The sequence below is a fragment of the Nonomuraea typhae genome (assembly GCF_009760925.1).
In the GTDB taxonomy this organism is placed as follows: Bacteria; Actinomycetota; Actinomycetes; order Streptosporangiales; family Streptosporangiaceae; genus Nonomuraea; species Nonomuraea typhae.
Window position 1 is genome coordinate 104,218 of the sequence record NZ_VRLV01000010.1, and the last position, 226,710, is coordinate 330,927.

Annotated in this window: 202 protein-coding genes, 4 tRNA genes and 1 riboswitch (1 of these 207 only partly in view); of the genes, 95 read left to right on the forward strand and 111 right to left on the reverse strand. The window is 71.6% G+C overall.

Annotated features, from left to right (window positions below; genetic code table 11):
- Both FVE25_RS33555 and FVE25_RS33560 read right to left on the reverse strand, forming a co-directional pair.
- A complete protein-coding gene (locus tag FVE25_RS33555) occupies positions 1-951 on the reverse strand; it encodes a hypothetical protein (RefSeq protein ID WP_157251163.1) in 951 nt (316 codons plus the stop codon).
- A gap of 43 nt (positions 952-994) precedes the next feature.
- Positions 995-1,765, reverse strand: a complete 771-nt coding sequence (locus tag FVE25_RS33560) for a hypothetical protein (RefSeq protein ID WP_157251164.1) — start codon at positions 1,763-1,765, stop codon at positions 995-997.
- Between the two features lie 210 nt (positions 1,766-1,975).
- On the opposite strand from FVE25_RS33560, the gene FVE25_RS33565 reads away from it, so the two are divergent.
- From FVE25_RS33565 to FVE25_RS33590, 6 genes are read left to right on the forward strand one after another with little or no spacing between them, the layout of a single operon-like run.
- On the forward strand, positions 1,976-2,329 hold the full coding sequence (locus FVE25_RS33565; RefSeq protein ID WP_157251165.1) for a GntR family transcriptional regulator: 354 nt from the start codon (positions 1,976-1,978) through the stop codon (positions 2,327-2,329).
- A complete protein-coding gene (locus FVE25_RS33570) occupies positions 2,326-3,192 on the forward strand; it encodes an ATP-binding cassette domain-containing protein (protein WP_157251166.1) in 867 nt (288 codons plus the stop codon). Before FVE25_RS33565 ends, FVE25_RS33570 begins: the two co-directional genes overlap by 4 nt.
- The gene (locus FVE25_RS33575) at positions 3,189-3,890 is read left to right on the forward strand and encodes a hypothetical protein (protein WP_157251167.1); all 702 of its coding nucleotides are present in this window, start codon (positions 3,189-3,191) and stop codon (positions 3,888-3,890) included. The genes FVE25_RS33570 and FVE25_RS33575 overlap by 4 nt, the downstream gene beginning before the upstream one ends.
- A 6-nt stretch (positions 3,891-3,896) precedes the next feature.
- Positions 3,897-4,589 carry an ABC transporter ATP-binding protein gene (locus tag FVE25_RS33580; RefSeq protein WP_157251168.1) on the forward strand — a complete coding sequence of 231 codons (693 nt, stop codon included), beginning with the start codon at positions 3,897-3,899 and terminating at the stop codon, positions 4,587-4,589.
- A gap of 1 nt (position 4,590) precedes the next feature.
- Positions 4,591-5,568: an ABC transporter permease subunit gene (locus FVE25_RS33585; protein WP_157251169.1), complete on the forward strand. Its 978-nt coding sequence runs from the start codon at positions 4,591-4,593 to the stop codon at positions 5,566-5,568.
- A 5-nt stretch (positions 5,569-5,573) separates the two neighbouring features.
- Positions 5,574-6,614 (forward strand): ABC transporter permease, encoded by a 1,041-nt coding sequence (locus FVE25_RS33590; protein WP_246267864.1) that lies wholly within the window; start codon positions 5,574-5,576, stop codon positions 6,612-6,614.
- Here the strand turns inward: FVE25_RS33590 and FVE25_RS33595 are convergent.
- A complete protein-coding gene (locus FVE25_RS33595) occupies positions 6,604-7,230 on the reverse strand; it encodes a hypothetical protein (RefSeq protein WP_219825756.1) in 627 nt (208 codons plus the stop codon). The two genes, FVE25_RS33590 and FVE25_RS33595, sit on opposite strands and share 11 nt — an antisense overlap.
- A 20-nt stretch (positions 7,231-7,250) precedes the next feature.
- On the opposite strand from FVE25_RS33595, the gene FVE25_RS54005 reads away from it, so the two are divergent.
- Positions 7,251-7,415, forward strand: coding sequence for a hypothetical protein (locus FVE25_RS54005; protein ID WP_181019786.1), 165 nt, complete (start codon positions 7,251-7,253; stop codon positions 7,413-7,415).
- Here the strand turns inward: FVE25_RS54005 and FVE25_RS33600 are convergent.
- Positions 7,391-8,950, reverse strand: coding sequence for an ABC transporter substrate-binding protein (locus FVE25_RS33600; protein ID WP_157251172.1), 1,560 nt, complete (start codon positions 8,948-8,950; stop codon positions 7,391-7,393). The genes FVE25_RS54005 and FVE25_RS33600 overlap by 25 nt on opposite strands.
- A gap of 186 nt (positions 8,951-9,136) precedes the next feature.
- On the opposite strand from FVE25_RS33600, the gene FVE25_RS33605 reads away from it, so the two are divergent.
- Positions 9,137-11,002: a sensor histidine kinase gene (locus tag FVE25_RS33605; protein ID WP_157251173.1), complete on the forward strand. Its 1,866-nt coding sequence runs from the start codon at positions 9,137-9,139 to the stop codon at positions 11,000-11,002.
- Positions 10,995-11,351, forward strand: a complete 357-nt coding sequence (locus FVE25_RS33610) for a DUF742 domain-containing protein (protein WP_157251174.1) — start codon at positions 10,995-10,997, stop codon at positions 11,349-11,351. Before FVE25_RS33605 ends, FVE25_RS33610 begins: the two co-directional genes overlap by 8 nt.
- On the opposite strand, the gene FVE25_RS33615 is transcribed toward FVE25_RS33610, so the two are convergent.
- The 8 genes from FVE25_RS33615 to FVE25_RS33650 all read right to left on the reverse strand — a co-directional run bounded on the left by FVE25_RS33615 (position 11,329) and on the right by FVE25_RS33650 (position 19,601).
- Positions 11,329-11,766 carry an OsmC family protein gene (locus FVE25_RS33615; protein WP_157251175.1) on the reverse strand — a complete coding sequence of 146 codons (438 nt, stop codon included), beginning with the start codon at positions 11,764-11,766 and terminating at the stop codon, positions 11,329-11,331. The genes FVE25_RS33610 and FVE25_RS33615 overlap by 23 nt on opposite strands.
- A 25-nt stretch (positions 11,767-11,791) precedes the next feature.
- The gene (locus tag FVE25_RS33620) at positions 11,792-12,691 is read right to left on the reverse strand and encodes an ABC transporter ATP-binding protein (protein ID WP_157251176.1); all 900 of its coding nucleotides are present in this window, start codon (positions 12,689-12,691) and stop codon (positions 11,792-11,794) included.
- Positions 12,688-13,416, reverse strand: a complete 729-nt coding sequence (locus FVE25_RS33625) for an ATP-binding cassette domain-containing protein (protein ID WP_157251177.1) — start codon at positions 13,414-13,416, stop codon at positions 12,688-12,690. Before FVE25_RS33625 ends, FVE25_RS33620 begins: the two co-directional genes overlap by 4 nt.
- On the reverse strand, positions 13,413-14,258 hold the full coding sequence (locus FVE25_RS33630) for an ABC transporter permease (protein ID WP_157251178.1): 846 nt from the start codon (positions 14,256-14,258) through the stop codon (positions 13,413-13,415). Before FVE25_RS33630 ends, FVE25_RS33625 begins: the two co-directional genes overlap by 4 nt.
- Positions 14,255-15,271 carry an ABC transporter permease gene (locus FVE25_RS33635; RefSeq protein ID WP_157251179.1) on the reverse strand — a complete coding sequence of 339 codons (1,017 nt, stop codon included), beginning with the start codon at positions 15,269-15,271 and terminating at the stop codon, positions 14,255-14,257. Before FVE25_RS33635 ends, FVE25_RS33630 begins: the two co-directional genes overlap by 4 nt.
- A gap of 5 nt (positions 15,272-15,276) precedes the next feature.
- Entirely contained in the window at positions 15,277-16,881 is a 1,605-nt protein-coding gene (locus FVE25_RS33640; protein WP_157251180.1) for an ABC transporter substrate-binding protein, read from the reverse strand.
- Between the two features lie 78 nt (positions 16,882-16,959).
- Positions 16,960-18,543 carry a hydantoinase/oxoprolinase N-terminal domain-containing protein gene (locus FVE25_RS33645; protein ID WP_157251181.1) on the reverse strand — a complete coding sequence of 528 codons (1,584 nt, stop codon included), beginning with the start codon at positions 18,541-18,543 and terminating at the stop codon, positions 16,960-16,962.
- A complete protein-coding gene (locus FVE25_RS33650; RefSeq protein WP_246267788.1) occupies positions 18,540-19,601 on the reverse strand; it encodes an S-methyl thiohydantoin desulfurase family protein in 1,062 nt (353 codons plus the stop codon). The genes FVE25_RS33645 and FVE25_RS33650 overlap by 4 nt, the downstream gene beginning before the upstream one ends.
- 275 nt (positions 19,602-19,876) lie before the next feature.
- Here FVE25_RS33650 and FVE25_RS33655 point away from each other — a divergent pair.
- From FVE25_RS33655 to FVE25_RS33685, 7 genes are all read left to right on the forward strand, one after another.
- Positions 19,877-19,949, forward strand: a tRNA-Met gene (locus tag FVE25_RS33655).
- A gap of 107 nt (positions 19,950-20,056) precedes the next feature.
- A tRNA-Arg gene (locus FVE25_RS33660) sits at positions 20,057-20,129 on the forward strand.
- Between the two features lie 18 nt (positions 20,130-20,147).
- Complete coding sequence (locus FVE25_RS33665) at positions 20,148-20,582, forward strand: RpiB/LacA/LacB family sugar-phosphate isomerase (RefSeq protein WP_246267866.1); 435 nt, start codon at positions 20,148-20,150, stop codon at positions 20,580-20,582.
- Positions 20,579-21,073 carry a hypothetical protein gene (locus tag FVE25_RS33670; RefSeq protein WP_157251183.1) on the forward strand — a complete coding sequence of 165 codons (495 nt, stop codon included), beginning with the start codon at positions 20,579-20,581 and terminating at the stop codon, positions 21,071-21,073. The genes FVE25_RS33665 and FVE25_RS33670 overlap by 4 nt, the downstream gene beginning before the upstream one ends.
- Positions 21,074-21,105: 32 nt before the next feature.
- Positions 21,106-22,269, forward strand: a complete 1,164-nt coding sequence (locus tag FVE25_RS33675; protein ID WP_157251184.1) for an amidohydrolase — start codon at positions 21,106-21,108, stop codon at positions 22,267-22,269.
- A 28-nt stretch (positions 22,270-22,297) separates the two neighbouring features.
- A complete protein-coding gene (locus tag FVE25_RS33680) occupies positions 22,298-24,814 on the forward strand; it encodes a Tex family protein (protein ID WP_157251185.1) in 2,517 nt (838 codons plus the stop codon).
- A 715-nt stretch (positions 24,815-25,529) separates the two neighbouring features.
- The gene (locus FVE25_RS33685; RefSeq protein WP_157251186.1) at positions 25,530-26,465 is read left to right on the forward strand and encodes a hypothetical protein; all 936 of its coding nucleotides are present in this window, start codon (positions 25,530-25,532) and stop codon (positions 26,463-26,465) included.
- A 292-nt stretch (positions 26,466-26,757) separates the two neighbouring features.
- On the opposite strand, the gene FVE25_RS33690 is transcribed toward FVE25_RS33685, so the two are convergent.
- The 7 genes from FVE25_RS33690 to FVE25_RS33720 form a co-directional block, all read right to left on the reverse strand.
- Positions 26,758-27,255: a hypothetical protein gene (locus tag FVE25_RS33690; RefSeq protein WP_157251187.1), complete on the reverse strand. Its 498-nt coding sequence runs from the start codon at positions 27,253-27,255 to the stop codon at positions 26,758-26,760.
- A gap of 128 nt (positions 27,256-27,383) precedes the next feature.
- Complete coding sequence (locus FVE25_RS33695) at positions 27,384-28,277, reverse strand: sigma-70 family RNA polymerase sigma factor (protein WP_157251188.1); 894 nt, start codon at positions 28,275-28,277, stop codon at positions 27,384-27,386.
- Between the two features lie 10 nt (positions 28,278-28,287).
- On the reverse strand, positions 28,288-28,674 hold the full coding sequence (locus FVE25_RS33700) for an STAS domain-containing protein (RefSeq protein WP_157251189.1): 387 nt from the start codon (positions 28,672-28,674) through the stop codon (positions 28,288-28,290).
- A 42-nt stretch (positions 28,675-28,716) separates the two neighbouring features.
- A complete protein-coding gene (locus FVE25_RS33705) occupies positions 28,717-29,694 on the reverse strand; it encodes a phosphotriesterase family protein (protein WP_157251190.1) in 978 nt (325 codons plus the stop codon).
- A 60-nt stretch (positions 29,695-29,754) separates the two neighbouring features.
- Positions 29,755-31,158 (reverse strand): methionine--tRNA ligase, encoded by a 1,404-nt coding sequence (locus FVE25_RS33710; protein ID WP_157251191.1) that lies wholly within the window; start codon positions 31,156-31,158, stop codon positions 29,755-29,757.
- 114 nt (positions 31,159-31,272) lie between these two features.
- Entirely contained in the window at positions 31,273-32,517 is a 1,245-nt protein-coding gene (locus FVE25_RS33715) for an APC family permease (protein WP_219825743.1), read from the reverse strand.
- Between the two features lie 82 nt (positions 32,518-32,599).
- The gene (locus FVE25_RS33720) at positions 32,600-33,058 is read right to left on the reverse strand and encodes a universal stress protein (RefSeq protein WP_157251192.1); all 459 of its coding nucleotides are present in this window, start codon (positions 33,056-33,058) and stop codon (positions 32,600-32,602) included.
- Between the two features lie 76 nt (positions 33,059-33,134).
- On the opposite strand from FVE25_RS33720, the gene FVE25_RS33725 reads away from it, so the two are divergent.
- Positions 33,135-33,500: a hypothetical protein gene (locus tag FVE25_RS33725; protein ID WP_157251193.1), complete on the forward strand. Its 366-nt coding sequence runs from the start codon at positions 33,135-33,137 to the stop codon at positions 33,498-33,500.
- Here FVE25_RS33725 and FVE25_RS33730 read toward each other — a convergent pair.
- From FVE25_RS33730 to FVE25_RS33740, 3 genes are all read right to left on the reverse strand, one after another.
- Entirely contained in the window at positions 33,461-34,111 is a 651-nt protein-coding gene (locus tag FVE25_RS33730; protein ID WP_157251194.1) for a DUF998 domain-containing protein, read from the reverse strand. The genes FVE25_RS33725 and FVE25_RS33730 overlap by 40 nt on opposite strands.
- 148 nt (positions 34,112-34,259) lie before the next feature.
- Positions 34,260-35,432 carry a low temperature requirement protein A gene (locus FVE25_RS33735; RefSeq protein ID WP_219825744.1) on the reverse strand — a complete coding sequence of 391 codons (1,173 nt, stop codon included), beginning with the start codon at positions 35,430-35,432 and terminating at the stop codon, positions 34,260-34,262.
- A gap of 29 nt (positions 35,433-35,461) precedes the next feature.
- On the reverse strand, positions 35,462-36,382 hold the full coding sequence (locus FVE25_RS33740; RefSeq protein WP_157251195.1) for an anti-sigma factor RsbA family regulatory protein: 921 nt from the start codon (positions 36,380-36,382) through the stop codon (positions 35,462-35,464).
- A 180-nt stretch (positions 36,383-36,562) separates the two neighbouring features.
- Here FVE25_RS33740 and FVE25_RS33745 point away from each other — a divergent pair, with 180 nt between their 5' ends.
- Positions 36,563-37,111 carry a DUF1707 SHOCT-like domain-containing protein gene (locus FVE25_RS33745; RefSeq protein WP_246267790.1) on the forward strand — a complete coding sequence of 183 codons (549 nt, stop codon included), beginning with the start codon at positions 36,563-36,565 and terminating at the stop codon, positions 37,109-37,111.
- Here the strand turns inward: FVE25_RS33745 and FVE25_RS33750 are convergent.
- Positions 37,081-38,184 carry an aromatic ring-hydroxylating oxygenase subunit alpha gene (locus tag FVE25_RS33750; protein WP_157251196.1) on the reverse strand — a complete coding sequence of 368 codons (1,104 nt, stop codon included), beginning with the start codon at positions 38,182-38,184 and terminating at the stop codon, positions 37,081-37,083. The genes FVE25_RS33745 and FVE25_RS33750 overlap by 31 nt on opposite strands.
- A gap of 62 nt (positions 38,185-38,246) precedes the next feature.
- A complete protein-coding gene (locus FVE25_RS33755; protein WP_157251197.1) occupies positions 38,247-39,323 on the reverse strand; it encodes an FAD-dependent oxidoreductase in 1,077 nt (358 codons plus the stop codon).
- A gap of 50 nt (positions 39,324-39,373) precedes the next feature.
- Here FVE25_RS33755 and FVE25_RS33760 point away from each other — a divergent pair, with 50 nt between their 5' ends.
- Positions 39,374-39,946: a TetR-like C-terminal domain-containing protein gene (locus FVE25_RS33760; RefSeq protein ID WP_157251198.1), complete on the forward strand. Its 573-nt coding sequence runs from the start codon at positions 39,374-39,376 to the stop codon at positions 39,944-39,946.
- A gap of 377 nt (positions 39,947-40,323) precedes the next feature.
- Here the strand turns inward: FVE25_RS33760 and FVE25_RS33770 are convergent, their stop codons facing one another.
- The gene (locus tag FVE25_RS33770; protein ID WP_157251199.1) at positions 40,324-40,869 is read right to left on the reverse strand and encodes a hypothetical protein; all 546 of its coding nucleotides are present in this window, start codon (positions 40,867-40,869) and stop codon (positions 40,324-40,326) included.
- Between the two features lie 54 nt (positions 40,870-40,923).
- Complete coding sequence (locus FVE25_RS33775) at positions 40,924-42,276, reverse strand: APC family permease (RefSeq protein WP_157251200.1); 1,353 nt, start codon at positions 42,274-42,276, stop codon at positions 40,924-40,926.
- Positions 42,277-42,385: 109 nt separating this feature from the next.
- Between FVE25_RS33775 and FVE25_RS33780 the strand changes: the two genes are divergently transcribed.
- From FVE25_RS33780 to FVE25_RS33790, 3 genes are all read left to right on the forward strand, one after another.
- Positions 42,386-42,754: a hypothetical protein gene (locus tag FVE25_RS33780; RefSeq protein WP_157251201.1), complete on the forward strand. Its 369-nt coding sequence runs from the start codon at positions 42,386-42,388 to the stop codon at positions 42,752-42,754.
- A 133-nt stretch (positions 42,755-42,887) separates the two neighbouring features.
- The gene (locus tag FVE25_RS33785; protein WP_246267792.1) at positions 42,888-44,330 is read left to right on the forward strand and encodes a DUF2079 domain-containing protein; all 1,443 of its coding nucleotides are present in this window, start codon (positions 42,888-42,890) and stop codon (positions 44,328-44,330) included.
- A 33-nt stretch (positions 44,331-44,363) separates the two neighbouring features.
- Positions 44,364-45,167 (forward strand): NAD-dependent epimerase/dehydratase family protein, encoded by an 804-nt coding sequence (locus FVE25_RS33790; RefSeq protein WP_181019787.1) that lies wholly within the window; start codon positions 44,364-44,366, stop codon positions 45,165-45,167.
- A gap of 112 nt (positions 45,168-45,279) precedes the next feature.
- Here FVE25_RS33790 and FVE25_RS33795 read toward each other — a convergent pair whose 3' ends face one another.
- Positions 45,280-46,362, reverse strand: coding sequence for a glycosyltransferase family 4 protein (locus tag FVE25_RS33795; protein WP_246267794.1), 1,083 nt, complete (start codon positions 46,360-46,362; stop codon positions 45,280-45,282).
- Between the two features lie 63 nt (positions 46,363-46,425).
- On the opposite strand from FVE25_RS33795, the gene FVE25_RS33800 reads away from it, so the two are divergent.
- The 3 genes from FVE25_RS33800 (at position 46,426) to FVE25_RS33810 (ending at position 51,731) form a co-directional block, all read left to right on the forward strand.
- Positions 46,426-47,220 (forward strand): PIG-L family deacetylase, encoded by a 795-nt coding sequence (locus tag FVE25_RS33800; RefSeq protein WP_157251417.1) that lies wholly within the window; start codon positions 46,426-46,428, stop codon positions 47,218-47,220.
- Positions 47,220-48,272, forward strand: coding sequence for a lysylphosphatidylglycerol synthase transmembrane domain-containing protein (locus tag FVE25_RS33805; protein WP_157251203.1), 1,053 nt, complete (start codon positions 47,220-47,222; stop codon positions 48,270-48,272). Before FVE25_RS33800 ends, FVE25_RS33805 begins: the two co-directional genes overlap by 1 nt.
- A 63-nt stretch (positions 48,273-48,335) precedes the next feature.
- Positions 48,336-51,731 (forward strand): ATP-binding protein, encoded by a 3,396-nt coding sequence (locus FVE25_RS33810; protein ID WP_157251204.1) that lies wholly within the window; start codon positions 48,336-48,338, stop codon positions 51,729-51,731.
- Here the strand turns inward: FVE25_RS33810 and FVE25_RS33815 are convergent.
- The gene (locus tag FVE25_RS33815) at positions 51,700-52,206 is read right to left on the reverse strand and encodes a hypothetical protein (RefSeq protein ID WP_157251205.1); all 507 of its coding nucleotides are present in this window, start codon (positions 52,204-52,206) and stop codon (positions 51,700-51,702) included. The two genes, FVE25_RS33810 and FVE25_RS33815, sit on opposite strands and share 32 nt — an antisense overlap.
- Before the next feature lie 166 nt (positions 52,207-52,372).
- Between FVE25_RS33815 and FVE25_RS33820 the strand changes: the two genes are divergently transcribed.
- Positions 52,373-52,888 (forward strand): DedA family protein, encoded by a 516-nt coding sequence (locus FVE25_RS33820; protein ID WP_157251206.1) that lies wholly within the window; start codon positions 52,373-52,375, stop codon positions 52,886-52,888.
- 12 nt (positions 52,889-52,900) lie between these two features.
- On the opposite strand, the gene FVE25_RS33825 is transcribed toward FVE25_RS33820, so the two are convergent.
- Entirely contained in the window at positions 52,901-53,095 is a 195-nt protein-coding gene (locus tag FVE25_RS33825; RefSeq protein WP_157251207.1) for a YegP family protein, read from the reverse strand.
- 118 nt (positions 53,096-53,213) lie between these two features.
- Between FVE25_RS33825 and FVE25_RS33830 the strand changes: the two genes are divergently transcribed.
- Positions 53,214-54,050 carry a D-alanyl-D-alanine carboxypeptidase family protein gene (locus FVE25_RS33830; RefSeq protein WP_246267798.1) on the forward strand — a complete coding sequence of 279 codons (837 nt, stop codon included), beginning with the start codon at positions 53,214-53,216 and terminating at the stop codon, positions 54,048-54,050.
- Here the strand turns inward: FVE25_RS33830 and FVE25_RS33835 are convergent.
- Together FVE25_RS33835 and FVE25_RS33840 are read right to left on the reverse strand one after the other, a co-directional pair.
- Complete coding sequence (locus FVE25_RS33835; protein ID WP_157251209.1) at positions 53,995-55,575, reverse strand: hypothetical protein; 1,581 nt, start codon at positions 55,573-55,575, stop codon at positions 53,995-53,997. The two genes, FVE25_RS33830 and FVE25_RS33835, sit on opposite strands and share 56 nt — an antisense overlap.
- Before the next feature lie 65 nt (positions 55,576-55,640).
- Positions 55,641-56,249 carry a hypothetical protein gene (locus tag FVE25_RS33840; RefSeq protein WP_157251210.1) on the reverse strand — a complete coding sequence of 203 codons (609 nt, stop codon included), beginning with the start codon at positions 56,247-56,249 and terminating at the stop codon, positions 55,641-55,643.
- A 333-nt stretch (positions 56,250-56,582) separates the two neighbouring features.
- Between FVE25_RS33840 and FVE25_RS33845 the strand changes: the two genes are divergently transcribed.
- The gene (locus FVE25_RS33845) at positions 56,583-56,870 is read left to right on the forward strand and encodes a DUF397 domain-containing protein (RefSeq protein ID WP_157251211.1); all 288 of its coding nucleotides are present in this window, start codon (positions 56,583-56,585) and stop codon (positions 56,868-56,870) included.
- Here FVE25_RS33845 and FVE25_RS33850 read toward each other — a convergent pair.
- From FVE25_RS33850 to FVE25_RS33860, 3 genes are all read right to left on the reverse strand, one after another.
- On the reverse strand, positions 56,783-57,625 hold the full coding sequence (locus FVE25_RS33850) for a helix-turn-helix domain-containing protein (protein WP_157251212.1): 843 nt from the start codon (positions 57,623-57,625) through the stop codon (positions 56,783-56,785). The genes FVE25_RS33845 and FVE25_RS33850 overlap by 88 nt on opposite strands.
- A 122-nt stretch (positions 57,626-57,747) precedes the next feature.
- On the reverse strand, positions 57,748-58,566 hold the full coding sequence (locus tag FVE25_RS33855) for a TrmH family RNA methyltransferase (protein WP_157251213.1): 819 nt from the start codon (positions 58,564-58,566) through the stop codon (positions 57,748-57,750).
- Positions 58,566-59,327, reverse strand: coding sequence for a DUF4184 family protein (locus FVE25_RS33860; RefSeq protein WP_157251214.1), 762 nt, complete (start codon positions 59,325-59,327; stop codon positions 58,566-58,568). The genes FVE25_RS33855 and FVE25_RS33860 overlap by 1 nt, the downstream gene beginning before the upstream one ends.
- Before the next feature lie 121 nt (positions 59,328-59,448).
- Here FVE25_RS33860 and FVE25_RS33865 point away from each other — a divergent pair, with 121 nt between their 5' ends.
- The 8 genes from FVE25_RS33865 (at position 59,449) to FVE25_RS33900 (ending at position 69,245) form a co-directional block, all read left to right on the forward strand.
- Positions 59,449-60,084 (forward strand): cation efflux transmembrane domain-containing protein, encoded by a 636-nt coding sequence (locus FVE25_RS33865; RefSeq protein WP_246267799.1) that lies wholly within the window; start codon positions 59,449-59,451, stop codon positions 60,082-60,084.
- Between the two features lie 136 nt (positions 60,085-60,220).
- The gene (locus FVE25_RS33870) at positions 60,221-61,999 is read left to right on the forward strand and encodes a substrate-binding and VWA domain-containing protein (protein ID WP_157251215.1); all 1,779 of its coding nucleotides are present in this window, start codon (positions 60,221-60,223) and stop codon (positions 61,997-61,999) included.
- A gap of 107 nt (positions 62,000-62,106) precedes the next feature.
- A complete protein-coding gene (locus tag FVE25_RS33875; protein WP_181019788.1) occupies positions 62,107-63,699 on the forward strand; it encodes an RNA polymerase sigma factor in 1,593 nt (530 codons plus the stop codon).
- A 373-nt stretch (positions 63,700-64,072) separates the two neighbouring features.
- Positions 64,073-65,191: a GNAT family N-acetyltransferase gene (locus FVE25_RS33880; protein WP_157251217.1), complete on the forward strand. Its 1,119-nt coding sequence runs from the start codon at positions 64,073-64,075 to the stop codon at positions 65,189-65,191.
- A 147-nt stretch (positions 65,192-65,338) separates the two neighbouring features.
- Positions 65,339-66,172 carry a glycosyltransferase family 2 protein gene (locus FVE25_RS33885; RefSeq protein ID WP_157251218.1) on the forward strand — a complete coding sequence of 278 codons (834 nt, stop codon included), beginning with the start codon at positions 65,339-65,341 and terminating at the stop codon, positions 66,170-66,172.
- 13 nt (positions 66,173-66,185) lie between these two features.
- The gene (locus tag FVE25_RS33890) at positions 66,186-67,115 is read left to right on the forward strand and encodes a glycosyltransferase family 2 protein (protein ID WP_157251219.1); all 930 of its coding nucleotides are present in this window, start codon (positions 66,186-66,188) and stop codon (positions 67,113-67,115) included.
- A complete protein-coding gene (locus tag FVE25_RS33895) occupies positions 67,112-67,906 on the forward strand; it encodes a polysaccharide deacetylase family protein (protein ID WP_157251220.1) in 795 nt (264 codons plus the stop codon). The genes FVE25_RS33890 and FVE25_RS33895 overlap by 4 nt, the downstream gene beginning before the upstream one ends.
- Complete coding sequence (locus tag FVE25_RS33900; RefSeq protein WP_157251221.1) at positions 67,899-69,245, forward strand: lipopolysaccharide biosynthesis protein; 1,347 nt, start codon at positions 67,899-67,901, stop codon at positions 69,243-69,245. The genes FVE25_RS33895 and FVE25_RS33900 overlap by 8 nt, the downstream gene beginning before the upstream one ends.
- On the opposite strand, the gene FVE25_RS33905 is transcribed toward FVE25_RS33900, so the two are convergent.
- Entirely contained in the window at positions 69,183-70,124 is a 942-nt protein-coding gene (locus FVE25_RS33905; protein ID WP_181019789.1) for a glycosyltransferase family 2 protein, read from the reverse strand. The two genes, FVE25_RS33900 and FVE25_RS33905, sit on opposite strands and share 63 nt — an antisense overlap.
- Before the next feature lie 66 nt (positions 70,125-70,190).
- Between FVE25_RS33905 and FVE25_RS33910 the strand changes: the two genes are divergently transcribed.
- Positions 70,191-71,366, forward strand: coding sequence for a DegT/DnrJ/EryC1/StrS family aminotransferase (locus FVE25_RS33910; protein WP_181019790.1), 1,176 nt, complete (start codon positions 70,191-70,193; stop codon positions 71,364-71,366).
- A gap of 53 nt (positions 71,367-71,419) precedes the next feature.
- Complete coding sequence (locus tag FVE25_RS33915; RefSeq protein WP_157251224.1) at positions 71,420-72,472, forward strand: glycoside hydrolase family 26 protein; 1,053 nt, start codon at positions 71,420-71,422, stop codon at positions 72,470-72,472.
- On the opposite strand, the gene FVE25_RS33920 is transcribed toward FVE25_RS33915, so the two are convergent.
- Complete coding sequence (locus FVE25_RS33920; RefSeq protein WP_157251225.1) at positions 72,469-73,455, reverse strand: XRE family transcriptional regulator; 987 nt, start codon at positions 73,453-73,455, stop codon at positions 72,469-72,471. The two genes, FVE25_RS33915 and FVE25_RS33920, sit on opposite strands and share 4 nt — an antisense overlap.
- Before the next feature lie 455 nt (positions 73,456-73,910).
- On the opposite strand from FVE25_RS33920, the gene FVE25_RS33925 reads away from it, so the two are divergent.
- On the forward strand, positions 73,911-76,784 hold the full coding sequence (locus FVE25_RS33925) for a glycosyltransferase family 2 protein (RefSeq protein ID WP_157251226.1): 2,874 nt from the start codon (positions 73,911-73,913) through the stop codon (positions 76,782-76,784).
- Positions 76,781-77,188: a hypothetical protein gene (locus tag FVE25_RS33930; RefSeq protein ID WP_157251227.1), complete on the forward strand. Its 408-nt coding sequence runs from the start codon at positions 76,781-76,783 to the stop codon at positions 77,186-77,188. Before FVE25_RS33925 ends, FVE25_RS33930 begins: the two co-directional genes overlap by 4 nt.
- On the opposite strand, the gene FVE25_RS33935 is transcribed toward FVE25_RS33930, so the two are convergent.
- From FVE25_RS33935 to pdxR, 4 genes are read right to left on the reverse strand one after another with little or no spacing between them, the layout of a single operon-like run.
- On the reverse strand, positions 77,182-77,751 hold the full coding sequence (locus tag FVE25_RS33935; protein WP_157251228.1) for a cysteine hydrolase family protein: 570 nt from the start codon (positions 77,749-77,751) through the stop codon (positions 77,182-77,184). The two genes, FVE25_RS33930 and FVE25_RS33935, sit on opposite strands and share 7 nt — an antisense overlap.
- Positions 77,752-77,769: 18 nt before the next feature.
- Complete coding sequence (locus FVE25_RS33940) at positions 77,770-78,519, reverse strand: SDR family oxidoreductase (protein WP_157251229.1); 750 nt, start codon at positions 78,517-78,519, stop codon at positions 77,770-77,772.
- A complete protein-coding gene (locus FVE25_RS33945) occupies positions 78,516-79,547 on the reverse strand; it encodes a phosphotransferase family protein (RefSeq protein WP_157251230.1) in 1,032 nt (343 codons plus the stop codon). Before FVE25_RS33945 ends, FVE25_RS33940 begins: the two co-directional genes overlap by 4 nt.
- 9 nt (positions 79,548-79,556) lie before the next feature.
- On the reverse strand, positions 79,557-80,972 hold the full coding sequence (pdxR, locus tag FVE25_RS33950; protein WP_157251231.1) for a MocR-like pyridoxine biosynthesis transcription factor PdxR: 1,416 nt from the start codon (positions 80,970-80,972) through the stop codon (positions 79,557-79,559).
- A gap of 46 nt (positions 80,973-81,018) precedes the next feature.
- On the opposite strand from pdxR, the gene FVE25_RS33955 reads away from it, so the two are divergent.
- From FVE25_RS33955 to FVE25_RS33990, 8 genes are all read left to right on the forward strand, one after another.
- Positions 81,019-81,657 (forward strand): pyridoxamine 5'-phosphate oxidase family protein, encoded by a 639-nt coding sequence (locus FVE25_RS33955; RefSeq protein WP_157251232.1) that lies wholly within the window; start codon positions 81,019-81,021, stop codon positions 81,655-81,657.
- Between the two features lie 146 nt (positions 81,658-81,803).
- Positions 81,804-84,188, forward strand: coding sequence for a serine/threonine-protein kinase (locus FVE25_RS33960; protein WP_157251233.1), 2,385 nt, complete (start codon positions 81,804-81,806; stop codon positions 84,186-84,188).
- Between the two features lie 88 nt (positions 84,189-84,276).
- Entirely contained in the window at positions 84,277-85,950 is a 1,674-nt protein-coding gene (locus FVE25_RS33965) for a serine/threonine-protein kinase (RefSeq protein ID WP_157251234.1), read from the forward strand.
- A gap of 21 nt (positions 85,951-85,971) precedes the next feature.
- Positions 85,972-87,324 (forward strand): protein kinase family protein, encoded by a 1,353-nt coding sequence (locus FVE25_RS33970; protein ID WP_157251235.1) that lies wholly within the window; start codon positions 85,972-85,974, stop codon positions 87,322-87,324.
- A gap of 37 nt (positions 87,325-87,361) precedes the next feature.
- Positions 87,362-88,660: a DUF2510 domain-containing protein gene (locus FVE25_RS54010; RefSeq protein WP_181019791.1), complete on the forward strand. Its 1,299-nt coding sequence runs from the start codon at positions 87,362-87,364 to the stop codon at positions 88,658-88,660.
- A 22-nt stretch (positions 88,661-88,682) separates the two neighbouring features.
- Positions 88,683-89,276, forward strand: a complete 594-nt coding sequence (gene orn, locus FVE25_RS33980) for an oligoribonuclease (protein ID WP_157251236.1) — start codon at positions 88,683-88,685, stop codon at positions 89,274-89,276.
- Positions 89,277-89,343: 67 nt separating this feature from the next.
- Positions 89,344-89,416 (forward strand) — tRNA-His (locus FVE25_RS33985).
- Between the two features lie 306 nt (positions 89,417-89,722).
- Positions 89,723-89,950: a helix-turn-helix domain-containing protein gene (locus FVE25_RS33990; protein ID WP_157251237.1), complete on the forward strand. Its 228-nt coding sequence runs from the start codon at positions 89,723-89,725 to the stop codon at positions 89,948-89,950.
- A gap of 84 nt (positions 89,951-90,034) precedes the next feature.
- On the opposite strand, the gene lat is transcribed toward FVE25_RS33990, so the two are convergent.
- From lat to FVE25_RS34010, 4 genes are all read right to left on the reverse strand, one after another.
- Positions 90,035-91,306 (reverse strand): L-lysine 6-transaminase, encoded by a 1,272-nt coding sequence (gene lat, locus FVE25_RS33995; RefSeq protein ID WP_157251238.1) that lies wholly within the window; start codon positions 91,304-91,306, stop codon positions 90,035-90,037.
- 85 nt (positions 91,307-91,391) lie between these two features.
- Positions 91,392-91,919, reverse strand: a complete 528-nt coding sequence (locus FVE25_RS34000; RefSeq protein WP_157251239.1) for an HdeD family acid-resistance protein — start codon at positions 91,917-91,919, stop codon at positions 91,392-91,394.
- Between the two features lie 57 nt (positions 91,920-91,976).
- Positions 91,977-92,624: a PAQR family membrane homeostasis protein TrhA gene (gene trhA / locus FVE25_RS34005; protein ID WP_157251240.1), complete on the reverse strand. Its 648-nt coding sequence runs from the start codon at positions 92,622-92,624 to the stop codon at positions 91,977-91,979.
- A 41-nt stretch (positions 92,625-92,665) separates the two neighbouring features.
- Positions 92,666-94,150, reverse strand: coding sequence for a penicillin-binding transpeptidase domain-containing protein (locus tag FVE25_RS34010; RefSeq protein ID WP_181019792.1), 1,485 nt, complete (start codon positions 94,148-94,150; stop codon positions 92,666-92,668).
- A gap of 101 nt (positions 94,151-94,251) precedes the next feature.
- On the opposite strand from FVE25_RS34010, the gene FVE25_RS34015 reads away from it, so the two are divergent.
- Complete coding sequence (locus tag FVE25_RS34015) at positions 94,252-95,073, forward strand: spermidine synthase (protein WP_181019793.1); 822 nt, start codon at positions 94,252-94,254, stop codon at positions 95,071-95,073.
- Here FVE25_RS34015 and FVE25_RS34020 read toward each other — a convergent pair whose 3' ends face one another.
- Positions 95,074-95,742, reverse strand: a complete 669-nt coding sequence (locus tag FVE25_RS34020; protein WP_157251242.1) for a response regulator transcription factor — start codon at positions 95,740-95,742, stop codon at positions 95,074-95,076.
- Positions 95,735-97,444 carry a sensor histidine kinase gene (locus tag FVE25_RS34025; RefSeq protein WP_157251243.1) on the reverse strand — a complete coding sequence of 570 codons (1,710 nt, stop codon included), beginning with the start codon at positions 97,442-97,444 and terminating at the stop codon, positions 95,735-95,737. Before FVE25_RS34025 ends, FVE25_RS34020 begins: the two co-directional genes overlap by 8 nt.
- Before the next feature lie 121 nt (positions 97,445-97,565).
- Here FVE25_RS34025 and FVE25_RS34030 point away from each other — a divergent pair, with 121 nt between their 5' ends.
- Positions 97,566-98,933 (forward strand): serine hydrolase, encoded by a 1,368-nt coding sequence (locus FVE25_RS34030; protein ID WP_157251244.1) that lies wholly within the window; start codon positions 97,566-97,568, stop codon positions 98,931-98,933.
- Here the strand turns inward: FVE25_RS34030 and FVE25_RS34035 are convergent.
- Genes FVE25_RS34035 through FVE25_RS34075 form a run of 9 tightly spaced genes read right to left on the reverse strand, consistent with a single transcriptional unit; the run spans position 98,917 to position 110,253 of the window.
- Positions 98,917-100,458: an amylo-alpha-1,6-glucosidase gene (locus tag FVE25_RS34035; protein ID WP_157251245.1), complete on the reverse strand. Its 1,542-nt coding sequence runs from the start codon at positions 100,456-100,458 to the stop codon at positions 98,917-98,919. The two genes, FVE25_RS34030 and FVE25_RS34035, sit on opposite strands and share 17 nt — an antisense overlap.
- Positions 100,459-100,461: 3 nt before the next feature.
- Complete coding sequence (locus FVE25_RS34040) at positions 100,462-101,283, reverse strand: carbohydrate ABC transporter permease (RefSeq protein WP_157251246.1); 822 nt, start codon at positions 101,281-101,283, stop codon at positions 100,462-100,464.
- A gap of 9 nt (positions 101,284-101,292) precedes the next feature.
- A complete protein-coding gene (locus FVE25_RS34045) occupies positions 101,293-102,225 on the reverse strand; it encodes a carbohydrate ABC transporter permease (protein ID WP_246267817.1) in 933 nt (310 codons plus the stop codon).
- Positions 102,225-103,523, reverse strand: a complete 1,299-nt coding sequence (locus FVE25_RS34050) for an ABC transporter substrate-binding protein (RefSeq protein ID WP_157251247.1) — start codon at positions 103,521-103,523, stop codon at positions 102,225-102,227. The genes FVE25_RS34045 and FVE25_RS34050 overlap by 1 nt, the downstream gene beginning before the upstream one ends.
- Before the next feature lie 19 nt (positions 103,524-103,542).
- Complete coding sequence (locus FVE25_RS34055; protein ID WP_157251248.1) at positions 103,543-104,283, reverse strand: SDR family NAD(P)-dependent oxidoreductase; 741 nt, start codon at positions 104,281-104,283, stop codon at positions 103,543-103,545.
- The gene (locus tag FVE25_RS34060; protein WP_157251249.1) at positions 104,280-105,434 is read right to left on the reverse strand and encodes an ATP-NAD kinase family protein; all 1,155 of its coding nucleotides are present in this window, start codon (positions 105,432-105,434) and stop codon (positions 104,280-104,282) included. Before FVE25_RS34060 ends, FVE25_RS34055 begins: the two co-directional genes overlap by 4 nt.
- 3 nt (positions 105,435-105,437) lie before the next feature.
- Entirely contained in the window at positions 105,438-107,003 is a 1,566-nt protein-coding gene (gcvPB, locus tag FVE25_RS34065) for an aminomethyl-transferring glycine dehydrogenase subunit GcvPB (protein ID WP_157251250.1), read from the reverse strand.
- A complete protein-coding gene (gene gcvPA / locus FVE25_RS34070; protein ID WP_157251251.1) occupies positions 107,000-108,322 on the reverse strand; it encodes an aminomethyl-transferring glycine dehydrogenase subunit GcvPA in 1,323 nt (440 codons plus the stop codon). Before gcvPA ends, gcvPB begins: the two co-directional genes overlap by 4 nt.
- Positions 108,319-110,253 carry a beta-galactosidase gene (locus tag FVE25_RS34075; protein ID WP_157251253.1) on the reverse strand — a complete coding sequence of 645 codons (1,935 nt, stop codon included), beginning with the start codon at positions 110,251-110,253 and terminating at the stop codon, positions 108,319-108,321. The genes gcvPA and FVE25_RS34075 overlap by 4 nt, the downstream gene beginning before the upstream one ends.
- 111 nt (positions 110,254-110,364) lie before the next feature.
- On the opposite strand from FVE25_RS34075, the gene FVE25_RS34080 reads away from it, so the two are divergent.
- From FVE25_RS34080 to FVE25_RS34090, 3 genes are all read left to right on the forward strand, one after another.
- The gene (locus tag FVE25_RS34080) at positions 110,365-111,015 is read left to right on the forward strand and encodes a GntR family transcriptional regulator (protein ID WP_157251254.1); all 651 of its coding nucleotides are present in this window, start codon (positions 110,365-110,367) and stop codon (positions 111,013-111,015) included.
- A 52-nt stretch (positions 111,016-111,067) separates the two neighbouring features.
- Complete coding sequence (locus FVE25_RS34085; RefSeq protein WP_157251255.1) at positions 111,068-112,027, forward strand: pirin family protein; 960 nt, start codon at positions 111,068-111,070, stop codon at positions 112,025-112,027.
- Positions 112,028-112,178: 151 nt separating this feature from the next.
- Complete coding sequence (locus FVE25_RS34090) at positions 112,179-114,995, forward strand: AfsR/SARP family transcriptional regulator (protein WP_157251256.1); 2,817 nt, start codon at positions 112,179-112,181, stop codon at positions 114,993-114,995.
- 57 nt (positions 114,996-115,052) lie between these two features.
- On the opposite strand, the gene FVE25_RS34095 is transcribed toward FVE25_RS34090, so the two are convergent.
- On the reverse strand, positions 115,053-115,514 hold the full coding sequence (locus FVE25_RS34095; RefSeq protein ID WP_157251257.1) for an MBL fold metallo-hydrolase: 462 nt from the start codon (positions 115,512-115,514) through the stop codon (positions 115,053-115,055).
- Between the two features lie 164 nt (positions 115,515-115,678).
- Between FVE25_RS34095 and ngcE the strand changes: the two genes are divergently transcribed.
- The 7 genes from ngcE to FVE25_RS34130 all read left to right on the forward strand — a co-directional run bounded on the left by ngcE (position 115,679) and on the right by FVE25_RS34130 (position 121,269).
- Positions 115,679-117,124 carry an N-acetylglucosamine/diacetylchitobiose ABC transporter substrate-binding protein gene (gene ngcE / locus FVE25_RS34100; RefSeq protein ID WP_157251258.1) on the forward strand — a complete coding sequence of 482 codons (1,446 nt, stop codon included), beginning with the start codon at positions 115,679-115,681 and terminating at the stop codon, positions 117,122-117,124.
- Positions 117,125-117,129: 5 nt separating this feature from the next.
- On the forward strand, positions 117,130-118,044 hold the full coding sequence (locus FVE25_RS34105; RefSeq protein WP_157251259.1) for a carbohydrate ABC transporter permease: 915 nt from the start codon (positions 117,130-117,132) through the stop codon (positions 118,042-118,044).
- 1 nt (position 118,045) lies between these two features.
- A complete protein-coding gene (locus tag FVE25_RS34110) occupies positions 118,046-118,939 on the forward strand; it encodes a carbohydrate ABC transporter permease (protein WP_157251260.1) in 894 nt (297 codons plus the stop codon).
- 9 nt (positions 118,940-118,948) lie between these two features.
- Entirely contained in the window at positions 118,949-119,197 is a 249-nt protein-coding gene (locus FVE25_RS34115) for a 4a-hydroxytetrahydrobiopterin dehydratase (protein WP_157251261.1), read from the forward strand.
- Positions 119,198-119,250: 53 nt separating this feature from the next.
- The gene (locus FVE25_RS34120; protein ID WP_157251262.1) at positions 119,251-119,784 is read left to right on the forward strand and encodes a superoxide dismutase family protein; all 534 of its coding nucleotides are present in this window, start codon (positions 119,251-119,253) and stop codon (positions 119,782-119,784) included.
- A gap of 61 nt (positions 119,785-119,845) precedes the next feature.
- Entirely contained in the window at positions 119,846-120,940 is a 1,095-nt protein-coding gene (locus FVE25_RS34125; protein ID WP_157251263.1) for a low temperature requirement protein A, read from the forward strand.
- Positions 120,937-121,269 (forward strand): nuclear transport factor 2 family protein, encoded by a 333-nt coding sequence (locus FVE25_RS34130; protein WP_157251264.1) that lies wholly within the window; start codon positions 120,937-120,939, stop codon positions 121,267-121,269. The genes FVE25_RS34125 and FVE25_RS34130 overlap by 4 nt, the downstream gene beginning before the upstream one ends.
- Positions 121,270-121,354: 85 nt before the next feature.
- Here FVE25_RS34130 and FVE25_RS34135 read toward each other — a convergent pair whose 3' ends face one another.
- Both FVE25_RS34135 and FVE25_RS34140 read right to left on the reverse strand, forming a co-directional pair.
- A complete protein-coding gene (locus tag FVE25_RS34135) occupies positions 121,355-122,518 on the reverse strand; it encodes an aminotransferase class III-fold pyridoxal phosphate-dependent enzyme (RefSeq protein WP_246267819.1) in 1,164 nt (387 codons plus the stop codon).
- 140 nt (positions 122,519-122,658) lie between these two features.
- Positions 122,659-123,669, reverse strand: a complete 1,011-nt coding sequence (locus FVE25_RS34140; protein ID WP_157251266.1) for a carbohydrate kinase family protein — start codon at positions 123,667-123,669, stop codon at positions 122,659-122,661.
- A gap of 49 nt (positions 123,670-123,718) precedes the next feature.
- On the opposite strand from FVE25_RS34140, the gene FVE25_RS34145 reads away from it, so the two are divergent.
- The 3 genes from FVE25_RS34145 to FVE25_RS34155 all read left to right on the forward strand — a co-directional run bounded on the left by FVE25_RS34145 (position 123,719) and on the right by FVE25_RS34155 (position 125,922).
- The gene (locus FVE25_RS34145) at positions 123,719-124,312 is read left to right on the forward strand and encodes a TetR/AcrR family transcriptional regulator (protein ID WP_157251267.1); all 594 of its coding nucleotides are present in this window, start codon (positions 123,719-123,721) and stop codon (positions 124,310-124,312) included.
- 86 nt (positions 124,313-124,398) lie between these two features.
- Entirely contained in the window at positions 124,399-125,268 is an 870-nt protein-coding gene (locus tag FVE25_RS34150) for a Clp protease N-terminal domain-containing protein (protein ID WP_157251268.1), read from the forward strand.
- Between the two features lie 15 nt (positions 125,269-125,283).
- Positions 125,284-125,922: a class II aldolase/adducin family protein gene (locus FVE25_RS34155; RefSeq protein ID WP_246267821.1), complete on the forward strand. Its 639-nt coding sequence runs from the start codon at positions 125,284-125,286 to the stop codon at positions 125,920-125,922.
- Here the strand turns inward: FVE25_RS34155 and FVE25_RS34160 are convergent.
- Positions 125,912-127,486 carry a DUF885 domain-containing protein gene (locus FVE25_RS34160; protein WP_157251269.1) on the reverse strand — a complete coding sequence of 525 codons (1,575 nt, stop codon included), beginning with the start codon at positions 127,484-127,486 and terminating at the stop codon, positions 125,912-125,914. The genes FVE25_RS34155 and FVE25_RS34160 overlap by 11 nt on opposite strands.
- A gap of 23 nt (positions 127,487-127,509) precedes the next feature.
- Here FVE25_RS34160 and FVE25_RS34165 point away from each other — a divergent pair, with 23 nt between their 5' ends.
- The 5 genes from FVE25_RS34165 (at position 127,510) to FVE25_RS34185 (ending at position 130,747) form a co-directional block, all read left to right on the forward strand.
- Positions 127,510-128,721, forward strand: coding sequence for a DUF4032 domain-containing protein (locus FVE25_RS34165; RefSeq protein ID WP_157251270.1), 1,212 nt, complete (start codon positions 127,510-127,512; stop codon positions 128,719-128,721).
- Between the two features lie 136 nt (positions 128,722-128,857).
- Entirely contained in the window at positions 128,858-129,226 is a 369-nt protein-coding gene (locus FVE25_RS34170) for a roadblock/LC7 domain-containing protein (protein WP_157251271.1), read from the forward strand.
- Between the two features lie 4 nt (positions 129,227-129,230).
- Entirely contained in the window at positions 129,231-129,929 is a 699-nt protein-coding gene (locus FVE25_RS34175) for a MarR family transcriptional regulator (protein ID WP_157251273.1), read from the forward strand.
- Complete coding sequence (locus FVE25_RS34180) at positions 129,926-130,357, forward strand: roadblock/LC7 domain-containing protein (protein ID WP_246267829.1); 432 nt, start codon at positions 129,926-129,928, stop codon at positions 130,355-130,357. The genes FVE25_RS34175 and FVE25_RS34180 overlap by 4 nt, the downstream gene beginning before the upstream one ends.
- Before the next feature lie 18 nt (positions 130,358-130,375).
- A complete protein-coding gene (locus FVE25_RS34185; RefSeq protein WP_157251274.1) occupies positions 130,376-130,747 on the forward strand; it encodes a hypothetical protein in 372 nt (123 codons plus the stop codon).
- Positions 130,748-130,794: 47 nt separating this feature from the next.
- On the opposite strand, the gene FVE25_RS34190 is transcribed toward FVE25_RS34185, so the two are convergent.
- From FVE25_RS34190 to FVE25_RS34220, 8 genes are all read right to left on the reverse strand, one after another.
- A complete protein-coding gene (locus tag FVE25_RS34190; protein WP_219825746.1) occupies positions 130,795-131,643 on the reverse strand; it encodes an alpha/beta fold hydrolase in 849 nt (282 codons plus the stop codon).
- Between the two features lie 106 nt (positions 131,644-131,749).
- Positions 131,750-132,598: an RlpA-like double-psi beta-barrel domain-containing protein gene (locus FVE25_RS55550; RefSeq protein ID WP_246267831.1), complete on the reverse strand. Its 849-nt coding sequence runs from the start codon at positions 132,596-132,598 to the stop codon at positions 131,750-131,752.
- 188 nt (positions 132,599-132,786) lie between these two features.
- Positions 132,787-132,924, reverse strand: a riboswitch (cyclic di-AMP (ydaO/yuaA leader).
- Positions 132,925-133,089: 165 nt separating this feature from the next.
- On the reverse strand, positions 133,090-133,290 hold the full coding sequence (locus tag FVE25_RS34200) for a DUF5302 domain-containing protein (RefSeq protein WP_157251276.1): 201 nt from the start codon (positions 133,288-133,290) through the stop codon (positions 133,090-133,092).
- A gap of 70 nt (positions 133,291-133,360) precedes the next feature.
- Positions 133,361-134,215: an aldo/keto reductase gene (locus FVE25_RS34205; protein WP_157251277.1), complete on the reverse strand. Its 855-nt coding sequence runs from the start codon at positions 134,213-134,215 to the stop codon at positions 133,361-133,363.
- Between the two features lie 23 nt (positions 134,216-134,238).
- Positions 134,239-134,988: a class I SAM-dependent methyltransferase family protein gene (locus FVE25_RS34210; protein ID WP_181019795.1), complete on the reverse strand. Its 750-nt coding sequence runs from the start codon at positions 134,986-134,988 to the stop codon at positions 134,239-134,241.
- Positions 134,985-135,551, reverse strand: a complete 567-nt coding sequence (locus tag FVE25_RS54015; protein WP_219825747.1) for a lysophospholipid acyltransferase family protein — start codon at positions 135,549-135,551, stop codon at positions 134,985-134,987. Before FVE25_RS54015 ends, FVE25_RS34210 begins: the two co-directional genes overlap by 4 nt.
- Positions 135,548-136,339, reverse strand: coding sequence for a phosphatidate cytidylyltransferase (locus FVE25_RS34215; RefSeq protein ID WP_157251279.1), 792 nt, complete (start codon positions 136,337-136,339; stop codon positions 135,548-135,550). The genes FVE25_RS54015 and FVE25_RS34215 overlap by 4 nt, the downstream gene beginning before the upstream one ends.
- On the reverse strand, positions 136,336-136,917 hold the full coding sequence (locus tag FVE25_RS34220) for a CDP-alcohol phosphatidyltransferase family protein (protein ID WP_157251280.1): 582 nt from the start codon (positions 136,915-136,917) through the stop codon (positions 136,336-136,338). Before FVE25_RS34220 ends, FVE25_RS34215 begins: the two co-directional genes overlap by 4 nt.
- A gap of 199 nt (positions 136,918-137,116) precedes the next feature.
- Here FVE25_RS34220 and FVE25_RS34225 point away from each other — a divergent pair, with 199 nt between their 5' ends.
- Entirely contained in the window at positions 137,117-138,115 is a 999-nt protein-coding gene (locus FVE25_RS34225; protein WP_157251282.1) for a rod shape-determining protein, read from the forward strand.
- Here the strand turns inward: FVE25_RS34225 and FVE25_RS56885 are convergent.
- The gene (locus FVE25_RS56885; protein ID WP_157251284.1) at positions 138,102-138,764 is read right to left on the reverse strand and encodes a CDGSH iron-sulfur domain-containing protein; all 663 of its coding nucleotides are present in this window, start codon (positions 138,762-138,764) and stop codon (positions 138,102-138,104) included. The genes FVE25_RS34225 and FVE25_RS56885 overlap by 14 nt on opposite strands.
- Before the next feature lie 43 nt (positions 138,765-138,807).
- Here FVE25_RS56885 and FVE25_RS34235 point away from each other — a divergent pair, with 43 nt between their 5' ends.
- Both FVE25_RS34235 and FVE25_RS34240 read left to right on the forward strand, forming a co-directional pair.
- On the forward strand, positions 138,808-140,868 hold the full coding sequence (locus tag FVE25_RS34235) for an AfsR/SARP family transcriptional regulator (RefSeq protein ID WP_157251286.1): 2,061 nt from the start codon (positions 138,808-138,810) through the stop codon (positions 140,866-140,868).
- A gap of 99 nt (positions 140,869-140,967) precedes the next feature.
- Complete coding sequence (locus tag FVE25_RS34240; protein ID WP_157251288.1) at positions 140,968-141,846, forward strand: alpha/beta fold hydrolase; 879 nt, start codon at positions 140,968-140,970, stop codon at positions 141,844-141,846.
- A 1-nt stretch (position 141,847) separates the two neighbouring features.
- Here the strand turns inward: FVE25_RS34240 and FVE25_RS34245 are convergent, their stop codons facing one another.
- A complete protein-coding gene (locus FVE25_RS34245) occupies positions 141,848-143,044 on the reverse strand; it encodes a DUF3089 domain-containing protein (RefSeq protein WP_157251289.1) in 1,197 nt (398 codons plus the stop codon).
- A gap of 347 nt (positions 143,045-143,391) precedes the next feature.
- Between FVE25_RS34245 and FVE25_RS34250 the strand changes: the two genes are divergently transcribed.
- Positions 143,392-145,659, forward strand: coding sequence for a beta-glucosidase (locus tag FVE25_RS34250; RefSeq protein ID WP_157251290.1), 2,268 nt, complete (start codon positions 143,392-143,394; stop codon positions 145,657-145,659).
- Here FVE25_RS34250 and FVE25_RS34255 read toward each other — a convergent pair.
- From FVE25_RS34255 to FVE25_RS34285, 7 genes are all read right to left on the reverse strand, one after another.
- Positions 145,635-146,204 (reverse strand): TetR/AcrR family transcriptional regulator, encoded by a 570-nt coding sequence (locus tag FVE25_RS34255; RefSeq protein WP_157251291.1) that lies wholly within the window; start codon positions 146,202-146,204, stop codon positions 145,635-145,637. The genes FVE25_RS34250 and FVE25_RS34255 overlap by 25 nt on opposite strands.
- 17 nt (positions 146,205-146,221) lie before the next feature.
- Positions 146,222-147,565, reverse strand: coding sequence for an MFS transporter (locus FVE25_RS34260; protein WP_157251292.1), 1,344 nt, complete (start codon positions 147,563-147,565; stop codon positions 146,222-146,224).
- Positions 147,566-147,635: 70 nt separating this feature from the next.
- Positions 147,636-150,131 carry an alpha-L-rhamnosidase gene (locus tag FVE25_RS34265; protein WP_219825748.1) on the reverse strand — a complete coding sequence of 832 codons (2,496 nt, stop codon included), beginning with the start codon at positions 150,129-150,131 and terminating at the stop codon, positions 147,636-147,638.
- Positions 150,122-151,534: a carboxylesterase/lipase family protein gene (locus tag FVE25_RS34270; protein ID WP_246267833.1), complete on the reverse strand. Its 1,413-nt coding sequence runs from the start codon at positions 151,532-151,534 to the stop codon at positions 150,122-150,124. The genes FVE25_RS34265 and FVE25_RS34270 overlap by 10 nt, the downstream gene beginning before the upstream one ends.
- Positions 151,535-151,612: 78 nt before the next feature.
- Complete coding sequence (locus FVE25_RS34275; protein WP_157251293.1) at positions 151,613-152,752, reverse strand: PucR family transcriptional regulator; 1,140 nt, start codon at positions 152,750-152,752, stop codon at positions 151,613-151,615.
- Between the two features lie 36 nt (positions 152,753-152,788).
- Positions 152,789-153,250 carry a hypothetical protein gene (locus FVE25_RS34280; RefSeq protein WP_157251294.1) on the reverse strand — a complete coding sequence of 154 codons (462 nt, stop codon included), beginning with the start codon at positions 153,248-153,250 and terminating at the stop codon, positions 152,789-152,791.
- Between the two features lie 37 nt (positions 153,251-153,287).
- The gene (locus FVE25_RS34285; RefSeq protein ID WP_157251295.1) at positions 153,288-154,235 is read right to left on the reverse strand and encodes an alpha/beta hydrolase; all 948 of its coding nucleotides are present in this window, start codon (positions 154,233-154,235) and stop codon (positions 153,288-153,290) included.
- Between the two features lie 94 nt (positions 154,236-154,329).
- On the opposite strand from FVE25_RS34285, the gene FVE25_RS34290 reads away from it, so the two are divergent.
- Genes FVE25_RS34290 through FVE25_RS34305 form a run of 4 tightly spaced genes read left to right on the forward strand, consistent with a single transcriptional unit; the run spans position 154,330 to position 161,430 of the window.
- Positions 154,330-155,847: an ABC transporter substrate-binding protein gene (locus FVE25_RS34290; protein ID WP_157251296.1), complete on the forward strand. Its 1,518-nt coding sequence runs from the start codon at positions 154,330-154,332 to the stop codon at positions 155,845-155,847.
- The gene (locus FVE25_RS34295; protein WP_157251297.1) at positions 155,844-156,782 is read left to right on the forward strand and encodes an ABC transporter permease; all 939 of its coding nucleotides are present in this window, start codon (positions 155,844-155,846) and stop codon (positions 156,780-156,782) included. The genes FVE25_RS34290 and FVE25_RS34295 overlap by 4 nt, the downstream gene beginning before the upstream one ends.
- Positions 156,779-159,289 carry an ABC transporter ATP-binding protein/permease gene (locus tag FVE25_RS34300; RefSeq protein ID WP_157251298.1) on the forward strand — a complete coding sequence of 837 codons (2,511 nt, stop codon included), beginning with the start codon at positions 156,779-156,781 and terminating at the stop codon, positions 159,287-159,289. The genes FVE25_RS34295 and FVE25_RS34300 overlap by 4 nt, the downstream gene beginning before the upstream one ends.
- Positions 159,286-161,430, forward strand: coding sequence for a glycoside hydrolase family 65 protein (locus tag FVE25_RS34305; RefSeq protein ID WP_219825749.1), 2,145 nt, complete (start codon positions 159,286-159,288; stop codon positions 161,428-161,430). Before FVE25_RS34300 ends, FVE25_RS34305 begins: the two co-directional genes overlap by 4 nt.
- On the opposite strand, the gene FVE25_RS34310 is transcribed toward FVE25_RS34305, so the two are convergent.
- From FVE25_RS34310 to FVE25_RS34325, 4 genes are all read right to left on the reverse strand, one after another.
- The gene (locus FVE25_RS34310; protein WP_157251299.1) at positions 161,357-161,716 is read right to left on the reverse strand and encodes a hypothetical protein; all 360 of its coding nucleotides are present in this window, start codon (positions 161,714-161,716) and stop codon (positions 161,357-161,359) included. The two genes, FVE25_RS34305 and FVE25_RS34310, sit on opposite strands and share 74 nt — an antisense overlap.
- On the reverse strand, positions 161,713-162,612 hold the full coding sequence (locus tag FVE25_RS54490) for a 2'-5' RNA ligase family protein (protein WP_219825750.1): 900 nt from the start codon (positions 162,610-162,612) through the stop codon (positions 161,713-161,715). Before FVE25_RS54490 ends, FVE25_RS34310 begins: the two co-directional genes overlap by 4 nt.
- A 73-nt stretch (positions 162,613-162,685) precedes the next feature.
- Entirely contained in the window at positions 162,686-163,759 is a 1,074-nt protein-coding gene (locus FVE25_RS34320; RefSeq protein WP_157251300.1) for a DNA alkylation repair protein, read from the reverse strand.
- Positions 163,744-164,997, reverse strand: coding sequence for an RNA polymerase sigma factor (locus FVE25_RS34325; protein ID WP_246267835.1), 1,254 nt, complete (start codon positions 164,995-164,997; stop codon positions 163,744-163,746). Before FVE25_RS34325 ends, FVE25_RS34320 begins: the two co-directional genes overlap by 16 nt.
- Before the next feature lie 102 nt (positions 164,998-165,099).
- On the opposite strand from FVE25_RS34325, the gene FVE25_RS34330 reads away from it, so the two are divergent.
- Together FVE25_RS34330 and FVE25_RS34335 are read left to right on the forward strand one after the other, a co-directional pair.
- On the forward strand, positions 165,100-165,351 hold the full coding sequence (locus FVE25_RS34330) for a LuxR C-terminal-related transcriptional regulator (RefSeq protein WP_219825752.1): 252 nt from the start codon (positions 165,100-165,102) through the stop codon (positions 165,349-165,351).
- Complete coding sequence (locus FVE25_RS34335) at positions 165,348-165,797, forward strand: L-2-amino-thiazoline-4-carboxylic acid hydrolase (protein ID WP_157251303.1); 450 nt, start codon at positions 165,348-165,350, stop codon at positions 165,795-165,797. The genes FVE25_RS34330 and FVE25_RS34335 overlap by 4 nt, the downstream gene beginning before the upstream one ends.
- Positions 165,798-165,845: 48 nt before the next feature.
- Here the strand turns inward: FVE25_RS34335 and FVE25_RS34340 are convergent, their stop codons facing one another.
- Genes FVE25_RS34340 through FVE25_RS56495 form a run of 3 tightly spaced genes read right to left on the reverse strand, consistent with a single transcriptional unit; the run spans position 165,846 to position 168,238 of the window.
- A complete protein-coding gene (locus tag FVE25_RS34340) occupies positions 165,846-165,995 on the reverse strand; it encodes a hypothetical protein (RefSeq protein ID WP_157251304.1) in 150 nt (49 codons plus the stop codon).
- Between the two features lie 18 nt (positions 165,996-166,013).
- Positions 166,014-168,119, reverse strand: a complete 2,106-nt coding sequence (locus FVE25_RS34345; RefSeq protein ID WP_157251305.1) for a peptidase domain-containing ABC transporter — start codon at positions 168,117-168,119, stop codon at positions 166,014-166,016.
- Positions 168,116-168,238, reverse strand: a complete 123-nt coding sequence (locus tag FVE25_RS56495) for a hypothetical protein (RefSeq protein WP_281367938.1) — start codon at positions 168,236-168,238, stop codon at positions 168,116-168,118. The genes FVE25_RS34345 and FVE25_RS56495 overlap by 4 nt, the downstream gene beginning before the upstream one ends.
- Before the next feature lie 111 nt (positions 168,239-168,349).
- On the opposite strand from FVE25_RS56495, the gene FVE25_RS34350 reads away from it, so the two are divergent.
- Genes FVE25_RS34350 through FVE25_RS34360 form a run of 3 tightly spaced genes read left to right on the forward strand, consistent with a single transcriptional unit; the run spans position 168,350 to position 170,597 of the window.
- Complete coding sequence (locus FVE25_RS34350; RefSeq protein ID WP_157251306.1) at positions 168,350-169,177, forward strand: porphobilinogen synthase; 828 nt, start codon at positions 168,350-168,352, stop codon at positions 169,175-169,177.
- Complete coding sequence (gene hemH, locus FVE25_RS34355; protein ID WP_157251307.1) at positions 169,174-170,133, forward strand: ferrochelatase; 960 nt, start codon at positions 169,174-169,176, stop codon at positions 170,131-170,133. The genes FVE25_RS34350 and hemH overlap by 4 nt, the downstream gene beginning before the upstream one ends.
- The gene (locus FVE25_RS34360; protein ID WP_157251308.1) at positions 170,130-170,597 is read left to right on the forward strand and encodes a hypothetical protein; all 468 of its coding nucleotides are present in this window, start codon (positions 170,130-170,132) and stop codon (positions 170,595-170,597) included. Before hemH ends, FVE25_RS34360 begins: the two co-directional genes overlap by 4 nt.
- On the opposite strand, the gene hemF is transcribed toward FVE25_RS34360, so the two are convergent.
- The 3 genes from hemF to hemA are packed head-to-tail and all read right to left on the reverse strand — an operon-like array spanning position 170,567 to position 173,621.
- Positions 170,567-171,517: an oxygen-dependent coproporphyrinogen oxidase gene (hemF, locus tag FVE25_RS34365; RefSeq protein WP_157251309.1), complete on the reverse strand. Its 951-nt coding sequence runs from the start codon at positions 171,515-171,517 to the stop codon at positions 170,567-170,569. The genes FVE25_RS34360 and hemF overlap by 31 nt on opposite strands.
- Positions 171,514-172,431: a hydroxymethylbilane synthase gene (gene hemC / locus FVE25_RS34370; RefSeq protein WP_157251310.1), complete on the reverse strand. Its 918-nt coding sequence runs from the start codon at positions 172,429-172,431 to the stop codon at positions 171,514-171,516. Before hemC ends, hemF begins: the two co-directional genes overlap by 4 nt.
- Positions 172,428-173,621, reverse strand: a complete 1,194-nt coding sequence (gene hemA / locus FVE25_RS34375; RefSeq protein ID WP_157251311.1) for a glutamyl-tRNA reductase — start codon at positions 173,619-173,621, stop codon at positions 172,428-172,430. The genes hemC and hemA overlap by 4 nt, the downstream gene beginning before the upstream one ends.
- A 100-nt stretch (positions 173,622-173,721) precedes the next feature.
- On the opposite strand from hemA, the gene FVE25_RS34380 reads away from it, so the two are divergent.
- The 3 genes from FVE25_RS34380 to FVE25_RS34390 are packed head-to-tail and all read left to right on the forward strand — an operon-like array spanning position 173,722 to position 177,595.
- Positions 173,722-174,531 carry an ABC transporter ATP-binding protein gene (locus FVE25_RS34380; protein WP_157251312.1) on the forward strand — a complete coding sequence of 270 codons (810 nt, stop codon included), beginning with the start codon at positions 173,722-173,724 and terminating at the stop codon, positions 174,529-174,531.
- Positions 174,532-174,542: 11 nt separating this feature from the next.
- Positions 174,543-175,526 carry an ABC transporter substrate-binding protein gene (locus FVE25_RS34385; protein ID WP_157251313.1) on the forward strand — a complete coding sequence of 328 codons (984 nt, stop codon included), beginning with the start codon at positions 174,543-174,545 and terminating at the stop codon, positions 175,524-175,526.
- Positions 175,523-177,595: an iron ABC transporter permease gene (locus tag FVE25_RS34390; RefSeq protein WP_219825753.1), complete on the forward strand. Its 2,073-nt coding sequence runs from the start codon at positions 175,523-175,525 to the stop codon at positions 177,593-177,595. Before FVE25_RS34385 ends, FVE25_RS34390 begins: the two co-directional genes overlap by 4 nt.
- On the opposite strand, the gene FVE25_RS34395 is transcribed toward FVE25_RS34390, so the two are convergent.
- The 4 genes from FVE25_RS34395 to FVE25_RS34410 all read right to left on the reverse strand — a co-directional run bounded on the left by FVE25_RS34395 (position 177,592) and on the right by FVE25_RS34410 (position 182,260).
- A complete protein-coding gene (locus tag FVE25_RS34395) occupies positions 177,592-178,500 on the reverse strand; it encodes a DUF2332 domain-containing protein (RefSeq protein ID WP_157251314.1) in 909 nt (302 codons plus the stop codon). The genes FVE25_RS34390 and FVE25_RS34395 overlap by 4 nt on opposite strands.
- 276 nt (positions 178,501-178,776) lie before the next feature.
- Positions 178,777-180,030: a lamin tail domain-containing protein gene (locus FVE25_RS34400; protein ID WP_157251315.1), complete on the reverse strand. Its 1,254-nt coding sequence runs from the start codon at positions 180,028-180,030 to the stop codon at positions 178,777-178,779.
- 68 nt (positions 180,031-180,098) lie between these two features.
- Positions 180,099-181,430, reverse strand: a complete 1,332-nt coding sequence (locus tag FVE25_RS34405) for a vWA domain-containing protein (protein WP_157251316.1) — start codon at positions 181,428-181,430, stop codon at positions 180,099-180,101.
- A complete protein-coding gene (locus tag FVE25_RS34410; protein WP_157251317.1) occupies positions 181,430-182,260 on the reverse strand; it encodes an AAA family ATPase in 831 nt (276 codons plus the stop codon). Before FVE25_RS34410 ends, FVE25_RS34405 begins: the two co-directional genes overlap by 1 nt.
- A gap of 113 nt (positions 182,261-182,373) precedes the next feature.
- On the opposite strand from FVE25_RS34410, the gene FVE25_RS34415 reads away from it, so the two are divergent.
- From FVE25_RS34415 to FVE25_RS34425, 3 genes are all read left to right on the forward strand, one after another.
- A tRNA-Lys gene (locus FVE25_RS34415) sits at positions 182,374-182,447 on the forward strand.
- Positions 182,448-183,097: 650 nt separating this feature from the next.
- Positions 183,098-185,956 carry an AfsR/SARP family transcriptional regulator gene (locus tag FVE25_RS34420; RefSeq protein ID WP_157251318.1) on the forward strand — a complete coding sequence of 953 codons (2,859 nt, stop codon included), beginning with the start codon at positions 183,098-183,100 and terminating at the stop codon, positions 185,954-185,956.
- A 162-nt stretch (positions 185,957-186,118) separates the two neighbouring features.
- Positions 186,119-187,519: an MFS transporter gene (locus tag FVE25_RS34425; RefSeq protein WP_157251319.1), complete on the forward strand. Its 1,401-nt coding sequence runs from the start codon at positions 186,119-186,121 to the stop codon at positions 187,517-187,519.
- 17 nt (positions 187,520-187,536) lie between these two features.
- Here FVE25_RS34425 and FVE25_RS34430 read toward each other — a convergent pair whose 3' ends face one another.
- The 7 genes from FVE25_RS34430 to FVE25_RS34460 are packed head-to-tail and all read right to left on the reverse strand — an operon-like array spanning position 187,537 to position 196,119.
- Complete coding sequence (locus tag FVE25_RS34430) at positions 187,537-188,466, reverse strand: hypothetical protein (protein WP_157251320.1); 930 nt, start codon at positions 188,464-188,466, stop codon at positions 187,537-187,539.
- Complete coding sequence (locus FVE25_RS34435) at positions 188,463-190,940, reverse strand: Hsp70 family protein (RefSeq protein WP_157251321.1); 2,478 nt, start codon at positions 190,938-190,940, stop codon at positions 188,463-188,465. Before FVE25_RS34435 ends, FVE25_RS34430 begins: the two co-directional genes overlap by 4 nt.
- 5 nt (positions 190,941-190,945) lie before the next feature.
- The gene (locus FVE25_RS34440) at positions 190,946-191,461 is read right to left on the reverse strand and encodes a hypothetical protein (protein WP_157251322.1); all 516 of its coding nucleotides are present in this window, start codon (positions 191,459-191,461) and stop codon (positions 190,946-190,948) included.
- Complete coding sequence (locus FVE25_RS34445; RefSeq protein ID WP_157251323.1) at positions 191,458-192,480, reverse strand: serine/threonine-protein kinase; 1,023 nt, start codon at positions 192,478-192,480, stop codon at positions 191,458-191,460. Before FVE25_RS34445 ends, FVE25_RS34440 begins: the two co-directional genes overlap by 4 nt.
- Positions 192,480-193,154 (reverse strand): PP2C family protein-serine/threonine phosphatase, encoded by a 675-nt coding sequence (locus tag FVE25_RS34450; RefSeq protein ID WP_157251324.1) that lies wholly within the window; start codon positions 193,152-193,154, stop codon positions 192,480-192,482. The genes FVE25_RS34445 and FVE25_RS34450 overlap by 1 nt, the downstream gene beginning before the upstream one ends.
- A complete protein-coding gene (locus tag FVE25_RS34455) occupies positions 193,151-193,870 on the reverse strand; it encodes an FHA domain-containing protein (protein ID WP_181019796.1) in 720 nt (239 codons plus the stop codon). Before FVE25_RS34455 ends, FVE25_RS34450 begins: the two co-directional genes overlap by 4 nt.
- A 47-nt stretch (positions 193,871-193,917) precedes the next feature.
- Entirely contained in the window at positions 193,918-196,119 is a 2,202-nt protein-coding gene (locus FVE25_RS34460) for a septum formation family protein (protein WP_157251326.1), read from the reverse strand.
- 466 nt (positions 196,120-196,585) lie between these two features.
- Between FVE25_RS34460 and FVE25_RS34465 the strand changes: the two genes are divergently transcribed.
- The gene (locus FVE25_RS34465; protein WP_157251327.1) at positions 196,586-197,167 is read left to right on the forward strand and encodes a hypothetical protein; all 582 of its coding nucleotides are present in this window, start codon (positions 196,586-196,588) and stop codon (positions 197,165-197,167) included.
- 16 nt (positions 197,168-197,183) lie between these two features.
- Here FVE25_RS34465 and FVE25_RS34470 read toward each other — a convergent pair whose 3' ends face one another.
- Positions 197,184-200,291, reverse strand: coding sequence for a bifunctional cytochrome P450/NADPH--P450 reductase (locus FVE25_RS34470; protein WP_157251328.1), 3,108 nt, complete (start codon positions 200,289-200,291; stop codon positions 197,184-197,186).
- A 31-nt stretch (positions 200,292-200,322) separates the two neighbouring features.
- On the opposite strand from FVE25_RS34470, the gene FVE25_RS34475 reads away from it, so the two are divergent.
- A complete protein-coding gene (locus FVE25_RS34475; protein ID WP_181019797.1) occupies positions 200,323-200,886 on the forward strand; it encodes a TetR/AcrR family transcriptional regulator in 564 nt (187 codons plus the stop codon).
- Here FVE25_RS34475 and FVE25_RS34480 read toward each other — a convergent pair.
- The 3 genes from FVE25_RS34480 to FVE25_RS34490 are packed head-to-tail and all read right to left on the reverse strand — an operon-like array spanning position 200,861 to position 203,725.
- Positions 200,861-201,163, reverse strand: coding sequence for a hypothetical protein (locus tag FVE25_RS34480; RefSeq protein ID WP_157251330.1), 303 nt, complete (start codon positions 201,161-201,163; stop codon positions 200,861-200,863). The genes FVE25_RS34475 and FVE25_RS34480 overlap by 26 nt on opposite strands.
- Before the next feature lie 4 nt (positions 201,164-201,167).
- Positions 201,168-201,737, reverse strand: coding sequence for a DOMON domain-containing protein (locus tag FVE25_RS34485; RefSeq protein ID WP_157251331.1), 570 nt, complete (start codon positions 201,735-201,737; stop codon positions 201,168-201,170).
- Positions 201,734-203,725 (reverse strand): DUF6571 family protein, encoded by a 1,992-nt coding sequence (locus FVE25_RS34490; RefSeq protein ID WP_157251332.1) that lies wholly within the window; start codon positions 203,723-203,725, stop codon positions 201,734-201,736. The genes FVE25_RS34485 and FVE25_RS34490 overlap by 4 nt, the downstream gene beginning before the upstream one ends.
- Before the next feature lie 119 nt (positions 203,726-203,844).
- On the opposite strand from FVE25_RS34490, the gene FVE25_RS34495 reads away from it, so the two are divergent.
- Positions 203,845-204,678, forward strand: a complete 834-nt coding sequence (locus FVE25_RS34495; RefSeq protein ID WP_246267837.1) for a DUF72 domain-containing protein — start codon at positions 203,845-203,847, stop codon at positions 204,676-204,678.
- Here the strand turns inward: FVE25_RS34495 and FVE25_RS34500 are convergent.
- From FVE25_RS34500 to FVE25_RS34520, 5 genes are all read right to left on the reverse strand, one after another.
- Positions 204,665-205,897 carry a TIGR02679 family protein gene (locus FVE25_RS34500; protein ID WP_157251333.1) on the reverse strand — a complete coding sequence of 411 codons (1,233 nt, stop codon included), beginning with the start codon at positions 205,895-205,897 and terminating at the stop codon, positions 204,665-204,667. The genes FVE25_RS34495 and FVE25_RS34500 overlap by 14 nt on opposite strands.
- Positions 205,894-209,874: a TIGR02680 family protein gene (locus FVE25_RS34505; protein ID WP_157251334.1), complete on the reverse strand. Its 3,981-nt coding sequence runs from the start codon at positions 209,872-209,874 to the stop codon at positions 205,894-205,896. The genes FVE25_RS34500 and FVE25_RS34505 overlap by 4 nt, the downstream gene beginning before the upstream one ends.
- Positions 209,874-211,007 (reverse strand): TIGR02678 family protein, encoded by a 1,134-nt coding sequence (locus FVE25_RS34510; protein ID WP_157251335.1) that lies wholly within the window; start codon positions 211,005-211,007, stop codon positions 209,874-209,876. Before FVE25_RS34510 ends, FVE25_RS34505 begins: the two co-directional genes overlap by 1 nt.
- Entirely contained in the window at positions 211,004-212,515 is a 1,512-nt protein-coding gene (locus FVE25_RS34515; protein ID WP_157251336.1) for a TIGR02677 family protein, read from the reverse strand. The genes FVE25_RS34510 and FVE25_RS34515 overlap by 4 nt, the downstream gene beginning before the upstream one ends.
- A 123-nt stretch (positions 212,516-212,638) precedes the next feature.
- Positions 212,639-213,403, reverse strand: coding sequence for a nuclease-related domain-containing protein (locus FVE25_RS34520; RefSeq protein ID WP_157251337.1), 765 nt, complete (start codon positions 213,401-213,403; stop codon positions 212,639-212,641).
- 176 nt (positions 213,404-213,579) lie between these two features.
- Here FVE25_RS34520 and FVE25_RS34525 point away from each other — a divergent pair, with 176 nt between their 5' ends.
- Positions 213,580-214,167: a TetR/AcrR family transcriptional regulator gene (locus tag FVE25_RS34525; protein ID WP_157251338.1), complete on the forward strand. Its 588-nt coding sequence runs from the start codon at positions 213,580-213,582 to the stop codon at positions 214,165-214,167.
- Between the two features lie 35 nt (positions 214,168-214,202).
- The gene (locus FVE25_RS34530; protein WP_157251339.1) at positions 214,203-217,829 is read left to right on the forward strand and encodes an nSTAND1 domain-containing NTPase; all 3,627 of its coding nucleotides are present in this window, start codon (positions 214,203-214,205) and stop codon (positions 217,827-217,829) included.
- Here the strand turns inward: FVE25_RS34530 and FVE25_RS34535 are convergent.
- From FVE25_RS34535 to FVE25_RS34545, 3 genes are read right to left on the reverse strand one after another with little or no spacing between them, the layout of a single operon-like run.
- On the reverse strand, positions 217,809-218,900 hold the full coding sequence (locus tag FVE25_RS34535) for an acyl-CoA dehydrogenase family protein (RefSeq protein ID WP_157251340.1): 1,092 nt from the start codon (positions 218,898-218,900) through the stop codon (positions 217,809-217,811). The two genes, FVE25_RS34530 and FVE25_RS34535, sit on opposite strands and share 21 nt — an antisense overlap.
- Positions 218,897-220,033: an acyl-CoA dehydrogenase family protein gene (locus tag FVE25_RS34540; protein WP_246267839.1), complete on the reverse strand. Its 1,137-nt coding sequence runs from the start codon at positions 220,031-220,033 to the stop codon at positions 218,897-218,899. Before FVE25_RS34540 ends, FVE25_RS34535 begins: the two co-directional genes overlap by 4 nt.
- Positions 220,030-221,232 (reverse strand): acyl-CoA dehydrogenase family protein, encoded by a 1,203-nt coding sequence (locus FVE25_RS34545; RefSeq protein WP_157251342.1) that lies wholly within the window; start codon positions 221,230-221,232, stop codon positions 220,030-220,032. The genes FVE25_RS34540 and FVE25_RS34545 overlap by 4 nt, the downstream gene beginning before the upstream one ends.
- Before the next feature lie 105 nt (positions 221,233-221,337).
- On the opposite strand from FVE25_RS34545, the gene FVE25_RS34550 reads away from it, so the two are divergent.
- Positions 221,338-221,904 (forward strand): GNAT family N-acetyltransferase, encoded by a 567-nt coding sequence (locus FVE25_RS34550; protein WP_157251343.1) that lies wholly within the window; start codon positions 221,338-221,340, stop codon positions 221,902-221,904.
- A gap of 32 nt (positions 221,905-221,936) precedes the next feature.
- Complete coding sequence (locus FVE25_RS34555; RefSeq protein WP_157251344.1) at positions 221,937-224,327, forward strand: nSTAND1 domain-containing NTPase; 2,391 nt, start codon at positions 221,937-221,939, stop codon at positions 224,325-224,327.
- On the opposite strand, the gene FVE25_RS34560 is transcribed toward FVE25_RS34555, so the two are convergent.
- Entirely contained in the window at positions 224,245-224,862 is a 618-nt protein-coding gene (locus FVE25_RS34560) for a TetR/AcrR family transcriptional regulator (protein WP_246267840.1), read from the reverse strand. The two genes, FVE25_RS34555 and FVE25_RS34560, sit on opposite strands and share 83 nt — an antisense overlap.
- 81 nt (positions 224,863-224,943) lie before the next feature.
- Between FVE25_RS34560 and FVE25_RS34565 the strand changes: the two genes are divergently transcribed.
- Entirely contained in the window at positions 224,944-226,104 is a 1,161-nt protein-coding gene (locus FVE25_RS34565) for an FAD-dependent monooxygenase (RefSeq protein ID WP_157251345.1), read from the forward strand.
- Here FVE25_RS34565 and FVE25_RS34570 read toward each other — a convergent pair.
- Positions 226,010-226,710: the 3' portion of a DMT family transporter gene (locus FVE25_RS34570; protein WP_157251346.1), read on the reverse strand. 181 nt of this gene lie beyond the right edge of the window; 701 of the gene's 882 nt are visible here — the last part of the coding sequence; the start codon falls outside the window, past its right edge — the gene reads right to left on this strand; the stop codon is at positions 226,010-226,012. The genes FVE25_RS34565 and FVE25_RS34570 overlap by 95 nt on opposite strands.

Genomic DNA, 226,710 nt, shown 5'->3' on the forward strand with positions numbered 1-226,710 from the left:
TCAGGGACGCAGGCGGGACCAGCTCGGCGCGTGGCCCCACAGCGAGGCCGGGTCCACGTAGTGGCGCAGGAGTTCGGTCAGCTCGGCGTCGCCGCGGCCGTTCAGCTCCTCCGAGGCGATCTTCCTGGCCACTCCCGCCAGGAAGTCGGCCATCTGGACGCGGGCGTCCACGAAGGAGTCGGCCAGCGTCAGCCCGGCCAGGCGGGCGCGGGCGGCCAGCCGGGGATCGCCGAGGATCTCCTTCAGCTCCACGATCCGCTCCTCCGACAGCGTGGTCTGCTGGTCGTGGATGATCGAGACGGACCGCCCGCCGGAGCTCCAGGCGAGCACGCCCTGGACGATGGCGGGGATCAGCGGGTCGAGCACGGGGATGGCGCGGGGGTCGTCGGCCCGCCTGGCCAGGGCCGTCTCGAGGTTCGGCCGGGTCGCGCCCAGGCGCTCCAGCAGCTCTGCCAGCTCAGGGCTGCGCAGGGCGGACACCTGCGCGTAGAACGCCTCGGTCTCGGCGCGGCCGCGGATCACGTCGTTGAAGGTCTCCAGGAGGCGCGGCCAGCCGTCGAGCCGGGGCCCCCACCGGTACAGGGCCTCCGTCTCCTCGCGGCGGTGGAAACCGAGGCTGGGCCCGTAGGGATCGACCAGGTCGGCGATGCGGCTGACGAGGAAGAAGCGCTTCTCCAGCAGGTAGACGCGGGCGACCCCGTGAATGGGGCCGGACGGGCCGAGCAGCCACACCAGCGCCGAGCGGTGCTTGCCGCGCAGCAGGTGGTTGGCCTTGTACTCGGTCGCGGGCGAGCGGATGCGCTCGCGCAGCTCCACGATGACGGCCTGCGCCGCTTCGGCGTCGAGCAGGACGCCGGCGTGGGCGAACACGTCGGTGACCGGGGTGGTGAGGTTCTCCCCTTCCGACCCGGATTCGTCGCAGGCGATCTCCAGATCGCGGCCCGTGCCCATGGGGCACCATCGTTTCCCGTGCCGCGAACCAGGCGCAATGGGTTTAGGACTTCATCAATCCGGTGGCCAGCACGCCGCCCTTCCCGGCGTCCAGGGCGGCCTTGGCCTGCCGTACCGCCTCGATGACGTTGCCCGCGGCGCTGGGTGAGTCCTCGACGCTCATCCGCACCTCGACCTCGACCGGCGAGTCGCCGAACCCCTTGCCCTGGAGCCGGATGTAGGCGATCTTGCGGTCCTCCAGGAAGGGGATGTAGGCGGCCGAGACGTGCGCGCCGGCGCCGGCGCCCGCGACCTTCGTGGCGCGTTTGCCGGCGAGGCTTGCGGGGTTCTGCAGGTTGAGGAAGTCGGCGTTGCCGCCGCCGAGCAGCTGGTAGCCCTCCTCCAGTTCGACACCGCCCGCGGTGAGGGCGTCGGCCAGGGCGCGGTGCACGAGGGTGGCGCCGAAGGAGCTCTTGAGGTCGTCGCCGATCAGCGGCAGCCCGGCCGCGGCGAAGCGGGCGGCCCATCCGGGGTCGCGGGCGAGTACGGCGGGCATGCAGTTGACGAAGGCGCAGCCCGCCCGGAGGGCCGCCTCCGCATAGAGCTCGGTGGCGGCCTGGGCGCCGGAGGGCAGGAAGCTGACCAGCACGTCGGTGTCGTGGAGAGCGGCTGCGACATCGTCCAGCGCCGCCTGGCCGCGGGCGTCGGGCACACCGGCGACCGGTTCATCGGCCAGGAGCCCTTCCAGGACGCGGATCCCGGCCGGGGGCACGTCGGCGAAGGCGCGGGCGTTGTTGGGCGCGGCCCAGATCGCCTCGGCGAGGTCCCGCCCCACCTTCCCAGGGTTCACATCAAAGGCCGCACTAAACGATATATCCGACAAATCGTAGAAAACTGCGCCCTGCACCAGCGACGACGCACAGTTCCCCACACCCACCAATCCGACGTTCACCATGAAGCAGATCATGACAGACCCGGTTGACCCGGGAACCCACCCCTTCTATGGTTCGTTAGTGGAGTAACGAACCCAAGAAGCAGGAAGGTCATGTTCGACGACCGGAGCCCCATTTACCGGCAGATCGCCGAGCGCATCAAAGCCGAGGTGCTGAGCGAGCAGCTGAAGGGCGACGAGCAGGTCATGTCGACCAACCAGTACGCCGCCTTCTACCGCATCAACCCGGCCACCGCCGCCAAGGCGTTCCAGCAGCTCGTCGAGGAAGGCGTGCTCTACAAGAAGCGAGGTATAGGCATGTTCGTCAGCCCGACCGCCCGGGACGCGCTCAGGGCCACCCGCCGGGAGAGCTTCTTCACCGAGGTCGTCGACCCCATGGTGAGCGAGGCCAAGGCCATCGGCATCCCGCTGGAGGACGTCATCGCCCGCATCGAGGGGGCGCGATGAACGTCGAGGTCCGTGACCTGTCCCTGCGCTACGGCGAGGTCACCGCGCTCGACCGGCTCTCGTTCGAGCTGGAGGAAGGCAAGATCTACGGGCTGCTCGGGCGCAACGGCTCGGGCAAGACGAGCCTCATGTCCGTGCTGGCCGCCTTCCGCAAGCCGACGGACGGCGCCGTGCGGGTCGGCGGCCGGCCGGTCTGGGAGAACGCGGCGGTCACCAGCCAGGTCTGCCTGATCCGCGACACCGGCGAGACCGTCGACCTCGGCACCGCGGCCGACGCGCTCTACTTCGCCGAATGGCTGCGCCCCCACTGGGACGCCGCCCTGGCCAAGGAGCTCATGACGCTGTTCGGGCTGAAGCCGAAGGTCAACGTCACCTCCATGTCGAAGGGGCAGCGTTCGGCCATGGGCGTGGTCGTGGGCCTGGCCTCGCGGGCGCCGCTGACCATGTTCGACGAGTCGTACCTGGGCATGGACGCGCCCTCCCGGCAGGCGTTCTACGACGTGCTCCTGGCCGACTACATGGCCCACCCGCGCACGATCATCCTGTCCACGCACCTCATCGAGGAGGTCAGCCCGCTGTTCGAGGAAGTGGTGATCATCGACGCGGGCCGGCTCGTCGTCCACGAGGAACGCGAGCGGCTGCTGGAGCGGGGCAACGCCGTCACCGGGCCCGCCGCGGCCGTCGACGCGTTCGTCGGCGGGCTGACCGTCCTCGGCGAGAAGGTCCTCGGCCCCACGAAGTCGGCCATGGTCTACGGCGAGTTCGACGACGCCCACCGCCGCAAGGCCGCGGAAGCCGGGCTGGATCTCGGGCCGATCGCCATGCAGGAGCTGTTCATCCACCTGACCGGAGGTCCCAAGTGAGGTTCCCCACCCGGCTGCTGGCGGCCAACCTGTGGGTCGCCTTCTTCACCTGGCTCGCCTTCACCGGCGCGGTCATCGTGCTCACGCTCGGCATCCATCTGTTCGGCAACCTCACCCGCAGCGTGTGGGAGGGCGCCTCCCAGCTGCCTCGCTGGGCGGTGATGTTCGTCGGAGTGGCGCTGGTGCGGCAGTTCCTCCCGCTGTTCATCGCCCACGGGCAGACCCGGCGGCAGTTCGGCTTCCAGGCGGCGATCACCGCCGCGCTCTACGTGCCGTTCGCCGCCGCGCTCATGTCGGCCGGTTACCTGGTCGAGCGCGTGCTGTACGGCCTCCTGGACCGGCAGCAGGTGCTCGACCGGCCCCACCTGTACACCGACCCGGCGCAGGTCCCGATGGTGTTCCTCGAGTACACCGTCGAGTTCATGGCGTGGATCACCGCCGGCCTGGTCATGGGCGGCGGGTTCTACCGCTGGCGGGCCGGCGGGCTGCTCACCATCCCGATCGGCGTCGGGCTGATCGCGCTCGGGCTGAGCGCCATCGGCACCCAGTTCCAGGTGCCGTTCAGCAGCTTCGCCCTCGGGCTCGACCTCGAGCAGGGACCGCTTCTGGCGGCCGGGCTCGGCCTGGTCACGTTCCTGATCGGGCTCGCGCTCGCCTGGTCGGTGATCAGGGACACGCCGCTGCGGAACCAGGGGTGAGCGGGCATGGCCGTCTTAACGGTTGACGGGCTGCGCAAGAGCTACCACGACCTGGTCGCCGTGGACGGGCTCGGCTTCGCCGTATGGGAAGGCGAGACCTACGGCCTGCTCGGGCCGAACGGCGCGGGCAAGACCACGGCCATCTCGATGATCGTCGGCATCCTCGCCCCCGACGCCGGCAGCGTGCGCGCGCCGGACAAGGCCGCGATCGGCTACGTGCCGCAGGAACTGGCGCTCTACCCCGACCTGACCGGCCGCGAGAACCTGCGCTTCTTCTGCGGCATGTACGGCATGCGCCGCGCCGCCGCGAAGGCCAGGACCACCGAACTCCTCGCCACGGTCGGCCTGTCCGACAGGGCCGACAAGGCGGTGGCCACCTACTCCGGCGGCATGCAGCGGCGGCTCAACATCGCGATCGGCCTGCTCAACCGGCCGCGCCTGCTCGTGCTCGACGAGCCCACGGCCGGGGTCGACCCGCAGAGCCGCAACGCCATCCTCGACAGCGTGCGCCGCCTGACCGGCGAGGGCCTGGCCGTCCTGTACACCACGCACTACATGGAGGAGGCGCAGCGCCTGTGCGACCGGGTCGGCATCCTCGACCACGGCCGTCTGCTGGCCGAGGGCAGTCCGGACGAGCTGGGCGAACCCGACCTGGAGGCGGCCTTCCTGCGGCTGACCGGCAGAGAGCTGAGGGACTGAGATGCTCCGCATCCTGCTCAAGGACCTGCGCCGCCGCTCCCGTGACAGCACGCTGCTGGTCTTCGCGCTCGTCCTGCCGCTCGGCCTGACCTTCGTGTTCGGCCTGACCATGGGCGGCGGCACCCCGTCCACCCGGTACGGCGTGGCCGGCCCGTCGGCCGCCGAGTTCGCCCAGCGCAGCGGCCTGTCCGGGCTGAAGCCGGTCGCCGACGCGGCCGAGGCCAGGCGGCTGACCGAGGACAACGAACTCGACGCGGTCTTCGTGGTCTCCCCCGCCCGGGTCGAGGTGGTCGGCAGCGTGGACGCGCCGCTGGCCGTACAGGTGGCGCGGGAGGCGGCGGAGTCCTACGCGCTGCCGGGCGGCGGCGGGATCCAGGTGATCACGGATGCCACGCTCGGCACCCGCGAGCTCGACGCGCGCACCTACCACGCGGCGGGCGCGGCGATGTTCTTCATCTTCTTCGCGGTGTTGTTCTGCGTGACCGGGATCTTCGAGGAGCGCGCGTCCGGCACACTGCCGCGGCTGCTGACCATGCCGGTGCCGCGCCGGTCGATTCTGGCGGCGAAGCTGCTCGGCGGCGTGCTCGTCGGCCTGACCGGCATGGCCGTTCTGGTGACCGTCTCGACCGTGCTGCTGGGGGCGCGGTGGGGGCCTCCGGCCGGGGTGGGCGCGCTGGTGGTGGCCGCGGTGCTGGCGGCGACCGGGCTGATGACGGTGGTCGCCTCCTTCGCCCGCACGGCCGAGCAGGCCGCCAATTGGCAGTCGGGCGTGGCCTCGCTGCTCGGGCTGCTCGGCGGCTCGTTCTTCCCGGTGGCGCCGGAGCTGAGCGTGTTCACCCCGCACCACTGGTTCCTGGAGGGGCTGGCCGAGTTGCGGGGCGGGGCCTCGATCCTGCCCGCCCTCGCGGTCCTGCTGGCCGTGGCGGCGCTCACGCTGCCGGTGGCGGTGGCGCGTACGGGAAGGATGGTGACGCCGTGAAGGTCATGCTGATGGCCGGGCTCAGCCTGCGCCGGATGTTCAGGGACCGCACGAACATCTTCTTCGTGATCGTCGCGCCGTTCCTGCTGATCCTGGTTCTCGGCCAGCTCTACGGCGGCGGCCAGCAGCTCAGGCTGGGCGTGGTGAGCGGTCCCGGGGCGGCCGCCGAGCGGCTGGCGGGCGCGCTGGGCTCCGGCAGCCGGGTCGTGGTCGAGCGGCTGCCCGACGAGGCGGCGCTGCGCACGGCCGTGGAACGGGGACGGCTGCACGCCGGGCTGGTGATCCCCGGCAGCGGGCCGGTGCGCCACCTGGTGCGGGCGAACGATCCCCGGAGCCACGACACCGGCACCTGGGTCCGCTCGATCGTCCGGCAGGAGGCCGCCCGCGGGCAGAGCGGCCTGGAGGTGCGCGTGACCACCTCGGGCACGACGCCCTTTCCCGAGGGGCTGAGCGCGTATGCGATCTCGGCGCCGTCGCTGCTGCTCATGTTCACCTTCCTGACCTCGCTGACGGCGGCGCTGGGCCTGGTGGAGACGCGGGCGCGGGGTGTGACGGCCCGGCTGTCGGCGGGGCCGACGCCCCTGCGCACGATCGTGGCCGGGGAGGCGGCCGGGCGGATCGCGATCGCGTTGTTCCAATCCTTGCTGATCATGGTCGGCTCGATGGCGTTGTTCGGCGTCTCCTGGGGCGACCCGATCGGCTCGCTGGCGGTGGTGACGGCGTTCTCGCTGGTCGGCGGCGGAGCGGCCATGCTGCTGGGCGCCTCGTTCCGGACGCCGGGACCGCCGATCTCGCTGGCTCTCGTGCTGGGCCTCGGCCTGTCGGCCATGGGCGGCGCGACGATCCCGCTGGAGTCGTTCTCCGGGACGATGCGGACGCTCGCCTACCTGACCCCGCACGCCTGGGGATACGACGCCTTCGCCCGGCTGATCCGCCACGACGCCTCGCTCGCGGGCGTGCTGCCCCAGCTCGGGGTGCTCACCGCGGCGGCGGCCGTGTTGTTCGCCCTCGGCGTGTGGCGGCTGCGCCGCGCGCTCAGCGGGTGAGCTCGACGCCGACGGTGATCTCCTTGCCGAGCCGGTGCCCGAGCAGGAGGTCGAGGTCGTCGCCGCTCCAGAAACGGCCGGGGTCGTACCAGTTGGGCCGCTTGCCGCCGGCCAGCAGGCCCATCGCCTCGTAGGTGACGGCGACGACCTCGGCGCAGTAGGCGCTCTCCAGCGCGCTCTCCTGGACGCCCCTGCGCAGCCGCGGGATGCGTCCGCGGGCCCAGCGCCCGGCCAGGCGGGCCGTGGACGGGAACGGCGTGCCGTCCAGCCTGGCCACGGTGCGCAGGGCGGCGTCCTCCATCTCCTGCGTGGCCTGCGGCTCCAGCTGGCGCAGCCAGGCGCGCTGGCCGTACCGGTCGGCCCAGACCGTCACGGCCGCGCGCAGGTCGTGCAGCTGCACGCCGCGCTGGTGCGTGCCCGACCACAGGTCGAGCAGCGACTTGCCCAGCTCGGCGTGCCACATCATGGGCGGCATGTCCTCGACCACGATGGCCATGCCGACGTGGTTGACCGGGCTGTTGGTCATCGTCTGGATGGCCCGGTCGGGCACCGAGCGTCCGCGGAAGACCCATAGGTCCCCGGTTCTGGTGACGTTGGCGGCCTCGTCGAGAGTCAACACCCTTGTAGCCTAAGCACATGCGTTGGTGGAAATGGCTGGGGCTGGCAGGAGTCGCCGGAGTCGCCGCGACCGGCGTCGTGATCGCGCGGGCCGAGCGGCGCCGGCGCGCCTACACGCCGGAGGAGATCAGGAGCCGCCTGCGCGAGCGGGTCGAGGCTCAGGCCGACGGCCTCAAGTCGTAGACGAAGACCACGTCCGGGTAGGCGGGGTTGTCGTCGTAGCCGGAGATGGCCCCGAGGAAGGCCCGCTGGTAGTTGACCACCCAGGGGAAGACGGCCACCGCGCGCACGTCCAGCAGCCGGTCGGTGAGCCGGTAGAAGGTCTTCTTGGCGGTGGCCGGGTCGGTCACGTTGAGCATCGGCAGCATGTCGATCATGCCGTCGGCCTCCGAGTCCTTCAGATACGTGAGGTTGAAGACCGGCGGCTTGCCGCTGCGGAAGACGTTGCCGAACCACGACCACCCATCGGCGTAGTCGGGCCACCAGTACATCACGAAGATGTCCTGGCCCTTCTCCTTGCCGCGTTCCCACTGGGCCAGCCACTCCATCGGCCGGCTGTCCAGGGTGACGTTGAGCGGGCGCAGCGTCTCGGCGAGCCGGGTGACCAGGATCTTCTGGTCGGCGTCGCCCTCGGCGTAGGTGAGCGTCAGCGTCAGCGGCCGTCCGCCGGGGCCGTACCCGGCCTGCCGCAGGAGTTGCTGCGCCCCGGCGAGGTCCTGGCGGGGCAGCCGCTTGCGCTGATGTCCCGGCAGCCCCTCCGGCACGATCCCACTGGCCGGTACGGCGCCGCCGCCCAGCGCCTCGATCAGCCCGCGGTAGTCGACCGCCTTCTGCAGGGCCTTGCGGAGCCTGACGTCGCGCAGCGGGCCGCGTTCGGTGTTGAACAGCAGCATGGCGGTGTTGAAGGAGGGCATGTCGGCGGTGCGCACGCCCGGCGTCCTGGCGGCCCGCTTGTACAGCCCGGGGCTGAGCCGGTCGACGAAGCTGATCTCGCCGTCCTGGAGAAGCTCCCAGCGGCGGCGCGGGTCGGGCACGACGCGGAACTTGACCGTGCGGTAGTGCGGGCGGTCCCAGCCGCCCCAGTAGCCCTCGAACGCCTTGAGCGTGAGCTCGTGCTCCGCGCCCTTGCGCCAGCCGGCGACCGTGTAGGGGCCCGAGCCGGCGTCCCGCTTGCCGTCCTTGACCTGGTCGACGACGGAGACGTCGTAGATGTAGGCGGCGTAGGCGGCCGAGGCGGTGAGGTCCAGCGGGGCGGCGTACTTGAGCTGGAAGGTCACCGTGAGCGGGCCGGTGACGCGGATGCTCTCGACCGCGTCCCAGATGTAGGAGGCGCCGGCGTCGGTCTTCATCGTGCGCTCGATCGAGGCTTTGACCGCGGCGGCGTCGAGGGGGCGGCCACTGTGGAAGGTCACGCCGGGACGCAGGGTGAACGTCCATGACTTGCCGTCGCCGCCGCTGGTCCAGGAGGTGGCCAGGCGGGGGCTCGCCTTCTTGGTGACGGGGTTCCAGACGGTGAGGGTTTCATAGATGTTCTGGAGGGCGATCACCTCGTTGGAGTAAGAGGTGGCCGGGTCCCAGTCGGTGACCACGTCGAGGTTCTGCGCGTAGACGAAGGCCGCTTCTCCCTGCGCATCCGGCCGTACCTCGGAGGGCGGGGCGGGCGCGGTGCACGCCGCCAGGAAGAGAACGAGCACGGCCGCAGTCAGACGACGGCGCATGCATCTCTCCCCTGTGATCGTTGTTGCGCCTGAAACTACTGCAAGATGAGGTGACAGACGCCCGAAAGTCCTGAAAAATAGGGAATTCTGGTGATCGAATTGCTATCCTCGACGCTTGTCCCGTCCGGGGTTTCCAGTGGGGACCAGCCGGAGTGAGGTGCCATGGCCCGCAGCAGAACGATTCGGATGAAGATCGTAGGTCTGTTGCTGGTTCCGCTCATGTCGATGGTGGTGTTGTGGGGTGTGATCGCCGCGGTGACCGCGGGCGAGAGCCTGAAGCTCAGGGAGTACACCACGCTGTGGACCAACCTGCGCGTTCCCGCCTACCTGGTGATCGGTGAGATCCAGAGGGAACGGCTGGCCTCCGTGCAGATGCTGCGCAAGAAGGGCTTCAGGGAGCGTTCGGCGACCAACGCCCAGCGCGCCCGCACGAACAACATGGTCGAGGAGTTCAGGGCCAAGTCGGCCAAGTCCAAGAACGCCTCCCCCACGATCAGCTCCCAGGTGGACCAGGTCCTCATCCAGCTCGGCAAGCTCGACGCGCTCCGTGGCGAGATCGACGCCGGCCTCACCGCCCGCGTGCACGCCATCGAGACCTACAACGCGATGATCGACTCGTTGTTCGGCCTGCACCAGCGCGTCGCCTTCATCGACGACATCCCCATCTACGAGCAGTCGCGCGTCGTGATCGACCTCGGCTTCGCCAAGGAGCTCCTCACCCGCGAGCAGGCCGTCGCGGCCGGGCCGACGACGGAGGAGGAGCGCCGCACCTTCACCCAGCTCGTCGGCAACCGGCGCTTCCTCCTCAACCAGGCCGTCGCCGGGCTCGACCCGAGCCTGCGCGACGCCCAGGTCGCACTGCTCGCCTCGCCCGACTACCAGCGCATGCGGGTCATGGAGGACCAGATCATCGCCGGGGAGAACCCGGACCGCTGGGCCGCCACCACCGAACGGCTGGCCGGCTCCTTCCAGGAGTTCCAGATGGCCGCCAGCCGCGAGCTCACCCAGCGGGCCGCCCCGGTCGCGGACTCCGTGCTGCTGCGCGCGGTCGTCCTGGGCGGCACGGGCCTCGTGCTCGTTGTCGTCTCCATCGTGATCTCGCTGCGCGCCGGCAACCGGCTCTCCAAGGATCTGGCCGCGCTCAGGTTCGCCGCGCTGGAGGTGGCCGAGGACCGGCTGCCGCAGGTCGTCGACAAGCTGCGCAAGGGCGAGCAGGTCGACGTGCCCGACGTGCAGGTGGTCAGCACCACCGCCGAGATCGACGACGTCGGCCAGGCGTTCTCCACCGTGCAGCACACCGCGGTCGAGGCCGCGGTGGGGCAGGCGCAACTGCGCGAGGGCGTCGGCCACGTCTTCCGCAACCTGGCCCGGCGCAGCCAGACGCTCCTTCACCGCCAGCGCATCCAGCTGGAGGGCATGCAGCACCGGGCGACCGACCCCGACGCCCTGGACGACCTGTTCCGCCTGGACCACCTCACCACCCGCATGCGCAGGCACGCCGAGGGCCTGATCATCCTGTCGGGCGCGACGCCCGGCCGGGGCTGGAGCAGGCCGGTGCCGCTGCACGACGTGGCCCGCGGCGCCGCGGCCGAGGTGGAGGACTACCAGCGGGTGGCCGTCGAGCCCATGAGCAGCCACGCGCTGGACGGCGGGCTGGTCGGCGACGTGATCCACCTGATCGCCGAGCTGATCGAGAACGCCACCGTCTACTCGCCCCCGCACACCCCGGTCATCGTGCGCGGCGAGGCCGCCGCCCGGGGCTTCGCCATCGAGGTGGAGGACAGGGGCCTGGGCATGAGCCCGGAGGAGCTGGCCGACCTGAACACGCGCCTGGCCTCCCCGCCCGAATTCGACCTCGCCGACAGCGACAGGCTCGGCCTGTTCGTCGTCGCCCGCCTGGCCGCCAGGCATGACATCCGCGTGACGTTGCGCGGTTCACCATATGGAGGGACCACCGCCATCGTGCTGATCCCGGCAGAGCATGTGACCGAGCAGAGCGAGACGCCGGCCGAGCCACCAGCCCGCCCGATCAAGGTGGTGCGCGGTGAGTGACGAGCGCTGGCTCGACGAGGACGCCGGTCCCATCGTCCCGGCGTACCTGCTGACCCGCGGGCGGACCGTACCCGCCAGCGAGGCCATCGACCTCATCGCGGTGATCATCACCGCCGGCGGCCTCACGCCGCCCATGGGCCTGGGCCCGGAACACCTCATCATCATGCAGAAATGCACCAAGCCCACGCGCCTGGTGGACGTGGCCGCCGAGCTCAACCTGCCCATCGGCGTGGTCCGGGTCCTCGTGGGCGACCTGCACGCGCAGAAGCTCGTCCAGGTCGAGCACCCGCCTCCCGCGCCCGACGCGCGCGTCCTGCTGGAGGTGATCAGCGGGCTGAAGGCTCTGTAGCCGTGGTGTGGACGACCACCTCGGAGCTGAGCGTGCGGTGCACCGGACACTTGTCGGCGATCATCAGCAGGCGCCCGCGCTGCTCCTCGTCGAGGGGTCCCTCCATGCGGATCTCACGCTCGATGTGGTCGATCATCCCGTTCTGCGTCTCGCATTCGGCGCAGTCCTTCGCGTAGATGCGCGTGTGGCTCAGCTCCACCGTGACGCCGGTCAGCGGGATGCCCTTCCGCTCGGCGTACATGCGCATGGTCATGGAGGTGCAGGCGCCCAGGCTCGCCAGGAGCAGGTCGTACGGCGTGGGCCCCTCGTCCGCGCCGCCCACGTCGAGCGGCTCGTCGGCGACGAACGTGTGCTTGCCCGCGGTGATCCGCTGGGTGAACCGGCCTGTGGCCTCCACCCGGACCGTCGAACCCATGGCTGTCCCCTTCCCTCGGCGAAACCTACCCGTGCCGTCCAAGCGATCCGCCGCCGTCGTTATTTCCGGCCAGCACGTCCTCCGCGCGGTGACAGGCCGCCGCTCGCCCCTCCGCCACCTGCCTGAGCTCGGGGCCGCGCTCACACTCCGGTACGGCCAGCGGGCAGCGCAGCCGGAACGCGCACCCCGTCCCGGCCGGAGGCGCGCCGACCCCCGGCTCCGGCGGCGTCCCGCCCAGCTTGGGCACCGCGTCCCGCAGCGCCCGCGTGTAGGGGTGGGCCGGGTTGTCCAGCAGTTCCCCGGTCGGCCCCGATTCGACCACCCGCCCGGCGAACAGCACGTGGCTGGTCCGGCAGAGCCGGTCCACGACGGCGAGGTTGTGGGTGATCAGGAGGCGCTCCGTCGCCAGCCCGGCCAGCAGGTCGAGGACCTTCGCCTGGACCGTCACGTCCAGGGCGCTGGTGGGCTCGTCGAGGATGAGCAGCTTCGGGCCGACGGCCAGGGCGCGGGCGATGACCACGCGCTGGCGCTGGCCGCCGGACAGTTCGTGCGGGCGCCGCGTGGCCAGGGACGGGTCCAGGCCCACCTGCTGGAGGAGGTCGCCCACGCGGGCCTTGTCGGTCAGGGCCTCGGCGATCGAGGCGGCCACGCTGCGGCGCGGGTTCAGGGACTCGGCCTGGAAGACCGGCTGGACGTCGCGCCGGAAGGCCCGCATGTCAGCCTTTTTCAGGTCCTGCCCGCCGTACCAGATGGTGCCCCCGCGGGGGCGCAGCAGGCCGAGGAAGGCGCGGGCGAGGGTGGTCTTGCCGGAGCCGCTCTCGCCGATGAGGCCGACGCCGCCCTCGGTGATGGCCAGGGAGACGTCGTGGACCACCGTGCTCCTGCCGTAGCCGAGCGTGAGGGCGTCCGCGCGCAGGATCGTCACGGCGTGGCCTCCAGCAGGTCGCGGGTGTAGGGGTGGGACGGGGCGGTCAGGACCGCGGCGGCCGGGCCCGACTCCACGACCTCGCCGTCCTTCATGACCAGAACCCGGTCGGCGATGGTGCTGACCAGGGCCAGGTCGTGGGAGACCAGCAGGATCGCCAGGTCGCGCTCGCGCTGCAGGCGGCGCAGGACGGCGATCACCTCGGCCTGGACCGTCACGTCCAGGGCGCTGGTGGGCTCGTCGGCCAGAATGACCTCGGCGCCCAGGGCGATGGCCAGCGCGATCGCGAAGCGCTGCGCCTGGCCGCCGGAGATCTCGTGCGGGTAGCGGCGCAGGATGGCGGGGTCGAGCATGACCGCCTTCATCGCCGCCTCCGGGTCGGCGGCGACTTTGTGCAGCTTGAGGGCCCGGCGCATGAGCGTGCCGAGGCGGGTGGTGGGGCTGAGGGCGGCCTGGGGCGACTGCATGACGAGGGCGGCCCGGGCGCCGCGGATCGCGCGCAGGTCCTTCGGGGAGGCGGTGCGGACGTTCAGCCCGCAGACGCTGATGTTTCCGGAAATTTCGGCGTTCTCGGTCAGGCCCAGCAGCGACATCAGCGTCGTGGACTTGCCGGAGCCGCTCTCCCCCACGATGGCCACGCACTCCCCCGCGGCCACGTCGAGCTCGGGAACCCGGGCGACGGTCCGCGCGCCGTACCTGACCTCCAGGTCGCGCACCTCGATCATCGCACCACCCTTCTCGGGTCGAGGGCGTTGCGCAGCCCCTCGCCCAGCACGTTGAAGGCGAAGGCGGTCAGCACGATCGCCAGGCCCGGGAAGGTGACCACCCACCAGTTCGTGGTGAACAGGGTCTGCCCCTGCTCGACCATCAGCCCCCACTCCGCGGTCGGCTCCTGGGCGCCGAGACCCAGGTAGGACAGCGCGGCGGCGGTGAGGATGACGCCGCCGGCGTCCAGGGAGACCTGGACCAGCACGGGCGTGAGCGAGTTCGGCAGCACGTGCCGCACGATGATCAGCGGCGCGGGCACGCCGAGGCAGCGCGCCGCGTCCACGTACGGCCGGCCCGCGACGGAGGCGGCCACAGAGGCGGCCAGCCGCGCGTACCACGGCCACCAGGTGACCGCGATGGCGACGATCACCGTGGTGACGCTCGGCTGCAGCACCACGGCCAGCGCCAGCGAGAGCAGCAGCGCCGGGAAGGCCAGGAACACGTCGGTGACCCGCATGATCACATCGCGCACCCAGCCGCCCGCGTACCCCGCGATCATGCCCAGGCTCACGCCGATCAGCGCGGAGACGGCCAGCACGCTGACCGCGATGGCCAGCGAGGTCTGCCCGCCGTACAGCACGCGGGTGAGCACGTCGCGGCCCGCCTGGTCGGTGCCGAACCAGTGCGCCGCGCTCGGCGCCTGCAGCGCCTCCAGGGGCCGGGGGTCGTCCAGCGGGTACGGCGCCAGCCACGGCGCGAAGAGCGCGGCCAGCACGATCAGCGTGATGAGCACGGCCCCCGCGGCGGCGAAGCGGTCGGGCAGGCGCGGCAGCGTGCGGCGCAGTTCCCCGGCCTTCATCGCGCCCTCGCCCGCGGGTCCACGACGCCCTGCAGCAGGTCCACGGCCAGGTTGGCCACGACGTAGACGATCGCGATGAGCAGCGTGACCCCGGCGATGGCCGGGGTGTCCAGCGAGCGGATCGACTCGACGGCGTAGCGGCCCAGCCCCGGCCAGTTGAACACCGCCTCGACCAGGAACCCGTTGACCATCGCGTAGGCGAAGACCAGCGCGATGAGCGACAGCACCGGGTTGAGCGCGGCCCGCAGCGCGAAGCGGGTGAGGACCTTGGTCTCGGAGAAGCCCAGGGCGCGTTCCAGCCGGGCGTGGTCCTGGCTCGCCTCCTCGATCAGCGAGGCCCGGGTGAGCTGGGCGACCACGCCGGCCGGGTAGGCGGCCACGACGAGCGCGGGCAGGATCAGGTGGTGCAGGGTGCTGGTGAAGATGGGCCAGTTGCCGGTGATGAGCGCGTCCACGATCGTGATGTTGGTCCAGAGGGTGAGCGGGCTGGTGGTGTCCAGCGCGGTGTCGTACTCCCCGGCGACCGGGAACCAGCCGAGGTTGCTGGCGAAGACCATCTGCAGCGCCAGGGCCAGCCAGAAGACCGGGACCGACACGGCCAGCATGGAGCCGAGCCGTACCCCGACGTCCGGCAGCCGGCGCTTGAAGCGGGCGGCGAGCACGCCCACCGGGATGCCGACGGCGACCGCGAGCACGAGCGCCGTCCCCACCAGCTCGAGCGAGGCGGGGAAGGCCAGCATCAGGTCATCGCGGACCGGGCGCTTGGTGTGCAGGCTGGTCCCCCAGTCACCGGTCACCAGGTCCCGCACGTAGTTCCACAGCTGCACGGGAATGGGGTCGTCCAGCCCGAACCGCGCCCGGGCCGCCGCCAGCTCCTCCGGGGATGCCTTCGGCCCGGCGAAGGCCACCGCGGGATCGCCGGGCACCAGCCGCATGATCACGAAGGTGAGGACGACCACGCCGGCCACGACCAGGAACGCCTGGCCGAGCCGGCGCAGCAGGTAGTACCACATCCGGGTCAGCGCGACAGCTCGTAGAAGAACACCACGTTCGGATAGGCCGGGTTGTCCGTGTAGCCGCGCACGTCGTCGCTGAGCGCGCGCTGGTAGGTCTGCACGTACGGCACCGCCACCGCGGCCTTCTCCTGGATGATCTTCCGCTGCAGGCCGGCGTAGGACTGGGCGGCCATGTCGCGGTTGGTCGCGGTCAGCTCGGGCAGCTCGTCCACGGCCTTGTCGATCTCGGCGTCCTTCAGGTACGACAGGTTGAACTCCGGCTTGTCCTTGCTCCGGAAGACGTTGAAGAACCAGCTGTAGGCGTCGGCGTAGTCCGGGTACCAGTACATGACGAAGATGTCCTGGCCCTTCTTCTTACCCTGGTCCCACTGCGCCTCCCAGGCCATCGGCTTGGCGTCTAGGGCGACGTTGACCTTCTTCAGCGCCGAGCTCAGCAGCGTGACCAGGAGCTTCTGGTCGTCGTCGCCCTGGGCGTAGGTCAGCTTGAGCTTCAGCTCCTCGTTGTCCGGGCCGTACCCGACGGAGGCCAGCAGCTCCTGCGCCTTGGCCAGGTCCATCGTGGGCTCCAGGCCGGGGGTGTGGCCGAGCAGGCCCTGCGGGACCAGGCCGCTGGCCTTGGACCCGGCGCCCTTCAGCGCCGCCGCCAGGCCGTCGTAGTCGATGGCCAGTTGCAGCGCCTGCCGTACCTCCGGGGTCTTGGCCGGGCCGGACTCGGTGTTGAACAGCACCAGGAGGTTCTGGAACGAGGGCGTCTGCGAGGTCTGCACGCCCTGTGTGGACCCGGCCTGCTGGAACAGCTGCGGGTTGAGGCGCTGCACGAAGTTGACCTCGCCGCGCTGCAGCAACTGCCAGGCGGTGGTCAGCTGCGGGGTGACCCGGAAGGCGACCTTCTTGTACTGCTCGGGCTTCCAGCCGCCCCAGTAGCCCTCGAACGCCTTCAGCGTGAGCTCGGTCTCCTTGCCCTTCTGCCACTGGTCGATCGTGTACGGGCCGGTGCCGCCGTCCTTCTTGCCGTCCTTGTCCACGCCGTCCACGTCGTAGATGTGGGCCGCGTACCCGGCCGAGGCGACCAGGTCGAGCGGGGTGGCGTACTTGAGCGTGAACTTCAGCGTGGCCGGGTCCGGGGCCTCGATCGTCTTGACGGCGCTCCAGATGTAGGCGGGGCCGCCGTTCATCTTGATCGTGCGCTCGATGGCCTTCTTGGCCGCCTCGGCGTCCAGCGGCTTGCCGGTGTGGAACTTCACGCCCTGGCGCAGCTTGAAGGTCCACTCCTTGCCGTCGGGCGAGGCGGTCCATTCGGTGGCCAGGCGCGGCTCCGGCTTCTGCGTCTGGGAGTTGTACCTGGTCAGGCCCTCGTAGATGTTGGACATGGCGACGATCTCGTTGGAGTACGAGGTGGCCGGGTCCCAATCGGTGACCACGCCCAGGTTGGGCGCGTAGACGAAGGTGGACTCGTTCGCCTGGGGCGCGGGCGTGCCGCTCCCCGTGGAGGTGGCCGGGCGCGGCGTCCCGCCGGCCCCGCGCACCTGCCCGCCCGCGCACCCGGTTGCTACCACGGCAACGGCGCCGGCGACCCCGGCAACGGCAAGTTTCTGGTGCCAATGCATAGTAAGGGGTCCTTTCAATCAGATTTGTCCGGCTTCAGCCGCGGCATGATCGTAGCGACGCCTGACCGCCCATGGGCGTCAATTCGATAGCGGACCTGCGGCCTTTACATGAAGGCGAACCGCGGGCTCGGACAGGTAGCTGAGCGGAACCTCGTGCACGTCCACGAGCTCCACCCGCTCCGGGTCCGCCCCAGCCCGTACGGCTCTCGCCGCCGCCTCCTCCTTGGCCCGCTCGATCGCCGCCGCCCTGCCCGGCCCCGCCGGGACGATCGTGTCCACCCGGCCGCTGGCCAGCGCGATCGCCGCGCCCACCGCGTTGGCCACCTCGGCGTGCTGCGGCCGCACCACCCTGCTGACCCCGGGAACCTCGTCCGCCAGCAGGAACGCCCCGCCGCCCACCGCCACCAGCGGGCGGTCGGCGCGGCCCAGCGACATGCGGTCCACCGCGTCGGCCACCATCTCGTCGGCGGCCGCCAGGCCGTCGGCCAGCGCCCGCTCGTCCCGCGGCACCGCGTCCAGCCGCTCGCGCCAGCCCTCCGGAACCTCGCGCATGCGCCCGCCCCGCACCCCGGCGTCGGTCAGCGTCATCACCCCGCCGCCGAAGACCAGCGCGGACTCACTCAACCGGAACCCCACCGAGTCCGGCCCGATCGCGCCCGGCCGCACCCGGGTCCCGCCGCCCATCGCGATGGCCAGGATGTCCGGCATGCGGAAGTTGGTCAGCACGCCGCCGATCTCCACCGCCGCCGCCGACTCCCTGGGGAAACCGGCCGCCAGCACGCCCAGGTCCGTGGACGTGCCGCCGACGTCGGCCACGATCGCGTCCTTCACCCCGGACAGGAACGCGGCGCCCCGCAGCGAATTGGCCGGGCCCGAGCCGATCGTGGAGACGGGCAGACGGGCCGCGTACTCCACCGTCATCAGCGTGCCGTCGTTCTGCGCCAGGTACGGCCTGGCCGTCAGGCCCCGCTCGGCCAGAGCGGTGACCAGCGCCTCGGTGACCGCGGCGGCCACGCCGTACAGGGCGGCGTTGAGGACGGTCGCGTTCTCGCGCTCCAGGAGCCCGAGCGAGCCGATCTCGTGGCTGAGGCTGACCGGCAGGCCGTACTCGCGCTCGACCATCTCGCCGACCAGCCGCTCGTGCTCGGCGTCGGCCGGGCTGAACACGCCGGAGACCGCGACCGCGTCGGCCTCGCGGCCGTCCAGGAAGCGGCGGACGGCGTCGAGGTCCAGCGGGCTGATCGGGCGGCCGTCGACGTAGTGGCCGCCGGGCAGGATCGCCTCGCCCGCCGAGACCGCCGCCTTCAGCTCGCCCGGCCAGTCGGACAGCGGCGGCACGGAGGTGGTCGCCGGGGCGGCCAGCCGTACGACCGCGACCTTGCCCAGGTTGCGGCGCTCCAGGATCGCGTTCGTGGCGTGGGTGGTGCCCAGCATGACGCGCCCGACGTCCGCGGTGCGGGTGATCCCGGCGGCGTTGATCCCCGCGTCGTTGATCTCGGCGTCGTTGATCTCGGCCAGCACGGCGTCCAGAGCCGCGCGCAGGCCGCCCGTGACGTCGGCCGTCGTGGGGCGCTTGACCTTGGCCAGCACCCGGTCGGCGGCGTCGAGCACGACCGCGTCGGTGTTGGTGCCGCCGACGTCGATGCCGATGCGCAGCGTCATGCCAGCTCCTCCACGGGCACATAGGGGAAGTCGTAGCCGAACGCGGCGGGGCCCGCCGTCTCCAGTCCCTTCCGCGTGCGCCAGAGCGGATCGCACGCCCAGGCCAGCACCGTGACGCGCTGGCCGTAACGCAGGCCCTCGGTCTGGATGGCGTTCGCGGTCTCGGTGTCCACCACCGTGATCAGGTCCGGGACGATCGCCCTGACCCTGCCGTCCTCGAGCGCGACGAGGTTCTCGTTCTGCAGTTCCAGGGTCAGCGTGCGGCCCCGGTCGGCGCCGGTGCCCTCGATGACGGCCGCTCCCCTGACGAAGCCGCCGGTGGTGCGCCGTTCGACGTCGGTGAGCTTGCCGGTGATCAGCCGCCGGGCCTGGAGCTCGTCCTGAAGGGCGCGCAGCGGGTCCGCCGCGTGCTCGGTCGCCCGGCCCACGGCCAGCGCGCGGGTGACCGTGCCCTCGATGACCGCGCCCCTGGCCTGTACGGCGGGCAGAATGTAGTCGGCCATCAGCGCGCTCGACCCCGCGGCCACGCAGACGGCGCGGGCCATGCGCTCCGACCACAGGCCGTCCACCGGCCGGATCGTCACGACGTTGCCGGCGACATCCGACATGATCACCAGATCGGCCGGCAGCCCCGCCACGTACATCGACACCATCTGGACCTCGGGGAACGCCCTCCCCATGCCGTCCGCGTCGAGCAGCGGTAACCCGAGCCTGGCCGCCCACGCGACCGGCGCCACCCCGTTGGAGCCGCCGATCTCCGACGTCATCACCGCGGACGGCGGGCGCCCGAAGATCCGCTCGACCTCCTTCGCGACGCGCTCCGGCTCGTCCTCGCCGTGGATCATCTCGTGGCTGACCGTGGGCGCGCCGATCCCGGACAGCGGCAGAACCAGCGCGTCGTCCGGCAGATCCGCCAGCCGTACGAGCGGCACCCCGCCGTGCGCCCTGATCGCCCTGCGCGCGGCTAACGCGCCGGTCCGCACGTCGCCACCGCCGCCGGTGCCCAGCACCGCGCATCCCCTCGCGAGCGCGGGGACGTCTTCCTCGTTGATCAGCACAGAAGCCACCGTAGTGGTCGTTTACCACTTATCACCGCGAAGTCCCGTTCGGGCCCACATGACGCCTCGCGGCTGCGAACCTGGTGGAGACCGACAATAAACCCGTTGCCTCGCTCACCCCCTCCACGGCATCCTCGACCCAACGCCCAGAAAGGACCCCTCATGTACACCCTCCGAATGCGCCACCGTCGCGGCAGCGGCATGTCCTGGGCCTAGGAACCATCTGAACCGTGCCCCGGGACCTGCTTCCCGGGGCATCCGCATGTCCGGGGCCGGGCGGGTGAGGGTGCTGGTGTGCCCGGCGGTTTCATAAGCCGCTCCAGGCGGGTTCGATCCCCGCACCCGCCACCTCCCCACCCCGCTCAACGCGGCCCATCACTGCCTTACCCGCCCTGCCCGCGCCCACCCGACCAGCCCACCAGCCGGAACACCCACCTCTTCAAACCGGAGCACCCGCCTTCGTAGCGCAGTGGAGAGCGCGCCTGCTTGCGGAGCAGGAGGCCGCTGGTTCGAATCCAGCCGAAGGCGCGAGATCATAGAAACGTGATGATCTCTGTGGCGGCCGACAGCCTGGACGGCGTGGCCGGGAACATGGTGACCGGCCTGCGAGCGCGCGGCCACGAGGTCACCACGCACGGCGCCCTCAACGAAGCCGAGACCGGCGACTGGGCGTGGGCCAGTGAGGCCGCCGCCCGCGACGTCGCCGAGGGCCGGGCCGAGCAGGCGATCGTCTGCTGCTGGACGGGCACCGGCGCCTCCATCGCGGCCAACAAGGTCCCCGGCGTCCGTGCCGCCCTCTGCACCGACGCCTTCACCGCCCAAGGCGCCCGCACCTGGAACGACGCCAACGTGCTCGCCCTGAGCCTCCGGCTGACGTCGGAGCCGCTGCTGGAGGAGATCCTGGACGCCTGGTTCGCCGCGGCTCCCAGCACGGCCGAGAACGACCGGGCCAACATCAGCCATGTGGACGCGATCCGATGACGTTCGAGGACCTGGCCGCCGCGCTGCGGGCAGGCGCCGCGCTCGACGACGACCGCGTGCTGGATCTGGCCGCCCGCCTGGAGAGCCTCGGCGTCGCCGTACCCGGGGACGCGGACCTTCGCGCCCTGCTCGGCGAGATCGCGCGGCTGGACGAGGCGGTCCGGGCGGTGCAGCGCGACCTCGAGGCCACCGGCGTGCCCGGGCGCGTGACGCTGACCGTCCCGGAGTGGGCGCCCGGGTGGCTGCGGGTGACGTACGGCGGGCAGGCCGCGTCCATGGGCATCGTCCTCGGGCAGCCGGGCGGCCTCGACCAGGCGGTGATGGACGTGGCCGACACCGCCCAGGCGATCATCGTGGAGGAGGTCTGGACCGGCTGGCCGACCTGTCCGGAACACGGCTTCGGCCTGCATGTGGACGAAGGCGCGCTCTGGCGCTGCAAGGGGGCGGAACCCCACGTCGTTTCTCGAATCGGGCAGCTCGGCGAGGGCTGAGAATCGTCGGTGCCCCGGTCTATGGTTCTGCCATGACCGCGACACTCCTGCGCGGCGGCCGCCCCTGGGGGCTCGGCGCGCCGGCCGACATCCTGGTCGAGAGCGGACTGATCCGCCAGGTCGGCCCCGCCCTCGACGCCCCGGCCGCGCACGTGGTCGACGTCTCGGGCCTGCTCGTGCTGCCCGGCCTCGTCGAGGCGCACTGCCATCTCGACAAGACGCTGTACGGCGGGCCGTGGGTGCCCCACTCGGCCGACGACACCCTGGCCGGCCGCATCGGCAACGACCTGGCCAGGCGGGCCGAGCTCGGCGTGCCCGACGTCGGGCGGATCGAGGCGCTGCTGCGCCGGATGAGCGCGTTCGGCACCACCCATGTGCGCACCCACACCGACATCGACCCGGAGACCGGCCTGCGCGGCGTCGAGGCGGTGCGCGAGGCGGCCGGGCGCGTCCCGGTCACGGTCCAGCAGGTGGCCTTCCCCCAGCACGGCGTGCTCACCAACCCGGGCACCGCCGAACTGCTGGAGGAGGCGCTGAAGAGCGGGGTCGAGGCGGTCGGCGGGCTCGACCCCGCGGGCATCGACCGCGACCCGGTGCGCCATCTCGACCTGATCTTCGGCCTGGCCGAGCGCTATGGCGCCCACCTCGACATCCACCTCCACGACGGCGGCACGCTCGGCGCCTGGGAGCTGGAGCTCATCACCGAGCGCACCAAGGCGCTGGGCCTGGGCGGCCGGGTCACGGTCAGTCACGCCTACGCGCTGGGCCGGCTCGACGACGCCCATCAGGACAGGCTCGCCGAGGGCTTCGCGGCGGCGGGCGTGGCGCTGGCCACCGGCGCCGTCTACGACTTCCCGGTGCCTCCGGTCAAGAAGATGCGCGCGGCCGGGGTGGTCATCGCCTGCGGCCACGACGGCATCCGCGACCTGTGGGGCCCCTACGGCTCCGGCGACATGCTGGAGCGGGCCATGCACCTGGCCTACCGCAGCACCTTCCGCGCCGACCCCGACATCGAGCTAGCTTTGGAGGCGGCGACGTACGGCGGAGCGCGGGCGCTCGGCCTGACCGGTTACGGCCTGTCCGCGGGCGACCGCGCCGATCTGGTCGTGGTGCCGGCGGCGGGGGCGGCCGAGGCCGTGGTGACGCATCCGTCTCGCTCTCTGGTCATGAAGGACGGCTCGGTCCTGCACAATTGACCGGCGGGGACCATCGAAAGGCAGGCAAGTGCTCTCTATTCACCAGCGGATCGCGGAAGAACTCGGGGTGCGCGAGGGGCAGGTGCAGGCGGCCGTCGACTTGCTCGACGGCGGCGCCACCGTGCCGTTCATCGCCCGCTACCGCAAGGAGGTCACGGGCACTCTCGACGACGCGCAGCTGCGCACGCTCGAAGAACGGCTGCGCTACCTGCGCGAGCTGGAGGAGCGCCGGGCGGCGATCCTGGAGTCGATCGAGTCGCAGGGCAAGCTCGACGACGAGCTCAGGGCGCAGATCATGGCGGCCGACACCAAGGCCCGCCTGGAGGACATCTACCTGCCCTACAAGCCCAAGCGGCGCACCAAGGCGCAGATCGCCCGCGAGCTGGGCCTGGAGCCGCTGGCCGACCAACTGCTCGCCGACCCGGGCCTGAGCCCGCTGGCGACGGCCGAGGGCTTCCTGACCGAGGGCGTGGCCGACGCGGCCGCCGCTCTGGAGGGCGCCCGCGCCATCCTCATCGAGCGTTTCGCCGAGGACGCCGACCTCATCGGCGACCTGCGCGAGCAGCTGTGGAGCCGGGGGCAGCTGGCGGCGAAGGTGCGCGAGGGCAAGGAGGAGGCGGGGGCCAAGTTCTCCGACTACTTCGACTTCGCCGAACCGTTCACGAAGCTGCCCAGCCACCGCATCCTCGCGATGTTCCGCGGCGAGAAGGAGGAGATCCTCTCGCTGGCGCTGGAGCCCGACGAGGGCACCGACTACGAACTGCGCATCGCCTCCCGGTTCGGCGTGAGCGACCAGGGCCGCCCGGCCGACCAGTGGCTCGGCGAGACCGTGCGCTGGGCCTGGCGCACCCGCATCCTCGTCCACCTGGGCCTCGACCTGCGCATGCGCATGTGGCAGGACGCCGAGGAGGAGGCGGTGCGCGTCTTCGCCGCCAACCTGCGCGACCTGCTGCTGGCCGCACCCGCCGGCACCCGCGCCACCATGGGCCTCGACCCCGGCCTGCGCACCGGCGTGAAGGTCGCCGTGGTCGACGCCACCGGCAAGGTCGTGGAGACCGCCACCATCTACCCCCACGAGCCCAAGCGCCAGTGGGACCAGTCGCTGGCCGTTCTCGGCGCGCTGGCCCAGCGCCACGGCGTCGAGCTGGTCGCCATCGGCAACGGCACCGCCTCCCGCGAGACCGACAAGCTCGCCGGCGAACTCGTCAAGCACATGCCCGGCCTCACCAAGATCGTCGTCTCGGAGGCGGGCGCCTCGGTGTACTCGGCTTCGCCGTACGCCTCGCAGGAGCTGCCCGACCTGGACGTCTCGCTGCGCGGCGCCGTCTCGATCGCCCGCCGCCTGCAGGACCCGCTGGCCGAGCTGGTCAAGATCGACCCGAAGTCCATCGGCGTCGGCCAATACCAGCACGACCTGTCGGAGACCAAGCTCTCCCGCTCGCTGGACGCCGTGGTCGAAGACTGCGTGAACGCGGTAGGCGTGGACGTCAACACCGCCTCCGCCCCGCTGCTGACCCGCGTGTCCGGCATCGGCTCCACGCTGGCCGACAACATCGTCCAGCACCGCGACGCCAACGGCCCCTTCCGCAGCCGGACCGCCCTGAAGGAGGTCGCCCGCCTGGGCCCGAAGGCGTTCGAGCAGTGCGCCGGGTTCCTGCGCATCCCCGGCGGCGACGACCCGCTGGACGCCTCCAGCGTCCACCCCGAGGCGTACCCGGTGGTCCGCCGCATCCTGGGCTCGGTCCAGGGCGACCTGAAGACGCTCATCGGCAACTCGGCCACGCTGCGCTCGCTGAAGCCCCAGGAGTTCGTCGACGACACCTTCGGCCTCCCGACGGTCACCGACATCCTGCGCGAACTCGAAAAGCCCGGCCGCGACCCCCGGCCCGCCTTCAAGACCGCCACGTTCAAGGAGGGCGTCGAGAAGCTCTCCGACCTGGCCCCCGGGATGATCCTGGAGGGCGTGGTCACGAACGTGGCCGCCTTCGGCGCCTTCGTCGACATCGGCGTCCACCAGGACGGCCTCGTGCATGTCTCGGCCATGTCCAGGACCTTCGTCAAGGACCCGCGGGACGTCGCCAAGCCCGGCGACATCGTCAAGGTCAAGGTCCTCGACGTGGACATTCCGCGCAAGCGCATCTCCCTGACCCTGCGGCTGGAGGACGAGTCCGAGACCGACTCCCGCCCCCGGGGCGGCAGGGGCGAGCGCCGCCCGTCCGACAACCGCGCCGGCGCCCAGGCCGGCCGCGGCGGCCGCGACGCCAACCGCGGCCAGGGCACGGCAGGCAGCCGGGGCCAGAGCGGCGACGGCGCCCAGGGCGGTCAGGGCGGCGGCAACCGCGGTCAGGGCGGCCAGGGCGGCAACCGTGGTCAAGGTGGCAACCGTGGTCAAGGTGGTCAGGGTGGTCAGGGTGGCGGCAACCGCGACGGCCAGCGCGGCGGCAACCAGCGCGGCAACCGCGACGGCGGCAGGCGTTCCGCCCCGTCGGGCGCCATGGCCGAAGCCCTCCGCAAGGCGGGCCTGACCGGCGAAGACCCCCGCTAGCCTCCGCCCAGGCCCAAGCCCACCCACACCACCAGGCCCCGCCCACCAGGTCCGGGTTCGATCCCAGGACCCAGGTCCGGGGCCTGGACCATCCAAGCCGCCAGGCCCCCGGGCCCACCGCCCATCCAGTCCCTCAACCCACAACCCGGCCCCAGCCCACCAGGTCTGGGCCCGGGTTCCCGTCCGGGGGCCCGGGTTCCGGTCCGGGGGCCCGGGTTCCGGTCCGGATCCGGGATCCCTGCCCACCCCAGTTGCCAAGCCCCGACCCGGCCCACAACCCACCCAGGCTCCCGGCCCACCGCCCCAGCCCGGCCAACCCGGTCCTGGCCCACAACCCACCAGGCACGATCCCGGTCCCGCTCCACCCAGGCCCACCAGCCCACCAAGCCCAGGCCACCCACCGGAGCCCGGCCCACCCACCCCAGCCCGGCGTCCCGGCCCACAACCCACCAGCCACGATCCCGGGCCACCCAGCCCACCAGATCCGGGCCACCCAGCCCACCAGGTCCGGTCCACCCACCGGAGCCCGGGCCACCCATTCAGCCAAGGGCGCGCGCTAGCGTGCGTGGGCAGGGGGCGCGCCAGCGTGGGTGGGCAAGGGCGGCGTGCGTGGGCAAGGGCGGCGTGCGTGGGCAAGGGCGTGGCGGCGGTCTGGGTTTCAGGGGGTCCTGGCCTGAGGGGAGTTCTGGGTGGGGGTAGGCGATACGGTCGGAGGATGACGATGAGCGACCGTTACGCCGCGGCCACGGTTGAGGCCAGTGACCTGTTGAGGTGGCGTTCTCCCCTGCGTGCGGAGTTGTGGGCCAGTCGGCTGGTCGCCGGGTTTGAGGAGGGCGAGGACACCGGGCGGGCGTTCGTTGAGCGGGTGAGCGGGGATCGGAGTCCGGAGGCGGCGCTCATGGCCGCGGCGCTCACCGCGGTCGGGGTTGCGGCTGCGGCGGGTACGGCGGGGCCGGGGTGGCTGGCCAGGATGGGGCGGGTCACCTGCGACGGGGCCTGGTATGGGCGGGGCGATGCCTTTGGGGAGCAGGTGCTGGGGGCCCTGCGGTTCCGGTATGCGGATGGCAAGGAGCCGCATGTTCTGGTGGTTGCCCTCGATCAGGTGCATGGGGGGATCGCGGTCGATGCGACCGTGGAGGAGCCGAAGTTCCTGGATGATCTGAGTCTCGGGGCGGAGGAGCCGGGGGTCGTCGCGGCGCGGGTTCTGGAGGGGCTGTCGTTGCGGGAGATGGTGCTGGATGCTCCGGCCGCGGACACGTTCGCCGCGGTTCGTGCGTTCGCCCGGGCTCGGGCGGGGGTGGTCCCCGGAGCGGGTTTCCACGCGGGTGGTGGAGCGGCCCTGCCTGAGTTGCCTGATGTTCCGGGGGCCGAGGAGGCGTTCGGGGTGCTGGCGGAGTTCGTCGGGGATCGGATCTTGTGGTGGAGTCCCGCGCGGGTGTCGGCCTTCTTGACGGCGTGGCTGCCTCGGGAGGCCATTCTCAGCGAGGCGGCGGTCGCGGCGATGCCCGAGGTGGTACGCGCCTGGACGCGGCAGGCCGGCGACGAGCCCGCCGTACATCGGCAGATCGACCTGGACGCCCCGGAACTACCGCGGCGCATGGCCGACGAGTCGCTGGCCGGGCTGCGCAAGCGGCTCAGGCTGCAGGGGTGACGTCTCCCACACGTGCGGCGGCGTGGACGGAGTTCTCATGTGGGGCGGCTATAGTGCACGTTGACATTTCCGCGGCCCGCGATCGGGCGACCTGAGGGAGATCTACACGATGTACAAGGAGTTCGCTTTGGAGGCCGTGGTCTGGGTTGTCCCGATCGTCGTGCTGATCGGGCTCGCTCTGATGATCACCGCCTAGGTCAGACGCAACACGGCGAGGGGTCGAACTGGTTCGACCCCTTTTTGTGGTGCCCGGACCACCGCCGCGCTGGATCGTTCTAGTGACGGAGCGGGGTCAGGAGTAGTACCTGTAGTGCACGACGGTGTTGACGCGGGTGTCCCAGCGGATCTCGCCGTCGAGGTAGCGGTCCCACAGGCGGTTGAGGCGGTTGGAGCGCACGGTGCAGGCGGCCCATCGGGTGCCGCGGGGGCTGATCTGGCCCACGTAGTCCCGGCACGAGCCCATGGATCGGCCGTTGACGCGGAGTTTGGCGGTCAGGCTCACGGAGTAGAGGCGCTTGCGGGAGATGTTCTTGATGCGGACCTTGACGCGGCAGGTGTCCTTGCACCGGCCCCAGTAGATCTTGGTGCGGATCAGGTGCCGCCTGGCGGAGGCGGCCAAGGGCGCGACCGTTCGCTTGGCGACGGTGGTTGCGGCTGTCTCGCCGGCCGGGGCGATGGCCGTCTTGGTGGCGGTGGTCGCCTTGCTGGCGGTGGCTGGTGGCGTGGTCAGGATCGTCGCGGCCACGAAAGCGGTGGCGAGGGCTAAGGCGCCGGCTAAGGGTCTGGTCACTATTCCCCCAGAAACTACGCGAAGGGCCGCTTCCCCCAGTTGAAGCGGCCAAGATACCTCGATTAACCACTACCCCAACCAAACCGTCAATAAATCCCGCTATACGCCCAAAAATCGTGACAAGCAGCTCATGATGCCCATGCCACCAATGGCTCACACTCACCCAACCGCTTAAGAGCCTGCTTCTCGAGTTGCCGGATGCGCTCCCTGGTGAGCCCGAGACGGGATGCTATTTCGGTATAAGTCTGCTTTGGAGCTCCAGCCAAGCCATACCGAAATTTCAGGATGAATGCCTCCCGGGCCGGAAGCGTGTCACATACCAGTGCCAAGTCCGCCGTCAGCGCCTGCCATTCCATCAGCTCGTCCACCCCCACCCCATCCGTTTCGGTAATGAGGTCGGCCATACTGGCATCCCCGTTCTCCCCCACAGCCAGATCCAGGCTCAGCGTTTCCTGGGCGAACGTGCGCAATGTCGCAATCTCGTCCAGCGAACGCTCAGCCGCTTCGGCAAGCTCGGCGTCCAGCGGCTCCCGCCCCAGATCGAGGGCCAACCGCCGCTCTATCCTGAAAAATCGGGAAACGTCCTCGGCCACGTGCATCGGCAACCGCACCGCCCGGCTCTTCTCATGAATGCCACGCTCGATCGCCTGCCGGATCCACCACATCCCATAGGTGGAGAATTTAAACCCCCGCCGGTAGTCGAACTTCTCCACCGCCCGGATCAGCCCGAGATTGCCCTCCTGGATCAGATCGAGCATGGGCAGCCCGCGATGCGCGTACCGCTTGGCCGTGGCGACCACGAGCCGCAGGTTGGCCCGGATCAGCTGGTCCTTGGCGGCCTCGCCGTCCTCCCGGACCTGCTCGAGCTCGGCCCCCGATGCCCCGCCCGCGAGCAGGTGCCCGGCGTACAGCCCGGCCTCGATGCGCTTGGCCAGCTCGACCTCGTCGGCGGCCGACAGCAGCGGCGTCCGGCCGATCTGGCGGAGGTACATGCCCAGCAGATCGGGCTCCTGCGATGCCATGCACCGGCGACTACCCGGTAAACGGCGGCGAATTCCCGTCGTCGCTGAGTTCGGCGATGGCCAGCTCGGCCGTGGGCCGGATGTCGAAGAACTTGTCCAGCGCCGTGATGGCGAACAGGTGCTTGCAGCGGCCGTTGAGCCCGGCCAGCAGCAGCCGCCCGCCGGAGGCGGTGACCGCCTTGTGGAGATAGACCAGGACGGACAGGCCCGAGGAGTCGCAGACGCTGACGGCCTGCATGTCGATGACGAGGGTGGGTGGCTGGGTGAGGTCGAGGGCTTTGGTGACCCGGTCGCGGACCTCGGCCGCCGAGCCGAAGTCGAAGTCCCCGGTCAGCCTCGCGATGACACAGGGCCCCTGAAGGCCCAGGCTGATCGACAAGGCTTGGTCCGAAGTCACCCAGCTCCACCTACCTGAGTCGCTCTTGCCGTCCCTGACACCCTACGAGAAGTAGCGGCTCGGGTTGAACACCAGCATCTGGTCGATCTGCTCGCCGGTCACGCCCGACTCGCGCAACGCGGGCAGGACGTCGTTGTGAATGTGATCGTAGCGCCAGTTGGGGGCGGCCGTCGTGAGGGCGTCATCCCACATCCCCCCGAAATAGTCCATGAAGCAGCCCGTGTCGTGGCTGAGCACCATCCGATCGGCGTAGCCCCTCCGGCACAAATCGGCAATCGTGGACACCCGCTGGGGTGTGGGGTTGTAGAAGTCCAGCCCGAACCGGTCCATGCCCAGCGTGGCTCCGGTGTCGGCCATCCGCATCAGGTAGTCGAGGTCGTTGCTGTCCCCGGCGTGTCCCACGACCACCTTGGCCAGATCGACGCCTTCCTGGCCGAACAGCTCGAGCGCGATCAGGCCGGACTGCGTGGTGGAGTTGGTGTGCACGGTGATCGGCGCGCCGGTCTCGGCGTGCGCCCCCGCGACCGCCCGGCAGATCCGCTCGACGCCGGGGGTGAGCCCGTCCGCCTCGACCACGCACTTGAGCATGGCGGCCTTGACCCCGGTGTCGGCGATGCCCACGGTCAGGTCGCGCACGAACTCCCGCGTCATCGGCTCCGGCACGTCCATGAGCAGCCCGGGCCCACGATGCCGGAACTGGTGGGGCAACTCGTGGTAGCTGTAGATGCCGGTCGCCACGATGATGTTCAGATCGGGTACGGCTGCCGCGATCCGCTGGATTCGCGGGATGTAGCGCCCGAGCCCCCAGACCGTGGGATCCACGAGGGTCCGCACGCCTTTCGCGGCCAGCGCGTTCAGCTTCTCGATGGCGTCGCCGACCCGGACCTCCTCGTCCCACCAGGCGCCCTTCCCATAGTTGTCCAGGTGTTCGGTGGACAGGACGAAGATGTGCTCGTGCATGAGGGTCTGGCCGAGCTCTGCGACATTCACGGGACCGCGGACGGTGTCGACGGTAGGCATGCGTACCTCCCATACCGGCTGGTCTGCCGGGCGACACGGTAGGCCGCCCTCCCCTGCACGTCAACGTCCCAGCCGCGCGAACAGCGGCCGTGGCGGCGGTAGCCGTACCCCTGCGACGGCCGCGTGCACCCGCGCCGCCGCAGTGGGCAGGAAGGGCGCCAGTTGTCCGGCCAGCGTCCGGCAGGCGGCCACGAGTGTGCCCAGCGCGGGCGCCGGATCGGCCTGTTGCCAGGGGCGCTCCCGCTCCACGTACTGGTTGGCCTCCTCCACGATCGACCACACGGCGCCGGCGGCCCGCCGGAAGTCGTAGCCGTCCAGCGCTTCGGCCACCGCGGCCGGCACCCCGGCGCCGATCACCGTCTGGCCGGGGTCCGGCACGTGGCCGTCCAGGAAGCGGTGAACCATGGTGACGACCCGGTTGACCAGGTTGCCGACGCCGTTGGCGAGGTCCTCGTCGGCGCGGGCGACCAGGCGGGCCTCGGTGAAGTCGGTGTCGCCCACCCGGGGCACCTCACGCAGCAGCCACCAGCGCAGCGCGTCCACGCCGTACCGGGCGGACAGGGCGGCCGGATCGGCGTTCACCCCGGACGATTTGCTGATCTTGCGCCCGCCGGCGGTCAGGTAGTCGTGCACGACGATGTCCGTGGGCAGCGGCAGCCCGGCCGACAGGAGCATGGCCGGCCAGTAGACCGCGTGGAAGCGGATGACGCCCTTGCCGACCAGGTGCGTCCTGCGCCCGTCGCCCGCCCACCACCGCCGGTAGGAGTCGTCGTCCAGGGCGGTGACGTAGTTGGCCAGCGCGTCCCACCACACGTAGACGACCTGGCCCGGATCGCCCGGCACCGGAATCCCCCAGCCGCGGGCACGCGCTGCGGAGCGGGAGACGCTGATGTCGCTCAGCCCGGCCTCCAGGAAGGCCAGCACCTCGTTACGGCGGGCGGCCGGCTCGATCCTGAGCCCGCCGCCACGGATCAGCTCCAGCAGCCGCTCCCGGTAGCGCGACAGCCGGAAGAACCAGTTGGTCTCGGCCACCCGCTGCAACGGCTCGGCATGGCCTTCCGGGCACGGCCCCTCGGGGTAGAACTGCTCGCAGCCCACGCAGTAGAGCCCCTCGTAGTGCCGCTGGTAGAGGTCGTGCCGGGTGGCCTCCCACAGCTTCTCCACCCCGGCCCGGTGGGAGGGGTCGCGGCTGGTGCGCACGAAGGCGTCGAACGACAGGTCCAGCGGCTCGCGCAGCGCGTGGAAGGCGGCGGCGTTGGCGTCGACCAGCTCGCGCACCGGCACGCCGGCCGCCTCGGCGGCCAGCACGTTCTTGAGGGAGTTGTCGTCGGTGCCGGTCTGGAAGCGCACCTGCCGGCCGAGCAGGCGGTGGTGCCGGGCCAGGACGTCGGCCTGCACGATCTCCAGCGCGAAGCCGAGGTGGGGGCGGGCGTTGACGTAGGGAATGGTGGTCGTGATGTACATCGGGAACCTCCCACGGGGCCCCGGAACGACGAAAGGCCCCGCGAATCGCAGGGCCATGCCGGTTAAACCCCGCTACGGGGCCATCATCACCGGCTGTCGTGTCATATCCCGATCCTACCGGAGAGCCGCCCGGTGGCGCAGGAACCACAGCAGAACGCCGACCGCGAAGACCGCCAGCCCCGCCACGACCGCCTGCCACGGCAGCGTGAACGCCAGCACCAGGCACAACACCAGCCCGATGACGGGTACGGCCCGGCGCGGGGCGCCCTCGCCGGCCCGCAGGGTGAGCGCGGAGGCGTTGGCGATGGCGTAGTAGACCAGGACGCCGAAGGAGGAGAAGGCGATGGCCCCGCGCAGGTCGGCCAGCATCAGCAGGACGATCACGGTGAGCCCGACGGCCAGTTCGGCGCGATGCGGCACCTGCCGGCCGGGATGGACCGCGTCCAGGAAGCCCGGCAGGTCCCGGTTGCGGGCCATCGCCAGCACGGTGCGCGAGACCCCGAGCACCAGGGCCAGCAACGCCCCGAGCGCGGCCACGGCGGCCCCGGCGGTGACGACGGGCACCAGCCAGGGCAGCTGAGCCGCCCGCGCGAGCTCGGCCAGCGGCGCCGGCGAGCGCCCGAGCCGCTCCGGCCCCAGGGCCTTCAGGGCGGAGATCGCGACCAGGGTGTAGACGGCCAGCGTGATGACCAGCGCGATGCCGACGGCCCGGGGGATCGTCCGGGAGGGGTCGCGCACCTCCTCCCCCAGCGTCGCGATGCGCGCATATCCGGCGAAGGCAAAGAACAACAGCCCGGCGCCCTGCAGAACGCCGGGAACCGTCCCGCCGCCCGCGGAGGTGACGGCCACCGGCGGAGGGGCCGAGGTCGCCAGCAGCCCGGCGGCGATCACCGTGCCCAGGACCGCCAGCACGAAGACGATCATGATCCGGGCCGCACCCGCCGAGCGCTGCACGCCGAGGAGGTTGAGCCCGGTCACCCCGGCAACCGCCCCGATGGCCAGTGGCTGGGCCAGCGCGGGCGCCACGTAGGCGCCGAAGGTCAGGGCCATCGCGGCGCACGAGGCGGTCTTGCCGACGGTGAAGCCCCACCCGGCGAGATATCCCCAGAACGGGCCCAGGCGCTGCCTGCCGTACACATAGGTGCCGCCGGACTCGGGATAGAGGGCGGCCAGGCGCGCGGAGGAGGTGGCGTTGCAGTAGGCCACGACGGCGGCGAGCGCGAGGGAGGCGAGCAGCCACGAGCCGGCGGCGCGGACGGCGGGCGCGAAGGCGACGAACACGCCGGCGCCGATCATCGCGCTCAGCCCGACCACCACGGCGTCGGTGGTGCCCAGCCGCCGGGCCAGCCTTTCGGCCACGTCGTCCTCCTCGAACCTCTCGTCCCGATGGAGAACTCTGCACCATCCGGCTGACACGTCGGTGAACGGACGGTGAAGCGGGCTACTCGTCCTTGGCCGGAGCGGGCACGACGAGCACGGGCCGGTCGGCGTGGTGCACGACGCGGTCGGAGGTGCTGCCGAGCAGGAGCGACTTGACCCCGCCGAGCCCGCGCGTCCCGGTGACGATGAGCGCCGCATCGACGTCGGCGGCCACGTCCACGATCGTGGACCAGATCGCGACCCGGTCGAGCTCGACGCGTGGCGTGGCGGTGAACCCGGACTTCCTGGCCAGTTCCGCGCCCTGGTCGGCCAGGTGCTGCATCGCCTCCCCGACCGCCTGGTCCTCGGCGGCGGTCAACTCGGGGGAGATGACCATGCCCATCGAGGCGTGGGCGGCGGTCATGGCCAGGCGTTCCCAGACGGTGAGGACGACCGCGCGGTCGCCCTGGAGCAGCCGACCGGCGGCCTCGATGGCGGCCTTGGCGTCGTCGGAGCCGTCGTAGGCAATCAGAATCGTCATTTGGGCCATCCCAAAATAGAGGTCGTCGATTCCTACCTGCCCTGTTTCACCTTCCGCATTCGGGTAGCGGATGTTCATGACAGTGACGAGATTCCAGGACCTGCCCCTCGCCGACCGGGAGCGCGAATGGGACGCCGCCGCCGCGGACAAGCGGGTACGCAGGTGGGCGGGGGCCGAGGACGAACCCAACGAGAAGTTCCGGCGCGCCTTTCTCTGGTACGACGCCGACGACGCCGACGAGTACGGCGCTTACAAGCTGCCGATCGCCGACGTCGTCAACGGTGAGCTGAAGGCGGTCCCGCGGGCGGTGATGTCCGCGGGCGGGGTCCTCGACGGCGCCAGAGGCGGAGTGAAGATCCCCGAGAAGGAGGTGGACCGGGTCAAGGGCCACCTCGCCAAGTACTACGACAAGATGGGCGACGTGCCGCCCTGGGACCGCTGAGCGAGCGACCGGCCGGCCCGGGACCGGTGGGCGAGCATCGAGAGCCCGATCAGCGCCAGCACCCCGAGCTCCGTGACCACGACCACGCGCTGGGTCAGCCCGGCGGGGATGTCGTCGTTGGCGAGCGGGATGCCGAACATGCGCACCACGTACGGAATCACGACCAGCAGCAGGGCGCCCATCGCGATCCCGCACAGCCACTTCATCGCCGGCGCGTACCGGATCCGCGCCTTCGCCAGAAGCATCCCCGCGACAGGCATCGCCAGGAACGCTCCAAGGGCCGCATACCGGTGGATGCCACCTGACAACGACAGCGGCACCCCGGGCCGGTCGGTCGGGAAGGCGCCGATGAGGAACATGCACGTCCCCCAGGCCACCAGCAGCCACACCACCCGCCGGTCGGCGCCCGAGCGCCGCAGCGCCTCGGCGATCAGCGCCGAGCCCGCGGCGAACAGGGTCAGCGAGGCGGGCAGCAGCCAGCCGCCCGAGGCCCACGCGTACTCGCTGATCACGCTGTGGAACGGGTCGAGCCCGGCCTCCGCGTGGAGGGTGAGCATGGCGCCGGTGCCGGTGCCGATGGCCGCGAATCCGCTGACGAGCAATGCCTTCATGGGTTCTAAGCTCGCGGAACGCGGCTTTCGCGAGTATCGGAGATCAACCCTAAGTAGCCCTGGTAGACCCCCTAATACCTTGGTCGGGGGCTGTCCGGGAAACCCGGGCTGACCTGGGCGGGGACAGACCCTGGTAGGGCCAGCCTCCTCAGGGTCGGGGTCGCCTGCCGTACCTGCGGGGGTCGCTCTTGCGAGTGACCTCGGTGATCACCACGAGCGCGGCCGTCACCCCCGCGATGACCGGCGCCGGCGCCGGCGTCAGGGGCGCCAGCAGGACCAGCAGGGTCGCGCAGAGGACGGCGGCGGTGTCGGCCGGGCCGTACCGGTGCGGGCGGATGTGCAGGAGCCAGACCATGAACAGGAAGACGGCCACCGGCACGGCGATCGTGTAGCCGACGCCGGCGGCCGACAGGTGGGCCTTGCCGGTGAGCTGGTCCACGGCGACTTCGACGCCCGAGCTCACCGCGCCCACGGCGGCGAAGATCAGGAAGTGGCCGTAGCCCCAGGGAATGGCCTGCCGGTTGGAGGTGAGCAGTTCGGCCGCGGGCGGGGCGAAGTAGATCCACCAGAGCGCGAAGACGATCACCAGGGCCGAGACCGACAGCAGGATCAGGCCGGGCTCGATGCCGCGCTCGCTGCCGGCCTCCTGCACGGCGATGGTGGCGGCCAGGATGTTCTCGCCCATCATGATCAGCGTGAACAGCCCGTAGCGCTCGGCGATGTGGTGCGCGTGCCACGGGGTACGGCCGGCGGACTCCGCCCAGACCGGAACGGCCAGCTCGATCAGGGCGCAGACCACGAATCCCGCCAGGAGCCACTCCCGGGGGACGAACAGCAGCAGGATCGCCCAGGCCACCTGGGCCGCGCCGATGCCCGCCGCGTACCGCAGCGCCGTCCGCCTGCCCTCAGGGTGCCCGGCGGCGGCGCGCAGCCACTGCGAGGCCATGGCCAGGCGCATGATGACGTAGCCGACCAGGAACAACGTGATGTCGCGTTCGGTGAAGGCGCGCGGCACCCCTGCGGCCAGCACGAGCACGCCGGACATCTGCACCAGTGTCGTGACCCGGTACCACCAGTCGTCCACGTCGTAGGCGGAGGCGAACCAGGTGTAGTTCATCCACGCCCACCAGATGGCGAAGAAGCACGTCAGGTAGCCGGTCAGCCCCAGGCCGACGTGCGCCTCGGACAGCGCGTGGTGAAGCTGACTCCCGGCGAAGGAGACGGCGACCACGAAGCACAGGTCGAAGAAGAGCTCCAGCGGGGTCGCCACGCGATGCGGCTCGGTCGTGTCGCGCGGGCGCATCGGGCGCAGGGCGTTCATGTGACGGGTGTACCCGGGCGGGGCCACGATCAGGTCATGGCGAAGTATGCCCGCACCACAGTGCCCCCGGCGTGGGTGTGAACCCGGACCAGGTCGCTGAGCAGGTTGACGATGAGCAGCCCGCGCGAGCCGGCTATGCGCGGATCGACGAGACGGCGACCGGCCAGCGGGTCGGTGATGTGCCCGGCGTCGCTGACCTCGCAGACCAGGTGCCCGTCGGCGATCCAGACGCGGGCCAGGCCGGAGCCGCCGCCGTGGTCGAGGCTGTTGGCGCCGAGCTCGGCGATCACCAGGCGCACGTCGTCGAGGCGGGTGCCGCTGAAGCCGGCCAGCGCGGCCTGGGAGGCGGCCAGCGCGCGGGCGGCGGCCAGGTTGGTGCGGTCGAAGCGCAGCGAGATCGCCGCGCTCGGCTCGGGGAAGGGCTGGTTGTGCCAGGTGATGACCTCGTCCGGCGCGTAGTCCGCGCTGTGGCGCTCGCCGGAGGCGTCGCGCAGCACCGGGTGGGTGCGGGTGGCCTCCTTCAGCACCTCGGGCGAGAGCCGTCCGGCGTCGTAGGGGCACAGGATCGTGGCCTGCCGGCCGGTGAAGGCGTAGTTGATCAGCGCTTCGTGCAGCGCGCACGCCGGGTATTCGAGGGCGGAGCGGCCGGGCCATATGGGTTCGCCGACGATGCGCACCCGCTCGGCCGGATGGCGGTCGGCGAACTCGGCCAGCACGGCCGGGATGATCCGCCCGGGATTGCGCCCGGCGTGGGTCATGTCGATCAGCATGACCCGGTCGGCCTCGCCCGCCAGCGCCGTTTCGAGGAGCGCCAGCCGTTCGGCCGGGACGGCCACCGCGACGGGTTCCACGCGGGCCAGCCCTTCACGCACGTAGGCCGTCACGGCAGCGACGTACTCCCGGTCGCCGCGGTAGAACAGCGCCGGATGCGTGAACGGGTCTGCCAGCATCACCTCACACGGTACTCCGGGGATAGGACTTCATGGCTTTCCGCTGGGTATCTCATGAGTGTGAAGAGAGTCGTGACCGTGCGGCGACCCCGCCTCCCCCGCCAGCCGCTTCCCCTCGATCTGCGTACTCCGTCGGGCCGGAAGCTCCCGTTCTGAACGCCGGAAACCTATGCTCAAGGCATGTCGGAATTGCAGATGCGCGTTGCCGACGTAGATCGGGATCGCACGGCCCAGCAGTTGCAGCACGCCTTCACCGAGGGCCGGCTCACCCGGTCCGAGCTCGACGAGCGGCTCAGCGCCGCCCTCACCGCCAGGACGTACGGCGATCTGCTCGCGGTCGTCTCCGACCTGCCCGGGCCGGCCCCCCAGGAGGAGACGGTCCACCTGGACGCGGCGAACGGCCACATCAGGCGCTCGGGCGACTGGGAGGTGCCGCGCCGGCTGCGCGTCACGTCGAAGCACGGCAGCGTCGACCTCGACTTCTCCCAGGCGCTCGTGCCGCATCCGGTGGTCGACGTGGAGATCGATCTCAAGTACGGCTCGGCCTGCCTGACGCTGCCGCCCGGGGCCTCGGCCAACCTCGACGGGTTCACCAGCCGGTGGGGGTCGAGCGGTTCCGACGTCGCGGGCCGGCCGCAGCCCGGCGCGCTGCACGTCAGGGTGAGCGGCTCGAGCAAGTACGGCTCGCTGAGCGTGCGCTATCCGCGCAAGCGCTGGTTCACCCAGTGATGGAAGGCGGAGATGTGGTGCTCGCTGGGCACCAGCACGCCGCCGTCCCGGTAGGCGCGTGAGGACATGCCGGGCTGGGTGCGTTCGCAGGCGTCGAAGTCCTGCTCGTTGACCCGGTGGAAGAGCTCGACGGAGTGGCTGAGGTCGGCGCCCGAGGCGACCACGTCGGGGTGGTAGAGCCAGTCGCACTCGACGATCGTGCGGTCGGCGGCCAGCGGGATCATCCTGTGCATGATCACGTGGTCGGGCACGAGGTTGATGAAGACCTGGGGCCGGACGGTGATGGCGTAGTAGCGGCGGTCCTGCTCGGCCGAGACGCCGGGCAGCTTGCCGAACCCGGCCCGGCCGTCCACGGTGAAGCCCTCGGCCCGTTCCGCGAACTCGGCGCCGTGGCCCACGTAGTACTGCGCCGCGTACCCGCCGGCGAACTCGGGCAGCACCGCGGTGAGCTCGGGGTGGATGGTGGCGCAGTGGTAGCACTCCATGAAGTTCTCGACGATGAGCTTCCAGTTGGCCTGTACGTCGTAGACGATGCGGCGGCCGAGGGCGAGCTTGTCGACGTGGTAGTGCTCGATGGCGGCGGGGTCGCCGAGGCGTTCGGTGGCGGCGCCGGTGACGCTCTCCTCGAAGGAGGGCGGTTCCCCGGCCAGGCAGAGCCAGGCGTAGCCGAGCCATTCGCGCAGGTGAACGGGGATCATGCCGTAGGCCACGCGGTCGATGTCGGGCATCTTGGCGAGGTTGGGCGCGGCCGCGAGCTTGCCGTCGAGGTCGTAGGACCAGGCGTGGTAGGCGCACCTGATGGTCCGTTTGACCTGGCCTTCCGGCTCGGCGCAGAGCCGGGCGCCGCGGTGCCGGCAGACGTTGAGGAAGGCGCGTAAGCCGTTGTCGTGCCCGCGTACGACGATCACGCTCTCCCTGCCGACCTGGATGGTCTTGAAGGCGCCTGGCCGGGCGAGTTCGTCGGTCCTGACCGCGCAGAACCAGAGGGCTTCGAAGATCTTCTCCTGTTCTCGGCGGAAGATCTCGGGGTCGGTGTAGGAGCGGCCAGGAAGGGTGGAGACCAAGCTCGACATATTCCCTCGCTGTTGCGTATTACGCGACGAGTTGCTCTATATGCGACATCGTCGGGCGGCGCTCAGCGGGGTGTCAAGAGGTAGCCGGACGCCCGGCGCAACCACCACGTGTAGAGCCTGGTCATGGCCCCGCCAGGCACAAGTCCGGCCACCGGGGTCGGCTTGTCGGTGCGTCCGGTGGCCGACATCCTGGCCGAGCGCGCGACGACCCGGGCCCGTTGCCGCTCGTAGGCCCGCAGGTCGCCGCCGACCGCGCGGGACAGTGCCCAGGCGTCCTCGATGGCCTGGTTGGCGCCCTGGGCCATGGTCGGCGGCATCGTGTGCGCCGCGTCGCCCGCGAGCGTCGCCGGCCCGGCGCCCCAGACCTTCCGCACCGGGTGGTACAGGTGCGGGAAGAATTCCGCCTCCTCGATCCGCTCCAGGACCTTCGCGGCCACGCCGCCCCAGTCGCCGAAGAGCTCCTTCAGCCGGCCGACCGGGTCGGGCTCGTCCTCCCAGAGCGGCCGCCCCGGCCCGGTGCGCACGTCGAACCACCACAGCTGCCGCTCCGGCCCCGCCGGGGTGAGCCCGAGGGAACCCTGCTCGCCGACGACCATGAGGACCTTGGGCTGGGTCGGCCAGGTGATGAACCCCTGCCAGGTGGCCCAGCCGACGTATCGGGCGGGGTCGGCGCCCCACAGCGCCTGCCGTACGACGGAGTTGCGGCCGTCGGCGCCGACCAGCACGTCGCCGCGGGCGGAACCCCCGCCGGCGAAGCGCACCTCCGCCCTGGCCGGATCGACCTCGCTCACCCGCGCGCCGAACGTGACGGGGATGCCCTCGGCCAGGCACTCGACCAGCTCGCGGCGTTCGACGTGCACGGAGGGGAAGCCGTAACGCCGCTCGGCGTGGGCCAGATCGATGGCGGCCTGCTTCCACCCCCGCACGGTCCAGGAGGCCATGTGGGTCAGCCGGACGCCGCCGGGCCGCAGTCCCAGCTCATGGAGGATGGCGACCGTGCCCGGCCACAGGCCCACCGCCCCGCCGGTGGCGCGCAGCTCGGGCGCGGCCTCGTAGACCTCGGGCTCGTGGCCGTGCTTGATCAACGCGTGCGCGAGGGCGAGTCCCGCGACTCCGGCGCCCACGACGACTACTCTCATGTCAGCCCCTCATATTGAGACTAGAAGTATCAGATACTTGGAGTATCACTATGCCTGCCCGCGGACGCAAGCCGGACCCGACGCTCGACACGAAGATCAGGCAGGCCGCCGCCACCCTCGTCCTCGCCCAGGGACTCGACTTCACGATGGACGACCTGGCCGCCGCCGCCGGAGTCGGCCGCGCCAGCGTCTTCCGCCGCTACGCCACCAAACGCGAGATGCTCCTCGACACGCTGACCGGCTTCATGGACACGCACGTCGCCATCCCCGACACCGGCACGGTCGAAGGCGACCTGATCGTGGTCGCCCGCGACACGCTCGCGCTGTGGGAGGCTCCCGGCTTCGCGCGCATGGCCAAGCAGATGTACGGCGAAGCCGGCCGCGACCCCGCGGTGGCCGAACTGATCAAGACGACCATGCGCACCCGGATGGCGCGCTCGTGGATCGTCTACGAGCGCGCCATCGCCCGGGGGGAACTGCCGGAGGACGCCGACCTATGGCTGCTGACCGATCTGGTCACCGGTCTCGTCGCCTACCGGGGACTCCTCGGCCTGCCCCTCCCCGACCCCGCCGCCCTCATCAGAAACCTGCTGGGCGGGTTCGGGACGCCGCCACAGGCGTGAGACCAGCGGATACAGCAGCGCCACCGCCACCAGCAGCAGCCCGGAGGTGAAGATCCACTCATTGGAGCCGCCCGGCGGATACACCTGCAGCGGACGGCCCACGTCCACCGCCCGCACGGCCTGCCCGGCGGCCATGGTCTCGCGGGCGCTGCCGTACAGCGAGACCTCGCGCGAGCCCCTGACGGCGGCGAACGTGCCGTACCACGAGCACACCTCGTGATTGCCCGGGTGCACGACACACGACAGGCGGCTCGCCGTGAACGTCCCCCAGGTGCCGTCGGCCCGCGCGGCGCGCAGGACGGGACCCAGGTTCGGCACGGCGAGCGCCAGCAGGATCACGGCCACGGCGGTGGCCACGACGATGGTGAAGCGGCTGTTCACGCCCGCGCGCAGGAGCAGGACATGAGCGCCCGTTCGCTCTGGCTCGGACGGGCGTGAAGGATCATTGCGACGACCATCGGGATGAACACCACCGTGTTGTAGAACAGGTGCAGTTCCACCCGGGGGAAGACCAGTTGCAGCACGCTCGTCTGCATCGGGCGCCCGGCCAGGAACCACCCCGACTGCGCCTGGACGAGCAGCAGCAGGTGCTCGACGTGGTGCCAGATCTGGACGCCGAGCGCGACGTTCCACCACACGCGGGCGCGCCCGGTGAACCCCTTGCGCAGCACCCAGAGGGCGGCGAGCATGACCAGCGCGTAGCCGTAGTGCAGCGCCTCCGAGGTGACCAGCCAGGGGAAGAACTGCCCCAGCACACCCCTCGCCTGCGGCGTCGGCCAGCCCAGCACCCAGATCTGCACCGCCTGCACGATGTGTTCCGCCCAGTGGGCCAGCACGACGATCAGAAAGACGTTGAGCGCGGGCCGGTGCAGCCGCCCGTTGAGGGTGCCGGCCAGGCCCGTGGAGATCGGTATCGCGGTCATCAGCCCTCCGTCCGCGGGGATACCTGTTGTACGGCCCGGCCGGCGCCCCGGGATTCAGTCGTCCGAAGTGATCTTCTCGGGATCGACCCTCGTCACCCGGCCGTGGAAGAACCAGTTGATCACCCACAGGAGCACGCCCAGGACGACCAGCCCTCCGGCCCGGAGGTAGACGTCGGCCGTCCGGCCGGTCACCGGCAGCGCCAGGAACAGGCAGACCACCGCCCCCAGCACCGGGGCCCACGTCGGCGCACGGTAGTGATCGTGGCCGGCCTCGTCCTTCCGCAGGACCAGCACACAGATGTTGACCAGTGCGAACACCAGCAGGAGCAGCAGCACGGTGGTGTTGGCCAGCGGCGCCACGTCACCGGTCGAGACCAGCACCGCGGCCACCGCGATGGTGAACACGATCGCGATCCACGGCGTCGACCGGGTCGGATGCACCGTGCCGAAGACGCCGGGGATGATGTGCTGGCGGGCCATGCCGTACACGAGCCTGGAGGCCATCAGCATGTTGATCAGCGCGGTGTTGCCGACGGCCAGCAGCGCGATCAGCGCGAAGAGCTTCGGCGGGAAGGCCAGCCCCGCCACCTTCACCACCTCCAGCAGCGGGCCGTCGGAGGCCATCAGCGTCTTGGTGTCCACGAGCATCGTGGCCGTGAACGCCACCGCCATGTAGATCAGCGCCGCCACGATGAGGCCGCCGAACAGCGCGCGGGGGAAGTCCTTCTGCGGGTTCTTGGCCTCCTCGGCGAGGTTGACCGAGTCCTCGAAGCCGAGCAGCGCGTAGAAGGCCAGCGCCGTGCCGCCCAGCACGCCCAGGAAGGCGCCGTTGGCCGGGTGGAACTCCAGCGCCCTGGCCGGCTCGCCGTCCCCGGCGAACAGCGCGAAGACGCCGATCACCACGATCACCAGCAGGCCGAACGCCTCGATGATGGTCAGGACCACGTTGACCTTGACCGACTCGGAGATCCCGGCGAAGTTCACCAGCGCCACCAGGGCCAGGAAGATGAACGCCCCGACCAGCACCGGAAGCGAGACGAACTCGGCCAGGTAGTCCCCGCCGAAGGCGCGTGCCGCCGCGCTGGCCGAGGTGATGCCGCTCATCATCACGGTGAAAGCCACAATGAACGTGACGAACGGGATCCCGAACGCCTTGTTCACATAGAGCGCCGCTCCGGCCGCTTGCGGGTATTTACCCACCAGTTCCGCATAGGCGGTGGCAGTCAGCGCAGCGAGGACGAAAGCCACCAGGAACGGCAGCCACAACGCTCCTCCCACGTGGCCGGCGACCTTCCCGACCAGGGCATAGATGCCCGCGCCCAGGATGTCGCCGACCACGAACAGCAGCAGCACACGGCGCCCGATGACGCGCTTCAGCGAGTGATGTTCTACCTGACCTGTGCTCATGACCTTGCCCTACCCCGGTCTGTCATTGGTGATGTTGGCAACGTGCAAGCCAGATTCAAGGAATGGTCCATAATGTCCCTTCGTCTCCAACCGAAGAAGGGCACCAACCATGACTTCCTCCCGCCGCCGCATCACCATCACGATCGCGGCGCTGGCTCTTGCCGGGTTCGCCACCGCCTGTGGAGCGGTGGACAAGGCCGTGAACTGCAACGCCGCCGCCCAGGAGGTCACCAAGATCTCCAACGAGTTCACGCAGGCGATGACGTCCGCCGCCACCGACCCGGGCGCCCTCTCCAAGGCTGCCGACGAGGCCGCCGGCAAGGTCAAGACCCTCGCCGGCAAGCACGACGGCGAACTCGCCGCCGCTCTCAACGACCTGGCCAGCGGCTTCGAGGGCATGAAGGACCCGAGCTCCGCGATGGCCGGCGCCAACAAGATCCAGGGCTTCATCACCAAGATCCAGAGCGCCTGCAGCTGATGATCTCCCGGCCGCCGCACCGCCCGTGGGGGGCGGCGCGGCGCGGCGGCCGTGGGGGCTCGGTCTCTGCGGGGGCTTCGGCGGCGACGGCCGTGGGGGCGGGTGCGGCTTTTGACCGCTACCCTTGCTGCCCGTGACGGCGGACACCCTGACGGCCGAGCACCCCACCCCGGCCCGCCCCCGCCGCCATCGGTACGCGGTGGGGCTGATCGCCCTGGTGGCCGCGGCGGTCTACTCCCTGCTCGGGCTGGTCAAGCTCCACACCTTCCGGGCCAGCACCTTCGACCTGGTCATCGTCGACCAGGCGGTGCGCAACTACTCCCGCTTCCGCCCGCCGTACATCCCCGTCGTCGGGGGCTGGCACGAGCGGGGCATGGACTACCTCCAGATCGTCGACCACTTCTCGCCGATCTACGCGCTGCTGGCGCCTTTCTACTGGGTCCACGACGGGCCCGGGTCGCTGATCGTCGCGCAGGCGCTGCTGTTCGCCGCCGCGATCCCCTTCCTGTGGATGTTCACCCGGCGGGTGCTCGGGGTGCCGCCCGCCTACCTGGTCTCCCTGGCGTACGCGCTGTCGTGGCCCATCGCCCAGGCGGTCGCGTTCGACGCCCACGAGGTCATGTTCGTGCCGCTGCTGACGGCCATCATGATCGAGCGCTACCACGCCGGCCGGGCGCTGCCCGCGTTCCTCGCGATGGGCGCCCTCCTCCTGGTCAAGGAGGACATGGGGCTGATGGTGATCGGGTTCGGGCTCTACCTCTTCGTCGTCGGCGACCGGTTCCGCGGCGCCTGCTGCGCGCTCATCGGGGTGGCCGGCATCATGCTGACCCGCGGGGCCGTCATCCCGATGCTGGGCGGCGACACCGCCGACTTCTGGGCCTACAACCACCTCGGGCCCGACCTGCCGGGCGCGTTGCTCGGCATCCTGCGCGACCCCCTCGGGACGCTGCTGCTGCCCTTCAGCGAAGCGGCCAAAGTGGACACCCTCATCCTGCTGGCGTGGCCGACGCTGCTGCTGTGCCTGCTGTCGCCGTTGTCGCTGGTGGCGCTGCCGCACGTGCTGGAGCGCATGCTCTCCGACCGGGAGTTGTGGTGGCAGGCCGACTTCCAGTACAGCGCCTTCACGGTGGTCATCCTGTTCTGCGCCGGAGTCGACGGGCTGACCCGGTTGCGGCGGTGGCTGCGCCGTGACGACCTGACCCCGGTCTGGTCGGCCGCGGTCCTGGTCGTGGCGCTGACCCTGGTGCCGCGCTTCGCCCTCGACCAGCTCTACCAGCCCGACTTCTACAAGGGCGACCAGGCCAAGATCGCGGCGGCGAGCGAGGCGGTGGCGATGGTGCCCGACGGGGTGGTCGTCGAGGCGGGCAACTCCTTCGGGCCCGCCCTCACCCGGCGGGCGACCGTGCTGCTGTTCACCGGCAAGGCCCACGACGCGCCCTGGATCGTCGCCGACACCTCCCGATGGGAGTTCCCGTTCGGCTCGGCCGACGAGCAGCGCGCCCAGGTGGAGGAGCGGGTGGCCCGGGGATACACCAAGGTCTTCGACCGCGACGGCGTCGTGGTGCTGCGCCGCTGAATTCTGTCGGTGGCCTCCGGCATGCTGCTGCCCATGAAACTGGGGAAGATCGTGCTGACCGGGGCCGCCGGGCGGGTGGGGACGGCCATCCGTCCCGCGCTGCGCGAGCGGGCGACCCGGCTGGTGCTCGTCGACCGGGTGCCCATGACCGCGGCCTCGGCCGTGGAAGAGGTCGTCCAGGCCGACCTCGAAGGACTGGACGAGACGCTGGAGATCGTCGGCGGCGCCGACGTGGTGGTGCACCTGTCCGGCCTGCCCGACGAGGCGCCGCTGGCCGACCTGCTCCAGGCCAACGTGCTCGGCACCCACCACGTCCTCGAGGCCGCCCGGCTGAGCGGCGTCCCCCGCGTGGTGCTGGCCGGCAGCAACCGCCTCACCGGCCACTACCCCGCCACCCAGACGCTCGGTCCAGGCGTGCCGCCCCGCCCCGACGGCCTGTACGGCGTGAGCAAGGCGGCCGTCGAAGCCCTCGCGAGCCTCTATGCCGACACCTTCGGCCTCCGGGTCATCAGCCTGCGCATCGGCAGCCTCGAACCCGAACCGGGCAACGCCCGCCACCTCGCCACCTGGCTGAGCCCCCGCGACTGCGCCGGCTTCTTCGCCGCCGCCCTGACCGCCCCGGGCAACGGCTTCACCGCCGCCTACGCGGTCTCGGCCAACGCCCGCCGCTTCTGGGAGCTGCCCTCGCTGGGCTACACCCCGCTGGACAACGCCGAAACCTTCGCCGCCCGTTTCCCGGACGCCGACGCCTTCTTCGTGCCCACCATGCCGCAGGGCGGTCACTTCGCCGGGGCCGACTACACCCTTGACCACGGCGGGCTCCGGCGCGGTCGATAGAGGCGCATGGCCGGGAGCCGGCCGGCCGGTGCCCGGTAAGGGGCCGGGCGGAGGTCAACCCGTGGCCCGGGCGGCCCGACGGCCTGTGACCAGGTCCCGGGGGCGGGCCGGGTTAGCCGATGGCCTGGGTGTAGGCGTGGTCGAAGCCCTCCAGGACCGCCTTCCAGGAGCCTGCCGTGGGTTCCGTGGAGCGGTTGTGGGTGGCCATCGCGGTGCGCAGGGCGGTGTCGGTGGTGAGGCGGGCGATGCAGCGGGCCAGGTCCGCTTCGTTGCGGGCCAGCAGGCCCTCCTCGCCGTGGCGGACGAAGTCGGCCACCCCGCTGCGTTCCCTGGCGATCACCGGCAGCCCGGCGGCCCTGGCCTCCAGGGCGGCGATGCCGAAGGACTCCAGGGGCGCCGGGGCGACGAACAGGTCGGCGGCGGCCAGGAGCTTGGCGATCTCCTCGCGGCTCTGCCGGCCGGGTAGCGTGACCCAGCCGGTCATGCCGTTCTTGGCCAGGTAACGTTCCATCGAGGCGCGGGCGGGGCCGTCCCCGACGATCGTGGCCCGCATCGGCACCGAGGGCGGGACCTTCGACCTGGCCGCGTGCAGCGCCCGCAGCAGGCGCACCGGGTGTTTGCGCGGCGCCAGGCGGCCGACCGCCACGATGTGCGCCCCGGGTTCCGCCGGAGGCGCTCCGACTCCCACCGGGCGCCAGCCGGACAGGTCGAGGCCGTTGGAGACCACGTGCACCGGCACCCCGCGCCCGGCGACCCTGCGGATGGCCACGGCGGCGGCGTTGCTGACGGTCGTGGCGACGACCCCCCACCGGTGCCATTCGTAGACGAGGCGCAGCAACCGGTAGACCGCCCGGGTGCCGGGGTCCCACATGCTGTGGACGGTCACCACGACGGGCAGTCCGGCGCGTACGGCGGCGCGTACCCCCATCCAGGCGAACGGCGAGACCGCCCCGGTGTGAACGTGGACCACGGCCGGGCGGGAGGTGGTGAGCAGGCGGGTGATGTGTCCCACACCCCGCGGGTGCACGGGCAGGTCGAAGGGCATTCTGGCGACGATCCTGTGCACGCCGTCGAGGGGCTCGCCGCGGGTGGCCGTGGCCACCTCGACCTCGTGGCCGGCCTCCCGCTGCTGACGCACGAGGTCGGCCACCTGGACCTCGATCCCCCCGAGCCGCGGCAGGTAACAGTCACTCACGTGAAAGATCCGCACCTCTCCCAGACTAATCTGGGCCCTGTGCCAACAAAGCCACGCACAGCTGTGTTCTTCCACGCTCACCCCGATGACGAGGCCCTTTTGACGGCGGGCACGATGGCGATGCTCGCCGCGGAGGGTCATCGGGTGGTGCTGGTGGTGGCGACCGCCGGTGAGCGCGGCCTGGCCGAGATGGGGCCGGGTGACGAGCTGGGCGAGACGCGGCTCAAGGAGCTGTACACCTCGGCGGCGCTGCTGGGGTGCGCGCGGGTGGAGTGCCTGGGGTACGGCGACTCGGGGCTGAGCCCGAAGGGCGGCATCGCCGAGGAGCGGCCGGACAACGCCTTCATCGACGCCGACACCGACGGGGCGGCCGGGCAGCTGGCCGCCATCCTGAAGGAGGAGGAGGCCGACCTGCTGGCGATCTACGATCCGGCGGGCGGCTACGGGCATCCGGACCATGTGCAGGTGCACCGGGTGGGCCGGCGGGCCGCCGAAATGGCCGGGACGGAGATCGTCCTGGAGGCGACGGTGAACCGGGATCCGTTGCTGAAGGCGCTGAAGTTCGCGGGAAAGGTGTACAAGTTCCCGCCGGAGTTCGATCCGCGCACATTCGAGAGCGCATACACACCAGGCGACCAGATCACGCATAGGGTGAACGTCAGGAAGTACACCAAGCAGAAGCGGGCGTCGATGGCGGCGCACGTCACGCAGGCCAGCGGCGGCGACAGTGATCGCACGCTGGCCGTCATGCTCAAGATCCCCGGCCCCCTGTATCGGCTGGTGTTCGGCACGGAATGGTTCGTCCGCCGGGACGTGCCGCCGGGCACCCGCCTCACTCACCCCTTCGAGCAGGCCTGATGAAGAACAAGTGGCTGCAGGCCACGCTGTCGGTACTGTCGCTGGCCCTGGCCGTGATGCTGGTGGTCTACCTGCCGCAGATCGTGCAGACGCTGACCGGCAAGCCCGTCTCCTGGCGGGAGATCGGCGCGGAGTTCGGCCAGCTGAGCGTGGGCACGATCGCGCTCATGGTCGGGTTGTGGCTGCTCAGCCTGTTCGCCTACACGTTCGTGCTGACGAACTCGATGCCGGGGCTGAGCAACCTGCAGGCGATCACGCTGAACGCGGCGGGCAGCGCGGTCAGCAACCTGCTGCCGTTCGGCGGCGCAGCGGGCGTGGCGCTGACGTTCGGCATGTGCAAGGGCTGGGGTTTCGGCTACCGGTCGATCGTGGTGATGACGCTGGTCAGCGGCGTGTGGAACACGTTGTTCCGGTTCGTTCTGCCCGCGGTGGGCATCATCGCGCTGCTCATGGCCGGCGAGGTGATCAACCCGACCGTGGAGCGGGCCGGCTGGGTGGGCGCGGTGTCGATCCTGGTGCTCGTGGCCGTGGTGGCCGCGGCGCTGTACTGGGATCGGGCCGCCCTCGTCCTGGGCAAGGTGCTCGACATGCTGGCCAGGCCGTTCAAGAAAGAGGTCTCTCCCGCTCTCGACCGGTTGCGCGCCGACACCGCGGGGGTCGTCAAGACCCGCTGGCCGGGGCTGTCGGCCTCGATGATCGCGTTCCTGGCGCTGCAGTGGGCGATCATGGTCGTCTGCATGCAGGCCACCGGCGCCTATCCGGGGCTGGCGCAGTCGATCGCGGTCTTCGCGCTGTCGCGGGTGCTCACGGCGGCGCTGATCACGCCGAGCGGCGCCGGGATCATGGAGGGCGGGGTGGTGCTCCTGCTCGTCACCTTCGGCGTGGACACGGCTCCGGCGACCGCGACCGCCCTGCTGTTCGGCTTCTGGACTTACACTATCGAGATCCCCTTCGGTGGCCTGGCGTTGGGCGCGTGGGCGCTGCTGCGCAGGCGCAACAGCCGTGACGCCGCCACCGAGACGACGTCCGAGAGCTTGAAGGCCCCGCAGTGACCCTTCCAAACCCCTCAAAGACCTTGTGCGTGATTCGGAAGCGCGCATAGCGTGGCGGCTGACATGGTGGCGTTCCGAGTACTGGGGCCAGTCGAGGCGTACGAAGACGACGAACTCGACCTCGGCGGGTTGCGGCAACGGGCCGTGCTCGCCCGATTGCTCGTGGCCAGGGGTCAGGTCGTGCCGGTCGACACCCTGCTCTACGACCTGTGGGCGGACGACACGGCCAAGGGCGCGCAGTCGGGGCTGCAGGTGTACATTTCGCGGCTGCGCCGCGTGCTGGAGCCCGGCCGCCCGCGCGGGGGTCCCAACCGGCTGCTGGTGACGGTCGCCTCCGGGTACGCGCTGCGCGTGGCGCCCGACCAGGTCGACGCCCTGCGCTTCGAGCAGCAGGTGCGCAACGCGGGCGAGCGCCTGGACAGCGACGATCCGCAGGCGGCCAGGACGTTCCTGGAGAAGGCGCTCGGGTTGTGGCGCGGCACGCCGTACTCCGACTTCGCCGACCAGGCGTGGGCGGAGGCCGAGGTGAACCGGCTGACCGAGCTGCGGCTGGTGGCGCGGGAACGGCACGCCGACACCGGGCTGCGCCTCGGGCTCAACGCCGAGACCGTACCCGACCTGGAGGCGATGACCACCGAGCATCCGCTGCGCGAGGAGGGCTGGCGGCTGCTGTCGCTGGGCCTGTACCGCAGCGGGCGGCAGGGGGACGCGCTGGCGGCGCTGCGCCGGGCGCGCGGCATCCTGGCCGACGAACTGGGCATCGACCCGGGTCCCGCGCTGCGCAAGCTGGAGTCCGACATCCTCGCCCAGGCGCCGGAGCTGGAGCTGTCGCCTCCGGCGCGACCGGCGCGGCCCGCGACGCCGGTCACCGACACGTGGCCGCCGCGGCCGGCCACGCCCGTGGAGCCGCCGCCGCTGGAGCCGGAGCCGTTCGTCGGCCGCGACGCCGAGCTGAGCCGCCTGACCCAGGCCGCCGCCCGCACCGGGCGCTTCCAGGTCGCGATCGTCACCGGCGTGGCCGGCGCGGGCAAGACGACGCTGCTGCGCCAGCTCGAGAGCAGGCTCACCGCCGACGGCTGGATGACCTCCTCGGGCGCCTGCCCCGACTCGAGCGCCACCCCGCCCGGCTGGGCGTGGGTGGAGATCCTGCGCACGCTGGTCGGCGTGACCGGCGCGGGCGAGTACGCCCAGCTCCTGGCGCCGCTGCTGGAGGACGCCGACCCCGATCCCGACGACGACGAGGTCTCCGGCGGCTTCCGGCTGCACCGCGCGGTCGGCGGCTACCTCGCCGGGGTGGCCAGGCGCGCGCCCGTGCTGCTGACGCTCGAGGACCTCCACTGGGCCGACGACCAGACGCTCGCGCTGCTGCGCGCGCTGCCCAGCCTGCTGGCCACCAGCCGGGTGATGCTCGTGGTGACCTGCCGGGAGGGCGAGCTCGACGACCGGCAGTCCGACGTGCTGGCGGCGCTGGCCAGGCTCGGGCCCGTGCGGGTGGTGCTGTCCGGGCTCGACCCCAAGGCGGTGGCCGAGCTGGTGAAGGCCACCTGCGTGCGGGAGATCGACGAGGACGCGGTCGAGTCGATCGTGGAGCGCACCGGCGGCAACCCGTTCTTCGTGCGCGAGACCGTGCGCCTGCTCGACTCCGAGGCCGCGGCCGCCGGGGAGACGACCACGACCGCGGTGCTCTCCCGGGTGCCCTCCGGCGTACGCGACGTGCTGCGCCGGCGCATCTCGCGGCTGCCCGCCGACGCCCAGCAGATCCTCCTGCAGGCCGCCGTGATCGGCCGCGACGTGGACATCAACGTGCTCATCAGCGTGGCCGGGGGCGAGGACCCCGTGGTCGAGGCGGTGGAGGCGGCGCTGCTGGCCGGCCTGGTCACCGAGCCGGGGCCCGGGATGCTCAGGTTCGACCACGACCTCGTGCGGGACACGATCTACTCCGACGCCTCGCGGCTGCGCCGTACCCGGCTGCACGCGGAGGTGGCGACGGCGATCGAGGAGCGCAACCCGGCGGACGTGGCGGCGCTGGCGCACCACTACTTCCTGGCCGACGCCGCGGAGAAGGCGGTGCACTACTCCGGGCTCGCGGCCGAGCAGGCCGAGCGGCGCTTCGCGCACCGCGAGGCGGCACGGCTCTGGGAGCAGGCGATCGCGGCCTTCGAGCGGACCGGTGGCGACGCTCGTTCCTATCCCGCCCCGCCGAACCCCAGGGAACGCCTGCAGCTCATGCTCCGCCAGATCAAGGCGCTGGCCGTCTGCGGCGACATGACGGCCGCCCGGCTGCTGCGCCGCCAGGCGATGGACCTGGCGCTGCCGCTGCAGGATCTGGAGATCACCGCGCGGGTGGCGGCGTCGCTGGCCGTACCGCACAAGGGGATGGCGCGCGACTTCACCCGCACCGCGTGGGAGATCGTGGACGTCACCGAGAAGGCGCTCATGGAGCTGCCCGAGGGCGAGCAGACGCTGCGGGCGAGCCTGCTGACGACGCTGGCGCTGGAGCTGGAGGGCTCCTCGGCGCCCGAGCGCGGGCGTCAGGCGTCGCTGGAGGCGCTGGAGCTGGCCCGGCAGAGCGGCGACCCGGCGCTGATCGCGGCGGCGCTGAGCGGGCGGCTGCGGCAGTCCTACGACATTCCGGCGGTGGACACGCGCGAGAGCATCGGGCGCGAGCTGCTGGAGGTGGCGCAGCGCTCCGGCCAGATGGCCACGCAGGCGCTGGCCCATCTGGTGCTGGTGGAGTGCGCGGCGGCGCGCGGCGAGTTCGGGGTGGCCGACCGGCACGCGGCGGCGGCCGATCGGCTGGCCAAGCAGTACGACCTGTCGGCGCCGGCCGCGGTCTCGGCCTGGTACGCCGGGCAGCGGCTGATGATCGCCGGCGACTACGCGGGGGCCGAGCGGGCCTACCGTGACGCGGCCAGGCTGACGGCGCGGGCGGGCATGCTCGAAGGCCGCCAGGACCTGCCGCGGATCACCACGTTCTGCCTGCACCTGGTCGACGGGCGGGCGGCCGAGACGGTCGAGATGCTGAGCGACCTGCACCTGCGCGGCTCGAAGTGGACGCTCGACGCCTACGCGCTGGCGCTGGCCTCGGCCGGGCACATCTCCGACGCCAAGGCGGTGGCGGCCACGCGCCCGCCGGTGCGGCCCGACTTCCTGTACGAGCTGGCGATGACCTGGCGGGCGCTGGCCGGGATGCTGCTGGACGACCGCGAGCGGATGGTCGACTGCTACGACAAGCTCAAGCCGTTCGCCGACCGCATCGCGGGCGCGGGCACGGGCGTGGTGGCGCTGTGGCCGGTCGCGCTGACACTGGGAGATCTCGCGGTACGGCTGGGCCAGCCGGAGGCCGCCCGCGACCACTACCGCAAGGCGCTGGAGGTGGCCGAGCGGGTCGGGGTGGAGCGCTGGGTGGAGGCGGCGCGGCGTTCGGTCAGCAACTCACTTGGAAACGGTCACTCTTGATCGTCTTGCCGTCGCTCCGCACGGTCAGCTCGATCCGGTACCACCCGGGGTTGTCGGCGACCCTGGGCTCCCAGGTGAGCGTGCGCTTGAGGCCGCCGAAGCCGGAGTGGTCGACCAGGTAGGCGCTCCACTGCTTGCTGCGCGGGCTCCAGCGGGACAGCTGCCAGCGGTAGAGCACGGTGGTGCCGGGCTCGGGGTTGATCACGACGCTCCTGGCCAGGTAGGTGCGGTCGCAACCGGCGGCGCCCGCCTTGGCGCTGACGGCGATGACGCCGGGCGCGGGGGCGGGGGTGTTGGAGGTGATCGGCACCTCGCGCGCCTGCAGCGTGACCGGCTGCGCGGGCTTGGGCGCGGAGTTGGCGGTGTCGTAGGCGGAGAAGCCGAGGTAGGCGCTGGTCGCGGCGAGCGCGGCGACGCACAGCCGGGCGGCGGTGGCCGAGCCGGTGGTCAGTGCGGCGGTGGTTGCCTTGCTCATGATCGACACCTCGTCTCTTCTCATCCTCAGGTTTAGGTGAAGGGAGTTGAGGGCCGCTTGTCGCGCGCTTGCAGCCGTGGTCACACTGGCGATGTGACACGGGCTTGAGGGATCAAATAAGGTAAGGCTGGCCTTATGGTGCGCTAGGTGAGGTGGGGTGTCTGGTATGCGATTCCTTGCGGGCATCCCCGATCCGGCCAGGGCTTCGCTCTTCGGCCTGCCGTACTGGCTCATCGTGCTCGTCGGGGCGGTCGCGCTCTTCGGTGCGTTCCAGGCGTACTACTGGATCGGCTACAAACTCGGCGAGAAGCTCTACGACTCGAAGATCGGCAAGAGGCTGCCGCGGGCGCAGATCGCCCGGGTGGAGAAGGTCGTCGAGAAGTGGGGCGCCCTGGCCGTCTACGGCTGCTTCTGGGTGCCGGTTCTGCGGCACACGCTGCCGTGGGTCGCGGGCGTGCTGCGCATCTCCTACCCGTGGTACGTGGTGGCCAGCGCGCTGGGGTGCCTGACGTGGGTGCCGGTGACGTCGTTCGCGCTGTACGGGGTGATCTGGGGCTGGGTCCAGCTGGCCACGCACTCGCCGATCACCGCGGTGGCGGTCGCGGTCGTGGTCGTGGCGGTGGTCGTGGCCGTGATCATCCGGCGCAGGCGGCGCAGGGCGGACCGGGCCCTGGCCGCCTGACGGCCGGAATCCTCAGACCGCGGCCAGGCTCTGGTCGTCGATCTCCGCGGTGGCCGCGTTCCTGCGCACGGACTCGATGCCGTTGATGCAGGCGGCCTTGGTCGTGTAGCCCTCGCTGACGGCGATGGTCTGGCCGTTGCCGGCGACCAGCTTGAAGCGGTACTCGTCTCTCTTGTCCTTGGAGATGACGAATTTCCCAGCAGCCATGGTGAACCCCCCGATTTGGCCGATGTAACGATCATTTACCCCCATCAAGCTGTAGTTTTCCCGCCCAAAGGGCCGACTTCGGCAAACGGACCTTAGATCACCTGTCACCATGGCTGACATGCATATTGGGGGAATCTTCGCTTCTGCCGCGGTAGCCGTACTCGTGGGTGTCGCCACGCCCGCCTACGCAGCCGCGAAGCCCGACGTCGGTGCCAAGCAGGCGTACGTCGTCGACTCAGCCGGAACGATCCACGTCGGCAAGCGCCAGACCAAGAGGGTCCCGGTGGCCAGCCTGGTCAAGGTGATGACCGCCTACGTGGTGCTGCGCGAGGCCCGGCTGACCGACACCGTCACGATCACGGCGGCGGACGTACGGCACGCGGCCGACAACGGCGCCACCAGCGCCGCGCTGCGCAAGGGCGAGAAGCTGACGGTCGAGGAGCTGTTGTACGGCCTCATGCTGCCCTCGGGCGCCGACGCCTCGAACGCGCTGGCCAGGACCTACGGGCCGGGCAAGAAGGCATTCATCGACAAGATGAACGCCACCGCCCGCCAGCTCGGCCTGGCCGACACCCACTACACGAACGCCGACGGCCTGCCCACGCCCGCCCGCGGCGGCTACTCGACCGCCGTCGACCAGGCCAGGCTCGCCCAGGTCGCGCTGAAGAACCCGGCCTTCACCCAGGTCGTCTCGGCGAAGAAGCACAAGGTCGCCAAGTCCGCGGACAACCGCGCCCACACCTGGAAGAACACCAACAAGCTGCTGGAGCGCACCGACGGCGTGCTCGGCGTCAAGACCGGCTACACCCGCGCGGCCGGCTACTGCCTGCTCTTCGCCGCGGAGCGCGACGGCAGGCAGGTCGTCGGCGTGCTCCTCGGCGACCAGAACGAGCGCCGCTTCACCGAGGCGGAGGAACTGCTCGACTACGTGAGCGCGCAGATCGCGGCGGGCTGAGCACCGCCTCGGCCCTGGCACACAGGTACGGCCGCGCCAGGGCCAGGGCGGTGACCGTGAGCGCCATCCCCAGGAAGACCGGCGCGAGGTGCCAGAGATCGACGTAGCCGATGGCGCCGTGCACCACGACCGCGGGCAGGAATCCGGCCGCCCCCGCCACCGCCAGCACCCACCACAGCCACGCCTCCCCGCGCCGCCAGGCCCACATGCTGAGCAGCGTGATCGCCGCCCCGGCCGCGACCAGCGCCCCGCCGAAGGTGACCCGGTCGTGCGCGATGAACGGCAGCAGCCGCGGGTTGGCCGCCCGCATGGCGTCCGGATCGGCCCCCAGGAACTCCAGGTCGCTGGGGACGAACACCTCGGTCAGCCCGACGGCCGAGACCACGATCCCGCCGATGAGCAGGCCGAATCCGGTGACCACCATGAGCAGTTGCCCGGTGAGCGCGCGGCGCCGCAGCCGTTCCGGCCCCTCGGGCAGCACCCGCCAGCGCGGCGGGCCTGCGGTGCGCCGCGTCGCCAGGAGGAACATCGGCAGCAACACCACGGTCGCCGCCGCGTGCACCGGCTCCAGGAACCCGAAGCCCGCGAAGGAGAACCAGCTCAGGAAGCCGATGGCGCCCGAGACCAGATAGGCCCGCCGCGCCCACGGCCAGCGCCGCCGCAGGCCGCCCGCCGCGATCCCCGCGTACAGGACCCCGATGGCCACCATGGAGCCCGCCAGGGTGATCCGGTCATGCTGCAGGAACCCCGGCAGGCGGTGGCTGATCGCATGCAGATGGTACGGCCCGGCCCCCAGGAAGTCCCGGTCGTACCAGAGCAGGATGGGGCCCAGCGTGACCACGGCCGCGCCGAGGGCGAACGCGATGACGCCCGCCCCCATGAGCACGCCCCACCACCAGCCTGGCCATCGCCGTGGATCGGCGCCCAGCGCGCGCAGGCGGGGCGGCGCCTCGGCGGGCGTGGCGGCCTCGATGACCCGGGCGAACCATCCCGGCCCCGCCTCGATCAGCACGGCGGGCGTGGCCAGCACGGTCTTCCGGGGATCGGCGAGCACCCGGGCCGCGTCGTCCACGGACGGAGAGCACGTGCGGACGAGATCCGGATCAGGTCCGAGGACGGCGTCCACGTGCCCTTTCACGGCTTCCGCGACCCAAGGCTCATCGGTCCGCACGACCACCGGAACCCGCCGTCCCGCCGCCGCCCGGCGCACCTCGGGCACGTCCTCCGAGGTCACCGGTGCCACCTCGATCAGCCCGGCGCCGAGCGGTGCCATGGCACGCACGGCCGCACGGGCCGCGGAGGGCGGGACGACCACGCCCACCCTGGCCCGCACCAGGACGCCGGAGACCGTCCCGGCCAGGCTGGGATGCGGGTGGAGATGGCCGAGTCCCTGGGCGATGAGCCGCGCCCCGCCGGGCAGTGACCCCACGGCGGCCAGAGCCCGCAGCGCCAGGTGGCGCGAGCGCCCCTCGCCGAGCATCGCGGCGGCGATCCCCCGCAAGGGGTGATAGGTCCAATCGGGCATCGACCGGCCTCCCGTTAAGCAGTCGCTCAAATCAACATGGAGGCTATCTTAAGCGATCGCTCAAGTCAGAACAGCCCATCCAAAAGAGCCAGGAGGGTAACCGCCAGGGCGCCCATGAGGGTGACGATGATGGCGTCCTTGTTCCGGCGGAAGAAGCCGGGGCGGTCCCGTTCCGGGCCGTTGTACATGGAGGCGTGACAGATGACGCGGCGGAAGACGAATCTGCACGCGGGCGCCAGGAGCAGGGCGGCGGCCGGGCTCGCGGCCAGGAGCCACCACGTGGGGCCCGCGACCGCCGCGATGAGGAGAACCAGGACCTCGGCGAGCAGCAACGCGAAGACATATCCCACCACGGGCTTCTTGAGCACGTGCCTGATCCATCGTCGCCAGTACGGCCGGCACAGGTCGTCAATCGTCTGGGCGGCTTCCAACACGTCTCCCGAGCTGCTGCTGTGGCGGAGTTTCGCGCGTTCGCGGCAGAGCTCGACCCACAACGTGGGCTCCGTCATGTCCGGGCGGGTGGCCCACATGCCGACGTATTTCAACACCCGATCGGCCTTGTCGGGCAGATCCAGGAAGTCCGCGGGCGAGGAGAGCAAGAAGCAGGTGCCGCGGGCGTCCTGCACCTTGCACGCGAAGTCGCCGACCGAGGAAACCGCTTCACCGATCTCCACGAGGACCGTTTGGTGGAGCACTACCGGCCCCAGGTCGCACTTTTTCCCAGAGGGAATTTTTCGAATGCCCATTGCATGTTTTCTCTTTTGGACTCTGCCGCACTCGCGAGGAGTGCGGATGTGCGTGGATTCTGAGCCCCGTACCATGCCCGGACGTCATTACCGTTGCCCCCAGACGCCCGGCCGATCATGAACTTAAGCGGTTTTGGCTCCTCTCCATTGCCGGACGGTGACAAGTGGGTATCGATTGCCCGCGAGACGCTCGCGTACAGGTGTTCATGGAATGATGAAGCAGGCCCCCTTGAATCCTTCGTCGGTCACAGCGAGGACGGTATGAGGGTGACGGAGTTCGACCTCCCGAGGTCGGCATGGCGCAGAAGCACTTATTGCGGTTCCAGCGGCGCATGCGTCGAAGTGGCCGTGCTCGACGACCAGACCATCGCGATGCGGTCATCGGCACAGCCGGAACGCCCGGTGCTGATCTTCGCCCCCGAGGCGTGGATCAGCTTCCTCGGCAGCCTCCGTGCCGGCCATCAGGAGGAGGACATCCCTTCCAGCAGGGCGGCCGACTCTCCGGCCGGCCGGGCCAATGACTGGATGACGCCGAAGACCCGCTCGTAGACGGCGGTCCGGTCCGCGTCGTCGAGCAGGTGGGACTCGTTGAGGTGCTCGAGATAGACGACCTTCGGCTCGACCGGGTCACGGAATCCGAGCATGATGAACGCTCGTCCCTCGGCCGGGTGAAGGCCCACGTCGCGGGAGATGACCTGGACGGAGACGCCGGGCCGCCGGCCCATCTCCACGAGATGACGGAGTTGCTCCTTCATCACCCCGCGGTCGCCCACGGGCCTCCTCAGCGCGTCCTCCTCGATGACCACGTGAAGGTTCGGGGGCGAATCGCCCGCCAGCAGCGACTGCCGTTGTTTCCGCAGCGAAATCCTTTGTTCCGCCAGCTCGGCGGGCACGCCACACGTGTGCATGACCGCGCGCATGTACGCGTCCGTCTGCAGAAGCCCCGGCACCAGGAAGGGCTGATAGAAACTTATGTCGGTGGCTTCGTCTTCAAGGCTGACGAAGAATTCATATCCCTCGGGAATGATGTCCGCGTATGCCTGCAGCCATCCCTTCTTTTCCCGGGTCTGCCGGACCCAGGCCAGAAATGCCGCCCGGCGTGCGTCGCCCACCCCGTACAGGCCGAGCATCTCGCGGACGTCGATCGGCCGCACCGCCACCCGGCCCGTCTCGATCCGGGAAATCTTGGCCGGCGAGCACTCCAGGTGCGCTGCGGCTTCTTCGAGGGTTTTGCCGCTCTCCTCCCGGAGCTCCCGTAACTTCGCGCCGAGCTGGAGGCTCGCCATGGCCCTGTCCCTGATCATGCGGTCACTCACCCCATCTAACGACACCAAGGGCAAAACCTAGCACGCTTCACGATACGACGAAATGCAAGGATTTGCACCACTGTGGGCGTCTGAATAGACAGCAGATGGGCATAAATCGCTTATTTAGTAGGAAATGGGACCATTAGCCCATGGCAGGCGATGGCCGCCGCCGCCACGACGTTCAGCGAGTCCACCCCGGCGGCCATCGCCACCGGGCTCATCGGGATGCACACCGCCTCGTCGGCCTCCTCCAGCCAGTGCGAGGACAGCCCATCGCCCTCGGCGCCCAGCAGCAGCGCCACCCGGTCCTTCAGCGCGGCGGCGTGCAGCGGCGTGGCGGCCTGGTCGGGGGTCAGGGCCAGGGTCTGGAAACCCGCCTCCCGCAGCTGCGCCAGCCCGCCGAACCAGTCGTCCATGCGCGCGTACGGGATCGAGAACACCGAACCCATCGAGACCTTGACCGCCCGCCGGTAGAGCGGGTCGGCGCAGCGGGGCGACAACACCACCGCGTCCACGCCGAGCGCCGCCGCGCACCGGAAGATGGCCCCGATGTTGGCGTGGTCGACCAGATCCTCCAGAACCACGATCCGCCTGGCCCCGGCCAGCACCTCCGGCACGGACGGCAGCGCCACGCGCTCCAGCGAGGCCAGCGCACCGCGGTGCACCTGGAACCCGGCGATCCCCGACACGACCTCGTCGCCGGCCACGTACACCAGCGCGTCGCCGACCGCGTCGGCCAGCGAGCGCAGCCAGCGTTCCGTGGTCAGCACCGAGCGCACCGGGTATCCGGCGGCGATCGCCCGCCTGATCACCTTCTCCCCCTCGGCCAGGAACAGACCGCGGGACGCCTCCAGGCTCTTGCGGAGTTCGACGTCGCGCAGCCCGGTGTAGTCGGCCAGGCGGGGGTCGGCGGGGTCGCTCACGTACTCAAGCACCATCAGATGGTACGCACCCGGCGCCGCCTGACCTGCCAGGTCACGGCGTAGCCGGTGAGCACCAGGCCGAGGCCGACCAGGGTGCCGGCGCCGATCCGGGTGACCAGGCTGGCCAGGCTGCCGTGGTCGGGATGGTCGATCAGGGGCCAGACGGCCGCGCCGAGCACGATGCCCGCCGCGCAGGCCCACAGGACGGCCCGCCGTACCGGCCAGGGGGTGTGGAGATGCCCGGGTACGGCTGCCGCCGCCATGCGGGACAGGCCGCGCACGGCCCACCAGGCGACGACGGCCAGGCCGGCGATCGAGGAGAGGTACTGCAGCAGGCGGAAGACGCTGATCACGCCGAGCACCCGCTCGTCGAAGAAGGTCCACCCCCAGACGTCCACGCTGTAGGAGTGGGTGAAGGAGTCCCAGAAGACGTGCGTGGCCGATCCCAGGAGCGCTCCAAAGACGATGGGCAGCAGGCGGAAGGACGGCGTCAGCGTGGCGGCCCTGCCGCTCAGGGCGGGTGGCAGGAGGGCGATCAGGGGCTCGCGGTACAGCCCGTGGAAGAGGTAGACGAGCACGACGACGGAGAGCAGGTCGAGGGTGAGGATCCCCTGCAAGGAGTGCCAATCCGCATAGGTGGGCAGAAAGGGCAGGAAGATCGGCAGGTCGGGAACCATCGCGCCGATCGCCAGGGCCCACGGGTCGAGCACGGGGCGCAGCCTGGCCGACGAGATGAGAGGCAGCACCGCGGCCACGTGGGCGGGAGTGAACGGCATCGGATCACCCTACCCGGCGGATCTTGCCCATTCTTTGCGTAAACTGCCCAAGATGACCTTATGTAGTGGGTAGGTTACTCACCGCTGTCGGCGGCCGGACGCGGGATCTCGGGGGTTCAAGGTGCCTGAGCAGCTGGTTCATGCGCATCCGGCCGCGTCAGCCGACTGGTTGCGCGATGCGCGCCTGGCGCGGCGGCTCAGCGTGATCACGCTCGGCTGGCTGGCGGTGGAGAGTTCGCTCGGGCTGGCGGCGGGGTTCTCCTCGCATTCTGTGGCGCTGATCGGCTGGGGCCTGTCGGCGCTGGTCGAGGCGGGGGCCAGTCTCGTGGTGCTGTGGCGGTTCACGGGGTCGCGCGTGCTCTCGCCTTCGGCCGAGGGTACGGCGCGGCGAGCCGTGGCGGTGAGCTTCTGGCTGCTGGCGCCCTATCTCGTCATGCACGTGGCGCACGACCTCGAGGCCGGGCATCGGGCCGTCCCCAGCGTGCTGGGGATCGTCGTCACGGCGGTCGGCCTCGCGGGGATGCCGGCGCTCGCGGCGGCGAAGCGGCGGCTGGCGCGGCGGCTGGGTTCCGCGGCCACGGCGGGCGAGGCCGTGCAGAACCTCATCTGCGCGGGGATGGCCGGGGGCGTGCTCGCCGGGTTGTGGCTGAACACCCTGGGCTGGTGGTGGGTGGATCCGGCGGTGGCGGTGGCCCTGGCGGGCGTCGCCGGGCGCGAGGGATGGCGGGCGTGGCGCGGTCACGCGTGCTGCCACTGACGACTACCAAACGTAATCAATGCATCAAAACTAGTGTTTTGTTGGGCCAAGCCCACCGAGTATCGTTCACCGGAGTATTGAGGGAGCATCTACCGCCAGGATCTCCGAAAGGTCTCGAGACACCGAAGAGGACATCGTGGGGCGACACCGTACAGACGAGCTCGATGACGGGTATCGGGCCCAGGATCCCGGCCCGCGCCGCCGCAACCGTGGCGGCAGTGGGCGCGGCAAGGTACTCGTCCCCCTGGCCGGGGCGGTGGCGCTGGCGGTGCTCCTGGGCGTGGCCGCGTTCGTCATCTTCAACCGCGACCACGACTGCTCCGGCGGGAAGCTGCCGCTGAGCGTGGTGGCGGCGCCCGACATCCAGCCGGCGCTGCAGAAGATCGCCGAGAAGTACAACAAGTCGCTGGCCTCGATCGACAGCAAGTGCGTCGAGGTGAAGGTGGCCAAGGAGAACCCGTTCAAGGCGGCCAACAACATGGCCTCGGGCAAGCTGACGCCCGACGTGTGGATCGCCGACTCCAGCCTCATGGTGAGCGAGGTGCGCGGCACCACCGCGGGCGCGCAGATGCCGGAGCCGTCCGGCTCGGTGGCCAGCTCCCCCGTCGTGCTGGCCGCCGCCAAGTCGATGGCCGGCAAGCTCTCCGGCAGCCTGCAGCCGAGCTGGGCCGGGATGATCGCGGCGGCGAACGTGGCCAACCCCGACGGCCCCGGCCGCAAGGTCCGCGTGCTGGCCCTCGATCCGAAGAAGAACTCCGCCGGGCTGAGCGCGCTGCTGGCCGCGGCGGGCGCGGCCAAGGAGGCCGACCTCGACGACAAGGCCGTGGTCGGCGCGCTCAAGGAGCTGTCGGACCAGGTCGTGCCCAGCCCCGACGCGCTGCTGGCCAGCCTCGCGGTCAAGTCGGGCAGCAAGGTGCCGGTCGGCGTCGCCGCCGAGCAGGCCATCTACGCCCACAACAGCAAGAAGCCCGACTCGCCGATCGTCCCGCTCTACCCGCAGGAGGGGACGCTCAGCCTCGACTACCCGCTGGTCATCACCACCAAGAGCCCGGACGCCCGCAAGGCCGCGGAGGCGTTCAAGACCGAGCTGGCCGGGCAGTCCGCCCAGAACACGCTGCGCGCCCACGGCTTCCGCAGCCCGGACGGCAAGGCCGGGGACGTGCTCACCAAGGAGAAGGGCTTCGAGCCCAAGGCGCCCGAGGCGCTGAAGAAGCCGGACGTCAAGACGGTCGCCTCGATGGCCCAGTCGTGGTCGCGGCTGAGCCTGGGCACCCGGATGCTGGCGCTGCTGGACGTCTCCGGGACCATGGCCTACCCGGTGCCCGGCAGCGGCATGACCCGCATGCAGGCCATCACCAAGATCGCCAGCGAGGGGCTCGGCCTGTTCGAGGCGGACTCGGAGATCGGCGTGTGGGCGTTCTCCACCCACTTGCAGGGCACACAGGACTGGCGTGAGCTCATCTCCGTCGGCCCGCTCAGCGAGTCGGTCAACGGCGTGCTGCGCAAGGAGGCGTTCGCCAGCCAGCTCGGCAGCATCCAGGCCAAGCCGACGGGCAACACCGGCTTGAACGACACCCTGAAGGCGGCCTACGCCCGGATGACCGAGGAGTACGCCGACGACAAGATCAACACTGTGCTGGTCCTCACCGACGGCGCCGGCAACGACGACCCCGAGGGCGGCATCGGCAACAGTGAGATCCTCAGCTATCTGAAGAAGACCTACGACCCCAAGCGGCCGGTGAGCATCCTGCTCATCGCCTTCGGCCCCGACGCGCCCAAGGGCAAGGCCCAGATGGACGCGCTGGCCAAGGCGACCGGCGGCGAGGCGTACATCGCCAAGAACATCCTCCAGGTCCGCGACTTCTTCGCCCAGGGCATGTCGCGCCGCCTGTGCGCCCCTCGTTGCGATGGATGACAGCACAGACGGATAAATCCGCCCTTATGCCCAAGTGGTATAGAGCGCCAACCCCTCTTTAACAGGAGGCGTCCTCCCCCGAGGACATGCACCTGCGGGGAGGGTTTGTGGCTGGATGGCCTACCGTCGATCGGGCCGACGATCATGAGCTGGTGGCGGCGCTGCGGCGGGCCGGCAAGGACGCCCCGGCCAGGCTCTACGACGCCTATGCCGAGCGGCTGCACGACTACGCCTGTGCGCTGACCGGGGACCGCGACAGCGCCGCGGACTCCGTGCACGACGCCCTGGTCACCGCGCAGGCCGGCGTCGAGCGGCTGAAGGAGACCACCCGGCTGCGCCCCTGGCTGTACGCGCTGACCAGGTTCCAGGCCGCGGCCCGCATGGCCCGCGCGGACGCCGCCCCGGGGACGCCGCCGCCGGTGTTCGACGAGCCGGAGGACCCCGAGCTGGCGGCCCTGGTCCACGAGGTGCTGAACGAGCTGAGCCGCAACGAGCGGGAGGTCCTGCAGCTGTCGCTGCGGCACGGGCTGACGCCCGCCGAGGTCGGCGCGGTGCTGGGGCTGACCTCGCGGCAGTCGGCGGCACGGCTCACCCGGGCCCGCGACCACCTCGAGAACGCCGCGGCCGCGGTGGTGCTGGCCAGGACGGGGCGGGCGCACTGCCCGGACCTGTCGGCGATGGTCGACTCGTGGGAGGGCCCCCTCACGCCGATGTTGCGCCGCAGGTTGTCCGGCCACATCGGCGGCTGCGAGGTCTGCACCGAGGGCAAGCAGCGGCAGGTGGCGGCGGCGGCCCTCCTGGACATGGTCCCGGTGGCCTTCCCGCCGATCTCCCTGCGCCGCCGGGTCGTGGGCACCTGCCTCGATCCCGAGCTGGAGCACACGCGCACGCTCATCCTGGAGCGGGGCGAGAACTTCGACCGCACCGGCTTCCCGGTGAACCACCACACCGACCACCACACCGACCGCCACACCGACCGCCGCGCGGACCGCCGCGCCGGCCGCCGCACCCGGCGCCGCCGTCCGCGCAGGCTCGCCCCGGTGCTGCTGGCGGGCGTCGCGGTGCTGGCGGGGACGGGCGCGATGGCGCTGATGGGCGCCGAGGACGGCACCCCGGCAGCGGTACGGCAGGCGCCCACCCCCACCGGCTCACGGGCGCCGATGGCGATCCCGACCGACGAGCCGCCGGAAGAGGAGCCGGTCGAGGAGCCGGAGGAGACGATCCAGGAGCCGGAGGAGACGACGCCGGAGCCCTCGGCCACGACCCGGCGCCCGGCGCCCTCCGCCACGAGGCCCGCCGGCAACCCGACCCCGACCCGCCGCCCCGCGCCCGCCGCCGCCCGGCTGTCCATCGGCTGCCCGGACTCGATCACCGGCGCCGCCAAGATCGGCCTGCGGGCCCGCAACGCCAGCGTGACCTGGTCGGCCGCGGTCTCCGCGGGCATGGGCGTCTTCCCGGCACGGGGCACGCTCAGGGCGGGCGGGTCGGCGTCGATCTGGGTGACGATCGACGACCCGGACGCGGCGGGCGGCGGTTCGGTCGCCTTCACCTCGAACGGCGGCACCGCCTCGTGCTCGCTGTCGTGGCGGGGACGGCAGCCCACCGGGGAGCCCACCCCGTCGGAGGACCCGACGCCGACCGCGGAGCCCACTGAAACGCCCGATCAGTCCGCAACAGGTGATTTGGTGGCGTCGAAATAGTCGGGCCACCTCAGTGACAGTTCAGTGATATCCAGGGATATATCAGGCACTAGGTCGAACTTCCGGTATGTGATAGGGCATCCTGATTGGCTTGGGGGGACGTACCGGGATCAGGCGCGCATTTATCCTTAAAAGATCTTCAGGCTAGAAACCTGGCGCCCAGGTAAACCGGTACGCTCCGCCAAGCGTCGGCATTGACTCGCCCGTGGGCCGATTGGTCCCATGAATGGGCGATCAATCGTGCGATCACCGCTTATGGAGCCAGGAGAGCCGGACAGATGCCCGATCATGCCGTTCAGACGCAGCCGACCCCGCAACGCGTTGCGGCTGCCGTCAGCCCGTTGCATGATCGTGATGGAGTGGGGGCAGCCAGGTGAACATCACAGTCGTTCGCCCCGGAGATCTCGGTGAGACGGAGCGGTCCCGCTGGCGGGAGCTGCAGAAGGCGGACCCGAGCCTCGACAACCCGTTCCTGTCGGTCGAGTTCACCCTGGCCATGGGCAGCCTGCGCGACTACGTCCACGTCGCGATCGTCGAGGACGCCGGGCAACTCACCGGCTTCTTCCCCTACGAACGTCACCCCTTCGGCATCGGCAAACCCCTCGGCGGATTCCTCACCACCTGCCACGGCCTCATCTCCGTGCCCGGGCTCAAGCTCGAGGCCAAAGCCCTGCTGCGCGCCTGCGGGCTGAACGTCTTCGGCTTCGACCACATGGTCGCCGGCCAGCCGACCTTCGCGCCCCACGAGAGCGACGTACGGCCGGCCGCGGTGATGGACTTCACCTCCGGCTACGACGCCTGGCTCGACCAGGTGAAGCGCAACTCCGCCAAGAACCTGAAGACCTGGCGCTACAAGGAACGCAAACTCGCCAGGGAACACGGCGAGCTGCGCCTGTCCTGGGCGGGCACCGACCCCGCGGAACTGAGCAGGCTCCTGGCCTGGAAATCGGACCAGTACCGCAGGACCGGACGAGTCGACCGGTTCGCCCAGCCCTGGATCGTCCGGCTGACCGAGCGGATGCACGCCGAGCAGTCAGCCGACTTCGCCGGGGTGCTCACCATGCTCTACGCCGGGGACGTCCCCGTGGCCGGGCACTTCGGCCTGCGCACGGCCACGACCCTGGTGGGCTGGTTCCCCGCCTACGACACCGAGTTCGGGAAGTACTCGCCCGGCATCGTGCACCACCTTCACATGGCCGAGGCGGCCGCCGGGGCGGGACTGCACATGGTCGACATGGGCAAGGGTGGCAAGGACTACAAGCACTGGCTGCAGAACGGCGCGCTGCACGTCTCCGAAGGGCGCGTCTCGCGGCCGTCCGCGGCGGCCGCCGTGCACTGGATCGGCCGCGTTCCCTTCAACAAGGCACGAACAATTGTCACCGATTCGCCGTCTCTCTATAGAGCGGCAGATCGTGTGTTGAAGGGCTTTGGGCGTATGCGTAGTACTCGAGGCCAAGAGTCAGGCACCAAAGAACCATCGGGAGCGCGCTGAGCGCTCCCCGTCCCGGCAGCACAACACCAGCACCCTCACTCCCACTGGACCGGCAATGCGACACTTACCGCTTTCGGCATTCCCACGGCACCCGGGCGTCGCCGAGCGCGGCCTGCGGCGAGTGGTCCCGGAAGGATCGTCCCCGAAATGAGTCCCGATAACATCAGGCACAACGGCAAGCCGCAGGTCACGTCCCTGCGGTCGATGCCGCCGCTTGAGCGTTTCACCCCTGTGACCCCGCACCTGGCGATATCGCGCAGGGTCAGTGTGGTGGTCCCCGCCATGAACGAGGCGGAGAACCTCCCGCACCTGTTCGCCACGTTGCCCCAATGGATCGACGAGATCGTGCTCGTCGACGGCAACTCGATTGACGAGACGGTCGAGGTGGCCAGGCGACTACGACCGAGTTTGCGGATCATCACGCAACCCGGCAAAGGCAAGGGCAACGCCCTGGCCGCCGGTTTCGCCGCCTGCACGGGCGACATCATCGTGATGATCGACGCCGACGGCTCCATGGACGGAAGGGAGATCGTCTCCTTCGTCGGTGCCCTGGTGACCGGCGCCGACTTCGTCAAGGGCTCGCGCTACGCCACCGGCGGCGGCAGCGACGACCTGACCTTCGGCCGCAGCATCGGCAACAAGGCCCTGACCACCCTGGTCAACCTCATGTACGGCACGCGCTACACCGACCTGTGCTACGGATACAACGCCTTCTGGGCCCACCATCTGGACGTGCTGGACCTCGACTGCGACGGTTTCGAGGTGGAGACCCTGATGAACGTGCGCGCGGCCAAGGCCGGGCTGACGATCCACGAGGTGCCCAGCAACGAGCGGCAGCGCATCCACGGGCAGAGCAACCTGCGCACCTTCCGCGACGGGTTCCGGGTGCTCCGGACCATCCTGCGGGAGTGGCGCCGCCCACTGGCCGCCTCGTACCCCGAACCCACCGCCGCGCCCGCAGCCGACCGAGGCGTGGCCTAGCAAAGGCCCATCCGTGCGTACATCCGTCGTCATCTGCGTCTACACCGAGGAGCGATGGGAGGACATCAGGCAGGCCGTGGAGTCGATCGAGAACCAGCGCCGGCAGGCGCACGAACTGATCCTCGTCGTCGACTACAACCGGGACCTGTACCTGAAACTCACCCGCGCCTACCCGAAGGCCGTCGTCGTGGAGAACAGCCACGAACGCGGCCTGTCCGGCGGCAAGAACACCGGGGCCGCCGTGGCCACCGGTGAGGTGGTCGCCTATCTCGACGACGACGCGGTGGCCGATCCCGGGTGGCTGGAGGCTTTGGAGGAGGGCTTCCAGGAGCCGGGGGTGGTCGGCGTCGGCGGACGCACCGACCCGCTGTGGGCGTCCGAGCGGCGCCCGCGGTGGTTCCCGCACGAGTTCGACTGGACCGTCGGCTGCACCTATCGGGGCATGCCGGCGGTCCGGGCGCCCGTCCGCAACGTCATGGGCGGCAACGCGGCCTTCTTACGCGCGGTCGTCGGCGAGGTCGGCGGCTTCCACAGCGGCATCGGCCGCAGCGTGCAGGGCAGAAAGAGCCGCCCGCTCGGCTGCGAGGAGACCGAGTTCTGCATCCGGCTGACCCAGCGCAGGCCGGGCTCGGTCATGTTGTTCGAACCCCGCGCGGTCATCGGGCACAAGGTGCCCAGGCAGCGCGAGACGTTCGCCTACTTCCGTTCCCGGTGTTACGCGGAAGGGCTGTCGAAGGCGCTGGTCACCCGCGAGGTGGGCGCCCAGGACGGCCTGGCCAGCGAGCGCGCCCACGCGCTCAGGACGCTGCCGCGCGGGGCCCTGCGCGGGCTCGGCGAGGCGCTGCGCGGCGACCCCGGCGGGCTCGGCCGGGCCGGCGCCATCGTCGTCGGGCTGGCCTGGACCGCGTGGGGATACGCGGTCGGCTCCTGGAGGCTGCGATGATCCGCGTGCCGATCCTGATGTACCACTCGGTCACCGACCGGCCCAACGACGCCACCCGGCCGCTGGCCGTACGCCCGGGGGACTTCGCCGAGCAGCTCGCCTGCCTGGCCGACGGCGGGTACACGCCGATGACCTTCGCCGACCTCGTCGCGGCGGTCAACCAGCACCAGGTGCCGGACAAGGCGGTCGTGATCACCTTCGACGACGGGTACGCCGACTTTCACTCCCAGGCGCTGCCCGTGCTGGAACGCCACCGGTTCCCCGCCACGATCTTCGTCACCACCGGCTGGCTGGCCGACGCCGGCAAGGACTCGGCCGGCCGGCCCCTGGACGACATGCTGAGCTGGGGGCAGACGCGCGAGGCCGCGGCCAGCGGGATCGAGATCGGCGGCCACAGCCACAGCCACCCGCAGCTCGACCAGCTCCCCGACGAGGAGCTCCGCCAGGAGCTGCGCCGCAACAAGGGCCTGCTGGAGGAGCGGCTGGGCGCGCCGGTGGCCACCATGGCCTACCCGTACGGCTACTCCAGCGCGCGGGTGCGCCGCGAGGTGCGCAAGGCCGGCTACTTCGCCGCCTGCGCGGTGGGCAACGCGGTCGCCGCGGACCGGCACGACATGCTGGCGGTGCCGCGGCTGACCGTGGCCAGGCGCACCTCGATGGAGAAGTTCCGCCGCGCGGTCGAGGGCCGCGGCGTCCCGCTGCTGTATCTCAGGGAGCGGACGCTGACCAAGGGCTACGCGCTCGTGCGGCGGACCCGGTATGCGATGCGGCAGGTAAAAGCCCGTGACTGACTCCGGCCTCCGGAGGTTCCTCCCTGCCGACCTGAACGACCCGCTGCTGCGCAGCGCCTACTCGCTCATGCTCAACGCGGGCGCGGGCGCGGTCATCGGCCTGGGGTACTGGACCGTGACCGCCCGCGTCTTCGACGAGAAGGACGTCGGCGTCGGCATGGCCATCCTGGCCGCGATGCGGCTGCTGGCCGCCGTCACCTCCTTCGGCTTCGTCGGTACGGTCGCCCGCTTCGTCCCCGAGGCCGGCCCGCGCACCTCCCGCTTCGTGGCCACCGTGTACGGCGCGGCCGCCGCGCTGACCGTCGCCGGGTGCGCGCTGTTCCTGCTGACGCTGAGCAGCTGGGGCGAGACCTACAGCCTGCTGTCCGGCTGGGGGGCCGGGGTCGTCTTCACCGTCATGGTGATCGTCTGGAGCATCTGCACGCTGCAGGACGTGGTGCTCACCGGGCTGCGCAAGGCGCCCTGGGTGCCGGTGGCCAACCTGGTCTTCTGGGTGATCCGCTTCGCCGTCCTGGCCGGGTGCGCGGTGCTGCTGGCGCGCTCCACCGGCGCGGCCGTCTCCTGGGCGGTGTTCCTGGCCTGGATCGCCCCCGGCCTGGTGGTCGCGCTCTGCCTCAACACGATCGTCTTCCGCAGGCTGATCCCCCAGCACGCCCGGCAGACCGCGGACAAGTCGCTGCCGCCCGCCCGGCAGATCGGGCGCTTCCTGGCCGGCGACTACGCGGGCTCGATCTTCACGCTGCTGTTCAACTACGGCGTGCCGGTGCTGGTCGCGGCGCAGGTCTCCAAGGAGATGAACGCCTACTACGGGCTGACGATCACGCTCGGCGCCATGCTGGAGATGCTCAGCTACACGATGGCCTCCTCGCTGACCGTCGAGGGCGCCTTCGACGGGGCCAAGCTGGCCGAGAACTGCCGCCGGGCGCTGCGCAGGACCTTTCTCATCCTGACGCCGCTGGTGCTGGCCGCCACGCTGCTGGCGCCGGTCGCCCTCTGGTTGTTCGGCGAGGGGTACGCCCACCACGCCACCGACCTGATGCGGCTGATCGCGCTGGCGGCGCTGCCCCGCGCGGTGGTTGAGCTGTATCTGGGCGCGCTGCGGGCGCTGCGGCGGGCGAGCATGATCGTGTTCGTCCAGTTCGGCATGGCCACGATGGCGATCGGCGGGGCCCAGGTGCTGCTGCCCGTCTACGGGATCACCGGGGTCGGGATCGCGATCCTGGCCGCCCAGACGATCACCGCGCTGGCGGTGCTGCCCAGCCTGTGGCGGATCGCCTCAGGGCGCGCCCAGGCCGCGCGCCTCCATCCGCCGGACGACCCAGGCGGGGTCCAGGCGTAGCAGGGCGATGGCGGCCACGCCGTACGATCTGATCTCGCGCGGGTCGGTGGTGAAGGCGCGTAGCGACCAGCGCAGGGCTTCGGCGCGGCGGCCGACCGCGACCCTGGTGAAGGCGACCTGCCCGGCCAGGCGGGAGTAGCCCTTGCGGGAGGTGCGGATCTCGGGGTAGCGCTCCAGCAGCCACTGCAGGGCCTCGGCGATGACGTCCCAGCGGCCGGCGAAGTGCGACTGGGCGTGCATGCGCACGTGCAGGTGCTCCTCGGGGACGTGCACGATGGGCGCGTGGCGGGCGGCGCGCAGGAGCATCTCGTAGTCCTCGCCGTAGCCGCTCGGGATGGTCTCGGAGAACAGGCCGACCTCGTCGCCGACCAGCGCCGAACGGCGGGCCAGGAAGCCGGAGGGGTGCATGGCGGGCTGCCGGCCGTCCAGGAGGTCGGCGAAGGGGACCAGGCGCTTGTCCAGGTGGATGTGGCGGGTCCACTCGTCGTGGACGATGCGCGAGCCGCACGTGGAGAAGACGGCGTCGGGGTGCTCGCGGACCGCCTCGACCTGGGCGGTGATCTTGGTGGGCAGCCAGGTGTCGTCGTCGTCGCAGAAGGCCACCCACTCCACGTCCGCGCCGTGGGCGAGGATGCCGCTGTTGCGGGCGGCGGGCAGGCCGCGCACCCGCTCGTTCCTGATGAGCCGCACCGGCCGCGAGGCGGAGCCGGAGGCCAGGTCGGGATCGGGGTCGTTGCCGTCGAAGACCACGATCGTGGTCACGGTGCCGGGATAGTCCTGGGCGGTGATGCCCGCGATCGTCTCCCTGATCATCTCCGGCCGGTCGCCGCGCGTGCACACCACGACACCGACCTCGGGCCACGACTCGGATTGCGCCATCGTTTAGACCGCCCTGGGGGGAACAAGAACCTGCGATCGCCGACGTTACAGCGTATCGTTCCATCCGTGCCGAAGTACCAGGGAAAGCGGGACGATGTCCTGCTCGCGCCGCTGGTCCGGCGGACCGGACGCCCGGCGGTCTACCTGCCCTCCGCGCGGCTCGGGCTGTGCCTGGCCCTCCGCGCGCTCGTGGAGCCGGGACAGCGGGTGCTCATGTCCCCGGTCAACTGCGAGACCGTGCTGTTCGCCGCCGTGGCGGCCGGGTTGCGCCCGGTCATGGCGCCCCTCTCGCCGGACGACGCCACCATCGACGCCGCACGGGTCGACTGGAGCGGAATCGGCGCCGTGGTCGCGACCCACATGTACGGCCTGCCCGGGCAGATCGCCCGCCTGGCCGCCGAGTGCGCGGCCAGAGGCGTGGTCCTGGTCGAGGACTGCGCCCACGCCTTCCAGACCAGCGTGGCCGGGCGGCACGTCGGCACGTTCGGCGCGGCGGCCTCCTTCAGCCTGTCCAAGCACCCGCGGGCCGGGGCGGGCGGCGTGCTGGTGCTGCGCGAGGAGGCGGTCGCCGAGCGCGTGGCGGCCATGCGCGACGACCTGCTGCTGCCGCCGGCGACCGGCGGGGAGCTGCGCGCGGTGGCCGGGCCCCTGCTGCGCGACGCCGTCTACGCGCTGCGCCTGAGCACCCCGGCCTGGCGGCTGGCCCGCGCGCTCGGCATCGAGGCCACCTACGTCAGCGACGACTCCCGCGCCCGCGACCTGGCCGCGGTCACCGACGGCGAACTGCCCGCCTTCGACCGCTGGCTGTCGGTGGGCTCGGGCGGCTACCGCACCGCCCACGGCGGCGTGCTGCGCCGCTTCGCCGCCGCCCGCCAGCGCACCGCCGAGCGCGAGCGCGAGCGCCGCGTGCGCGGCGTGCGGCTGCTGGCCGGCCTGCCCGTGACCGCCCCGCCGGTGCGGGAGCTGAGCGACCAGCCGCTGTTCCGCGTCCCGCTGCTGGTCGAGGAGCGCGACGCGGCCATCGCCGCGCTGGAGCGCCGCGGCGTCATCACCACGGCGCTGTACATGCCGCCGCTGGACGAGGACTTCGGCCCGGTGACGGAGCCGGGCCCCACCCCGGAGCTCGCCGCGTGGTGGACCCGGCACGTGCTGCCCGTCGACCCGCTCCAGGCCGCCCGTGCGCTGCCCGTGCTGCGCACGCTGACCTCGCCGGTACGGCCAAGCGTTCGTACAGCGGATTGAAGGCGCCGCTCCCTACACTGGAGGCCGATCCGAGCGCCCCTACGGAGCCCCCCATGCCCCAGGAATCGGCGGGCCGGCACGCCGTGCCCCGCAGGAGCCGCCGTGCCCTGTGGAGCGTGCTCCTCGTCCTCGCCGTCCTCGGCGCGGCCACGGTCGTCTACCTCCGCCTCACGGCCACGCCCGGCGGCCGTGACTGCTCCGCCCCGGCCACGCTCAAGCAGGGCCCCGCCTGCGGCGCCTGGTGGGGCGTCTACACCCCGCCGGCCGCCGCCGGCATGCTCGGCCCGGTCACCGCGCTGGAACGCCAGGTCGGCAGGAGGTTCGACGTCGTCTTCGCCTACCACGACATGTCCGAGACGATCAACGGCCAGATGCTGCGCGGCGACGAGCCGCAGGCCGGCCGCGACCGGCTGCTGCTGCTCGGCTGGGAGTCCGAACGCTGGAACACCGGCGACAACATCCCCTGGGCCAGCCTCGCCCGCGGCGAGGCCGACCACAGCGTGATCGACCCGCAGGCCCGGCGCATCAAGGAGTACGGCAAGCCGGTCCTGCTCGGCTTCGACGGCGAGATGGAGATGCGCAAGAACGCCGGCTCCCCCGCCGACTACGTGGCCGCCTACCGGCACATCGTCGAGCGGTTCAGGCGGCTCGGCGTCACCAACGTGGCCTGGGTGTGGGGCGTGACCGGCTACTACCCCTTCCGCCACCGCTGGAAGGCGTTCTACCCGGGCGACGACTACGTGGACTGGGTCAGCTACGACCCCTACAACTTCGCCCGCTGCCGCAACGCCGAGTGGCAGGACTTCGAGACGACGATCAAGCCCACCTACGACTGGTTCACGGCCAACGGGTTCGGCAGCAAGCCGTTCATCCTCAGCGAGTACGGCACCGAGCACGACCTGCGCAGCGACGCCGCCCGCGGGCGCTGGTACGCCGACGTGCCCGAGGTGCTGGCCGATCTGCCCAACATCAAGGCGGTCGTCCAGTGGAACGCCGTGGACGCCGACGGCTGCGACTTCACCCTCACCGGGCCCGGCACGCTCACGGAGTTCACCCGGGCGGGCAAGGCCCCCTACGTACGGCAGAGCCTGCCGGCCGCCCGCTAGGGTGAGTCCGCGAAGTCCGGCTTCTCCGCCGGCTCGAAGCGGAAGGTCTGGTCGCGTTTGCCCGAGCACGCGTCCTGCGCCAGCTCGCCGCCCGGGTGCACGTCAGCCTCGCCGTCCAGCAGGCCGATGCATTTGCCGCTGTGGACGGGACGCAGGATGTAGCCGAGGTTGCCGTCGCGCTCGAACAGGAACCGCTGGTGCGCCGCCCCGATGCAGTCGGAGGGGGCGACCAGCGCCTCGTCGCCGAGGTAGGCGCCGTCCACGGTCAGGCAGCCGGTGCCCTCCGTGGGGTGGAACCACTGGATCTCGTAGACGTCCGGGCCGAGGGACCTGACCTTGGTGGCCGGCCCCGGGTCGGAGCAGGGGCGCTGGACGGCGAGCGGGCGGTCGGTCCGGCCCGAGCGTTCGCGGCCCTCGCCCACGCACAGTCCGCGGCCGGCGACGTGCGAGGGGATCATGCGGTACCAGCCGTCCGCGAGCGGTCCGGGGGCGGCCGTCTGGCTGGCCGCCGCCTTGCCCTCCAGCATCTCGCCGATGCCCCTGATGAGCGTGGGCGCGAACACGAGGGCGGCGGCCAGGCCCACGGCGACCGCGACCGCGGGCCACCAGCGGCGCACGAGCGAGCGTCCGCCCGCCTCGGCTCCGGCTCCGGGTCCGGGTCCGGGTTCGGCGGAGGGCTGGGGTTCCGCGCCTGAAGGCGGCGGCTCGGCGTCCGAGGCCAGGGCGCGGCGGGCGTGGACCCAGCGGCCGATCTCCGCCTCGTCCAGGCCGCAGGCGGCGGTGAAGGCGAGCACGAAGTCCTCCCTGGGGAGGGTGGCCCGGCCGAGAACGCCCGCGACCGTGCTCGCGGGCAGCGTGCCACCCGCTTTGGTGGCGAGCTGGCGATAGGTGAGGCCGCTCCAGCGGCGTAATCGCGACAGCGCGGTGACGTACTCGGCGGCTGTCGTGGCTTGCGTGGGGTCGGGTGGGCCGGCCTGGTCCAACGCTGCTTCTTCCGCTCGGTAGCCCTCTTCTCCTGGCTCGGGCGGTCATGCTAACAAATGGCCTTAACGCGAGTCATCCCCCTGCCTGGACACGGGAGGCGGCAGGGGGATGAGTCCGTCAGCCGGTCAGCAGCAGATGTCCGGACCGGACAGGACCGGGCCGTGCCGCGGACACGGCGCCCTCCTCAGCCGTCCGCGGCCAAGCCGGGGCCCCTGTATCCGGCTTGGACACCGACCGCCTCCGAACGGACACGGTGGCGCGTTCGCGATGTGCATCGGGCGACCTCCGATGGAGAAGGTTGGTGCGAGCACTCCGTACGTTGCCCAACGGGCGCCGCCCAGCCAAGATCGAACGGCGTTCCGAACTGTTCGGAACGGCCCCGGCCACCCCCGGCGGGACCGAGTAAAGTCCTGGGTATCCGTCGTTCCGCTGAGGGTCGGGAAAGGTACACACGGTGGAGGAGAGGGCGACGCGTGAGGTGAAACGGCCCGCCGTACCACCACCGCCGGCCGAGCCGATGCCCGGCGAGGACGACGACGCCACCGTCACCCGGCCGATTCCCAAGATCCCGCCGGCCGCGCTGGACGGGAAGACGGTGCCCACGCTCTCGGTCGTCGTCGTCACCGGCGAGGTCGGCGCCTGGCATCAGCTGCGGGTCACGCTCGCCTCCCTGCGCGCCCAGCTGGAGCCGCCCGAGCAGATCATCGTGGTCGTCGACCACTGCCCCGAGCTCGCCGAGCTGGCCCGCACCGGCCTCGACGACGTCATGGTCCTGCACAACGAGGGCCAGCCGGGCGTGGCCGCCGCCCGCAACCTGGGGCTGGCCGCCGCCACCGGCGACGTCGTGGCCTTCCACGACGACGAGACCGCCGCCGAGCCCGACTGGTCGGCCTGCCTGCTGCGGGCCTTCACCGACCGGCAGGTGCTGGCCGTGCGCAGCGCGCTGACGCTGCGGTGGGTGGCCGGCCGGCCGCGCTGGTTCCCCGAGGAGCTCGCCTGGCTGATGGGCGCCTCGTGCACGGGCTCGCCGGAGGAGTCGGGGCCGCTCGACGACCTGTACGGCGCCGGCCTGGCCTTCCGGCGCGACGCGCTCACCGAGGTGGGCGGATTCCCCGCCGACCTCGACCACCAGGCCGGCAACGTGCTGGCCGAGCCGCCCGGCGGCGTCAAGGCCGAGTTGTTCCACCTGCTCACCGACCAGAACCCCAACGGCGTCGTCCGCTTCGAGCCCGCCGCCCGCCTGCGCGCGGGGATCTCCGCCCGCCGGGCCTCCCGCTCGTACGTGATCTCCCGCTGCCTGGCCGAGGGCAAGTCGCTGGCGGCCGTCCCCCACCGCGACCGCGGGCGCCGGGCGCTGAGCGCGCACCTGGCCCAGGTGCGCTCCTCGCTGCCGCGCACCACCTTCCAGGCGATCACCGTGACCGGCCCCGGCAACGTACGGCCCGGCCAGGCGCTGGTCACGCGGCTGCTGGCGATGCTGGCCACGGTCATCGGCTACATGAGCGGCCGGATGGACTCCACCCGCGCCGACCAGGTCCCGGCCGCGGGGAACGTCACCTGGTTCGTCGCCCGCACCGCGCTGCCGATAGCCACCATCCTGTGGGGCCTGTCGCTGCGCCGGGTGAACCTCGACGAGATGACCGACCTCGGGCTGCTCACGGTCCTGCCGGCGACGTTCTGGATGGCGATCGTGGTCATGATCGTCGGCTTCGTCGCGCTGCTCAACGACCGGCACGCGCTGGAGTTATGGCACGCCGGCTACGTGCTCATCCTCATCGCGGTGCTGCATGCCACGCCCAGCCTGCTCTACCCGACACTGCGCTATCCGTGGGCGTGGAAGCACGTCTCGATCATCGACTACCTGATCAGGCACGGCGCCACCGACCCGGCCGCCGGCGCGCTGTCGGCCTACCACCAGTGGCCCGGGTTCTTCTCCTTCTTCGCGCTCATGACCGAGGCGACCCGACTGGAGAACGCCCTCGACATCGCCAAGTGGGGGCCGCTGGTCTTCAACGTGGCGACCCTGCTGCCGCTGCTGCTGCTCTTCCGGACCGTGACCAGGAACCGCCAGCTCATCTGGGGCGGCATCTGGGTGTACTTCTCCTGCTCGTGGGTCGGCCAGGACTATTTCTCGCCGCAGGCCACCACGCTCGTGCTCTACCTCATCGTGCTGGCCGTGGTGGTGCGCAGGTTCCGCCGGGGCCCCATCCGGCCGGGGCCCGATCCGCACGGGCTGGCCGCCGAGCCGCCGCCCATGACCACCACCTACGCCCGGCTGACCTGGACGCTGCTGCTGGTCATCCCGATCGCGGCCATCGCCTCCTCCCACCAGCTCACGCCGCTCATGCTGGTGGCCACGCTCGGCCTGCTGTTCATCCTGCGCCGCCACCGCAACTTCGGCATCCTGTTCGTCAGCGCCGCGCTGGCCGGTGGGTGGGCGGTCGGGATCGCCTGGCAGGTGCTGCAAAGCAAGATCAGCTACATCGTCGGCTCGCTCGGCGACGCGGGCGGCAACCTCGACGCCGGTCTGGTCGCGCTCGGCGACGTCGCCCCCGGCCAGGTCATCGTCGCCTACGCCGACCGGGCGCTGTCGCTGGGCCTGTGGCTGCTGGCCATCGCGGGGGCGATTCTGCGCCGCCAGTGGCTGCGCAGGCCCGGGCTCCCCCTGCTGATGATCGGCCTGGCGCCGCTGGCGTTCTTCGCGGCAGGCAGCTACGGCGGGGAGATCCTGTTCCGCGTCTACCTGTTCACGCTGCCGCTGACCGCCTTCCTGGCCGCCGCGGTCTTCCTGCCGGGCCGCCGGGCGGTCGTCCGCCTGCTGGTGCTGCCGGTCGTGCTGCTGCTCATGGTCGCCGGGTTCTTCTTCGGCAACTACGGCAAGGAGCAGGGCAACTACTTCACGCTGGACGAGGTGGAGCTGGTCCGCGAGCTCCACCGGATCGCGCCGGACAACTCGCTCATCGTCGCCCCCACCTTCTTCTTGCCCGGGGCCTACGACGAGTACGAACGCTTCGACCAGAGCTGGCTGGACGAGCTGCCGCCGACGCGCGCGGCCGTGCCCAACCTGCCGTCGTACGTTCCCACGCTGAGCGAGTTCGTCGAGCGGCCCGCTCCTTCGCTGATCAGCCTGATGAGCAAGCTGCCGCCCGGGGCCAAGGGCTACCTCGTGCTCAACCGCACCCAGCGCCCCGCCACCGAGACGCCCGGCATTCTGCCCAAGGGGACGATCAACCGGCTCAAGCAGGACGTCGAGGCGTCCAAGCGGTTCAAGCGCGTGCTGAGCAATCCCGGCGGGGACGTCTACGAGCTGCTTCCGGAGAAACCATGACCTTCTCTCGGCTGTCGCTGCTGCTTCTGGGGCTGTCCGGCTGGGTCGCCGTGCTCGCCACCCTCCTGTCGCCCGGCTCGCCGATCTGCGTGGTGGTGAACGTCGTCTTCCTCCTGTTGTGCCCGGGGGCGGCCGTCCTCGGGCTGGTCCGCCCGCTGCTGGGGCGCCGGGACCACACTGGGGACGCGATGGAGAGCGCGGCGCTGGCCTTCGCCATCAGCATCGGGATGGGGATGCTGGTCAGCGAGGCGTACTTCCTGACCGCCACCTTCACCCTGGAGCGCACGCTGATCACGCTGGCCGCCATCACCTCGGCGGCCGCTCTGGGCGCGGTGATCACGTCGGCGCGCGCCCGCCGCGTCCCGCTCGGCCGCCGGGAGGGCGTCGTGCGCCGCCGTCAATAGGCGGCGACGGGGCCGGAGGCGATCCAGTCCTTGACGGAGACGACCTCCGCCCACTGCGGGAACAACGTCTCGACGAGGAAGCGGTGGGTCTCGGGGTCGAGGTCCAGGCAGGCGTCCTTCAGGATGGTGAGGCCGAGGTCGCGGTCGTTGGCGTGGCACGCGGTGTGCAGCACGACGCCGCTGGTGGCGATGCCGGCGAGGGCGAGGTGGTCGATGTCGCGGGACCGGAGGACGAGCTCGAGGTCGCTGCCCGAGAACGCGCTCCCCCGCCTCTTGGTCACCACGACGTCGCCCTCCTGGGGCGCGATGTCGGGGTGGATCTCGAGGCCGGGGCCGCCCTCGTCGAAGATGCCGGTCCGTACGGCGAAGGCGATGGCCTTGCTGCGCGGACTGGCCGCCGCCCAGCTCTTGCGGACCTCGATGGCCACGTAGATCACGGGGACGCCCGCGGCGCGGGCGCCGTCGATCGCGCTGCGCAGGCTGGGCAGGATGGCGGCGCCGCCGTCGACCATGTCCACGATGGTCTGCTGGACGTCCATCACGAGAAGAGCACTGTTCGCCATGATCACACGGTAGCCACCCTAAAAGGCGGGCGGGCGCTGGCCGGTGGCCGGGCCGGGGACGCCGGCGAAGCGGTACGGGATCGGCTGCCGCCCCGGCTGCACGACGAGGATGGCGCCCGGCTCCTCGGCGTAGAACGCGGACTCCACGGCCGCCGCCACGTCCTCGGCGTCCAGGAGGGGGAAGCCCGCCCCCACGAACACGTCGCGCATCCCGGCCACGAGCGGGGTGTCGGTGAAACCCGGGCAGACCGCGCCGATCCGGATGCCGCGCGCGGCCAGGGGCGCCGACATGCCCCGGACCAGGCCGACGACCGCGTGCTTGGTCATCGTGTACACCGGGTCGCCGTCGTAGGCGACGAGACCGGCCAGGGAGGAGGTGACGACGATGGCGCCGCCGCCCGATCGGGACAGCGCCGGGGTCGCGGCGGCCACGCCGTACACGACGCCGTCGATGTTGACGGTGACGGCCGTGCGGTACTGGACGGGGTCGAAGGCGGCCATGTCGACGCCGCTGGGGATGCCGGCGTTGAGGTGGACGAGGTCGAGGCGGCCGTATTCGCGCTCGGCGGCCTCGACGGCCAGGGCGGAGGTCTCGGGGAGGGCGACGTCGCCGGTGACGGCGGTGCCGCCGATCTCCTTGGCGAGGCGTTCGGCGCCGTCGCGGTCGATGTCGACGAGGACGCAGCGCACGCCGCCGCGGGCCAGCCGCCGGGCGACTGCGGCGCCGATGCCGCTGGCTGCCCCGGTGATCAACGCGACGGAACTCATGGTGCCTCCCGGTCGAGCATGCGGTGAGCGCGGGCGAGGAGGGTGGGTACGGCGGCTCCGATGCCGTCGAAGCCCTCTCCCACGGTCTTACCTTGCCGGAACCGGGCGTGAATACCCTCGACGATGACGGCCAGCTTGAAGTTGCCGAAGGCCACGTAGTAGTCGACGTCCGAGACGTCGCGCCCGGAGACCTTGGCGTAGTGCGCGGCGAACTCGGCGGCGTTCAGGAAGCCGGGCGCGAGCGTGACGTCGCCGGCCACCGGCACACTGGCCCGCTCCGCGTCCCCGGGGTCCTGCCAGTACGTCAGCGTCAGCCCCAGGTCGGCCAGCGGGTCGCCGAGCGTGGACATCTCCCAGTCGACCACTGCCAGGATCTCGGGCGGATCGCGCCTGATCAGCGTGTTGTCGAGCCGGTAGTCGCCGTGGACCAGCGTGCTCTCCGAGCGCCCCGGCATGCGGGCGCGCAGCCTGGCCACCAGCCGGTCGTACTCGGGCAGGTCGGCGGCCTTCGAGCGCTCCCACTGCTGCTCCCAGCGCTGGAGCTGGCGGGTCATGTAACCCTCGGGCCGCCCGAAGTCACCCAGCCCGGCCGCGCGGTAGTCCACCTGGTGAATGGCGGCCAGGACCTCGGCCAGCCGCTCGGCCAGCCGCCGGGCCCGCTCGGCCGGCACGTCGCCGAGTTCGTCCTTCGTGCGTACGGCGGCGCCGTCCACGTGCCCCATGACGTAGAAGGGCGCCCCGATGACCTCCTCGTCCGCGCAGAAGGCCAGGGCGGGCGGCACCGGCACCGGTGTGCCGCCCAGCGCCGAGATCACCCGCCATTCCCGGCGCATGTCGTGGGCGGTCGGCAGCACGTGGCCGAGGGGAGGCCGGCGCAGGACGACCGGGTGTTCGCGGCATTCGATGCGGTAGGTGAGGTTCGACTTGCCACCGGAGATCAGCGCGGCGGACGACGGCTCGCCCGCGCCGGGGACGTGCGCGGCCATCCAGGCGGTCAGTCGGGGCCAGTCCAGGCCGGGAACGGTCATGGGACCACATTAGAACGTCGCTCTGGTCCGGTGCGCAATGAGCTCCGCGACGACCGCGCAGCCCCTGCGCACGTCGCCCAGCGAGGCCGAGCCGTACCCGATGACCAGGCCGTGCACGCGCGGCGGCCCGAAGTGGTGGCGCTCCACCGAGTCCAGGCGCACCCCGCGCGCGGCGGCCTCGCGCACGAGGACGGGTCCCACGCCAGGGGGCAGCTCGGCCAGGACGTGCAGGCCCGCGGTGTCGCCGTGCAGGCGGCAGACCGGGCCGAGGATCTCGACCACGACGGCCCGGCGGCGCGCGTACTCCAGCCGCATGCGCCGCAGGTGCCGGTCGACGTCGCCGTGCTCGATCAGGGTGGCCACCGCCTGCTGGACCGGCCCGCTGGTGCGGTCGCCGAGATCCTCGCGCAGGCCGGCGAGCACGGCCAGCAGGTCCTCCGGCCCGACCAGCCAGCCGAGGCCGATGTCCGGCGACAGCGCCTTCGACAGCGTCCCCAGCAGCACGACGCGGGCCGGATCGAGCCCGTACAACGCCGGCAGCGGCGCCACGTCGTAGCGGAACTCGGCGTCGTAGTCGTCCTCCACGATCGTCGCCCCGGTCCGCCTGGCCCAGGCCAGCAGCCGCTCCCTGCGCGGAATGGGCAGCCGGCCGCCGAGCGGGTACTGGTGCGCGGGCGTCGTGTACAGCAGGCCGAGATCGTCCGGCAGACCGTCCACGATCACGCCGTCGCCGTCCACCGGGCACGGCACCACCTCGAACCCGCGCCCGGCGAACACGTTGCGCGCCACCCTGTACCCCGGGTCCTCCACCCCCGCGCGGCGGGCCCGTTCCCGCAACGCCAGCGCGACCAGGTCCAGCCCGTTGGCGGTGCCGCGGGTGACCAGGACGTTCTCCGGCCCGACCGCCACCGCCCTGGTCCGCCGCAGGTGCCGGGCCAGCAGCTCCCTGAGGTGCGGCAGGCCGTACGGGTCGGGGTCGTCGCCGGGAGGCAGGTCGGCCGCCCTGCGCCAGGCCCGCTTCCACGCGGCGCGATCGTAGTCGCGCACCCACGGCTCGCCGGGGACCAGGTCGATGGACGGGGCGGGCTCGGGCTCCGGCCGCCGGACCGGCGCGGACGGCTTCGGCGGCGCGGGCGCGGGCAGGTCGAGCTCGGTCACGAACGTGCCGGAGCCGTGCCGCCCGTCCAGCCATCCCTCGGCGTAGAGCTGCTGGTATGCCTCGGTGACGACGGTACGGCTGACGCCGAGCTGGGCGGCGAGCCCGCGGCTGGACGGCAGGCGTTCGCCGGGCGCCAGCCGCCCGCCGCGCATCGCCTCGCGCAGCCACCCGGTCAGCTGGGCGGCCAGGGGCTCGGCGGCGTCCCGCGACAGGGCGACGGGCAGGTCAACGAGGCTGCGCACGAAGTGGTCTCCATGAATCGGCATTTAGTGGCCCTAATCTACAAGTCCACTTCGGCGTGAAGATGGCCGCATGCTCTCCACGACACCCCGCACCACGCTCGGCCGCGAGAAGCAGCGTGCCGCCACCGACCGCGCCGAGTTGTACGAGGTGCTCGACTCCGCCCTGATCTGCCACCTGGGCGTGGTGCGCGACGGCCACCCGATGGTCGTGCCGACCGGCTACGGCCGCATCGGCGAGACCCTCTACCTCCACGGCTCGACCGGCGCCACGTCGCTGCGCTCCGGCCAGGGCACCGAGGTGTGCGTCACGGTCACCCACGTGGACGGCATCGTGCTGGCGCGCTCGATCTTCAACCACTCGTTCAACTACCGCTGCGCCATGATCTACGGCACCGCCCGCCTGGTCACCGACCCGGACGAGCGCCTGGAGGGGCTGCGCGCGCTCAGCGAGCACCTGGCGCCCGGCCAGTGGGACTACACCCGCCGCCCCACCCGCAAGGAACTGGCCGCGACCTCGGTGCTGGCATTGCCGCTGGAGGAGGCGTCGGTCAAGCTGCGCCGCGGAGCGCCGGACGACGAGGACGCCGACTACGCGCTGCCGATCTGGGCCGGGGTGCTGCCGGTGGTCACCGGGTTCGGGACGCCGGTGCCGGACCCCGTTCTGCCCGAGGGCACCGCCGTACCGCCGCACATTCTGCACCGCCGTTGAGCCCGACGATCATGCGCGCCCGCGATGCCGTATCGGGATGGTAGCCGCTTGCCCATTCCCATCCGGAATCTCCAGTAGTTTCATGAAAACCTGACCGCTGAATCGCACGTCCAACCTTGTGGGCCGCCTCCTGATGGGAGTTGGCGATGGAGTGGAGCGCCCCCGGGTACACCGAGGTCCGACAGCTTGGTGCGGGTGGAAGTGGCCGGGTCGTGCTGGCCGTGCATGACGACACCGGCGTCAAAGTCGCGATCAAATATCTCAACGAGCAGCTCAGACGGGACCCGGCGGCCCTGGCCAGGTTCCAGTCGGAGGCCAGGCTGCTGACCACGGTGCGCGATCAGCACATCGCGACCATGTGGGAGTACATCCAGGAGCCCGATGGCGCGGCCATCGTGATGGAACTGGTCAACGGCGTCTCCCTGCGGGCGCTGCTGCGGGAGAACGGCACCACCGGGCCGGAGGCGGCCCTGGTCGTGCTCAAGGGCTCGCTGCTGGGGCTGGCTCGGGCGCACGCGCTCGGGCTAGTGCACCGGGACTACAAGCCGGAGAACGTCCTCGTCCGCGAGGACGGGGCCAGCAAGCTGGTCGACTTCGGCATCGCCGTACGGGAAGGGACGGCCGCGCACCCCGAGGGGACGCCGCCGTACATGGCGCCGGAGATGTGGGCGGGCGGCCCGGCCTCGCCCGCCACCGACGTGTACGCGGCGACGGCGGTCTTCTTCGAGTGCCTGACCGGGCACCGGCCCTACCGCTCGACCGAGCCCAGCGTGCTGGGGTACCAGCATCTGCACGCGCCGATCCCGGTCCAGGACGCGCCCGAGCCGGTCCGCGAGCTGATCACGCGGGGGATGGCCAAGGAGCCGGACCGGCGTCCGGCCGGGGCGGCGGAGTTCGTCGCCGAGCTGGAGACGGTGGCCCGCGCGGCCTACGGCGAGGACTGGGAGGAGCGCGGACGCCGCCGCCTGGCCGCGCTCGTGGGCCTGCTGGCGCTCCTGTGGCCGATGCCGCAGGCGGCCACGCCGCAGGTCGGCACCGCGGTCACGCGGACGGTCTTCCGCGCGATGCGGGCCAACGCGGTCCGGATGGGCGTGGGCACCGGGCTGGCGGTCGCGGTGGCGGTCGCCGCGGTGATCGCGCTGAACAACCGGGTGCCGGTCACGCCGGTGGACACGGTGGCGGCGGCGCCGTCCGAGACGCCGGAGCTGAGCCCGGCGCAGTTGGGGACGCCGACGCCGACCCTGCCGACGGAGACGCCCGAGGTCGTCGACCCGAGCGCGATCGCCTCGGTGCCGGTGGCCGTGGTCCCGAGCGTCGCGCCGCCCACGGATCCGCCCACCGGCCCGGAGACGGGTCCGGTCACGGACCCGCAGGTCACGAACCCACCGGCCACGAACCCACCGGCCACGAAGCGGCCTCCGACGAAGAGCCCGCCCACGACGAAGACCCCGACCAAGCCGACGAAGACCCCGACCAAGCCGCCCACGAAGCCTCCGACCAAACCTCCGACCAAACCCCCGACGAAGCCCCCGACGCCGACGATCACCCCTGTCCCGCCCACCACCGTCTCCGCCCTCTCCCTGGGCAGGCTGACGCTCAGCGAGGGCAACGTGGCGTCGGGATCGGTCACCGTCCGCGCGACCGGCACCGCCGAGGTCACGCTCACCGCCCGCCTGACCGTGGGCGGGACCACGGTCAGGTCCACGCAGGCCCGCCTGCGTGGCGCGCTCTCCTACACCCGCTCCTTCAGCCACACGCTGCCCGAGCGCCCGTGCGGGGAGAACGTGACGCTGACGGTCACGACCTCGCCCGCCGCCCCGGGCGGCCCGCGCAGCAGCACCGTGGCCGTCCCGGCGTGCCCGACCGAGGTGACGAGCCTGCGGGCGGCGCTGGCGGTGGCGCAGGCGCCGGGCCGCGCGGTGAGCGTGCGGGTCCAGGTGGGCGCCAGCGGCACGGCCGCGATCCCGTTGTCGGCCAGGTTGTCGCTGAACGGCGAGCAGGTGCTGACCCGGCAGGCGACCCTGGCCGGGCAGCGGTCCTACACCCGGGCCTTCAGCCACACCTTCGCCAAGCGTCCATGTGGCGGGACGCTGTCCGTGCACGTGACGGCCGGCAGCCGGGAGACCTCCGCCCAGGCGGCGGTGCCTTGTCCGGCGGGGGTGGCGCGGATCGCCATTCTGCGCGCCGTCCTGAGCACGGGCGGCAAGGCCGTCGCGACGGTCGGCGTCACGACCCTCAACGAGCAGGCGGTACGGCTGAGCGTCGCCTTCACCGCGGCCGGGCGGACGATCGGCAGCCGGGTGCTGGAACTGGCCGGCCAGACCGCCTACAGCAGGACGGTGGCCTTCTCAGCAGGGAAGGTGTCCTGCGGCACGGGGTGGTCGGTGACCGCCTCGGCCGGCGGGAAGTCGGACAGCGCCTCCGGCCGGACTCCGGCATGTCCCCCTGAACCATCAGAAACCCCTTCTCCACCACCAACAGACAAGAAACCATCAGAGAACCCCACGGAAACCCATAAACCGGAAGAGTGAAATATCCGACTCTTCAGGAGTAAGAGGGGTTACACTGCCGTGCGTCTGAAGTGGGTGGGGGCCCTGACGACTCCAGAGAAGAGGCGTTATGGATGGGCAGTGGGGGGTTCCCGGCTACACCGAGGTCCGCGAACTGGGCTCCGGTGCGTCGGGACGCGTCGTCCTGGCCGGCCGGGACCACGACGGCACGCAGGTCGCCATCAAGTACCTGTCCGAGGAGCTGCGCCTCGACGTGGCGTTCGTCGCCCGCTTCCGGCACGAGGCGCGGCTGCTGGCCACCATGCGCAGCCCGTACAACGCCCGGCTGATCGAGTACGTCGAGAACGGCGAAGGCGCCGCCATCGTCATGGACCTGGTCAACGGCGTCTCCCTGCGCGAGATCCTGAGCTCAGAGGGCCCCACCGGGCCGGAGGCCGCGCTGACCGTCCTCAAGGGCTCGCTGCGCGGCCTGGCCTCCGCCCACGCGCTCGGCGTCGTGCACCGGGACTTCAAGCCGGAGAACGTCATCGTCGAAGGTGACGGCACCAGCAAGCTGGTCGACTTCGGCATCGCCGTACACGTGGGGCAGGGGACGAACACCTCAGGAACCCCGCCGTACATGGCGCCCGAGCAGTGGGCGGGCGGCGCCGCCACGCCCGCGACCGACGTCTACGCGGCCACCGTCGTCTTCTTCGAGTGCCTGACCGGCGCCCGCCCCTACCGGGCGACCAACCTGGCCGCGCTGGCCCGCCAGCACCACAGCTCCCCGCCGCCGCTCGAGGAGGTGGCCGAGCCGCTGCGCGGGCTGGTCGAGCGCGGGCTGGCCAAGCATCCCGCCGAGCGCCCGGCGACGGCCGACATCCTGCTGGCCGAGCTGGAGACGGTCGCCGTCCAGGCGTACGGCCCCGACTGGGAGGAGCGCGGACGCCGCCGCCTGGCCAGGCTGGCCGGGCTGTTGCTCCTGTTGTTCCCGGCGCCGCCGGAGGGGACCGCGCAGATCGCGACCTCCGTGGCCGAGACCCAGTTCCGCGCCCCGGCCAGGCTGATGAGCAAGCTCGGCGCCAAGATCGCCGTCGGCGCGGTCTGCGTCGGCGCGCTGGTGGCCGTGGCGATCGTGGTGACCACCGCCTCCGACGGCGAACCCCGGCTGCAGGCGGCCAGCAGCTCACCGACGATCAGCGTGACGCCGCAGGAGGTCCCGCTGCCCGAGGAGACCTCCGAGGAGCCGGCACCGGAGGAGACGACCGAGGAGCCGACGCCGGAACCCTCCAGCTCGGCCAGCGCCGCGCCGCCGCCCGTGACGCCCCCGCCGCCCGCCGTGACACCCACGCGGAAGCCGACGCCCACGCCGACTCCCAAACCGACCAAGCCCACCAAGACGAAGTCCAAGAAGCCCACCGTCTCGCCCACCCCCGAGGAGGAGGAGACGCCGGAGGAGGGCATCACCGGCCGCGCCAGCACCGACGAGAGCACGCCGCCACCCACGACCTCCGCGCCCCCGCCCACCACCTCCGCGCCCCCGACAGTCCCGCCGACGACCCAGCAGCCCCCGACCAGGACTCCGAGCGGCGAGGGGGTGGGTGCGGGCTCAGGATCGGGTGCGGGCTCAGGATCGGGTGCGGGCTCAGGGGAAGGCGCGGGCTCGAGGCCGGGAGCCGATGCGCCGGAGGCGGAGCAGATCCCGGCCGCGGTCCTGGCGTTCGGGCTGATGACGTCCGGCGCGGTACCCGTCACACTTGCGGTGAGGCGCCGCATGGCGGGGCGGCATCGCAGGCGGCGCTAGGAAACCCGGGGAGCGACGGCGATGAGCAAGGCGAACGGGTCCATCGCCGGTTACCGGCTCACGGACCACACCCGCATCACCGAACTGGGCACCTGGGCCGACGCGATCACGCCGGACGGCCGCCGGGCCGGGGCGCTGCGCTTCGACCCCGGCCTCGTGGGGCTGCCCGGGGTGCGCGAGCGCGTCGTGGCCGCCGTGGTGGCCGACCGGCGGCTGGCGCAGGGCGGTCCACCGGGTGCGCAGGGCGGACCACCCAGTCCGCAGGGCGGGTCGTCGGGGCTTGTGCAGGTGGCCGACGTGGTGGCGGCGGGCGCGGACGTGTGGCTGCTGACCGCCGCCGCGATCAGCCCCTCGCTGGGCGATCTCATGGCGGCAAGGGCCGTGGATCCGCCGGGGGCGGCAGCCGTACTCGTGGAGACCGCGCAGACGCTGCAGGCGCTGCACGCGTCGGGGCTGGCGCACGGGTCGCTGCACCCGGGCACGATCGTGATCGCGGAGAACGGCGCCGCGCTGCTGATCGAGCGCGGGCTCCTGGACGCGGTCCGTGACCAGGAGGCGTCGCCGGAGCGTGACGTGTCCGCCTGGGCGACGCTGGCCAGGTCGCTGGGCGCCTCCTGCCCGGAGCCGTCCGCTCGGCTGCTGGACCGGGCGGCGGCCACGGCCACCCTGCACGGCCTGGCCGCGGCCGGGGACGTCCTGCTCGGCCAGCGGGAGGCGCTGCCCGGCGGGCAGATCACCCGTGACCGGCTGGCCCAGGAGGTGCGCAACCGGACCACGCTGGAGATCGGCCTCAACCCGATCCCGGAGCGGGACGAGGGCGAGATCGTCACCCTGCTCCACGCCCCGGCCTTCGAGCACTTCGGCCCCGGTGTGGGCACGGGAGAGCCGCAGGTGGAGACCACGGCCGCGCGCATGTGGCGGCAGGGCGCCCAGGAGGCCGCGCCCGCCAGAAGGAGCGGGCGCGCGGCGCGGGCCCGGCGGCGGCGCACGGTGCTGGCCGCGGCGGTGTTCGCGGTCGTCGTGGCCGGAGGGCTGCTGGCCTGGTTCCGGCTGAGCGGCCCGTCGACTCCGCTGGCGGTGACCGCGATCGAGGTGAGCGCCCCGAAGAAGGCCCAGGGTTGTGACGCGGACGTGCTGATCACCGGCAAGATCAGCACGAACGGCGGCGCCGGGGAGATCCGCTACGAGTGGGCGCAGAGCGACAGGAAGGAGAAGATCCTCCAGACGCAGCGCACGACCTCGGACAAGACCTCTTACTCGCTCCCGCTGAAGTGGAAGGTGTCGGGCAGGAGCACCGCCAAGCTCACGGCGACGCTGACGGTCACCTCCCCGCAACGTCTGCAGGACAAGGCCACCTTCACCTACAAGTGCTGACAATGCATCTCATTGCACTTCTTATTACGCTGGCGACATGACCTCGCAGACCCCGGCGGGCTGGTACCCCGACCCCTACGGATCGCCCCAACTCCGCTGGTGGGACGGCAACCAGTGGACCGACGCCACACACGCGCAGGAACAGGCGCCCCCGCAGCCTCCGCAAGCCCCGCAGCCCGCGCCGCAGGACGGCACGGACTGGTCGGCCCACCCCGCCAACCCCACACTGCAGTACGGCACGCCCTTGCAGGGCCAGGGCCAGTACGGCCAGCCGTCCTCCGGGTCGACCCCGAACCCGACGACCCCCTTCGCGCAGCCGTCCTTCGAGCAGCGCCCGTCCTACGAGCAGAGCACGTACGGCCAGCCGAACCCGTACGAGCAGCAAGGCAGCCCGCAAAGCGGCCCGCAGAGCACGTACGGCCCGCCGAATCCGCAGGACCAGCTGACCCAGAACGCGTACGGCCAGCAGCAGCCGACCGCCGTGTACGGCCAGCAACCCGGGCAGTTCGGCCAGTGGGGCGGCTCCCTGCCGCCCGGCCCCGGCGGCTACGGCCCCCCGCCGAAGAAGGGCGGCCCGCTGCCGTGGATCCTCGGCGGCGTGGGCGTGCTCGTGGTGGTGGCGCTGATCGTGGTGGCCGCCGTCGTGGTCGTCAACCAGACGAGCGGCGGCACCGCGGCGCCCCCGTCCACGCCCCCCACGTCCTCCGAGGCCCCGTTCCCCACGGAGACCGAGGACCCGGGCTCCCCCGTCCCCACCGCGCCCGGTTCGCCCGCCCCGATCCCCACGGAGCTGCCCGGCGTCGAGGGCGGCCGCATCACCGACACCACGGCCGGCCTGTCCTTCGAGATCCCGCAGGGCTGGAAGGTGCCGCAGGCCAGCCAGGTCAACGGCACCGAACCGGACCGGCAGAACTGGAGCAGCGCGGCCGAGGCGGTCTCGCACGAGAAGTACGACGGCAAGTCGAACTGGATCGGCAACGTCTACGCCGGCGCGCTGAACCCGCTCTACCCCTACCAGGGCACCCAGAGCCTGGGCGCGACGGCGAACACGGTGCTGGCCACGTTCGCCGGTTACTACCAGCTCCCCCACACCAGGAAGCTCGTCAAGAACGAGGCGATCAAGATCGGGGACAAGGACGCCTGGGTGCTCCAGTTCGAGCTGGACTTCTCCAAGGTCGCCAAGGAGAAGGGCTACAAATGGAAGAAGGAGAACGCCGCCATCGTGCTGATGGACCGCGGCACCGGCGAGCGGCCGACCCTCCTGTACGTCTCCGTCCCCGACAACTTGGGCACCGATGTGGTGAACCAGGTTCTCAGCTCTCTCAAGCCCGCCTGACCAGGGGCACTAGGCTGAACCCATGAGTGACTTGCTCGTTTGGATCGACTGCGAGATGACCGGCCTCGACCTCGGCCGAGACGCACTCGTCGAAGTGGCGTGCGTGATCACCGACAGCGAGCTCAACCAGGTGGACGAGGGCGTGGACGTGGTCATCAAGCCGCCGCCCGAGTCGCTGGAGCAGATGTCGGAGGTGGTGCGTGAGATGCACACCGCCTCCGGGCTGCTGCCGCTGCTCGGACAGGGGGTGACGCTGGCCGAGGCCGAGTCGCTCGTGCTCGACTACATCCGCCGGCACATCCCGGAGCCGAAGAAGGCACCGCTGTGCGGCAACTCGATCGGCACCGACCGCACGTTCATCGCCCGTGACATGCCCGCGGTCGACGCCTTCCTGCACTACCGGATGGTCGACGTCTCGTCGATCAAGGAGCTGGTGCGCCGCTGGTATCCGAGGGTGTACTTCGCCGCCCCGGAGAAGCAGGGCGGGCACCGCGCCCTGGCCGACATCACGGAGTCGATCAGGGAGTTGCGCTACTACCGGGCGGCCGTGTTCGTGGGTCAGCCCGGTCCAGACTCGATGACGGCCAGGGGACTCGCCGAACGCGTCAGCGGATAATCGGGTGGCGTAAAGACTCCCGAACACCGCTACACTTTTCCTGTGCCGCCGCGATGCGGCACGCATGGTGGGCGTAGCTCAGTTGGCAGAGCGCCAGGTTGTGGTCCTGGATGTCGGGGGTTCAAGTCCCCTCGCTCACCCTGGAACGACAGGCCCGGTCACAGTGGTGGCCGGGCCTGTCGCATGCCCGCGGGACTGCGGTCACGCGGGCGTCGCGGCTCGCGTGACGCACCATGTCGTACGGCTCGCGTTCCCGATTCGCCTTGTCCGCGCCGTGTGGCTCCAATACCGTTCTGATACTGCCTGGACCCCATCGACGCGCCTCCGTTTTCTCCAGCAACGTCCCCAAACCAGGTCTTTGCGAGTTATGCTCGCTGTCTACCGCTAGCGCCGGATGCGTGGGGGGCCCTCGGCGATCTGACCGACATCGCGCCCTCGGAGGCCGGATGAGAGTCGACGACACCGCCTTCGGCGGCGTGTTCACGTCCTTAAGCAAGCGCGAGGCAGAAGTCATGGACCTGATCGCCACCGGTCAGTCCAACGGACAGATAGCCCAGCGCCTGTTCCTGAGCGAGAAGACGGTGAAAAACCACGTCAATCGCATATACGCCAAGCTGGGCGTGGACTCGCGAGTCACCGCCATAGGTCTGTGGAACTCCCGTTCCCGCGACTGACCTCTTCTTTCCAGCAGGTACGGCGGAGCCGCCCCGCCGCTGCCCGCGGCCGGTTCCCGCAGCCGCGGGCCTGACACGCTCGGTCTAGGGAAGGGCCTTGGCCAGGGAGGCCAGACCACGGTTCAGGTCGTCCTCCGGAATGTTGAGGGCCGGGCGCAGCCGTACAGAACGCTCGCCGCACGGCAGGACCAGCACGCCCTCCTCCTCCCGCAGGCGCTTGATCAGGAGATCGCGCTCCTCCGCGTCCGGCAGGTCGAAGGCGATCATGAAGCCGCGGCCGCGCGCGCCGGAGACGACGCCGGGGTGCTCGGCCTGCAGCTTGGTCAGGCGTTCCAGGGCGTGCGCGCCCAGGGTGGCGGCGCGGGTGATCAGGTCGTCACGCTCGATGATCTCCAGGAGGGCGCGGGAGCGGACCATGTCGACCAGGCCGCCGCCCCAGGTGGAGTTGATGCGGCTGCTCACCTGGAAGACGTTGTCGGCCACTTCGTCCACCCGGCGCCCGGCCATGATGCCGCCCACCTGGACTTTCTTGGCGAAGGCCACGATGTCGGGCTCCAGGCCGAGCTGCTGGTAGGCCCAGGGCGTGCCGGTGGTGCCGCCGCCGGTCTGCACCTCGTCCAGGACGAACAGGGCGTCGTACTCGCGGCACAGGTGCTGCATGGCCTGCAGGAACTCGGGGCGCAGGTGGTTGTCGCCGCCCTCGCCCTGGATCGGCTCGGCGATGAAGCAGGCGATGTCGTGGGGGTGGCGTTCGAAGGCGGCGCGGGCCTGGGCCAGGGCGCGTTCCTCGGCGGCCTCGACGTCGCCGAAGTGGATGGCGGGGACGTCGATGCGGGGCCAGCCGAAGGTCGGGAACCTGTCGGTCTTGGCCGGGTCGGTGTTGGTGAGGCTGAGGGTGTAGCCGCTGCGGCCGTGGAAGGCGCGGGTGAGGTGGAGAACCTTCGTGCCCAGGTCGCGGCTGCGTCCTTCGGCCTCGTTCTTGCGGCTCTTCCAGTCGAAGGCGGTCTTCAGCGCGTTCTCGACGGCCAGCGCGCCGCCTTCGACGAAGAACAGGTGGGGCAGGTCCGGGTCGCCGAGCACGCGACTGAAGGTCTCGGTGAAGTCGGCCAGGTGCTCGGTGTACATGTCCGGGTTGGCGGGCTTGTTCCTGGCCACCTCGCCCAGGATCCGAGCCGTCTCCTTGTCGAAGGGAGGGTTCACGCCGAGCGGAGCAGAGGCGAAGAACGTATAGAAGTCCAGATATTTCCGGCCGGTGCGCGCGTCGGTCAGCCAGGAGCCCTGGCTGCGCTCGAGGTCGAGCACGAGCCGGTAACCGTCGACGAGAAGATGGCGAGCGAGGCGGTCGAGTACGTCCATGTGTCTTCCTCTCGGGGCGAGCCAGACACGAGATACCTTCCCTATAGATGCCGTAAATACCCGTAAACTTTGCGTGCCCAGCGCTTCATGACGCCAGCTTCTTCACGTTGAAGGACAGGACCACCATCGCGATGCCGTAGATGATCGCGAAGATGCCGAGCAGCCAGGTCAGCGTGAGCATCCCGGTCGCGGGCCAGATGATGAGCAGGATGCCGAAGATCACCGACAGGATGCCGCCCAGGATGAGCATCCACTCGTTGTCGATGTCCTTGCGCAACTGGACGCCGGCCACGATCTCCGCGACACCGGTGAAGATCGCCCAGAAGGCGATGACGTAGAGCAGGGCGAGCGCGGTGATCCCCGGCCAGGCGAAGGCCACGATGCCGGCCAGGATGCCGATGATGCCGGAGATGATGAGCCACGCCCTCGACTGCACGTTGTGGCCGAAGGCGGCGAAGAGCGAGAACAGGCCGCTGACGATCGCGTAGGCGCCGAAGAAGATCACCAGGACGTACAGCGTGATCCCCGGCCACACGAGCGCGAGGATGCCGAAGATGATGGCGCAGATGCCTCGGATGAGGATGAGCCACCATGTGCGCGCGATTTGCTCCATGCCCCGATGTTTTCCAGAAAGATCGCGCGTGCAGACCCTAAGGCGGTCAAAAGTCGGTCATGCATGGGCGTAGACCACGATCGAGACCGCGACGTACTGCACCAGGTAGGCGGCCAGGGTGAAGGCGTGGAAGACCTCGTGGAAACCGAACCAGGCGGGAGAGGGGTCCGGGCGGCGCAGGCCGTACACGATCGCCCCGGCGCTGTAGAAGACGCCGCCCACGGCCACGAGCACGACGGCGGCGATGCCCGCGCCCGCCAGCAGCTGCGGCATCACGAAGACGGCCGTCCAGCCGAGCGCCAGATAGAGCACGGTGTAGAGCCAGCGTGGCGCGCCTATCCAGAAGACGCGAAAGAGCACCCCGGCCAGGGCGCCGCCCCAGGTGACCACGAGCACCGCGATCCGGGCGGCGCCGGAGAGCGCGAGCAGGGCGAAGGGGGTGTAGGTGCCGGCGATGATCAGGTAGATGTTGGCGTGATCGAAGCGGCGCAGCGCCTCGGCCAGGCGGGGGCCGAGCGTGCCGCGGTGGTAGGTGGCCGAGATGCCGAAGAGCAGCCCCGAGGTGATGGCGTAGATCGCCGAGGCCAGCCGTGCCTGCAGGGTCGGGCCCAGTGCCACGAGCGCGAACCCCGCGACGAGCGTCACAGGCAGCGCCCCCGTGTGCAACCAGCCGCGCAGCCTGGGCTTCGCGAGAACGGTCGTCATATAACCTACGGTACCGTAGGTAAGGTTCCCCTTAGCAACCCCTACATGCCCTGGAGAAACCGCGCGGCTATCGGCACCGCCGCCGACCTGCCGGAACCGCCGTTGCGCACGAACACGCAGAAGGCCACGTCATCCCGGTAGCCGATGAACCAGCCGTGGTCCTTCTGCTCCTCCACCTCGGCGGTGCCGGTCTTGCCCGCCGTACCCTCGGGCAGGCCGGACTCCGCGCCGGTGCCGTACTCGACCACGGCCCGCATCATCTCGCGCAGCCCCTCGGCCAGCCCCTCGTCGAGCGGCACGTCCGCCGGCGGGGCGCCCTCCTGGTTGGCGGCCTCGTCGCCGGGCAGCAGCCGGGGCGAACGCCAGACACCGCTCTCGACGGCGGCGGCGACCATGGCCATGCACAGCGGCGTGGCCTGCACCGAACCCTGGCCGATGACGTCGGAGCCGAACCAGTTCATGTCCTCGGGCACGCGCATCTGGCCGCAGACGCCCCCCGCGCCCGTGGGCAACTGCACGCCGCGGAAGCCCCACTGGGAGACGGCCTCGGTGAACTCCTCCGGCTCCAGGCGGGTGGTGGCCTGCTCCACGAACGTGGTGTTGCAGGAATGGGCGAAGGACTCGGTGAAGGTGATGCTGCCGCGGTCGGTGCCGCCCGCGTTGTCGAACGGGCGGAATCCCGGGATCTGGTAGCGGCCGGGGCACTCGACCAGGTCAGACGTGGACAGTCCGGTCTGCATCAGAGCCGCGGCCACGACCGTCTTGAACGTCGAGCCGGGCGGGAAGAGCGTCGAGAACGCCTTGTCGCCGTCGGCCAGCCGGTCGGCCACGGCCAGGATCTCGCCGGTGCTGGAGCGGATCGCCACGATGGCCGCGTCGGTGACCCCGTCCAGGGCGCGGGCGGCCGCGGCCTGGACCGGGCGCGAGAGCGTGGTCTTGTGCGGCTTCGTCTTGGGCGCCTTGCTGAGCAGCACCCGGGTGCTGTCGTCCGGCATGATCACCTGGAGGGCCGTGCCGCTCTTGACGGGATACGCCGCGGACAGCTTCCCGAGGTAGTGCTCAGCGTAGTTGTCCTCGGGCAGGCGGTCGCCCTCGGCGGTGACCAGCTCGACCGTGGGGCCCTCCACCGTGGCCAATTCCAGGATGCCGTTGTCCTTGAGCAGCGGGTGCAGGGTCTCCGGCGCCCAGATCACCTGCCAGGTGCTCTCGCGTACGGCCAGCCGCAGGGTGCTCTGGAAGTCCCACCAGCCGAGATCGCGTAATTTGCGCCTCCCGCTGAACGGCACCTCGGCGCTGTCGTCCCCGGTCATCCTGAGCGCGCCAGGCGTCAGCTCGATCGCGTCCACCCGCAGCGTGGCCGACAGCGACGTGTGCCGCTGCGCGAAGTCGTCGGGCGCCCGGTGGACGAGGCGGCGCATGGCCGGCACGTCGCCGCGCCGCCAGGAGGTGAAGTACGACGCGGCCGTCTGCTCGGGGCTGCCGTGCGTGCTGTTGGCCGCGAGCACGGCGAAGGCTCCAGCCCCCATGACCGCCAGAAGCGCAATGAGGAGGACAATCAGCCTTCGTCGTCGCATACCGTTTCTCCCAGGGAAGGGGACAGAAAGTGGCACGTGGACAGCGGGAACCGATGCCCGGACGGTACCCGGTGACGTTCGGCGAGGTCGAGCTTCTCCGGGATCTCGACCGGCAGGACGGCTGGTTGCTGTTCAAGGATGGCGTACCTCAGTCGTATGTCGACCTTCAAGACCCCACATTTCTGGAATTCGAATATGTGAGGCTTATGGCCGATGTCATCGACGTCATGGACGACGGCCCGCTCTCCTGCCTGCACGTCGGCGGCGGCGCCTGCTCCATCCCCCGCTACGTCTCGGCCACCCGCCCCGGCTCCCGCCACATCGTCCTCGAGCCCGACGGCCTGCTCGTCAACCTCGTGCGCGAGCAACTCGACCTGCGCTCCATACCCAAGCTCAAGGTCATCGTGGCCGGGGGCCGCGAGGGCACCCAGAAGATCTGGGACGAAAGCGCCGACCTCGTCGTCCTCGACGCCTTCACCGGCGCGACCATGCCGGTCGAACTGGCCACCGCCGAATACCTCGCCGATCTGGCCCGCGTCCTGCGCCCCACCGGCACCCTGCTGATCAACATCGCCGACGGCAAGGGCCTGGCCTTCGCCCGCCGCCTGCTCGCCACCGTCACCGGCGCCTACGGCCACGTCGCGCTGCTGGCCGAGCCCGCCATCATGCGCGGGCGCCGCTTCGGCAACCTCATCGTGGCCGCCTCCCGCACCGCCCTGCCCGTCGATCTCCTCACCCGCCGCGCCGCCGGCGGCCTCACCCAGGCCAGATGCGTGTACGGCGCAGCCCTGACGAACTTCATCGCCGGAGCCGCCCCCATCCACGACGGCGACCCGGTCCTCGCCCCCGTGCCGCCCCCGTCGGTGTTCGGCTGATCAGCCCTCCAGGTAGGCCAGCACCGCGGCCACCCGCCGGTTGACGTCGGCGCTGTTCTCCAGCCCGAGCTTCGAGAAGATCGCGTTGACGTTCTTCTCCACCGACGACAGCGACAGGTGCAGCTCCCGCCCGATCGCCGGGTTGGAGCGGCCCCGCGCCATCTCCCGCAGCACGTCACGCTCCCTTTCGGTCAGCGACTCGGTGCCACCGCGCACCGCCCGCCGCGACATCAGCCCCTCGACGACCTTCGGATCGATCACTGAGCCGCCCTCGGCCACCGCGGCGATGGCGCCGAGCAGCTCGTCCATGTCGCCGACCCGATCCTTGAGCAGGTAGGCGAACCCCTCGGTGCCCTGCTTGAACAGCTCCAGCGCATACAGCGCGTCCCCGAACTGCGACAGGACGACCACCCCGACCCGGGGATGGGCCGCCCGCACCGCATGGGCCGCGTCGATGCCCTCGAACCCGGCCCGCCAGCCGCCGCCCGGCATCCGGATGTCGGTGATCACCACCTCCGGCGAGAACCGGCGCACCGCGTCCATCAGCTCGTCGGCGTTGCCCACCGCCGCCACGACGGTGACCCTGCCGGTGGTCTCCAGCAGCCGCCGGGTCCCCTCGCGCACCAGGTAGTGATCATCTGCCACGACCGTCCGCAGCGGCTCAGTCATGCGCCGGCACCCACGCGCTCACCGTGGTCCCCTCCCCGATCGTGCTCGTCACCTTCAGCCCGCCGCCCAGCGCGCTCAGCCGGTCGGCCAGCGCCCCGAGCGCCCCGGGAGGCGGGTCGAAGCCCCGCCCGTCGTCGCTCACCTCGGCGCGCAGCCGCCCGCCGGTCCGCGACAGCCGTACCAGTATCTTCGCCGCCGCGGCGTGCTTGAGCGCGTTGGCCAGCGCCTCGCTGACCGTGAAGTACAGCGCGCCCTCGACCTCGTCGGGGAACCGTTCCGTGCGCAGGCCCGGATCGGCCAGCACGGTCGTCGGCACGGGCAGGCGCGCGCCCCGCGACTCCACCGCCTCCACCAGCCCGCCCTGGGTCAGCACGGACGGGTGGATGCCCGTGGCCAGCTCCCGCAGGTCGTCCAGCGTCTGCCGGGCCTGCTCGCGCAAGGGGGGCAGCATCTCGGCGTCACCCGAGGCACGGGCCAGCTCCAGCCCGGCGATCAGGGCCACGAGCTGCTGCTGGACGCCGTCGTGAAGGTTGCGCTCCAGCCGCCGCCGCTCGGCCTCCTGCGCGTTGACCAGCCGCGTCGCCAGCGCGGCGCTGCGAATGGCCAGCCCGACGGGCACCGCGAACGCGTGCAGCAGCCGCCGGTCCTCGGCGCTGAAACGGCCCTGGTTCTTCGGCCCTGCGGTCAGCTCGCCCAGCCCGCCCGCCACGCTCTCCCGCACGCTCGCCGCGCCGTCCTTGGCCCCGGCGAGGAAACTCCCGCCGCCCTTCAGCGACACCTCCGCCCAGCGCACGTCCAGCCCTTCCTGTACGGCTCGCGCCAGCGTGGTCAGCTGCGCCCCCGGCTCGGCGTCCTGGAGCGCCGGGGACAGGTCGGACAGCAGCTCGGAGACCGTGGGCCGCATGTCGAAGACGAGCGAGAGCCGGGAGCCCCGGATGCCGAGACGGATGTCGAGCAACTGGTGGCGCACCAGGGCGACGGCGATCGCCGCGGGCACCGACAGCAGGACGGCGAGCAGGCCGAAGGATGCCGCGGCGGGCGAGCCGCTGCCGAAGGAGAAGTACGTCACGATCAATCCGGCCAGGCTGAGGGCGCCCCCGATGACGATCCATCGGTAGGCGCGCCGCTCCGCCGCACCCGCCCGGACGGCGCGCACGATCAGGCCGGTGAACGCGACGAACGCCAGGATCATCACGATGCCCTGGCCGAGCGCACCGGCCAGGGCGGCGATGAGCCCGGTGGTGCCGTACTGCGCGAGCGGGTTACGCATCTGGACGTAGTCCAGGGGAAGGAAGGGCATGGAGAGCGCGTGGAGCACGATGGCGCCGGCGGCGAGCCTGGCGATCCACCGCCACCGTGGCGAGGGCAGCCGCCCGTCGGGGAACAGCAGCGGCAGGAAGACCCACTGCAGGCCGTAGAAGACGGGGAAGAACGCCGTCAGGAGCTGTCCGAGGACGTCGAGCCCGGTGCGCACGTTCAGGCCGACGCCCAGGGTGCCGAGACCGAAGCCGGCGGCGGTGGCCAGCAGCACCCAGCCGTAGCGGACGTCGGGCCGGCGTACCGCGATCAGCCAGCCGAGCACGGGCGTGATCAGCCCGACGCCGATATAGATCATCTGCGCGGCGGTCATGCCCTCCATCAGCGCGCCGGCGACCAGGCTGCCCCCGGCCAGCAGCGCCAGGGCGCCCGCGAGTGCTCTCATGAGTGTCCATCCTGTTCAGCGGGCGTGTGCGACGTCTATGCGGTTGACCGCATATCGGGGTGCGGTCAGCCTGGTGGGGGCAGCCGGCAGATCTTGCCAAGGTAAGGGCATGTTCCCTCGGATGACATCGAAGTCCTTGCTCGCCCTGGCCGTCGCCGGAACGCTGGCGGCCGGATCCGGCGGTGTCGCGGCCCCGGCCGGCGCCACGACCACCACGGCCGCCACGACCGCCACGACCGCCACGACCGCCACGGCCGTCACGGCCTCCTCGGCCTCCTCGGCCTCCTCGGCGGACGTGGAGATCCCGGCGACCCCGGCCGGGCGGCAGTTGCGCTGGATGCTCGACGCCCTCACGCGGGCGCCGGTCCCGGAGAGCGAGATCAAGGAGCACGTCGCGGCCGGCTATCTGGAGCAGGTGCCGCCCGAACAGTTCAACCAAACCTTCCAGGGGTGGAAGGCGTTCACGCTGACCGCGGTGGACGGCGCCGGACCCACCTCGCTCACCGCCAAGGGAACCCTCGGCGGCCAGGGCGTGCGCGTCACGCTCAGAGTGGACGGCGACGGGAAGATCAACTGGGTGAGTTTCGATGCGGACGTTCCGCCCGCGCCGACGAGCTGGAAGGAACTGCAGGGGCGCCTGGCCGAGGCGGCCCCGCAGTACAGCTTCCTGGCGGCGGAGATCACGGACCGCCGATGCCGTCCCGCGCAGGTCGCGGGCGCGCAGAAGGCGCGGCCGCTCGGCTCGATGTTCAAGCTCTACGTGCTCGGCGCGGTGGCCGAGCAGATCCGCGCGGGCGCCTACACCTGGGACACGCAGCTCACGATCACCCCGGAGCTGAAGAGCCTGGGCGGCGAGCTGTCGGCCCGCCCCGACGGCAGCAAGGTCAGCGTCTTCGAGACGGCCAAGCTGATGATCGGCATCAGCGACAACACCGCCACCGACCTGCTCATCCACAAGGCCGGCAGGAAAGCCGTCGAGCAGACCATGCGCGCGTGGGGCGGGCGGAAGGAGGGCAACGTGCCCTTCCTGACCACGCGGGAGCTGTTCGTCCTCAAGGGCGCCGACTATCCCGAGCACGCCGACGCCTACAAGCGCCTCGGCACCCGGGCCAAGCGTGCCTATCTGCGCGACACCGTCGCCAAGGTGCCGCTCACCGCGATCAGGCCGTGGGTGAAGCCACGCGAGCTGGAAACCCTCGAGTGGTTCGCCTCGCCCGCCGAGATCTGCCGCGCCCACGCCGAGCTGCGCCGCTCGCCCGACCCGAAGGTCGACGACGTGATGTCGAGCAACTCCGGCCTGCTCGCGAAGGGAACCTGGTTCAAGGGCGGCGAGGAGGTCGGCCTCACCGACCTCGGCTACTCCTACCGGGCGGGCAAGAAGGTCTCCTTCATCACCGTGATGACGACCAACCCGTCCTCGCCGTTCCCGCCCGGCCACACCTACGAGCTCATCAGCCTCGCCCAGGGGGCGGTCAAGCTCCTGAAGTGATCGCCAGGTCCGCGAAGAGGGCGGCCGACCAGCCGAAGCCGGTCGTCGCCCGCTTCGCCTTCCTGCCCGTCTCCGGGTTCCAGTACTCGTAGAGGCCGCCGCCGTCGCGCACCATGGCCAGGGTCCTGGTCACCAGTTCGTCGGCGGCCGCGCCGTACCCGGAACGGCGCAGCCCGTCGGCGAGCAGGTAGTTGACGTTCAGCCAGACCGGACCGCGCCACATGGCGTCCGGGTCGTGCCGGGGGTCGTCGAAGGCCACGGTGGGGACCGGGCGCTCGCCCCAGAAGGACGGCGAGCGCAGGTCGGCCACGAGGCGGTCGGCGATCTCCTTCGGCAGCCGGCCGGTGAACAGCGGCATGAGGTCCAGGGGGGTGCGGACCTCGGCCACGACGTCGCCGACCAGCGTGCGGAAGCGCTCGCCGGTCCAGCGGCGCTCGATCATCAGGTCGGTCAGCGCCTGGGCCTTCTGCCGCCAGGCCGCCGCCTCGCCGTCGCGGCCGAGGGCGGTGGCGATGTCGGCCAGCCGGTCGTACTGCAGGGCCAGGTAGGAGTTGAGGTCCGGCGGCTCGGCCCGGGGGCCGTCGTCCCAGATGGGGCTGTCGTCCAGGCCGGAGGAGTACGGGTGCAGGTACTCGGCCAGGCCGTCGCCGTCCGGGTCGGAGCGCTCGAACCACCACTCCTGCGAGCGGACCAGCTTCGGGTAGACCTCCTCCAGGAAGCCCGCGTCGGGGGCGGCTTCGTGGATCTTCCAGACGGCCCACGCGGTCAGCGGCGGCTTGGTGACCGGCACCACCTCGCGGATCGGCTCGCCGCCCACGTGCTGGGCGAGGCGGGCCAGGTCGGAGCGGGGCAGGTCGGTGGTCTCCGACAGCACCCCGTGGTCGTGCACCACGTCGGGGATCAGCCCGTCGGGGCGCTGGTTGTCCAGCAGGATGCGGATCTGCTCGCGGGCCAGTGCCGGGTCGGCGTGCCGCAGGGCGATGGCGTGGAAGTAGGAGTCCCAGTTCCAGAGCCCGACATAGCCGTACTTCGACGGCACGAGCGACTCGCGGCCCTGGATGCCGATGAGGTTGACGGCCAGGGTCCACCACGCCATCTCGGCGCGTTCGCGCAGATCCTCCCGTACGGCGGGCAGCTTCGCGAACCAGTTCGCCCACCGCGCGGCGGCCTTCTCCGGGACGCCCTCGTGCCTGCCCTCGCCCACCAGCGTGAACGAGCCGTCCACGGCCGCCTCGCCGCCCTCCCAGACCGCCCGGGCCCCCGTACCGGTGAGCACGAGGGTCTCGGGGCCGGCGAAGGCCAGGGTCAGGCCGCCGTCGAAGTCGATCCGGTCCGGGTACGCCTGCCGTACCTCGAGCTCGTCGTCGCCGCGGAAGAGCCGCAGGCCCTTCAGGACGGTCGTCTCGCTCAGGCGGGTCTCGTACAGGGCGCGGGCGATCCACAGGGAGCCGTCGTCGGCGGCCATCACCAGCAGGCGGGAGCCGCGGTCGGTGAAGGGTCGCTCGCGCAGGTCGAGGGTGAACACGGGTCAGCGTCCTCCGAGGCCGGAAGCGGCCATCGAGTTGATGATCTTCCGCTGGCCGATCAGGAAGGCGATCAGCGTGGGCACGACCGCGATCGAGGAGGCGGCCAGGATGAGGCCGTAGTCGATCGCGCCGAACTGCTTGGCGTAGGTGGCCAGGAGCAGCGGGACCGTGAAGAGTTCCGGCGTGTTGAGGAAGATCAGCGGGAAGAAGTAGGAGTTCCAGGCGGCGAGGAAGGCGATGATGCCCATCGCGCCGAGGCCCGGCTTGATGTTGGGCAGGACCACCCGCCAGAAGATGGTCCAGCGGTTGGCGCCGTCGAGCCTGGCCGCCTCCTCCAGCTCGACCGGCACCGCCCGGATGAACTGGCGCAGGAGGAAGACGGCGAAGGGGTTGACGATGGTCGGCACGATGAGCGCCAGGTGCGAGTCCACCCAGCCGATCTTGGCGAGCATGATGTACAACGCCGTGATCGTCACCTGCGGCGGGACCATCTGGGTGGCCAGGAAGAGCACGAACAGCGCCCCCGAGCCCCTGAACTTGATCCGCGCGAAGGCGTAGGCGGCCATCGCCGAGGTCAGCAGCGTCAGGACGACGTTGACGACGGCGATGTAGAAGCTGTTCCAGTAGGCGGGCAGGATCGTGCTCTCGCCGAGCACTTCGCCGTAGTTGCCTCCCACGAACGGGCTGGGCAGCCAGTCGGTGGGGTTGTTGAGCATCTGGTGCGTGCCCTTGAAGGATGTCAGCAGCATCCAGACGAAGGGGAACAGCATCAGGAGCCCGCCGACGGTCAGCGCGACGTGCAGGGTGACCTGCCGGTTTCGCATGGCGGATCCCTAGGAGTCGTAGTGGACGAAGCGCTTCTGCGCCAGGAACTGGACCAGGGTGACGATCAGCGTCAGCAGGAGCAGCAGGACTCCGGCGGCGCTGCTCATGCCGAACTCGAACTTCTTGAAGCCCAGGTCGTAGAGGTGGTAGACGATCGTCCGCGCACCCTCGTTGTCCTTCGGGTCGACCAGCACGTAGATCAGGTCGAACGCCTGGAGCGAACTGATGACCGCGACCACGGTGGAGAAGAAGATCGTGGGCGACAGCAGCGGCAGCGTGACCCGGCGGAACGTCTGGAAGGCGGTGGCCCCGTCGATCCGGGACGCCTCGAAGATCGCCGGCGGGATCGTCTGCAGGCCGGCCATGAAGATGACCACGTTCAGCCCGAGCGAGGACCAGATCGTCACGACCGCGATCGAGACGATCACCCAGCCGGGGCTGCCCAGCCAGTCGGGCCCGGTGAGGCCGAACCAGTTCTTGAGCGTGGTGTTCAGCACGCCGTTCTCGTCATTGGCCAGGATGACCTGCCAGATCAGCGCGACGGCGACCGAGCTGGTGACGACCGGCATGAAGTACAGCACGCGGTAGACGTTGCTGCCCCTGAGGTTGTTGAGGGCGACCGCGATCAGCACGGCCAGGGCCAGGCCCAGGGGCACGGTGATCAGCGCGATGGCGACCGTGTTCCACAGGGCCCGGCCGAAGTCGGGGCTGGTGAGCTGGGCGGCGAAGTTGTCGAAGCCGACGAACTGCGTCACGCCCAGCCCGTCCCACTTCATGAACGCCAGGACCACGGCGAACAGCAGCGGCACGATGAGGAACACCACCATGCCCAGGACCTGCGGCCCGAGGAAGAAGGCGGCCCACAGACCGTCCCGGTTCCGTACCTTCTTCGAGGAGGAGGCGTGGGCCGGGGCGGTCCTGGGGCGGGTGAGCGTGGCCACTAGCCGAGCTTGCCTTCAACGAGTTTCTGCAGCTCGGTCATGCCGTCCTCGAAGGAGAGCTTGCCCTGCCACACCTTCATGAGGTGCTCGTTGATCTCGGCGGTCAGGCCGGGGATCGCGACCTCCTCCGGGTAGTTGGCGAAGCCGTTGTCCCGCACGTCGATCAGGGTCTGCGCGTGCTCGGGGTAACCGTCCAGGACGACCGACTCCGCGCCCTTGATCGACGGCACGCCGCCGCCGCCCTTCATGCGGGCGATCTGGCCGTCCTTGCTGACGAACGTGGTCAGCCAGGCGAATGCCTCCTTGGCGTTCGGGGAGTCCTTGTTGAGCGCCAGGTAGGAGGCGGCCACCGCGCCCTTGATCGGCTTGCCGTCGGGGGACGGGAAGGGAACGATGTCGTAGTTCGCCTTGTCGCCGCCCTTCTTGAGGATGTCGATCACCCAGCGGCCGCCGGCGTAGAAGCCGGCCTTGTGCTTGAGCAGCTGCGTGTTGCCGCCGTTGCTGGCCGGCAGCAGGTCGATCGAGGTGAACGTCTTGTCCTGGTAGCCCTTGGCCAGGGTCTGCAGCGCCTCACGGGCCTTCGGGTCGGTGGTGGCGGTGAACTTGCCGCCGTCCCACGCCTTGCCGCCGAAGCCGTGGATCATGCTGTACGTCGAGCCGTACCAGTTCCAGAACAGCGAGCCGGTCTTGCCGGCCTTGACCAGCTTCTGGCCCATCTCGAGGTACTTGGGCATGGTCCACTGGCCGGCGGCGTACAGCTCGGCCGGGTTCTCGGTGATGCCGGCGTCCTTCAGTGCCTGCTTGTCGAACCACAGGACCTCGGGGTTGACGTCGTTCGGGACGCCGTAGATCTGGCCGTCCTTCTTGGCTCCGCCGTACACGCCGTCGAAGAAGTCCTCGGGCTTGCTCTTGGACTCGGCGCTCGCGAGCTTGTCGTTGAGCGGAGTCAGCACGCCGGCCTGGACGAACTTGCCGATGTTGTCGTCGCCCACGAAGAAGACGTCGGGCGCGGTCTTGCTGGTGAGCTGGGTGAGGAGCTTGGGGTGGTAGTCCTCGTACTTGGCCACCGGCTCCAGCTTGAGCTTGATGTTGGGGTTCTTGCTCTCGAACTCCTTCACCAGGGGCTCGTACATCTTCATGTCTTCCGCCGACCCCCAGGCCGACCAGCGGATGGTGACCGGGCCGCCGGCGGCGTCCTTGCCGCCGCCGGAGCCGGGCACGCCCGGTGCGCCGCCGCCGCCACTGCACGCCGTGGCAGCGATCGCGAGGATGCCGATGACGGCCGCCGCACGCTTCATGTCTTACTCCTGAGGGGTGTTACGCGAGCCCGCCGCCATCGACGACGAGCGCTGATCCGGTGATGTAGCTGGCGGCGTCACTCGCCAGGAAAAGCACGGCCTGTGCGATCTCCTCGGGGCTGCCCGAGCGACCCATGGGCCGGTCGGCGGCGTCCTTCTCGAACGCCGCCCAGTCCTCGTTGAGCTGCTTGGCTTCGTCGCGCAGCATCGGGGTGTCGGTGTCTCCGGGGTTGACGGAGTTCACCCGGATCCCGGCCTTGGCGTGGTCGATGGCCAGCGCCCTGGTCATGTTGACCACGGCGGCCTTGGAGGCGCAGTAGGAGATGGCGTTGCCGCCGCCCTTGAGTCCCCAGCCGGAGCCGGTGTTGACGATCGCGCCGCCGTCGGTCATGGCCGGGATGGCGTACTTGCTCATGAGGAAGACCGAGCGCACGTTGACCGCCATGACCTTGTCCCACTCCTCGACGTCGAGGTCGAGGGCGGTGGTGCGGCGGATGATGCCGGCGTTGTTGAACAGCACGTGCAGGCCGCCGTAGGTCTCGACCGCGGTGCGGACGATCCGCTCGCAGTCCTGCGGCTGCGAGACGTCGGCTTGTACGGCGGTGCCGCCGATCTCCGCGGCCACCGCCTCCGCGCCGGCGGCGTCGATGTCGGCCACGACGACCTTGGCGCCCTCCTTGGCGAACAGGGTCGCGGTCGCGCGGCCGATGCCCGAGGCGCCACCGGTGACGATGGCTACCTTGCCGTCGAGCATGCTCATAGGTCGAACTCCTCACTTGCCGGACTGATCCGGTAGATCGTGCCCTCGCGGTAGCCGGTGATCACCCGGACGTGCCCGCTGAGCTTGGTGTCTGTCTCCTCGTCGCCGGTGTCGGCCAGCAGCGGGCGGCCGTTGAGCGCGGCCAGCTTCTGCTGGGTGGCCAGGACGATGAGCTCCCCGCCGCCGTCGCGGACCGCGTCCAGGACCCGGGGCGAGACCTGCTGGTTGCCCCGGCCGAGAACGAAGCCCTGGCCGCCGATGACCGACAGCACCAGGGCGGTCGGCCCGTCCTTGGCCAGCTCGAACAGCTGGGCCTCGGTGACGTCGGCGCCGACGACGACCCCGCCGACGCCGCCGAACCCGGAGCCGCCGCGCTCGACCACGTCCACGCCGAGCAGCGTCGTGGCCAGGCCGAGTTCCCTGCCGACGGCCAGCGTGGTGGCGCCGGGGCCCAGGATGTAGCGGGTGCCGGGGCGCATGCGGGCCACGACCTCGCGGGCGATGCCTTCGACGGTCCCCTCTGCCGTCGTGGACGAGCCCGCCTTCCTGCCCGACAGCGCCTGGCGGGCCGCGGGCACCTTCAGCGAGCCGTACAGGCGGGGGCTGACCGCGCCGCGCCGGTACAGCTCCTCGTCGAGGTCCACCACCTCGGCCTCGGCCGTCGTGCCGTCGAAGCCCGCGGCCACGAAGCCGGCCGTGGCCGGGCTGAGGGCGAAGCAGCCCGAGTAGACCTTGACACCCGCCGGGATCCCGAGGACCGGTGGGGCCGCTTCACCCAGCTCGGTGACGGCGTCCAGGACGTCGCGGGCCGTCCCGTCGCCGCCGGCGAACAGCAGGAGGTCCACGTGACCGAGCGCGGCCACGGCCGCCCTGGTGTCGGCCGCCGTGGTGACGCCGGCCTCACCGTGGGACGGCAGCCGCACCAGCTCGTGCGCGCCTTCGGCCCCCATCGGGCCGGAGATCGACACGACGCGGGCGTCCGGACGCCGGGACAGGAGCGTGCGGACGGCCTGCGCGGCCCGCTCCCCCGCCCTCGGCCGGGCGCCCCTGGCCAGGGCCTCGCGCTGGACGTCGAGCCCGTCGCTGCCCTTGAGCCCGGCGGCGCCGCCGAGCCCCGCCACCGGATTGACCACCACTCCCACGGTGAACATGACTCAGCCCTGGCCCTGCAGGTGCTTGCGGACGTAGGCGCGCCAGGTGGGCGCCCACTGCTTGGGGTCGTCGAGCGAGGTCATGTCGATCTTGTGGATCGTCTGGTTGTACGGCGCGCCCTTGACGAACTCCGGATCCCGGCGGGCCTCGTCGGCGACGTGGGCCAGGATGGCGGCGTACTCGTCGAGGTCCTCCTTGGCGTAGGACTCGGTCGGCTCCAGCGTGAAGGGCTCGGGCACCAGGTAGGGGTGGTGCGAGGTCCAGTAGTGGACGCCGAAGTCCGCGGCGCGCACGCCGATCTCCTCCGAGTGCACGCCGGTCTCCTCCGACAGCTGCTGCCAGGAGTAGCGGGCCTGCTCGACGTGGCGGTGCTTCCAGGGGAGGGAGGCGCCGGGAATCTGGAGGATCTTGTGCATGAGGTAGTTGTTGTTGAGCACCGCGGTCTCGGCGACCTGGCGGAGCCCTTCCGCGCCCAGGGACATGATCCACGCATATGCCCGCACGACGTTCGGGGTGACGCCGAGGAACGGGCGGATCTTGCCAACGGACTTTTCCGGATATTTCAGCACAAAACGCTCGTTGCCGTCGAATTCCACGCGCTCAACGGTCGGCTCGGGGAGGAACGGCTCCAGCGCGGGCGAGACACCGCTCGCGCCGGCCGCCGGGCCGCCGCAGGCGTGCGGGGTGGAGAACGTCTTGTGCAGGTTGAAGTGGCACAGGTCGAAACCGGCGTCGCGCGCCCGGGTGATGCCCAGGATGCCGTTGGCGTTGGCCTGGTCGTAGCAGGCCAGGCCGCCCACCGAGTGCACCAGGTCCACGAACTCCTTGATGCGCGGGTTGAAGATGCCCGTGTCCTCGGGGTTGGTGATCATCAGTGCGGCGGTGCGCGGCCCGATGGCCGCCTTCAGCGCCTCGATGTCCGGCAGGCCCTGGGCGTCCGGCATCAGCGTGATGACCTCGTAGCCGGCCGTCTTGGCGCAGGCCGCGTTGGACGGGTGCGAGAACATCGTGGTGATGACCCGGTCGCGCTCCTCGCCGCCGTTGGCGGCGTGGTAGGCGCGGATCATCGCGATGTTGGCGTAGATCGCCGCCGAGCCGGAGCCCGGCTGCAGCGAGACCCGGGACATCCCCGAGATCTCGGCCAGCATCCGCTCCATGCGCCAGTAGATCTCCAGCACGCCCTGCACGGTGTCCGGGTGCTGGTGCGGGTGCAGCGGCCCGGTCGCCTTGGCGAACAGGTCGTTGACCTTGGGGCTGTACTTCATCGTGCAGGTGCCCTGGCCGACGTCGATGTTGAGGTCGAAGCCCAGGTTCTCCTGCGACAGCCGCAGGTAGTGCCGCAGCACGTGCAGCTGCGACATCTCGGGCAGCTTCGGCGCGCGCTCCCGGCGCACCGACGCGGGCAGCTCGACCCCGGGCCCCTCGGCCCTGGGTACGGCGATGCCGCGCCGCCCCGGCTTCGAGAGCTCGAAGATGATCGGCTCGTCCCACCGGGCCTGGTGGAAGCGGCGAATCGGCGGCTTCGGCGCCACCGGCAGCTCGGCGAACGACTCTCCGGTACCGCTCATGCGCCCAGAACCTCCTTGACGGCCGTGGCGAGCCGGTCGATGTCGTCGGTGGAGTGGCACTCGGTCACGCACACGAGCACCGTGCGGTCGTCGAGGGCGACGCCGCCGAAGATCCCCTTGGCCCGCAGGCCGTCCAGGAGCGCGGTGGCGGACGGCACCTCGATCGCGAACTCACGGAAGTGCACGGCGTCCTTGTGCAGCAGTGTGACGTGCTGCCCCAGGGCGTCCATGGCGTACCGGGTGCGGGCCAGGATCGTCTCGCCGACCTCCCGCATGCCCTCGGGGCCCATGAGCGCCAGGTAGACGCCGGCCGTGATGCCCCACAGGGCGGCAGCCGTACCCACCCATTCCTTGCCCTCTTCGCGGTGGGCGAAGGAGGTGCGGTCGTAGTAGACGTCGCCGAAGCCGTACTCGCCCGGCACCTTCGTCGGCGCGATGCCGAACAGGCGCGAGGGGAACTCGGCGACCAGCGGCTCGTGGTCCTGGGTGGCGATGTAGCCGGCGTGGCCGCCGCCGAAGCCCGGGTGCATGCCGAGCGGCTGGATGTCGCCGCAGGCGATGTCGGCGCCGTAGGCGGCGGGCGGGGCGAGGACGCCGAGGGAGATCGGGTCGGCGCCGACGACCAGCAGCGCGCCGTGGGCGTGCGCGAGGTCGGCCAGCTCCTTGCCGCGGGTCTCGACGACGCCGTAGACGTTCGGGGTCTCGAGGTAAATCGCGCCGAACGTGTCGTCGATCTCGACCTCGCCGATCTCGCCGTTGGCGGCGACCGGGGCGAAGACCATCTCGATGTCGTGGCTCAGGAAGTCACGCAGCTTGCTCAGCTTGTCGGCGGCGATGGCGCCGCTGAGCAGGACCTTGGGGCGGCCGGTGTAGCGGCAGGCCATGCGGATGGCGGTGCCGGACGCCTGGTAGCCGTCGTAGGTCGGGACGTTGACCACGTCCATCTCGAGCAGCTCGCCCATCATGCTGACGTACTCGAACAGGGCCTGGAAGCGGCCGTGGTCCTCGTACGGCTCGCCGGCGTAGGCGGTGAGGAACTCGCTGCGGGAGTTCACCTCGTCGCAGACGGCCGGCACGTAGTGCGCGTAGCTGCCGTGCCCCAGGAAGCTCAGGCCGGGCACGTTCTTGCCGAACAGGCCCTCCATGTGGCGCACCAGGTCCTGCTCGGCCACCAGGGGCTCGGGCAGGTCGAGGGGCCGGTTCAGCCGGAGCTCGGCCGGGATGTCGGCGTAGAACTCCTCGACGCTCCGCGCGCCGACGGCGGCGAGCATCTCGGCCCTGACACCTGGCTCGGTGTTCGGGATATAGGGGTGCGTCAACGGATCTCCTTCAACACAATCGCGTCTCGGGGTGCGAGGGTGGTCTGGCCGTGCAGGTCGGTCTGGGTCAGCAGGTCCACGCCGGGGTACGGCAGGGCGACCCGCTGCCCGGTGGAGGTGTGGTTGAGCAGGAAGAGGTAGCCGCCGCGGCGCACCGCCTCCACGCCTTCGGGGACGTCGATCCCGGTGACCCCTGCCCGCGCGAGCACGTCGTCCAGGACGGGCGTGAGGTCGTCGAGCAGGCAGCTCAGGTACGTGGCGTTGCCCTTGCGGGTGACGGCGGCCTGTCCGTCGAGGTCGCCGCCCTCGTAGCGGGCCAGGACGTCGGCGCCTTCCGGCCGGATCCACTCGGCCCAGGTGCGCGCGGCGCCCATGGAGGTCTGCTGGGTGACGCCGTCGGGCAGCGGCCACCACTCGTCCACGGCCACGCCGAGCAGGTCGCGCAGCGGGCCGGGGGCGCCGCCGTCGTGCACCTGGTCGCCGGCGTCCACCACCCCGCTGAAAGGGCCCACGACGAGCTCGCCGGAGTAGCCGGTGAGCTCGGTGCCCGCGAGGTAGAGGTTGGGCGCGACGACCAGCTTGTAGCCGGACAGGTCGCGGCCGGGCGGGGCGAGGTCCACGGCGATGCCCCGGGCGTGCAGCGGCGCGTACCAGGCCAGCAGCAGCTCCTTGAGCTTGAGCCGGTTGGAGGGCATCGACTCGGGGGCCTCCAGGCCCCACCAGCTGTCCCAGTCGAGCACCAGGGCGACCTCGGCGTCGCTGTGGGCGCCGGCGACCTCGCCGAGGTTGCGCAGGTCGGCGCCCAGGCGCAGGGTGTCCTGCCAGCCGCGGGTGGCGGTGCCGCCGTGCGGGAGCATCGCCGAGTGGAACTTCTCCGGGCCGTACTTGGCCTGGCGCCACTGGAAGAACATGACGCCGTCGGAGCCGTGGGCCAGCGCCTGCAGGCTGTGCAGGCGCATCATTCCGGGGGGTTTGGGGGCGTTGATCTCCCGCCAGGAGACCGCGGAGGGGGACGATTCGAGGAGCAGCCAGGGCTGCCGCTTGAGCGAGCGCATGAGGTCGTAGCTGAGGGCGACGGCCACGTGGGAGTGCGGGTCGGCCGGGTCAGGGTAGGCGTCGTCGCTGACGAGGTCCTCGGCCGCGGCCCACTTCCAGTAGTCCAGGCCGTGCAGGATGCTCATGAAGTTCGTGGTGACCTTGACGCCGGGCGTCACCCGGCGCAGCACGGCCTTCTCGGCCTCGAACAGCTCCAGGAGCGCGTCGCTGCAGAAGCGGCGCCAGTCCAGGAGCTGGGCGGGGTTGACCGGGCCGGGGGCGGTGCGGGGCGGCTCGACCTGGTCGAGGCCGGTGTAGTGCTGGCCCCAGCAGGAGGTGCCCCAGGCGGCGTTGAGGCCGTCGACGTCCTTGTAGCGCTCGGTCAGCCAGCGGCGGAAGTGCCGGGCGGACTCCTCGCAGAAGCATTCGAGGGTGTGGTCGGCGTACTCGTTGCCGATGTGCCACATGGCCAGGGCCGGGTGGTCCTTGTAGCGCCGGGCGATCGTTTCGGCCAGCCGTACGGCGTGCTCTTTGAAGACCGGCGAGCTGGGGCAGTAGCCCTGGCGGGAGCCGAACTCCAGGCGCACGCCGTCGGCGCTCACGGGCATGACGGAGGGGTGCTCGCGCACGAGCCATGGCGGCGGGGTGGCGGTCGCGGTGGCCAGGTCGGCGGCGATCCCGTGCGCGTGGAGCAGGTCGAGGATCCGGTCGAGCCAGCCGAAGTCGTACTCGCCGCGCCGCGGCTCGAGCCGTGACCAGGAGAACACGGCGACGGTGGCCATGTTCACGCCGGCCTCGGCCATGAGCCGCATGTCCTCGGCCCAGACCTCCTCGGGCCACTGCTCGGGGTTGTAGTCCCCGCCGAACAGGAGCCCCGGCACCCGGGTCAAACCCACTCTTCTCTCCTCGATCGCTGTGTACTATTTTGTACACAGAATTCATAGTGCAGTATTTTGCATCACGTCAAGCGCTACGCTGAGCAGGGAAGATCACACCGAAGGAGTGCCATGCCGATCGAGCGGCGACCGCTGCGCGAGCAGATCAGGGACGAGCTCCTGAGGAGGCTCGATCGCGGCGACTTTTCCGCGGGCACGGACATCAACGAGGCGACACTCGCAGGTGAGCTCGGCGTTAGTCGTACCCCGTTGCGCGAGGCGCTGATCACCCTGGCCGGCGAGGGCGTGCTGGAGAGCTCCCAGGGGCGGGGATTCCGCTTCGCCCCGGTCAGCCGCAAGGAGTTCAGGGAGCTGTGCGAGATCGTCGCCGCCCTGGAGTCCCTGGCCCTGGAGACCTCCGACCCCGCCTACCTGCGCAAGATCGGCCCCGAGCTGCTGCGGCTGGCCCGCGACTTCCCCGATCCGGTGGCCGAGCAGCAGGTCATAGAACGCCACGACGACGAATGGCACGACCTCCTGCTCAGCGGATGCGCCAACGAGCGGCTGCTGGACCTGATCACCAGCGTGAAGGCGGGCATGCGGCGCTACGCCCACCTGATGGCCGGGGACGACGCGCCCCTGGAGCGCGAGGCGGCCGAGCACACGCAGGTGGCCGAGCACCTCATCGCCGGCGAGCTCGGCCGGGCCACCCAGGCGCTGCGCGACAACTGGGTCAACGGGATGGAGCGAATGATGTCCCGCATACCTTCCGCAGCGGAATAGTTGAAAGATAAACTGGGTTAGCTCCTCCAGACCCCGCAGGAAGGAGCAAGAGATGCCCGCCGTAACCGTCGAGAACCCGCTCACCCTCCCCCGCATCCCCGCCGTGACCGGCCAGGAGCGCAAGGTGCTCGCGGTGGAGACCGCGCCCAGCGGCTTCGAGGGCGAGGGATTCCCCGTGCGCAAGGCGCTGGCCGCGATCAAGCCCGCCTACCTCGACCCGTTCGTCATGATGGACCAGATGGGCGAGGTCGACTACGCGGCCGGCGAGCCCAAGGGCACCCCGTGGCACCCGCACCGCGGGTTCGAGACGGTCACGTACATGATCGACGGCGTGATCGACCACCTCGACTCCAACGGCGGCGGCGGCACGATCACCAACGGCGACACCCAGTGGATGACCGCCGGCGCCGGCATCCTCCACAAGGAGGCCCCGCCGGAGTGGCTCGTGCAGAAGGGCGGGCTGTTCCACGGCGTCCAGCTCTGGGTCAACCTCCCCGGCGCCAAGAAGATGATCGCCCCGCGCTACCAGGACATCGGCAGCTCCAGCGTCGTACTCCTGAGCAGCGAGGACGGCGGCGCCCTGGTCCGCCTGATCGCCGGCGACCTGGCCGGGCACGCCGGACCCGGCTCCACCCAGACCCCGATCACCCTGCTGCACGCCACGCTCAGCCCCGGCGCCCGCCTCGCCCTGCCCTGGCGCAAGGACTTCAACGCCCTGGCCTACGCCCTGTCCGGGCAGGGGCGCGCGGGGACAGCGCCGCTGAACAGCGGCCAGCTGGCCGTCTTCGAGGGGTTCGGCACCCGGCCCGGCCTGGCCACCACGGCCGAGTACTTCACGCTCACCGCGGGCCCCCGCGAGACGCTGGAAGTGATCGTCCTGGGCGGCGAGCCGATCGGGGAGCCCGTGGCCCACTACGGGCCGTTCGTCATGAACACCCGCGCCGAACTCGTCCAGGCATTCGAGGACTACCAGGCGGGCAGGCTCGGCGTCATCCCGGCGGAACACGCCTGACGGGAGCCGTGCCCGGACCAGGCGAGGTCAGCTCGGTGCGCTCCGAGCACCGGGCACGGCGGACTGTATGCCCCCGTCACCGCTTGTGGTTGCGGCTTTGTCGAGACCATAGTCAAGAGCGGGATAATTCCGGTTTAAGGCAGGTTCACGGGTGGCGCACTTCGGGATTCTGGGGCCTCTGCGCGTCTGTCACGACGACGACGAGATCCGGATCCCCGGCGTGCGCCCGGCCACCGTCCTGGCCGTCCTCCTGGTACGGCAGGGCGCGGCCGTACCCATGGACGTGCTCATCCGCGAGGTGTTCGACGGCGAGGAAGACGTCCGCGACCCGCGCAAGCAGGTCCAGATCCACGTCACGCGGCTGCGCAAGCTGCTGCAGCCGCTCGGGGCCGGCATCGAGTGGCGGGGCGCCGGGTACGTGCTGGCACTCGGCAGTGGAGCGCTCCTTGACGCACACGAGTTCGAGCGGCTGCGGGACAGCGGCCAGGCCGCGGCCCGCTCGGGCAGGATGCTGGCGGCCGCCGGGGACTTCCGCGCGGCCTCCGCGCTGTGGCGGGGCCCGGTGCTGGCCGGGCTGCACGGGCCGGTGATCAGCGCGGCGGCGGCGCGGCTGGAGGAGACCCGGCAGGACGTCGTCGAGGATCGCATCGACGCCGACCTGGCCGTCGGCCGGCACCGCGAGGTGGTGCCGGAGCTGAAGGGCCTGCTGGCCGAGTACCCCCTGCGCGAACGGCTGCACGGGCAGCTCATGCTGGCGCTCTACCGGTCCGAGCGGCCCTCCGACGCGCTGGGCGCCTACGAGGAGGCCCGGCGCAGGCTGGCCGCCGAACTGGGCGCCGACCCCGGGCCCGCGCTGCGCCGGCTGCACGAGCGCATCCTGCGCCAGGACCCGGACCTGGCCGCCACGCCCGAGGAGCCCCCGCCCGCCGAGCTCCCCATGGACGTGCGCGCCTTCGTCGGGCGCCGCGACCAGCTCCGGCACCTCGCCGCCCGGCTCCACCGGCCGCCGGGCGAACGCCCGGGAGAGCCCGTCGTGCTCGCCATCGACGGACCCGGCGGCCTCGGCAAGTCGGCGCTGGCCATCCACGCCGCCCACCGGGCCGCGCCCCACTACCCCGACGGCCAGCTCTACGTCGCCCTGCACGGCGCCACCCCGGGCATGGAGCCGCTGCCGCCGTACGAGGCGCTGTGCCGGCTGCTGCGCGCGCTCGGCGTGAGTGACGAGCGGCTGCCCAAGAACACCGACGAGGCCGCCGCGCTGCTGCGCACCGTCACCTCGCGGCGCCGCCTGCTGTTCCTGCTCGACAACGCCGCCAGCGCGGCCCAGGTGCGCCCGCTGCTGCCCGGCGGGCCGGGATGCGCGGTCCTGATCACCAGCCGGGCGCCGCTGCTCGCCGTCGAACATGCCGACCGGCTGCACCTGGGCGAGCTCGACGAGCCGGAGGCGGTCGCGCTCCTCGCCGCCCTGGCCGGCGCCGGACGCGTCCGCGCCGAGCCCGAGGCCGCCATCGAGGTCGCCGCCCTGTGCGGGCGGCTGCCGCTGGCCCTGCGCGTGATGGGCGCGCGGCTGGCCGTACGCACGGACTGGACCATGGCCGAGGCGGCCGCGCGGCTGCGCGACGCCCGGCACCGCATCGACGAGCTGCAGGAAGGCGACCTGGGGATCCGCAGCACGTTCTCCTTCAGCTACGAGGCGCTGTCGGCCGAGGAGAGCGGCGAGGCCGCCATCCGGCTGTTCGCGCTGCTCGGGCTGCTGGAACTGCCGGTCGTCGGCGCCGACGTGGCCGCCGCGCTGGCGGGCCGTACCGACGCCACGGTACGGCGGGCGCTCGACCGGCTGGTGCAGGCCCAGCTCCTCCAGGTCACCGGGACCGGCAGGTTCGCCATGCACGACCTGATGCGGCTGTTCGCCAGAGAGAAGGCGGCCGAGCACCTCGGCTTCGACGAGGCGCGCTCGGCGATCCAGCGCGCCGCCCACGCCTACCTCGCGACCGGGCGCGACGCCCAGCTCATGCTGCTGCCGGCGCTGGCCGGCCGGACCCCGCTCGGGCCGCCGGAACGCCCCCACGACGGACCGGCCTTCGGCGCCGTCGACCAGGTCGTGACCTGGATCGACACCGAAGGACCCAACCTCCTGCGCATCGCCCGCCAGACCGGCGGCCTGCCCGACGACCAGCTCACCATCGGCCTGGCCGCCGCGCTCTTCACCTGCCTGCAGTTCCGCGGGCCACTGCCCGACCTGGTCGAACTCGCCCTTCTCGGCCTGACCGCCGCCCGCCGCAGCGGCGACGGACGCGCCCAGGCCACCATGCTCGGCAACCTCGCCTTCGCCCACGACCGCCGCCACCGCCTGGACGAGGCCGCCGCCTGCCTCGGCGACGCCCTGCGCCTCTGGGCCGCGCTCGGCGACACCGACGGGCAGATCCGCACCCTCAACAAGCTCGGCATCGTCCACGTGCACCGCGACGAGTACGAGCGGGCCGCCCACTGCTACACCGAGAGCCTCCGGCTGGCCCGCACCCGCGCCAGCAAGATCCAGGAGGCGTCCATCCTCAACAACCTCGGGGCGCTGATGAACAAGGTCGGCAAACCCGCCGACGGCCACCAGCTGCTGCGCGCCGGGCTGGCCGCCTGCCGCAACGAACCCGACGTGCAGCTGGTCGGGATGATCCTGGGCAACCTCGGTACGGCCAGCCGGCTGCTGGGACGGCTGCACGAGGCGGTGTCGTACTTCGTCGACTCGCTGCGGCAGGTGACCAAGACGGGGGACCTGTTCACGGAGGCGGAGTCGCACTGGTTGCTGAGTGAGGTGTACGACGAGTTGCGGGAGCACGGGCGGGCTCGGCAGTCGCGGGAGAAGGCGGTGGCGATCCTGCTCGACCTCAAGGAGATCTCGGCGGGTGAGGCGGCGCGCATCCTGGGCGACCCGTCACCCGAGATGCCCGAACCGATCCGCCGCCAACGCTGACCTGGTGCTCCTCGGCGACCCACCCCTGCTCCCGGCCGGCCCTTCAGATGCCCTCCATTACTCCGAGGCGCTCGGGGTGACCCAACTCCAGGGCCGGCGGAGGTTCGGCGCCTGGAAGTGCCGCTGAGTGATGATCTCGTTATAGCCATTTGTCACGACGTAGCGCTCGAAGCGGGCTACAACTGCCTTATGGGCGAAGATCGTGGCTCTTGGGCCGGACTCCTCGAAGGGGGCCGTTCCGAAGCCGTGGCCGATGGGCCCGTGCCAGTAGAATGCCGTGGTCAGAGGCGCTTTGGACCATGTGCGGACATCCTCGTGGAGCTTGGCCGCGGAGAAGGGGCTGCCGGTGTCGCAGAGGATCAGCTCGCCCTCGGTCTCGAACGTGATGACGTTACCGAATCCCGGCCACCGGCCGAGCCCTTCGGCGACGAGCCGGACTCCCTTGCCGTCCATGCCGGTGTCCACGATGCTGTCGTCCGACTCGCCGTTCCAGATCCGGTCCGCGTACTCCTCGATCATGAGCCTGACTTTGTTCTAGAGCACCCTTCTAGACAAGGGGTCACGGAAGCGCCTCACAAGGTCACGGCTCGATTGCACCCTCTTGACGGGAGTATCCGGACATTCATACGTTCGGCAAAACGTTTAGGAAACTTTCCTAATTGATCCCGTACAGGAGAGTCTGTATGTCCCACCCCGGAGAGATCACGCGGCGCCAACTGCTGCGCCGGATCGGCCTGACCGCGTTCGTCGCCGGCCCCGGTATGGGCCTGCTCTCAGCCTGTGCCACCGGCGGCGGGAACGCCGGGCCCACCGCCTCCGCGGCCCCCGCCACCACCGCCGCCGGCAACCCGAACAACCCCTTCGGCGTCGACGCCAAGAAGGGCCTCGAGGTCGTCATCTTCACCGGTGGCCTGAAGGACGACTACGCCACCGCCGTACACGAGCCGATGTACACCAAGGCATTCCAGGGCGTGCCGATCAAGCACGCCGGCACCCAGAACGTCGGCACCATGCTGCGCCCGCGCTTCCTCGCCGGCGACGCCCCCGACGTGGTCAACAACTCCGGGCCCGAGGCCATGGACGTGGCCGCGCTCGCCGCCGAGGGCCAGGTGCAGGAGCTCACCCAGCTCTGGGACGCGCCCGCCATGGGCGACCCCGGCAAGAAGGTCCGCGACACGGTCACCCCGGCCGCGATCGACGAGGGCAAGCTCAACGGCAAGGACATGACCCTCAACTACATCGTGTCCCACCGTGCCCTCTGGTACAACGCCAAGCTCTTCGAGAAGGAGGGCTGGACGCTGCCCCAGACCTTCGAGGAGTTCAAGGCGCTGGGCGACAAGGCCAAGGCCAAGGGCATTCACCTCTTCGCCTACCCGGGCCAGAAGGGCCCGTACTACATGCTCTGGAACATGCTGTACCAGGCCGCGAAGATCGGCGGCAACCAGGCCATCATCGACATCGACAACCTCGTGGACAACGCCTGGAAGTCAGAGGCGTTCAAGGCGTCCGTGACCGCCTGGCATGAGATCTTCACGAAGTACAGCGACAAGTCCTACCTCGGCCTGGACCACACCCAGACCCAGATCAAGCACCTGCAGGACAAGTTCCTCTTCTACCCGACCGGCTCCTGGCTGGAGGGTGAGATGGCCAAGGACAAGCCGGACACCTTCGAGTACGCCATCGCCCCCTTCCCCAGCGTCACCGCCGCCGACAAGATGCCCTACGGCGCCATCCAGGTCGGCACCGGCGAGGTCTACTTCGTCGCCGCCAAGGGCAAGAACCCGCAGGGCGGCCTCGAGTACCTGCGCATCATGCTCTCCAAGGAGGGCGCGAAGGGCTTCGTCGAGAAGACCAAGAACCTCACCATCGTGAACGGCTCCGCCGAGGGCGTGGACCTGCCCCCGGGCCTGGCCTCCGCCGCCAAGGCCCAGGACGCCGCCGGGCAGAACATCATCACCACCGCCCGCTTCGAGGGCTGGTACAAGGAGCTGTTCGACTACGCCTGGGCGCAGCAGAACATCCTCATGGGCGGCCGGATGACCGTCGACGAGTTCCTCGACAAGGTGCAGAAGAAGGCCGACGCCATCAAGAAGGACTCCTCCGTCACCAAGCAGACCAGGAACGCATAAGTTCGATGGAGCGGCTTCGCAAGTACGGGTTCATCCTGGGATTCCTCGCCGTCCCGGTGACCCTCTATGTCGTTTTCGTGATCAGTCCGTACATACAGGCTTTTCAGCTCTCGCTGACGAGCTGGAATGGCTACCAGGCGACACCGGCCTTCGTCGGGTTCGAGAACTTCACCCGGCTCTTCCAGGACGAGGTCTTCTGGAACGCCCTGCGGACCCACGGGATCGTCCTGCTCGTGATGCCGCTCGCCGTACTCGCCCTCGCGCTCGTCTTCGCCTTCCTGCTGAACCTGGGCGGCGGCGCGCGGGGGGCGGGCATGCGGGGTGTGTGGGGCTCGACCTTCTACAAGGTCGTGTTCTTCGCACCCCAGGTGCTCGCGCTCGCCATCGTCGCCGTGCTGTGGAAGGCGATCTACCGCCCCGACGAGAGCGGCGTGATCAACGGCGCCCTCATAAGGCTCGGCTTCGACCCGGTCGGCTGGATGAGCGACCCCAGGCTGGCGCTGTGGTCGCTGATCGCGGTCATGGTCTGGCAGGCCGTCGGCTTCTACGTCGTGCTGTTCTCCGCCGGGATGTCCTCCATCCCGAAGGACTACTTCGAGGCCGCCATGCTCGACGGCGCCGGCCGCTTCACCCTGTTCTTCCGGATCACGCTGCCGCTCCTGCGCGACACCCTGCAGGTCGGCTGGGTCTATCTGGGCATCGCCGCCTTCGACTGCTTCGCGCTGGTCCAGGTGCTCACCCTGGACCAGGGCGGCCCGGACGGCGCCACCACGGTGCTCCCGGTCGAGATCTTCAAGACGGCCTTCTCCTACAGCAAGGTCGGGTACGCCTCCGCGATGGGCGTGGCCCTGTTCTTCCTGACGATCACCTTCGCGGTGCTGACCCTGCGCGTCACCCGGCGCGAGAAGATCGAGCTCTGAGATGACGACCGTGACGCGCCCCAAGCCCAAGTCCGCCGACGTCGGCTCCGGCAGGCCGGCCAAGCCGAAGCCCAGCGTCCTCAGCGGCCTGTCGCACGTCGCGCTGGCCATCTGGGCGCTGCTGATCATCCTGCCGCTGCTGTGGACGTTCCTGGCCGCCTTCAAGAACAACACCGAGATCTTCGGCGACGCCCTCCAGCTCCCCGCCGCCCTGCGCTGGGACAACTGGGCCCGCGCCTGGGACAAGGCCCACGTCGGCCAGTACATGATCAACACCGTGATCGTCGTGTTCTTCAGCACGCTCGGCACGATGCTGTTCGGCTCCATGGCCGCCTACGTGCTGGCGCGCTACAAGTTCTTCGGCGGCAAGCTCATCTACCTGCTGTTCGTCTCCGGCATGGCCTTCCCGGTCTTCCTGGCGATCACCCCGCTGTTCTTCGTGGTCAAGCAGGTCGGGCTGCTCAACTCCTACCTGGGCCTGATCCTCGTCTACATCGCCTACTCGCTGCCGTTCACCATCTTCTTCCTCGCCGCGTTCTTCCGTACGCTGCCGGAAGCCGTGGCCGAGGCGGCCAGGATCGACGGCGCCTCACACACCCGGACCTTCTTCCAGGTCATGCTGCCGATGGCGAAACCCGGACTCGTCAGCATCACGATCTTCAACGTGCTCGGCCAGTGGAACCAGTACCTGCTGCCGCTGGCCCTGGTGCCCGCCGACCGCTCCAAATGGGTCATCACCCAGGGCATCGCCGACATCTCCACCATCGCCGGCTACGAAGCCGACTGGCCCGCCCTGTTCGCCGCCATGAACCTGGCCATCATCCCCGTGCTGGTCATCTACATCATCTTCCAGCGGCAGATCCAGTCCGGGCTCGGCGCGGGGGCCGTGAAGTAACGTGTCCCCATGAGTGAGTGGACACGCGAGGGAGAGGTGCTCCGGCGCACCGTCACCGCGCCGGACTTCCCCACGGCCATCCGCATCGTCGACGAGATCGCGGTCGAGGCCGAGAAGATGAACCACCATCCCGACATCGACATCCGGTGGCGCACCCTGCACCTGGCCCTGACCACGCACGACAAGGGCGGCATCACCGAGCTCGACCATCAGCTGGCGGCCGTCATCGACGGGATCGCCGCAAAACACGGAGCGTGATCTAGCCATTACCCATTAGAGTGACCGCCTCGTCACTCTCATGGGGAGAAGACATGCGCTGGGTACCCGTCGTCCTTCTGTCCGTCCTGGCCGCCGCCTGCGCGCAGACCGCCGAGCCCGTCACGACGAGCCCGGCCGGCGCGATCACCGTCTCGGGCGGCGGCAGCCTGACCGACGCCGACACCGCCGCGATCGCCTACGACCGCAAGCTCGCCCCGGCCGGCGCCCAGGCCAGCGCCACCGCCGAGTCCGTCGGCCCCAAGACCACCTCCTCCCTGGTGGTCGAGGGCCTCCTGCCCAGCCGCGCCTACGGTGCCCACCTCCACACCAAGCCCTGCGGCGCCAAGCCCGACGACGCCGGCCCCCACTTCCAGCACCACCCCGACGGCGCCAGCGCGGCCAACGAGGTCTGGCTCGACCTCACCACCGACGCCGAGGGCGCCGGCCGCGCCACCGCCCGCCACCCCTGGTCACTCGACCGCGCCCGCCTGCCCCAGTCGCTGGTCATCCACGCTCAGGCCACCGTCTCCTCCGGCCCCGACGCCGGTACGGCGGGGCCGCGCGTCGCCTGCCTGACCCTGCGCTGACGTCGGCGAGGTGCAGGCATCCCCTAGGATGCTTACACAATTACGTCGAAGGGCTCGTGCGATGTCTGAACACCGGTGGCAGCCACCCCGATTAAGGCTGTTCGAGGGCGAACACCGCCGGGCCACCTGGCTGGAACTCCTCTACGACCTGGTGTTCGTAGTCGCGGTGGCCGAGCTGGCCGACGTTCTGGCCCAGGGCAACGGCCTGGCGTTCGTGGGCCTGTTCGTACCCCTGTGGTGGGCCTGGGCCGGGTACGTGTTCTACGCCAACCGCTTCGACACCGACGACGTGAGCCACCGGCTGCTCATGCTGCCGCAGATCCTGGCGATCGCGCTCATGGCGGCCAGCGTGGGCGACATCGGCTCGCGGTCCGCCCTGTTCGCCGGATCGTACGTGGTCGTGCGGGTCCTGCTGATCGTCGCGTACGTGCGCGCCCGCCGCCACGTCCCCGAGGCCCGCGCCCTCACCACCGCCTACATCGCCGGCTTCGCCCTGGCCGCCCTGCTCTGGCTGGCGTCGCTGGCCTTCGAGCCGCCGGTCCGCTACGTCGTGTGGGCCCTGGCCGCCGCCGTCGACCTGGCCACGCCGTTCCTCGCCCGACGGCACCAGGGCTCACTGCCCCCGCAGACCGAGCACCTTCCCGAGCGGTTCGGCCTGTTCGTCGTCATCGTCCTCGGCGAGGTCGTCGCCGCCGTCGTCTTCGGGCTGAAGGGCCACGCGGTCACCCCGGGCGCCGTCGTCGTCGCGCTGGCCGGGATCGCCGTGGCGATGGCGTTCTGGTGGCTGTACTTCGGGCACCTCGACGAGTCCGTCGTGCTGCGCACCCGCCTGGCCGGCCAGGTCTGGGTGTACGCGCACCTCCCGCTGGCTCTCGGGCTGGCCGCGTTCGGCATCGGGGTGGAGCACGAACTGGCCGCCCCGGGCTCCTCCGGCTGGGCGGTCGGCATCCCGGCGGCGCTGGTCTTCGCCACGCTGGGATTGCAGCATCTGTGCTCGGGTGACCGGCGGTCGTCGGCGATCCGGGCGGCTTCGGCGGGGGCGGTCCTGCTGCTGTCGTGGCGGCCGGGCGCCGCCGTACTCCTGCTGGTTCTGGCGCTTGGGGCGGCTCAGGTCGTTTATCTCCTGAAATATCGTGCATCTGAGGAAATTTCATGATCCGTGAGCTTTTCGACCGGCAGCTGACCGCGATCGCCGAGGGCGACCTGGAGACGCTGCTCAGCCAGTACCACGAGGACGCCCTCGTCGTCCGCCTCGACCGCGTGGCCAAGGGGACGGCTGAAATCCGGGCCTTCTTCACCGGCTACCTGGAGCTCAAGCCTCGGGTGGAGGAGATCAAGGCGGTGCAGGTGGTGGACGACACCATCTTCTACAACGCCGTCATGACCATCGCCGGCAACCGGGTGAGCGCCTACGGCACCCTGGTCACCCGAGACGACCGCATCTGGCGCCAAACCGCCTCCGCCGTACCCCTCCCGAGCAGCTGAGGCGCGCCAGAGCCCGGGCCGTCGGAACAGGCAGCAGAACCTGACCGATCACGACGGACACCGGGTCCCGGGCCCGCGCGGCCGGTCAGCCGAAGCGGGCGCGGGTCTCGGCGAAGGCGGCGTCGGTGCCTTCGAGGGCCCGGGCCACGTCGGCCTCCGTGTGGGCGGCGGACATGAACCAGTTGTGCCACGGGTGGAGGTACACGCCGTGGCGCAGGCAGGCCGAGCTCCAGTGCATGGCGACCGACAGGTCGGCGTCGCCGTCGAAGCTGAGCCACGGGATCGTCACCGGCCCGGTCTGCTTCACCGTGAAGCCGTGGGACTCGGCCTGCGCGTACAGCCCTTCGCGAAGCTGCGTGCCGGCCGCCTCCATGGCGGCGATGGCCGCGGTGTCCCGGATGGTCTCGACGGTGGCCTTGGCCGCGGCCATGGCCACCGCGGAGAACCAGAACGAACCGGTCGAGTACAGGGTCTGGGCCGGGCCGCGCAGGGCGTCCGTGCCGGTGACGGCGGCGATCGGGTAGCCGTTGGCCATCGCCTTCGACCACGCCGTCAGATCGGGCCGCACGCCGTACGGCTCCCACGACCCACGCAGGTCGATCCGAAACCCGGCCCGCACGTCGTCGATGACCAGCGCGGCACCGATCCGGTCGGCCAGCGCCCTGGCGCCACGGGCGAACTCCGGCTCCACGAGCTCCTGATCCTCGAACGAGTCGTGTTTGAACGGCGTCACGATGATCGCCGCCACCTGACCCTCCACACTCGCCGCGGCCTCCTCCAGGCCGGCCAGCGAGTTGTAGGCGAACTCCACCAGATCGGCCCGCTCATTGGGCGTGGTCCCGGCCGTGGACGGCGTGCACCAGGGATCCGCCCCATGGTAGGCGCCGTGCGCCAGCAAAACCTTGTGCCGCCCGGTAGCCGCCCTGGCGACCATGAGCGCCTGGGTAGTGGCATCGGTGCCGTTCTTGGAGAACATCGCCCAGTCGGCGCTGGGGATGGTGTCCACCAGCAGCTCGGCCAGCTCGACCATGACCGCACCGGGCCCGTTGAGACAGTCCCCCTTGGCCAGCTGCGCCGCGGCCGCCCGCTCGACCACCGGGTGCCGATGCCCAAGCACGACCGGTCCCCAGCTGCACATGAAGTCGATGTACTCGCGCCCGTCCACGTCCCACTGCCGGCAGCCGTCACCACGCTCGAAGAACTGCGGATAGGCGGGTGTGAAGATGGCAGCGTTCAGATGCCCGTACATGCCACCGGGCACAACCTTGCTCGCCCGCTGACGAAGCCCGCCATCCGCCACCCGGGCACCTTCCGGCCGACGGAGTCCGTCATCTGTCATGTGCATTCCTTCAGTCCGCTGGATTCCAGGAGTTGACGTCCACGCGTCATTCACCGCCCGAGAGCCGAGTTGGCCGGGCCAGGAGACGGTTCGTCGAGAAGCGCCAGGGTGGAGGGGAGGTCGGTGATGCCGGCGTCCGAGCCCAGGCCGGTGGCGACGCGGGCCGCGGCTGCCGTGCCCCAGCGGGCAGCGGTGACCACGTCCTGGCCGTGGAGCAGTCCGGTGATGAAGCCCGCGCAGTACGCGTCGCCGCACCCCGTGGTGTCGCTGACCTCCACCTTCAGCGCCGGCACACGCGTCTCCCCCACCTGGCGAGCGCCCACGCCTGGGCCGTTCTCCGGGCCGGCCGGTGAGTGGCCGGGGGTGGTGACGATGAGGCTGCCCTCAGCTCCCAGGGTGATCACGACGCCGCGGGGGCCCGCGGCGAGGAGGCTGTGGGCGGCCTCCTCGATGGCGGGGGCGCCGGTCATGAGGAGGGCCTGGGACTCGTTGGGCAGGACGTAGTCCACGTGCGGCAGGAAGGATTTCGCCATTTCCAGCAGGTCGGGCATCTCGGACAGGAAGTCCATGGTGATGAGGACGCCTGCGGCGCGCAGGGAGTCCAGGAGGGTGAAGAAGGCCGGGTCGCCCAGGCCGAAGGTGACGTCTACGCCGCCGAGGTGGATGGCGCGGGCCGACCGCAGGATGTCGGGGTCCAGGTCTGCCGGGGTGACGCTCAGGTTGGCGCCGGGGACGTGGAAGCTGGGGCGGCCGCCGTCGGGGCGGATGGGGAGGACGGAGGCGGCCGTTTGTTCTCCGGTACGGCGGCGCAGCCTCGAGACGTCCACGCCGTGGCGGGACATGACCATGAGGAGGAAGTCCCCGAGTTCGTCGTCGCCTATGGCGCCCAGCGAGATGACCTGGTTGCCCAGTTTGGCCAGGTCGACGGCTGTTCCGGCGGCGGCGCCCGCGGCGGTCAGGCGGATCTGGTCCACGAGCACGGTGTCCTGGCCCCGGGGGATGTGGTCCACCGGGCGGGTGAGGATGTCGACGATGTGGACGCCGACTGTGACGACCGTCATAACGCGTTAGTAGACAGACGTCCGACTAAAAAGTCAATACAATGCCTCCATGCCGAAGATCGTGGATCACGACGAGCGCAGGCGGGACGTCCTGACCGCCGCCAGCAAGGTGATCGTCCGGGACGGTATCGACGCGGCCACCACCCGTGCCATCGCCAAAGAGGCCGGGTTGTCCAATGGCGTGCTTTCTCATTACTTCTCGGACAAGGAGGAGATCCTCTTGTCGGCGTTGCGCGCCTCGCATCGCCGGATACGGGAGCGGTTGACCTCCAAGGTCACCGGGCTCACCGGGGTGGCCGCGTTGCGTGAGATCCTTCTGGACAACCTGCCCCTCGACGACGAGCGGAACCAGGAGACCAGGCTCGAGGTCAGCTTCTGGAGCCGGAGCCTTGCCTCGGAGGACCTGGCCGAGGTTCAGCGCGCGGAAGTCGGGGAGCTGCGCGAGGCCGTACACGACCTGCTGGAGCAGGCGCGGGCGGCGGGAGAGGTGCGGGCGGACGCCGACCTGGATGATGCGGCCGAGCACCTGCTCGCACTCGTGGACGGGCTGAGCGTGCACCTGCTGTTGTACCCGGGGTGGCTGGACCGGGCCCGGGCCGAGCGGCTCATGCTCGCCGCCCTCGAGGGGCTCGTGACACGGTAGTCCGCACGCGCCGGCGTTCGCCCCAAGGTTCCCCCAGAGACAAGTCAGGCTTGTCGCGACGACAACGACAACTTAACGTTGTCACCATGGACAGCCCAGCGCTGAACACCCAGGTGATGATCGACGCGGTAGCCGAGCGGGCCGGTTCGGAGGATCCGCTGGCTTTGCTGGAGGCGGCCATCGGCTACGCCGCCCTGCTGGGCAGTGCCGCCGACGCCATGGTGGACCACTACGTGCAGGCGGCCAGGACCGCGGGCCTGTCCTGGACCGACATCGGGGACCGGCTCGGCATCAGCAAGCAGGCCGCCCGGCAGCGGTTCGCGCCGCGGCTGCAGGTCAGCGGTGGCCCGGCGGCCGAACCGGTGCCCGTCGCCCCCCGGCTGGCCGCGTGTGTGGCGGCGGCGCAGGCGGCCGCGGACGCGGAGGGCGGCGTCCCGGGGAGTCAGCATTTGCTGCTCGGGCTCATGGAGGTGGGCGTCGCGGCCGGGGTGCTGGACCGGCTGGGCGTGACGCGGGAGAGGATCCGCGAGTCGGCTGCCCGGCTGCTCGAGTCGCGGGGAGACGGGGAGGCGTACGACCACGTTCTGCGCGCTCGCCGGTTCGCCGCGTCCAGGGGGCAGAACCTGGCCAGGACCGAGCATCTGCTGTGGACGCTGACCATGGATCCGGGATCGTCGGCACGGCGCATTCTGGACGATCTCGGCGTGGCCCCGGCGCGGATGAAGAAGGAGCTCAACGACCTGATCCCGCCGCCTCCACGGCCGGGACGGCGGGGGCGGAAGCCGGGCAGGCGGGACACGCTGGCCTGTTCCTTCTGCGGCTGCGCCGACGGGAGCCGGGCCATGGTCAACGGGCCCGGGGTGCAGATCTGCGGCGAATGCGTGGCTCTCGCCGTGGAGATCATCGAGGCCGCTCATGGCAAGACCACGGCATCAGGCCGCCGCCTGATTCCCTGACGCGAGGGTGGATTCGTGCTGACCGAGCTCAGAGAGCAGATGTGCGCGTACGGCAGGCAGGCCGTCGGCCAGGGCCTGGTGATCGGGTCGTCCGGGAACCTGAGCGCCCGCGAGGGCGACCTGGTGACCGTCACCCCGTCGGGCGTGCCGCTCGACCGGCTGACGCCCGAGATGTGCCCGATCGTGGACGTCGACGGCTACCTGGTGGACGGCGACCTGCAGCCGTCCTCGGAGACCCCGATGCACCTGGCGATCTACGCCGCCACGCAGGCGCGGGCGATCGTGCACACGCACTCGGTCTTCGGCACGGTCGTGGCCACGACGATGACCGAGCTGCCGCCGGTCCATTACAACGCGCTCCTGCTGGGCGGCGTGATCAAGGTGGCCGAGTACGCGACGTACGGCACGCCCGAGCTGGCCGCCAACGTGCGGGCGGCGATGGCGGGCAAGCAGGCCGCGCTGCTCGCCAACCACGGCGGCGTGACCATCGGCGCCACTCTGGAGCAGGCGTTCGAGGCGACCCGCCTGCTCGAGTGGCTGTGTGAGGTCTACGTGCGCGGCCTGGCGATCGGCAAGCCGGTCGTCCTCGACGAGGAGCAGCTGGCCGCGGTGGTGGAGCGCGCCGCCACCCGTCAGGAGTTCCCTAGGCGCTGACGCCCACGGCCTGCTCGGCCAGGCCCAGCGGCAGCCCGCCCGAGCCGGCGAGCCGGTCGTGGAAGTCCTTGAGCGAGCCGTCCCACGACTCCCGGATGCGGTCGATCTCGATCGCCCCGGTCAGGTAGGAGGGCGCCTGTGTCGGCCAGGCGCAGTACCGGTTGACCTCCCCCTGCGCCGTCCCGGGCGACAGCGACGCCTTGGTCGCCATGAACGTCTCGGCCTGCTCGATCGTCATGTCCTCGCAGTGCAGCGCGGTGTCCACGACGATGCGGGCGGCGCGGAAGATCCGGCAGTCGAGGTGCGCGAGCTCGGTGGCGGGCGTGTCGAAGTAGCCCTGCTCGTGCAGCATCTTCTCGACGTACAGGGCCCAGCCTTCGGTGAAGTACGGCGTGCGGAACACTTTCCTGGCGGTCCGGGGGTTTCCGGCGATGTGCGACAGGTGCCAGTGGTGTCCTGGATACGCCTCGTGCACGGCGATGGAGGGCATCTGGGCGCGGGAGTTGGTGCGCAGGCGCTGCCGTACCTGCTCCTCGGTGAAGGTGTCCGGGGTGTAGGGCACGAAGAAGATGCCCGTGCGGGAGCTGCTGAGCGGCGGCGGCGCGAGGTAGTGGGCGACGGAGAGGATGGGCCGGGTGTATTCGGCCGAGGGCAGGACCTTGCACTCCTCGCCTTCGGGGAAGGTGACGAGGTCGCGCTCGCGGGTGAAGGCGCGGGCGCGTTCGGTTTCCGCCTCGTACTCCGCGCGCATGGCTTCCAGGGTGGGCGGGTGGTCGTCCATCAGGGAGTCCATGGCGGCCCGCCAGTCGCCGCTGCCGTTGACGCGCTGGGCGACCTCGCGCATGCGGGTGTCCAGGAGGGCCCATTCGCGCTCCCCCTTGGCGTGCAGTTCGGCCGCGCCGTACGCGAGGAGTTCGCGCTCGCGCAGGAGCGTCGTGTAGAGCTTCTCGCCCATGCGCCAGGTGCCGCCGCACGCGAACGACTCCAGGAAGGCGACGAGCTCGTCGAAGGCCGCGGCGGCGGGTTCGGCGGCGGCGGCCAGTTTGGCGCGCAGGCCGGGGTCCTCGACCTGCGCGGGCAGGGTGGAGGTGAGGAAGGCGCGGCCGGTGCGCGCCTGGCCGAGTCCGCGCTGGACGAGCAGGGGCGCGGCGATCGTGGGGTCGAGGTTGGTACGGCAGGCGGCCAGCACCCCGGGCACCTCGGCCAGCCGGGCCAGGGCGCCGGCGACGAGTTCGGGCTCCGGCTTGAGGCGCTGCTGGAAGGGCGTGTTCAGGGAGACGAACACCAGCGACAGGTAGAAGGAGGGGTCGCGCCGCCAGGCGGGCCATTCGGCGGCGGCCACGGAGCCGCGCAGCTGGGACAGCACGAGGTCGCGGTCGATCGCGTCGCCGGGGCCGGGCGTGTCGAGCTCGGACAGGCGGGCGATCCAGCGGCGCTCCTCCCGTTCGACGGCGGTGAGACCGGCGGCGGTGAAGTCGCCGAGCGTGTGGTCGTAGCCGTCGGCGCCGAGGTAGCTGGCGAGGATGGGGTGGTTGGCGAAGTACCAGGCGAGAAACTCATCCACGTGTCGCACAATATCCTGATGAAATGCCCCTACAGATCACCGGCGCGCTGGGTGACCCCGACCTGATCAGACTCCCGTGGGAGACTCCGCTCGCCGAGTGGCCGCAGCATCACCTGGTCGACCTCCCCCGTGGCATCTCCCGGCACGTGGTGCGCTTCGCCCGCCTGTCCGGCAAGGTATACGCGATCAAAGAGATCAGCGAGCGGTACGCCAAGCGGGAGTACCAGCTCCTGTGGGACCTGGCCAGGCTGGACGCGCCCTCGGTGGAGCCGGTCGCCTACGTCACCGGCCGCGACGAGGGGCTGGACGCCGCGCTGATCACCCGGCACCTGCAGTTCTCGCTGCCCTATCGGGCGGTGATGTCGGGCACGCTGCGGCCCGACACGCTGAACAGGCTGCTCGACGCGCTCGCCGTCCTGCTGGTGCGGCTGCACCTCAACGGCTTCTACTGGGGCGACTGCTCGCTGTCCAACACGCTCTTCCGCCGTGACGCGGGCGCGTTCGCCGCGTACCTGGTCGACGCCGAGACCGGCGAGCTGCACCCGATGATCAGCGACGGCCAGCGGATGGCCGACATCGAGACCGCGCACGTCAACATCTTCGGCGAGATGCTGGACCTGGAGGCGGGCGGCCTGCTGCACCCCTCGATCGACCCGATGGAGACGGCCGAGGACATCGTCACCCGCTACCACCGGCTGTGGAACGAGATCACGCAGGACGAGATCATCGAAGAGGTCGACTGGCACAAGGTCGAGCAGCGCATCCGGCGGCTCAACCTGCTCGGCTTCGACGTGGCCGAGATGATGGTGCGCCGCAAGGTCGGCACCGGGCGGCTGATCGTGCGGCCGAAGGTGGTGGACGCCGGGCACCACCAGCGCCGCCTGCTCCGGCTGACCGGCCTGGACGTGGAGGAGAACCAGGCGCGCCGGCTCCTCAACGACCTGGACGGCTTCCGCGTGGCCAAGGGGCTGCGGCACGAGGACGAGGCGATCGTGGCGCACCGGTGGCTGGCCGAGGCGTTCCAGCCGACGATCGAGGCGGTCCCGGCCGAGATGCGGCGCAAGCTGGATCCGGCCCAGATCTTCCACGAGGTGCTCGACCACCGGTGGTACCTGTCGGAGGCGGCCGGGGCCGATGTGGGGCTGGCGGCGGCGGTGCAGTCGTACGTCGACCGGGTTCTCATCCACAAGCCGGACGAGAAGGCTCTGCTGCCGGACGAGAACCCCACAATGTGAGGAAATTTCGCCTGTAGGGCGGCGTTCTCGCTGGTGAGGGCATATTTCCTATCCGGTACGTGATTCTTCCTCTGCAGGCGGAAAGCTCTCCCTCACCCCGGGAAGGCGGCGGGCCCCGGGGTTCTAGGCTGCCTCAGTGCTCGCACTCGACGACTGCCTCCTCAGCGTGATGGACATCCCCGGCGCCCTCGACGCCCTGGTGCTGGATCATCTCAGCGGGACCGTGATGGCCTCCGGCGGCCGGGGTGAGGTGGAGAAGTCCGCACCCGCCCTGGGCGAGACGCTCCGCGTCGCGATGGACGCGCTGGCCGGCTGCTCCGAGCGTGGAACGGTCCGGATCGACGACATGATCGTCGTCACCGACGACGGCTACCACCTGCTCCACCCGGTCGAGATGCCCTTCGACGGACCGCTGGTCATCTACGTCCGGCTCGACCTGCGGCGGGCCAACCTGGCGCTGGCCCGCCACCACATGCAGGCGATCACCGGCCAGTTGCGGGCGTGAAGCCGTGACCGCCGTCTACACCCTGCTCGCCGGCCTGGCCAGAGAACGGGCCACCGGCTCCGTCAGCGTGAGTCACACCGGCAAGGTCTACCTGCGCGACGGCCGGGTCACCCACCTGGAGAGCCCGCGGGCCCCCTCGGTCGAGCGCCTGCTCACGGCCAGGGCGCGGCCCGCGGGCTACACCCGGGCCGAGCTGCAGTTCTGCGTGGTCGGCGCGGTGCTCGACGCCGCCTACTTCGTGCTGCCGGCCGAGCTACCGGTGGACCGGCCCAAGTTCCGCCCCGGTGAACGCCCGCCGCTGGATGCCCGGCTGGAGTTCGAACCGGCCTGGCTGGTCCGCGAATGCGCGCGAAGGAGAGCTCAGTTGGCGCAGATCTGGCCGTCGGCCGACCTGGACGAAGCCCCCGTGACCCCGGCCGCCCGGCTGCCCGGCCACCGGGTCACGCTGAGCCGCCTGGAGTGGGAGATCCTCGTCAGCGCCGACCGGGTGGCCACCCCCGCCGACCTGGCCGACCGCCTGGGCCAGCCGGCCTACACGGTGCTGCTGGCGGTACGCCGCATGGCCGCGGCCGGGCTGCTGGTGGCGCCGCTGACACCACGCCGCCGGGGACGCGGGCTGGATCGGGCCGTGCCGCCGGCCGTACCGATGAGTGATCCGACCATCCTGGCCGCGGTGAAGAAGGCGCTGGAGGACCTGGCGTGAGGCTCGCGGCGTTCATGAAAACCGCGCTCAAGAAGACAGGAAGGAGGCCGTCCATGGAGATGTGCGAGCAGATGCTCCACGAGATGGTCACACTGCGAGAACGCGCACCCGAGGTGAGCGGCAGCGTCGCCTGCACCGTGGACGGACTGCGCATCGCCTGCGACCTGGCCGGGGACCGGGCCGACCAGACCGCCGCGCTCTCGGCCGCGCTGCTCTCGCTGAGCCGGCGCATGGCCGACATCGCGGGCAAGGGCGCGATGGAGGAGACGCTGGTGTCGGCCAGCGCCGGATTCGCCGCCCTTTATCCCGCGGGCCCCACCATCGTCCTCACCGTCGTGGCCGAGCCGGGGACCAACCTCGGCCTGCTCCGGCTGGAGGGGCGCAAGACGGCGGCCGCGCTGGCCGCCATCGCAACGCGAAATCCCTGAGAACACAGGAGGTACGGCATGGCCGGCATCGACGTCTCCCTCAAGGAGATGATGACCGTCGACGGCGCCATCGGCGCGGCGGTGGTCGACTACGGCAGCGGCATGGCCCTCGGCGCGCTCGGCAGCTCCAAGGACCTCGACCTGCAGGTCGCCGCCGCGGGCAACACCGAGGTGGTCAAGGCCAAGATGCGCACCATGGACTCGCTCGGCCTCAAGGACGCCATCGAGGACATCCTCATCACGCTCGGCTCTCAGTACCACATCATCCGCCCGATCAGCGGGCGCGGCGGCAAGGGGCTCTTCCTCTACCTCGCGCTCGACCGGAACCGGGCCAACCTGGCTCTCGCCCGCCACCAGCTCCGCGGCGTGGAGGAGAAGCTGGAGGTCTGAGCACGCCTCGCGCGGCCGCCGTGGGGGGACGGCCGCGCGATGCGGGGTCACCCTGCCGTGTGCTTGGTGATCTCGTCGACGATCCGCGGCCACAGCGGCCTGGGCAGGTCGTGTCCCATGCCGGGGAAGGTGACCAGCCGCGCCCCGGGGACGGCCGCCGCGGTGGCCCGTCCCGCGGCCACGGGGATGAGCGCGTCGTCCTCGCCGTGCAGGACGAGCGTGGGTACGGCCAGCCCCGCCAGCCGTTCCGTGCGGTCGCCCGAGGTGAGGATGGCGGCCAGTTGCCGCGCGGTGCCGCCGGGGTCGAAGGCGCGGTCGTAGGCCAGCCCGGCGACGCGCGAGATCCGCTCGGTGTCCATGGGGAAGCCGGGCGAGCCGATCACCGCCCAGGTGCGCAGGGCCGCCGCGATGGCGGCGTCCCGGTCGGCGGGCGGCTCGCCGAACAGCGTCGCGCTCGCCTCCGGGGTCGGGGGCGCGACGTGCGGTCCCGGCGTGGACATGATCGAGGTGAGCGTGCGCACCCGCTCGGGGTGGTCGAGCGCGAGCTGCTGGGCGACCATCCCGCCCATGGACGCGCCGGCGACGTGCGCGGCGGGCCAGCCGAGCGCGTCGAGCAGCCCGGCCGTGTCCGCCGCGAGGTCCGCCAGCAGGTACGGCGAAGCGGGCGACCCGAATTCGGGTACGCCCGCCTCGTGCAGGTGCGTGGACTGCCCGGCGTCCCGGTTGTCGAACCTGACGACGTGGTGGCCCTGCTCGGCGAGGAGCTCGCAGAACTCCTCGTCCCAGTGGATGAGCTGGGCGCCGAGGCCCATGATGAGCAGGAGGGGCCGCCCATCGGGTGAGCCGAAGCTGTCGTAGGCGATCTCGATGCCGTTGACGGTCGCGCGCGTGGTCACGAGAAATAGAATCACATTCTAATCTCGCGCCGTAAAGAGCGGATTTGTCAGGCGCCGGCCTGGCTTCAGGGTCGGAAGCTCAGGCTGCGGCGCTTGACGGGCCGGCTCAGCGCTTGGTGGCGCGGCGCAGGCGGACGCGGCCGAGGAACAGGCCGCCGCCGAGCAGTGCCAGGCCGCCGACGACGGCGATGGCGCCGGCGCCGTTCGACTGCGGCTCGCGGGTGGTGACGGCCGCGGCCAGCTCTGCCTCGGGAGCCTTGCCCGGCTGGGGCTTGGCGGGCGCCTGCTCGGCGGTCTTCTCCGGCGCCTTCTCGGCGACCAGGGCGGGCGCCTGCTTCGGCTCGGCCTTCTTCTCGGCCTTCTCGATCTTCTCCTCGGCGGTCACGACCGGGGCCTTGGCCGGGTTGCGGTCCTTGCGGCCCCAGGCGCCGGTGGCGAAGGCGACCGGGTGGTTCTTCTTGCCCACGCCCGGGCCCCACTTGGTGATGACGTAGTCCACCTTGATGTGGCCCTCGCCGCCGATGCCGTTGACGGTCAGCGAGCTGGCGTTGAACTTGCCGCCGGTCAGCGCGGCGAAGGTCTTGGCGTCGAGGTCGAGCATGACGCCGCGGTTCGACGGCGTGCCGGGGCCGCGGTCGCCGACGAAGAACGGCTCCTTCTTGCCCTTGTAGACGACGTAGCCCTCGGTGAACAGGGGCCAGCTCGGGCTGGCGGCCAGGCCCTTCTGCATGGGCTTGCCGCTGGCGGGAAGACCCGTGTCGCCGTTACGGCCGGAGGCGTCGTCCCAGTAGTAGGAGGCGGTGGTGGAGCCCTTGAGGAGGGGCTGCTTCTCCAGGAACTTTTCGGTGAAGTCGTTGTCCGCGTGTGCGGTCCCGCCGGTGCCGAGGGTGACCGCGCCGATGACGGCGGCGGAGGCGAGCAGGGTGAAAGAGCGCATGCCAAAGCGGGCAGACATAAAGCAGAGAAATCCTTCGTGCGGGGACGGGGAATTGGGCGCTCGTCAAACACGCGTAGCCGGGCAGAATGCCGAACGGACGCTACGCGGGAGCGCCAGGGAAAGCCTGGGGAAGGGGGCCGCTGATCAGTAAGCGGCGGGTGACACTACGCGGACTGGGGGTTGGTCGCGGTGGTGCATGAAAAGATCGGTCCTCTCCATCACGCCTACCGGGTTAGCTGACGGGTTCGGGCGTGGAGATGCCCTACCGACCAGTGGTCGGATTCACCCCAAAGGAACGTTGGTTCCCCGGTTCCCGCCGGAGCGGGATTCGGCGCCAGCCGGCCGCCTCTTCCTTGTGAAGGGCCAGGTCACCGGCTAGTAACTTCCAAGGACTGTAAGCGCCCTTCCCGGCAAAAGCAAAACAATCCCCATGAAAATCGCGAAGATCTACCTAAGAAGGTCAAGAAAAAGGGGGGTACGGCCGTGCCGTACCCCCCTGAAATGCCGCGTCAGCCGCCGCTCTTGCGCCGGAATGAACGCTTGCTGGCGGCAGGGCCGTGCGCGCCGTGGATCTTTGACTGATCCGTGCCCCTGCCACCCGCACCCGAGTCGGCATGCTGGTTGCGCTTACGCTCCAGGGCCTCCCGGAACTTGCGCTTCATCTCGTCCTCGGGAGTTTCGCTGACTTCCGGCTCCGGTGATTCCGCCATGAGGACCTCCTGGTGTTGGGGACAGTCCCAGCTTCGCACGACGGCTGTCCCTACGCGAAACCGGGCGCGATCAGCCAAGGCGGGCAAGCTCCTCGGCGGTGAGGTCGAGCTCGGCCGCCGCCAGCGAGTCGAGGATGGTTTCCGGACGGCTCGAACCCGGGATCGGGATCATCACCGGGCTCCTGGCCAGTTCCCACGCCAGGCACACGCGCTGCGGGGAGACGCCGCGCTCGCGCGCCACCTCGCCGAAGGCGGCGTGCCGCTCCCCCAGCGCGCCGACGTTGCTCATCCCGCCGAGCGGCTCCCACGGCAGGAACGCCACCCCCATCTCCGCGCAGACGTCCACCTCCGGCTCGCTGCTGCGAAAGCGCGGCGAGTACTGGTTCTGCACGCTCGCCAGCCGCCCGCCGAGCACCTCGCCGGCCAGCCTGATCTGCGCCGGATCGGCGTTGGAGACGCCCGCCATCCGGATCTTCCCCTCGTCGAGCAGGTCGCGCAGCGCGCCGATCGACTCCTCGTACGGCACCGCCGGATCCGGCCGGTGATGCTGGTACAGCCCGATGGCCTCGACACCCAGCGCCTTCAGCGACCGCTCGCAGGCCCGTTTGAGGTAGTCGGGGCGGCCGTCGACCTCCCACCGCCCGCCGGGCCTGGTGTGCCCGCCCTTGGTGGCCACGAGCACCGCGCCGGCGTCGCCGCCCCAGCTGGCCAGCGCCTTGGCCACGATGCGCTCGTTGTGCCCGACCTGCGCCTCCGTCGGGGTGTAGGCGTCGGCGGTGTCGATCAGGGTGATCCCCGCGTCCAGGGCGGCGTGGATCGTCCTGATCGACTGGGCCTCGTCCGGCATGTGACCCGCCACCGACATCGGCATCGCGCCGAGGCCGATCGCACTGACACTCATCTGACCGATCAGTCGTGTCTGCATGGGTCCATGGTCATACATGCGGACTACGGCGTCGCGGTGGTGACCGTGAACAAGCCGATCTTCTCCCGCCTGCTGACCACGTCGCCGTATCCGGCCGTCTTCGCCCAGGTGTGCAGCTGTTCGGCCGCCCGGCACTTCATCACCCACAACCGCCCGTCCCGGTTGGGCAGCACGTTGGCGATGAACTCCAGCTGCGGGTGACGGGTCTGCGTGGTGAAGATCAGCACGCCGTCGGGGGCGAGCAGGTCGCGCAGCCTGGCCAGCGACTTCTTGATCGTCTCGTCGTCCAGGATCAGCTCGTACAGGCCGGAGACCACGATGATGTCGGCCGGGCTGCCCAGCGGCTCGGGGTCGAAGGCGTCGCCGCGCTCGTAGCGGACGTTGGCCAGCCCCCGCTGGGCCGCCAGCCGCCGGCCCAGGCGCAGGCCGTCCTCGGCCAGGTCACGGCAGACCACCTCGACCTCCGGCTGCTCCTTGGCCACGTCCTGCAGGTACCGCCCTGGCCCCGCGGCCACGTCCAGGATCAGCGCCCGCCCGGCGCGGGCGGACACCTCGTCCCGGATGATCTCGCGGAGCAGGTCGCGGCGGGCGCGGATGGCCCGCCAGCCGACGGAGTTGAGGTAGATCCGGTCAAGGGGCCAGCCGTGGGCCTTGTTGACGTAGACGTAGTCGAGCATCGTGCCGCTGTCGAAGCCGTGGCGGTATCCGATGCGGATGCCCCGGCTCGTCCGGCCAAGGGTGCGCATGAGGAGCCGCATGAGTGCCCATTTCACGATATTTCCCCTTTTGAGAGTTGTCGGTGCGCCGCCTCCAGATCGTTGACAGGCGGCAAGAAGCTCACGGTCACCAGGGCCCTGCGCAGCCGGCCGTGCACGGGCAACACCCGATCGGTCCCCTCCAGCAGCACCGGCACGATCGGCACCCCGGCCGCCTCGGCCAGCCGCGCCGCCCCACGGTGAAAGGCGCCCACCCGGCCGTCGCGCGACCGCGTGCCCTCCGGGTAGACGACCAGGACGCGGCCCTGCTCCAGCAGGTGTACGGCTGCCGCCAGGTCCGCGGAACCGCCGCCGCCCCGCCGTACCGGGAAGCCGGAGACCAGCGTCCGGCAGACGAGCGCCCGCGCCCGGTTGGCGAACCAGTAGTCGGCGGCGGCCGCCACGGACGGCCGCAACCGGGCGGGCAGCGCGGCCAGCAGGGCGGCGGTGTCGGCGTGCGAGCAGTGGTTGGCCACCACCACGCACGCCCCGTCCGGCAGCCGTCCCCGCACCGCCAGCCCGCCGCTGCACGCGAACGCCGTCCGCCAGAGCCGCCTGCGCAGCCGTGCCCCCGCGCTCACGCGAACACCACCACGACGGCCAGCGCGACGAGCAGGGAGTCCACGCGGTCCAGCAGGCCGCCGAACCCCGGCAGCCAGCCGCCCGCGTCCTTGACCCCCGCGCCGCGCTTGAGCATCGACTCCAGCAGGTCGCCGAGCGGGGCGCCGGCCACGACGGCCAGCGCGGTGACCGGGGTGAGCGCGCCCAGCAGCATGAGTACGGCCAGGCCACCGGCCGCACCGCCGGCCACGCCGCCCCACGTCTTCGCCGGGGACAGCCGGGACAGCGCCGGGCCGCCGATCAGCCTGCCGCCGCACCAGGCGCAGACGTCCGCGAGCGCGACGGCCAGGCAGAGGGCGAACGCCGTGGCCGGCGGCATCGTGACCAGCCCCGTCAGGGGGGCCAGCCAGAGCACGCCGAACACGCCGTAGGCGGCCCGCCTGCCCCCATCCTCGGCGTCGCCGCCGATCACCGGCGCCAGCGCCACGGCCAGCAGCGCCACCGGGACCGCCTGGACCGCGGGCAGGAACGGCATGAAGGGCAGGGCGGCCGCGGCTCCGGCCAGGATCACGGTCTCGGGCGGGCGGAGCCGTACCAGACGGGCGTACTCCCCGGCGCACACCAGGCCGATGAGGGCGGCCAGGGCGGCCGCGCCGTACGAGCCCGCCAGGAGCGCGAGCGTCACCACCGGGGCGGCGACCGCCCAGGTCAGCCAGCGCTGGATCAGCTCGCGCCGCTGCGAGGCCCACACCGCCAGACCGCTCACGCCCAGGGCCCCGGCCAGGTAGGGGGCGGTGTCCAGGATCATCGGGGCGCCTCGAGCTCGTTGTGGACGCGCGCCAGCCGTACCAGGGCGGTGAGGGCGGAGGCGGCGGCGAGAAGGACGAGCCAGCCGGCCCAGCCCGTGAACGCGAAGACCACCAGCAGGACGCAGCGCTCGGTCTTGCCCATCGGACCACCCTGCGGACGCCGCGCCCCCGCGGCGGCACCCGCCAGGGCGACCCAGGACGGCAGCGTGGCGGCCAGCGCGGCGGTCGCCACCAGCGCGGGCGGCGCCAGCGCGAGGCAACCGGCGAGGACGGCCAGTTCGGCCACGCGGTCGCCGAGTTCGTTCACCACCGAGCCGAAGCGGGTGGCGCGGCCGCTCTCACGGGCGACGCCGCCGTCGAGGTTGGCGCAGGCCAGCCGGGCGGCCAGGAGAAGCGCGACGGCCAGGGCCGCGACCGGGCCCGGGGTGAGGGTGGCGAGGACGGCTCCGGCCGCTGCGGCGAAGGCGACACCCGCGGCGGTGACGACCCAGGGACGGACGTCATGGGCGACGAGGAGGGCGCGTACGCCACCCAGCCGGGCGGCGTACCAGGGCTTGAGTGCGTAGAGGCCGTTCATGGGACCAGGGTCCGGCCGGCGGGCTGCCTGACACATGGGGCATTAAGCGCATTTCCCGCTAAGTACCTCTACTCATCTGCCCACCCGCCCGAATCCCCGCCCGATCCGGGGCCAACGGGATCCAAAGGGTCTCTTGAGGTTGTGGTGAAAGTTCCTAGGACATGACGACCCATATGAGGCAACGACTGATTGACCCGATATGAACCCCATGTGTGTCCTGGGCAAGGATCTGGCGCTGGACCTGGGGGCGGCCAGTACGCAGATCTACGTCAGAAAACGCGGCATCGTCATCAACGAGCCCTCGCTGGTCCTGCGCAGCGGCGCCACCGGCCGGGTGGTCGGGTTCGGCGCGGAAACCCCGAAGTCACCCGACCCGATCGCGATCCGGCCCGTGCGCCGCGGCGTGCCCGCCGACCAGGACCTGACCACCCGCCTGATCCGGCACTTCCTCCGCAAGGTGCACGGCCACCCGTTCTCCCGGCCGCGCATGGTGATCGCGCTGCCCGCCGACACCACGGGCCGGGCCGGGAGCCTGCTGCGTGACATGGCGTTCGAGGCCGAGGCGCGGCAGGTGTACCTGGTGCATCACGGCCTGGCCGCCGCCCTCGGGGTGGGTCTGCCGGTGCGGGAGGCCACCGGGAACATGATCATCGACATCGGCTGCGACACCACCAGGATCGCCGTGGTGTCGTGCGGCGCCGTGGTGTGCGCGGCCACCGTCCAGGCGGGCTGCGGCGACGTCAACCGGGCCATCGCCGCCCGGGTCAACCGCGAGCTCAACGTGCACCTGGGCGAGCAGGCCATCGAACAGGCCAAGCGCCGCATCGGCTCGGCCTGGAGACCCGCCAACCAATCCGCCACCCTCTACGGCGGTGACGACAGCGGCCGGATCGGCGCGGTCACGATCACCGCCGCCGAGATCTACGAGGCCGTCCGGCAACCGGTCATGATGATCGTGCGGGCGGCCGCGCAGATCCTCGAACGCTGCCCGCCCGAGCTCGCCACCGACGTGGCCGACCGGGGCGCGGTGCTGACGGGCGGCGGCGCGCTCATGCGCGGCCTGGCCCGCCGGATCCGCCTGGAGCTCGGCATCCCCGTCCAGCGCGCGGACCGCCCGGTCGAGGCGGTCGCCCTGGGCCTCGGCCGCTGCGTGGACGACCTCAGCCTCACCCGCAAAGAACTCGTCACTCGTCCCTGAACCCGATCGCCGCGTGGCTGCCGTCGCAGAACGGCTTGTTGCGCGAAGCCCCGCACCGGCACAGCGTGACCCGGTTGCGCACCTCGTAGTCAGTCCCGTCGGCAGCCGTGACGGCGATGCCACCACGCACCCATATCGGCCCCGACACCCCCTGGACCGGATCCTCGACCAGCCCGATCGACGGCGGCAGGTCCGGTTCCAGCGGGGTGCGCGCGGCCAGGTCCCAGGCCACCAGCCGTCCAGAAGGACAGTTGCCCGCCTCCTGCCGCACCGCGCTCCCCTGCCCGTCCATCTCCACGAGCGACCAGACCTGCCCGTCCGCATCACAGAACCTCGCGAACGCACACAAGGCCGGCGCATCCGTGAGCGTGACCTCGGGCCCGTCCTGCTCCCCCGCCTGCATCAGGTACGGCTCGCGCGAGGCCACCTCGGTCCCGTCGAACCCCACGCGCTCATGACTGCCGTCGCAGTACGGCTTGCTCCCCGACCGCCCGCAGCGGCACAACCGGTACGTCTCCTTGGCCGGATACTCCGCCCCCTGCTCCCAGCGCACCGACTGACCCTGGCCGTCGGCCCCGATGCTCTGCTTGGCCAAGGGCACCGACCCGGTGACCTCGTACGGCCCGTCCTCCGTGACCTGGATGTGCATGATCGACACTTTGCTACAGAACGTGACCGCTTAGGCTCAAAGCATGCACGACACGCTGCGCATCTCCCTGCTCGGCCCGGTCCGCGCCCACCGTGGCCAGACCGAGCTCGACCTGGGCTCCCCCAAGCAGCGCCTGCTGCTGGCCGCGCTGACGTTGGCCGCCGGCCGCACGCTCGGCCGCGACCAGCTCATCGACGTGCTGTGGGAAGACAACCCACCGGCTACCGCCCGTAACGTCCTGCGCACCTACGCCTCCCGCCTGCGCGCCGCCCTGGGCCCGGACACGATCTTGTCAGTGGGCTCCGGATACCGCCTGGCCCCCGTAGCGACCGACATAGCCGACTTCGCCCACCTGCACTCCACCGGCCGCCCCGCAGAAGCCCTGGCCCTGTGGAGGGGCGAGGCACTGAGCGGCCTGCCCGGCGCCTACGCCGCCGCCCAGCGCGCCGCCCTGGAGGAGCAGCGCCTGGACGTCCTGGAACGCCGCCTGACCACGGACGTGTCATCCGGCCTGGAGGTCACCGCCGAACTGACCGCCCTCGTCGCCATCCATCCCCTGCGCGAACGCCTGCGCGGCCTCCTGATGCGCGCCCTGTACCGCTCCGGCCGCCAGTCCGACGCGATCCAGGTGTTCACCGACACCCGCCGCATCCTGGACGAGGAACTGGGCGTCGAGCCGTCAGCCGAACTGAGCGACCTGTACCAGCAGGTCATCACCGGCGCCCTCCCCAGCGGTACGGCGGAGCCGCGCCCAGCCCAGCTACCGGGCGACATCCCCGACTTCACCGGCCGGACCACAACTGTGAACCACCTCCGGGCACTCCTCCAGAAGGCACCCCGGTCCGACGGGCCCGTGATCGTGGCGGTGTCCGGGCTCGGCGGGGTTGGCAAGACCACGCTGGCCGTGCGCGTGGCGCACCTGGTCACAGGGGCGTACCCGGACGGGCAGCTCCACGTGGACCTGCGAGGTGCCGGTGGCGAACCGGTTGGGCCGGGGCCGGTGCTTGAGCGGTTCCTGGGCGCCCTTGGTGCTGGGCGGATCCCGGTGGGCCTCGACGAGCGGGCTGCCCTGCTCAGGACGCTTACCGTGGATCGGCGGGTGTTGTTCCTGCTGGACAACGCGGCTGCCGCGGCCCAAGTGCGGCCGCTGCTGCCCTCCGGTGGAGGCTGCGCGGTGCTGGTCACCAGCCGGACCCGGCTCACCGACGTGGCCGGAGCCGTGCACGTGGACCTCGATGTGCTGCCCGAAGGCGAGGCGGTGGAGCTGTTCACGAGGATCGCCCGGGTTCCGGGCGACGCTCTGGTGGCACGGGTGGTGCGAGAGTGCGGGCACCTGCCGCTGGCCGTACGGGTCGCGGCCGCCCGGTTGGCCGCGCGGCCCCGGTGGAGCGTCGTGGATCTTCTGGACCGGCTTTCCGATGAGCGCCGCCGGTTGGCGGAGCTTCAGGTGGGCGATCTGGGGGTGGAGGCGTCGTTCGCGCTGAGCTATGAGCAGCTGCCGGCGCCCCTGGCCAGGGCGTTCCGGCGGCTGGCCGTACCCGATAGTGCGGAGCTGACGGTGGAGTTGGCAGCCGCGGTGCTTGGTGACGGGCGAGAGGTCACGCAGGTCCGGGCCGAGCGGGTGTGTGAGGAGTTGGTTGACCTCAGCCTTCTGGAGACGCCCGGGCCCGGGCGGTATCGCTTTCACGATCTTCTGCGGGCCTTCGCGCTCCAGCGCACCGGCGAGGAGGAGCGCAGGGCCGCTCTCGGGCCTGTGCAGGACAGGTGGCTGGCGGGGATCGCCGACGCGGCCGTGCGGGCCGCGGACGATCCGGAGGCGCGTGAGCTCCTGCTGGCCGAGGCGTCCTGCCTGGCTGCGATGGATCAGCGGTACCAGGGCTCGCCCGACCCCGATCTGACGGTCGGCAGCACGCTGGTCGTGGCGCGTGCCCTGGCCCTGGTCGGGGCGCTTGATCCGCCCGAGGGCGACCCGTTCGGCCCTGCCGACCCGCACCTCGCCTACGCCCGTGGCCTGCTGGCCCTGGGGCTCTGGGAGAAGGGCGCCCACGAGATCGTGCGCGGTAAGGCCGCTCTGGAGAGCGCGCTGGCCGCGCTCGGGCGGTGAAGGCGGGCAAAGCGGACGGGAGCCAGGCGGTGAAGGCGGCACGAAAGTGTTGACGGCCGGTTCCATTGTTTTTCAACACACCCGCCGCACAGTGACCCCATGACGAAAATCGACGGCTTCGACTACCACCGCATCCCCGTGGACGGCGACATCGCGCTCAACGTCGCGACAGGCGGCGCCGGTGCGCCGATCGTGCTGTTGCACGGATTCCCGCAGACCCACCTCATCTGGCGCCACGTGGCCGCGGACCTGGCGGCCGATCACCAGGTGATCGTGCCCGACCTGCGCGGGTACGGCGCCAGCGACAAGCCCGCCGACCTGGACGGCCAGACGTACTCCAAGCGCCGCATGGCCCAGGACGTGGTCAATCTCGCCCGGGCGCTGGGACACGACCGGTTCGCGCTGGCCGGGCATGACCGGGGCGGGCTCGTGGCCTTCCGGGCGGGGCTGGATCATCCGGAGGCGGTCACCCATCTGGCGCCGATCGACATGCTGCCCACCGCCGACATGTGGGAGGTGATGAACGGCGTCGCCGGGGTGATCGGCTTCCACCTCTACCTGATGGCCCAGCCGCCGGGACTGCCTGAGCGGCTGATCGGGGCGGCGCCGGAGGCGTTCTTCGGGTACTTCCTCGACGCCTGGACGCGGGATCCGGCGGCGATCCCGGCCGACGTGCGCGCGGCCTATCTCAGTGCGTCGCGGGAGGCGGTGACCTCGATCGTGGCGGACTACCGGGCCAGTGCGGGGGTGGATCGGGAGCACGATCTGGCCGATCGCGCGGCGGGGAGGCGGTTGCGGATGCCGGTGACCGTACTGCAGCAGGACTGGAGTTCTGTGGTGCCGTACGACGGGGTCGCGCTGTGGGGGGCGTGGGCCGCCGACCTCGAGCATCAGACGATCACCACCGGGCATTTCGTGGCCGAGGAGGACCCGGGCCTCGTGGCCGGGGCGCTGCGGGCCCTCCTCGAGCGTGGGTGAGCTACCTGGCGCTCCATGCGGCGGCCTGGGCGCCCACGAGGTCGGCCAGGCCCCCGTCCACGTTGTAGTCGAGCACGTGGAGGCCGAGCGCGGAGTTGGAGGGGCGGATGCTGCCGAGGTCGTCCACCTGGAGCCAGTCCATCCGGCCCTTGCTGGTCTGCGTCTGGGCGCAGCGGCCGGAGGCCATGTCGGCGTAGGCGGCGAATCCGGTCGGGTGGCTGGTCGGGGTGAAGTTCAGGAGCAGGTCGAGTGAGCCGGCGGGGGCCAGCAGGTTGCCTCTGAGCAGCTTCTTCGTGGGCATGTAGGGGCGGAAGGGCGTGGTGGCGTCCCGCGGGCCGCCGGTCAGGACGGCGGCCGGGTTCACACAGAGCACGCGGTGTTGCGGGTCCGGGGCGCGGCCGAAGGCGGCCGTTTCGGCGTGTGCGGGGGCGAGGTCGGCGGAGTTGTAGGCGACGACGCAGCCGACCGGGATCGGGGTCGCCGCGGTGGGGCGCTCGCAGGCGGGCAGGTGCTGGAACGTCGAGACGGGGTCGGCGCCGCCGCCCGCCGGGGCGTCCAGGGGTACCCGGACCTCGGCGCCGACGATGTAGCCGGCGACCAGGCTGCGGGTGGCCTCCGCCTTGCCGTCGAACTCCTCCTGTAGCAGGCGGGCGAGGTGGAAGGCGCCCTGGGAGTGCCCGAGTATGACCACGCCGCGCCGCTTGCCGGTGACGGGGTCGATGTTGTCGTTCTCCCAGTACTGCCCGAACGCCTGCTTCAGGTCCTGGTAGGCGGTTTCGAAGTGGGGCGGGATGATCTGGCCCAGGAGGTAGCCGGTGAGCGCGACCTGCCGGTACAGCGGGACGAACAGCCGGCAGTGCGGGGCCAGGCGGCTGACCTGGGTGAGGGTGACGGCGATTTCGCTCTCGCGGGCGACCGGCGGGTTGGCGCCGATCAGCAGCAGCGGGTTGGCCAGCAGGTTGACGGTCGGGTAGGCGTAGAAGCAGTCCACCTTGGGGGAGGCGGGCGGGGTGAGGGGCTCGTTCGAGGTGCTGCCGTCGGGCTGGATCACGGTGGCGTCGAGGCCGACGGTGTGGCCGTCCTTGTAGCGGCCGGTGATGACGGGGCCGACCGGGTTCCCGTTGGCGTCCTGGCCGCAGGCGTTGCCCGACATCCCGGGCCGGCACATCCACACGGGCTCGGCCAGAGGCCACGTCAACAGGTCCGCCTCAGCCTCGGCCTCAGAAGCCCCAGAAGCCCCAGACGCCTCGGAAGCCCCAGACGCCTCGGATGCCTCGGATGCCGGCGCCTCGGATGGCGAAGAGGCCGACGTCTCAGCGCCTGACGCCGCACCGGAGGCCGCGCCGGCCGGAAGGGCCGCGGCCAGAAGGGTGGCGGCGATGAGTAAGGCTGCCGACGTCACACGTCCGCGCATGTGCTCCTCCAAAACCTACCGACTGATTGGTAGCCTCACCGTAGGACCGCCGTACCCTACCGTCAACGGTTGCCTACCAATTGATAGGTAGTTTTTGTTAGCCTCCCGACACCCCCTCAGAAAGGACCCCCATGGCAGACCACGTCCTAGCCCGTCTCACCCTCGCCGAGCGTGCCTCGCTCACCTCGGGCGAATCCCTGTGGCGGACCCAGGCGATCGAGCGGGCCGGGATACCGTCGATCACGCTCAGCGACGGCCCGCACGGCGTGCGCCGCCAGCCCGATGGCGGCGACCACCTCGGCGTCGGGCACAGCCTGCCGGCCACCTGTTTCCCGCCCGCCGTGGCCCTCGGCTCCTCGTGGGACGCGACCCTGGTGCGCACGGTCGGCGAGGCGCTCGGGCGGGAGGCCCGCGCCATGGACGTGCAGGTGCTGCTCGGCCCCGGCGTCAACATCAAGCGCTCCCCTCTGTGCGGACGCAACTTCGAGTATTTCTCGGAGGACCCGCGCCTGTCCGGCGTGCTCGGCGCCGCGCTCGTCCTCGGCATCCAGGCCCAGGGCGTGGGCGCCGCGGTCAAGCACTTCGCCGCCAACAACCAGGAGACCGACCGCCTGCGCGTCAGCGCCGAGGTGGACGAGCGCACGCTGCGCGAGATCTACCTGTCCGCGTTCCAGCACGTGGTCACGGTGGCCAGGCCGTGGATGGTGATGAGCGCCTACAACCGGCTCAACGGCGTGTACACCTCGGAGCACCGCTGGCTGCTCACCGAGGTGTTGCGGGAGGAATGGGATTTCCGCGGGGTGGTGGTCTCCGATTGGGGCGCGGTCGACGACCGGGTGGCGGCGCTGCGGGCGGGGCTCGACCTGGAGATGCCCACGTCCGGCGGCGGCACGGACGCCTCGCTGGTGGCCGCGGCCGAGACCGGCGCGCTCGATCCGGCCCTGCTGGACGTCTCCGCCCAGAGGGTCCTGGACCTGGTCGGGAAGGCCGTGCCGTACCCCGGGGAGAGCTTCGACGCCGAGGCCCACCATCGGCTGGCGCGGGAGGTGGCGGGGCAGTGCGCGGTGTTGCTGAAGAACGAGGGCGTGCTGCCGCTGCGGCCCGAGGCGAGCGTCGCGGTCGTGGGCGAGCTGGCGCGCAGCCCCCGCTACCAGGGCGCGGGCAGCTCCCAGATCGTGCCGACCCGGTTGGACGACGTGGTGTCCGAGATGTCGGCCCTGGCGGGGCGGGAGCTCGCGTTCGCGCCCGGTTACCGGCTCGACGACCAGGAGCGGAACCCCGCGCTGGAGGAAGAGGCCGTCCGCCTGGCCGGGAACGCCGAGGTCACCGTGGTGTGCGTGGGGCTGCCCGGCGAGGAGGAGTCGGAGGGCTACGACCGGACCCATCTGGATCTTCCGGCCGGCCAGCTCGCCCTGCTGGAGGCGGTGGCGGCGACCGGGACGCGGGTGGTCGTGGTGCTGTCCAACGGCGGCGTGGTGCGGGTGGCGGGCTGGGATCACCTGACCGCCGCCGTCCTGGAGGGCTGGCTGCTCGGGCAGGCGGGCGGCGGGGCGATCGCCGACATCCTGTACGGCGTGGCCAATCCGTCGGGCCGCCTGGCCGAGACGATCCCGCTCCGGCTGGAGGACACCGCGTCGTACCTGAACTTCCCCGGCGAGCTCGGCACGGTCCGCTACGCCGAGGGCGTCTTCGTCGGCTACCGCTACCACGACGCGATCGGCGGGGAGGTGAGTTATCCGTTCGGGCATGGCCTGTCCTACACGGAGTTCGCCTACGACGAGCTGGATGTGCGGGTTCGCGGCGAAGGCGAGGAGATGGTGGTCAAGGTGAGCGCCCGGGTCACCAACGTCGGCGAGCGCGCGGGCCGGGAGGTCGTGCAGGTCTACGTGGCGGCGCCGAGCGCGAACGTGCGCCGCCCGGAGCGGGAGCTGCGGGCCTTCCAGAAGGTCGCGCTGGCGCCGGGCGAGAGCACCACGCTCAGGTTCACGCTGGCGTTCGGGGATTTCGCCTACTTCCATCCGGTACGGCGGCTCTGGACGATCGAGCCGGGCGCCGCCACGGTCCACGTGGGCGCGTCCTCGCGCGACCTGCGGCTGAGCGGCACGCTCGAGCTGCCGGGCACGCTGCCGAGGGTCGTGGTCACGCCGGATTCGCCGCTGGCCGACTGGATCGCGGTGCCGGGCGGGCTGGAGGTGCTGCGCCGGGAGATGCGACCGCCGGCGGAGACCGGGCAGCCGCACTCGCGGTTCCTGAACGATTCCGCGCTGCGGATGGCGGCCTCGGTGCCGTTGCGGCGCCTGGCCCGCTTCCCCGGCGCCTATCTGGACCCCGAGCGGCTGGAGACGCTGGCCGCCGAGGTCAACGGGGGAGCCGATCAGCTGGTGATCGAGTCGAGGTAGGCGTCGAGCGCGCCGAGCAGGTCGAAGTCGTTCTCGATGAGCCATTGGATCTGCAGGCCGTCGAGCACGGCGATGAGCACGGGGCCGCCGACGGGTCGGGTGATCTCGCCGGTGGCCCTCGCCTTGGCGAGGGTCGCGGAGAACAGTTGCCTGCTCGTGCGGTAGCGCTTGACGAAGAAGTCGTGGGCGGGGTGCCCGGGGTCGGTGGCTTCGGCGGAGAGCGTGGTGAACAACCGCATGACGCCGGGTTCGGCCATGTTGCGCACCATGAGTTCGCGTACGGCCAGCCGGAAGCTGCCGACCTCTTCCCACTTGGCCTCGAACCAGGGCACGTCCACGTCGGTGCGCTGCTGGAGGACCTCGGCGAGGAGGTCCTCCTTGGAGGGGAAGTAGTGGAGGACTCCGGCCAGCGTCAGCCCGACCTCCGCCGCCACGTCCCGCATCGAGGCGCCGCGGTAGCCGCGCACGCTGAAGAGGTCACGGGCGGCCTGGAGGATCTGCGTCCGGCGGGCGATGCCGACGGCGTACGGTCTTCTGGATGGCATGCCGGCATCCTAACAAACTAACCAACCAGTAGGTGGTTTTTCCGCTCGGCCAGCTCGGCGGCGGCTTGCTCGGCCACGGCCTTGGTGATCGGGTAGGCGGCGAACACCAGCGCCCCCACGGCCCCGATCGCCGCCGGGATCAGGCTCTGCGCGTACAGGACGCCCTGGATCGCCTCGGGGTTCTGGCCGACGCCGCCGCTGCGGTAGCCGGTGGCCGCCAGCGTGTAGGCCAGCAGCCCGCCGCCCACTCCCCCGCCCGCCTTCGTGGCGAACGAGGTCATCGCGGCCAGGGACGCCTCGGTGCGGAAGCCGTGCTTCCACTCGGTGTAGTCGGCCAGCTCGGCCAGCAGCACGAGCCCGAGCGCGACCGCCCCGCCGAGGCCGAACCCGGTGAACGCCAGGCAGACCAGCACCGGCAGCGTCGCAGCCGGCACCACCGCGATCAGCGCCAGGCCCGCGATCGCCACCCCCAGGCTCGTCAGGTACCACGGCTTGACCCCGCTGCGCCGGGCCAGCCCCGGCACCGCCACCGCCCCGATCACCATCGGCACCGCCATCGCCAGCGCCGCCGCGGACAGGAACGCCTGGTCGCGGAGGTAGTACAGGGCGAAGTACGGCAGCGCCGCGGTCAGCGAGCCACTGGCCGCCTGCACCGCCACCTTCGAGGTGAGCAGGATCGGCACCGCCTTGTGGCCGAAGAAGATGCGGCGCACGTCCTTGAGCCTGTACCGCTCGGGCGACAGCGGCTGCACGCGCTCGCGCACCCGGACCGCCATGATCGTCACCAGCACGCATCCGGCCAGGGCCATGACGCTGACGTACTTGAGCCAGCCCGCCGTGCCGCCGCCGAGCGCGGCGACGATCGGCAGCGTGGCGCCCGTGCTCAGCGCGGCGGCCAGCAGCCCCGTCAGGCCGACGATCGCGGCGAGCTGGCCACGCGTGCGGGGGTCGCCGGCGACGACCGGCAGCAGCGAGGTGACCGGGATCTGGAACAGGTCCAGCAGCAGGCCCCACAGCAGGTAGGTGATCCAGGCGGCGAGCAGCGCGTCGGGGAACCAGGCCGGCGCCGCGAAGAGCGCCACCAGGCAGAAGGCGCACAGGATGCCGCCGATGAGCACGTAGAGCCGGAAGCGGCCCCAGCGGGTGACCGGCAGGTGGTCCACGACGTAGCCCATGATCGGGTCGCTGGCGCCGTCCACGATGCGGGCGACCAGCATGAGCGTGCCCACGGCCGCGGCGCCGATCCCGACCACGTCGGTGAGGTACAGCAGCAGGAAGCCCGAGGCGCCGCCCATGAGCGCCCCGCCCGCCACCCCGCCGAAGAAGGCGAGCTTTTCCATGAAGCCAGGACGGTCGTTCATACGCGCTCCAGAAACCTACCAACTGATTGGTAGTGAGAAGATTAGGTGGTGGAGCACGCACCGTCAATGATCAGATCGGCACGGTCCAGTGGTGCTCGCCGGAACCCGTCTCGAACGGCTCCGCCCCCGGCAGACTGACCAGCGCACCGGTGTTCGGCGGCACCGTCGCCCGCACGTCCAGCACCTCGCCGTCCACCCGCCAGGCCACCTCCGCCGGGCCGTACGGCGTGCGGAGCGCGGCCCGCGCGTGGGTGAGCCCGCCGCCCGGCCGGGGTGCGACGGCCAGGCGGCGGTAGCCGGGCGCCAGGGGCGCCAGCCCGGCCACGGTGCGATGGAGCCAGTCGGCCACGGCGCCGAAGGCGTAGTGGTTGAAGGAGGTCATCTCGCCGAGGTTGACGGTGCCGTCGGGCAGCATGCTGTCCCAGCGCTCCCAGATCGTGGTCGCGCCCATGGTCACGGGGTAGAGCCACGAGGGGCATTGGCGCTGCAGCAGGAGCCGGTAGGCGGTGTCCAGGCGGCCGGCCTCGGTGAGGGCGTCGCAGATCAGCGGGGTGCCGAGGAAGCCGGTGGCGATGTGGTGACCGGCCTCCTCGGCCACCTCGGCCAGGCGGCGTCCGGCGTGGGCGCGCTGGCCGGGGCCGGGCAGGAGGCCGAAACGCAGGGCGAGCGCGTATCCGGTGGCCGAGTCGCCGAGCACGGTGCCGTCGGGCGCGACGTAGGCGGCGGCGAAGGCGGCGCGGACGGCGCCGGCCAGGCGGGTGTAGTGCTCGTGCTCCCGGTCGCGGCCGAGCGCCGCGGCGGCCTCGGCCAGCACGGCCGCGGCGTGGGCGAGGTAGGCGGTGGCCACGACGGGCTTCGGGGTCCGGCCCTCGCCCGGTTTGTCGGGCGGGGCGGCCGGGTCGAGCCAGTCGCCGAACTGGTGCCCGCTCTCCCACAGCAGCATGGGCCCGGCCAGCAGGGCGACGTGATCGACATAGCGGCACATGGCGGGGAACTGCCGTTCCAGCAGGGCGGCGTCGCCGTACCGCTGATAGAGCGTCCACGGGACCAGGACGACGGCGTCGCCCCAGCCGGCGGCGGCGAAGACCGCGCGCTCCCCCAGGACGTTGGGCACCGCCACCGGGACCGCGCCGGAGGGTGCCTGCTCGGCGGAGAGGTCGGCCAGCCAGGAGGTCAGCATGCCGGCGCAGTCGTGCAGGAAGGCCGCGGTCGGGGCGAAGACCTGAAGGTCGCCGGTCCAGCCGAGGCGTTCGTCACGCTGGGGGCAGTCGGTGGGCAGGTCGAGGAAGTTGCCGCGCATGCTCCAGACGACGTTGGCGTGCAGGCGGCTGACCAGCGGGTCGGAGCATTCGAAGTGGCCGGTGCGCCGCATGTCGGTGTGGCAGACCACCGCGCGGATCAGATGCGGGTCGGCGGGGCCTTCGACGGTGGCGTAGCGGAAACCGTGGAAGGTGAAGCGGGGCTCCCAGACCTCCTCCTCGCCGCCGCGCAGGATGTAGACGTCGGTGGCGGCGGCCGAACGCAGGGGGCGGGTGCACAGCTCGCCGTTCTCCAGGACCTCGGCGTGGCGCAGGATCACGCGCTCGCCCGCGCGGCCCCGGGCGGTGATGCGCAGACGGCCGACGAGGTTCTGGCCGAAGTCGAGGACGGTCTGGCCGGAGGGCGAGGTCAGGACCGCGACGGGGGCGAGCTCCCGGGTACGCCGGACCGGCGGGCCGTTCGGGGCGGTCAGGGTGGCGAGGTCGTGCTCCAGCGGCTTGACCGGGACCCAGGTCTGCCCGGCTTCCAGGCGCGCGTCGTGGGTCTCTCCGTCGTAGATGCTCGCGGCCACGAGCGGGCCGTCGGCGCAACGCCAGGAAGGGCTCGTGCAGAAGCGGTCGCCGGAGCCGTCGTCGTAGGTGATCTCCAGCTGGGCCAGGAGGCCGAGGTGCTCGCCGTAGGTCGCGATCGTGCCGCCCTGGAAGCCGAGGCGGCCGCGGTACCAGCCGTCGGCCAGCGTCGCGCCCAGCGTGTTGGGGCCGGGGCGCAGCAGCGCGGTGACGTCGAAGGTCTGGTAGCGCAGGCGGTGGCCGTAGCTGGTCCAGCCGGGCGCCATGACGTGGTCGCCGATCGGGGCGCCGTTGAGCTCGGCCGCGTAGACGCCCAGCGCGGTGATGTAGAGCCTGGCCGAGGCGACGGCCCGCCGTACCTCGAAGTCGCCGCGCAGGAGGTGCTCCTCGTCCGGCGGGGCGATGAAGCGCGCGGTCCAGTCGGCGGGGTCGAGCAGGCCGGCTTCAAGAACGGTGACGGGGCTCCAGCCGGACCACTCGCCCGCTGAGCGCACGCGCACCCGGACCGGGACCCGCTCACGCGAGGCCAGCGGCTCGAAGGGCCACGGGATCAGGACGGATTCGCCGGACTCCCGGACGACGCGCTCGCCGCGGGCCTCGATCTCGCAGGCGTCCTGCCGCCAGCCCGGCCGGTCCGTCTCGATCGTCCAGGAGAGCCGGGGCCGGCTTTCGCCCAGGCCGAGGGGTTCGTCCAGGTGTTCGGCGCGGGGTGCGGAGACGTTCACCGTCACCGCCACAGGGCGTGGATGTCGGCCCGGTGGTTCTCGACCACGATGGAGGGCGTGTCGAAGACCATGGTCGGCCGGGTGGAGGGGTTCCAGGCGGGCCAGCCGGGGTCGCCGGTGGACGCGAAGCGCACCCAGGCGGCGTGCATGGTGTCGGCGAGTTCCTGCGGGGCCTCGGTTCCGGTCAGCATGTGGGCGTCGGGGCAGGTCAGCGCGTCGAAGACGAACGGGATCTCCATGGCGTGCGCCGCGCCCAGGTCGCGCTGGGGCGAGCGCCAGGCGAACTCGTACAGCCAGGTGTTCCCGATCGGGCGGCGCTCGGCGAGGCGATGGTTGCCCAGGCGCACGAGGCGGTCGGTGAGCATGAGGCCGACGACCTCGCCCGGCTTGGCGTCGGGGAACAGGGTGCGGTAGCCACGGTAGACCCGGCCCTTGACGCCCATCTTGAGCGTTGCCAGGCGGGCCACCAGCGGGCTCGTGCGCTCGACGCCGCCGGTGGGCACGAACCACAGCCGGTACTCCTCGGTGGTGTGCCCGATGAGGACCGCGATGTCGGGGTCCACGTGGTCCTCCGGGGGCCCGGTGACCAGGTCGCCGTCGACGACCGGGCCCAGTTCGGGGCCTCCGGCCAGGCCGCTGCGGCTCAAGACGGCGGCCTGGGCGTCGAGCAGCCGCTCGCGGTCGGCGGCGGCGAAGGCCGCGGCGGTGGCGGGCAGGCCGAGGCGGCGGGCGATGCGCCGGGTGGTGTCGGCGACCTTCTTGCGCGGGGCGGCGGCGGGGCCGCCGCTCTGGATGATCGCCCGCCGGATCAGCCGCCGGGCGGCGGGCACGGCCAGCAGGTCGGCGATGTCGATGGCGCCCGCGGACTCGCCGAAGACCGTGACGTTGCCCGGGTCGCCGCCGAACGCCTCGATGTTCTCCCGTACCCAGGTCAGCGCGGCGATCTGGTCGAGCAGGCCGCGGTTGTCCGGCGCGTCGGGGAAGGCGGCCCAGCCCTCGACGCCCAGCCGGTAGTTGATCGAGACCATGACCACGCCGTCGCGGGCGAAGGCGTCGCCGGCATACAGGGGCACGGCGTTGGAGCCGTTGCGGTTGGAGCCGCCGTGCACCCACACCATGACCGGGCGGCGGCCGTCGAGGCCGGGCGTCCAGACGTTGAGGTTGAGGCAGTCCTCGCCGGGGATCACGGCCTCGGGCAGGATCTCGTCGAGCGGCGGCCGGTAGCCGCGGCTGGTCGCGGTGGGGCCGTAGGCGAGCGCGTCGCGCACGCCCTCCCAGGGTTCGGGCGGCTCGGGCGCGCGGAAGCGCCGCTCGCCGAAGGGCGGTGCGGCGTACGGCACGCCGAGGAAGACGGCGACGCCGTCCTCCATGCGGCCGCGCAGCTTGCCCGGCCTGATGTCGACGGTGATCTCCACGGGGCCTCCAGCGATCGGAGCGGTACCTCCATCCTGCTGGAAGCTTGTTCTGGCGGCACTGGGCCGGAGCCCCCGCTTTCACCTCTTGGCTTGTGCGGCGGCACACGGGGTGATGCGGTGCCCGATCAAGGCGGCGTACAGGGCCGCCACGTCCCCGGGACGCTCCAGCGAGCGGCCGGTGAGCCGTTCGATCCGGCTCAGCCGGTTGCGCACGGTGTTGCGGTGGCAGTACAGGCGGCGGGCCAGCTCGGCGGTGGGCGCGCCGCTCTCCAGCCAGGCCGACAGCACCTCCAGCAGGGCGTCCGCGTCGGGACGGGCCAGGACGGGCCCCAGCACGGCGGCGGTCACCCGCTCGGCCAGCTCCGGGGCGGCGGCGACCAGGGCGGCGACCGGCCGGCTGTCCACCGTGGCCACCTCCCGGCTGCCCGGCGGCAGGCTGGCCCAGACGAGCTGGGCCAGGCGGAAGGCGGCCGCCGTCTGCGGCAGCCGTTCGTACGGCGTGCTGACCCCGATCCGGCCCCGCCCGGCCAGCGCCGTCAGCACGGATCCGGTGTCGGCCACGATGCCCACCTGCTCGTCGGCGCGCAGCCGCCAGGCCCCGCGCAGCCCGGCCGAGGCCATCGACACCGAGGGGTCGGCCACCACGCACACGTACGGCCCGCGCGCCGGCAGCCCGAGCGCGTGGGCGCTGCCGCCCAGCACGCTCCAGTCGGTGACCCGGCCCTCGATCAGCGCGTCCAGCAGCACCTGGCGTTCGCGCTCGTCCTGCCTGGCCAGCTCCACCATGGCCTCGTGGTAGCTGGCGGTGACCGCGACGGAGTAGCCGTCGATGAGCCTCCAGATCGTGGTCATGGAGGTGGCCAGCGTCTCGACCGGGTAGCCGGGGTCGGCCATGGCCCGCTCGACCAGGCTCTCCCAGATGATCCGGAACCCGATGCGGTAGGCGTGCAGCAGCGCCCCGAGCGGCAGCCCCTGCTCGGCCCGGCGGCGCGCGGTCTCCCTGGACACCTCGGCGTTGACCGGACGCTGTTCGGCCAGGTCGAGCAGGTGCTCGACGAGGTTGCGGCGGTTGTACTCGCGGACCTCGGCCAGGCGCTCGGGCGGCAGCGCGGCGTAGGTCTCGTCCTCGGCGACGATGGCGGCGAACATGCGGTCGGTGAGGCCCGGCACGTCCTGCAGCAGCTCCGCCGCCAGGCGCGCGATCAACGGGTCACCCATGGGCCGCAGCGTAACAACGGCTTGTGCCCCGGCACATCACCCGCGCCGGGTCAGCAGGTCGGGACCGCGCCAGGAGCCGGTCAGGGCGGCGACGACGAGCGGCGGGCCGAGCAGCACCGGACTCTCCCACGGGGAGGAGGCCAGGAACACCCAGATCGCTTCGGCGGCGCCGACCACCGCCACACTGGCCAGGGCGGTCACCAGCCGCGCCCGCAGCGGGACGGGCGCGGCCCATCCGCCGGCCAGGATGAGCACGAGCGCCACGGGCAGCGCCATCAGCGCGCCCAGGGGGATGCCGACGACGGTGGCGATCAGGATGACGTTGAGCAGGCCCGCGACACCGGCGACGTTGACACTGGCCTCGGGACTGGCCAGGCCGACGACCAGGAGGCTGACGCTCAGCAGGGTCCCGGCGGTGACGCCCGACACCGCCCCGGCCAGCACGCCGGTGATCAGGGTCCGCCCCAGCACCCCGCCAGGACCACGCCGTACGGTCACTTCTCACCTTTCGCCCGGTTTCCCCCCTGACCGTATGTCAGCGCCTCATGGCGGCCGACACCGAGTCCACCACGATGGAGCGCCACTCCCGGGAGCTCGCCAGCAGCCCGGTCAGCGTGTGGGAGCCGTGCACGTGCCCGGGGAACTCGCGGAAGGTCACCGGCACCCCGGCCGCGGCCAGCCGGGCGGCGTACTGCCTGGCCTCGCCGGAGAGCGGGTCGCACTCGGCCGACAGGATGACCGCGTGCGGCAGGCCGCTCAGGTCGGGCGCGTGCAGCGGCGAGGCGATCGGGTCCTTCGGGTCGTGCCCGTTGAGGTAGGTGGTCATCACCCATTCCAGCTCCGACCTGGTCAGCACGTGGCCTTCGCCGTACGTCTCGATGGTCGGCGAGGTGCGGGTGAGGTCGAAGGCCGGGATCTCCAGCACCTGGATGACCGGCATGGGCCCGCCGCGCCGTTTGGCCAGCAGGCTGACCGCGGCGCTGAGGTTGCCGCCCGCGCTCTCGCCGCCGATGCCGACGCGGGCGGGGTCGTAGCCGAGGCGGCCGGCCTGCTCGACGGTCCACTCCAGCGCCCGGTAGCAGTCCTCGGCCGGGGTGGGGAACGGGTGCTCGGGGGCCAGGCGGTAGTCCACGTTGACCACGACCACGTTCGCGCCCGCCGCGACGGCCCTGGCCCGGCGGTCGGTGTCGTCGAGCGTGCCCATGAGCCAGCCGCCGCCGTGCAGGTAGACCATCGCGCCGGCGCTCTCCTGCGCCGGGCGGTAGATCCGGACGGTGATCTCGCCGTCGGGGTCCGCCACCTTGATCTTCTCCTCGAAGATCTCCGCGATCCCGGGCTCCTCCTGCACGTAGTCGCCGTAGGGGTTGGCGTCCTTCGCCCTGCGCTCGGCGTTCATCCGGCGTCGCTCGACGGCGTCCCGCGGCGCCGGAGGCGCGGAGTGGATCATCTCGAGCAGGTGGGCGATCTTCGGCTCGACAGGCATGTGAACTCCAGGAATCGGCATCGTTACCGAAACCCTACCAATTGATAGGTAGTTTTTGTTAGCCTCGCCACACGCTCGATCCGAGGAGGTTCCGATGCCGAGATCGCGTGTGGCCGCCGCCACCCTCGCCCTCGTGCTCACGGGCACCGCTTGTTCCACCGGTGCGTCCAAGGGCACCGACACGAACGGCCAGACGCTCACCCTGGCCGTGGCGGCCGACGTCTCGACCTGGGACCCCGCTGTGGGCGCCGGAGGCAACTCCCTGGGCTACCTCCAGGCCGTCTACTCGTCCCTGACCACCCTCAACCCCGCCGACTTCACCATCGCGCCCGGACTGGCCACCGCCTGGTCCTACGACCCGCCCAAGACCACGCTGACCCTGACCCTCCGCGACGGCATCACCTTCTCCGACGGCACCCCGCTCGACGCCGAGGCGGTCCGCGCCAACCTGCAGCGCGGGCTGACCACCCCGGGCGCGACCCAGTCGGTGCTGGCCGCCATCAAGACCATCGAGGCCACCGGGCCGAACGAGGTGCGGATCACGCTCAAGAAGCCCGACCCCGGGCTGCTCTACCAGCTCTCGATGGTCCCCGGCATGATCGCCAGCCCCAAGGCGTTCGCCACCCTGAAGACGGACCCCGTGGGCAGCGGGCCGTACGTGCTGGATCTGAAGGCCACCACCCGCGGCACCTCCTACACCTTCGTCCGCAACCCCACGTACTCCCTGCCGGCCAAGTACGCCTTCTCCCGGCTCGTCATGAAGGCGCTGCCCGACACCAACGCGATGGTCAACGCCGCCCTCAGCGGCCAGGTCGACGCCGGCGGCGTCCCGGGGGCCACCCTGCCCCAGGTGGAGTCCGGCGGCCTCGCCTACCGGAAGATGCCCGGCCTGATCCTGGGCATGTGGATCGTCGACCGGGCGGGCAAGCTCGCTCCCCCGCTGGCCGAGCTCAAGGTACGGCAGGCCATCAACCACGGCCTCGACGCCGAGGGCATCCTCAAGGCCGTGGACAAGGGCAACGGCTCCCGCCGCGCCCAGATGTTCGCCGCCGGCACCCCCGGCTACGTCGAGTCGCTCAACAGCCGCTACCCCTACGACCCGGCCAAGGCCAAGAAGCTGCTGGCCGAGGCGGGCTACCCGGACGGCTTCGAGCTCACCCTGCCCAGCGAGAACACCTACCTGCCCGCGCTCTACCCGATCGTCGCCCAGCAACTCGGCCAGATCGGCATCAAGGTGAAGTACAAGCCGGTCTCCAGCAACCTCATCACCCAGCAGTACCTGGCCGGCACCTATCCGGCGTTCATGTACACCTACACCTCCACCGAGAACTGGCTGGACGCCTCGCTCTTCCTGGCCAAGGGCGGTGTGTTCAACCCGTTCCACACCGCCGACCCCACGGTCGAACGCCTCATGGACAAGATCGCGGTCGCCGAGGACGCCGAACGCGGCCCGTTGTTCCAGGAGCTGAACACCTACGCGGTCGAGCAGGCGTGGTTCGCCCCGCTGTACGCCTCCACCAACCTCATGGTCTGGAAGAAGGACAAGGTCAAGGTGGAGACCGGTGACGACCAGCTGTTCGTCGTCCTGAGCGACTACAAGCCGGTCACATGATCAGGCTGTTGTCCCGCCGGGTGCTCGCGGCGGCCGTGCTGCTGCTGGTGATCACCGCGATCACCTCGCTGCTCACCGTGCTGGTGCCCGACCCGACCCACAACCTGCTGGGCACGACCGCCACGGCCGAGCAGATCCTCGCCAAGAAGCGCGAGCTCGGACTCGACCGGCCCGTGCTCGAACGCTACCTGGAGTGGCTGGGCGGGGCCGTGCGCGGCGACCTCGGCGTCTCCTGGTTCACCGGGCTGCCCGTGGCCGAGACCATCCTGGCCAGGCTGCCGATCACGGTCTCGCTGGCCGTCATCGCCACGCTGGTCTCGGCCGTGCTCGGCACCGCGTTCGGCATGGCGGCCGCCATCCGGCGCGGGTGGCTGGACCGCGCCCTTCAGGTGGTGGCCGCGCTGGGCTTCGCCGTACCGGGGATGTGGGTGGCGCTGCTGCTGATCATCGTCTTCGCGGTGCAGCTGCGGTGGCTGCCGGCGACCGGATACGTGGCCTTCGCCGACAACCCCGCCGACTGGGCACGCTCGCTCGTGCTGCCGGTCGTGGCGATCGCCTCGGGCTCGGTGGCGGCCGTGGCCGCGCAGACCCGCAACGCGGTCGCCGCCGTGCTCGGCCAGGACTACGTCCGCACGCTGCGCAGCCGCGGGCTCCCGGCCTGGCGGCTGCTGCTGCGGCACGTCCTGCGCAACGCCGCCCCTGCCGCGCTGACCGTGGTCAGCCTGCAGTTCATCGGGCTGCTCGGCGGGGCCATCATCGTCGAGCAGATCTTCGCCATCAACGGCCTCGGCAGCCTCGCCGCGGCCTCCTCCAACCGCTCCGACATCCCGATGGTGCTCGGCGTGGTGGTGGTCGGCGTGCTCATCGTGCTGACCGTCAACCTGATCGTGGACCTGCTCGTGAGCTGGCTCGACCCGAAGGTACGCACCCGATGAGGGCCTCTCTCCTCCTCCGCCGCCCCGCCGCGCTCGCCGCCGCGGCCGTGCTGCTGCTGGTGGCCGTCGCCGCGCTGGCCGGGCGGTGGCTGGCGCCGTACGAGGCCGACTACGTGGACCTGGCCGCGGCACTGGCCGGGCCCGGCGGCGAGCACCTGCTCGGCGGCGACGGCTCCGGCCGCGACGTGTTCAGCCGGCTGCTGCACGGCACCGGCGCCACGGTCGCCGGCGCGCTGCTGGCCACCGGCGTCGCGCTGGGCCTGGGCGTCGTCGCCGGCACCCTGGCCGGGTACTTCGCCCGCTGGGTGGACGCGATCGCGAGCTGGTTGTTCAACCTGCTGATGGCGCTGCCGGCGTTCATCGTCGTGCTGGCCTTCGTGGCCGTCATGGGCCCGAGCCTGCTCGGCACCATGGCCTTCGTCGGATTCCTGGCCTCGCCGTCCATCTACCGGCTGGTCCGCGCGGTGACCATGCGGGTGCGCGGCGAGTTCTACATCGACGCCGCGCGCGTCTCCGGGCTGTCGGACCTGCGCATCGTGCGCCGGCACGTGCTGCCCGTGGTCCGCTCGGCAATCATCGTGCAGGCGCCGCTGCTGTTCGGCGCCGCGCTGCTCATCCAGGCCGGCATCGACTTCCTCGGCCTCGGCGAGCCCGGCGCGGCCAGCTGGGGCGCGATGCTCAACGACGCGGCCGCCAACGTCTTCCGCGCCCCCTGGCTGTCGATCTGGCCAGGGCTGGCCATCGCGGCCACCGTCCTCGCCGTCGCGGTGCTCGGCAACGCCGTGCGCGACGCCCTCGAGGACGCCCCGATCCAGGCGGCGGGCCACGCCCCACCCACCCCAAACGGGCCCGCCGCCTGCCCCACCCCCGCCGACCCCGCCGCGCTCCTGGCGATCGCCGGCCTCACCGTCACCCACCGCACCGCCGCCGGCGAGGTCACCGTCGTCGACGGGGTCACCCTCCAGGTACGGCCCGGCGAAGTCGTCGGCCTGGTCGGCGAGTCCGGCTCGGGCAAGACCCAGACCGTGCTGGCCGCCCTGGGCCTGCTGCCGCCCAGCGGCCGGATCGCCGCGGGGTCGGTGCACTTCGACGGCGCCGACCTGGCCGAGCTGGGCGAGCGGGCGCTCAACCGGGTCCGCGGCCCCCGCATCGGCTACGTCTCCCAGGAGCCGATGTCCAACCTGGACCCGAGCTTCCGCGTCGGCGGCCAGCTCGCCGAGCCGCTGCGGGTGCACCGGGGGCTCTCGCGCCGCGCGGCCCGGCTCCGGGTCCTGGAACTGCTGGCCCGCGTGGGCATCGCCGAGCCGGAGCGCATCTATCGCGCCTACCCGCACGAGATCTCCGGCGGCACCGCCCAGCGCGTGCTCATCGCCGGGGCCATCGCCTGCGACCCCGAGCTGCTGGTCGCCGACGAGCCCACGACCGCGCTGGACGTCACCGTCCAGGCCGAGGTGCTCGACCTGCTGCGCTCGCTGCGGGCCGAACGCGGCATGGCCGTACTCCTCGTCACCCACGACCTGGGCGTCGTGGCGGACATGTGCGACCGGGTCGCGGTGATGCGCCACGGCCGCCTGGTCGAGGAGGCGGCCACGCGGGCGCTGTTCGCCCACCCCGCGCAGCCGTACACCAAGGACCTGCTGGCCGCCAACCCGCACAACGCCGACCCGCGCCCGCGCCCGGCCGCCGCCGGGGCGCCGCTGCTGGAGATCGGCAGCCTGTGGGTGGCCTACCCGCAGCGCGGCCTGGGCGCGGTGCCGCTGCAGGTGCTCAAGGGTGTGAGCCTGGCCATCGCGCAGGGCGAGACGCTCGGCCTGGTGGGCGAGTCCGGCTCGGGCAAGACCACGCTCGGCCGCGCGGTGCTCGGGCTGGCGCCCGTCTCCGGGGGATCCATCCTGTTCGCCGGGCAGCCGCTGCCCGGCCGCCAGGCGCGTGCGCTGCTCGTCCAGGCGGTCTTCCAGGACCCGTTCAGCTCGCTCAACCCGGCCATGAGCATCGCCGACATCCTGGTCGAACCCCTGCTGGCCCACGGCCGGCTCGGGTACGAGGCGGCGAGCGCCCGCGTGGCCGGGCTCCTCGACCGGGTCCGGCTGCCGGCCGGCACCGGCGAACGCCGCGCCCGCGAGCTGTCCGGCGGGCAGCGCCAGCGCGTGGCCATCGCCCGCGCGCTCGCGCTCGGGCCGCCGCTGATCATCTGCGACGAACCCGTCTCCGCCCTCGACGTCTCCACCCAGGCCCAGGTGCTCGACCTGCTCGTGGAGATCCAGCGCGACACCGGCGTCAGCTACCTGTTCATCTCGCACGACCTCGCGGTGGTGCGCAACGTGTGCGACCGGGTGGCCGTCATGTCCGGCGGCGTGCTGGTCGAGACCGGGCCCACCGAGCAGGTGACCACCCGTCCCCACGACCCGTACACGCGGCGGCTGCTGCTGTCGGCGCCGGTGCCCGACCCGGAGGAGCAGGCCGCCCGGCGGGCCGCGCGGCTCGGCCTGGCCAAGGAGAGCACGTGATCGACAGGGAACGGCTGGTCCGCCGGCACAACGTGGTCCTCACCCGGTGGCACCCCTCGTGCACGCTCAGCCTGGGCAACGGCGACTTCGCCGTCAACGTCGACGGCACCGGCCTGCAGACCTTCCCCGAGGCGCACGAGCTGCCGCCCCGGCCGGCGCTGGTCACCGGCCCCGACGGGGTGCGCAGGCTGCCCCGGCTGCGCTTCGACCCGGACGACTTCCCGGTGCCGCTGCGCATCCAGTCGAGCTGGGGCTGGTACGCCACCGACCCCGGCAGGACGCACCGGCTGGAGGACACCGGCACCGCCTACCGCACCCGGACCGGGACCGTCCGCTACCCCGACCGCATGCGCCTCGGGCCGGACGGCGTGGCCTCCGGCGACGCGGGCGGCTGGCTGTATGCCAACCCGCGACGGCTCGACCTCGGCCGGATCGGGCTGCGCTTCGATCCGGCGCTGGAAGTGACCGCGTTGTGCGTGGAACTCGACCTGTGGACCGGGAGCGTGCACTCGGTCTTCTGCCTCGGCGGGGCACCGGTCGAGGTACGCACCGCCGTACACCCCGAGCTCGACGTGCTCGCCACCCGGGTGCGCTCGCCGCTGCTGGCCTCCGGGGAACTGGCGGTTGCGATCACCTTCCCCGGGCAACGCGACCCGCTCTCGCCCGGCGAACGGCTCACCGAGGGCGCCGTGTCCGTGCCCGGCGGGGTGGAGCGGCGCGTGGGCGACGCCCGCTACCACGTGCGCGTGACCACCAACGGGCGCATCCGCGCCGACGGGCACGTGCGGACCAGCAGATACCTGCGGACCGGCGGCGGCGCGCCCGCCGAGGCGGGCACCGGACCCGGGCTGGAGGTCGAAGCCCCCGGGTCCGAGCTGGCGCTCAGCGCCGCCTTCTCCCCCCTCCCCGCCGACGAGCCGCCCTGCTTCGACCAGGTGCACAAGGCCGCGGCCGAACACTGGCGCACGTTCTGGACCACCGGCGCCGCCGTCAGCTTCGCCGGCAGCACCGACCCGCGCGCCCCCGAGCTGGAGCGCCGCGTGGTGCTCTCGCAGTACCAGACCGCCGTGCACTGCGCCGGTTCGGCGCCGCCGCAGGAGTCGGGGCTCGTGCACAACTCCTGGGGCGGCAAGTTCCACCTGGAGATGCACTGGTGGCACGCCGCCCACTTCGCCGTGTGGGGGCGGCCCGAACTGCTGGAGCGCGGGCTCGGCTGGTACCGCGAGATCCTGCCCGCCGCCCGCCGCACCGCCGCCGAGCAGGGGTACGGCGGAGCCCGCTGGCCCAAGCAGGTCGGCCCGGACGGCCGCGAGGCGCCCAGCCAGGTCGGCCCCTTCCTGATCTGGCAGCAGCCGCACCCCATCTACTACGCCGAGCTGCTGCGCCGCAACGACGTGCCCGGAGCCCTGGAGCGCCACGCGAGCCTGGTCTTCGAGACGGCCGAGTTCATGGCCTCCTACGCGGAACCGGACGACGGCGGCGTCTTCCACCTCGGCCCGCCGCTGGTCCCCGCCCAGGAGACCTACTATCCCGACCGGGCACGCACCGCCGACCCCACCTTCGAGCTGGCCTACTGGCACTGGGGCCTGCACGTCGCCCAGCGCTGGCGCGAACGCCTCGGCCTGGAGCGCCACCCCGGCTGGGACGCGGTCCTGCGGCGCCTGGCCAGGCCCGCGGCCCGGCAGGGCGTCTACCCGGCCGTCGCCACCGAGCCGTACACGGTGCCCGACGACCACCCGTCGATGCTCATGGCCCTCGGCTTCCTGCCCGCCACGCCGGTCATCGACCGCGCGATCATGTCGGACACCTTCGACCACGTGCTGCGCACCTGGGACCTGCACACCACGTGGGGCTGGGATTATCCGGTGCTGGCGATGTGCGCCACCCGGCTGGGCCGGCCCGAGGCGGCGGTCGAGGCGCTGCTCATGGACACCTACAAGAACCACTACCTGCCGACCGGCCACGTGCCGCAGTTCCCCGGCGGGCTGTCGGTCTACCTGCCCGCCAACGGCGGCCTGCTCGCCGCCGTCGCGCTGATGGCCGGCCGGTTCCCGCCGGGCTGGCGGGTCACGGCTGAGGGGCTGGGCGTGTTCCCGGCGGACCTTCCAGAGACCGGCGGTCAAGGGCTTGAGCCCATTTGACGGCCACGGCGGCCACCTGGATCAGTTCGGTGCGCAGCGCCTCCGGGTCGGTCTCGGCCAACGACTCCAGCACCTCCTCGAGGAGGATGTGCCGCCAGGTCAGCGTCCCTTCGCCGAAGGCGGCCGAGGTCTCGCGCTTGGCCGCGTCGGCGGCAGCCGTACGGGAAGGAGAGGTTCCATCGGGGATGTCCTGGATGCCCCACCTGGCGTCCTGTGCCCGGCGTTCGTCGGCGATGTCCGCCAGCACCCGGGCCAGCGAGCCGGGCACGCCGTAGTCGCCGTTCACAGGGTCTCCAGCAGGCGGAAGCGCTCGGTCACCACGAGCGTGTCGTCGTCGATCACCGGCGTGCGGCCGAGATAGGCGACGTGCTCGGGGCTGAGCCAGAACCGCTCGTGGGCCGCCCGCCACTCGGCGACCCCGGCGAAGCCCTCGCCCTCGTCGCGGGCGAACGCGTCGTCGATCTCGCGGATCGGCACCACCCTGACCTCGGTCGTCTCCAGCAGCGCCACCCGGCGGCCCGCCGAGTCGATCAGCGCGTCCCAGGATCCGGCGACCGGCAGCTCCTCGCCGGCGTAGTCGGCCAGCATGGAGCTCGTCGCCGTCTTGCGCCCGCTCAGGATGGCGGCCACCAGGGTGTCCCGCAGCGGCCCGGGGAAGGCGAACTCGGCCGCGCCGACCTCGCCGAACGGGAAGCGGGCCCGGCGCCGCCACCTCTCGCCGTCGAAGAAGTCCAGCGTGACGCCGCTGACCCGCATCCGCACCGGCAGCCCCTCGAGCCCGGCCTCGACCGCCGCGGCGCTCTGCTCGTCGAGGCCCTGGCCGACCGTGAGGTGCGGGACGACCTCGGGATACTTGCCTTGGTACGGCGGCGCCTCCGGCCAGCGGGCCACCACCGCCTCGGTGAGCTCCTTGACGGGCTCGGCCGGCTCCGGCGCGAGGTAGACGAGGCCGGGGAACCGCGCGGTGCGCTCGAAGACCAGGTCGAAGGGCTCATACGTGGCGAACAACGCCCGCAGCTCGGCCTCGTCCACCCGGTCGGCGGGCAGGAAGGGGTAGAGCACGGTCACGTGCGCGGGCACGCCGTACGGCGTGGCCGGGTCGTAGCGCTCGCGCCACCGGCCCACGACCCGCTCGGTCGCGGGCGCGTGGATGGTCAGGGCGGTCTCTCCAGGGGTGAACATGGCCTGCCTGTTGGTCGGTGCACACTTCCAGCCCTGTATTCCAGCACGCCCGGCCGTTGCTTATCGCCCCTTTTTACGGGTTCTCCACCTCGGTGAGCCGGAAGGGCGCCGTCGCCCGGACCACGCCGTTGACCACGATCTCCAGCGTGCGCGGCCCCGGCGGCTCCACCCGGGTCGTCACCGGGCGGAAGGAGTGGGACTTGGTCACCGCGATGGCCTGGCCGGCGTCGGCGGCCGTGCGCTCGCCCAGGTGGAAGACGCGCCGCGAGCCCGGGCGCACCACCGCGTAGCGCAGCACCAGCGGCCCCGGCGCATCCGCGGCCAGCTCGACGGTGAAGGCCAGCTTGCCGCCCACGGCCACCTGGTCGGCGGCCAGCGTCAGCGCCGTGACCCTGCCGCCGCCGGGCGTGGCGCCGACCAGGCCCAGCGCATCCGGGTGCCCGTCGCGCAGCAGCCCGCGCACCGCGTGCCTGACCACCTTCTCCACGTGTGAGCCGCCCTCGGCCCGCCACCCGGCCAGCAGCGCGACGGCCGCCTCCGGGTGGTCTTTGGCCAGGTCGTTGACGTGGTTGGCGACCGAGCGGCGGACATACTCGCTCGGGTCGTCGCGCAGCCGGGCCAGGATCGGCAGCGTCGGCCCGGGCGTCATCAGCCAGCCGACCCGGGTGGCCCACGGCAGCCTGGGCCGCGAGCCCTCCGAGGCCAGGCGGCGCAGGTGCGCGTCGGGCGAACCGGCCCACCCGTGCATGATCTCCAGGGCGGCCGTGCCGTGGCGCTCCAGATAGGGGCGGACGGCGAACTCGGCCGTGGCGTGCGGGGTCAGCGCGGCCAGCGTCTCCATCGCCACCTCGAGGTGGTCCAGGCCGTGCAGCGCGACGTAGTCGGTGGCGGGCCAGCCGCTCCACATGTCGAGCCCGGGCGCGCAGGCGCGCAGCGCGGCCGCCGCTTCGGCAAAGGGCACGCCGAGGACGCCGCCCAGCGTGCGGGCGACATGACGCACGCGGTCCTTCAGCTCCATCGCCGCCAGGGCGCCGACGGAATCGGCCACGAAGCGCTCGCGCGCGAAGCCGGGCAGGGCGGCGGCAAGGCCGTCGGCCAGCACGCCGACGGAATCGGCGTTGACGAACTCTTTCAGCGGTTGACCCACAGCTCCTCACCGTGCCACACGCCACCGACAGTTCTGGCCCGCTCCAGCAGGAACTCCTGCTCGGCCGCGTTGCCGCTGAGCGCCAGCGCGGCCCGGTACGCCTCGACCGCCTCGGCGTCGCGGCCCAGCCGGTGCAGCAGGTCGGCCTTGGTCGCGGGCAGATAGCGGTAGCCGGCCAGGCGTCCCTCCCGCTCCAGCTCCTCGACCACCTCCAGCGCGGCGGCCGGGCCCTCGACCACGGCCAGGGCCACCGCCCGGTTGAGCGCGACCACCGGTGACGGCCAGATCCGCAGCAGCTCGCCGTACAGGATGAGGATCTGCGGCCAGTCGGTCTCCGCGTAGGAGGGCGCCTGAGCGTGCAGGGCGGCGATGGCGGCCTGCAGCGTGAAGCGGCCGGGCGGGCCCGCGGTGAGCGCGCCGATGATGAGCCGGTCGGCCTCGGCGATCAGCGCGCGGTCCCAGGCGGAGCGGTCCTGCTCCTCCAGGCGCAACAGCCGTCCGGCGGCGTCGGTCCTGGTGGCCCGGCGGGCCTGGTGCACCAGCAGCAGCGCCAGCAGCCCGCGCGCCTCCCTGTCGCGGGGCAGCAGCCCCACCAGCATGCGAGCCAGGCCGAGCGCGCGGCCGGTGAGCTCGTCGCGCACCAGCTCCTGCCCGGTGGCGGCGGTGTGCCCGGTGGAGTAGAGCAGATGGATGACGGTCAGCACCGCGTCCACGCGCTCCGGCAGATCCTCCTCGTACGGCACCGCGTACGGAATCCCCGCCGCCGCGATCTTCTTCTTGGCCCTGGTGATCCGGGCCGCCATCGTCGCCTCCGGCACCAGGAAGGCACGGGCGACGTCCGGCGTGGCCACCCCGCACACCAGCCGCAACGTGAGCGCGACCCGCGCCTCGGGGGCCAGCGCGGGATGGCAGCAGGTGAAGATCAGCCGGAGCCGGTCGTCCCGGACGGCGCCGGTCTCCGGCGGCTCGTCCTCCTCGACCCCGATGAGCAGCGGCAGCTTGGCGGCCAGCGTGCGCTCCCGCTTCATCGCGTTGAGCGCGGCCCTGCGGGCGACCGTGGTCAGCCAGGCGCCCGGGCGCTCGGGCACACCGTCCCTCCCCCACGTGCGCAGCGCCTGCACGTAGGCGTCCTGGACCGCCTCCTCGGCCGCGTCGAGGTCACGGGTGAGGCGGACGGTGGCGGCCAGCACGTACGCCCACTCCTCGCGGTGGGCTCGCTCGACCGCCTGCTCGGACATCGTCGTCACACCTCCTCCGACAACCATGCTGTCCGGAAATCGACAATGGGAATCCATCGGTCCGCCGTGGACGAATCAGCGGACATGGCAGAGGTCATTCATATGGTGATCGTGCTCGAGGGGGAGCCTCCGCCGCAGCGGCCGAAGTTCTCACGGCGGGAGCGGGCAGTGCTCCTCGCCTACACCTCGGGGATGACGCTTCAGAAGGCGGCCCATCGCATCGGGATCAGCCCGGCGACGGCCAAGACATACCTCCAGCGGGTCAAGGCCAAGTACGAGCAGGCGGGCCGGCCCGCCTACACCAAGCTGGAACTGGCCGAACGAGTCCGCGAGGACGAGGGGAGATCGGAGTGAACGAGCAGGAGTACCGCGCGCTGATGCGCACCCGGCTGGCCGACTATCTGCGGCTGCGCGAGGACATGGGCGACGAGCGGGCCCGCGAGTCCATCCTGGAGTCCTACGTGCGCAGGCAGGAGCAGCGCATGGGCACGCTGATCCGCGACAACACTCTGGCCGAGGGCTTCTCCAAGGTCACCCGGGTGTTCGACACCATGGGCGTGCACATCGAGATCGTGGACGTCTCCGGCGACGGCGTGGACGCGGCCGTCGAGATCCTCACCACCTGCGAATGCCAGTCCACCTGCGACGACCTCGGCCTGACCGAGCCGCTGACGGTGCTGTGCGAGCTGGACAACGAGGCGGCCCGGCGGGCGTTCCCCGGCCTGAAGGTCGAGGTGCTGCGCCAGCACGTGCGCGGCGCCCACATGTGCGTCTTCCGCTACAGCCGCCAGGCCCCCTGAGCGCGTGGGGCGGGGGACCCCGCCATGGGGATCCCCCGCCCGCTCATCTCACCCGCCGGTCTCGATCGGGGTCATGCCGCCGCCGTCGCGCGTGCAGCTGCCGCCCTCCGCGCCCATGCCGGGGTGCCCGCCATGGATCTCGTCGAGCTCGGCCTCGCTCAGCTCCGCCTCATGCGGGTTCACGAGCTGTTCCTTCATCGTCATCACCTCCTCTCGCTAGGCGTCGAGCTGCGCTCCGACCAGCGCCGCGTAGCCGCCGCGCCGGGCCAGCAGTTCCTCGTGCGTGCCCTGCTCGACGATCCGGCCGCGCTCCAGCACCACGATCCGGTCGGCGTCCCGCACCGTGCTCAGCCGGTGGGCGATGACGATCTGCGTGCACCGCAACGCGCGCAGGTTGCGGTGGATGCGCGCCTCGGTGACCGCGTCCAGGTGGCTGGTCGCCTCATCGAGCAGCAGTACGGCCGGCCGCCCGATGAGCGCCCTGGCCAGCGCGAGCCGCTGCCGCTGGCCGCCAGAGAGCCCGCCGCCCCGCTCGGCCAGGCGGGTGTCGTAGCCGTTGGGCAGGGCGACGATCTCCTCGTGCAGCTCCGCCGTACGGGCTGCGTCGACCACCTCGTCGCGGGTGACGGCGGGGTCGTGGAAGGCGATGTTGTCGTGGATGGTCCCGCTGAAGAGCGAGGGCTCCTGGAGCACGGAGCCGACGCAGCCGCGCAGCCCGCCGGGGTCGTGGCCGTCGATGCCCACGGAGCCGGCCTCGGCCCGGTAGAGGCCGAGCAGCAGGAGCGCGAGCGTGGTCTTCCCGGCGCCCGTGGCGCCGACGACGGCCACCCGCTCGCCGGGCCGGGCGCGCAGGGAGACCCCGAGCAGCGCGGGCGGGCCGTGCCGGTCGTAGCGGAAGGTGACCGCGTCCACGTGCACGTCGCCGGTGAGGCCGGTCGGGGCGGTCCGGCCGGGCTCGGGCCGGGACTCCAGCACGTCGGCCAGCCGCTGGAGGTAGGCCCCGGCGAGCTGGAGCCGCTGAGCCCCGGCCACGAGCAGCGACAGCGGCGTCACGACGGAGGCGGCCATCCAGGTGGCGGCGATCATGGTTCCGGCGCTCACGTCCCCGGTGAGCACGCGGGAGGCGCCCAGCCAGAGCACGGCCAGCGGGGTGAGCACGCGCAGGGAGGCGGCCACGGAGTCGAGGACCGCGCTTGCGTGCCCGCGCCGCAGCGTGGCCCGCATCCAGGTGACGAACAGCCCCGACCAGCGTTCGAGCGCCCGCTGCTCGGCGGCGGCGGCCTTGACCGTCAGCACCCCCTGGAGCATCTCGATCAGGTACGCCTGTTCCCGGTGATGGGTGTGGACGTCGGCGGCCATGCGCTCGCGCACCACCCGGGTGGCCCGGACGAACAGCCCGAACTGCACCGCGACCACGCCGAGGACCACCAGGGCGGCGGCCGGGTCGATCACGGCCAACACGGCCAGGTAGGTGAACAGCGTCGCCGTGTCGAGGACCGCGGCCAGCGTCTGCCCGGTGAGCTGCTCGCGCAGCAGCACGATGCCGCCCATCCTGGCGGCGATGTCGCCGGTGCTGCGCTGCTGGAAGTAGGTCAGCGGCAGCCGGAGCAGGTGCTCGCAGAAGCCGATCATGGCGTGGGTGTCCAGCCGCCCCTGCAGGTAGAGCACGAGCGAGGCGCGCAGGTACCCGGTGACGAACTGGGCCGCGGCGATGACCGCGATCCCGGCGCCGACCAGGCCGAGCACCCCGCCCAGCGGGCCGAGCTGGTCCACCACCGCGCGTACGGCCAGCGGCATGGCCAGCCCGAGCACCTGCAGCAGCAGCGAGGCCAGCAGCACCTGGGCCAGCAGCGCCTTGGTCCCCCGGAGCGCGAGCAGGCGGCGCACGTACACCCGCCAGAACGGCTCGCCGGCCGACTTCCTGCGGGTGAACCCGGGCCCCGGCCACAACCCGATCGCCACCCTGCCGAGCCCGGCCGCGAACTCCTCCTGGGTGAGCCGCCTGCGCCCGGTCTCGGGGTCGACGACCCTGACCCGGCGCCGGCCGACGTGCTCGACCACGACGTAGTGGTCGGGCGCCCAGTGCACGATGGCCGGCAGGTCGAGGCCGCGCAGCAGCTCGGGCGAGGCGCGGTAGCCGGTGGCCGTCATGCCGAGTTCCTTGGCCGTCCTGACCAGCGTGCCCGCGGTGGTGCCCGCGCGCCCCAGGCCGCAGCGCTCGCGCAGCTCCAGCAGGGAGACCGCGTGGCCATGATGCCCCAGAACCATGGCCAGGCAGGCGACGCCGCACTCGATGCGGCTGGTCTGGAAGACGACCTTCATGCCAGCCACCGGACCCCTGCCGCCATGAGCAGGGCCAGGGCCAGCAGGGTCAGCCACAGCGCGCGGCGGACGAGCGGGCGCAGCGCGCGGGGGAACAACTCGGAATCCTCGGGGACCATGGCCGCAGGCTGTCAGCGCCGGCGAACCCTGTCATGACAGCAAAAATGATGACATGACAGGGGGCGTGGTCCCGGATTTGCTCGAAGCATCGACGATCCGGGGAGGGACCCATGTCCAGCGGCATCGGCCGCCGCCGCCCGCGACGGCTGCGGCGCACGCCCGCCCTGCGCGGGCTGGCAGCGGAGCACCGGATGTCGCCGGGGGACCTCGTTCTCCCGCTGTTCGTCAAAGAGGGGATCACCGACCCGGTCCCCGTCCCCTCGATGCCCGGCGTCGTCCAGCACACCGCCGACTCCGTCCGCAAGGCCGCGGCTCGCGCCGCGGCGGCAGGGGTCGGCGGGCTGCTGCTGTTCGGCGTGCCCGCGTTCAAGGACGATCGCGGGAGCGGCGCCGACGCCGAGGACGGGGTCGTGCAGCGCGCCCTGCGCGACCTGGCCGCCGACCTCGGCGGGCGGTGCGTGCTCATGGCCGACCTGTGCATGTGCGAATACACCGCCCACGGCCACTGCGGCCTGATCCAGGACGGGCAGGTGGACAACGACACCACGCTCGCCCGCTACCAGGCGATCGCGCTCAGCCAGGCCGCCGAGTCGGCCCCCGCCGGCGGCGACCGCGCGGGCCACCAGCGCTCGCCCGCCAACGCCGGGGAGGCGCTCCGCGAGGTCGCCCTCGACCTGGAGGAGGGCGCCGACGCCGTCATGGTCAAGCCCGCGCTCGGCTACCTGGACGTGGTCCGCCGGGTGGCCGACGCGGCCGACGTGCCCGTGGCCGCCTACCAGGTCTCCGGCGAGTACGCGATGCTCGAGGCCGCCGCGGCGCACGGCTGGCTGGACCGCCGCCGCGCCGTCGCCGAGTCCCTGCTGTCGATCCGCCGCGCCGGCGCCGACCTCGTCATCACCTATTGGGCCCTGGAGGCCGCGGAGGAGCTGCTGCGATGAGCACCGGCATCGTCATGCTGAACATGGGCGGCCCGTGGACACTCGGCGACGTCCGCCCGTTCCTGCGCCGCCTGTTCGCCGACCTCGACATGCTGCCCGCCCGCCGCGTGCTCGGCCCGCTGCTCATCCGGGCCAGGCTCGCCCGCGTCACCCGCCAGTACGCCGAGATCGGCGGCGGCTCCCCGCTGCGCGACTGGACGGAACGCCAGGCCAAGGCTCTGACCGCCGAACTGGACGAGCTCTCCCCCGCCACCGGCCCCCACCACGCCTACCTGGCCTTCCGCTACGCCGAGCCGGGCGCCGCCGCCGCGCTCGCCGCGATGCGCGCCGACGGTGTACGGCGGGCCGTCGCCTTCCCCCAATACCCGCACTACTCGGTCACCACGACCGGATCGAGCATGGCCGACCTGTGGCGCACGCTGACGGCGATGGGCATGGAGGACGCCTTCGAGTGGACCGTCATCGACCGCTGGCCGACCGAGCCCGCCTACGTGGCGGCACTGGCCGAGACCGTCCGCGAGGGCCTGGCCGCCTTCGACCGCCCGGACGAGGCGACGGTGCTGTTCAGCGCCCACTCCCTGCCCGAGCGCATCGTGGCCGCGGGCGACCCGTACCCGGTCGAGACCCGCGCCACCGTCCGCGCCGTCATGGACCACCTGGCCGTCCCCAACCCGCACCTGCTCGCCTACCAGTCCAAGGTCGGCCCGATGCCGTGGCTGCGGCCCGGCACCGAGGCCACGGTCGGGGACCTGGGCGCGCGCGGCGTGAAACGGCTGCTGATCGTGCCCGTCTCGTTCACCTCCGACCACATCGAGACCCTGTGGGAGCTCGACGTGGAGGTCGCCGAGGCGGCCGAGCGGGCCGGCATCACCCACTACCGCCGGGCGCCCGCACTGAACGACCGCCCGTCGTTCACCGCGGCGCTGGCCCGGATCGTCGAAAAGAGGATCACATGAATGACAAGGAAGCCGCGTTCCGCGCCGAGATGCGCGACCGGATGGCCCGCTACCTGGAGCTGCGCGACACCGTCGGCGAGCGGGCGGCCCGCGAGGAGCTGATGGCCGGATACCCGGCCCGCCAGCGCGCCTGCATGGCCCCCTACCTCGACAGCTCCAGCTCGCTGACCGAGGCCATCGCCAAGGTGCTGCCCGTCTTCGAGGAGATGGGCCTGCAGGAGGAGGTCGTGGACTGCTCCACGCCCGAGCGCGAGTGCGCGCTGGTCGTCACCCGCACGTGCCTGTGCAAGGCGGCCGCCGAGGACCTCGGCATCACCGACCCGCCCTCGCTGCACTGCGAGCTGTCGGTCGAGGCCACTTCGCGCGCCTTCGACGACATCACGGCCGAGGTCATGCTGCGGCAGGTGCGCGGCGCGCACGCCTGCGCCCTGCGCTACATCCGGCCCGTCTCGACGGACTCCTGACCGGCCACCGGCCCCCGAGGCAGCCGCGGCCCCGCCCAGTCGCGGGGCTGCAGGAGCTCGGCCACCGCGCTCTCCGGGCTGCCCGGCTCGGGGATCAGCTCGAAGCCCCAGCGCGCCAGGGGCGGCATCGACATGAGGATCGCCTCGATGTTGCCCCGGGTCTGCAGCCCGAACCGGGTGCCCCGGTCGTAGACCAGGTTGAACTCGACGTAGCGCCCGCGCCGCGCCAGCTGCCAGTTCCGCTCCCGCGGGCCGTACGGCATGCGGCAGCGCCGGTCCAGGATCGGCAGGTAGGCGGGCCCGATGGTGGCCAGCCCGTCGGCGACCAGCGCCCGGCAGCGCCCGAACCCGCCGGGCCCCTCCTCGCTGATCCGGTCGAAGAAGACGCCGCCCACCCCGCGCATCTCGCCCCGGTGCGGGATCGTGAAGTACTCGTCGCAGGCGGCCTTCCACTCCTCGTAGCTGGCGCCGGGATGCCGGTCGCACCAGTCGCGCAGCGTGCGGTGGAAGTGGGCGGCGTCGTCGGCGAAGCCGTACATCGGGGTGAGGTCGCAGCCGCCGCCGAACCACCAGTCGAGGCCGGGCACGCTGAAGAAGCGGAAGTTGGCGTGCATGGCCGGGGCGTAGGGGTTGCGCGGGTGCAGCACCATCGAGATGCCCGTCGCCGCGTACGGCAGGCCGTCGGTGTGCGGGAACGTCTGGACGATCGTCTGCGGGACCCGCTCGCCGTGGATGAGCGAGACGTTGACGCCGGCCCGTTCGAAGACGTGCCCGCCCTCCAGGACGCAGGCCCGGCCGCCGCCCAGCGTGCTGCGCTCCCACTGGGCCGGCCGGAAGCGCCCGCCCTGGTCGTAGTCCTCGAAGACGGCGACGAGCCGGGACTGCTCGGCGCGCAGCAGCGCGTGCACCTCGTCGATCATCTGCTGGGTTCCTTGTCCAGGAGCAGCGCGGCCAGGTCACGGCCGATGCGGCAGGCGTCCTCGATCGGGCCGGTGTGCGCCGCCCTGACCCTTCTGTCGGCCAGGACGGCCTCGAGCGTGAGCGTTCCGTCGTCTCCTGGCGTGGCCAGCGCGCCGACCGGGGCCGTGCAGCCCGCCTGCAGCGCGGCCAGCAGGCTGCGCTCGGCGGTGGCCGCCGCCCGCGTGGGCGGGTGGTCGAGGGGCGCGAGCGCGTCGATGGCCCGCAGGTCGCCGGCCCGGCATTCGACGGCCAGCGCGCCCTGGGCGGGGGCGGGGAGCATGATCCCGGGGTCGAGCGGCAGCACGCCGGCGGAGCTGAGGCCGAGCCCCAGCCGGTCCAGCCCGCCGGAGGCGTGGGCGCGGCCTTGGGTGTTCGGAGCGGTCAGGCCGAGGCGGTCCAGGCCGGCCAAGGCCAATACCAGCGCGTCCACTTGGCCGTCGGCCAGCTTCCGCAGCCGGGTGTCCACGTTGCCACGCATCGGGGCCACCACGACATCGTACGCCTGCCGTACCTGAAAGGCCCGGCGTGGCGAACCGGTGCCGACGCGGGCGCCGGCCTCCGGCACGCGGCCGGGACGCAGCACCAGCGCGTCACGCGGATCGGCGCGCTCGGGGACGGCGGCCGTCACGATCCCGGGCATCGGCGCGGTCGGCAGGTCCTTGTAGGAGTGGACGACCACGTCCACCTCGCCGCACAGCAGCGCCTCGCGCAGCGCGGTGGTGAAGACGCCGGTCGCGCCGATGCGCTCGATCGGCGCGTCGGTCCGGTCGCCGGCCGTGGTGATGCCCACCAGTTCCACGGGTACGGTCAGCCGTTCCGCCACCCAGCGTGACTGGACCATCGCGAGTCTGCTCCGCCTGGTGCCGAGCCTCATGTCGTCTCCTCAAGGCCGTAGAGGTGGGCCAGCGCGTCGAGGTAGCGCGCCCCGCCCGGTGTGGCGGACAGCCGCTTGGCCCGGATGGTCGGTTCGTGCAGCAGCCGGCCGGCGACGCGGCGGATGGCGGTCTCGGTCTCCCGGCGGGCCCGCTCGTCCAGGCCGGGCAGGCGGCGGTGCAGGCGGACCACCTCGTCGGCGACGACCTGCCCGGCCTGCCCGCGCAGCGCGGTGATCAGGGGTACGGCGGCGCGCTCGTGGCCCTCGGTGAGGTGGGCGGCCACCTCCTCGGCCACGATCGCCCTGGCCCGCTCCACCTCCTCCGGCAGTCCCCGTCCGGCCAGATGCCTGCCCAGGTCCTCGATGTCGGCGACCCTGACGCCGGGCAGCGTCCGCACCTCGGGCGCCACGTTGCGCGGGAGGCCGAGGTCGAGCACGAAGGCCGGTCCCGTCACCCGGCCGGCGGTCACCACGGGCTCGGGCGCGCGGACGGCGGTGACCATCAGATCGCAGCGGGGCAGCGGCCCTTGGGACAGGTCCCCCGCGACGACGCCGCCCACCTCGGCCGCCAGCCTGTCCGCCGCCGTCCTGCCCCGGTTGGCGATGAGGATGCGGCCCGCGCCCAGCGCACGGGCGCGCCTGGCCACGGCCCGGCCCACCTCGCCCGCCCCGATGACCAGCACGGCCCGGCCGGCCAGCCCGTGCAGGTACCGGACGGCCAGGTCCATCCCGGCGCCGGCCAGCGACAGGCCGGCCGTACCCAGGTCCGTCTCGGCGCGGACCCGGCGACCGGCGCGCAACGCCGTACGGACCAGACGGTGCAACTCGGGGCTCATGCTCTCCGCGGCCGCGCGGACGGCCCGCCGCAGCTGCCCGGCGATCTCGCGCTCTCCCAGCGCCATGGACTCCAGCCCGCCGGCGACGGAGCACAGGTGCTCCACGGCGCACACCTCCCGCCGCACCAGCGGATGCCAGTCGAGCGCCCGCTCCAGGGCGGCCGGGGCGCGGGTGTCGCCGTCGGCGTAGAACTCCAGCCGGTTGCAGGTGGCCAGCAGGAAGACCCCGTCCACGCCGGGCGCGTCGCGCAGCCGTCGCAGCAGGTCAGGACGTTGTTCGTCCGGTACGGCCAGCCGTTCGAGCACCCCGATGGGCACGTGCTCGTAGGTCAGTCCCGCGCAGAGAATCGACACGCCTGACGGTAAAACGGCGGCACCCGGGATTTCACGTCCGCAATTCGGATGACAGACCCCGAACGTTGACAAAGTTGAAGGTTAGCCTAACCTAATCTCCGTGACCGGGAAGATCTCGCTGGCCGGAGCCGACCTCCGCCTCAGCTACCACGGAGCCTGCGTGGTCGAAGAGGGCCGCATCAACCTGCCTCCGGGCCAGGTGACCGCGCTGGTCGGCCCGAACGGCAGCGGCAAGTCCACCTTGCTGCGCGCGCTGGCCAGGCTGCACCGGCCCGACGCCGGGACGGTGTGCTTCGGCGACGGCAGCTCCGCCCTCGACCTGTCGGCGCGCGACTTCGCCCGCCGGGTGACGCTGCTCGCCCAGAGCCGCCCCACCCCGAGCGGGGTGCAGGTCCGCGACGTGGTCGGCTACGGCCGCCACCCGTACCGGGGCCGCTGGAAGGCCGGGGACCCCGGCGGCACCGAGGCCGTGGCCCGCGCGATGACGCTGACCGGCGTCAGCGCGATGGCCGAGCGTCCGGTGGACGAGCTGTCGGGCGGCGAGCTGCAGCGCGTGTGGCTGGCCACCTGCCTGGCGCAGGACACCGCGGTCCTGCTCCTGGACGAGCCCACCACCTTCCTCGACCTGCGCTACCAGGTCGAGCTGCTGGAGCTCGTCCGCGACCTGGCCGACGAGCACGGCGTCGCCATCGGCATCGTGCTCCACGACCTCAACCAGGCCGCCGAGATCGCCGACCGCGTCGTGCTGCTGCACGGCGGCAAGGTGCGGGCCGACGGCCCGCCCGCCGAGGTGTTCACCGAAGAACTCCTCAGCGACGCCTACGGCATCCGCATCGACGTCACGCACGACCCCCAGACGGGCACGGTGCGCACCCGGCCGATCGGCCGGCACCTGCCCGTCACGACCTGACAGGAACCACCATGCTCTCCCTGCGCAGCGCCCTCGTGGCCCTGGCCGCGATCGCCGCTCTCAGCGCCTGCGGCACCACCGAAGCCCCCGTCGCCGCCCCCGCCTCCTCGGCCCCCTCCCCGAGCTCCACCCCGGTCAGCGTCACCGACGGGCGCGGCAAGAAGATCGACCTCGAGCGTCCGGCGGCCCGGGTCGTCAGCCTGGAGTGGGGCGAGACCGAGATGCTCGCCACCCTCGGCGTGATGCCGGTGGGCGTCGCCGACGTCAAGGGGTACGGCACCTGGGTGACCTCCGCCAAGCTCGACGCGAGCGTCAAGGACGTCGGCATGCGCAACGAGCCCAGCGTCGACTCCATCGCCGCCCTCCAGCCCGACCTAATCGTCATGGAGTCCGACGACGCCGCGCTGGTGGGCCAGCTGGAGAAGTTCGCGCCCGTCCTGGTGTTCAAGGGCAGCGACGCGTCGGGCAACCTCACGCGCATGCGCGCCGACCTGAACCTGCTCGCCACCGCGGTCGGCAAGACCGCCGAGGCGCAGAAGGTCCTGGCCGACTTCGACGCCGCCATGGCCGACGCCAAGCAGAAGATCGCCGCGGCCGGCGGCGCGGGCAAGCCGTTCGCGATGGCCGACGGCTGGAAGGAAGGCAGCACGATCTCGGTGCGCCTGTTCGGCAAGGGCGCGCTCGTCTCCGACGTGGCCGAGGCCGTCGGCCTGAAGAACGCCTGGTCCGGCAAGGTCGACCCCGTGTGGGGCCTCGGCAACACCGACGTCGAGGGCCTGACCGCGCTCAAGGACCCCGGCACCCGCTTCTTCTACAGCGCCTCCGACGGCGACGACGTCTTCGCCGACGGCCTGGCGAGCAACGCCATCTGGAAGTCGCTGCCCTTCGTCAAGAAGCAGAACGTCACCAAGCTGCCCGACGGCATCTGGACCTTCGGCGGCCCGCTGTCGTGCAAGCAGTATGCCGAGGCGCTGGTCAAGGCATACACCACTTGAGCACGCTGACGTCCGCGGAGGTCCCGGTCACGCCGTTGCGGCGCGTCGGGACCGCCGGGGTCTTCCTCCTCGCGCTGGCGGCGGTCGTCCTGCTCGCCGCCGTCCACGTCACCCAGGGCAACGCCGACGTCGGCGCGCTGGACCTGCTGTCCGGCGTGCTCGGCGGCAGCGACGAGGGCGCCCGGGTGCTGCTGGCCTCCCGGCTGCCCCGGCTGCTGGCCGCGGTGGCCGTCGGCGCCGCGCTCGGCGCCGCCGGCTCGCTCATGCAGTCGATCGCGCGCAACCCGATGGCCTCCCCTGACACGCTGGCCGTCAGCGCCGGCGCCTACCTCGCGGTGGCCGCCGCCGCCGCGTTCGGCCTGTCGCTGCCCCTCGCCCTGTCCGGCGGCCTCGCCCTCTTCGGCGGCCTGGCCGCCGCCGCGCTGGTCCTCGCGCTCTCGGGCGGCGGGCGCACCGGCACCACCCGGCTCATCCTCGCCGGCTCCGCCACCGCGCTGGCGCTCGGCTCCCTCACCAACCTCGTCATGATCCTCTTCGAGGAGGCCACCCACGGCCTGTTCGCCTGGGGCAGCGGCTCGCTCGTGCAGAGCGACCTGAACGCGGTCACCCAGCTCGGCCCGCTCATCGTGGCCTGCCTGCTGGCCGCCATGGTCGTCGGCCCCAAGGTGGACATCCTCGGCCTCGGCGACGACACCGCCGCCGTGCTCGGCGTCAACGTGCGCCGGTTGCGCCTCTGGCTCACGGTGCTGGCCGTGGTGCTGTCGGCCGCGGCCGTGACGATCGCCGGCCCGATCGGGTTCGTCGGGCTGTGCGCGCCGGTGATCGTCCGCCTGCTGCCCAAGTCGATCCCCGGGCTGCACCGCAACCGGTCGCTGCTGCCGCTGTCGGCCCTGGCCGGGGCGATCATCGTGATCGGCTCCGACATCCTGCTGCGCGCCCTGCTCGGCGCCCAGGCCGGCGTGGACGTGCCCCCCGGTGTGGTCACCACGCTGCTCGGCGCCGGCGTCATGATCTGGCTGGCCCGGCGCTACCGCGACGCCGGACCCACCCGGCAGCCGCCCGCCGTCCGCACCGTCGCCGCCCGCTCCCGCCGCGCCTACCTCGTCATCGTCGCCGTCTGCCTCGCCCTCCTGGCCGCGGCGCTCGTGCTCGGCATGCTGGGCGGCGACCGCTGGCTGCTCACCGGCGACGTGGCCAACTGGCTGCAGGGCCGTACCGGCCGGGCGCTCACCTTCGTCCTGGACCAGCGCTACCCGCGCGTGCTGGCCGCCGTCCTGGCCGGTGCCGCGCTGGCCGTCGCCGGCACCGCCGTACAGGCCGTCTGCCGCAACCCGCTGGCCGAGCCCGGCGTCCTCGGCGTCACGGCCGGCGCGGGCGTCGGCGCGATCGCGCTGCTCGCCTTCGTGCCCCTGGCCGGGGTCTGGTCGATGTCGGCCGTGGCCTTCGCCGGCGCCCTCGCGGCCTTCGCCGTCGTCTACGGCCTGTCGTGGCGCGGCGGCCTGAACTCCGACCGCCTCGTGCTCATCGGCGTCGCCGTCCAGGCCGCGTGCACCGCGGTGACGATCCTCATCATCGTCAAGTCGAACCCGTGGAACACCGCGATGGCCCTGACCTGGCTGTCCGGCTCCACCTACGGACGGCTGCCGGTCCAGTTGATCCCCGTGGCGCTGGCCCTGGTCGTCTCGATCCCGCTGCTCGCCTGGCTCCGGCGCGACCTGGACCTGCTCTCCCTGAACGAGGACACCCCGCGCGTCCTGGGCGTCCCCCTCGAGCCGGTACGGCTGGCCGCCCTGGGCGCCTCCGTCCTGCTGACCTCGACCGCGGTCTCGGCCGTGGGCGTGGTGGGCTTCGTCGGCCTGATCGCGCCCCACGCCGCCCGCGCCCTGGTCGGCGCCAGGCACTCCCGGGTCCTGCCGGTCGCGGTCCTGCTGGGCGCGGTCCTGGTCAGCCTGGCCGACACCCTGGGCCGCACGGTCATCGCCCCCGCCCAGGTGCCCGCCGGGCTGGTGACGGCGCTGATCGGCACGCCCTACTTCGTCTGGCTGCTGTGGCGGTCCCGGGCCCGCTAGATCCACTCCAGGAGCTGGCCGTGTGAGCCCGTGCGCGCGACGGGCTCGCCGTCCAGGAGCAGCGCGAACCTCTTGCCGTCGATGACGGCGGGAGCCTCGTTGGAGATCCAGCGGACGGGCAGGCGGCGCATCGTCCCGGTGAAGCGCCGCCGGTCCGCCGCGGTGAGGTAGGCGAGCACGGCGCTGTGGAAGACCACCGTGGTGGCGCCCTCGGGGGCCTGCGCGACCAGGTCCTCGACCGTGTCGTTGAGGTCGCCGCGGACGATCCTCGGCGGATCCGCCCGGACGATCTCGATCGCCGCCCGCAACCGCGCCAGCCGGTCTCCCTGCTCGGGCCAGACGAGCGCCTCCAGCCAGCGCCGCTGCTCGGGGTCGGCGAGATCGACCGGGTTGAGGTCGATCCCGGCCCGCCACGCGACCTGCGGTAGCTGCCGGGGAATGACGGCGTTGGTACGGCAGGGCAGCACGACCGGGCTGTCCGGGCCGAAGGACGGCTGGCCGTTGTAGGCGTAGCGGTATTTGTCGGGGAACAGGCAGAGCCCCGCGGAGGCGCCCACCTCGATCAGCGCCAGCGGCTGCGGCAGGCGGGCCAGCAGCGGCATCAGGGTCGCGCACCGGCCCGCCTCGTTGGTCTGGGTGCTCCTGGCGAGCATGACGGCGGTGACGCCAGGCCAGTGGGCCGTGGTCCAGGGGAGGAAGGACTCGTCCACCGGGCCGTCGAGGAAGCGGACGGCGCCGAAGAGCAGGTTGGGCTGGCGTTTGGGTTCGGGCAGGGCGTCGAGGAGAGCCAGGAAGTCAGGATTTTTCGCGATTTCTTCGCATCGGGCGGCGTAGCTGGGTGAACTGCCTTGGGCAGCTATCCGGCCGAAGCGCAGGTATCGTTCAGCCGTGGTGCTTTCGGACATCCCAATCACAGGGGTATTCGTACCACTTGGCCGGTCTGCGTGGGTCGTTCCGCTTGGCCGGTCTGCGTGGGTCGTTCCGCTGGCCGGTCTGCATGGGTCGTTCCCCTGGCCGGTCTGCGCTGGTCGTTCCGCTTGGCTGGTCTGCGTGGGTCGTTGCGGTGGCGCGTTCGTCCGACGTGAGAAGCGACCCCCACGACCTGCGCCCGCGCACGTCGGCGGGTGGCGTGGGGGTGGCTTCGCCGTACTTTATGGGGTTTGCCTTTCTGGGGGGTGCTGTCAGCGGCCGAAGCCGATCGTGCGGCCGGACACCACCTCGTCGAGCTTGTAGGCGACCTGGTCGATCAGCACGCCCGAGCCGTCCGTCAGGATCAGCGTGTCGCCCTGGTTGCCGAGCTGCACCGCGCCACCCAGCGTCACCTGCAGGACGTCGCCGCCCCCGAGCGTGCCGGTCAGCCTGTGCCGGCCGCCCGCCGCGTCCAGGATCGCCCAGTGGGTCAGGTCCACGGTGGCGGCCGTGGTGTTCAGCAGCGTGACGCGCTCGTGGCCGCGGTCGGTGCCCGCCGGGTCGGGCAGCGCCGCGATGATCAGCACGGCGCCGATCGCGGCCGGGCGCGGGCGGATCGGCGCGCCGGGCGGGGCCGGGTCCGGGCTGATGATGAAGTCCTCCGGCCAGGCCGTGAGCTGGATCTCGTGCCCGGTGGCGCGGACGATGTCGTGCATGTTGCCGTACTCGCCCCTTTCCAGCAGGAAGAGCTGGTCGTCGCGGTTGACCGGGTCCTCGCGCAGCCAGGCGTCGAAGCCGTCCAGCGTGGGGCGGCCCGAGGCCAGGTAGGGAACGAGCCTCCTGAACAGCTTCGGCCAGATCACGAGCTGCTGGAGCGCGGCCAGGTCGGCGATCTTGGCGGTGGCTTCCGGGTGGCCGGTCGAGCGGGGCCAGATGCCCGCCTGGTCCGCGCGGGCCGCCCTGGAGGTCCCGGCCAGGTGGACGCGCAGGCTCGCGGGCAGCGTCGCGTAGAAGGCCGGGAAGGCCAGGCCGGTCTTGAGCAGGTGCGCGTTGACGGAACGGTCCACGGTCTCCTCGTCCAGGAAGACCGCCGACCCGTCCGTGCCCGGATGCTCGCCCGCGTAGGCGAAGGCGATCAGGCGGCCGTTGCCGTCGATGCCGTTGGACAGCACGTGGCCGCGGATCGTGTCCTGGTCGGCCGACTTGATCTTGTTCGGCATCTCGGGGAAGAAGATCACGTTGGTGAAGCCGAGCAGGCGCAGGAGTTCGTCGCGGGCGGCGTTGGCGCCGGCGAGTTCCTGGTGGGTGTCGCCGAAGTGGGTCTCCAGCGCGTCGATCGCCTCCAGGCGGGTGGAGATGCCGCGGGCGTTGATCTGCGGCGGCGTCCCCGACGGGCGGCGCAGGCCCTCGACCAGGGCGGGGGTGTCGGGTCTGAACTTGATCGTGTCGCCGTCCGGCTCCGGGCCCTGGCGGGGAAGATCGGGGTAGCGGATGACGAACTCGCCTTTGAGTAGCGTGTAGCTCATGGGGCCCCCTCGGCGGGACTGGGTGTCTCTCACGGAAAATAACGCGAGGTGGGCCTAGATGTCGCTATTTATGCGAGAGTCTCGATGAATGCTGTCAGCTGCTGGACATTTCTGCATTCGTGCATGGGAACGACTCCCGCGTAGGCGGATGCGATGGAGTCGCCGGTGTCCCACTGGTGGCGGGGCTCGGGGTTGAGCCAGTAGGCGTGGCGGGCGCGATCGGCCAGGGTTTTGAGGGTGTCCAGGGCCGGGGGCTGGTAGTTGCCGCGGGCGTCGCCCAGGATGAGGAGCGAGGTCTTGGGCCCGACGGCGTCGCCGTACCGGTCGAGGAAGCCGTCGAAGGCGTGTCCATAGTTGGTCCTGCCAAACCGCACCATATCCGACTTATTGGCCAAGTTGGTCATTGCTTCTGCTACGTCGGTGCCTGGTGCGAAAAATCGTGTTATTTCATCCACGCGATCCACGAACCCGAACGCCCGCACCCTCGCAAACTGCTCACGCAACGCATACGTCAGCAACAACGTGAAATGCGCGAACGACGCGACGGAGTCGCTCGTGTCGCACAGGATCACCAGCTCCGGCCGATGCGGCCGCGGCGGCTTGAACACCGTCGTCAACGGCACTCCCCCGCTCTGCAACGACGCCCTGACGGTCCGCCGGAAGTCCAGCCGCCCCCTGCGCCCCCGGCGCTGCTTGACCGTGAGCCGCGCCGCCAGCCGCCTGGCCAGCGGATACACCTCCCTCCGCAACCTCGCCAGATCCGCCTTGGCCGCCCGCAGAAAGTCCACCTGATCCAGTGGCGGCTTGACGCTCGCCCTGGCGATCCGCTCGATCCCCGAGTCCTCGGCGATGCGCCGCCGCACGTCCGCCGCCACCGCCTCCTGAAACCGCGCGATGTTGGCGTTGACCCGCTGCCTGGCCGCCTTCTCCGCCAGCCCGCCCCGTTCCCGGCCCGCGAGCACCTCCTGGAGAATCCGCGCCATGAGCGTCTCCGGCGACAGCTCCCGCAGCACGCTGTAGCTGAACCAGTTCTGCCGCCCCGGCCCCGCCGCCTGCCGCCCGAACCGCTCGACCATGGCCCGGGCGAACTCCGTCATCTCCGCGTCGCTCGACTCGACCAGCAGCTCGGCCAGCCGTACCCGAGGATCATCAGGACCGCTGTCATGGACCGACACCCCGACAACAGCGGGAAACCACAGGTCGAACAGCACATCGAACCCGGCCCGGTACCCGGGCTTCTTGATCAGCGTGGCCGCGTAGGCCGCCCGAAGCGTCTCCCGCTCCCGCAGATCGATCACCCGCAACGCCCGAGCCGCATCCAGCCCCTCGGCCAGCGAAACCGGCATCCCCGCCTCGCGCAACGCGTGCACGAACCCGACATGCCTCTCCACCAGCGACATCACAGCCCAAGCTCCTTGACGGCCCGCTCCTGATCGGAGCGATGCTTGAGCACCACCCCCAGCGTCCCGGCGACCGTGGCCTCATCGAGCTCCTCCCGCCCGAGCGCCAGCAGCGTCCGCGCCCAGTCGACGGTCTCGGCGACGGACGGCGCCTTCTTGAGCTCCAGCGCCCGCAACGTGGCCACCGTCCGCGCGAGCTGCTCAGCCAGATCCGCCCGGATCCCGGGCACCTGGGCCAGCACGATGTCCCGCTCCCGCTCGGCCGACGGATACTCGATGTGCAGATAGAGACACCGCCTCTTGAGCGCCTCCGACAGCTCCCGGGTCGCGTTGGACGTCACCACCACGTACGGCCGGCGAACCGCCTCAATGGTCCCCAGCTCCGGAATCGTCACCTGGAAGTCCGACAACAACTCCAGCAGCAGCCCCTCGACCTCGACATCCGCCTTGTCCATCTCGTCGATGAGCAGCACGGTGGGCCCGGTGGCCCGGATGGCCTTGAGCAGGGGCCGCTCGAGCAGGAACTCCGCCCCGAAAATATCCTCATCGGTGTTGGTCGCCTGGATCCTGAGCAGCTGCTTCTTGTAGTTCCACTCGTACAGGGCGCGAGCCTCGTCCAGCCCCTCGTAGCACTGCAACCGCACCAGCTCGGCTCCCGTGGCCTGCGCCACCGCCTTGGCCAGCTGCGTCTTCCCCACCCCCGCCGGCCCTTCGGCCAGCAGCGGCTTCTCCAGGGCACCGGCCAGGTAGACGGAGGTGGCGATGGCGTCGCCGGACAGGTAACCGGTGCCGGCCAGCCTGGCGGACACGTCGGCGGGCGATGCGAACATGGCACTCCTGGGGTTCGGGCACTGAGGCTTGGGCCGAACTTTATTCTAATCGGAGGGCGGGGCGGGTATCGATTCGCGCTTGGTGGGCAGGACCGGTATATTCCTCTCTGCACGCGCCGCTAGCTCAGTTGGTTAGAGCAGCTGACTCTTAATCAGCGGGTCCGGGGTTCGAGTCCCTGGCGGCGCACCCCGATGAAACCCCAGTTCAGTTCGCTGAGCTGGGGTTTCTGGGTTCTCGGAGCGGCCCTGGAGGGCGAGCGCCGTCCCGCCGGCGCCGGTGATGGCCACGGTCGTCCCCACCGGAGGCCGCGGCTGACATATTCCGCCCGCGCCTTCGGGTTGGCTCTCGGAACGGTTCCATTCTTTGGCACCTCGCCGTGCGAGCCCCGTCCACGGGAACGTGCGTGCGCGCCGCCATCCGGTAACCAGGCAGCCCGTCATCCCCAGAGGCTCGCCGAATAGTCCAACCAGGATAGGCGTCACGCAGCCGCCGCAGGTAAAGCATCATGATTTGCCCGCGCCATTCTTTTCGACTAAGCCTCGGCAGACCGTCGATGACGACGTCCGCCAGATGCCGGTCGAATTCCCACCACAGCGAGCGGTACCCGTCCGGGTCCGCCCCCCGCCGCGGCCGATGACATGCGCCGCTGTGCGGGTCACGCCTGGTTGCTTCATGTCTTCTTTGCCCCTCGATGATGATCAGTGTTCGTATTGCGATCGTTTGCCCATGGCCCACAGAAGATTCGATCTACATTTTTTCTACATAAATTCCCGACATGCGCGATATCAGGAAAATTCGCCTTGTTTATATGAGGCTTCGATGTCATAGTGGCGCCCATGGCGGCCGATCAATCGACCACGAATGATGCCAGCGCCGCGCAAGGCGAGGGTGACGCCTTCTCGGATCATTTGCGGGTGGGGTTGCTGGGGCCGGTTCTGGCCTGGCGGGACGGTAGCGAGATCAGCCTGGGCGCGGCCAAGCAACGGGCGCTCATCTCGGCGCTGGCGTTGAACGCCGACAAGAGTCTCAGCCATCCCTGGCTGATCGAGGCATTGTGGGGCGACGACGCTCCCGAGACGGCGGTGCAGAGCCTTTACACCTACGTCTTCGAGTTGCGCAGACTGCTGGAGCCGGCCCGCCCCCATCGCTCGGCCAGGCTGCTGGTGTCGGAGAACGCCGGGTACCGGCTGCGGCTGGATCCGGAGCGGGTCGACGCGGTCGCCTTCCCCCGGCGGGTGGCGCAGGCCCGGCAGCTTCTGGCCGCCGGACGCCACGAGGAGGCGCTGGAGGAGCTGGAGTCGGCGCTGGAGATGTGGCGGGGCAACGCCCTGACCGGAATTCCCGGCCCATACGCGGAGGCGCAGCGCATCCGTCTGGAGGATGTACGGCTGGCCGCGCTCGAGGAGCGAGCCCAAGTGCTGCTGGCCACCCGGCGGCACGAGGAGGCGGTCGCGGAGCTGGCCGGCCTGGTCAAGGAGTTCCCGCTGCGGGAGAAGCTGCACAGCCTGCTGATGATGGCCTTGTACCGGTGCGGGCGTCAGGCGGAGGCGCTGGAGCACTACACCCTGGCGCGGAGCCGTCTGGTGGCGGAACTGGCCGTGGAGCCGGGCAAGGACCTGCGAGGTCTGCATGAGCGGATCCTGCGCGGCGATCCCGCCCTGGACTTCGCCGCCGACCCCCTGCGGCCGGCCCGCGCGCTGCCAGTCGTGCCTCGGCAGCTTCCCTCGGACGTGCCGGACTTCATCGGCCGGTCTGCCGCCCTGGCTCGCCTGGAGGAGATGGTCGCCCGCCCATCCCCCGCGCCGGTGGTGATCTCGGGGATGGGCGGGGTCGGCAAGACCGTGCTCGCGGTGCATTTCGCCCATCTGGTGGCCGACCGGTTCGCCGACGGTCACCTGTTCGCCGACCTGCACGGCTTCGACCCGGCCCGGGAGCCGACTCCGCCTGGAGAAGTGCTGGGCCACTGGCTGTGGGCGCTGGGCGTGTCGCCCGCGCTGATCCCCGACGAGCTGGACGCCAAGGCCACGTTGTTCCGCAGTCTCGTGGCGGACAAGTCGATGATCATCATCGTGGACAACGCGCGCTCGGCCGGTCAGGTCCGGCCGCTGCTGCCCGGTTCGGCTTCCTGCCTGACGCTGGTGACCTCCCGGCGGCGTCTGACGGGGCTGATCGCCCGCGAGGGGGCCAGGGACATCGGCCTGGAGGCTTTCGCCCGCGCCGAAACCGTGGCGCTGCTCAACGCGGTGGTGGGCGACCGGGTCGCGGCGGAACCCGCTGCGGTGGCCACCATCGTCAAGCTGACGGGCGGGCTGCCGCTGGCGGTGCGGATCGCCGGAGCGCGGACGGCGCTGGGATCGGCGCGGACGCTGCACGGCGTCGCGGACCGGCTGGCGGCTGACCGCGGCCTGGACGCCTTCTCCTTGGCTCCCGGCGACGACGCCGCAGACCTGCGCGCGGTGTTCTCCTGGTCCTTCCGGGCGCTGGGGCCGGCCGCCGCCCGCTTGTTCCGCCTGATCGGCCTGCATCCGGGCCCGCTGCTCACCGCCCCGGTCGCGGCGGCGCTGGCCAGGACCAGCCTGGCCGCGGCTCACCAGGCGCTGGATGCCCTCAGTGAGGCGCACCTGGTCCAGGAGAGCGGCCCCGGCTGCTTCCGGCTGCACGATCTGATCAGCGCCTACGCGGTTGAGCTGGCCGAGGAGCTGCCGCCGCGGGAGCGGGCGTCGGTGACCGAGCGGATGCTGCGCCACTACCTGCACACCGCCCACGCGGCGAGCCTGTTGCTGATTCCGCCGGGCGGGGTGTCCCCGCTCGGGCCGCAGTCGTCGGCCGGACCCTTCGCCTCGCGCGCGGAGGCGCTCGACTGGTTCCGCATCCATCTGCCGAACCTGGCGGCCGCGGTGCCGCTGGCCGCCCGGACCGGGTACGACGAGATCGCCTGGCAGCTGCCGCTGGTGGTGTGGGAGTACCTGCTGCTGACGAAGCCGTGGACGGCGTGGCTGCCCGCCTACCGGGTCGCGTTGGAGGCGGCGACCCGGGTCGGCGACCGGGCGGCCGCCGCCTGGGTGCAGCATGATCTCGCCTTCGCGCACAAATGCCTGCGCCACTTCGGGGAGGCGTACGTCCTGTTTCAGCAGGCGCACCGCACCCGGCACGAGATCGGCGACCGGTGGGGGCGGGCGTGGAGCCTGATGGGGATGGGGACGGCGCTGTCCAGCATGGGCCGTCACGCGGAGGCCATCGTCTGCCTGCAGCCCGCTCGCGCCGTGTTCTCGCAGGTGGGTAACACCTATGGCGAGTCCATGACGTTGATCGGGTTGTCGGAGGCGTGCAGCGCGATGGGCCGCTATGAGGACGCGCTCGCCTTCGCCGTACTCGCGCTGGAGGAGCATGCGCGCCAGGACGGCCAGCTCGGGATGGGGTACGCGTTGCACTGCGCCGGTCACGCCTGCCGTCTGCTCGGCCGGGACGGCGAGGCCGTCGGCTACCTGGAGCGGGCGCTGGAGGTCCGGCAGCGAATGGGCGACCGGTGGGGACGGGCGCAGACCCTGAAGGTGCTGGGCGAGCTGTTGTGCGATGGCGGCCAGGTGACGATCGGTGTTGATCTGCTCCATCAGGCGCTGCGCACCTTCAGTCAGGTCAGCGACCCGCTCGCGGAGGACATCTGTGCCTTTCTCGCCGCTTCCGACTACAGGTGAGCACACGATCACGGTCGACGGCACCGGTACGGCTCACGCGCGTCGCCGGCGGGATACGTGTCCGCCGGCCCGCATAAGGAAGACAGTTCTGCGGTACCACCTCCCCGCACGTTCCCTGAACCTGGCAACGCAGTGGTAGCCGTATGCCGACAAGGAGTTCCGATGACCGTTTCAGGGCGGGTCCCCTCTCCCTCCCGGCTGTTACCGACGCTGATCCTCGCCGTCGTCGCCTTCCAAGTCACCCTCACCATGGTCACGCCCGCCCTTCCGGCGATAGGTGCCGGACTCGGCGCCGATCCCGGCGCGCTCGGCCGTGCCCAGGCGCTGTATGCGATCGCCGGTGCCGTCGCCACCGTGGCGCTGCCGCTGTCGGACCGGTTCGGCCGCCGCAGCGCGCTGCTGCTCGCGCTGGCCACCGGCGCGGCCGGGTCGTTGCTGAGCGCCCTGGCCTCGGAGCCGGGCTTGTTCACCGCCGGACGCGTCCTGCAGGGCATCGGCGTCATCGCGCTGCCGCTCGCCACGCTGGTGATCCACCGGCACGTGCCCGAGCAGCGCTTCGGCCGGGCACTGGGCTGGCTCGGCATGGTCAGCCTCGGCGTCAGCGGCGCCGACACCCTGCTGGCCGGGTGGCTGGCCGACACCTACGGCCACCGCGTCCTGTTCTGGATCATGCTCGCGGTCCAGATCGTGGCCGCCGTTGCCGTTGCCTGGGTGCTGCCCGCCGAAACCCTCGATCGCACCGTCCGCCCTGACGCCATCGGCATGACCGTTCTCGCGCTCGGTGTGGCGTCGCTGCTGACCGGCATCTCCTTCAGCCAGTCGAGCGGCTGGACCTCCCCGCTCGTCCTCGGCGCCTTCCTGATCGGGCTGCTGCTTCTGGCGGTGTTCCCGGCGGTGGAGCGGCGTGTGGAGCGACGCGGACGGCACCCCCTCATCCGCCTGCGGCACCTGCGCTCCCGCAGCACCTGGCCGCTGCTGCTGGTGCCCGTCTTCGGCATGGGCGCGCTGGCCGGACTCGCCTACTTCATCGTCCCTCTGTATGCCCAGCACCCCCGCGGCCTGGGTCTGTCGGCGCTGGAATACGCGCTGTTCATCGGGGTTCCGGCGGCTGTGCTGGTGGTGCCGTGCGCGCCGCTGGCGGGGATGCTCGCCCCGCGCATCGGCTGGACGCGGGTGCTCGTGCTCGGTGTGGCCGTCATGACCGTCGCAGCCATCGCACTCACCGCCACGCTCCCGATCCTGATCGCTGTGATCGTCTTCGCCGCCCCGCTCGGCGCGTGCTTCTTCGGCGTCACCGGAACCGCCGCCAACGGCCTGTCCGTCCTGCTGTCCCCACAGGAGAATCCGGCGTTCCTTCCCGGCATGCTGCAATGCTCCATAGCCGTCGGCGGCGCGGTCGGCTTCTCCGTCGCCGCCTCCGTCCTGACCGGGCTGGGCACGGGCCAGGTCGCGTTCACCGTCGCCGCCGGAGTGCTGGCGGGAATGGCGGCGCTGGCGGTGATCGCCGCGACGCTCGTGCCGAGCCCCGAAACGGCTCCGTCGCAAGCCGCGCCGGCCCGTTGAACACGTGATGCCGGCGTTCAGCCGGTGCCGCGGGGTGTGATGCGGATGGTCACCGTGCGGTTGCGGGTGTCGTCGCGATAAGGCCCTTCGCGCTGGTCGCCTGTGGCCAGGGTGAAGGCGGTCAACGGCAGGTGGCCGGCGGCGGCGAGCGCCTGGGCGACCGCTTGGGCCCGGGCGAGCGCCACGGCCGAGCCGCCTTTGGCGGGCCCTCCGGGTACGGCTACCGCATGGCCGATCACGGTGATCGCCATGCCACGCCCGGGCAGGCGTTCGCCGATCCGGCCGAGCAGTGCGCGACGGCTGGGGATGGGCCGGGTGCCGTCTGGGAGGAACAGCCCGTTCGTGAAGGTCACGCGCAGGCTGCCGCCGTCTCGGCGGACCCGGACGCCCGGTATGGTCAGCCGGCGCTTCGCCCGGTCGAGGGCCTTCGCGCGCCGCTCGTCACGGGCCACGCGGATCCACCGCTCCGGCGCGTCCGGTACGGTCACCTGCCGCGACGGAGGGGACGCCGGTGCGCGCGCGTCGGCGGGGACGGACGGGCCGGAGGCGTTGCCGATCGCGATCAGGACGCCTGCCGCCAGCACGGCGACCGCTGACACCCCGGCCAGGGCGCTCCGTGCCGGACGCCAGGGCGCGAGCGCGGCTCGCCGTCCGGCGGTGATGTCGGCGATGGTGCGCCGCCCCGCAGCGGCAGCGCCCCCGAAGACGCCGGAGGCGCCGGCCTGAAGGCGGGACCAGCACGCGTCCGCTTCGGTGAACTCGCCGCGCTGAGCGTGGACGCGGGCGAGCAGGTCCAGCGCCGCCGCGTCCGCCTCGCCGGCGACGTCGAGCTCGCGCAGCAGCCGCAACGCCTCGTCCAGGTCGCCCGATCGCGCGCTGGCGCGGGCCCAGTCGAGGGTGATTTCCGTCCGTACGGCCCGCAGCGCGTCGGGTCTGGTGGTGTTCACGATTTCTGCACTCCGAGAACGGGGTTTTCCCGGGCATCCGGCGGCAGCAAGCGGAAGAGCCGCTCGTTGACGCCGCCCAAGGCGGCCAGGTCGCCGGCCGCCATGGCCTTCTCACCCTCGTGGATCAGGGCGTCCGCCTTGGCGGCGGATCGCATGGCGGCGCGTTCCTGCCGCAGGTAGCAGAAGAGCTTGACCGGCCAGTCCTGGCCCCGCCGTTCCAGATCGATGATGAGCGCCCCGGTGCGGTCGATCAGCTTGCGGATGGCGGCCGGATCCTCGGCGTCGATCGCGTCGTCCGCGCGGCGGCGCAGGTCGGCTGCCTCCTTGCGAGCCGCCGGACTGCTGGTGCGCTGGAGGAGCGTGTCGAGTTCGTCGAGCATCGCCCGCAACTGGTCGATCAGTTCGGGCAGGATCAGCACCTCCTCGATGTCGTCCATGTCCGCCTGGAGGTTGCGCAGGCGGTCCTCGGCGACACCGGCGGCGCCGACGTCCACGGAAGCGGCGTTCACCTGCTCGCGCAGCGTCTCCATGTCCACCTGGGCGAGGGGACGCCTGGCGGATTCCGAACCGCTCGCGTCGACGTCGGCGCGCAGCCTGCCCAGCCGGGATTCGGCTTGCTGGAGCCGTTCCTCCAGTTCCCGCGCCGAAGGGGTGCCGACGTTGTCGAGGTCGATCTCGGCCTCGAACTGCGTCTGCACCAGCGGCACGTCCGCGACCACGGTCACCAGGCTCGACATGTCGACTTCGAACGTCACCTCGACCTCCGTGCCCGCGGGCAGATCGATGTGCACGTCCTGGGGCCGGATCTCCAGCATCCCCACCTGGCGGTTGCGGTCGCCGCGGCTGCTTTCTCCCTGCACCACGGGGATGCGGATGACGACGTCGGCGTCCTTGCGGTGCAACGCGCCGGAGGTACGGAACACCTCGCGCACCCGCGCGGGCAGGGTCGCGCCCTTGCGCAGCAGGGGTGCGAAGGCGCGGTCGGCTTGCTGGATGCCCAGGGAATGGGTCAGCGTGACGCTCGGCACCTCGACGGGGCGATGCATGATCGTCAGCGTGTCCGGCGCGATCTTCTGGCGGCTTCCCGTGCTGTCCAGCAACTCGATGCCGAACCGCGACGTGGTGTCCGGGTCGATGTCGACATCGGTGATGAAGGCTCCCTTGGCGTTCGGCGTCACCCGTGGCGATCGATAGGGCGGCTGCGCCCGCGGGTTGTCGAACACCAGCGAATAGGCCGTCCAGTCGACCGGCTCGGTGCTGCGCAGCTCCCCGGCGACGGCCGGGCGGGTGGTGGTGACGACGGGCGCGTGGGTGAAGGAGACGCTGAACGCGCCGGCCGCCGGATCGTGCTCCTTGGGCGGGCGCCGCAGGGTGCCGGCCAGGATGGCGGCGCCGCGGGCGACGACCGTGGTCGGGTCCACGCTGTAGTCGAGCTCGATGCCCAGGCCGTGCCGCGGGTCGGCGAGCCGTTCGCGCAGACCCGGCATGAGGGTGACGCCGCCGACCAGCACCAGGCGGTCGATGTCGGCGGGAGTGAGCCCGCCCTCGGCGAGCGCGTTGTGGCAGAGGTTGATGGCCCGGACGTACTGGGGCTCCGCCAGGTCGTCCACCTCGCCGCGGCTGATGGTGTGCCGGAACGTGCTCTGCCGGCCATCGGCGTCGTTCAGCTCGGCCATGACGAGGGCCGTTTCGGACCTGGAGAGCCGGATCTTGGCCTTCTCCGCCGCCTGCTTCAACTTGCCGAAGCTGACCCGCCAGGCCGGATTGTCCCGGCGGAAGTCACCGAGCCCGAGCTGGCGGCTCACCTCGGGCGCGAGCAGCCGCTCCACGATCACCCAGTCGATCAGCTTGCCGCCGAGGTAGGGGTCGCCGGCGTGGTTGAGCACGCGCAGGTCGCCCTCGCGCTTGCTGACGATGGCGGCGTCGAACGTGCCGCCGCCGAAGTCGAACACCATCCAGTACCCCTGCTGCACCGACTCGTCGAAGCCGTAGGCGACGGCCGCCGCGGTCGGCTCCTGCACCAGCGGGCAGGCCGTACCCAGGCCGGCGAGCATCGCGGCGTTCTTGGTGGCGTTGTTCTGGTTCAGGGTGAACGCCGCCGGAACCGTGATGACCGCGGCGTCCGGTTCCGTGCCGTAGACGTGTGCCACGTCGTTGCGCAGCGACTTCAGCACCTCCGCCGACAGCTCCGACGGGCTGAGCGACACCCCGGCGTTGGCGAAGGTACGGCCGGCGTCGGCCCGGCCCATCTCCAGCTTGAACTCGGCGGCGCAGTCGTCCGGATCGCTCTCCATCCGCTCCCGTGCCGGCCGGCCCACCTCGACCGTGCCCCGCTCGGGGATCCACACCGCGGACGGCGTGGTGTCCCAGCCGTCGTTGTTCTTGATGACCGTCGTGCTGCCATCCTCCTCGACGACGGCGATGGCGCTGTTCGTGGTCCCGAGGTCGATCCCGAAATCGATGGTGTCACTCATGGCTCTCACTGACGCTCGGTGGCGGGTGGGTGGGCGGGACGACCGACGATCACCTGTCCCATCTGGATGCGCCGGTCGTGAAGGTAGATCGAGGGCCGTACGGTCTCCAGCACGGTCTCGGTCGTCAGCGCCGGATCGTCCTCGAAGACCAGGACCTCCAGGGAGCGGCCGGGGTGGAAGGCGTCGCCGTCGTGGTCCTGCACGACCAGCCCGGCCTCGGCGAACGCCTCGCCTGAGTTGCGCAGGTAGCGGCCCGCCTGTTTGGCCTCCTGGGTCGGCCGGCGGCCGTCGGCTCGCGGCTGGGACAGCTTCCGGCGCGCGCTCCACAGGTTCGTCACGGCGTCCGCGAGCGCCTTCTCGCCAAGGTGGCTCAGCGCGTCGTCGGCGGTGTCCAGCCCGGCGAGCATGCTCTGCAGAGTGGCGCGCCGCCCGCCGTCCCAGCCGGGCGGGCCGATGCGGAAGGCCCGATGGTGGCGGCGCTGCCGCAGCTCCGCCCGTACCCAGGCCGTCAGCCCGTTCACATGATCACCCCTCGGTTCCAGAGTGCGAGTTTGGGCAGATACCGCACGCGCAGCGCGGGATCCAGGTCGATCGCCCCTTGCATGAGCTGGACGGCCTGGGTGAGGTCCGCCTGCCGTACCGCCAGATCCAGCGCTTCCTCGGCCATCCGCAACGCGCGCGACGACTCCTTGGACGGCTTGTGCCGCCGGCGAAGCTCCTCCGCGAGCACCCGGGCGCTGGCCGGACGGTTGCCCGGCTCGAGGTCGAGCATGGCCAGCACGATCCGGTCGAGGTCGGCGTCCACCTCGTCGTTGAACCTGCTCGGCGGCTGCAACGGGCGGTTGAACCGGAGGGCGGAGAACGATGCCATCGGTCCCTGGCCCTCGTAGGGGAAGTGGTTGGTGAGCAGGAGATAGGCGATCGTGCCGACCGACCACACGTCGCTGGCGCGCGAGTAGCCCTGGCGTTGCACCACCTCCGGCGCCATGAACGCGTAGGTGCCCTGCGCGCTGGCCAGCAGCGAGCCCGGGTCGGCCCGTTTGGCCAGGCCGAAGTCGCTGATGCAGGTCCGCAGCCGCTTGCCGTCGACGCCGTAGAGCACGTTCGCCAGGGTCAGGTCTCGGTGCAGGATCGGCGGAGACTGGTCGTGCGCGACCGTGAGCCCGCCCGCGATCTGCTCGATGACGTCCACCGCGAGGTCCACGGGCACGCCGGAGCGGTATCCGGCCAGCAGCCCCTCCAGGCTGCCGCCCTGGACGTATTCCATCGTGAAGAAGCCGCGCAGGCCGTCCGCGGTCTGAACGGTGTTCGCGTCGAAGACCCGGACGATGTTCGGATGCCCGAGCGTGGACAGCAGTTGCGCCTCGCCCAGCATCCTGCCCGTCTCCTCCAGCGAGGCGACCCTTTTGAACAGCTTCAGCGCCTGCAGGCCGAAGTACTCGTGACGGACCCGGTGCACCTCGGCGAACGCGCCCTCCCCGAGCAGCCGATCGATGACGAGCGTGTCGGTGACCCGATCGCCGGGAGACAGCAGCGCCATCACACGCCCTTCCCGCCGCCGTAGTCCACGGCGATCAGCGAGAGATCGTCGATCACCCCGCCCGCGACCGCGGCGCCCTCCAGGCGCCTGCTCACCTCGGCGACGTCGTCCGTGGAGCTGAGCAGGTCCGCCAGCGTGACGTCGTCGACCCGGCTGTTGAGGCCGTCGGTGCACAGCAGGAGCCGGTCTCCCGCCCGCAGGTCGTGCACGGACACCTCCGGGGTGGCGAGGCCGGGCATGCCGACGTATCGGGTGAGCCGCCCCTCGTGGCTGTGGTCGTCGGTGAGGCGGCGCAGAACACCGTCGCGGGCGAGGTAGATCCGGCTGTCACCGAGGTGGACGGTCAAGGCGCGGTCGCCGCGGAGCAGCAGCAGCGCGATGGCAGCTCCCGTCGTGCCCTGGCCGAGCCGGGCGGTCCGCCGTACGCGCTCATTGAGGTCCGCGGCGACCGCCGAGACCTCCGCCGTGACCTCGGGCACGGTCAGGGTGGTGACGCGAGCGTGCACGTGCGCGGGGAACTCGTCGACGACCACCTGCGCGGTGGCGGCCGCGTCGGCGAGACCGCCGATGCCGTCGGCCACGATGAACGTGCCCTGCGCGGCGTCGGCGGCGAGGCGGTCCTGGTTCTCCGCGTGCAACCGGCCCTGCCGGGTGCGGGTGGCGTATGTGATCACGATCGTCCTCCTGCCAGGTGGACGTTGAGGCGATAGCCGATGCCGGTCACCGTTTCCAGGACGCGCGGCGACGACGGGTCCGCCTCGACGCGGAGGCGCACGGCGCGGACGACCCCGGCGAGGTCCGCCCGGGTGTAGGAGCGGTGCGCGGGCCACTCCTCGGGCGCTCCCCACAGCGCGGTGATCAGCTCGGCGTGGTCGCAGGCCACCGCCGCGCCGCTCTGGCTGCGGCCGGCCATGTACCGCAGCAGCTGGTGGCCCTGCGGGCGGAGTCCGGTGATCAGCACGTCGCCGTCGGCGTCGCACCGGTACGCCCGGGCGGCGACCCAGTCGTACCTCAGGCACGGCCCGGCCGGAAGGACGTCGACCGGTGACTCGAACGGCGCGGGCTGCGTGGTGTGCGGGTCGAGGAACGTCAGCTCCCAGTACTGCGGCTCCCCGTCGGAGGTCATGTCGCCGAGGATGAGGAACACGTCGCCGTGCTGGAGCCGTTTGCGCCCCTGAAGCCGCTCGGTGCACGTGCCGTGGCGCAGCAGGGTGCCGTTGACGCTGGCGTTGTCGGTCACGGACCAGATGCCGTCGGCCAGGTCCAGAGTGCAGTGCGACCGTCCGACCCAGCGCTGCGGATCCGGTTCGAGCACGATGCCGGGATCGTGCTCGGGGGCGCGACGGCCGACGGTGACCGGCCCGGTTCCCAGGCGGACGCCGTGCGTCACGCCGCTCGGGGAGCAGATGCGTAAGGTTGCTGATCTCTCCGGCACGGCTAACCCCTCATCGGCTTGTTGTCGGTCCGGTAGATCAGGCAGGTCGCATATCGAGGCTCCTTCGTGCCGGTGAAAAAGCTCTTGCTGGGCCACACGGTGTGGACGGTGCGAGAAGCGGTGTGCCGTGACTTGCCCAATCGCAGGCAAGCCGCCTCCGCCTTGGCGAGGACTCTTTTCTGGCCCGGCCATTTCGTGCCGCGCTTGTACAGCACGGGATAGCCGAGAATCCTGGCCCAGTGCGCCTGTGAGCAAAGGACGATGGAGAGATAGAACACCGTCCTCTTGAAGTCTTTCTTGGTCCGCACGCAACTCCCTACAGGCGCGTTGGCCCAGATCACATGCGACGACAGTTCCATCCGGGTCGCGACGTCGTCCGGCAGCGGCCCTTTGAGCCGAATCACCCGTCCGGACGTCAGCAGAGCGTTGTCGGCGCGGTGCACGATGCAGGTCGCATGCTTTCCGCCGGATTTCCAGAACGCGTAGTCCGGATACAGGTACGCGAACTCATAGCTCGCGGGCAGTTGCTGGTAGTCGAGCATCCGGCCGCAGTGGAATCGCGACAACGCGATGGCCTGGTCATGGCCGGGGTAGTCCGCGGTCCGGCTCAAGCCGGGATAGCCCAGGACCTCGCCCCAGTGCGGCTCGTCACAGGGCACGGTCGGTACGCCCGGCTTCTTTTCGAAGTCGTCCCAGCCCTGCTTGGTCGCGAGGCACGTCCCGGCCGGCGCGTTGTCCTTGCTGCTATAGGCCGACAGCATCGCGAGCTCGGGCGGCTGCTTGGTCTTCTCAAGGGTCGCGGTCACGGTGGCTGTAGGAGTCACGACCGGGGGTGTGGGCGCCGAGGCCACGCTCATGTCGATCATCCACACGACGACCAGGATCACCGCCACGGCGAAGGCGATGATCACCCCCCAGCGGATCCGGCGTGCCCGCACCGGAGAAGGCGACCACGCCGGCCGAGAGGGGGCCCGCCTGGGCCGGCGGGTCGCGGTCTTGCCCGCGTTGCCCGTGCGCCAGACCAGCGGCCCGTCCCAGGTGTCCGCCTGGTCGAGCAGTTCCGCCAGGGCGCCCGATCCGGCGCCGTCACCGGCCTGCGCGAGAAGCTGGCGCAGCACCGACTTCGCCGCGCGGCTCTGCCCCGCCGCCACCAGTTGCTTGACCTGGTTCCCGACCTGGTCCAGCGCCTTGACGAGCTGGTCCAGCTCGGCGAGGTTCCTTCCGAGGAGCTGACGCAGCGTGCCGTCGTCGGTGACGCCCTGGGCCAGGGTGAGCCACTCGCGGGCGGCCGCGTCGTCCAGCACCCCGGATGCGCAGATCACGCTGTGGGCGCTGTTGTTGATCGCGGTGGCGGCATCGTCGCGCGCGTTGGCGACGCGGTGGTGCTGGCCGCGCGGGAAAAGGCCGTCCAGGCGGTTCAGCAGGGGCAGGACCGAGTTCTGCACCGCTGTCACGGTCTTGTACGGGTCACCGGCGTCGACCGCCTGCTTGAGCTGGGCCTGAAGGGTCTCGAACAGCGGCGCCGCGATGCTCTCGAACTCGTCGTCGAGCACGCTGGACGGCACCGGCCAGGCACGCGCGGCCTCGGCCAGCCGCGCCGGATCGTCCGCGGAGGCGGCCAGCTCCACCAGCGGCTTCACCAGAAAGGCAGCCAGCTCGGGACGCAGCAGGTCGACCGCAGAATCGTCGAGGCGCCGGTCGTCCAGCCTCTGGATGCGGTGCCGTACATGATCCCAGAAGGCGGCGCGGCGCAGGAGAGCCGCCCACTGCCGCCCGGCCTCGCCCCAGAGGCGGGCGAGCTCGCGCTGCTGGGCCGCGTCCGGGGCGGTGAGCTGGGCCTCCCGGTCGAGTGCGGCGCTGTGCGCACGGACGGCGGCGTCATGATCCAGATGCAGCGACCGGGTGCACGAACAGGTGGTATCGGGCGCGTCCCAGTGCCAGAACAGTTCGTGGACCAGCCGCCGCGGGGCGTCGCGGATCCGGTCGAAGGCGACCCGGAACTCGTCCGCGTCCCCGTCCAGATCGGTGTCCGCGCCCGCCGACATCGCGGCGCTGACCCGCTGCTGCCGCCCGCGGACGGTCCCGGCGTCGGCCAGGGTTCCCAGCCCCGTGACGCGGAACGCGTTGCGCCGGTACATCTTCGGACCGGCGATCTCCCAGAGCTCGGCCACCACGGCAGCATTCCGGTCGCTAGATCGTGACATGTCCTCTCCACGCGGATTGAGCAGCTCGGGGTTGTCCGTCGGTTGTCAGCTTCACAAGGCCCCTCGGTGACAGTCCGTAGAAAGCGGATGGAAGCCACATGGACGCCGCCGGAACCACACGGTCAGCACGATCACGCTGTACGGCGGAGCCGCCCCAGCACGACCACTTCAAGACCCAAATTGACAGGTGATCACGCCATATTTCATGATCCCTATCGCTACCCTTAGGCGAAATTCAACTCACCTCGACTACCTCATGTCAATAAACTTCGCGAAATTCACCAACATGCCATTTGTTGTGCGTTTTATCCATTAGATGGCGATTTCGTGCTGCTTGGAGAGACCGGCTATTATGAGCCTCGCTCCTTTGCAGGGGTGCCGGGTTTCAGGATCCGCCCGCCTTTCCGGGACCCGTCCCGGCCCGATCGGTACCCTGGCCCGGTCGATCGAGGATCGGGGGAACTTCGTGAAGGACCATGGGCAGGTCGTCGCCGAGCTGACGGCGGACATCCGGGCGGCGCGGCCCGCGATGACCCGCGTCGCCGCCGGCGTACGGGAACTCCTGGAAACGGGGGCCTGGCAGGAGTTCACCGGCCCAGGGGGCGAGCTCGTGGAGCACGGCGAGCTCGTGGAGTTCGTCACCGCCGACCCGCCCCGCGGCCTGGGAATCACCCCCGGGCTGATGCGCGCCCTCGTGGCGGAGGACCTCGACACGGCGGCCCGGCTGGATCAGGCGCTGCTGGCGGCACCCGCGGTGACCTCCGCGGTGACCTCCGCGCCTCCCGCGGAGGCGCAGGAGGCGCAGGAGGAGACCCCGGCCCGCGAGACGCCCGCGCTGCGCCGCCTGCGGGAGGATGCGCCCGCCCTGCACAGCAGGGTCGTCGCCGGGGAGATGAGCACGAACGCGGCAATGGTCCAGGCTGGCTTCCGCCCCAAGACGATCAGCGTGCCGGTGTCCAGGCCGGAGACCGCGGCGCGGGCGCTGCGTAACAACATGCCCAGGCAGGACCTGGTCGAGCTGGTGAACCTGCTGTCGGCGGAGCTGTGATCCGACCGGGGAAGCGTCAGGCGAAGACGTCCTGCTGATAGCGGCCCTCGGCCTCGAGGGCCGCCAGCCACGTCTCGCCCTCCGCAGCACTAGACCCCGTTTTATCCCGATAGATCGCGATAAATGCCGAGCGTACGGCCGGCGCCATCCGCAGCCCGTCACCACAGACGTACACGTGCGCCCCCTCCCCCAGCAACGCCCACACCCGATCCCCGTCGGCCAGCACCTCGTCCTGAACCAGCCGCCCGTCCCGCGCGGAGAACGCCACCCGGGCGTCGGGCGCCCAGGCCGTCACGTCATCCCGGTACAGCCAGTCGTGATCAGGATGCCGGCACCCGGTGAAGACGGCGCACTCCCCCGAGGCCCCCCGAAGCGCCCGATCCTCCAGAAAGCCCCGCAACGGCGCGAACCCCGTCCCTGGCCCCACCAGGATGACCGGCGTCGAGGGATCGGCCGGCAGCCGGAACGGCGGAGCCGGCACCCGGACGTAGCCGTAGAAGACCTCGCCCGCGCCCAGCCCCGCCAGGTAGGCCGAGCACATGCCCCGATACGCCCCCGCTCCCGACCAGGCCGCCCCCTCCACGAGCCCCACGGTGAGCCGGATCCGCCCGGGCGCGGCCAGCGGCGAGGACGAGGCGGAGTAGTACCGCGGTTTGATCGGCCCGGCCGTTTCCAGGAAGACCTCCAGCGGCAGCGAGATCGCCGGGAACCGCTCCAGCAACGCCAGCACCGAGACCCGTTTGGCCAGAATGTCCTCGGCGTAGTCCCGGGACAGGGAGGAGAGCTGCCGCGTGGTCCAGGGGCACTCGGTGCGGGCGGCCAGCGTCGCCAGATCGCCGCGCGTGGCGACCTGCTGAAGCTCCGCGAAGTCGGTCAGCAGCAGCCCCGCGGTCACCGGCGTGCCGACGGGCAGATAGGTGGCCCCCTGCGCGCGCAGCCGTACCACCTGATCACGCGGCACCCGCAGCGTCCGCAGCGCCCACTCCACCAGCTCGGGGTCGTTCTTGGCGAACACCGCCAGATGATCACCGGCCTCGTAGGTCACGCCTTCCGGCAACTCGGCCACGATCGTGCGGACGCCGGCCCGCGGCGCCTCCTTCGAGAAGTCCCAGAGCCCGTCCGGGTCGCCGGTCAGCTCCTCGTTGGAGACCACCCGGAGAGGGACGGCCCGCTCGGAGACGACCGTCGGCCGCACCTCGGCCTCGGTGAGCACCTCCAGGGAGTACCGCGGCCCGCCGGCGCTGGCGGAGTACTCCCACGCGAGAGCCGCCCAGAGCCCCGCCATCCAGGAGGAGACGTCCCCGTCGAAGTCCCCGTCCGCGTCCGCCTCTCCCCGGTCGACCAGGGGTACGGCTCCCGCCGCCACGAGCTTGTCGAAGGCCCGGCGCGGGAAGTCCTGGTAGGTGGGCCACTGCGTGTTGCCGCAGCCGAGCACCGCCAGCCGTACGCCGGAAAGGTCGGGCAGGTCGGCGAGCGCATCGAAACGCTGGGCGTTGTCCGGGGCCCGCCCGTTGTAGGAGGAGGCGACGACCACGAGCAGGCCCTCCTGAGGCGGCCGGAGGTCGTCCAGAGGGGTGAGGGTGGTGGCGAAACCGGCCTGACCGGCCCGTGCGGCCAGGCGTTCGGCCAGGTCGGAGCAGGTGCCCAGGTTGGAGCCGTAGGCGACCGTGAGGGGGACGCCGGTGACGGCGAGATCCGGCCGCACCTCGGAGGGGGCGCTCTCGACGAGCGCCGCGCCGCGCTCGTGCGGCTTGCGGTCACGGACCCGGACCGTGAAGCCGTCCGGTTTGAGGGTGAGCATCTGCTTGGTCCGCATCTTGTACGCCGTGGGGTCGGCGACGGCGAAGCGGCGCAGGATCATGGCCAGGGCCAGTCTGGCCTCGGTGAGAGCGAACTGGCGGCCGATGCAGGCCCGCTCCCCGTTCCCGAAAGGCTTGTAGGCCGCCTTGTAATGAGATTTCCGGTTCTCCGGCAGCCACCGATCGATGTCGAACTCCTCCGGCCGCTCCCACGCCTTCGGATGCCGGTGCAACGATGGCAGCACGACCACCGCCGGCTGCCCGGCCCGCACCGGGAAGCGGCCGATCGTGGTGTCCGAGAAGGCCGTGACCGAGAACGCCGGGATCGGCGACCACACCCGCAGCGTCTCCTCCAGCACCCGCGCGATCACGTCCAGTTTCATGATCGCCTCGTACGTGGGCGGCTCGTCACCCGGCAGCAGCGCGTCCACCTCGGCGTACGCCCGCGCCAGCGTGTGCGGATCCCGCAGCAGGTTGTACAGCGCGAACGACAGCAGCCCGCTGGTCGTCTCGTGCCCGGCGATGAGGAACGTGATGACCTGGTCGCGGATGTTGGCGTCGCTCAGCCGTTCCCCGGTGCGCGGGTCGGACGCCTCCAGCATGAGCCCGAGCAGGTCCGAGGCCCCGCTCGGCTGCGCGGCACGCCGCCGGATGACCTCCTCGACGAGAGTGCGCATGGTCTGGATGTCCCGCTGGAACGCCTCCTCCCGCTTGCGCAGCATCTTGGTGACCACGGGCGGCTGGCGCAGCCGTACCATCGCCTCGGTCAGCGCCCCGCCCATCGCCTGCAGGAACGGGTGCAGCTCCGGCTGGTCGAAGGAACGGAAGCGATACCCGAAGCCGGTCAGCGAGATCGTGTCCAGGGTCAGCCGGGTCATGTCGTCGGGGACGGGCAGGTCCTCGCCCTGACGACCGGCCCACGACTCGATCAGCTGCTCGGCCACCTCCAGCATCTGCGGAAAGTAGGCCCGCATCGAACGCTGGCTGAAGGCGGGCATGAGGATGCGGTGCGCGTGCCCCCAGGCGGGCTCGTCGTGCCGGGCGGTGAACAACGCGTCGCCGGCCAGGTCGCGCAGGAACGACAGCGGCGGCTCGATGCCCTTGTAGAAGCGGCTCTCGTCACACAGTTCGGCGACCAGATCGGGGTCGTAGACGAACAGGACGTCCTTGCCCAGGAGGGTCAGCTTGAACAGGCCCTCGTCGTAGCGTGCGGCCAGTTCGTCGAAGTAGGCGGCGGGCGAGTGCGCGGGCACCTGCAGCGTGTTGCCGAGCAGCGGCAGGCCGGGCGGCGAGGGGATCATGAGCGCTCCAGACGAGTCAGCCATACACCGTATGGGTGACGCTACCATACGGTGTATGGCAGTTGGTCCGCGAAGGGGCGTCCCCCTCACCCGGGAAGAGATCTACGCCGCCGCGTGGCGGCTCATCGACGCCGGCGGCGTGGAGGCGCTGTCCATGCGCAAGCTCGCCGCCGAGCTGGCCGTCAACCCGATGTCGCTCTACCACCACATCGAGAACAAGACGGCCCTGCTGCACGAGCTCTGCCTCAGGGTCGGCGAGCAGATGGCGCCACCGCCCGACGACGGCTCCCCCTGGCAGGAGCAACTCCTGGCACTGGGACACGTCTACCGCGAGCTCGCCCACGCGCACCCGGCGCTCTGGCAGTACGTGTTCAACCACCCCGAGGTGATGAGCGCCCAACAGGGCGGGCTGTGGGAGGCGCTCGACCGCATCCTGCTCCTGGCCGGAATACCGGAGCACGACCTGCGCACGATCGCGGAGATCCTCAGCGCCTTCGTCAGCGGCTTCATCGTCTCCGAGTCGACCGGCGGCGTCCGACCCGACACCTTCGATCAGGCCGCGGCCCTGCTCATCGGCGCCCTCGAAGCGCACATCAGGGCAGGCCGTACTTCCTCCTGATCGAGGCGGCCTCCTCCTCGGTCACCTCGCTCGGGGTACGGCTCAGCGCCTGACGCAGCTCATCCATGATCGCCTGCCCGGACGTGCGGGCCCGGCTGGCGTACTGGGTGAGCTGGGCCTCGAACTGCTGAGCCGTCTTACCGGTCCAGACCTTGCCGGTGTGGAACAACCGCGAAGGGCGGTCGACGTCGGCGTCGATCTGGTCGATCATGGGGCCGATCGTGAGCATGGCCTGCTGGAGCGCCTCATGCAGCGGATTGCGCACCATTGGGGCCATGGGCTCAGCCCTTCTTCTTCGGGGCGGGGGTCGCGGCGGTGATCAGCTTCGGCGCGATCAGCCTCATGAGGGCCACGACGTCGGCGGCGTTGTCCCGGCCTTTGACGCCTCGCTCCAGCTCGATGATCAGACGGTCATAGCCACGCACCAGCATGGCTGCGGCCCGCGCGGTTCCCGGGCTGCGACCCTGGAAGTAGAAACCGACCCCACCGGGAACGATGTCCGGCAGCCGCGTGGCCCCGGTGCGGATTTGGTCCTCGACCTCTTCTTTCGATCCGGCGGGCGAGAGTGTCACATCCAGAACCTTCGGCTTGTTGCCGATCGGCGAGTAGATGAAGCAACCGCCGCTTCCCCACTCTTCGGTGGTCGTGGGGTCGAAGTCCCCTCTGACCAGCGGGTCTTGCACACCTGTCATCAGTCGAACCGCATCGGCCGGGATGAGGTCACAGAGGTACGGCCCAGCGACCACGGACGGCAACGGCGCCGTGTTCACCGGAGGACTTTCCTGCTGGCACGCCGCCAGGAGCACCGAGATGCTCAGCGCAGCAGCGAGGCCGCCCGCCCGCCTCGTCATTTGTACTCCGAGAATCCCCTGTTGAAGCCCGCTTCCAACTCCCCGCCAACCTTCTCCCATTGTTCTCCGGCGTGGAGGTCGTTGAGCCACGTTTCGTACGCCTGGAGGCGCGGGTGGTTACCGTGGTCATACGGCGCCATCTCTTGCAAGGTCATCAGCGACTTCCCGTCGTCCTTCAGGAAGTTGAAACGCGATTCACGAGGATCGTCTCCCTTATCGGCTCCCGACAGGGAGGCCCAGGGATGTGTATCGGCAGGAGGGTCGGCCTTGCCGAACAACTCATGCTTCAGCATGGCATCGGCGGCCATTTGATCAAGTAAGAACTTCGCCTTCCCCTTGGCCACGTTTGCATCATACGTCGCTCTGTTCGTATTCACGTCGGTCTTGGCCAAGTCTTCGATTGTGCTGCTCCAGCTTCCCACGACCCCGGCTGCTATCTCCCAAGGGGTGGCCTGCGGAATCGCCAGCCCGGAATTCATCAGCGCCATGAATACTTTCATATTCCGCTCTTGCGCGTCATCCAGCTCCTCGCCTTTCTGGATCGCGGCGAGGCCGCTGGAGTCCGTGATCAACCCGAAGCCTGCACCGGCCTCTCTCGCGTTGGCCTTGAGGACTCTGGCGTCCTTTGTGTCGGACATCTGCGCGGCGCCATGGTCCAACAACGTTTTCGCCCATGCTGTCTGCGCCGCCGCGACCACCACCAAGGCTTTCGGATCGCGCTTGAACACGTCTTTCATGATGGCCCGCAGATCCTCCTTCTGGAACTGCGCGCCCCAAACCTGAGCTTCCTTCGGCACGTTCTCGCGGTCAACCACAAATACGGAAGAGTCATCGTGACTCGTCGCGTCGGCGGCACGACTCACGTCGTTGATGTATGCGGCCAGGATGCGAGCCGTTGTCCCCGTGGTCGCGAAAGAAGGCCCTTCCGTACCCGCCAGGATGCGCTGAGCCTCCCAATGGATGAAGTCCGAGGCTATCCGAGCCGAGTTGAACCCCGGCGACGGCTCCGCAGGCGTGCCATCGCGGTCCCGGTACGTCATCGTCGCCGCCTCCAGCGCCTTGCCGAAAGCCGCCCCGCCGTCATACATGGGCCATTCGGTCACATACCGCTTCATCACACTGGGATCCCCGAGGAAGAATTCCTGGGCCGCCCGAGGATGGTTGGCCAGCGCCTTCATCACGCCGATCATCGGATCGTGGGGAACGCCTCCCGCGTAGGGCGCCTTCGACGTCTTGCGGTCCAGGGCTTCGAGAGTCGTGGCCACCGCCACCAGGAAGTCCCGGCTGAACCTCCCGTGCGGAAGCAGTTCGGCCAGCGCATGCTGGCCCACCGGCACGCTGAGCCCCGTGAGCAGGTCCTTCCGCCATGAAGAACCCAGCCGTGAGCTGGCCGCCCCGAGCGCCTTGCCCAGCGCCGCCTGCGCCCGCTGCTTCGTGGCGTCCTTCTTGTACACCAGCGCCGCCATGACCAGGCCGAACCGCTCGGTCCCGAGCGCGTACATGAGCGACGTCGCGAACGTGGCGTCCCCCGCCCGTTTCTCCAGTTGGGCGACGGTCTTCTCGTCCAGCCTGCCGGACCGGCCGAGTTCGTCCAGCTTGACCGCGGCCGCGTACACGTCGGGGTTCCCGGAGGCCCCGCCGTACAGGGCCTCGTCGAGGGGGCGCATTCCGGCGGGTGGCGGTGGGCCCCATTCCGTGCTCACGGCCTGGATCGCGTCGTTGCGGCGGCGCAGTTCCGGGCGTTTGACGCCGATCCAGTTGGCGAGTTCCCGCATCGCGGCCAGCCGGGAGGCGTCCAGGTCGAGGTTCTGCAACGTGCGGCGGATCAGCGGTTCGTTCCTGCCGAGTGTGGCCTCGGCCCGGCCCAGGTCGCGTTCGAAGTCGCCCATCAGCTTGGGATCGATCCCCGAGTATTCCCAGTCGGGCGGCGGCGCGACCGCCGGTGGTGGTTCTGGAGGCGGCTGGGGAGTCGGTGAGGGCGTCGTCACGGCGGATCTCCGGCATGGTCGACAACAGCCGGATCTTCCCACAACCGAAGATCCCGGCGAAGGGTGCATAACGTAACAGCATCCCCCAGAGGCAATCCAGGCCACGCTACGGTGGTCTTGTGAAACTGCACGTGGGCTGCGCGATGTGGTCACATGCCCGGTGGAACCTCCCCCAGGAGGAGCGGCTCGGCGCCTACGCCACCTGGTGCAACGCCGTGGAGGGCAACACCACCTTCTACGCCACGCCGTCCAGGAGCACGGTCGAGACCTGGGCCGCGCAGACGCCGCCCGAGTTCCGGCTGGTGCTCAAGCTGCCCAAGACCGTCACCCACGACCGCCGGCTGGGGGACGTGGCCGAGCCGGTGCGGGCGTTCCTGGACGCGATCGAGCCTCTGGGTCCCCGGGCGCATGCGTTGTGGGTGCAGTTGCCGGGTTCGTTCTCGCCGGGCGATCTGGGGGTGCTGGCCGCGTTCCTGCGGAGGATGCCGGCGTCCTACCGCTACGCGGTCGAGGTACGGCACCGCGCCTTCTTCGACCACGGCCCCTCGATCCGGAACCTGGAGCGGCTCCTGGGCGAGTTCGGCGCCGAGTGGGTGCCCTTCGACACCGTCACCCTCTTCGAGAGCCCGCCGGTCAGCGACGCCGAGCGGGACGCCTGGACCAAGAAGCCACGCGTGCCCCGTCGCTCCGAGGCGCTGACCGAGCGGCCGATCGTGCGCTATCTCGGGCGTGACGACGTCGGCCGGACGGTCGCGGGCTGGCGGCACTGGGCCGAGGTGGCCGCGCGGTGGCTGCGCGAGGGGCGTTCGCCGACCGTGTTCATCCACACGCCGGACAACGCCGAGGCGCTCGGGTTGTCCCGGCGTTTCCACGAGGAGGTCAGGACCCTCGTGCCCGAGCTCGAACCCCTGCCGGAACCTGTGGCGGACGAGCCGCCCCTCACCCTGTTCTGAGGTCGCCCAGCAGGTCGGCCAGGACCAGTTCCTCCTCCACCCGCACCGCCCGCGACCGCATGGCCGCCGAGAGCGCCGGATCCCACGGCGTCGGCGCGGGCCGGCCGCCGAGCGGGGCGTCGCAGGTGACCTTCTCGTAGGAGGAGGCGTCATAGCGCCACGGCGTGAACCCCACCCGGTCGTGGAGGGCGGCGGCGATCGCCACGCCGCCCCAGTCGAAGTCGCCGTGGTAGGCGAAGCGGGCGCCTCCGGCGGCCAGCAGGTCGAGCAGCCGCCACACCGCCAGGGACGGCCGGCCGTTCACGCAGACCAGCGGCGGGCAGGCGGCGCCCAGCTCGTCGGCCGCCGCGGCCACCACGACCGGGTTCTCGCAGACTCGCACCATCCCGGCGGAGATCGGCCCCGAGCGCCGTAACTGCCGCAACGTGCGCACGTGCGGCTCACCCGGCACGGGGTCACCGGGCAGCCCGAGGCTCAGGACCAGCGACGACAGCTCGTCCAGGTGCACGCCCACCGCGCCCCACGCCGCCCGCCTGCCGTCCGCGCCGCCCTCGGCCGCGTACGGCAGGCCGCCCAGCGCCCGTGCCGCGGACAGCGCCAGCGTGCCCAGGGGCCGCCCGTCGTCGAGCGCGTGCGCGTCCCCGGACGCCTCGGCGGCCAGCCGCCCGATGGGCACCCCGGCGGACGGCACCCTCGACAGCACCGCGGTCAGCCGCTCCAGCAGCGGACCGGCCTCGGCCGCCTCGGGCGCCAGCCGGCGCACCAGCCCGGAGGCGTCCAGCCAGGCCCGCCACGCGGCCAGCTCGGGCCGTCCGGCCACGTGGGCGTCGAGGGCGGCGAACGCGGACCGCCAGGCGCCGTCTCGTTCGGCGGCCAGGGCGGGCAGGTCGCGGACCGGGCCGCGCAGCCGTACAACCGCGTCGGCCAGGCCCGCGCAGGCGCCGCTGGCGCGCACCACGCGATCGACCTCGTCCAGCGAGACGGTCAGCGACCGGCCCGTGCCCGCGCGGCGGCCGAGCAGCGTCTCCACCGCCCGGCGCTGGCCGGTCGTGGCGGCGGTCAGTGACACGGTCCCGGTCAAGGGGCGGCCGTGTTCGAGCCGGTGGCGGGCGCGCTCCACCAGCCACGCCAGGTCGTCGCCGCCGAGAAGCCTGGCCAGGTGGCCGGCCGGGTTGCCGACCGGATGGCCGACCGGCTGTCCGGCCGAGTGGTCGCTCATCGGACGTCCTCCGGCGCGCGGCGGCGTTCCCTGCCGTCCCACCACCACGAGGTGACCAGGACCGCGTCCACGCCGTCGCGCCGGGAGAGCTGAGCGATGGCCAGACCGGGCACCTGCGGATAACAACCCCACTCGCGTTCGCTGGTCATCACCACGTCCATGTCGAAGGTGGCCAGGAGGCCGAGGCATTTGGCCCGCGAGTCGTCATCCACGCCGGCGAACGCCTCGTCGAGCGCCACCAGCCGCGGGGCGTACGGGTTTCCGGCCGACTTGTAGTGCGCGGAGGCGGCGGCGAACAGCGGCACCGACGCCGCCAGCACGCGCTCGCCGCCCGAGGCGGGGCCGGTCGCGGGCCGCCACTGGCCTTCCTGGAGTCGCTGGATGTTGAACTCGTGCCAGGTCCGGTAGTCCAGCGCCCTGGTCAGCGCCTCGATCCAGCCTGCCGCCGGGTTGTCGGCGTGCTCGCGGGCGATGCGTTCCTGGAGGAAGGAGCCGACCGCGATCCGGTCGTCGGGGGACCAGGCGTCGACGGTCTGCCGCAGCTTCCCGCGGATCCGGTCGAGTCCCTCGGGCGCGTTCTTCGCGGTCTTCCACACCAGGCGCAGCATCATGCCGGTGGAGGTCGGGCGCGACCGCAGTTCCTCGTTCATGCGGCCCACCTCCTCCTCGGCCGCCGCGATCAGCTCGTGCAGGGTCCCGGCGACCTCGTTGAGCAGGTGGTTCTCCAGCAGCTCGCGTTCCTTGGCCGACAGCAGCCTGGCCCGCTGGGCGGTTTCCCGCGCCAGCGCCTCGACCAGGCCGGGGACGTCCCGCGACCGGCCCTGGAACGTCACGTCCACGATCATGACGCCTTCTGTCACGGTCAGCCCGGCCGAGTGGCCGTGCCTGGCCATCGCGTCCGACAGGAGCTTGTGCTCGTCGGCGACCTTGCGCTGCACGCGCTCCCAGGGGCCGTCATTGCCGTCGATCCCCTCCAGCTCGGCGTTGACCGAGCGGGCGAGGACGACCGTGGGCGTGGGTGACCAGGACGTGGCCGGGTCCGGCAGTTCCAGGCCGGGCAGCGCGACCGTGAGCAGCCCGGTCGCCGCGAACGCCCGGAACTCCCTGACCGCCTCGTCGCGGGCCGCCGTCGCCTCGGCGATCTCTCCGGCCAGCCGCCCGCGCACGCCCTCGGCCCTGCCCCACTCCGTGCGCAGTTCCTTCTCCCTGCGGCGTACGTCCTCCTCGTCCCGCTGCCGCCGGCGCAGCTCCTGCGTGACCTCCTCCAGGCGCCGGTTCAGCTCCTCGACCGCGGCACCCGCGGTCTCGGCCAGCGAGCGGTACATCTCGGCGGCGGTGTCCGCCTGCTCCTGCGCCTCGGCCGCGAGCTGCGCCGCCTCGGCCATCCGCCCGGCCGCGAGCGCCGCCTCCTGCTCGGCCTCCGCCGCCGCCTCGCCGGCCGTGGTCATCGCCCGTACGGCGGGCCACAGCCTGGCCAGCGCCAGCCGGTAGGCGGCCAGCCCGGCGGCGACCTCGGCCAGCTCCGCGCGATCGCCGGGCAGCCCGACGTCGGCGGCGAACTCGGCGGCCGGCGTCCTGGCGGCGTCCAGCTCGTCCCGCCGGGCGGCCGCCGTCTGCTCGGCCCGCCGGTGCCGCCCGGCCAGCGCCCCATGCGCTTCGTGGGCGGCGGCCAGCTTCACGTGCGCCTCCCGCACCGGGGCATCCGCCGGGCAGGCCCGGTGCTCGGCCGCCAGGCGGCTCTGCCGTACGGTGAGGGCGGTTTTCTCCTCGTCGAGCGTCTCGACGCGCTGCCCGAGGCGTGCCAGTTCCTCGGCGAGGGCGGCCAGGCGGGCACGGCGCGCGGCCTCGCGGGCGCCTTCGCCGATGTGGCCGGCCCTGGGTTTGCGCCAGGAACCGGCCAGCACGCCGTTGGCCCAGCGGCCGTCGGTGGCGATCCACGTGTGCGCGCCCGGTCCGAGCCCGATCCCGGTGAGGACGGCGGAGACCGCCTCGTCGGTGAGCGCGCCGGCCTGCGGGTCGGCCCGGTCGATGGCCGGGCGCAGCACGGTCGCCGCCGACAGCCCGGCCACGGTGCCGCGCAGGACGACGGTGTCACCGGCGATGAGGTCGCCGCGCGGGGTGACCCAGGCGTCGAGGATGCCCGCGGCCTCCAGCGCGGCCTCCAGCCCGGCCCGGTGGTCGTCGGGCACGCCCTCGGCGAAGTCGACGACCTTCCACAGCGGCGCGCCCGGCCGCATCGGCGGGCGCGGGGCGCGGGCGTGGGGCGCGGGCGGCGCGTCGTGGCCGCCCGCCTCCAGCCGGGCGATCTCGACGGCCACCTCGTCCCCGTCGCGGCGGGCGGCGCCCAGCTCGGCGTCCAGCTCCGCCTCGCGCCTGGCCAGCGCCGCCGCGGCCGCCTGCAGCGCGTCGTCGAGCGCCGCGACCGCGGGGTTGGCGCCCTCCGCGTTGGCCGCCCAGCCCTCCAGCCCGGCCAGCACGCCGTCCGGGTCGGGCACCGGCAGCTCGATCAGCCCCGCCAGGTACCCGGTGAACGCCCTGACCAGGTCTGCCCCCTGCTCGGCGGCCACCCGGCCCGCCTGGTCGATCGCCTCCGCGGCCTCGGCCAGCTCGCCGCTCAGCCGGTCCGTGTCGGCGCGGGCCGCCGCCAGCGCGGACTCGGCGCCAGCCACGGTGGCGAGCAGCCGCTCCAGCTCGCCGACGGCGTGTTCCCGCCGGGCCGCGACCTCCTCGGCCGCGCCGGGCGAGTCCGCGAGCGCGCAGCCGGCCCGGTCCGCCTGCGTCGCCGCCTCCTCGTGGATCTCCGCGTGCTCGTCCGCCGCCCTTTCGGCCTTCTCGCGCGCCGCGCCGGCCCTGGCGGCCAGCCGTACGCTCTCGCCGCGCACCCGGGCCAGGTCGCGGGCGGTCCTGGCGGCGTGCTCGGCCAGCCGGTTCGCCTCCTCGCGGCTCTGCTCCAGCCGCTGCGCGTCGCGCGCCTCCGGGCTCTGCTGCAGTGCCGTACGGCGGGCGTCGAGCAGGTTCTTGGCCGTGGCCAGCTCGCTGAAGCGGTCCTCGACCGTCTCCAGCTCGGCCTCGGCCTGCTGCTGCCGGGTCTCGGCGTCGGCCAGGTCGCGGCCGAGCTGCTCGTAGCGGCGCTGGGTCTGCCGGGGACCGGCCGCCTTCCGCTTGGCCGCGATCGCCGCGTACCTGCGGTAGTGCAGCAGGAAGTCGGCGGCGGCGCGGCGGGCCTCGTCCAGGCCGCGTAAGGTGTCGCGTTCCTCGTCCAGGCCGCGGAACGCCTCCGCGACCGTCGCCAGCAGCGCCGGGCTCAGCGGCGGCAGCGCCTCGGTGAGCGCCCTGGACAGCAGGCGCTCGTCCGGCTTCTTCGACAGCTGCGGCTGGCGGAGCTGGATCAGCAGGTTGACCAGCGCCTCGTAGCGGAGCTCGCCCAGGCCGAACAACGCCTCGTCCACCGCGCGCCGGTAGTCGGCGGCCCGGTCGTAGACCAGGCCGTGGCCGTCCAGCTCGTCGCGCAACTTCTCCCTGGTCAGCGCGACCCCGGTCGGCGAGACGAGGTTCAGCCCGGCGCCGACGCGTCGCGGGGTGACGAAGAACCAGTGCCGCACGACGCCGCGGTCCTTGACCGCCTTCAGCCCGCAGCCGATCGTGCGGAACTCGTGGCTGCCGTCGGCCGCCCGCCGCCCGAACTCCAGCCAGGTGTAGCCGAGCCGCTCCGGATGGGGATGGCGGCCGCCGAGCAGGAGGTTCCACTCCATGCGCTTCTGCCGGTCGCCGTCGGGCTCGACCCGGTGGGAGGTCAGCTCGCCGTCCAGCAGGAACGGCAGGGTCAGCGCGAGCACCTTCGACTTGCCGGTGCCGTTGTTGCCGCGCAGCAGCAGCCTGCCGTCGTGGAAGTGGAACTCCTCCACGTCGTAGTAGAACATGTCGACCAGGCCCGCGCGCAGCGGCTTCCAGCGCTCCGAGCCGGGGATGGGCAACATCAGCGCGGTCCTTTGATCGTGGGGGCGTCGAGGGCGTACCTGGAGATCGCCGGCAGCCCGGTGACCCGCTCGCCCTGCACGATCGCCAGCCGCAGGGCCGTGAGCTTGCCGAGCGCCACCGCCAGCAGCCCGTCCTCGGCGCCGGGATCGGTGACACCCTTGCGCCAGAAGGAGGCGTGCTCGGCGGCGGCCTGCCGGACGAACTGTTTGAGCTCGTCGAAGGAGGCGGCGCCCAGCTCGGCCAGGCGCTCGGCCACCAGCAGCGTGACGTGGCCGTCGGTGCGCTGCTCGGGCAGCCGCACGTCGGTCAGCTCGTCGTCCGGGTCGGTCATCGCGATGCCCTCCGCGCGCACCTCGGCGACCAGGCCGGTGGCCTGCTCGATCCGGCGGATGATCGCGTGGCGCTGCGAGGTCAGATAGGCCAGCTCGTCCTCGTCGAGGTCGGCGAAGTACACGACGGGGTCGTCCAGCAGCCACCGCGTCAGCCTGCGCCGCAGCGCCTGGTTGCGCAGGTCGTCGGTCTCCGCGTACGGCTCGGCCGTCAGCTCGGCCAGCCGCTCTTCGAACGTCTCGGCCGTGATCGTGGACGGCCCGCGGACCCCGGCCAGCAGCCCGGCCAGCACCTTGCGGCGCACGTCGTAGAGGACGTCGCCGCCGGCCGTCAGGTACGCCTCCTCGTCGCCGGCCACCCGGTCGAGCACGCCCCAGGCCAGCAGCGCCCGCACCACGGCCACCAGGTCGCCGCGCTCGGACCTGGTGTCGAGCGTGAAGGCGTAGCCTGTGCCCGCCTCCAGCACCTCCTCGGCCAGCCGGCCCAGCGTGGTCTGCGCGTCCGCCCGCTCCAGCACCGACAGGGCCAGGCAGAGCACGACGTACCGCCGCCTGCCGAAGGGCTCGCCCGCCCGGCCGAGCGCCGGCCTGGTGGCGTCCCGGGTGTCGGCGACCGTCTTGAACAACCGGGCCGTGTCGGAATCCACCACCAGCCGCCAGCCGGTCTCCCTGGTCAGCCAGTCGCGCAACTCCGCCGCGTGCCGCCGCACCAGCACCAGTTTCTCCGGGTCGCGCAGCAGCGGGCGCATCAGCAACGCGCGCAGCGCCTGCTGACACTGAGCCAGCTCCTCCTCCGGCGTCACGCGACCACCGTGATCTCGATGACGTGCTCCGGCCCGGTCAGCACCCCGTCCCGCGTCACGATCTCCACCGTGCCGCCGTCGGGGACCAGCGTCAACCGCACCTCCATCGAGCCGTCGCCGGTCGTCGTCTTCACCTCGGTGTCGCCCGGGTGCCGCGCCGCCAGGGCGTCCCCGAGCAACCCGAGGAACAACCGGAACGCCGGCGGATCCAGCGCCCCCAGCTGGGACAGCAGCACCGGCCCGCGCGTGCGCAGCCGCTCCCGCGCCGCGGCGGTCTCGGCGGCCTCCCGCTCCACCTGCTCCCGCAGGAAGTCACGCGCCGCCGACCGGTCGGCGACCTTGTTGGGGCGGCCCCGCCGTTCATAGAAGCCGGTACGGCGCAGCTGCGGCGAGATCCGGATCGGCGGCGCCTGCGCCCACGGCGTGGCGGCGGGCACCTCGGCCGCCTCCTGCGGCGGGGCCGTCAGATGCCGGGCCGGCGACAGCCCGAAGGCCGCCCGCCAGAGCCGGTGCATGGCCGCCTCGTCCGGCGCCTCGGCGAACCAGCGGGCCAGCGTCCTGAAGTCGGCCGACCGGTCGGACCGGCCGGACCTGCGCTCGTTGAGCAGGCCGACGGTGTCGATGAGCTGCTTGATCGCGGTGACGGCCGACTGGCGCAGGAGCCGCGCCTGTGACGGGTTGGCCGTGTCGCGGGAGACGAACCAGTCCCGCAGCCCGCGCCACCGGTTCTCCCACGCGGCCAGGGCCGTGCCGTACTCGGCGGTGACGTCCTCGCCGTCGGGGACCGCGTCGGCCGCCTCCCGCGTGGCGGCCAGGTGCAGGAACCCGCGGTGCCCGCGTTCTTCGAGCTCCAGCAGCAGCCGGGCGATTCTGGCGCCGGAGTTGGCCAGTTCGGCGATGAACCGGTTGATGTAGTCGATCAGCCGTTCCTTGTAGGCGATGAACCCGTCCACGTCGCCGTCGCTGAAGTCGATCGCCCTGCGCAGGGAGGACATGAACGCCTGCGCGTTGTCGGCCAGCGAGCCGAACCGCTCGACCAGCGAGATCAGGATCAGGTGCGCGGCGGCCGGATCCGGCTCCTCCTGCCCGGCCAGTGCCACGAGCGCCTGCAACTGGTCGGCGATGTCGCCCAGCGCCACGGCCTGCAGCCGGCCTCTTCTGCCGATCGCCTCCTCGTAGAACGCGATGGCCTGCTCGGCGGCCTGGCCGGCCGGGGTGAGCTGGAACAGCAGCCGCTTGCGATGAAAGTCCTCGACGGAGGAGACCCTGCCGGTATCGGCGTCCGCCCGGAGGTTGCCCCACTCGATGAGCTTCTGCAGCGCCTGGCTCAGCTGCTCGTCGTTGTCCCGGCCCGTCTCCGCGGCCACCTCTTCGGGGCGCAGGTGCACGATGAACCGCTCCTTGGCCCGGGCGAACGCCACCAGGATCGCCCGGTAGAGCGCGGCGTTGGGCGCACTCAGATGAGCGAACGCCAGCGGCTGGGGCGGAACCGGGGCTGCGGCGGTCATACACCTAGTGTGGCCTTTTCGCCCGCCATGTCACCCGGATTGATCATTCCCGTATGAGACGGTCCGCGCGGGCCGGCCGGCTTCTGCGTGACGACGCTGTCAAGCAGAGGCCGGGCCGGAGGGTCAGATGCGCTGGAGTTCCCGGGCGGCGACGCGGGCCAGGGTCTCGACCTGGTCGGCGCTGAAAGCGGCCGAAGAGGTGGCGCGGATCATGCGGGCCGCCAGCCGGGGCTTCAGCAGGGTCAGTCCTTCGGCGGTCACCAGGCCGCCCCTGGGCATCATGCCGCAGTGGACGGCGATCATCGGGGTGATGGTGACCGGGATGCCGGTTTCCTTGGTGAGGAGGCCGGCGAAGGCGTTGCCGGTGTCCACGAGGCCCGTGGCCACCTTGGTGCCGAACTTCTCGCCGAAGAACAGGCGGCCGCCGTAGCTGGCGATCTCGGTGTCGGGGCTCCAGGACTCGTTGTCGATGATCCAGACACCGCCGGGACCGATGACCAAGTGGTCGATGGATGCCTGGCCGCGGATGGAACGGCCGTCGAGGATGCGGTAGCCGTGCTTGCCGAGACTGCTCCGCAACAGCTTGCCGGTGATGGTCTCGCCGCGGCGGCGGCCGCGCCAGACGGCGGTGGCGCGGAACTTGGACCAGTGCCAGTACCAGTCGCCCGCGGCCACCAGGGCGGCCAGGCCGAGGGCGTAGGCCACGGAGAAGGGAAGGTTGAAGCGGATGGCCAGCGCAAGTCCTATCGCGAACCCGACGGCGGCCATGATGGCGCGGTTGCGACGGCGGGTTCTGGTGTCCTCCCTCCAGTACTTCTCGTAGTACCACTGGGGCGACGCCCCTGTGAACTTCGCGTCCTGCTGCACATAGATCGAGCCACCAGGCACGGCAAACTCCCCGAGTCAGTAGGAAATACTTGGATCTGCCACGCCGGAGATCCCTCGCCACTTCACGTGATACCCAACATCCAACAAAGGCCACCCTAAGGTGAGGGAAATAGCACCGGGAAGCATCGCAACACATCGGACAAGACGCTCAACCGACCAGTCGGTATGCTGGGTCCGTGACGGGGAAGGATGAGCCGGTACGCCGGAGGCTCCTCGGCGAGGCCACCAGGCTGTTCGCCGAGCGCGGGTTCGAGGGCACCTCGGTGCAGGAGATCGTCGCTGCGGCCGGGGTGACCAAGGGCGCGATGTACCACTACTTCGATTCAAAGGATGACCTGCTGCACGAGATCTACGCGCGGGTCCTGCGGATGCAGATGGAGCGGCTGACGCAGATCGCCGACGAGGACCGGCCGGTCAAGGACCGGCTGCGTGACGCCGCGGCCGACGTCGTGGAGACGACCACGGCCAACCTCGACGACTCCAAGATCTTCTTCCGCTCGATGCACCTGCTGGCCCCGGAGACGCAGAAGAGCGTGCGGGCCGAGCGCCGACGCTACCACGAGCGTTTCCGGGACCTCGTGACCGAGGGGCAGCGTGAGGGCGTGTTCCGGGACGACATCCAGGCGGAGATCGTCGTCGACTACTTCTTCGGCTCGGTGCACCACCTCGGGACCTGGTACCGCGTCGACGGGCCGCTGTCCGGGGCCGAGGTGGGGCGCCAGTTCGCCGAACTGCTTCTGACGTCGCTCAGGCTCTCCCCATAGACAAGAGCCGAAATTTTCGCATCATTTAATTCTTTGTGAAGACCGATCCCGAACAGCTCGGCGGCTACTGGATCGCCGGCCGCCTCGGCAGCGGCGGCCAGGGCGTGCTCTACGAGGCATACGACGACCACGGCGAGCGCTACGCCCTCCGGGCACTACGCCGCAGACCCGCCCGGCAACGCGTCGCGGCGGCGCTTCGGGTTCCCTCCTTCTGTACGGCCCGCCTGCTCGCCGCCGACCTGGACGGGCCGACGCCGTACTTGGTGACCGAGTACGTCCCCGGGACCAGCCTGCGGGTGAAGGTCGGCGAGTCCGGCCCCTACCAGGGCGAGGACCTCTTCCGCCTGGCCGTCGGCGTCGCCACCGCGCTGACCGCCGTCCACGAGGCCGGCTCGGCCCACGGCGCGCTCACCCCCGACGACGTGCTCCTCGGCCCCGCCGGGCCCCGCGTGATCGACTTCGGCCTGGTCCCGAAGGCGTCGCAGGCGGACGACGTCCACTACTGGGGCCAGATCCTCCTCTTCGCCTCCGGCGGCGCGCTGCAGCCCTCCTTGCGGGAGCTGGTCACGCGGATCTCCGACAAACGGCACTCCGCTCGCGAGGTGCTGGTGAAGCTGCTGGACGGCGCGGCGGGCGACCCCCTGGCCGAGGGGAGCCGGATCGCCGCGCCGCTGCGCGTGGAGGTGGCGGATCCGTCGCTGGGCGTGGTGGCCGAGGAGGTCTACGCCGGGCTCGGCCCGGCCGAGCGGGCGGCCGTGCCCGGTGTCTTCCTGCGCCTGGTCACGCCGGGCCCCGACAGCCGCCGCATCGCGCCGCTCGGCGAGTTCCCCGACGGCACCGGTCAGCGCGTGATCAGCCGGTACGGCGAAGCCGGGCTCCTCCAGGCGGGACCCGGTGAGGAACGCACGGTCATGCTGGCCCATCCGGCCCTCGTACACGCCTGGCCGCGGTTGCGAGGGTGGCTGGTCCCTGGAGACGGGAACCCGGCGGAGGCAGGGGAAGAACCCTCCGTCCGGGAAGCGCCGCCGGCCGGACGGGCGACACCGGTCACCCAGGTGCCGCCGGTCGGGCAGGAGGAGCGGGCCGTCCCGAAGACGCGGGTCATCCCGGAGCGCGCCGCCCAAGACGAACCCGGCGTCCCGAAGGAACGGATCGCACCGAAGGAGCCGGGCGTCCCGGGCGTCCCGGCGGCGCACGGCACCACGACCGCACAGGACACCGCGGCACCGCACGACACCACGACCGCACAGGGCACCACGACCCCGCACGGCACCACGACCGCACAGGACACCGCGGCACCGCAGGACACCACGACCGCCCGGGAACCCGCAGGCCGTGGCGCCCCTGCCCCGCCCCAAGACCTCCGGCAGGCGCTGGCCCGGGCGGCCGACGGCTGGGAGCGAGGAGGTGGGCGGGCCGGGGACCTGCTCCGGGATCGCCGGCTGGACGAGGTGCTGGGCTGGGCCGGGTCCGGGGGGCTGAGCCGTACGGAAAGGGCGTTCGTCGACGCCAGCGCGCGGCTGGCGAACCGGCGGCTGGGGCGGCGGCGGGTGGTGGCGAACCTGCTGGCGGTGCTGCTCGCGGCGGCGCTGGCCGGGGCCGGGGTGGCCGTCTGGCAGGGGAGCAAGGCGCGGGAGGAGCTGGTGGGCACCACCGCTCAGGCGCTGGCCGCGACCGTGGAGGACGTGCGGGGGTTCGATCCGGTGATGGCGCGGCGGCTCAGTGCGGCGGCCTGGCGGGTGGCTGCGGTGCCGCAGGCGCGTTCGGCGTTGATGGCGTCGGTGACCGATCCGGTGCGGGACGTGTTCGCCGATCCGGATGCCGCCGCGGACTCGGTCTACGCCTTCGATCAGGCGGGGCGGTGGCTGGTGGCGGTGCGTGGCGGGACGGCCAGGGTGTGGGATCCGGTGGCCAAGACGCTGCTCATGGAGATCAGGGGCGCGGGCCGGTCGGCGCGGCTGGCGGCGTTGAACCCGGCGGGTACGACACTGGCGGTGGCCACGACCGGCGACGTGCGGGTCTTCGACACGCGTTCGGGGGTGCTGGTGCGCTCGCTGCCGGTCAAGGCGGCCGTGGCGCTCGGGTATCAGGGGGAGACGCTGGCCACCACCGACCGGGCGGGGCTGGGGGCGTTGTGGCGGCCGGACGGCAGCCAGGTGATGTTCGTGCCGATGAGCACGCTGGCGACGGACGGGCGGCGGGTGCTGGCCGTCCCGGTCGGCAACAGCGAGGAGCCGGCGCGGATCTGGGAGAACGGGTCCCGGCTCGACCTGCCCTGGCTGGCCGACGGCACGTTCGGCGCGGGCGCGCTGGCTCCCGACGGCGCCTCGGTGGTGTTGTCGGGCCCGGCGGGCACCCGTGTGCACGACCTGGCCGGCGGGCGCGTCCTCGCCGGCCTCGGCCCGGCGGCCACCTCCCTGGCCTTCTCCCCCGACGGAAAACTGCTGGTCACCGGGTCCCCTGACGGCGCCACGGTCTGGCGCACCACCGACTGGGCCAGGCTGCTGGATGCCCGCGAGCCGAACGGAAGGGCCCAGAGCGCCGCGACGCGGCCGAACGGGACACAGAACCTCGCGGCCCGCACAAGCGGCACCGAGCACGCCGCCAACCCGGCGATCGGGAAGCCGAGCGCGGCCCCCGGGCGGCCGGGCGGGCCGCGGAGTGCCGTGGCCGGGCCGGGCGGGCTGCGGTACGTGGACGCGGGCGGCCTGGCCAAGACCTACACGATCCCGGCCACGCCGGCGACCCCGCTCGGCCGTGAGGCGGCGGCCCGCGCCCTCAGCCCGGACGGCACGACGCTGGCCACGGCCGACGGCGCCTCGATCACCCTCTGGAGCCTCGCCGAGGCCAGGCCCCTGGCCACGCTCCCGAGCCGGGCGACCCTGATGTCCTTCGCCCCCGACGGCCGGCGCCTCGCGGTGGCCGTCCCGGACCAGCCGGGCGTGGACGTCTGGGACCTGACCCAGCACAGCCGGGTGACGACGCTCACGACCTCCCCGGTCAAGGCTCTGGCCTACTCCCCCGACAGCCGGACGCTGGCGGTGGCCGCGGCGGAGTGGGTGGAGCTCCACGGCGACCGCGGAGCGCGCCGGGTGGCAGGGGTGAACGGCCAGGGCCTGGCCTGGCGTCAGGACGGTCTCCTGCTGGCGGTGTACGACGAGGACCGGGTCTACACCGTGGATCCGGTCGAAGCCGCCCCGATGGTGCCGAACGCCGGCGTCAAGGCCGCCGGCGTGGTCGCCTTCAGCCCGGACGGCCGCACGGCCGCCACCGGCAACTCGCTCGGCCAGATCACCCTCTGGGACGCCGGTCTCCGGGCCCCGCTGGGTCCTCCGCTGGTCACCGGGGACCGGCTGGAGTCCCTGCTGTTCTCCCGCGACGGCCAGGTGCTGGCGGCCGCGGGCGGCACGCTGACCCTCTGGGACGTGCGCACCGGCACCCGCCTGGGCGGCAAGGTCCGTATGGCGGCCGGAGGCGACCGGCCCGCGCCCGCCCTCGCCCAAGGCGCGGACCTGGTCGCCGTGGACGCGGCGGGCGAGCCCCGCACGGTGCCGCTGGACCCGGAACGGGCCGTCCGCCGCATCTGCGCCCAGGACGGCGAGCTGCCACCCGTCGCCTGGGACCAGTACCTCCCCGGGACCTCACCCAGGAAGGTCTGCTAGGGAGGCCAGCGCGGCCCGATGGTCACCGGGCGTCCCGAGGGCGATCTCGGTGGCCTTCGCGCGCTTCAGGTAGAGATGAAGGGGGTGTTCCCAGGTCATCCCGATCCCGCCGTGCAACTGCAGCGCCTCCTCCGCCACGTGGACGGCCACGCCCGCGTTCCACGCCTGCGCCACCGCGACGGCGAGCGCGTCGCCCGCGCAGGCGTTCCGCGCCGCGGCCCGGGCCCTGACCACGTCCAGCCACAGATCGGCCAGCCGGTGCTTGAGTGCCTGGAACGACCCGATCGGCCGCGCGAACTGGTGCCGCTCCCGGACGTAAGAAAGCGTGGTGTCCAGGCACCATTCGGCCACCCCGAGCTGCTCGGAGGCCAGCAGCCCGGCCCCGAAGCGCAACACCGCGCCGAGGTCGCAGACGCCCAGGTTCCTGGCGGGCGCCGCGTCGAGGACGACGGTCGCGATCGGCCTGGTCAGGTCGAGCGAGGGCAGCGTGGTGACCGCGGCGTGCCGGGCCTCGACCGCGAACACCGTCCCATCGGCCGAGGGGACGAGCAGGACGTCGGCCACGTCGGCGCCGGCGACTCCGGTGACCGTGCCCGTGACGGTCCCGTCGCCGATCTCCAGCGGCGCACCCGCCACGTGGTACGGCGTGGCCGCGAAGGGCACCGCGAGGGCGGCGGTCTTCTCCCCGGCGGCCAGTTGCCGGATCAGGTCCCGCTCGCCCAGGTCCAGCAGCGCCTTGGTGGCCAGCACGGAGCTGGTGAAGAACGGCACCGGCGCCACTCCCCTGCCCAGTTCCTCCAGCACGACCGCCGCCTCACGGGCGGAGGCGCCGGCGCCGCCGTACTCCTCGGGGACGAGCAGCCCGGCGACGCCGATCTCGCGTGCGAGCGTCTTCCACAGCTCGAGGTCGTGGACCTGGGCGCTCTCGGCGCGGCGGAGGACCGCGGCCGGGGGGCAGCGGTCGGCCAGCAGCGCGCGGACGGCGGCCCTGAGCTCCTCCTCGACCTCGGTGTAGAGCAGCGACCGCGCGCCGTCCTCGTTCGCTGCGCGAAGCGCGGCGGGTTGGTTCATCGGGGCAGATCCTTCCAGGGCACGTCCTTGTCGGCGCGGGGTTCGGACGGCAGGCCGAGGACGCGCTCGGCGATGATGGTGCGCAGGATCTCCGAGGTGCCGCCCTCGATCGAGTTGCCCTTGGCGCGCAGGTAGCGGTAGCCGGGGCCGCGGCCGAGCATGTCGACCTCGTCGGAGCGCCGGAAGGACCAGTCGTCGTAGCCGAGGTCGCGGCGCAGTTCCAGGTCGAGGCCGGTGAGTTCCTGGTTGAGCTTGGCGAAGGAGAGTTTCATGCCGGAGCCCTCGGGGCCGGGCTGGCCGGCGGCCAGTTGTTCGCGCAGCCGTACCGCGGACAGGCGCGTCACCTCGGCTTCCACCCAGAGCTTGAGCAGGCGCTGGTGGAGTTCCGGGGTGCGCAGGGCGGGCTGGTCGCGCCAGGTGCCGGCGACGATGCCGATCATGCCGCCGCCCTGGCGGCCGGGGGTGCCGCCGATGGCGACGCGCTCGTTCATGAGCGTGGTCTGGGCGACCCGCCAGCCGTCGCCGATCTCGCCGAGGCGCAGGTCGTCGCCGAGGCGTACGCCGGTGAGGAAGACCTCGTTGAACTCGGCCTCGCCGGTGATCTGGCGCAGGGGGCGTACCTCGACGCCGGGGGCGTGCATGTCGCAGGCGAAGTAGGTCAGGCCGCGGTGTTTGGGGACGTCCGGGTCGGTGCGGGCGACGAGGATGGCCCAGCGGGCGTGGTGGGCGCCGGAGGTCCAGACCTTCTGGCCGTCCACGATCCATTCGTCGCCGTCGCGGACCGCGCGGGTGGCGAGCGTGGCCAGGTCGGAGCCGGCGCCGGGCTCGGAGAAGAGCTGACACCAGATCTCCTCGCCGGTGTACAGCGGGCGCAGGAAGCGCTTCTGCTGCTCGGGGGTGCCGAAGGCGAGGATGGTCGGGGCGGCCATGCCGAGGCCGATGGCCTGGCGGCCGATGTTGGGCTGCGGGGTGTGGGCGAGTTCCCTGTCCACGAGCTGCTGGAGTTCGCGCGGGGCGCCGAGGCCGCCGAGCCCTTCGGGGAAGTGCACCCAGGCCAGCCCGGCGTCGAAGCGCGCTCCCAGGAAGTCGCCGGTGCCGGCCGTGGCGAGCAGCCGGGCGATCCTGTCCCTCACATCCACTTCTTCAGCTCCCGGTAGGCGAGGGAACGCTTGTGCACCTCGTCGGGCCCGTCGGCCAGGCGCAGCGCGCGGGCGCCGGCCCAGAGGGCGGCCAGGGGGAAGTCCTGGGAGACGCCGCCCGCGCCGTGGACCTGGATGGCCTTGTCGAGGATCCATTCGACGGCGATCGGGGTGGAGATCTTGATGGCCTGGATCTCGGTGTGGGCGCCGCGGTTGCCGGCGGTGTCCATGAGCCAGGCGGTCTTGAGCACGAGCAGGCGCAACTGCTCGATCTTGATCCGGGATTCGGCGATCCAGTCCTGGATCACGCCCTGCTGGGCGACGGGCTTGCCGAAGGCGGTGCGCGACAGGGCCCGCTTGCACATCAGCTCGACCGCGCGCTCGGCCATGCCGATCAGGCGCATGCAGTGGTGGATGCGGCCGGGGCCGAGGCGGGCCTGGGCGATCGCGAAGCCGCCGCCCTCCTCGCCGATGAGGTTCTCGGCGGGCACCCGGACGTCGTCGAAGAGGACCTCGGCGTGGCCGCCGTGGTCGGCGTCGGTGTAGCCGAACAGGTGCATGCCGCGTTTGACATGCAGGCCGGGGGTGTCGCGCGGGACCAGGATCATGCTCTGCTGGCGGTGGGAGGCCGCCTCCGGGTCCGTCTTGCCCATGACGATGAAGATCTTGCAGTGGGGGTTCATCGCGCCGGAGATGAACCACTTGCGGCCGTTGATCACGTACTCGTCGCCGTCGCGGGTGATCGAGGTGGCGATGTTGGTGGCGTCGGAGGAGGCCACGTCGGGCTCGGTCATCGCGAACGCGGAGCGGATCTCGCCGTCGAGCAGGGGCCGCAGCCACTCCTTGCGCTGCCATTCGCTGCCGAACATGGAGAGCACCTCCATGTTGCCGGTGTCGGGCGCGGCGCAGTTGGTGGCGACCGGGGCGATGGCCGGGGACCTGCCCATGATCTCCGCCAGGGGCGCGTACTGCAGGTTGGTCAGCCCCGCCCCGTGCTCGCCGGGCAGGAACAGGTTCCACAGCCCGCGTTTCCTGGCCTCGTCCTTGAGATCGGTCAGCAGCGGCGGCGGGCTCCAGCCGCTCGTGGCCGCCTGTTCCTCGAAGGCGGCCTCGGCCGGGTAAACGCACTCGTCCATGAAGCGGAGCAGGCGCTCGCGCAGGTCCTCGGTGACGGTGTCGAAGGCGAAGTCCATGGGGCCGACCTTACCGACCGGTCGGTATGACCGTCCACAGTGGTTCCCCGCATTTCGCCATATGTGGCCATAAAGCCAGGTCAGCAGGCCCGTTAAGGTGGCCGCATGTCCGCACGCATGCCCGCCCCGACCGTGCTCGAGAACGACGTCGTCCGCCTGGAGCCGCTCACCCTCGGCCACGTCCCCGACCTGTTCGCCGCCTCGGGACCCGACGACGAGCTCTGGCGCTGGCTGTCCCACCCCGCCCCGCGCGCCGAGGAGGACCTCGCCGCGATCGTCAAGGGCGTCGTCGCCGATCACGTGGCCTTCGCCGTGATCCACCGGGGACGCGCCATCGGCCAGACGACCTACGCGGACGTGCCCGGGTTCGACGAGAGCATCGAGATCGGCTGGACCTGGTACGGCAGGGCCTTCTGGCGCACCGCCGTCAACACGAACTGCAAGATCCTCCTCATCGACCACGCCTTCTCGCTCGGCTACAACCGCGTGATGTTCAAGACCGACCACCTCAACGAACGTTCCCAGGCCGCCATCCGCCGCGTCGGCGGCGTCTACGAGGGCACCCTGCGCAGGCACCGCAGGCGCCCCGACGGCACCTGGCGCGACTCCGCCTACTTCGGCATCCTCGACGAGGAGTGGCCCGCGCACCGCGCGAGGCTGAACGGTGGCTGAACCACTCACCCGCGAGGCGCGTCTAACCGAGCATGGATGATCGGCTGGGTGACTACTGGCTGGGCGTCCGACTCGGGGGCCGCACCGTCGAGGCGTACGACGGGACGGGGATGCGCCACGCCCTCACCCTGTGCGTCCCGCCCGAGGACGCCGAGCCTCTGCGCCGCGTGAAGAGCCTCCACGTGGCCGCGATCGTCGAGATCGCCGGCACCTACCTCGTCAGCCAGTACGTCGAGGGCCGCAGCCTGCGCCACACCGTCGAGGAGCACGGCCCCTACCGTCACGACGACCTCTACCGGCTGGCCGCCGCCACCGCGACCGCGCTGGCCGCCATCCACGAGGCCGGCGCGGTGCACGGCGCGCTCGACCCCGGCGCCGTCGTCCTCACCGGCGACGGCCCCCGCCTGGTCGGCCTCGGCACCGGCGCCGATCGCGAACCCGCCTGCGACGTGCGCGCCTGGGGACAGGTGCTGCTGTTCGCCGCCGGCGACAGGGCCGCGCTGGAGCCCGCCCTGGCCGAACTCGTCACCGCCGCGCTCAACCCCGATCCGGACCGCCGCCCGGGCGCCCGCCAGCTCCTGATGTCCCTGCTGGACCAGCCGCAGTCGCAGCAGGGCCGATTACTCCCGCCCGAGCCGGTGGCCGACCCGCCGCTCGGGACGCGCGCCGAGCAGCTCTACGCCGGGCTGAGCCGGGCCGAGCAGGAGCTCGTCCCCGAAGTGCTGCTCCGGCTCGTGGGCATGGACGAACACGGCGACGACAGCCGGCTGCAGGTCGCGCGGGCCGAGCTCGTGGCCGGGCGCACGCCGGAGCAGGCCGCCGCGATCGAGCGCGTGCTCGAGGTGTACGGCGCGGCCGCGCTGCTGACCGGCGACGGCGACACGGTGACCATGGGCTGCGGGGCGCTCCTGCGGGCCTGGCCACGGCTGCACGAATGGCTCGACGCCGACCGCGAGGGGCTGGCCGTACACCGGGAGCTGGCGCGGGCGACGCGGCGGTGGGAGAGCGGCGGGCGGCGCGCGGCGGACCTGCTCCACGACGGCACCCTGGACCGCGCGCTGGCCTGGGCGGCGACCGGGCGCAGGCACGTCACGCTGAGCCGCGAGGAGCAGGAGTTCCTCGACGCCGGGCTGGCGTCGGGCCGGCGCAGAGGCCGGCGGCGCTGGCTGATCTCCGCGCTGGTCGCCACGGCCGTGCTCGTGGCCGCGACCTGGCTGTACGGCAGCGCCCAGGACCAGGTTGACGAGGCGATGGCCCAGCTCGCGGCCACCAGGGCGGAGGCGCTCAGGCCGAGCGACCCGGCGCTGGCCCGCAAGCTCAGCTTCACCGCGTGGGCGCTGGCCCCGGTGCCCGAGGCGCGGCGGCAACTGGCCAAGTCCGGCAGCGACCCGGTGCTCGCCTCCTTCACCGACCCGACGGCCACCGAGCGCTCGCTGCACGCGCTGAGCGCCGACGGCCGGCGGCTGGCCGCGCTGACCGACGGCGAGGTGCGCATCTTCGACACGCGCACCGGCGAGCTGGTCAGGCAGGCGACCGGGCCGCCGGAGAAGATCCGGGCGATGGCCTGGTCCCCCCTGGGCCGGGAGCTGACCATGGTCGGCAGCGAGTACACCTACACCTGGGACACCACGCTGAACCCCGACGTGACCGAGAACGACTACGCCGTCGAGAGCGTGCGGCCGATGGTCAAGCGCGGGCTGACCCAGCCGGGGCGGCACACGGTCTGGTACAGCCCGGGCGGCGGCTTCCTGTTCGCCGAGGGCAGCGAGTACGGCGAGCGCTGGGCGTGGGATCTCAGCCGGGGGGCGGAGGCGTTCTCCGGCCGCTCGGTGGTCGTGGGCCCGGACGACCGGCGGGTGCTGGAGTTCAACGGCCGCCACTCGAAGATCCACGACCTGCGCACCGGCCGCAGCGGCCCGGCGCCGTGGCTGGAGCGCATGCCGCAGGACTACACCGCCTTCAGCCCGGACGGCTCGCGGGTGGCGATCGCCGGGGAGGACGGGATCCAGCTCTACGACCTGACCGGGGTGCCGATCCTCCAGGCGCCCCTGCAGCCCTCCCCCGGCACGCTGCGCTTCAGCGCCGACGGCAGGTACCTGGCCAGCACCGACAGCGACCGGGTGCGCGTGTGGCGGATGGGCGAGCCCACGCTCACGGTCGACCGCCAGGTGCCGCTGACCGGCGGGGACCGGCCGGTGCAGGCCGTCTTCGACCCCTCGGGCACGACCGTGATGGTCCTGGCCGGGCGCGGGACGGTGCTGACGATCGCGGCCGACGGGAGCCGGCGGCCCGTGCCGGACAAGGAGGCGGCCGCTGCCGTCTGCGCCTCCTCCGGGGGGCTCACGCCTGCGGAGTGGGCCCGGCAGCTTCCCGATCTGCCTTATCGGGATCTGTGCGCGAACCGGCCCGGGTATCCGTACTGAGCATGCCGCGGAGGAGCTCCTCGATGCCCTGGCGCAGGTTCTCGAAGGAGGGGATCTCGCCGGCTCCGGCCAGGGCGTCGAACATGACGCCTTCGGCGTAGGCGATGAGCTGGCGGCCGTGCCGTACCGGATCGGGTGAGCCGAGGGCGGCGACCAGGGCCACGGCGGGGTCGCGGAACTGGACGCCGGTGCGGTCGTAGATTCGGCGGAGTTCGGGGCGGCGGGTGGCCTCCAGTGCCAGCTCGAAGCGGGCCAGCGTGCGGCGGCTGTCCTGGAGCTGCTTCTGGAGGGCGACGGCGATCAGGGTGATCGGGTCGTCTTGGGCGTCCATGAACGCCTCGAAGACCTCGCGTTCCAGGATGGTCAGCCGGGTCAGGGTGAGCTCCAGGAGCGCGGCGCGGGTGCGGGCGAGGTTCGAGGTGGAGCCCGGGGGCAGCCCGGCGGCCTCGTCCACGGCGCGGTGGGTCAGGCCGCGCATGCCCACCTCGGCGAGCAGGGTGATGGCGGTCTCCGCGATGAGCTCGGATCTGGTCACCCGGCCGATACTACGCTTGTAGTGCCGACTACATCTGTAGTAGCGTCGCGAGGGAAACTACAGGCGTAGTGAGGAGTGGGCATGCCCAGGGCAGTGGTGATCGGCGGCGGGGTGGGCGGCTTGAGCGCGGGCGTGGCGCTCAGCCGGAGGGGCTGGGAGGTGACCGTGCTGGAGCGGGCCACGGCCCTGGAGAACGTCGGCTCCGGGCTGGCGCTGGCCCCCAACGCGCTGCGCGCGCTCGACACCGTGGGACTCGGGGACCCGGTGCGGGAGCTGGCCCGCGTCCAGGGAACGGCGGGGCTGCGCCGCCCGGACGGGCGCTGGCTGTCGCGGACCTCGCAGGAGCGCGCCCGCGCCCGCTACGGCGACGGCGTCGTGCTCATGCGCCGCCGCATTCTCGTGGACCTGCTGGCCGACGCGCTCGACCGGCGCAACCTCCGCCTGGGCGCCGAGGTGACCGAGCTCGACCCCGGCAGCGGCACCGTCGGGACCGAGGCGGAGACGTTCCGGGCCGACCTGGTCGTCGCGGCCGACGGCATCCACTCGCGCACCCGGCGCCGGATCTTCCCCGGGCATCCGGACCCCGTCTACTCGGGGGTCACGGCCTGGCGCGGGCTGCTTCCCAGGCCGGCGGGCCACGCCCTGCAGAGCGTCGAGACCTGGGGCGCCGGGCTGGTCTGGGGCACCCACCAACTCGCCGGCGACCTCGCCTACTTCTACGCCACCGACCTGGCGGAACCCGGCACGCGCGCCGGCGACGAGCGGGCCGAGCTGCTGCGCCGCTTCGGCGGCTGGCACGATCCGATCCCCGCGCTGCTGGCGGCCGTGGACCCGGAGGCGATCCTGCGCAACGACGTGTATTACCAGGCCACGCCGCTGCCCCGCCTGCACCACGGCCGGGTGGCCCTGCTGGGCGACGCCGCCCACGCGATGACGCCGAACCTCGGGCAGGGCGCCTGCCAGGCGATCGAGGACGCCGTGGTGCTCGCCCACCACGCCGGCGGCGACCTGGCCGGCTACAGCGCGGCGCGGCTGCGGCGCACGGCCGGCGTCGTCCGCACGTCCATGAGGATCTGCCGGGCCACCAAGCTCCGCCATCCGCTCGCCACCGGCCTGCGCGACCTGGGCATGATGGCCGCCGGGCGGCTCAGCCCAGATCTGATGTTGCGGGCAATGGACGAGGTTCTGGACTGGCGGCCACCGGTTTCTTCGAATGGTCGGGCGCCAGCCGGCCGAGGGTGATCGTGCCGCCGATGGTCAGCGCGGCGGCGACGAGCGCAGGGACCGCGGTCGAGGCGCTGGTCGGCAGCGGCTCACCGAGCAGCACCGCGCCGGCCAGCACCGAGGTGATCGGGTCGACCACCTGGACGCCCGCGTAGGCGATGCCGAAATAGCCGACCGCGTACGACTTCTGCAGCAGCACCACGGCACACACGAGCAGGGTCGGCACCGCCAGCGTGAACCAGTGGATCAGCCTGCTCCAGTCGCCCTCCATGCCGCCGCCGACCACGCGCACGAACGTGGACACGCTGGCCGTGACCACCCCCGCCCCCACGGACAGCAGCAGCGCCTTGTTCGCTCCGTGCACCCTCCTGGCGGCCACCTGGGTGACCAGCACGACGGCCCCGATCACCGCGATGAAGCCCAGCGCCGCCGGGGTGCCCAGCCGCGGCGTCACGTGCTGCTGGGGCACCAGCAGCATCAGCCACAGCAGCCCGACCGCGACCGCGATCGAGCCGAAGATCTCCGCCTTGTACGGCTTGCGCCCGTACATGAACGCCGCCAGCGGCACCGCGAACACCAGCGTCGCCACGCTGATCGGCTGCACGACCACCAGCGGCGCGAAGC

What these genes read in the sequence shown, in the direction of transcription:
- FVE25_RS33555 (WP_157251163.1), bottom strand. Translation starts at nt 951, where the DNA reads ATGGGCACGGGCCGCGATCTGGAGATCGCCTGCGACGAATCCGGGTCG.
- FVE25_RS33565 (WP_157251165.1), top strand. Translation starts at nt 1,976, where the DNA reads ATGTTCGACGACCGGAGCCCCATTTACCGGCAGATCGCCGAGCGCATC.
- FVE25_RS33570 (WP_157251166.1), top strand. Translation starts at nt 2,326, where the DNA reads ATGAACGTCGAGGTCCGTGACCTGTCCCTGCGCTACGGCGAGGTCACC.
- FVE25_RS33580 (WP_157251168.1), top strand. Translation starts at nt 3,897, where the DNA reads ATGGCCGTCTTAACGGTTGACGGGCTGCGCAAGAGCTACCACGACCTG.
- FVE25_RS33585 (WP_157251169.1), top strand. Translation starts at nt 4,591, where the DNA reads ATGCTCCGCATCCTGCTCAAGGACCTGCGCCGCCGCTCCCGTGACAGC.
- FVE25_RS33590 (WP_246267864.1), top strand. Translation starts at nt 5,574, where the DNA reads ATGCTGATGGCCGGGCTCAGCCTGCGCCGGATGTTCAGGGACCGCACG.
- FVE25_RS54005 (WP_181019786.1), top strand. Translation starts at nt 7,251, where the DNA reads ATGCGTTGGTGGAAATGGCTGGGGCTGGCAGGAGTCGCCGGAGTCGCC.
- FVE25_RS33600 (WP_157251172.1), bottom strand. Translation starts at nt 8,950, where the DNA reads ATGCGCCGTCGTCTGACTGCGGCCGTGCTCGTTCTCTTCCTGGCGGCG.
- FVE25_RS33605 (WP_157251173.1), top strand. Translation starts at nt 9,137, where the DNA reads ATGAAGATCGTAGGTCTGTTGCTGGTTCCGCTCATGTCGATGGTGGTG.
- FVE25_RS33615 (WP_157251175.1), bottom strand. Translation starts at nt 11,766, where the DNA reads ATGGGTTCGACGGTCCGGGTGGAGGCCACAGGCCGGTTCACCCAGCGG.
- FVE25_RS33625 (WP_157251177.1), bottom strand. Translation starts at nt 13,416, where the DNA reads ATGATCGAGGTGCGCGACCTGGAGGTCAGGTACGGCGCGCGGACCGTC.
- FVE25_RS33630 (WP_157251178.1), bottom strand. Translation starts at nt 14,258, where the DNA reads ATGAAGGCCGGGGAACTGCGCCGCACGCTGCCGCGCCTGCCCGACCGC.
- FVE25_RS33635 (WP_157251179.1), bottom strand. Translation starts at nt 15,271, where the DNA reads ATGTGGTACTACCTGCTGCGCCGGCTCGGCCAGGCGTTCCTGGTCGTG.
- FVE25_RS33640 (WP_157251180.1), bottom strand. Translation starts at nt 16,881, where the DNA reads ATGCATTGGCACCAGAAACTTGCCGTTGCCGGGGTCGCCGGCGCCGTT.
- FVE25_RS33645 (WP_157251181.1), bottom strand. Translation starts at nt 18,543, where the DNA reads ATGACGCTGCGCATCGGCATCGACGTCGGCGGCACCAACACCGACGCG.
- FVE25_RS33665 (WP_246267866.1), top strand. Translation starts at nt 20,148, where the DNA reads ATGATCTCTGTGGCGGCCGACAGCCTGGACGGCGTGGCCGGGAACATG.
- FVE25_RS33670 (WP_157251183.1), top strand. Translation starts at nt 20,579, where the DNA reads ATGACGTTCGAGGACCTGGCCGCCGCGCTGCGGGCAGGCGCCGCGCTC.
- FVE25_RS33675 (WP_157251184.1), top strand. Translation starts at nt 21,106, where the DNA reads ATGACCGCGACACTCCTGCGCGGCGGCCGCCCCTGGGGGCTCGGCGCG.
- FVE25_RS33685 (WP_157251186.1), top strand. Translation starts at nt 25,530, where the DNA reads ATGACGATGAGCGACCGTTACGCCGCGGCCACGGTTGAGGCCAGTGAC.
- FVE25_RS33695 (WP_157251188.1), bottom strand. Translation starts at nt 28,277, where the DNA reads ATGGCATCGCAGGAGCCCGATCTGCTGGGCATGTACCTCCGCCAGATC.
- FVE25_RS33705 (WP_157251190.1), bottom strand. Translation starts at nt 29,694, where the DNA reads ATGCCTACCGTCGACACCGTCCGCGGTCCCGTGAATGTCGCAGAGCTC.
- FVE25_RS33710 (WP_157251191.1), bottom strand. Translation starts at nt 31,158, where the DNA reads ATGTACATCACGACCACCATTCCCTACGTCAACGCCCGCCCCCACCTC.
- FVE25_RS33720 (WP_157251192.1), bottom strand. Translation starts at nt 33,058, where the DNA reads ATGACGATTCTGATTGCCTACGACGGCTCCGACGACGCCAAGGCCGCC.
- FVE25_RS33725 (WP_157251193.1), top strand. Translation starts at nt 33,135, where the DNA reads ATGACAGTGACGAGATTCCAGGACCTGCCCCTCGCCGACCGGGAGCGC.
- FVE25_RS33730 (WP_157251194.1), bottom strand. Translation starts at nt 34,111, where the DNA reads ATGAAGGCATTGCTCGTCAGCGGATTCGCGGCCATCGGCACCGGCACC.
- FVE25_RS33735 (WP_219825744.1), bottom strand. Translation starts at nt 35,432, where the DNA reads ATGAACGCCCTGCGCCCGATGCGCCCGCGCGACACGACCGAGCCGCAT.
- FVE25_RS33740 (WP_157251195.1), bottom strand. Translation starts at nt 36,382, where the DNA reads ATGCTGGCAGACCCGTTCACGCATCCGGCGCTGTTCTACCGCGGCGAC.
- FVE25_RS33745 (WP_246267790.1), top strand. Translation starts at nt 36,563, where the DNA reads ATGTCGGAATTGCAGATGCGCGTTGCCGACGTAGATCGGGATCGCACG.
- FVE25_RS33750 (WP_157251196.1), bottom strand. Translation starts at nt 38,184, where the DNA reads ATGTCGAGCTTGGTCTCCACCCTTCCTGGCCGCTCCTACACCGACCCC.
- FVE25_RS33755 (WP_157251197.1), bottom strand. Translation starts at nt 39,323, where the DNA reads ATGAGAGTAGTCGTCGTGGGCGCCGGAGTCGCGGGACTCGCCCTCGCG.
- FVE25_RS33760 (WP_157251198.1), top strand. Translation starts at nt 39,374, where the DNA reads ATGCCTGCCCGCGGACGCAAGCCGGACCCGACGCTCGACACGAAGATC.
- FVE25_RS33770 (WP_157251199.1), bottom strand. Translation starts at nt 40,869, where the DNA reads ATGACCGCGATACCGATCTCCACGGGCCTGGCCGGCACCCTCAACGGG.
- FVE25_RS33775 (WP_157251200.1), bottom strand. Translation starts at nt 42,276, where the DNA reads ATGAGCACAGGTCAGGTAGAACATCACTCGCTGAAGCGCGTCATCGGG.
- FVE25_RS33780 (WP_157251201.1), top strand. Translation starts at nt 42,386, where the DNA reads ATGACTTCCTCCCGCCGCCGCATCACCATCACGATCGCGGCGCTGGCT.
- FVE25_RS33790 (WP_181019787.1), top strand. Translation starts at nt 44,364, where the DNA reads ATGAAACTGGGGAAGATCGTGCTGACCGGGGCCGCCGGGCGGGTGGGG.
- FVE25_RS33805 (WP_157251203.1), top strand. Translation starts at nt 47,220, where the DNA reads ATGAAGAACAAGTGGCTGCAGGCCACGCTGTCGGTACTGTCGCTGGCC.
- FVE25_RS33810 (WP_157251204.1), top strand. Translation starts at nt 48,336, where the DNA reads ATGGTGGCGTTCCGAGTACTGGGGCCAGTCGAGGCGTACGAAGACGAC.
- FVE25_RS33815 (WP_157251205.1), bottom strand. Translation starts at nt 52,206, where the DNA reads ATGAGCAAGGCAACCACCGCCGCACTGACCACCGGCTCGGCCACCGCC.
- FVE25_RS33820 (WP_157251206.1), top strand. Translation starts at nt 52,373, where the DNA reads ATGCGATTCCTTGCGGGCATCCCCGATCCGGCCAGGGCTTCGCTCTTC.
- FVE25_RS33825 (WP_157251207.1), bottom strand. Translation starts at nt 53,095, where the DNA reads ATGGCTGCTGGGAAATTCGTCATCTCCAAGGACAAGAGAGACGAGTAC.
- FVE25_RS33830 (WP_246267798.1), top strand. Translation starts at nt 53,214, where the DNA reads ATGCATATTGGGGGAATCTTCGCTTCTGCCGCGGTAGCCGTACTCGTG.
- FVE25_RS33835 (WP_157251209.1), bottom strand. Translation starts at nt 55,575, where the DNA reads ATGCCCGATTGGACCTATCACCCCTTGCGGGGGATCGCCGCCGCGATG.
- FVE25_RS33845 (WP_157251211.1), top strand. Translation starts at nt 56,583, where the DNA reads ATGAGGGTGACGGAGTTCGACCTCCCGAGGTCGGCATGGCGCAGAAGC.
- FVE25_RS33850 (WP_157251212.1), bottom strand. Translation starts at nt 57,625, where the DNA reads ATGATCAGGGACAGGGCCATGGCGAGCCTCCAGCTCGGCGCGAAGTTA.
- FVE25_RS33855 (WP_157251213.1), bottom strand. Translation starts at nt 58,566, where the DNA reads ATGGTGCTTGAGTACGTGAGCGACCCCGCCGACCCCCGCCTGGCCGAC.
- FVE25_RS33860 (WP_157251214.1), bottom strand. Translation starts at nt 59,327, where the DNA reads ATGCCGTTCACTCCCGCCCACGTGGCCGCGGTGCTGCCTCTCATCTCG.
- FVE25_RS33885 (WP_157251218.1), top strand. Translation starts at nt 65,339, where the DNA reads ATGAGTCCCGATAACATCAGGCACAACGGCAAGCCGCAGGTCACGTCC.
- FVE25_RS33895 (WP_157251220.1), top strand. Translation starts at nt 67,112, where the DNA reads ATGATCCGCGTGCCGATCCTGATGTACCACTCGGTCACCGACCGGCCC.
- FVE25_RS33905 (WP_181019789.1), bottom strand. Translation starts at nt 70,124, where the DNA reads ATGGCGCAATCCGAGTCGTGGCCCGAGGTCGGTGTCGTGGTGTGCACG.
- FVE25_RS33915 (WP_157251224.1), top strand. Translation starts at nt 71,420, where the DNA reads ATGCCCCAGGAATCGGCGGGCCGGCACGCCGTGCCCCGCAGGAGCCGC.
- FVE25_RS33930 (WP_157251227.1), top strand. Translation starts at nt 76,781, where the DNA reads ATGACCTTCTCTCGGCTGTCGCTGCTGCTTCTGGGGCTGTCCGGCTGG.
- FVE25_RS33935 (WP_157251228.1), bottom strand. Translation starts at nt 77,751, where the DNA reads ATGGCGAACAGTGCTCTTCTCGTGATGGACGTCCAGCAGACCATCGTG.
- FVE25_RS33940 (WP_157251229.1), bottom strand. Translation starts at nt 78,519, where the DNA reads ATGAGTTCCGTCGCGTTGATCACCGGGGCAGCCAGCGGCATCGGCGCC.
- FVE25_RS33945 (WP_157251230.1), bottom strand. Translation starts at nt 79,547, where the DNA reads ATGACCGTTCCCGGCCTGGACTGGCCCCGACTGACCGCCTGGATGGCC.
- pdxR (WP_157251231.1), bottom strand. Translation starts at nt 80,972, where the DNA reads ATGCCGATTCATGGAGACCACTTCGTGCGCAGCCTCGTTGACCTGCCC.
- FVE25_RS33955 (WP_157251232.1), top strand. Translation starts at nt 81,019, where the DNA reads ATGCTCTCCACGACACCCCGCACCACGCTCGGCCGCGAGAAGCAGCGT.
- FVE25_RS33960 (WP_157251233.1), top strand. Translation starts at nt 81,804, where the DNA reads ATGGAGTGGAGCGCCCCCGGGTACACCGAGGTCCGACAGCTTGGTGCG.
- FVE25_RS33965 (WP_157251234.1), top strand. Translation starts at nt 84,277, where the DNA reads ATGGATGGGCAGTGGGGGGTTCCCGGCTACACCGAGGTCCGCGAACTG.
- FVE25_RS33970 (WP_157251235.1), top strand. Translation starts at nt 85,972, where the DNA reads ATGAGCAAGGCGAACGGGTCCATCGCCGGTTACCGGCTCACGGACCAC.
- FVE25_RS54010 (WP_181019791.1), top strand. Translation starts at nt 87,362, where the DNA reads ATGACCTCGCAGACCCCGGCGGGCTGGTACCCCGACCCCTACGGATCG.
- orn (WP_157251236.1), top strand. Translation starts at nt 88,683, where the DNA reads ATGAGTGACTTGCTCGTTTGGATCGACTGCGAGATGACCGGCCTCGAC.
- FVE25_RS33990 (WP_157251237.1), top strand. Translation starts at nt 89,723, where the DNA reads ATGAGAGTCGACGACACCGCCTTCGGCGGCGTGTTCACGTCCTTAAGC.
- lat (WP_157251238.1), bottom strand. Translation starts at nt 91,306, where the DNA reads ATGGACGTACTCGACCGCCTCGCTCGCCATCTTCTCGTCGACGGTTAC.
- FVE25_RS34000 (WP_157251239.1), bottom strand. Translation starts at nt 91,919, where the DNA reads ATGGAGCAAATCGCGCGCACATGGTGGCTCATCCTCATCCGAGGCATC.
- trhA (WP_157251240.1), bottom strand. Translation starts at nt 92,624, where the DNA reads ATGACGACCGTTCTCGCGAAGCCCAGGCTGCGCGGCTGGTTGCACACG.
- FVE25_RS34010 (WP_181019792.1), bottom strand. Translation starts at nt 94,150, where the DNA reads ATGGGGGCTGGAGCCTTCGCCGTGCTCGCGGCCAACAGCACGCACGGC.
- FVE25_RS34015 (WP_181019793.1), top strand. Translation starts at nt 94,252, where the DNA reads ATGCCCGGACGGTACCCGGTGACGTTCGGCGAGGTCGAGCTTCTCCGG.
- FVE25_RS34020 (WP_157251242.1), bottom strand. Translation starts at nt 95,742, where the DNA reads ATGACTGAGCCGCTGCGGACGGTCGTGGCAGATGATCACTACCTGGTG.
- FVE25_RS34025 (WP_157251243.1), bottom strand. Translation starts at nt 97,444, where the DNA reads ATGAGAGCACTCGCGGGCGCCCTGGCGCTGCTGGCCGGGGGCAGCCTG.
- FVE25_RS34030 (WP_157251244.1), top strand. Translation starts at nt 97,566, where the DNA reads ATGACATCGAAGTCCTTGCTCGCCCTGGCCGTCGCCGGAACGCTGGCG.
- FVE25_RS34040 (WP_157251246.1), bottom strand. Translation starts at nt 101,283, where the DNA reads ATGCGAAACCGGCAGGTCACCCTGCACGTCGCGCTGACCGTCGGCGGG.
- FVE25_RS34050 (WP_157251247.1), bottom strand. Translation starts at nt 103,523, where the DNA reads ATGAAGCGTGCGGCGGCCGTCATCGGCATCCTCGCGATCGCTGCCACG.
- FVE25_RS34055 (WP_157251248.1), bottom strand. Translation starts at nt 104,283, where the DNA reads ATGAGCATGCTCGACGGCAAGGTAGCCATCGTCACCGGTGGCGCCTCG.
- FVE25_RS34060 (WP_157251249.1), bottom strand. Translation starts at nt 105,434, where the DNA reads ATGTTCACCGTGGGAGTGGTGGTCAATCCGGTGGCGGGGCTCGGCGGC.
- gcvPB (WP_157251250.1), bottom strand. Translation starts at nt 107,003, where the DNA reads ATGAGCGGTACCGGAGAGTCGTTCGCCGAGCTGCCGGTGGCGCCGAAG.
- FVE25_RS34080 (WP_157251254.1), top strand. Translation starts at nt 110,365, where the DNA reads ATGCCGATCGAGCGGCGACCGCTGCGCGAGCAGATCAGGGACGAGCTC.
- FVE25_RS34085 (WP_157251255.1), top strand. Translation starts at nt 111,068, where the DNA reads ATGCCCGCCGTAACCGTCGAGAACCCGCTCACCCTCCCCCGCATCCCC.
- FVE25_RS34095 (WP_157251257.1), bottom strand. Translation starts at nt 115,514, where the DNA reads ATGATCGAGGAGTACGCGGACCGGATCTGGAACGGCGAGTCGGACGAC.
- ngcE (WP_157251258.1), top strand. Translation starts at nt 115,679, where the DNA reads ATGTCCCACCCCGGAGAGATCACGCGGCGCCAACTGCTGCGCCGGATC.
- FVE25_RS34105 (WP_157251259.1), top strand. Translation starts at nt 117,130, where the DNA reads ATGGAGCGGCTTCGCAAGTACGGGTTCATCCTGGGATTCCTCGCCGTC.
- FVE25_RS34110 (WP_157251260.1), top strand. Translation starts at nt 118,046, where the DNA reads ATGACGACCGTGACGCGCCCCAAGCCCAAGTCCGCCGACGTCGGCTCC.
- FVE25_RS34115 (WP_157251261.1), top strand. Translation starts at nt 118,949, where the DNA reads ATGAGTGAGTGGACACGCGAGGGAGAGGTGCTCCGGCGCACCGTCACC.
- FVE25_RS34120 (WP_157251262.1), top strand. Translation starts at nt 119,251, where the DNA reads ATGCGCTGGGTACCCGTCGTCCTTCTGTCCGTCCTGGCCGCCGCCTGC.
- FVE25_RS34125 (WP_157251263.1), top strand. Translation starts at nt 119,846, where the DNA reads ATGTCTGAACACCGGTGGCAGCCACCCCGATTAAGGCTGTTCGAGGGC.
- FVE25_RS34130 (WP_157251264.1), top strand. Translation starts at nt 120,937, where the DNA reads ATGATCCGTGAGCTTTTCGACCGGCAGCTGACCGCGATCGCCGAGGGC.
- FVE25_RS34135 (WP_246267819.1), bottom strand. Translation starts at nt 122,518, where the DNA reads ATGTACGGGCATCTGAACGCTGCCATCTTCACACCCGCCTATCCGCAG.
- FVE25_RS34140 (WP_157251266.1), bottom strand. Translation starts at nt 123,669, where the DNA reads ATGACGGTCGTCACAGTCGGCGTCCACATCGTCGACATCCTCACCCGC.
- FVE25_RS34145 (WP_157251267.1), top strand. Translation starts at nt 123,719, where the DNA reads ATGCCGAAGATCGTGGATCACGACGAGCGCAGGCGGGACGTCCTGACC.
- FVE25_RS34150 (WP_157251268.1), top strand. Translation starts at nt 124,399, where the DNA reads ATGGACAGCCCAGCGCTGAACACCCAGGTGATGATCGACGCGGTAGCC.
- FVE25_RS34165 (WP_157251270.1), top strand. Translation starts at nt 127,510, where the DNA reads ATGCCCCTACAGATCACCGGCGCGCTGGGTGACCCCGACCTGATCAGA.
- FVE25_RS34185 (WP_157251274.1), top strand. Translation starts at nt 130,376, where the DNA reads ATGGCCGGCATCGACGTCTCCCTCAAGGAGATGATGACCGTCGACGGC.
- FVE25_RS55550 (WP_246267831.1), bottom strand. Translation starts at nt 132,598, where the DNA reads ATGTCTGCCCGCTTTGGCATGCGCTCTTTCACCCTGCTCGCCTCCGCC.
- FVE25_RS34200 (WP_157251276.1), bottom strand. Translation starts at nt 133,290, where the DNA reads ATGGCGGAATCACCGGAGCCGGAAGTCAGCGAAACTCCCGAGGACGAG.
- FVE25_RS34205 (WP_157251277.1), bottom strand. Translation starts at nt 134,215, where the DNA reads ATGCAGACACGACTGATCGGTCAGATGAGTGTCAGTGCGATCGGCCTC.
- FVE25_RS34215 (WP_157251279.1), bottom strand. Translation starts at nt 136,339, where the DNA reads ATGATCCTGGACACCGCCCCCTACCTGGCCGGGGCCCTGGGCGTGAGC.
- FVE25_RS34220 (WP_157251280.1), bottom strand. Translation starts at nt 136,917, where the DNA reads ATGAACGGCCTCTACGCACTCAAGCCCTGGTACGCCGCCCGGCTGGGT.
- FVE25_RS34225 (WP_157251282.1), top strand. Translation starts at nt 137,117, where the DNA reads ATGAACCCCATGTGTGTCCTGGGCAAGGATCTGGCGCTGGACCTGGGG.
- FVE25_RS56885 (WP_157251284.1), bottom strand. Translation starts at nt 138,764, where the DNA reads ATGCACATCCAGGTCACGGAGGACGGGCCGTACGAGGTCACCGGGTCG.
- FVE25_RS34235 (WP_157251286.1), top strand. Translation starts at nt 138,808, where the DNA reads ATGCACGACACGCTGCGCATCTCCCTGCTCGGCCCGGTCCGCGCCCAC.
- FVE25_RS34240 (WP_157251288.1), top strand. Translation starts at nt 140,968, where the DNA reads ATGACGAAAATCGACGGCTTCGACTACCACCGCATCCCCGTGGACGGC.
- FVE25_RS34250 (WP_157251290.1), top strand. Translation starts at nt 143,392, where the DNA reads ATGGCAGACCACGTCCTAGCCCGTCTCACCCTCGCCGAGCGTGCCTCG.
- FVE25_RS34255 (WP_157251291.1), bottom strand. Translation starts at nt 146,204, where the DNA reads ATGCCATCCAGAAGACCGTACGCCGTCGGCATCGCCCGCCGGACGCAG.
- FVE25_RS34260 (WP_157251292.1), bottom strand. Translation starts at nt 147,565, where the DNA reads ATGAACGACCGTCCTGGCTTCATGGAAAAGCTCGCCTTCTTCGGCGGG.
- FVE25_RS34275 (WP_157251293.1), bottom strand. Translation starts at nt 152,752, where the DNA reads ATGGGTGACCCGTTGATCGCGCGCCTGGCGGCGGAGCTGCTGCAGGAC.
- FVE25_RS34285 (WP_157251295.1), bottom strand. Translation starts at nt 154,235, where the DNA reads ATGCCTGTCGAGCCGAAGATCGCCCACCTGCTCGAGATGATCCACTCC.
- FVE25_RS34290 (WP_157251296.1), top strand. Translation starts at nt 154,330, where the DNA reads ATGCCGAGATCGCGTGTGGCCGCCGCCACCCTCGCCCTCGTGCTCACG.
- FVE25_RS34295 (WP_157251297.1), top strand. Translation starts at nt 155,844, where the DNA reads ATGATCAGGCTGTTGTCCCGCCGGGTGCTCGCGGCGGCCGTGCTGCTG.
- FVE25_RS34300 (WP_157251298.1), top strand. Translation starts at nt 156,779, where the DNA reads ATGAGGGCCTCTCTCCTCCTCCGCCGCCCCGCCGCGCTCGCCGCCGCG.
- FVE25_RS54490 (WP_219825750.1), bottom strand. Translation starts at nt 162,612, where the DNA reads ATGTTCACCCCTGGAGAGACCGCCCTGACCATCCACGCGCCCGCGACC.
- FVE25_RS34325 (WP_246267835.1), bottom strand. Translation starts at nt 164,997, where the DNA reads ATGTCCGAGCAGGCGGTCGAGCGAGCCCACCGCGAGGAGTGGGCGTAC.
- FVE25_RS34330 (WP_219825752.1), top strand. Translation starts at nt 165,100, where the DNA reads ATGGTGATCGTGCTCGAGGGGGAGCCTCCGCCGCAGCGGCCGAAGTTC.
- FVE25_RS34340 (WP_157251304.1), bottom strand. Translation starts at nt 165,995, where the DNA reads ATGAAGGAACAGCTCGTGAACCCGCATGAGGCGGAGCTGAGCGAGGCC.
- FVE25_RS34345 (WP_157251305.1), bottom strand. Translation starts at nt 168,119, where the DNA reads ATGAAGGTCGTCTTCCAGACCAGCCGCATCGAGTGCGGCGTCGCCTGC.
- FVE25_RS56495 (WP_281367938.1), bottom strand. Translation starts at nt 168,238, where the DNA reads ATGGTCCCCGAGGATTCCGAGTTGTTCCCCCGCGCGCTGCGCCCGCTC.
- FVE25_RS34350 (WP_157251306.1), top strand. Translation starts at nt 168,350, where the DNA reads ATGTCCAGCGGCATCGGCCGCCGCCGCCCGCGACGGCTGCGGCGCACG.
- hemH (WP_157251307.1), top strand. Translation starts at nt 169,174, where the DNA reads ATGAGCACCGGCATCGTCATGCTGAACATGGGCGGCCCGTGGACACTC.
- FVE25_RS34360 (WP_157251308.1), top strand. Translation starts at nt 170,130, where the DNA reads ATGAATGACAAGGAAGCCGCGTTCCGCGCCGAGATGCGCGACCGGATG.
- hemF (WP_157251309.1), bottom strand. Translation starts at nt 171,517, where the DNA reads ATGATCGACGAGGTGCACGCGCTGCTGCGCGCCGAGCAGTCCCGGCTC.
- hemC (WP_157251310.1), bottom strand. Translation starts at nt 172,431, where the DNA reads ATGAGGCTCGGCACCAGGCGGAGCAGACTCGCGATGGTCCAGTCACGC.
- FVE25_RS34385 (WP_157251313.1), top strand. Translation starts at nt 174,543, where the DNA reads ATGCTCTCCCTGCGCAGCGCCCTCGTGGCCCTGGCCGCGATCGCCGCT.
- FVE25_RS34395 (WP_157251314.1), bottom strand. Translation starts at nt 178,500, where the DNA reads ATGTCCGAAAGCACCACGGCTGAACGATACCTGCGCTTCGGCCGGATA.
- FVE25_RS34400 (WP_157251315.1), bottom strand. Translation starts at nt 180,030, where the DNA reads ATGAGCTACACGCTACTCAAAGGCGAGTTCGTCATCCGCTACCCCGAT.
- FVE25_RS34405 (WP_157251316.1), bottom strand. Translation starts at nt 181,430, where the DNA reads ATGTCGCTGGTGGAGAGGCATGTCGGGTTCGTGCACGCGTTGCGCGAG.
- FVE25_RS34410 (WP_157251317.1), bottom strand. Translation starts at nt 182,260, where the DNA reads ATGTTCGCATCGCCCGCCGACGTGTCCGCCAGGCTGGCCGGCACCGGT.
- FVE25_RS34420 (WP_157251318.1), top strand. Translation starts at nt 183,098, where the DNA reads ATGGCGGCCGATCAATCGACCACGAATGATGCCAGCGCCGCGCAAGGC.
- FVE25_RS34425 (WP_157251319.1), top strand. Translation starts at nt 186,119, where the DNA reads ATGACCGTTTCAGGGCGGGTCCCCTCTCCCTCCCGGCTGTTACCGACG.
- FVE25_RS34435 (WP_157251321.1), bottom strand. Translation starts at nt 190,940, where the DNA reads ATGAGTGACACCATCGATTTCGGGATCGACCTCGGGACCACGAACAGC.
- FVE25_RS34445 (WP_157251323.1), bottom strand. Translation starts at nt 192,480, where the DNA reads ATGGCGCTGCTGTCTCCCGGCGATCGGGTCACCGACACGCTCGTCATC.
- FVE25_RS34460 (WP_157251326.1), bottom strand. Translation starts at nt 196,119, where the DNA reads ATGTCACGATCTAGCGACCGGAATGCTGCCGTGGTGGCCGAGCTCTGG.
- FVE25_RS34470 (WP_157251328.1), bottom strand. Translation starts at nt 200,291, where the DNA reads ATGGCTGACTCGTCTGGAGCGCTCATGATCCCCTCGCCGCCCGGCCTG.
- FVE25_RS34475 (WP_181019797.1), top strand. Translation starts at nt 200,323, where the DNA reads ATGGCAGTTGGTCCGCGAAGGGGCGTCCCCCTCACCCGGGAAGAGATC.
- FVE25_RS34480 (WP_157251330.1), bottom strand. Translation starts at nt 201,163, where the DNA reads ATGGCCCCAATGGTGCGCAATCCGCTGCATGAGGCGCTCCAGCAGGCC.
- FVE25_RS34485 (WP_157251331.1), bottom strand. Translation starts at nt 201,737, where the DNA reads ATGACGAGGCGGGCGGGCGGCCTCGCTGCTGCGCTGAGCATCTCGGTG.
- FVE25_RS34500 (WP_157251333.1), bottom strand. Translation starts at nt 205,897, where the DNA reads ATGAGCGACCACTCGGCCGGACAGCCGGTCGGCCATCCGGTCGGCAAC.
- FVE25_RS34505 (WP_157251334.1), bottom strand. Translation starts at nt 209,874, where the DNA reads ATGTTGCCCATCCCCGGCTCGGAGCGCTGGAAGCCGCTGCGCGCGGGC.
- FVE25_RS34515 (WP_157251336.1), bottom strand. Translation starts at nt 212,515, where the DNA reads ATGACCGCCGCAGCCCCGGTTCCGCCCCAGCCGCTGGCGTTCGCTCAT.
- FVE25_RS34535 (WP_157251340.1), bottom strand. Translation starts at nt 218,900, where the DNA reads ATGAACCAACCCGCCGCGCTTCGCGCAGCGAACGAGGACGGCGCGCGG.
- FVE25_RS34545 (WP_157251342.1), bottom strand. Translation starts at nt 221,232, where the DNA reads ATGGACTTCGCCTTCGACACCGTCACCGAGGACCTGCGCGAGCGCCTG.
- FVE25_RS34550 (WP_157251343.1), top strand. Translation starts at nt 221,338, where the DNA reads ATGTCCGCACGCATGCCCGCCCCGACCGTGCTCGAGAACGACGTCGTC.
- FVE25_RS34555 (WP_157251344.1), top strand. Translation starts at nt 221,937, where the DNA reads ATGGATGATCGGCTGGGTGACTACTGGCTGGGCGTCCGACTCGGGGGC.
- FVE25_RS34565 (WP_157251345.1), top strand. Translation starts at nt 224,944, where the DNA reads ATGCCCAGGGCAGTGGTGATCGGCGGCGGGGTGGGCGGCTTGAGCGCG.